This is a genomic window from Parachitinimonas caeni (assembly GCF_030129945.1).
In the GTDB taxonomy this organism is placed as follows: Bacteria; Pseudomonadota; Gammaproteobacteria; order Burkholderiales; family Chitinimonadaceae; genus Parachitinimonas; species Parachitinimonas caeni.
The window spans coordinates 1-228,514 of sequence record NZ_JARRAF010000006.1; the positions used below are offsets into that span (position 1 = coordinate 1).

The 228,514-nt window shown below is 56.2% G+C and carries 209 protein-coding genes and 1 tRNA gene; 97 read left to right on the forward strand and 113 right to left on the reverse strand.

Translation table 11 applies throughout. The features are described from left to right. Positions 1–267 precede the first annotated feature (267 nt). A complete protein-coding gene (locus PZA18_RS06615) occupies positions 268–720 on the forward strand; it encodes a PTS sugar transporter subunit IIA (protein WP_284100026.1) in 453 nt (150 codons plus the stop codon). Positions 721–1,158: 438 nt separating this feature from the next. On the opposite strand, the gene PZA18_RS06620 is transcribed toward PZA18_RS06615, so the two are convergent. Beyond that, entirely contained in the window at positions 1,159–1,935 is a 777-nt protein-coding gene (locus PZA18_RS06620; RefSeq protein WP_284100027.1) for a substrate-binding periplasmic protein, read from the reverse strand. A gap of 192 nt (positions 1,936–2,127) precedes the next feature. Between PZA18_RS06620 and PZA18_RS06625 the strand changes: the two genes are divergently transcribed. Both PZA18_RS06625 and PZA18_RS06630 read left to right on the forward strand, forming a co-directional pair. Further along, a complete protein-coding gene (locus PZA18_RS06625) occupies positions 2,128–2,475 on the forward strand; it encodes a polysaccharide deacetylase family protein (RefSeq protein ID WP_284100028.1) in 348 nt (115 codons plus the stop codon). A 261-nt stretch (positions 2,476–2,736) separates the two neighbouring features. Then, positions 2,737–3,039, forward strand: a complete 303-nt coding sequence (locus PZA18_RS06630; protein ID WP_284100029.1) for a polysaccharide deacetylase family protein — start codon at positions 2,737–2,739, stop codon at positions 3,037–3,039. Positions 3,040–3,121: 82 nt separating this feature from the next. Here the strand turns inward: PZA18_RS06630 and PZA18_RS06635 are convergent, their stop codons facing one another. The 5 genes from PZA18_RS06635 to flgK all read right to left on the reverse strand — a co-directional run bounded on the left by PZA18_RS06635 (position 3,122) and on the right by flgK (position 10,233). Continuing rightward, positions 3,122–3,583, reverse strand: a complete 462-nt coding sequence (locus tag PZA18_RS06635; protein WP_284100030.1) for a thioredoxin family protein — start codon at positions 3,581–3,583, stop codon at positions 3,122–3,124. Positions 3,584–3,638: 55 nt separating this feature from the next. Next, complete coding sequence (locus PZA18_RS06640) at positions 3,639–4,580, reverse strand: class I SAM-dependent methyltransferase (protein ID WP_284100031.1); 942 nt, start codon at positions 4,578–4,580, stop codon at positions 3,639–3,641. 258 nt (positions 4,581–4,838) lie between these two features. Continuing rightward, positions 4,839–5,468, reverse strand: a complete 630-nt coding sequence (locus PZA18_RS06645) for a hypothetical protein (RefSeq protein WP_284100032.1) — start codon at positions 5,466–5,468, stop codon at positions 4,839–4,841. Positions 5,469–5,792: 324 nt separating this feature from the next. Beyond that, the gene (gene flgL, locus PZA18_RS06650; RefSeq protein WP_284100033.1) at positions 5,793–7,460 is read right to left on the reverse strand and encodes a flagellar hook-associated protein FlgL; all 1,668 of its coding nucleotides are present in this window, start codon (positions 7,458–7,460) and stop codon (positions 5,793–5,795) included. An 88-nt stretch (positions 7,461–7,548) separates the two neighbouring features. Next, a complete protein-coding gene (gene flgK / locus PZA18_RS06655) occupies positions 7,549–10,233 on the reverse strand; it encodes a flagellar hook-associated protein FlgK (protein ID WP_284100034.1) in 2,685 nt (894 codons plus the stop codon). Positions 10,234–10,931: 698 nt separating this feature from the next. Between flgK and PZA18_RS06660 the strand changes: the two genes are divergently transcribed. Both PZA18_RS06660 and lanKC read left to right on the forward strand, forming a co-directional pair. Further along, complete coding sequence (locus PZA18_RS06660; RefSeq protein ID WP_284100035.1) at positions 10,932–11,120, forward strand: hypothetical protein; 189 nt, start codon at positions 10,932–10,934, stop codon at positions 11,118–11,120. A gap of 130 nt (positions 11,121–11,250) precedes the next feature. Next, entirely contained in the window at positions 11,251–13,926 is a 2,676-nt protein-coding gene (lanKC, locus tag PZA18_RS06665; RefSeq protein ID WP_284100036.1) for a class III lanthionine synthetase LanKC, read from the forward strand. 19 nt (positions 13,927–13,945) lie between these two features. Here lanKC and flgJ (PZA18_RS06670) read toward each other — a convergent pair whose 3' ends face one another. The 5 genes from flgJ (PZA18_RS06670) to PZA18_RS06690 form a co-directional block, all read right to left on the reverse strand. After that, complete coding sequence (gene flgJ / locus PZA18_RS06670) at positions 13,946–14,872, reverse strand: flagellar assembly peptidoglycan hydrolase FlgJ (RefSeq protein WP_284100037.1); 927 nt, start codon at positions 14,870–14,872, stop codon at positions 13,946–13,948. 242 nt (positions 14,873–15,114) lie between these two features. Next, the gene (locus PZA18_RS06675; RefSeq protein ID WP_284100038.1) at positions 15,115–15,858 is read right to left on the reverse strand and encodes a hypothetical protein; all 744 of its coding nucleotides are present in this window, start codon (positions 15,856–15,858) and stop codon (positions 15,115–15,117) included. A 188-nt stretch (positions 15,859–16,046) separates the two neighbouring features. Then, positions 16,047–17,027 carry a flagellar assembly peptidoglycan hydrolase FlgJ gene (flgJ, locus tag PZA18_RS06680; protein WP_284100039.1) on the reverse strand — a complete coding sequence of 327 codons (981 nt, stop codon included), beginning with the start codon at positions 17,025–17,027 and terminating at the stop codon, positions 16,047–16,049. A gap of 31 nt (positions 17,028–17,058) precedes the next feature. Further along, positions 17,059–17,454: a RidA family protein gene (locus PZA18_RS06685; RefSeq protein WP_284100040.1), complete on the reverse strand. Its 396-nt coding sequence runs from the start codon at positions 17,452–17,454 to the stop codon at positions 17,059–17,061. A gap of 120 nt (positions 17,455–17,574) precedes the next feature. Next, entirely contained in the window at positions 17,575–18,330 is a 756-nt protein-coding gene (locus tag PZA18_RS06690) for a hypothetical protein (protein WP_284100041.1), read from the reverse strand. 431 nt (positions 18,331–18,761) lie between these two features. On the opposite strand from PZA18_RS06690, the gene PZA18_RS06695 reads away from it, so the two are divergent. Continuing rightward, positions 18,762–19,193 carry a hypothetical protein gene (locus PZA18_RS06695; RefSeq protein ID WP_284100042.1) on the forward strand — a complete coding sequence of 144 codons (432 nt, stop codon included), beginning with the start codon at positions 18,762–18,764 and terminating at the stop codon, positions 19,191–19,193. Positions 19,194–19,449: 256 nt separating this feature from the next. Here the strand turns inward: PZA18_RS06695 and PZA18_RS06700 are convergent, their stop codons facing one another. The 12 genes from PZA18_RS06700 to PZA18_RS06755 all read right to left on the reverse strand — a co-directional run bounded on the left by PZA18_RS06700 (position 19,450) and on the right by PZA18_RS06755 (position 34,450). After that, a complete protein-coding gene (locus tag PZA18_RS06700) occupies positions 19,450–20,553 on the reverse strand; it encodes a flagellar basal body P-ring protein FlgI (protein ID WP_308447336.1) in 1,104 nt (367 codons plus the stop codon). A gap of 47 nt (positions 20,554–20,600) precedes the next feature. Further along, positions 20,601–21,296 carry a flagellar basal body L-ring protein FlgH gene (locus PZA18_RS06705; RefSeq protein ID WP_284100043.1) on the reverse strand — a complete coding sequence of 232 codons (696 nt, stop codon included), beginning with the start codon at positions 21,294–21,296 and terminating at the stop codon, positions 20,601–20,603. Positions 21,297–21,360: 64 nt separating this feature from the next. Beyond that, positions 21,361–22,143, reverse strand: coding sequence for a flagellar basal-body rod protein FlgG (flgG, locus tag PZA18_RS06710; protein WP_284100044.1), 783 nt, complete (start codon positions 22,141–22,143; stop codon positions 21,361–21,363). A gap of 118 nt (positions 22,144–22,261) precedes the next feature. Beyond that, positions 22,262–22,996, reverse strand: a complete 735-nt coding sequence (gene flgF / locus PZA18_RS06715; protein WP_284100045.1) for a flagellar basal-body rod protein FlgF — start codon at positions 22,994–22,996, stop codon at positions 22,262–22,264. Positions 22,997–23,091: 95 nt separating this feature from the next. Beyond that, positions 23,092–25,068 carry a flagellar hook protein FlgE gene (locus PZA18_RS06720; protein ID WP_284100046.1) on the reverse strand — a complete coding sequence of 659 codons (1,977 nt, stop codon included), beginning with the start codon at positions 25,066–25,068 and terminating at the stop codon, positions 23,092–23,094. A 25-nt stretch (positions 25,069–25,093) separates the two neighbouring features. After that, positions 25,094–25,771, reverse strand: coding sequence for a flagellar hook assembly protein FlgD (locus PZA18_RS06725; protein ID WP_284100047.1), 678 nt, complete (start codon positions 25,769–25,771; stop codon positions 25,094–25,096). A 16-nt stretch (positions 25,772–25,787) separates the two neighbouring features. Next, the gene (gene flgC / locus PZA18_RS06730) at positions 25,788–26,201 is read right to left on the reverse strand and encodes a flagellar basal body rod protein FlgC (RefSeq protein ID WP_284100048.1); all 414 of its coding nucleotides are present in this window, start codon (positions 26,199–26,201) and stop codon (positions 25,788–25,790) included. A 17-nt stretch (positions 26,202–26,218) separates the two neighbouring features. Continuing rightward, positions 26,219–26,641, reverse strand: coding sequence for a flagellar basal body rod protein FlgB (gene flgB / locus PZA18_RS06735; protein ID WP_308447337.1), 423 nt, complete (start codon positions 26,639–26,641; stop codon positions 26,219–26,221). Positions 26,642–26,884: 243 nt separating this feature from the next. Beyond that, on the reverse strand, positions 26,885–27,448 hold the full coding sequence (locus PZA18_RS06740; protein ID WP_284100049.1) for a phasin family protein: 564 nt from the start codon (positions 27,446–27,448) through the stop codon (positions 26,885–26,887). A gap of 312 nt (positions 27,449–27,760) precedes the next feature. Beyond that, positions 27,761–30,079, reverse strand: coding sequence for an HDOD domain-containing protein (locus PZA18_RS06745; protein WP_284100050.1), 2,319 nt, complete (start codon positions 30,077–30,079; stop codon positions 27,761–27,763). Positions 30,080–30,083: 4 nt separating this feature from the next. Beyond that, positions 30,084–31,793: a putative bifunctional diguanylate cyclase/phosphodiesterase gene (locus PZA18_RS06750; RefSeq protein WP_284100051.1), complete on the reverse strand. Its 1,710-nt coding sequence runs from the start codon at positions 31,791–31,793 to the stop codon at positions 30,084–30,086. Beyond that, entirely contained in the window at positions 31,790–34,450 is a 2,661-nt protein-coding gene (locus PZA18_RS06755; RefSeq protein WP_284100052.1) for a PAS domain-containing sensor histidine kinase, read from the reverse strand. Before PZA18_RS06755 ends, PZA18_RS06750 begins: the two co-directional genes overlap by 4 nt. A 766-nt stretch (positions 34,451–35,216) precedes the next feature. On the opposite strand from PZA18_RS06755, the gene PZA18_RS06760 reads away from it, so the two are divergent. The 4 genes from PZA18_RS06760 (at position 35,217) to folE2 (ending at position 39,444) form a co-directional block, all read left to right on the forward strand. After that, entirely contained in the window at positions 35,217–35,474 is a 258-nt protein-coding gene (locus tag PZA18_RS06760; protein WP_284100053.1) for an exodeoxyribonuclease VII small subunit, read from the forward strand. Between the two features lie 14 nt (positions 35,475–35,488). Then, entirely contained in the window at positions 35,489–36,385 is an 897-nt protein-coding gene (locus PZA18_RS06765) for a polyprenyl synthetase family protein (protein ID WP_308447338.1), read from the forward strand. 52 nt (positions 36,386–36,437) lie between these two features. Next, positions 36,438–38,285 carry a 1-deoxy-D-xylulose-5-phosphate synthase gene (gene dxs, locus PZA18_RS06770; RefSeq protein ID WP_284100054.1) on the forward strand — a complete coding sequence of 616 codons (1,848 nt, stop codon included), beginning with the start codon at positions 36,438–36,440 and terminating at the stop codon, positions 38,283–38,285. 358 nt (positions 38,286–38,643) lie between these two features. After that, positions 38,644–39,444: a GTP cyclohydrolase FolE2 gene (gene folE2 / locus PZA18_RS06775; protein WP_284100055.1), complete on the forward strand. Its 801-nt coding sequence runs from the start codon at positions 38,644–38,646 to the stop codon at positions 39,442–39,444. Between the two features lie 170 nt (positions 39,445–39,614). Here the strand turns inward: folE2 and rfbC are convergent, their stop codons facing one another. Next, a complete protein-coding gene (gene rfbC, locus PZA18_RS06780) occupies positions 39,615–40,160 on the reverse strand; it encodes a dTDP-4-dehydrorhamnose 3,5-epimerase (RefSeq protein WP_284100056.1) in 546 nt (181 codons plus the stop codon). 156 nt (positions 40,161–40,316) lie between these two features. On the opposite strand from rfbC, the gene bioF reads away from it, so the two are divergent. Further along, complete coding sequence (gene bioF, locus PZA18_RS06785; RefSeq protein WP_284100057.1) at positions 40,317–41,489, forward strand: 8-amino-7-oxononanoate synthase; 1,173 nt, start codon at positions 40,317–40,319, stop codon at positions 41,487–41,489. Next, positions 41,486–42,250 carry a pimeloyl-ACP methyl ester esterase BioH gene (gene bioH / locus PZA18_RS06790; RefSeq protein WP_284100058.1) on the forward strand — a complete coding sequence of 255 codons (765 nt, stop codon included), beginning with the start codon at positions 41,486–41,488 and terminating at the stop codon, positions 42,248–42,250. The genes bioF and bioH overlap by 4 nt, the downstream gene beginning before the upstream one ends. 97 nt (positions 42,251–42,347) lie before the next feature. On the opposite strand, the gene PZA18_RS06795 is transcribed toward bioH, so the two are convergent. Continuing rightward, positions 42,348–43,196, reverse strand: coding sequence for a DMT family transporter (locus tag PZA18_RS06795; protein WP_284100059.1), 849 nt, complete (start codon positions 43,194–43,196; stop codon positions 42,348–42,350). A gap of 108 nt (positions 43,197–43,304) precedes the next feature. Further along, positions 43,305–43,613, reverse strand: a complete 309-nt coding sequence (locus PZA18_RS06800; protein WP_284100060.1) for a DUF4286 family protein — start codon at positions 43,611–43,613, stop codon at positions 43,305–43,307. A gap of 153 nt (positions 43,614–43,766) precedes the next feature. Here PZA18_RS06800 and PZA18_RS06805 point away from each other — a divergent pair, with 153 nt between their 5' ends. The 4 genes from PZA18_RS06805 (at position 43,767) to PZA18_RS06820 (ending at position 47,073) form a co-directional block, all read left to right on the forward strand. After that, positions 43,767–44,237 (forward strand): CesT family type III secretion system chaperone, encoded by a 471-nt coding sequence (locus tag PZA18_RS06805; RefSeq protein ID WP_284100061.1) that lies wholly within the window; start codon positions 43,767–43,769, stop codon positions 44,235–44,237. 275 nt (positions 44,238–44,512) lie between these two features. Beyond that, complete coding sequence (locus tag PZA18_RS06810) at positions 44,513–45,262, forward strand: hypothetical protein (RefSeq protein ID WP_284100062.1); 750 nt, start codon at positions 44,513–44,515, stop codon at positions 45,260–45,262. A gap of 364 nt (positions 45,263–45,626) precedes the next feature. After that, the gene (locus PZA18_RS06815) at positions 45,627–46,097 is read left to right on the forward strand and encodes a CesT family type III secretion system chaperone (protein WP_284100063.1); all 471 of its coding nucleotides are present in this window, start codon (positions 45,627–45,629) and stop codon (positions 46,095–46,097) included. A 103-nt stretch (positions 46,098–46,200) separates the two neighbouring features. Next, the gene (locus tag PZA18_RS06820) at positions 46,201–47,073 is read left to right on the forward strand and encodes a hypothetical protein (RefSeq protein WP_284100064.1); all 873 of its coding nucleotides are present in this window, start codon (positions 46,201–46,203) and stop codon (positions 47,071–47,073) included. Positions 47,074–47,145: 72 nt separating this feature from the next. Here PZA18_RS06820 and amaB read toward each other — a convergent pair whose 3' ends face one another. The 3 genes from amaB to PZA18_RS06835 form a co-directional block, all read right to left on the reverse strand. Next, positions 47,146–48,702: an L-piperidine-6-carboxylate dehydrogenase gene (gene amaB / locus PZA18_RS06825; RefSeq protein WP_284100065.1), complete on the reverse strand. Its 1,557-nt coding sequence runs from the start codon at positions 48,700–48,702 to the stop codon at positions 47,146–47,148. Further along, positions 48,699–49,817 (reverse strand): saccharopine dehydrogenase family protein, encoded by a 1,119-nt coding sequence (locus tag PZA18_RS06830; protein WP_284100066.1) that lies wholly within the window; start codon positions 49,815–49,817, stop codon positions 48,699–48,701. The genes amaB and PZA18_RS06830 overlap by 4 nt, the downstream gene beginning before the upstream one ends. Before the next feature lie 107 nt (positions 49,818–49,924). Continuing rightward, positions 49,925–50,743 (reverse strand): DUF1338 domain-containing protein, encoded by an 819-nt coding sequence (locus tag PZA18_RS06835; protein WP_284100067.1) that lies wholly within the window; start codon positions 50,741–50,743, stop codon positions 49,925–49,927. 1,410 nt (positions 50,744–52,153) lie between these two features. On the opposite strand from PZA18_RS06835, the gene PZA18_RS06840 reads away from it, so the two are divergent. Beyond that, entirely contained in the window at positions 52,154–53,002 is an 849-nt protein-coding gene (locus PZA18_RS06840) for a pirin family protein (RefSeq protein ID WP_284100068.1), read from the forward strand. A 117-nt stretch (positions 53,003–53,119) separates the two neighbouring features. Further along, positions 53,120–53,500 (forward strand): YybH family protein, encoded by a 381-nt coding sequence (locus tag PZA18_RS06845; protein WP_284100070.1) that lies wholly within the window; start codon positions 53,120–53,122, stop codon positions 53,498–53,500. 77 nt (positions 53,501–53,577) lie between these two features. Here the strand turns inward: PZA18_RS06845 and PZA18_RS06850 are convergent, their stop codons facing one another. Continuing rightward, positions 53,578–54,117: a hypothetical protein gene (locus PZA18_RS06850; protein WP_284100071.1), complete on the reverse strand. Its 540-nt coding sequence runs from the start codon at positions 54,115–54,117 to the stop codon at positions 53,578–53,580. A 1,105-nt stretch (positions 54,118–55,222) separates the two neighbouring features. Between PZA18_RS06850 and PZA18_RS06855 the strand changes: the two genes are divergently transcribed. The 3 genes from PZA18_RS06855 to PZA18_RS06865 all read left to right on the forward strand — a co-directional run bounded on the left by PZA18_RS06855 (position 55,223) and on the right by PZA18_RS06865 (position 58,424). Beyond that, positions 55,223–55,771: a TRAP transporter small permease subunit gene (locus PZA18_RS06855; RefSeq protein ID WP_284100072.1), complete on the forward strand. Its 549-nt coding sequence runs from the start codon at positions 55,223–55,225 to the stop codon at positions 55,769–55,771. Next, the gene (locus PZA18_RS06860) at positions 55,768–57,228 is read left to right on the forward strand and encodes a TRAP transporter large permease (protein ID WP_284100073.1); all 1,461 of its coding nucleotides are present in this window, start codon (positions 55,768–55,770) and stop codon (positions 57,226–57,228) included. The genes PZA18_RS06855 and PZA18_RS06860 overlap by 4 nt, the downstream gene beginning before the upstream one ends. Before the next feature lie 107 nt (positions 57,229–57,335). Beyond that, positions 57,336–58,424 carry a TRAP transporter substrate-binding protein gene (locus tag PZA18_RS06865; RefSeq protein WP_284100074.1) on the forward strand — a complete coding sequence of 363 codons (1,089 nt, stop codon included), beginning with the start codon at positions 57,336–57,338 and terminating at the stop codon, positions 58,422–58,424. Between the two features lie 67 nt (positions 58,425–58,491). On the opposite strand, the gene PZA18_RS06870 is transcribed toward PZA18_RS06865, so the two are convergent. Both PZA18_RS06870 and PZA18_RS06875 read right to left on the reverse strand, forming a co-directional pair. Then, positions 58,492–59,133: a hypothetical protein gene (locus PZA18_RS06870; RefSeq protein ID WP_284100075.1), complete on the reverse strand. Its 642-nt coding sequence runs from the start codon at positions 59,131–59,133 to the stop codon at positions 58,492–58,494. 261 nt (positions 59,134–59,394) lie between these two features. Further along, positions 59,395–59,470, reverse strand: a tRNA-Asn gene (locus tag PZA18_RS06875). Positions 59,471–59,534: 64 nt separating this feature from the next. Here PZA18_RS06875 and PZA18_RS06880 point away from each other — a divergent pair. Beyond that, complete coding sequence (locus PZA18_RS06880) at positions 59,535–60,794, forward strand: AsmA family protein (protein WP_284100076.1); 1,260 nt, start codon at positions 59,535–59,537, stop codon at positions 60,792–60,794. Between the two features lie 92 nt (positions 60,795–60,886). On the opposite strand, the gene PZA18_RS06885 is transcribed toward PZA18_RS06880, so the two are convergent. Then, positions 60,887–62,185 carry a protein kinase domain-containing protein gene (locus PZA18_RS06885; RefSeq protein ID WP_284100077.1) on the reverse strand — a complete coding sequence of 433 codons (1,299 nt, stop codon included), beginning with the start codon at positions 62,183–62,185 and terminating at the stop codon, positions 60,887–60,889. A gap of 175 nt (positions 62,186–62,360) precedes the next feature. On the opposite strand from PZA18_RS06885, the gene ygfZ reads away from it, so the two are divergent. Together ygfZ and PZA18_RS06895 are read left to right on the forward strand one after the other, a co-directional pair. After that, positions 62,361–63,386: a CAF17-like 4Fe-4S cluster assembly/insertion protein YgfZ gene (gene ygfZ / locus PZA18_RS06890; protein WP_284100078.1), complete on the forward strand. Its 1,026-nt coding sequence runs from the start codon at positions 62,361–62,363 to the stop codon at positions 63,384–63,386. Beyond that, on the forward strand, positions 63,373–63,654 hold the full coding sequence (locus PZA18_RS06895; RefSeq protein WP_284100079.1) for a DUF4936 family protein: 282 nt from the start codon (positions 63,373–63,375) through the stop codon (positions 63,652–63,654). The genes ygfZ and PZA18_RS06895 overlap by 14 nt, the downstream gene beginning before the upstream one ends. A gap of 86 nt (positions 63,655–63,740) precedes the next feature. Here the strand turns inward: PZA18_RS06895 and PZA18_RS06900 are convergent, their stop codons facing one another. Together PZA18_RS06900 and PZA18_RS06905 are read right to left on the reverse strand one after the other, a co-directional pair. Beyond that, on the reverse strand, positions 63,741–64,430 hold the full coding sequence (locus tag PZA18_RS06900; RefSeq protein WP_284100080.1) for a DUF3334 family protein: 690 nt from the start codon (positions 64,428–64,430) through the stop codon (positions 63,741–63,743). Positions 64,431–64,609: 179 nt separating this feature from the next. Next, positions 64,610–67,324, reverse strand: coding sequence for a bifunctional acetate--CoA ligase family protein/GNAT family N-acetyltransferase (locus tag PZA18_RS06905; RefSeq protein ID WP_284100081.1), 2,715 nt, complete (start codon positions 67,322–67,324; stop codon positions 64,610–64,612). A gap of 146 nt (positions 67,325–67,470) precedes the next feature. Between PZA18_RS06905 and PZA18_RS06910 the strand changes: the two genes are divergently transcribed. The 6 genes from PZA18_RS06910 to PZA18_RS06935 all read left to right on the forward strand — a co-directional run bounded on the left by PZA18_RS06910 (position 67,471) and on the right by PZA18_RS06935 (position 72,515). Then, complete coding sequence (locus PZA18_RS06910; protein WP_284100082.1) at positions 67,471–69,867, forward strand: HzsA-related protein; 2,397 nt, start codon at positions 67,471–67,473, stop codon at positions 69,865–69,867. Between the two features lie 226 nt (positions 69,868–70,093). Beyond that, positions 70,094–70,642, forward strand: coding sequence for a septation protein A (locus tag PZA18_RS06915; RefSeq protein WP_284100083.1), 549 nt, complete (start codon positions 70,094–70,096; stop codon positions 70,640–70,642). A gap of 3 nt (positions 70,643–70,645) precedes the next feature. Further along, the gene (locus tag PZA18_RS06920; RefSeq protein ID WP_284100084.1) at positions 70,646–70,948 is read left to right on the forward strand and encodes a YciI family protein; all 303 of its coding nucleotides are present in this window, start codon (positions 70,646–70,648) and stop codon (positions 70,946–70,948) included. After that, positions 70,945–71,208, forward strand: coding sequence for a BolA family protein (locus PZA18_RS06925; protein WP_284100085.1), 264 nt, complete (start codon positions 70,945–70,947; stop codon positions 71,206–71,208). Before PZA18_RS06920 ends, PZA18_RS06925 begins: the two co-directional genes overlap by 4 nt. Positions 71,209–71,302: 94 nt before the next feature. Then, complete coding sequence (locus PZA18_RS06930; protein WP_284100086.1) at positions 71,303–72,103, forward strand: peptidylprolyl isomerase; 801 nt, start codon at positions 71,303–71,305, stop codon at positions 72,101–72,103. Positions 72,104–72,176: 73 nt separating this feature from the next. Further along, positions 72,177–72,515 (forward strand): P-II family nitrogen regulator, encoded by a 339-nt coding sequence (locus tag PZA18_RS06935; RefSeq protein WP_284100087.1) that lies wholly within the window; start codon positions 72,177–72,179, stop codon positions 72,513–72,515. A gap of 76 nt (positions 72,516–72,591) precedes the next feature. Here PZA18_RS06935 and fliR read toward each other — a convergent pair whose 3' ends face one another. The 20 genes from fliR to PZA18_RS07035 all read right to left on the reverse strand — a co-directional run bounded on the left by fliR (position 72,592) and on the right by PZA18_RS07035 (position 90,922). Further along, positions 72,592–73,365 (reverse strand): flagellar biosynthetic protein FliR, encoded by a 774-nt coding sequence (gene fliR / locus PZA18_RS06940; protein ID WP_284100088.1) that lies wholly within the window; start codon positions 73,363–73,365, stop codon positions 72,592–72,594. 48 nt (positions 73,366–73,413) lie between these two features. Beyond that, complete coding sequence (fliQ, locus tag PZA18_RS06945) at positions 73,414–73,683, reverse strand: flagellar biosynthesis protein FliQ (protein ID WP_284100089.1); 270 nt, start codon at positions 73,681–73,683, stop codon at positions 73,414–73,416. A 3-nt stretch (positions 73,684–73,686) separates the two neighbouring features. Further along, positions 73,687–74,385 (reverse strand): flagellar type III secretion system pore protein FliP, encoded by a 699-nt coding sequence (gene fliP / locus PZA18_RS06950; protein ID WP_284100234.1) that lies wholly within the window; start codon positions 74,383–74,385, stop codon positions 73,687–73,689. A 44-nt stretch (positions 74,386–74,429) separates the two neighbouring features. Further along, the gene (gene fliO / locus PZA18_RS06955; protein ID WP_284100090.1) at positions 74,430–74,876 is read right to left on the reverse strand and encodes a flagellar biosynthetic protein FliO; all 447 of its coding nucleotides are present in this window, start codon (positions 74,874–74,876) and stop codon (positions 74,430–74,432) included. After that, complete coding sequence (gene fliN / locus PZA18_RS06960) at positions 74,873–75,319, reverse strand: flagellar motor switch protein FliN (RefSeq protein WP_284100091.1); 447 nt, start codon at positions 75,317–75,319, stop codon at positions 74,873–74,875. The genes fliO and fliN overlap by 4 nt, the downstream gene beginning before the upstream one ends. After that, positions 75,312–76,328 (reverse strand): flagellar motor switch protein FliM, encoded by a 1,017-nt coding sequence (gene fliM / locus PZA18_RS06965; protein ID WP_284100092.1) that lies wholly within the window; start codon positions 76,326–76,328, stop codon positions 75,312–75,314. The genes fliN and fliM overlap by 8 nt, the downstream gene beginning before the upstream one ends. 34 nt (positions 76,329–76,362) lie before the next feature. Beyond that, positions 76,363–76,938, reverse strand: a complete 576-nt coding sequence (locus PZA18_RS06970; protein WP_284100093.1) for a flagellar basal body-associated FliL family protein — start codon at positions 76,936–76,938, stop codon at positions 76,363–76,365. Between the two features lie 276 nt (positions 76,939–77,214). Next, positions 77,215–78,408 carry a flagellar hook-length control protein FliK gene (locus PZA18_RS06975; protein ID WP_284100095.1) on the reverse strand — a complete coding sequence of 398 codons (1,194 nt, stop codon included), beginning with the start codon at positions 78,406–78,408 and terminating at the stop codon, positions 77,215–77,217. A gap of 129 nt (positions 78,409–78,537) precedes the next feature. After that, a complete protein-coding gene (locus PZA18_RS06980; RefSeq protein ID WP_284100096.1) occupies positions 78,538–78,672 on the reverse strand; it encodes a hypothetical protein in 135 nt (44 codons plus the stop codon). A 61-nt stretch (positions 78,673–78,733) separates the two neighbouring features. Next, entirely contained in the window at positions 78,734–79,186 is a 453-nt protein-coding gene (fliJ, locus tag PZA18_RS06985) for a flagellar export protein FliJ (protein WP_284100097.1), read from the reverse strand. Between the two features lie 19 nt (positions 79,187–79,205). Next, entirely contained in the window at positions 79,206–80,603 is a 1,398-nt protein-coding gene (gene fliI, locus PZA18_RS06990) for a flagellar protein export ATPase FliI (protein WP_284100098.1), read from the reverse strand. Then, the gene (locus PZA18_RS06995; protein WP_284100099.1) at positions 80,600–81,418 is read right to left on the reverse strand and encodes a flagellar assembly protein FliH; all 819 of its coding nucleotides are present in this window, start codon (positions 81,416–81,418) and stop codon (positions 80,600–80,602) included. Before PZA18_RS06995 ends, fliI begins: the two co-directional genes overlap by 4 nt. Before the next feature lie 11 nt (positions 81,419–81,429). Beyond that, positions 81,430–82,434, reverse strand: coding sequence for a flagellar motor switch protein FliG (gene fliG / locus PZA18_RS07000; RefSeq protein ID WP_284100100.1), 1,005 nt, complete (start codon positions 82,432–82,434; stop codon positions 81,430–81,432). A gap of 260 nt (positions 82,435–82,694) precedes the next feature. Further along, on the reverse strand, positions 82,695–84,416 hold the full coding sequence (gene fliF / locus PZA18_RS07005; protein ID WP_284100101.1) for a flagellar basal-body MS-ring/collar protein FliF: 1,722 nt from the start codon (positions 84,414–84,416) through the stop codon (positions 82,695–82,697). 14 nt (positions 84,417–84,430) lie between these two features. Further along, a complete protein-coding gene (gene fliE / locus PZA18_RS07010; protein WP_284100102.1) occupies positions 84,431–84,754 on the reverse strand; it encodes a flagellar hook-basal body complex protein FliE in 324 nt (107 codons plus the stop codon). A gap of 146 nt (positions 84,755–84,900) precedes the next feature. Then, entirely contained in the window at positions 84,901–86,256 is a 1,356-nt protein-coding gene (locus PZA18_RS07015) for a sigma-54-dependent transcriptional regulator (RefSeq protein WP_284100103.1), read from the reverse strand. Between the two features lie 236 nt (positions 86,257–86,492). Then, on the reverse strand, positions 86,493–87,257 hold the full coding sequence (locus PZA18_RS07020) for a chemotaxis protein CheB (protein ID WP_308447340.1): 765 nt from the start codon (positions 87,255–87,257) through the stop codon (positions 86,493–86,495). A gap of 311 nt (positions 87,258–87,568) precedes the next feature. Beyond that, a complete protein-coding gene (locus tag PZA18_RS07025; protein ID WP_284100104.1) occupies positions 87,569–89,332 on the reverse strand; it encodes an ATP-binding SpoIIE family protein phosphatase in 1,764 nt (587 codons plus the stop codon). 22 nt (positions 89,333–89,354) lie between these two features. After that, positions 89,355–89,660, reverse strand: coding sequence for an STAS domain-containing protein (locus PZA18_RS07030; RefSeq protein ID WP_284100105.1), 306 nt, complete (start codon positions 89,658–89,660; stop codon positions 89,355–89,357). 65 nt (positions 89,661–89,725) lie between these two features. Then, positions 89,726–90,922: a sensor histidine kinase gene (locus tag PZA18_RS07035; protein ID WP_284100106.1), complete on the reverse strand. Its 1,197-nt coding sequence runs from the start codon at positions 90,920–90,922 to the stop codon at positions 89,726–89,728. A gap of 183 nt (positions 90,923–91,105) precedes the next feature. Here PZA18_RS07035 and PZA18_RS07040 point away from each other — a divergent pair, with 183 nt between their 5' ends. The 6 genes from PZA18_RS07040 to PZA18_RS07065 all read left to right on the forward strand — a co-directional run bounded on the left by PZA18_RS07040 (position 91,106) and on the right by PZA18_RS07065 (position 97,766). Next, entirely contained in the window at positions 91,106–92,059 is a 954-nt protein-coding gene (locus PZA18_RS07040) for a chemotaxis protein (protein WP_284100107.1), read from the forward strand. Positions 92,060–92,101: 42 nt separating this feature from the next. After that, positions 92,102–93,037 (forward strand): chemotaxis protein, encoded by a 936-nt coding sequence (locus tag PZA18_RS07045; RefSeq protein ID WP_284100108.1) that lies wholly within the window; start codon positions 92,102–92,104, stop codon positions 93,035–93,037. Between the two features lie 56 nt (positions 93,038–93,093). After that, positions 93,094–93,483: a chemotaxis response regulator CheY gene (gene cheY, locus PZA18_RS07050; protein WP_284100109.1), complete on the forward strand. Its 390-nt coding sequence runs from the start codon at positions 93,094–93,096 to the stop codon at positions 93,481–93,483. 3 nt (positions 93,484–93,486) lie between these two features. Next, positions 93,487–94,308 carry a protein phosphatase CheZ gene (gene cheZ, locus PZA18_RS07055; protein WP_308447341.1) on the forward strand — a complete coding sequence of 274 codons (822 nt, stop codon included), beginning with the start codon at positions 93,487–93,489 and terminating at the stop codon, positions 94,306–94,308. 43 nt (positions 94,309–94,351) lie between these two features. Beyond that, positions 94,352–96,406: a chemotaxis protein CheA gene (locus PZA18_RS07060; RefSeq protein WP_284100111.1), complete on the forward strand. Its 2,055-nt coding sequence runs from the start codon at positions 94,352–94,354 to the stop codon at positions 96,404–96,406. A 142-nt stretch (positions 96,407–96,548) separates the two neighbouring features. Then, positions 96,549–97,766 (forward strand): EAL and HDOD domain-containing protein, encoded by a 1,218-nt coding sequence (locus PZA18_RS07065; protein ID WP_284100112.1) that lies wholly within the window; start codon positions 96,549–96,551, stop codon positions 97,764–97,766. A 148-nt stretch (positions 97,767–97,914) separates the two neighbouring features. On the opposite strand, the gene dut is transcribed toward PZA18_RS07065, so the two are convergent. Then, positions 97,915–98,364: a dUTP diphosphatase gene (gene dut / locus PZA18_RS07070; RefSeq protein ID WP_284100113.1), complete on the reverse strand. Its 450-nt coding sequence runs from the start codon at positions 98,362–98,364 to the stop codon at positions 97,915–97,917. A gap of 10 nt (positions 98,365–98,374) precedes the next feature. Next, entirely contained in the window at positions 98,375–99,571 is a 1,197-nt protein-coding gene (gene coaBC, locus PZA18_RS07075; RefSeq protein ID WP_284100114.1) for a bifunctional phosphopantothenoylcysteine decarboxylase/phosphopantothenate--cysteine ligase CoaBC, read from the reverse strand. A 175-nt stretch (positions 99,572–99,746) separates the two neighbouring features. On the opposite strand from coaBC, the gene radC reads away from it, so the two are divergent. From radC to PZA18_RS07110, 7 genes are all read left to right on the forward strand, one after another. Further along, positions 99,747–100,424 (forward strand): RadC family protein, encoded by a 678-nt coding sequence (gene radC, locus PZA18_RS07080; RefSeq protein ID WP_284100115.1) that lies wholly within the window; start codon positions 99,747–99,749, stop codon positions 100,422–100,424. Between the two features lie 209 nt (positions 100,425–100,633). Beyond that, entirely contained in the window at positions 100,634–101,644 is a 1,011-nt protein-coding gene (locus PZA18_RS07085) for a hypothetical protein (protein WP_284100116.1), read from the forward strand. A 336-nt stretch (positions 101,645–101,980) separates the two neighbouring features. Next, on the forward strand, positions 101,981–103,261 hold the full coding sequence (locus tag PZA18_RS07090; protein ID WP_284100117.1) for a branched-chain amino acid ABC transporter substrate-binding protein: 1,281 nt from the start codon (positions 101,981–101,983) through the stop codon (positions 103,259–103,261). Positions 103,262–103,410: 149 nt separating this feature from the next. Next, on the forward strand, positions 103,411–104,349 hold the full coding sequence (locus tag PZA18_RS07095; protein WP_284100118.1) for a branched-chain amino acid ABC transporter permease: 939 nt from the start codon (positions 103,411–103,413) through the stop codon (positions 104,347–104,349). 33 nt (positions 104,350–104,382) lie between these two features. Then, positions 104,383–105,564, forward strand: coding sequence for an ABC transporter permease subunit (locus PZA18_RS07100; RefSeq protein WP_284100119.1), 1,182 nt, complete (start codon positions 104,383–104,385; stop codon positions 105,562–105,564). Then, positions 105,557–106,327, forward strand: a complete 771-nt coding sequence (locus tag PZA18_RS07105) for an ABC transporter ATP-binding protein (protein WP_284100120.1) — start codon at positions 105,557–105,559, stop codon at positions 106,325–106,327. The genes PZA18_RS07100 and PZA18_RS07105 overlap by 8 nt, the downstream gene beginning before the upstream one ends. After that, the gene (locus tag PZA18_RS07110) at positions 106,324–107,040 is read left to right on the forward strand and encodes an ABC transporter ATP-binding protein (RefSeq protein WP_284100121.1); all 717 of its coding nucleotides are present in this window, start codon (positions 106,324–106,326) and stop codon (positions 107,038–107,040) included. Before PZA18_RS07105 ends, PZA18_RS07110 begins: the two co-directional genes overlap by 4 nt. Positions 107,041–107,187: 147 nt before the next feature. On the opposite strand, the gene pabC is transcribed toward PZA18_RS07110, so the two are convergent. From pabC to PZA18_RS07160, 10 genes are all read right to left on the reverse strand, one after another. Beyond that, positions 107,188–108,015: an aminodeoxychorismate lyase gene (pabC, locus tag PZA18_RS07115; RefSeq protein ID WP_284100122.1), complete on the reverse strand. Its 828-nt coding sequence runs from the start codon at positions 108,013–108,015 to the stop codon at positions 107,188–107,190. Beyond that, positions 108,015–109,307, reverse strand: coding sequence for an aminodeoxychorismate synthase component I (locus PZA18_RS07120; protein WP_284100123.1), 1,293 nt, complete (start codon positions 109,305–109,307; stop codon positions 108,015–108,017). The genes pabC and PZA18_RS07120 overlap by 1 nt, the downstream gene beginning before the upstream one ends. Before the next feature lie 117 nt (positions 109,308–109,424). Beyond that, positions 109,425–110,663: a beta-ketoacyl-ACP synthase II gene (fabF, locus tag PZA18_RS07125; protein ID WP_284100124.1), complete on the reverse strand. Its 1,239-nt coding sequence runs from the start codon at positions 110,661–110,663 to the stop codon at positions 109,425–109,427. 174 nt (positions 110,664–110,837) lie between these two features. Further along, complete coding sequence (gene acpP / locus PZA18_RS07130) at positions 110,838–111,077, reverse strand: acyl carrier protein (protein ID WP_284100125.1); 240 nt, start codon at positions 111,075–111,077, stop codon at positions 110,838–110,840. Between the two features lie 100 nt (positions 111,078–111,177). Next, complete coding sequence (gene fabG / locus PZA18_RS07135; protein WP_284100126.1) at positions 111,178–111,915, reverse strand: 3-oxoacyl-ACP reductase FabG; 738 nt, start codon at positions 111,913–111,915, stop codon at positions 111,178–111,180. A 74-nt stretch (positions 111,916–111,989) separates the two neighbouring features. Beyond that, positions 111,990–112,922 (reverse strand): ACP S-malonyltransferase, encoded by a 933-nt coding sequence (fabD, locus tag PZA18_RS07140; protein ID WP_284100235.1) that lies wholly within the window; start codon positions 112,920–112,922, stop codon positions 111,990–111,992. Positions 112,923–113,027: 105 nt separating this feature from the next. Next, positions 113,028–113,987, reverse strand: a complete 960-nt coding sequence (locus tag PZA18_RS07145) for a beta-ketoacyl-ACP synthase III (RefSeq protein ID WP_308447342.1) — start codon at positions 113,985–113,987, stop codon at positions 113,028–113,030. A 115-nt stretch (positions 113,988–114,102) separates the two neighbouring features. Continuing rightward, complete coding sequence (plsX, locus tag PZA18_RS07150) at positions 114,103–115,143, reverse strand: phosphate acyltransferase PlsX (RefSeq protein WP_284100127.1); 1,041 nt, start codon at positions 115,141–115,143, stop codon at positions 114,103–114,105. Positions 115,144–115,189: 46 nt separating this feature from the next. Continuing rightward, positions 115,190–115,369 (reverse strand): 50S ribosomal protein L32, encoded by a 180-nt coding sequence (gene rpmF, locus PZA18_RS07155; protein WP_284100128.1) that lies wholly within the window; start codon positions 115,367–115,369, stop codon positions 115,190–115,192. Positions 115,370–115,451: 82 nt separating this feature from the next. Then, positions 115,452–116,033, reverse strand: coding sequence for a YceD family protein (locus PZA18_RS07160; protein ID WP_284100129.1), 582 nt, complete (start codon positions 116,031–116,033; stop codon positions 115,452–115,454). Positions 116,034–116,045: 12 nt separating this feature from the next. Between PZA18_RS07160 and PZA18_RS07165 the strand changes: the two genes are divergently transcribed. From PZA18_RS07165 to PZA18_RS07175, 3 genes are read left to right on the forward strand one after another with little or no spacing between them, the layout of a single operon-like run. Then, a complete protein-coding gene (locus tag PZA18_RS07165) occupies positions 116,046–116,642 on the forward strand; it encodes a Maf family nucleotide pyrophosphatase (RefSeq protein ID WP_284100130.1) in 597 nt (198 codons plus the stop codon). Further along, entirely contained in the window at positions 116,639–117,358 is a 720-nt protein-coding gene (locus tag PZA18_RS07170; RefSeq protein ID WP_284100131.1) for an SAM-dependent methyltransferase, read from the forward strand. The genes PZA18_RS07165 and PZA18_RS07170 overlap by 4 nt, the downstream gene beginning before the upstream one ends. Before the next feature lie 44 nt (positions 117,359–117,402). Beyond that, entirely contained in the window at positions 117,403–119,019 is a 1,617-nt protein-coding gene (locus tag PZA18_RS07175) for an NAD+ synthase (protein ID WP_284100132.1), read from the forward strand. A gap of 116 nt (positions 119,020–119,135) precedes the next feature. On the opposite strand, the gene PZA18_RS07180 is transcribed toward PZA18_RS07175, so the two are convergent. The 3 genes from PZA18_RS07180 to PZA18_RS07190 form a co-directional block, all read right to left on the reverse strand. Beyond that, positions 119,136–121,919: a TonB-dependent receptor gene (locus PZA18_RS07180; RefSeq protein ID WP_284100133.1), complete on the reverse strand. Its 2,784-nt coding sequence runs from the start codon at positions 121,917–121,919 to the stop codon at positions 119,136–119,138. A gap of 375 nt (positions 121,920–122,294) precedes the next feature. Next, positions 122,295–123,416 carry a GGDEF domain-containing response regulator gene (locus PZA18_RS07185; protein ID WP_284100134.1) on the reverse strand — a complete coding sequence of 374 codons (1,122 nt, stop codon included), beginning with the start codon at positions 123,414–123,416 and terminating at the stop codon, positions 122,295–122,297. A gap of 22 nt (positions 123,417–123,438) precedes the next feature. Then, positions 123,439–124,224, reverse strand: coding sequence for an alpha/beta fold hydrolase (locus PZA18_RS07190; RefSeq protein WP_284100135.1), 786 nt, complete (start codon positions 124,222–124,224; stop codon positions 123,439–123,441). A gap of 109 nt (positions 124,225–124,333) precedes the next feature. On the opposite strand from PZA18_RS07190, the gene PZA18_RS07195 reads away from it, so the two are divergent. The 4 genes from PZA18_RS07195 to PZA18_RS07210 all read left to right on the forward strand — a co-directional run bounded on the left by PZA18_RS07195 (position 124,334) and on the right by PZA18_RS07210 (position 128,373). Continuing rightward, positions 124,334–124,669, forward strand: a complete 336-nt coding sequence (locus tag PZA18_RS07195) for a hypothetical protein (protein WP_284100136.1) — start codon at positions 124,334–124,336, stop codon at positions 124,667–124,669. Between the two features lie 841 nt (positions 124,670–125,510). Next, positions 125,511–126,275 carry an enoyl-ACP reductase FabI gene (gene fabI / locus PZA18_RS07200; RefSeq protein WP_284100137.1) on the forward strand — a complete coding sequence of 255 codons (765 nt, stop codon included), beginning with the start codon at positions 125,511–125,513 and terminating at the stop codon, positions 126,273–126,275. Positions 126,276–126,284: 9 nt separating this feature from the next. Beyond that, positions 126,285–127,211, forward strand: a complete 927-nt coding sequence (locus PZA18_RS07205) for a bifunctional enoyl-CoA hydratase/phosphate acetyltransferase (RefSeq protein WP_284100138.1) — start codon at positions 126,285–126,287, stop codon at positions 127,209–127,211. Position 127,212: 1 nt separating this feature from the next. After that, positions 127,213–128,373 carry an acetate/propionate family kinase gene (locus PZA18_RS07210; protein ID WP_284100139.1) on the forward strand — a complete coding sequence of 387 codons (1,161 nt, stop codon included), beginning with the start codon at positions 127,213–127,215 and terminating at the stop codon, positions 128,371–128,373. 125 nt (positions 128,374–128,498) lie between these two features. Here the strand turns inward: PZA18_RS07210 and rpsT are convergent, their stop codons facing one another. After that, entirely contained in the window at positions 128,499–128,762 is a 264-nt protein-coding gene (gene rpsT, locus PZA18_RS07215) for a 30S ribosomal protein S20 (RefSeq protein WP_284100140.1), read from the reverse strand. Positions 128,763–128,877: 115 nt separating this feature from the next. Between rpsT and murJ the strand changes: the two genes are divergently transcribed. The 3 genes from murJ (at position 128,878) to PZA18_RS07230 (ending at position 131,396) form a co-directional block, all read left to right on the forward strand. After that, positions 128,878–130,416: a murein biosynthesis integral membrane protein MurJ gene (gene murJ / locus PZA18_RS07220; RefSeq protein ID WP_308447345.1), complete on the forward strand. Its 1,539-nt coding sequence runs from the start codon at positions 128,878–128,880 to the stop codon at positions 130,414–130,416. A 90-nt stretch (positions 130,417–130,506) separates the two neighbouring features. Next, positions 130,507–130,884, forward strand: a complete 378-nt coding sequence (locus tag PZA18_RS07225) for a lysozyme inhibitor LprI family protein (RefSeq protein WP_284100142.1) — start codon at positions 130,507–130,509, stop codon at positions 130,882–130,884. Positions 130,885–130,892: 8 nt separating this feature from the next. Continuing rightward, positions 130,893–131,396, forward strand: a complete 504-nt coding sequence (locus PZA18_RS07230) for a GNAT family N-acetyltransferase (protein WP_284100143.1) — start codon at positions 130,893–130,895, stop codon at positions 131,394–131,396. Between the two features lie 96 nt (positions 131,397–131,492). Here PZA18_RS07230 and gcvP read toward each other — a convergent pair whose 3' ends face one another. The 4 genes from gcvP to gcvT all read right to left on the reverse strand — a co-directional run bounded on the left by gcvP (position 131,493) and on the right by gcvT (position 137,071). Next, on the reverse strand, positions 131,493–134,366 hold the full coding sequence (gcvP, locus tag PZA18_RS07235) for an aminomethyl-transferring glycine dehydrogenase (RefSeq protein WP_284100144.1): 2,874 nt from the start codon (positions 134,364–134,366) through the stop codon (positions 131,493–131,495). A gap of 121 nt (positions 134,367–134,487) precedes the next feature. Continuing rightward, the gene (gene gcvH, locus PZA18_RS07240; RefSeq protein ID WP_284100145.1) at positions 134,488–134,877 is read right to left on the reverse strand and encodes a glycine cleavage system protein GcvH; all 390 of its coding nucleotides are present in this window, start codon (positions 134,875–134,877) and stop codon (positions 134,488–134,490) included. A gap of 152 nt (positions 134,878–135,029) precedes the next feature. After that, positions 135,030–135,974: a tetratricopeptide repeat protein gene (locus PZA18_RS07245; protein WP_284100147.1), complete on the reverse strand. Its 945-nt coding sequence runs from the start codon at positions 135,972–135,974 to the stop codon at positions 135,030–135,032. Beyond that, positions 135,971–137,071, reverse strand: coding sequence for a glycine cleavage system aminomethyltransferase GcvT (gene gcvT, locus PZA18_RS07250; protein ID WP_284100148.1), 1,101 nt, complete (start codon positions 137,069–137,071; stop codon positions 135,971–135,973). Before gcvT ends, PZA18_RS07245 begins: the two co-directional genes overlap by 4 nt. A 511-nt stretch (positions 137,072–137,582) precedes the next feature. Here gcvT and PZA18_RS07255 point away from each other — a divergent pair. The 3 genes from PZA18_RS07255 to PZA18_RS07265 all read left to right on the forward strand — a co-directional run bounded on the left by PZA18_RS07255 (position 137,583) and on the right by PZA18_RS07265 (position 140,397). Further along, a complete protein-coding gene (locus PZA18_RS07255) occupies positions 137,583–138,953 on the forward strand; it encodes an L-serine ammonia-lyase (RefSeq protein WP_284100149.1) in 1,371 nt (456 codons plus the stop codon). Between the two features lie 84 nt (positions 138,954–139,037). Beyond that, positions 139,038–139,361 carry a nuclear transport factor 2 family protein gene (locus PZA18_RS07260; protein ID WP_284100150.1) on the forward strand — a complete coding sequence of 108 codons (324 nt, stop codon included), beginning with the start codon at positions 139,038–139,040 and terminating at the stop codon, positions 139,359–139,361. Between the two features lie 526 nt (positions 139,362–139,887). Then, positions 139,888–140,397 carry a putative zinc-binding protein gene (locus tag PZA18_RS07265; protein ID WP_308447344.1) on the forward strand — a complete coding sequence of 170 codons (510 nt, stop codon included), beginning with the start codon at positions 139,888–139,890 and terminating at the stop codon, positions 140,395–140,397. On the opposite strand, the gene PZA18_RS07270 is transcribed toward PZA18_RS07265, so the two are convergent. The 4 genes from PZA18_RS07270 to PZA18_RS07285 all read right to left on the reverse strand — a co-directional run bounded on the left by PZA18_RS07270 (position 140,332) and on the right by PZA18_RS07285 (position 144,110). Then, entirely contained in the window at positions 140,332–141,357 is a 1,026-nt protein-coding gene (locus PZA18_RS07270) for a hypothetical protein (protein ID WP_284100151.1), read from the reverse strand. The two genes, PZA18_RS07265 and PZA18_RS07270, sit on opposite strands and share 66 nt — an antisense overlap. Positions 141,358–141,551: 194 nt before the next feature. Next, the gene (locus PZA18_RS07275; RefSeq protein WP_284100152.1) at positions 141,552–142,637 is read right to left on the reverse strand and encodes a DUF3616 domain-containing protein; all 1,086 of its coding nucleotides are present in this window, start codon (positions 142,635–142,637) and stop codon (positions 141,552–141,554) included. Positions 142,638–142,645: 8 nt separating this feature from the next. Continuing rightward, complete coding sequence (locus PZA18_RS07280; protein ID WP_284100153.1) at positions 142,646–143,173, reverse strand: cysteine hydrolase family protein; 528 nt, start codon at positions 143,171–143,173, stop codon at positions 142,646–142,648. Between the two features lie 808 nt (positions 143,174–143,981). Continuing rightward, positions 143,982–144,110, reverse strand: coding sequence for a hypothetical protein (locus tag PZA18_RS07285; RefSeq protein ID WP_284100154.1), 129 nt, complete (start codon positions 144,108–144,110; stop codon positions 143,982–143,984). 81 nt (positions 144,111–144,191) lie between these two features. Here PZA18_RS07285 and PZA18_RS07290 point away from each other — a divergent pair, with 81 nt between their 5' ends. From PZA18_RS07290 to glyA, 3 genes are all read left to right on the forward strand, one after another. Then, the gene (locus PZA18_RS07290) at positions 144,192–146,879 is read left to right on the forward strand and encodes an RCC1 domain-containing protein (protein ID WP_284100155.1); all 2,688 of its coding nucleotides are present in this window, start codon (positions 144,192–144,194) and stop codon (positions 146,877–146,879) included. A 155-nt stretch (positions 146,880–147,034) separates the two neighbouring features. Next, the gene (locus PZA18_RS07295; RefSeq protein WP_284100156.1) at positions 147,035–149,671 is read left to right on the forward strand and encodes an RCC1-like domain-containing protein; all 2,637 of its coding nucleotides are present in this window, start codon (positions 147,035–147,037) and stop codon (positions 149,669–149,671) included. Positions 149,672–149,833: 162 nt separating this feature from the next. Continuing rightward, entirely contained in the window at positions 149,834–151,087 is a 1,254-nt protein-coding gene (gene glyA, locus PZA18_RS07300) for a serine hydroxymethyltransferase (RefSeq protein ID WP_284100157.1), read from the forward strand. Between the two features lie 99 nt (positions 151,088–151,186). On the opposite strand, the gene PZA18_RS07305 is transcribed toward glyA, so the two are convergent. The 5 genes from PZA18_RS07305 to PZA18_RS07325 all read right to left on the reverse strand — a co-directional run bounded on the left by PZA18_RS07305 (position 151,187) and on the right by PZA18_RS07325 (position 154,063). Then, on the reverse strand, positions 151,187–151,429 hold the full coding sequence (locus tag PZA18_RS07305) for a DUF1161 domain-containing protein (RefSeq protein WP_284100158.1): 243 nt from the start codon (positions 151,427–151,429) through the stop codon (positions 151,187–151,189). 145 nt (positions 151,430–151,574) lie between these two features. Further along, a complete protein-coding gene (locus tag PZA18_RS07310; RefSeq protein WP_284100159.1) occupies positions 151,575–151,988 on the reverse strand; it encodes a hypothetical protein in 414 nt (137 codons plus the stop codon). 45 nt (positions 151,989–152,033) lie between these two features. Then, entirely contained in the window at positions 152,034–152,666 is a 633-nt protein-coding gene (locus PZA18_RS07315) for a flavin reductase family protein (RefSeq protein WP_284100160.1), read from the reverse strand. Between the two features lie 182 nt (positions 152,667–152,848). Then, entirely contained in the window at positions 152,849–153,391 is a 543-nt protein-coding gene (locus PZA18_RS07320) for a class I SAM-dependent methyltransferase (protein ID WP_284100161.1), read from the reverse strand. Between the two features lie 228 nt (positions 153,392–153,619). Further along, complete coding sequence (locus tag PZA18_RS07325) at positions 153,620–154,063, reverse strand: SRPBCC family protein (protein WP_284100162.1); 444 nt, start codon at positions 154,061–154,063, stop codon at positions 153,620–153,622. A gap of 269 nt (positions 154,064–154,332) precedes the next feature. Between PZA18_RS07325 and PZA18_RS07330 the strand changes: the two genes are divergently transcribed. Then, positions 154,333–154,788, forward strand: coding sequence for a DUF2269 family protein (locus PZA18_RS07330; RefSeq protein ID WP_284100163.1), 456 nt, complete (start codon positions 154,333–154,335; stop codon positions 154,786–154,788). 7 nt (positions 154,789–154,795) lie between these two features. Here the strand turns inward: PZA18_RS07330 and PZA18_RS07335 are convergent, their stop codons facing one another. The 9 genes from PZA18_RS07335 to PZA18_RS07375 all read right to left on the reverse strand — a co-directional run bounded on the left by PZA18_RS07335 (position 154,796) and on the right by PZA18_RS07375 (position 161,886). Next, the gene (locus tag PZA18_RS07335; protein ID WP_284100164.1) at positions 154,796–155,542 is read right to left on the reverse strand and encodes a hypothetical protein; all 747 of its coding nucleotides are present in this window, start codon (positions 155,540–155,542) and stop codon (positions 154,796–154,798) included. Positions 155,543–155,544: 2 nt separating this feature from the next. Continuing rightward, positions 155,545–156,390, reverse strand: a complete 846-nt coding sequence (locus PZA18_RS07340) for a DsbC family protein (RefSeq protein WP_284100165.1) — start codon at positions 156,388–156,390, stop codon at positions 155,545–155,547. Next, positions 156,387–157,598, reverse strand: coding sequence for a secretion/conjugation apparatus DotM-related subunit (locus PZA18_RS07345; RefSeq protein ID WP_284100166.1), 1,212 nt, complete (start codon positions 157,596–157,598; stop codon positions 156,387–156,389). The genes PZA18_RS07340 and PZA18_RS07345 overlap by 4 nt, the downstream gene beginning before the upstream one ends. A gap of 12 nt (positions 157,599–157,610) precedes the next feature. After that, positions 157,611–157,871, reverse strand: coding sequence for an IcmT/TraK family protein (gene icmT, locus PZA18_RS07350; protein WP_284100167.1), 261 nt, complete (start codon positions 157,869–157,871; stop codon positions 157,611–157,613). A 54-nt stretch (positions 157,872–157,925) separates the two neighbouring features. Continuing rightward, positions 157,926–158,513, reverse strand: coding sequence for a YcbK family protein (locus tag PZA18_RS07355; protein ID WP_284100168.1), 588 nt, complete (start codon positions 158,511–158,513; stop codon positions 157,926–157,928). Then, the gene (locus PZA18_RS07360) at positions 158,510–159,673 is read right to left on the reverse strand and encodes an ATPase, T2SS/T4P/T4SS family (protein WP_284100169.1); all 1,164 of its coding nucleotides are present in this window, start codon (positions 159,671–159,673) and stop codon (positions 158,510–158,512) included. Before PZA18_RS07360 ends, PZA18_RS07355 begins: the two co-directional genes overlap by 4 nt. Positions 159,674–159,677: 4 nt before the next feature. Beyond that, entirely contained in the window at positions 159,678–160,439 is a 762-nt protein-coding gene (locus PZA18_RS07365; protein ID WP_284100170.1) for a type IV secretory system conjugative DNA transfer family protein, read from the reverse strand. A 78-nt stretch (positions 160,440–160,517) separates the two neighbouring features. Further along, positions 160,518–161,045, reverse strand: a complete 528-nt coding sequence (locus tag PZA18_RS07370) for a DotD/TraH family lipoprotein (RefSeq protein ID WP_284100171.1) — start codon at positions 161,043–161,045, stop codon at positions 160,518–160,520. Between the two features lie 307 nt (positions 161,046–161,352). After that, on the reverse strand, positions 161,353–161,886 hold the full coding sequence (locus PZA18_RS07375) for a hypothetical protein (protein ID WP_284100172.1): 534 nt from the start codon (positions 161,884–161,886) through the stop codon (positions 161,353–161,355). A gap of 143 nt (positions 161,887–162,029) precedes the next feature. On the opposite strand from PZA18_RS07375, the gene PZA18_RS07380 reads away from it, so the two are divergent. The 8 genes from PZA18_RS07380 to tmk all read left to right on the forward strand — a co-directional run bounded on the left by PZA18_RS07380 (position 162,030) and on the right by tmk (position 169,731). After that, positions 162,030–162,359 carry a hypothetical protein gene (locus PZA18_RS07380; RefSeq protein WP_284100173.1) on the forward strand — a complete coding sequence of 110 codons (330 nt, stop codon included), beginning with the start codon at positions 162,030–162,032 and terminating at the stop codon, positions 162,357–162,359. A gap of 276 nt (positions 162,360–162,635) precedes the next feature. Continuing rightward, complete coding sequence (locus PZA18_RS07385; RefSeq protein WP_284100174.1) at positions 162,636–162,896, forward strand: hypothetical protein; 261 nt, start codon at positions 162,636–162,638, stop codon at positions 162,894–162,896. Positions 162,897–162,947: 51 nt separating this feature from the next. Then, positions 162,948–164,474: an AMP-binding protein gene (locus PZA18_RS07390; RefSeq protein ID WP_284100175.1), complete on the forward strand. Its 1,527-nt coding sequence runs from the start codon at positions 162,948–162,950 to the stop codon at positions 164,472–164,474. A gap of 67 nt (positions 164,475–164,541) precedes the next feature. Further along, entirely contained in the window at positions 164,542–164,724 is a 183-nt protein-coding gene (locus tag PZA18_RS07395) for a YjfB family protein (RefSeq protein ID WP_284100176.1), read from the forward strand. A 331-nt stretch (positions 164,725–165,055) separates the two neighbouring features. After that, positions 165,056–167,059 (forward strand): ATP-dependent DNA helicase, encoded by a 2,004-nt coding sequence (locus PZA18_RS07400; protein WP_284100177.1) that lies wholly within the window; start codon positions 165,056–165,058, stop codon positions 167,057–167,059. After that, positions 166,980–168,065, forward strand: a complete 1,086-nt coding sequence (gene mltG, locus PZA18_RS07405; protein ID WP_284100178.1) for an endolytic transglycosylase MltG — start codon at positions 166,980–166,982, stop codon at positions 168,063–168,065. Before PZA18_RS07400 ends, mltG begins: the two co-directional genes overlap by 80 nt. A 72-nt stretch (positions 168,066–168,137) precedes the next feature. After that, complete coding sequence (locus tag PZA18_RS07410) at positions 168,138–168,857, forward strand: substrate-binding periplasmic protein (RefSeq protein WP_284100179.1); 720 nt, start codon at positions 168,138–168,140, stop codon at positions 168,855–168,857. Between the two features lie 235 nt (positions 168,858–169,092). Beyond that, complete coding sequence (gene tmk, locus PZA18_RS07415) at positions 169,093–169,731, forward strand: dTMP kinase (RefSeq protein ID WP_284100180.1); 639 nt, start codon at positions 169,093–169,095, stop codon at positions 169,729–169,731. On the opposite strand, the gene PZA18_RS07420 is transcribed toward tmk, so the two are convergent. Beyond that, complete coding sequence (locus tag PZA18_RS07420) at positions 169,721–170,116, reverse strand: SLOG family protein (RefSeq protein WP_284100181.1); 396 nt, start codon at positions 170,114–170,116, stop codon at positions 169,721–169,723. The two genes, tmk and PZA18_RS07420, sit on opposite strands and share 11 nt — an antisense overlap. Before the next feature lie 114 nt (positions 170,117–170,230). Next, positions 170,231–172,795, reverse strand: coding sequence for a response regulator (locus PZA18_RS07425; protein ID WP_284100182.1), 2,565 nt, complete (start codon positions 172,793–172,795; stop codon positions 170,231–170,233). Between PZA18_RS07425 and PZA18_RS07430 the strand changes: the two genes are divergently transcribed. Further along, a complete protein-coding gene (locus tag PZA18_RS07430; RefSeq protein ID WP_284100183.1) occupies positions 172,770–173,156 on the forward strand; it encodes a type 2 periplasmic-binding domain-containing protein in 387 nt (128 codons plus the stop codon). The genes PZA18_RS07425 and PZA18_RS07430 overlap by 26 nt on opposite strands. Before the next feature lie 67 nt (positions 173,157–173,223). Here the strand turns inward: PZA18_RS07430 and PZA18_RS07435 are convergent, their stop codons facing one another. After that, entirely contained in the window at positions 173,224–174,540 is a 1,317-nt protein-coding gene (locus tag PZA18_RS07435) for a tetratricopeptide repeat protein (RefSeq protein ID WP_284100184.1), read from the reverse strand. 30 nt (positions 174,541–174,570) lie between these two features. Continuing rightward, the gene (locus PZA18_RS07440) at positions 174,571–175,614 is read right to left on the reverse strand and encodes an RDD family protein (protein ID WP_284100185.1); all 1,044 of its coding nucleotides are present in this window, start codon (positions 175,612–175,614) and stop codon (positions 174,571–174,573) included. Between the two features lie 294 nt (positions 175,615–175,908). Between PZA18_RS07440 and PZA18_RS07445 the strand changes: the two genes are divergently transcribed. Continuing rightward, positions 175,909–176,802, forward strand: coding sequence for an SPFH domain-containing protein (locus PZA18_RS07445; RefSeq protein ID WP_284100186.1), 894 nt, complete (start codon positions 175,909–175,911; stop codon positions 176,800–176,802). A gap of 4 nt (positions 176,803–176,806) precedes the next feature. Continuing rightward, positions 176,807–177,016 carry a hypothetical protein gene (locus PZA18_RS07450; RefSeq protein ID WP_284100187.1) on the forward strand — a complete coding sequence of 70 codons (210 nt, stop codon included), beginning with the start codon at positions 176,807–176,809 and terminating at the stop codon, positions 177,014–177,016. Positions 177,017–177,079: 63 nt separating this feature from the next. On the opposite strand, the gene PZA18_RS07455 is transcribed toward PZA18_RS07450, so the two are convergent. The 4 genes from PZA18_RS07455 to PZA18_RS07470 form a co-directional block, all read right to left on the reverse strand. Beyond that, complete coding sequence (locus tag PZA18_RS07455) at positions 177,080–179,635, reverse strand: [protein-PII] uridylyltransferase (RefSeq protein ID WP_284100188.1); 2,556 nt, start codon at positions 179,633–179,635, stop codon at positions 177,080–177,082. A gap of 602 nt (positions 179,636–180,237) precedes the next feature. Then, complete coding sequence (locus tag PZA18_RS07460; RefSeq protein ID WP_284100189.1) at positions 180,238–180,699, reverse strand: GNAT family N-acetyltransferase; 462 nt, start codon at positions 180,697–180,699, stop codon at positions 180,238–180,240. Positions 180,700–180,701: 2 nt separating this feature from the next. Then, on the reverse strand, positions 180,702–181,502 hold the full coding sequence (gene map / locus PZA18_RS07465; RefSeq protein ID WP_284100190.1) for a type I methionyl aminopeptidase: 801 nt from the start codon (positions 181,500–181,502) through the stop codon (positions 180,702–180,704). A 184-nt stretch (positions 181,503–181,686) separates the two neighbouring features. Then, complete coding sequence (locus PZA18_RS07470) at positions 181,687–182,586, reverse strand: ATP-grasp domain-containing protein (protein ID WP_284100191.1); 900 nt, start codon at positions 182,584–182,586, stop codon at positions 181,687–181,689. A gap of 596 nt (positions 182,587–183,182) precedes the next feature. Here PZA18_RS07470 and PZA18_RS07475 point away from each other — a divergent pair. Further along, on the forward strand, positions 183,183–183,596 hold the full coding sequence (locus PZA18_RS07475; RefSeq protein WP_284100192.1) for an SRPBCC family protein: 414 nt from the start codon (positions 183,183–183,185) through the stop codon (positions 183,594–183,596). 28 nt (positions 183,597–183,624) lie between these two features. On the opposite strand, the gene PZA18_RS07480 is transcribed toward PZA18_RS07475, so the two are convergent. Beyond that, on the reverse strand, positions 183,625–183,978 hold the full coding sequence (locus PZA18_RS07480; protein ID WP_284100193.1) for a metalloregulator ArsR/SmtB family transcription factor: 354 nt from the start codon (positions 183,976–183,978) through the stop codon (positions 183,625–183,627). Positions 183,979–184,222: 244 nt separating this feature from the next. Here PZA18_RS07480 and PZA18_RS07485 point away from each other — a divergent pair, with 244 nt between their 5' ends. The 9 genes from PZA18_RS07485 (at position 184,223) to PZA18_RS07525 (ending at position 196,046) form a co-directional block, all read left to right on the forward strand. After that, on the forward strand, positions 184,223–184,897 hold the full coding sequence (locus PZA18_RS07485) for an ABC transporter ATP-binding protein (RefSeq protein ID WP_284100194.1): 675 nt from the start codon (positions 184,223–184,225) through the stop codon (positions 184,895–184,897). Continuing rightward, positions 184,894–187,437 (forward strand): ABC transporter permease, encoded by a 2,544-nt coding sequence (locus tag PZA18_RS07490; RefSeq protein ID WP_284100195.1) that lies wholly within the window; start codon positions 184,894–184,896, stop codon positions 187,435–187,437. Before PZA18_RS07485 ends, PZA18_RS07490 begins: the two co-directional genes overlap by 4 nt. Next, positions 187,437–188,516, forward strand: coding sequence for a lipocalin-like domain-containing protein (locus tag PZA18_RS07495; protein ID WP_284100196.1), 1,080 nt, complete (start codon positions 187,437–187,439; stop codon positions 188,514–188,516). The genes PZA18_RS07490 and PZA18_RS07495 overlap by 1 nt, the downstream gene beginning before the upstream one ends. A 77-nt stretch (positions 188,517–188,593) precedes the next feature. Beyond that, positions 188,594–189,061 (forward strand): hypothetical protein, encoded by a 468-nt coding sequence (locus PZA18_RS07500; RefSeq protein ID WP_284100197.1) that lies wholly within the window; start codon positions 188,594–188,596, stop codon positions 189,059–189,061. Between the two features lie 599 nt (positions 189,062–189,660). Beyond that, a complete protein-coding gene (locus PZA18_RS07505) occupies positions 189,661–189,801 on the forward strand; it encodes a hypothetical protein (protein WP_284100198.1) in 141 nt (46 codons plus the stop codon). 171 nt (positions 189,802–189,972) lie between these two features. Beyond that, entirely contained in the window at positions 189,973–191,220 is a 1,248-nt protein-coding gene (locus tag PZA18_RS07510; RefSeq protein ID WP_284100199.1) for an HlyD family efflux transporter periplasmic adaptor subunit, read from the forward strand. Between the two features lie 28 nt (positions 191,221–191,248). After that, on the forward strand, positions 191,249–193,714 hold the full coding sequence (locus tag PZA18_RS07515) for a cysteine peptidase family C39 domain-containing protein (protein ID WP_284100200.1): 2,466 nt from the start codon (positions 191,249–191,251) through the stop codon (positions 193,712–193,714). Continuing rightward, complete coding sequence (locus PZA18_RS07520) at positions 193,711–194,844, forward strand: serine/threonine protein kinase (RefSeq protein ID WP_284100201.1); 1,134 nt, start codon at positions 193,711–193,713, stop codon at positions 194,842–194,844. Before PZA18_RS07515 ends, PZA18_RS07520 begins: the two co-directional genes overlap by 4 nt. Next, a complete protein-coding gene (locus PZA18_RS07525; RefSeq protein WP_284100202.1) occupies positions 194,844–196,046 on the forward strand; it encodes a cupin domain-containing protein in 1,203 nt (400 codons plus the stop codon). Before PZA18_RS07520 ends, PZA18_RS07525 begins: the two co-directional genes overlap by 1 nt. On the opposite strand, the gene PZA18_RS07530 is transcribed toward PZA18_RS07525, so the two are convergent. Together PZA18_RS07530 and PZA18_RS07535 are read right to left on the reverse strand one after the other, a co-directional pair. Continuing rightward, complete coding sequence (locus PZA18_RS07530) at positions 196,019–199,936, reverse strand: PEP/pyruvate-binding domain-containing protein (RefSeq protein ID WP_284100203.1); 3,918 nt, start codon at positions 199,934–199,936, stop codon at positions 196,019–196,021. The two genes, PZA18_RS07525 and PZA18_RS07530, sit on opposite strands and share 28 nt — an antisense overlap. A gap of 373 nt (positions 199,937–200,309) precedes the next feature. Further along, positions 200,310–201,929, reverse strand: coding sequence for a hypothetical protein (locus PZA18_RS07535; RefSeq protein ID WP_284100205.1), 1,620 nt, complete (start codon positions 201,927–201,929; stop codon positions 200,310–200,312). Positions 201,930–202,677: 748 nt separating this feature from the next. Here PZA18_RS07535 and PZA18_RS07540 point away from each other — a divergent pair. The 14 genes from PZA18_RS07540 to hpnE all read left to right on the forward strand — a co-directional run bounded on the left by PZA18_RS07540 (position 202,678) and on the right by hpnE (position 216,108). After that, the gene (locus PZA18_RS07540; protein WP_284100206.1) at positions 202,678–203,607 is read left to right on the forward strand and encodes an HlyD family secretion protein; all 930 of its coding nucleotides are present in this window, start codon (positions 202,678–202,680) and stop codon (positions 203,605–203,607) included. Next, positions 203,604–204,530 (forward strand): ABC transporter ATP-binding protein, encoded by a 927-nt coding sequence (locus tag PZA18_RS07545; RefSeq protein WP_284100207.1) that lies wholly within the window; start codon positions 203,604–203,606, stop codon positions 204,528–204,530. Before PZA18_RS07540 ends, PZA18_RS07545 begins: the two co-directional genes overlap by 4 nt. A gap of 56 nt (positions 204,531–204,586) precedes the next feature. Continuing rightward, a complete protein-coding gene (locus PZA18_RS07550; protein WP_284100208.1) occupies positions 204,587–205,729 on the forward strand; it encodes an ABC transporter permease in 1,143 nt (380 codons plus the stop codon). A 191-nt stretch (positions 205,730–205,920) separates the two neighbouring features. Next, positions 205,921–206,319, forward strand: coding sequence for a class I SAM-dependent methyltransferase (locus PZA18_RS07555; protein WP_284100209.1), 399 nt, complete (start codon positions 205,921–205,923; stop codon positions 206,317–206,319). 15 nt (positions 206,320–206,334) lie between these two features. Then, positions 206,335–206,859: a hypothetical protein gene (locus PZA18_RS07560; RefSeq protein ID WP_284100210.1), complete on the forward strand. Its 525-nt coding sequence runs from the start codon at positions 206,335–206,337 to the stop codon at positions 206,857–206,859. A 164-nt stretch (positions 206,860–207,023) separates the two neighbouring features. Beyond that, the gene (locus tag PZA18_RS07565) at positions 207,024–208,091 is read left to right on the forward strand and encodes a hypothetical protein (RefSeq protein WP_284100211.1); all 1,068 of its coding nucleotides are present in this window, start codon (positions 207,024–207,026) and stop codon (positions 208,089–208,091) included. Between the two features lie 44 nt (positions 208,092–208,135). Then, a complete protein-coding gene (locus PZA18_RS07570) occupies positions 208,136–208,693 on the forward strand; it encodes a hypothetical protein (RefSeq protein WP_284100212.1) in 558 nt (185 codons plus the stop codon). A 412-nt stretch (positions 208,694–209,105) separates the two neighbouring features. After that, positions 209,106–209,726 carry a LysE family translocator gene (locus PZA18_RS07575; RefSeq protein ID WP_284100213.1) on the forward strand — a complete coding sequence of 207 codons (621 nt, stop codon included), beginning with the start codon at positions 209,106–209,108 and terminating at the stop codon, positions 209,724–209,726. A 90-nt stretch (positions 209,727–209,816) separates the two neighbouring features. After that, positions 209,817–210,134: a hypothetical protein gene (locus PZA18_RS07580; RefSeq protein WP_284100214.1), complete on the forward strand. Its 318-nt coding sequence runs from the start codon at positions 209,817–209,819 to the stop codon at positions 210,132–210,134. 303 nt (positions 210,135–210,437) lie between these two features. Beyond that, positions 210,438–212,375, forward strand: a complete 1,938-nt coding sequence (locus PZA18_RS07585; RefSeq protein WP_284100215.1) for a WG repeat-containing protein — start codon at positions 210,438–210,440, stop codon at positions 212,373–212,375. A gap of 81 nt (positions 212,376–212,456) precedes the next feature. After that, positions 212,457–212,966, forward strand: coding sequence for a hypothetical protein (locus tag PZA18_RS07590; protein WP_284100216.1), 510 nt, complete (start codon positions 212,457–212,459; stop codon positions 212,964–212,966). A 407-nt stretch (positions 212,967–213,373) separates the two neighbouring features. Continuing rightward, positions 213,374–214,210 (forward strand): presqualene diphosphate synthase HpnD, encoded by an 837-nt coding sequence (gene hpnD / locus PZA18_RS07595; protein ID WP_284100217.1) that lies wholly within the window; start codon positions 213,374–213,376, stop codon positions 214,208–214,210. Between the two features lie 20 nt (positions 214,211–214,230). Continuing rightward, complete coding sequence (locus PZA18_RS07600) at positions 214,231–214,683, forward strand: hypothetical protein (RefSeq protein WP_284100218.1); 453 nt, start codon at positions 214,231–214,233, stop codon at positions 214,681–214,683. A gap of 120 nt (positions 214,684–214,803) precedes the next feature. Further along, complete coding sequence (gene hpnE / locus PZA18_RS07605; RefSeq protein WP_284100219.1) at positions 214,804–216,108, forward strand: hydroxysqualene dehydroxylase HpnE; 1,305 nt, start codon at positions 214,804–214,806, stop codon at positions 216,106–216,108. A 43-nt stretch (positions 216,109–216,151) separates the two neighbouring features. Here hpnE and PZA18_RS07610 read toward each other — a convergent pair whose 3' ends face one another. Continuing rightward, a complete protein-coding gene (locus PZA18_RS07610; RefSeq protein WP_284100220.1) occupies positions 216,152–216,592 on the reverse strand; it encodes a hypothetical protein in 441 nt (146 codons plus the stop codon). A gap of 188 nt (positions 216,593–216,780) precedes the next feature. On the opposite strand from PZA18_RS07610, the gene PZA18_RS07615 reads away from it, so the two are divergent. Continuing rightward, positions 216,781–216,984, forward strand: a complete 204-nt coding sequence (locus PZA18_RS07615; RefSeq protein WP_284100221.1) for a hypothetical protein — start codon at positions 216,781–216,783, stop codon at positions 216,982–216,984. 233 nt (positions 216,985–217,217) lie between these two features. On the opposite strand, the gene PZA18_RS07620 is transcribed toward PZA18_RS07615, so the two are convergent. The 3 genes from PZA18_RS07620 to PZA18_RS07630 all read right to left on the reverse strand — a co-directional run bounded on the left by PZA18_RS07620 (position 217,218) and on the right by PZA18_RS07630 (position 219,219). Continuing rightward, positions 217,218–218,315 (reverse strand): PLP-dependent cysteine synthase family protein, encoded by a 1,098-nt coding sequence (locus PZA18_RS07620; protein ID WP_284100222.1) that lies wholly within the window; start codon positions 218,313–218,315, stop codon positions 217,218–217,220. Positions 218,316–218,401: 86 nt separating this feature from the next. Further along, positions 218,402–218,782: a VOC family protein gene (locus PZA18_RS07625; protein WP_284100223.1), complete on the reverse strand. Its 381-nt coding sequence runs from the start codon at positions 218,780–218,782 to the stop codon at positions 218,402–218,404. Beyond that, positions 218,779–219,219, reverse strand: a complete 441-nt coding sequence (locus PZA18_RS07630; protein WP_284100224.1) for a GNAT family N-acetyltransferase — start codon at positions 219,217–219,219, stop codon at positions 218,779–218,781. The genes PZA18_RS07625 and PZA18_RS07630 overlap by 4 nt, the downstream gene beginning before the upstream one ends. Positions 219,220–219,414: 195 nt before the next feature. Between PZA18_RS07630 and PZA18_RS07635 the strand changes: the two genes are divergently transcribed. Further along, positions 219,415–220,182, forward strand: coding sequence for a hypothetical protein (locus PZA18_RS07635; protein WP_284100225.1), 768 nt, complete (start codon positions 219,415–219,417; stop codon positions 220,180–220,182). A 69-nt stretch (positions 220,183–220,251) separates the two neighbouring features. On the opposite strand, the gene PZA18_RS07640 is transcribed toward PZA18_RS07635, so the two are convergent. The 5 genes from PZA18_RS07640 to PZA18_RS07660 all read right to left on the reverse strand — a co-directional run. After that, positions 220,252–222,225 carry a cellulase family glycosylhydrolase gene (locus PZA18_RS07640; protein WP_284100226.1) on the reverse strand — a complete coding sequence of 658 codons (1,974 nt, stop codon included), beginning with the start codon at positions 222,223–222,225 and terminating at the stop codon, positions 220,252–220,254. Positions 222,226–222,453: 228 nt separating this feature from the next. Further along, positions 222,454–224,103, reverse strand: coding sequence for a tetratricopeptide repeat protein (locus PZA18_RS07645; RefSeq protein WP_284100227.1), 1,650 nt, complete (start codon positions 224,101–224,103; stop codon positions 222,454–222,456). Between the two features lie 377 nt (positions 224,104–224,480). After that, positions 224,481–225,167 carry a sensor histidine kinase gene (locus PZA18_RS07650; protein WP_284100228.1) on the reverse strand — a complete coding sequence of 229 codons (687 nt, stop codon included), beginning with the start codon at positions 225,165–225,167 and terminating at the stop codon, positions 224,481–224,483. Positions 225,168–225,378: 211 nt separating this feature from the next. Beyond that, positions 225,379–226,173, reverse strand: a complete 795-nt coding sequence (locus PZA18_RS07655) for a hypothetical protein (RefSeq protein ID WP_284100229.1) — start codon at positions 226,171–226,173, stop codon at positions 225,379–225,381. A gap of 17 nt (positions 226,174–226,190) precedes the next feature. Next, positions 226,191–228,514 (reverse strand): hypothetical protein (locus PZA18_RS07660; protein WP_284100230.1); only part of this gene is annotated, 2,324 nt, incomplete at its 5' end.

The window sequence follows — 228,514 nt, forward strand, 5'->3', positions numbered from 1 at the left end:
CGCCGGATTTGGGCCTGCTGCCGCGTTATAAATCGCGTGGCTTATCACTAAGCGGCGCGCTTTTTGCCTTGCATCAGGCCCAAATCCGACGAAACGCGATCCGGAAATAAAATGTCAACAGAGCCTAGCAAAAAAAGAAGCGGCCGAATCACGCCACTTCCAGTATGGCGGGAATCCGAACGGATGAGGACAGTGCCACCCCATCGACCAGAAGGCCGGATTTCCTGCTTGCCCACACCGCCTGGAAGCCGCCTGGAGGATAAAACCATGAACCCACTGGCCCGAATCTGTTCTGTTGACGACATCCTGCTGGATATCAACGCGATAGGACAGCAGCAGCTGTTCGACACCATTGCCCGCCATGTTCACGACAACTATGGCCTTGCCGACCAGCACATTGCACGGCGTCTGGCTGAACGGGAAAAAATGGGGACGACGGCACTAGGTAAAGGGGTTGCCATCCCCCACGCGCGGGTACCCGGTCTGCAGGTAGCCATCGGTCTGATCATCCGCCCCACCCTGCCGCTGCCTTTCGGCGCCGCAGATGGCAAACCGGTCGAGCACTTTCTGACTTTGCTGGTGCCTGAACATGCAACCCAGACACATCTCGATCTGCTGGCTGCCGCTGCGGGTCTGCTCTGGCAAAACGCCTTCCGCGATGCACTGAAACAAGCGCATTCGCCACGCGAAGTACATCGCCTGCTGCTGGGAGTGCATTAGGCTCTGTTGACGTTTTGTTTCCGGTCGCGCCAGGCCGAGTTTTGGGGCAGGGCTAGGCAGGGTGAGCGCGGTTTAGCGAGCTAAATAAGCGATCCCTAACGACACCATGCCCCAAAAATCGACCCGGCCCGGAGGGTTTCGCCGGATTTGGGCCCGCTGCCGCGTTAAAAATCGCTTGCTTAGCCCACTAAGCGGCGCGCTTTTCGCCTTGCATCAGGCCCAAATCCGACGAAACGCGATCCGGAAATAAAATGTCAACAGAGCCTAAGTTCTGTCGGCGTAGTACGGAAGCGGCAAGGCAAGGCAAGGCGACGTCACGACACAACTTTGGAACAGCGTGCGCAGACATTGCGCAGGCCACAGCGGGGCATTCTGTCAGCGGTCCTCGAAAAAAAGCCCAAGTCCACCCAGCGGGCGGAACTTGGGACAGAGGGAGGTTTACTTGAAGTTCTGCATCTGCTTCTTGTACTCAGGCGACTCACGCACACTGGCTACCGCTTCCCAAACCTGCTTGGAAAAGTCGGCATGCTTGGCCACAAAGGGCTTCGATAGCATCAGAAAGTAAGGCTTCTCGACCAGGGGTGGCGAAATTTTCTCAACCTTGCTGGCAAACTCGGGGTTACCCGCCACGCTGACATCACCTTCCTGTGTTTGCAGCGCAACGGCTACCACACGCCCCGCAACCAGCTTCTTCAGATTATCGTCAGCGCCACGAATCGCATCATCAACCTTGACGCCCAAACCTTTGAGTTGATCGACAACCGAGAAACCCGATTGCGCCCCCACCGAACCATCGGCATTCTTGATCGCCTTGCCGTCCCACTCGACTTTGCCACCCTTGAGCCGATACAGGCTGTAGCTGTCGTCCAGCATCCGCTTGCTGGCATCCGGCTTGTCCCCGCTCATCGGATAGTGGCCCATCTCCATCCGGTCGGCCTTGAAGCTGATCTTGAACAAGCCATCCAGATTGCCCTGCTTGACCTCATCCATGCAGCGTTTCCAGGGCAGCTGCTGAATGTCGATCTTGATGCCAAGCTTCTTTTCCACCATCTGCATCATGATGATGTTCAGCCCCGGCCGCCCTTTAAGCAGCCACGGAAAAGACTCTTCGTTCTCGGTACAGATTTTCATCTCGGCGGGCTTGTCTGCCGCCAGAGCCGGCATCAGTACAGTCAGACCCAATAAACCTGTAGCCAATACACGCAGTTTAAACATGATGATCCCCGATCAGCGCTAAACACTCTCGTTATAGCTCTGATTACACACCAGATTCCAACCAGATTTACCCACCCCCAAGCACAGCATGCTCTGGATCACGCACATCTGCCACGCCACAATAGCGCGCATACCACTTTCTGGGTCCGCAACGTGCTAAAAACAAAAACCCTATTATCCTCGCTATTGGGCTTGCTGATTTCTGCAACAACCCTCGCCGCCGATGAAAAATCCATCGCCATTACGATTGACGATCTGCCATTGGATGACAACACCGCCAGCATCGCCGACAAAGAACGATATACCTTGGCGATTTTGGAGAGTTTGAAGCGCCATGGCGTTGTCGCTACGGCTTTTGTCAACGAAGACAAGTTGCTGGTGAAAGGAGAAATCGATCGGCATGTTGCTTTGCTCGAACGCTGGCTGGATGCCGGCATGCAGCTGGGCAATCACAATTTCGGACACTTAGGCTTGTGGCAAACGGCCTTGCCGTCCTATCAGGATGCCGTCGTACGCGGCGATACCATTACCCGCTGGTAGCTGGAAAAACGTGGCGCCAAGCCCGTTTTCTACCGCTACCCGTTCAGCCAGAGCGGGAAGACTGACCAGGAAAAGGACCTGTTTGAGTCATTTCTGGAACAACGTGGTTACCGCATCGCCCCGTTTACCGTCGAACATGACGATTATTATTTTTCGTGCGTCTATGATAGTGCCGTCATCAACGGCAAGCCTGCTGACAAACCTGCAATCATCAACGCCTATCTCACGCACTTTGACGAATCACTGCCTGTCTTCGAAACCATGAGCAATGAGTTGTTCAATCGGCAGATCGCCCAGATCCTGCTCATTCACGCCAACCGCTTGAACGCCGATAGCCTCGATAAAACCCTGAGCCGCCTGCGAGCCAGAGGCAATCGCTTCGTAACACTCGAGCAGGCTCTGCAAGACCCGGCCTATCGCCAGAAAGACAGGGCAAGCCGCCAGTTTGGTCCATCCTGGTTGGCGCGTTGGGCAAGAGTGCAAGGCAAAAAATTGTCGGTTTATGGTCAACCCGACCCTGCCGGCTGGATTGCAGATCAACACCAGCGGTATTGCAAATCTTAGGTTCTGCGGATACCACAGCAAAACGGGCGCCGAAGCGCCCGTTCAATCCACCCATCAATGCTGTGCAAGACTCTGCCGATGCCTACTTGGCCGCCATGGTCTTGAAGAACTCATAGATCTTTTCTTCACCCATGCCACGGGCGTCGGCGAGTTCGCCGGCACGGGTCGCGTAGACAACTTCGTTCTTGTCGCTGACCACCACCACTGATGGAATCCCCTTGCCTATCGGGTCGCCATAGACCTTGGCCAGATCCAGATTCTTGTCGAAACGGCCCACATCAACCTTGACCAGCTTGTATTTCGACTTCACCAGATCAGCGGTGCGGCCAAGGTGCAGTGCCTTGTCCAGTTCACGGCAGTCTTTGCACCAGTTGGCGCCAAACACCAGCAACATCTTCTTGCCGGACTTGGTGGCATCCTGCAGCGCCTGCGCAACCTCGGTCTTGGCGTTGGCAGTCTCGTCGTAAGGCATGGCATCGGCGGCATGGGCCTGCGACAGCAGCGATGCCGCCGCCAGCAAACTGAACAAGGTGGTACGTAGCATGGTTTCTCCTCGAACTTGGTTGTTTGGATACAGCGGGTAATGCAGTCAAGCCGCTTCAGCGCTCAAAGCGGAAACACTGGTGAATCTTGCGATTGCGAAAATCTTCGGGTACCGACTGGGCACTGATGTCACACATGCCGGGCATGGCGGCCAGGCGCGGGTCGAGCTTGAAACTGCGAAGATTGGTCGAAAAATACAGGATGCCGCCCGGCGTCAGCAAATCCAGGCAACGATCAACCAGCCAGTCATGGTCACGCTGTACATCCAGCACGCCGATCATCTTGGCAGAGTTGGAAAAGCTCGGTGGGTCCATCACGATCAGATCGAACTTCTCGCCATCCTGGCAGGCGTTGTCGAGATACTGGAACACATCGGCCCGCTCGCGCTGATGCTGGTTGAGGTCCATCCCATTGAGTTCGAAGTTACGCTTGGCCCAGTCAAGATAGGTATTGGACAAATCCACCGTCACCGAGGCAGGGGCGCCGCCTGCCGCGGCATAGACGCTGAAGCTGCCGGTATACGAAAACAGATTCAGGAAACGCCGCCCGGCCGCTTCGGCCTGCACCCGCTGCCGGGTGTTGCGGTGATCGAGAAACAGGCCGGTATCGAGATACGCGTCCAGATTCACCCAGAATCGGTGGCCGCCCTCTTCGACGATAAAATCCTCGCCTTCAGTGCCGGTCTTTTCATACTGGGCGGTTCCTTTCTGCCGGCGGCGCTGCTTGAAAGCGACCTTATCCGGCGCGACTTCCAGCACTTCGGCCGCGACCGCACTGGCCGCTGCTACCCAGGCGGCATGCTCTTCATCGGTCTGCTGCCAACCGGTATCAAACTCGGCCAGATATGCCCGGTCGGCATAGCGGTCTACCGCCAGCGGGAACTCCGGCTGGTCCCGGTCATACACCCGAAAGCAGCTGATGCCCTGTCGGCGCGCCCATTTACCCCAGTGCCGGGCGTTTTTGGAAAGTCGGTTCTTGAAAGTGGAGAAATCGGACATGCAAAGTTACGGGTAGACATGGAATCGGCTGATTATACGCTGGACCGATGATTTATCTGGAAGATTCTCTGGAAATAAATTGATATACAACTCAATGCAATATTACGTCAAACTTCTTTCCGTGCCGATTTATATCATAGATCTATAAACTCCAAGTCGGCAGGGCATAACAAAATCAATAACCATCCAATCCACCACAAAATCGCTCTTTCCGCACCCTCCTCACGCATCATTGACTACCAAGCGCCATCCTATTTCTTAACCTGGCTCATTCATAATATAGAGTAGATATTTTTTTTGATAAATCGCCTGTCTCAGCTGAACACATAGCGTTCTTAAAAAACACAATAGTGTTTCTACATTATCCCCTTCTCCCATACCACCCAGATCCATACTAATCGAATCATCTTGCGCGGCTTCTGCCACCCTGGAATATTTAAGCTCATATTCAATTTTTCCATCCAGAATTTTGGCCAAGTCAACAGGGCTTACTTTTGCAAATTTGATGATATCTTCCAATTCAGACAAGGACTGCATTTGCTGATCCCGATCCAGAACACACTTCAGGCAATCAATAACAAAATACATCTCATCCACTTCAAATTTTCTTATCTTCTCCAGATTTATACCAGCTAAAAAATCTAATGAAACGTATTTGCGTTCAGCTATTATTTTCTCCATCTGCCAATGAAACCATCCGCTCCTACAGCAGTAGTAAGTGGAAATAGGCACTTCTATTAATTCGCCAGCCTCGCCTGTCGACTCTTGCAACGATCTTTGCGCGTACGCCTGATTTTTAAATTTATACCAAGCTTCTTCGCTCGGCAAAGTCTCTATAAAATCGGGCGTATCCACAAGATATGAGGCATAAGTAAAATCATATGACATTTGGCACCCTCGAAAGTTAACTACAACAAATCCCTACCTAATCAGCATCACCTACTGACAATTTAAATTAAATGACTTGCACTCAAAAAATATTACCAGCCCCTGGCTCACTTTGAGAAAATTAAAACTTAATCACCGATAAGACTTGCACATCAGCATTCCGCTGCTGTCATCGGCAGATTCGTTCATAGCATCTTCCATCTGACCATATTACGTTAAGGTTAGTTACCACCCAAAAAAAGTAAAGTTCACCCCTATCAACCTCGCAAATAAAAAGGGGCTTGCAGCCCCTTTTTATTTCATTTACCGACATTCGGCTGATCTTTATTGCACATACTGGAACAGGGATAAATTCTGCACCTGGGCAAAAGAGCGGCGAGCGGCATCCAGATAGGTCTGGGTCAGCGAGAAGTCGGTAATGGCTTTGGCGTAGTCCAGATCGTTCATGCGGCTGATCGAGTCCTTGTACTGGATATTCAAATCCTGATTAGTGTTGCGTACGGCATCCATTTCTTTCAGCCGTGCGCCGATATTGCTCTGGTTGCCCAGAACCTGCCCCAGGCTGTTGTTGAGGTTGGCAATCACCCCGTTGAGCCGGTTCTGCAGCGTGGCCATGCCATCGTCGGTGCCCTGATAGCTGGTAAGTGCCGTCGAGAATTCGCCGAGGGTCGAGAAGATATCGTGCTCAACGCTGGGGCGAATGGCGAAGCTATCGCCGTCAGCCGGTACGCCACTGACGTCGAACTTGCCGCCGAAATCCCAGTTGGCAACCAGCGGGGTGTTCTCGCCGGGCAGCTGGCGCAGTTCGATATCGCCACCGGGCTTGTACAAGCGCGGGTAGGTGTTCGGATTGCCGGGGGTATCATCGCGTGCGCCGAGCGGGGTGCCGGCGGTGTAGTCGAAGCCATCGATCATCGACTTGTTGAAGTTGGGATTCACGCTGCCATTGGTCAGCACCGGCCGGTTGTCGATGATGTCGTAACGGGTCAGCTTGCGATTGCCGGTCGGGTCGTTCGGATCGTTGACGGAATGAAACTGCACCCGAAACGCCTGCACATTGTTGGGGTCGGCCCACTTGTTCGGGTCGGTGACCACGCCGGTGCTGATGACGCCGGTGCCCACATTTTTGGTGACGGTCGGATTGATGCGACCCGTCGTCAGTGCCTGCGGCTGCGGCCCCACCGCCACAAAACGCACCCCCCAACCAGGCAACACGCCTGCCTGCAGTGCGGCGTGATCCATGGTCACCTGGGCGTTATCAGCAAGGCGGGTGATCGTGTAATTCGTCCCGTCAAAGTCGATCTTGAACTCGGATGCGGTATAGGCGGAGGCCCAGTCACGCGAGGCGACGATTGAGCCGCCCCCTTTGAGGGTGATCGAATTGGGAAGGTCAGGCGTCGCCATGCCGGTGGCGTAGGTACCATTCCCATCCTTGATCTTGAAGAACAGATCCGCCCCCGAATCTGACACCGGAATCTGCCGCCCGGTGGAAATCTGCACGCGACGCTGACCTTCGTCGCCGTTATAGGTCACCGAGCCGAAGTTCAACTCGGTAAATGGCTGGGTCGAACCCTGAAAACCAGAGAACAGATACTGGCCATTGCCATCGGTTGAATTTCCGAGCGCGATCAACTCGGCATAACGTCCGCGCAGCTCCTGGTCGAGCATCTTTTTCTCGGCCAGGGTCAGCGACGGGTTGCCGGCATTGACGGCCAGGGTTTGAACATCCTGTAGCACCCGTATCACCTGCTGCATATTGCCTTCGGCCAGAGACAGCGCACCACGGGCGTAGTCGGTGTTCTCGATGTATTGCTCGTTCAGCTGGGTGGATTGGGTAAGGTCGAGCGTGCGGGCCGCCGATACCGGATCATCCGCAGGAGACAAAATCCGGCGGCCGGTAGAAAGCTGTTGCTGGTGCTTGACCAGCTCGGCCTGACGGTTCTGCAGGGCGGAAACACCCAGATCGTAAATGGTATTGGTACTGACTCGCATGATTGCTGCTCCTGCCTGACCCCCGCCTCTTGCTACCGGGCGCCCTGGCTGATTGGTTCAACGATCCTGGGCATAGGCCCAGCATCGCTTAACGGCCGATATTCAACACTTCCTCAAACGCCTTCTGGGCGATCTGCACGGTACGGCTGGCGGCCAGATAAGCCTGCTGATAGATCAGCAAATTGGCAGCCTCTTCATCGAGGTTCACCCCAGAGACCCCCTGCTGACTGGTTTCCGCCTGCTTGAGCAACTCGGTCTGGGCGCTGTAATTGATATTGACCTCGTTGGCCTTGACGCCGACATCGCTGACCAGCTTGCTGTAAGACCCCTGATAAGTCGTGGTCCCGCCCGCCAGAATATTCTTGGTCTGCAGCTCACCCAGCTTGAGCATATTGCGGTTGTCGGCCACACCGGCGGTGTTGGGGCCGACCGTGAACACATCCCCGGCCCCAGGCTGACCGCTGATCTTGATCGACCAGCCATTGAAGCTGATGTCACTACCCGACACGTAGGGCACGTTGATCGGGTTATTGGTGCCCAACCCCGTCACGTTGAAACTGGTTGGCGGGTTATTGAAGATGATGCTGACCGGTTGCTTCAGATTCTGATTGACGGGGGCGCCGGTCACCGTGCCCGAGGTCACCGACGCATTACCGGTATTGGCGCGTGGGGTAATGCGGAAACGATCGCCAGGATTGGGGCCGCCATCGAGCGTCACCGAGTAGCCATTTACGGTCAGCGTCTGCGGGGCGGTAAACGCGACGTTTGACTGCAAGGTTGCCCCGGTGACCGTGTCTTTGACGTCGAAATGATCAGCCGGATTGGTGAAGATCACCTCAACCGGATTGGCATTGACACCCGTCTTGGCTTCAATCCACTGGGTAATGCCGGTGATCGTGCCGCCCCCGGTGTTGGCAGGATTGGCCGATACCTGGATCGACAGATTCGATGAGTTGGCACGAATCGGCGTTGCTGCCGCCACCAGTGAAGGATCTTTGATCGCGATCGACAGATTCTCGGCAAACTGCTTGGTTGGCTGAATCAGAAAACGGTCGCCCGGCAACAAGGTACCGGCGACCTGCCGGAATTGCAGACCATCCACCGTGACCGGGCCTTTGGCAAAGTCCGAGGCCGAGATATTGAAAATGGTGTTGTCTGACTTGCGAGTCACCCGGTAGTCAGGCCCTTCAAACGAGAACTCATAGTCCGAGGTGGTCAGTGCTCCGACATTGGTGATGGCGACCGCCATATCGGCATTACCACGGTTTTCACGGTTGGCAGCGATTTTTGAAGCGGCAGGCGGAAACGAAATGCGCCGTACATCACCGGCAGTCCAGGTCGTCGCGGCGTCCGGGGTGATACGGATACCGAAAGACGCTGCGCCGGCAGAAAACTGCGTCTGATCGAAGGTGGTAGTGCGGCCGTCGGAAAGCCGGGTCAGCGTGTAATTGGTGCCGTCATACGCCAGCGAAAAGTCGCTATCAATAAACCGGGACTGATCAATGATGTCTGCGGTAAAGCCGACGTAGCTGAGGTTGACGGTATCACCGGCAGTCCAGGTACCGGGGTTGAGCCGAAGGCGGATACCCATGGCAGTGACCCCATCAGTCATCTGCTGCTGGCTGAGCGTCAAGGCCAGGCCATCGGACGTGCGGGTCAGATTGTAGTTGGTCCCATCAAAAGCCAGGGTATATGCACTGTTCACGACGGTATTGTCGGCAATATCTGCCGACACCCTGCCATCTCCCGAGCCAATATGCTGATCCTGCACATCCGCCAGCGGGAACTTGAAGAAATTGGTTCCGCCAATCCCGTTCAGATCCTGGCCTTGCCGGTGCTGATCGTTAAAGGTCTGAGCCAGCGCCAGCGCCACTCGTCCCAGCGAGTTACGCGACAGATCCAGCACCGACTCACGAAACTCCAGAATGCCGCCTAGCGTGCCGCCCGTCAGCATCTTCGAAGAAATCTCGGCAACGATGCCGTACTGCTGGTAAGCCACATCGATGCGCTGTGGATCATCCTTGGCCGGCACCGCCCCCAGCGTGAAAGCCTGATTCCCCACCACCAGATTCTGGCCATTGCCAACGAAGATGTTGTAACTGCCATCCGACTGCTTGACCACGCTGGACTTGATGTATTGATTCAGTTCCTTGACCAGCTGATCACGCTTGTCCAACAGATCATTGGGCGGCTGCCCGCCAGCGGTGCCGGCGGCAATCACGATGTCGTCGTTGAGATCGGCAATCTGGGAAGTAATGGCGTTGATGTTCGAAACCGTCGAGGTGATTTCAAGATTCACATCCGCCACGATCTGGTTCACCCGACCTGAAAGCGTTTGAAAGCGGGCGATCAGCGATTCAGACAGGCCAAGCAAAGACTGGCGAGCCGGCACCGAAGCAGGATTATTGGCAGCGGTCTGCACACCACGGAAAAAATCCTGCAGTGCCGGGGTAAGCCCTGCCGACGGGTCGGCCAGCAGGTTATCGAGATCCTTGATATGGTTCAGATAGCCCTCGAGATAGCTGGCCTGGGCCTGCGCACCTTGCACCTGTCGGGTTGTGAACTCACTGAAGTTGCGCTTGATCGTATCAATCTGAGCACCGCGCCCCACGAAGCCACCGCCCGTTGGCTGAGGAGACGAGGCACTTTGCCGAATCACCTGCCGGCTGTAGCCCGGTGTACTGGCGTTGGCAATATTGTGGCCGGTAACCGTCAGGCCAATCTGCGCGGCACTCAGGCCCGACACCGCAATTCCGTAAATACTGTTGCCCATTTTGCTGCTCCTGCGGCGAACCGCTCAGCGATCTATCAACTGAGCAGCTAACAGCAGGAAGTGTGCCCGCCCCAAATCCTCCCAATAACACCAAGACCGGCAATTTCCGGCCGTATTTCATCTATCCATACCGCCCAGCGCCACCGCCGGCAGAAATTTTTGCCGCCACCGGCAAAACACGACCCATTCAGGACAAATGTCCCGCTCTTTAAAATAAATGTATACAATGTCGCGAAAGCACCATGCCACCAGAAACCCATCGGACATCACCAATCTGCTCATCTCTCGCACATACGAATTAAATTTTCGTTAAATGATCAGCCCAATGTCCCGCCCCAACCGATAAGAATTGGCACAAAATTTCCGCCCCCCCTCTTCTATTCTGCACATTTATCAAAAATCCCCTAGCAGTCGCTATAAATACCCAATCGCCAACTTATCAAATACTTAGTCACTTTATTCAATTCATTTTGGTCTGACAATAAAATCACTCTCAACCTATTGTTGGACAATATCATGATCTATTGATCATTACATAATTAAAAAGCCCGCTCGTACGGATAATATGGCCGAACGGATACCGATGTTAGTCTGTATGACAGATCAACTGTGATTCGATTAAGCGAAAGAATTGCATGATCTGATTACCTGTATCAGGCAATCATCTGTATAAACCTAACTAACCGAGGAAATATAAAATGAACAGCCAAAAGAAAATGCGCGTTCTGGACCTGCAAACTCTGGAAATGGTAGCCGGTGGTAGTGATGAAGCGGCCGATAAATTGATGACACCCAGCACCCGCAGCGTTATTTGCGGTGGTGTAGATACCAATGAGAAAAGCGGCTGGAGCATTGCTTGCCGCCCCAAGAAGGAAATTGAGGTTTAATTCGTATCGCGCGCTGCACTGGAACTGTATTTAGGGCTAAAGCATCCTGCAGATCCAGTTTTGCGCAGTAAAAGCCGGCGCCCTATACGCCGGCTTTTTCTTTGACTGGAAGAAATAAGGACGCTCAGAAATGCAGGAAATAAAAAAAGACAATCCAGATGTATATATTCCATCTTCTTATAAAAAACCTGAAGAGATATATTCCAATCACGTCAAAACACTTTTACCCAAGATGTGGCGGCTCAAACCCGAGCACTTTTGGACCTATGCCATCCCTCCTCAATCAAAGAGAATGGTTCAGGGTTGGAAAATTCATATCTCAGCGATACCTGACAACGCCCTCAAAATTCTTAGCCTGGCCATTCCAGTTATTATTCGTCACAAAACGGACTTCAAATTTGCGAGTGACCCGGCAGTTCTCCATAGCCTGCTTGGCAAGAATTGCGCCCGGCAATCCAGTGGTAAATTCATAACGATTTACCCAGAAAACGAGAATATATTTAAGTCACTCATCGAAGAGTTGTATCAAGCCCTGCATCATGAGGTTGGCCCCTATATTTTGTCCGATCTGCAATATAAAGACTGCAAGGTTTTATTTTATCGCTACGGCGGATTTCACAGCTTTCAGGAGGAGTCTGTGGATGGCGATACCACCCACTGCATTTTGGACCCGAGTTTTCGCTATATAGAAGATGTTCGTGGCGTACAGTTTACCTTGCCGGGTTTTGTCCAAGACCCATTTTCCGGATTAACTGTAGAGAACACCGAACCCGCTGATGAAGAAACAAGCAGCCTTTTTGACGAACTATTCTCCATCAATGCTGCCATCAAGTTCTCGAACGCAGGGGGCGTCTACCTCGGTAAGCACAACGAATCTGACGCAGAAGTCATCATCAAAGAAGCGCGACCCTATATTGGAATAGACAAAAACAACCAGGACGCCATTTCGCGGCTTAAAAAGGAACATCGCTTATTGGAGCGTCTGGCAGATACGGGATTCACACCCAAGCCATATGGGATATTTAGCGAATGGGAACACGTATTTCTGGTGCAGCAGAAGGTAAAAGGCAGAAATCTAAGAAGTTTTGTTACCGCCAATACCCCTATTATCAAACACTACGCTTCAGAAGAAGATGTTCGCAAGTGGGTGGTCACGGCTGCCAATATCTCCAAACAGCTCTTGAGAATGGTTGCCACTTTGCATGATCGGAATATTATTTTTGGCGATCTATCACACAACAATATTATGGTTGATGATGACACTCAAGATCTGCACCTGATTGATTTTGAGTTTTCCGTAGAAACCGGCATCGACCCGCATTTGAATTTCTACACCGCCGGCTTTGCCTCATTAGCGCGCACGGAGCGCGATCAACTGGAGTTCGCTGACGATTATTTTGCTTTGGGTTCTGCCCTATTAGGCTTTTTCTCTGCCAACCTTGTCCTGATTGAAAGAAAACAAAGCTACGCCAAAGAAATATTGCAGGCCATGCAAAGAGATATTGGGTTGCCGCAAACATTCTGCGATTGTGTCATTGAACTGCAAACCAACCCCAAACCCGATCTTGCTGCTCTGATCAGCAAATTGGAGACAATGGACCTATCGAGCATCCATGCCTGGACTGCGCGGGAAATTCATATAGAGGATTTAAAACCCGCCGCAGAAACCATGCTAAGGGACATATTCTCGTATATGCAATCCATGCTCAATTTGCAAAATAGCCCAAGAATTCTACCGCTGAGCAATGATCTGAAATCACCATTTGCGCTCGACCACGGAATTTCCGGCATTTTATATGCGTGGCATATTGCCAATAACCAGATTCCCGATGATCTTCTTTATTTCATCAGGAATAAATTATCTGCCAGTGGCCAATTACCGGGCCTATTGAATGGTGCCTCGGGAATCGCGTGGGTGATGAGCGCGATAGGTGAGCGTGACATTTCAGAAAGAATGCTGCTTTGTGCATCCGAACATCCTTTGCTGTATCAGCGCATGTCGCTTGGATATGGCGCAACCGGATATGGCATGGCCCAGCTGCACCACTGGCATCGCTTTGGCGAGCAAACGAATCTTGACGCCGCGCTGGAAATTGCTGAGATTCTGCTGGAAACCGCAAAGCCACACGAGAATGGCTTGTATTGGGATAAGCAGAATGAGAGAGAAGGTGCAGAAGTTGGCCTGCATCATGGCAGTTCCGGTATCGCGTTATTCCTGCTTTATATGTATTGCGCTTCAGGCAGAAAAGATTTTCTGGAAGCCGGAGAAAAAGCGCTTCAATTTGATTTGAGCTGCGGTAAAGGAACGGATGAGTCTCTCAGCTTCCCACGCTATCAAAATAATCCACACCGGATTGTCTATCCGTATATTTCTTTTGGGTCGGCCGGAATCGCCACCGTCATATTGCGTTATTGGCAAGTAACCGGAAATGACCATTACAAGACTTACCTCGATAGGATAAAAGCAGATGTGTCGAGTAAATACGCCGTCAATTGCGGTTTATTTTTTGGCACTACCGGTTTGGGCAATTATCTGCTGGATGCTTACCAGATACTGGGAGATGCCCGTTACCGCGATCTGGCCTGGCGTTTACTCGATGGCATCCAGCTGCAGGAAATCAAACGCGACAATGGGTCGGTATTCCCCATGCTGCGGGAAAGCCAGGTCACCACGGATTACAGCACCGGCTCCAGCGGTATCGGGCTATTCCTGCATCGGCTGATCCACAACGGGCCGAACTTCAATCTGATGCTGGATGACTTGCTGACCCTGCCCGCCAGGCAGTCACTCTCTGCGGCGGCGTGATAGCTGATGCATCGAGGCGCTATGCCACCCTGTACGCTTGCAGTGCGGGGTGGTTGGCGACTTTGGCGACTTTCTGGGCGTAGGCGGGGTCGGTGGCGTAGCCATTGGCCTTGAGGGCATCGCCAAAGGCTTTGGCATCTGCCCCGGAACGGGTGGCCTCGCTGTAGCGGTTGGTCAATAGCTTGGCGTAGTCGGCAAAGGCATCTTCGTAGCTATCGTAAGCACGGAAGCGCTCGACCCGCTTTTGCGCTACCCCATCGACGTATTCGGTGGTGGTGATATCTGCGGTGCGGCCAGTCCAATCCCGGCCGGCCTTGATACCAAATAGATTATGGGTGTTGTTGCCTTGCGCATCGACAATCGGCTTGCGGCCCCAGCCGCTTTCAAGCGCAGCGTGAGCGATCATCAAGTGCGGGGAGAGATTGAGTGCCTGAGCCGCTGGCAGAGCATGGCGACCGATGGTTTCGACAAAATCAGTCGGTTCAGCTGCTGCGGCACTGGCGGCAGCACTTGCCGCACCGGCCGTTTTTGCCGGCGTTACTGCCGATTTGGCAGCGTTTGTGGCTGGCGCGAAGTCATAGCTCTGGGGGCGTTTGAGGGGCTGGTTGCGTAGGGCCGGATTGGCAATCAACTCGATTTGCCGCTCGATCATGTCTGCCAGCCCAAGACCTTGCCCACGGCTGGTTGAGAAATCCTGCGCCATCTGCTGGTCGAGCATCCCCCGGAACATCTTGCTGCCGTTCGATTCCAGCTCATCAAAATGCGGTGTCGCATCACGCATCGACTTCATCAGCATATTCATGAACAGCGCCTCAAACTGCTTGGCCACGGCCGAAGCAGCCGCTTTGGCATCGCCCTTGGTCAGCGCTTTCAGCTCGCCAATGCTTTGCGAATCAATCGCCAGTCGTTGCGAAGTTAGGACATCAGAGCGGGTCAGGGTGTTCATGCCAGTCACCTGTGCAGACGAGTCGGTATCAGCATGGAGCAGATTACATGCCACATGGAAATTCCCAGCCCGGTGCAATTCTCAGATCTGCGTTGCTTGCCCGTTACCATCTATGCCGTGCCGTGTCGGTATACCCCATCCATCGTCGATTTAGGAATCATCCCTTTGGATCGCGAGCTGATAAGTTATGAAAAAAGGCAGCCAAAGCTGCCTTTTTTCAATCAACTAATCTGTTAAATAGATTAGCAACGGCCACCGCCCGGGATGAGCATCAAGTAGCTGCCGGTTGTCTGCTTGGCGCCAGCCCAGTTACCCGCTTGGCAAGTGCCTTCGAAAACGGTTTCAGTAATGCGCCACTGGTAAAGGTTCGCAGGACCTCTCTCGCACTTGCGCTTTTGGTCAATCACCATGCGTAATGCGTATCCATTGGCAAAGTACGCGCCCTTGAATTCGCAACGATCAGCACAACCGGGCGACTTGCGGTCGATCTGCGATGACACCAGTCCAGCATCGAACGACTGAACATTCAACCATTGTCCACCTTGGCAAAGCGCTTTGATATTGCGCTGTCTGACCTCTTCTTTACAGGAAGGCAAACCGGTAAGAACCGTTACGCGATCTTGCGCAGCCTCATGCCAGCCCGGGCGGAACGATGAGCCGTTGTACACGCAGTTGTCCTGCACCTGGCAGCCTGGGGTAGCGGTATCGTCAGCCGACGATATCACGCGCTCTACCCGGCCCCTGTTCTCGGCTCTGCCATGGGTATTGCAGTACATCACATCGTAAACGCCCACCGTCTCTTTTTTGCACGCAGTGGCGCCCGTGGTTCGTTCTTTTTTTTCCACCAGACTTTCCAGTGTCTGCCTGAAAGTCATCACACGCCCATCCTCGAGATGGCAGTCTTGGAACTGGGGCTCAGCCCAAACAACCGAAGCGGAAAAAAGACCCGCAACCAATAAAACACTACGCAGCACTACATTTTTCATTTTTTTGCCTAAAAGGAGTAAAAAACACCCCAGAATCCTTGGGGGGAGCGGATTCTACAGTAGGACGATCAGTAAATGAAAATAGAAACCGTTCTCAAAACAAATCAGAGCAGATATCCGAGGCTGTGTATGGCGCCCTCATTTGATGAGGGCGCACACCCATGCTTAACAGGTTTCGGCGATCTACCTCAGGCCACCCTATAGGCTTGCAATGCGCGATGGCTGGCAACTTTGGCGACCTTCTGGGCGTAGGCGGGATCGGTAGCATAGCCGTTGGCCTTGAGCGCATCACCGAAGGCTTTGGCATCGGCACCAGAGCGGGTGGCTTCGCTGTAGCGGTTGGTCAATAGCTTGGCGTAGTCGGCAAAGGCATCTTCGTAGCTATCGTAAGCACGGAAGCGCTCGACCCGTTTCTGGGCCACGCCATCAATGTATTCAGTGGTGGTGATATCGGCAGTGCGACCGGTCCAGTCGCGGCTGGCCTTGATGCCGAACAGATTGTGGGTGTTGTTGCCTTGTGCATCGACAATCGGCTTGCGGCCCCAGCCGCTTTCAAGTGCAGCATGGGCAATCATCAAATGCGGCGAAAGGTTGAGTGCCTGAGCAGCTGGCAGGGCATGGCGGCCGATGGTTTCCACAAAGTCAGTCGGCTCGGCCGCTGCAGCGCTGGCGGCAGCAGTTGCCGCGCCGGCTGTTTTTGCCGGTGTCACCGCCGTCTTGGCTGCTGCCGTAGCTTGTGCAAAGTCATAGCTTTGCGGCCGCTTGATAGCTTGGTTGCGTAGCGCCGGGTTGGTGATCAGCTCGATTTGCCGCTCAATCATATCGGCCAGCCCCAAGCCATGACCGTGTCCGGTGGTGAAACTCTGCGCCATCTGCTGGTCGAGCATGCCCCGGAACATCTGGCTGCCGTTCGATTCAAGCTCATCGTAATGCGGTGTGGCATCACGCATCGACTTCATCAGCATATTCATGAACAGCGCCTCGAACTGCTTGGCTACCGTCGACGCCGCTGCCTTGGCATCGCCCTTGGTCAAGGCTTTGAGCTCGCCAATGCTTTGCGAGTCGATAGCCAGCCGTTGTGTAGTCAATACATCGGAGCGAGTCAGGGTGTTCATGCCGGTCACCTGTTCAGACGAGTCGGTATCAGCATAGAGCAGATTGCATGCCATGCCTCGCACTTCGCCGCACAGAGTCACCGACCTACTGGGCCTGGATAGTCACCGCCTGCAGATTCATGGTCATCAGGGCATCGCGTTTGGGCAGATCGGCCACCACAATCACCGTGCGTGCCGGCCGGTGCTCGCCAAATTCTTCGGCATAGGCTCGGTTCATTTCGGCAAAGTCATCCACGTTTTTCAGAAACACCTGAACATGCAGCACGTGTGCAAGGTCGGAATCCGCTGCTGCCAGCATGGTGCGGAAGTTACGGATAATCTGGCGCGCCTGTGAATAGGCATCAGGCCCCGCCATCAAACCAGTCTGGGAATCGACACCCGCCGTGCCAGACACCGTCACGAACTGGCCGGCACGGGCGACATGGCTATAGGGGCCAATGGGCGTCGGTGTGTTTTCCGGGGTAAAGGTTTCGACTTTCATTGCTTGCCTCTCATCGGCTATCGTGGCAGCTCGGGATGCTGTCATAGGCAGCATCCCGGTGCCTGCTATATTCAAGGCCTTTGCTGCCATCAGCACGACAACGAGGCAGGCATTGGCCCCTTAGTTGCAGGAGGACCCAGCACGCGCAAAGACGCGACGGCTTTGATTCCCGGCAACTTCGTCCACCACCAGTTCCAGCGTACCACTGTAAGTGTCAGAGAAGTTGGCAGGACCACCATCGAATGAGTCGGTGATCTTGATTTCTTTGTTTACATATGTTTGACCACTGCCATTGATCAGCATCGTGCCGACGCCCGAATACAGTGTGCACATAGCCATGATTTCAGAGTTGGCGAATTTTGAAGCCGACATCGTGACCGGCATTTTGAAACGTGCCCTTGTTTTTGGCGTCAATTTAAAGAAAACGTCCTGTACCATCTCTTGCATGGAATAGGCTTGAGGAATTTTGAATTGCAGGGACATTCCGCCTAAAAACCCACCTGATGTCAGAGGCTGATTGAAGATCACCGGGCTGCCCGTATACTTGCCTTTGGAAAAAATTGTTTCCACCGCAATTTCAGACTCATGATCTTGAGAGATCACACTATTATTGCCGGTGTCGTAAGAGCCAAACAGAGATGAAACAACAAAGAATGAAAATGCTTTATTTTGCGAACCATTCGCAGACGTGCTCATATAAGTAATAGCCGGAGTGATCCCGTCATTAGGATCAAGATCTTCCAGAACAACCTCTATTTTACTTGCATTTACAGTACCTTCCAGCATCTGTGCATCTGGATCATAATCGGCATATGCAGTAGACAGAGTGGCGGCGAGGGCGGTCATTGCCAGCAGGGTGTAACGTACGGGCTTCATTGGAAAATCCTTTTTGAATCGTTTTTATTCAGGCCGAATCAAGTCAGAATCGACCGGATCGGCTTTCTCTCTCGACAATAACAAACCGGAAAATTGCTTTTCAAGTTGAAATTCAAATCACCGGGTTGGCAATTTATTAATCAATGCAAATCCCAACCGGGCGCAACTATATTCAACCGAACCCCGCATGTATACATCACCAGACCTAGCCCGTGCACAACACGCACATCCCTCCGACAGCCTTTTATATTTGATTAAATACACAAATTTGCAAATTAGAATTAAACTATCGGCCAATTCGGGACATTTGTCCCGATTATTGCAATCTACGTAAATACCTGTTTTGATCACCTTCCCAATCAGACGATGTAACAAAACCTGTTCAGATCGTCGGTGGGATTTTTCAAGTTCTCCTTGCCTCTGGTGTCTATATGCTGCTCCGTCTCTCCCTGGCACTGTTGTGCTCAATGCCGATGCTTTCTTATGCCTGCTCCTGCGCAGACCGGCCCGCCGATCTTGTCGCTGCCGTACAGGAAGGCATCGTCGCCTCGTCTGCTGTGGTCGAGGCCGAAGTCATCGCCCTGAAAACCGAGAAGAACTGGCAGAAGATCACTTGGAAGGTCTCCCGCAACTGGAAAGGCCCGCATGCTGCCAATAGCTATATCGAAACACGCACCCAGATTGGCTGCTGCGCCTGCGGCAAGACGGTTGAGCAGGTGCCGCGCTACCTGTTGTATCTTCACGGCGGTCAGCCTTATTTCATTACCACCTGTTCAATGAGTGCCTCCTTTCCCACCGCCGCAGTGCAGGTGCGAGTACTGGAGGATTTGTACAAGCCAGAGTTTGCCAAGCCCGATAAATAGGCTCTGCTGACATTTTATTTCCGGATCGCGTTTCGTCGGATTTGGGCCTGGTGTAAGGCGAAAAGCGCGCCGCTTAGTGGGCTAAGCAAGCGATTTTTAACGCAGCAGCGGGCCCAAATCCGGCGAAACCCTCCGGGCCGGAAACAAAACGTCAACAGAGCCAAGGATTGCGACAACGCCGACGCATCAAAGACAAAGCCCCTGCATCATCATGCAGGGGCTTTGTCAGGGCGAAACGCTGATGGCTGAATGAAGTTCAGATGATTTCCAGCTCGGCCTTCAGTGCGCCAGCTGCTTTCATGGCCTGCAGGATCGCCAGCAGATCCTGTGGCGTAGCGCCGATCTGATTCAGGGCACGAACCACCTCATTGAGCGAGGTGCTGCGTGGCAATACCGTCACGCCACCTTTTTCAGCTTTCACCGACACCTCGGCATTCTGTACCGGCGCCGTGCTCCCTCCCGAAGCAGGTGCTGGCTGGCTGACTTGATTGGTCGCCGCGATGGTGACAGTCAGGTTGCCATGCGAGATGGCACAAGGTTCAAGGGTGACCGCCTGGTTCATCACTACCGAGCCTGTACGGGCGTTGACAATGATCTTGGGCAGACTCGGCTCAGGGGTAACAGTCAGGTTTTCCAGACGGGCCAGAAAGGCCACTCGGGCATCGGAATCTTGCGGAGCCTTGACTTGAATGGTGCGTGAATCAAGGGCACGGGCCAGTCCTCCACCCAACGCAGCATTGATGATCTGAGTGATGCGAGCCGCCGTCGAGAAATCTGCCTGATTGAGCGCCAGCTGAATGTACTCGCCCTGGCCAATCCCCCCCGGCACTTCTCGCTCGACCGTTGCGCCGTTCGGAATCCGGCCTACCGACAGCTGGTTTACCTGAGTGCTCGACCCACCAGCCGCTGCGCCTGCGCCAGCCACAATGACATTGCCCTGAGCGATAGCGTAGATCTGACCATCAGCCCCTTTGAGCGGGCTCATCAGCAGCGTGCCGCCGCGCAGACTCTTGGCATTGCCGATTGAAGAAACGGTGATATCAATGGCCTGACCGGGCCGGGAGAAAGGAGGCAAAGTGGCGGTGAGGGTAACGGCGGCCACGTTTTTCAATTGCAGATTGGTCGAAGGGGGCAATTGCACCCCCAGCTGGTTCAGCATCGAGATGACACTCTGCACGGTAAACGGGGTTTGCGTGGTCTGATCACCGCTGCCATCCAGGCCCACCACCAAACCATATCCGACCAGCTGGTTGGGTCGAACTCCGCCCACACTGACCAGCTCTTTCAGTTTTTGCGCTGCCGACGCCGAGCACGTCAGCGTCAACAGCAACCATCCCAGCAGATACCAGCGTCTAGCCACACCAACCTCATCAATCGACCTGGGCGCTCCGACGCGAACAACGGCAATCAGAACGGCATCAGGCTCAGGAAGAACTTTTGCAGCCAGCCGGCCCGGCTGGCGTCTGCGACAGCACCAACGCCCACTTGCTCGATTCGGGCTTCGGCAATCTTGGTTGACGATACCACATTGCCTGCCTTGACGTCGGCGGGGTTGACCACGCCGGAAACGCGCAGATGATTGACCTCGCCGTTGATATTGATCTGCTTCTCACCTGCCAGCACCAGATTGCCATTGGCAAGAATTTCAACCACCGAGGCAGTGATGGTGCCGGAGAAACTGTTGCTGGAGGTGGTCTCACCCTTGCCATCGAAGTTATTGCTCGACTTCAGGCCGATGTCGGTTCCGCCCAGTGCCTTTGTAAAGGTAGAGGACGAGGCGCTGGCAGACAAGGCGCTGCTGACGCTGCCGGTGCGCTCGCCTTTGTTGCCAGACTTGCTGGTGGCGGAAATCTGCTCTTCGATCTGAATGGTAATGCTGTCCCCCACCGCCCGGGCCAGCCGGTCTTCAAACAGCAGGCGGGCGCTATTGGCCTGAAAGATCGAGCCATTGGCGTAGTTGGCCTGCGCGGCCGGGGCTGGGCGCACCGAGGTCGGCTGGTTGATGATGGTCTTGGGTATATCGGCACAGGCCACCAGCAACAGGCTGGCGCCCGCAGTCAGCAGCAGGCGAAGTGAGCAAGGCAGGGTGCAATGAATGGTCATGGCAATACTCCCGGCAAGATTTGCCGCCCGTGTGCGGCAATCAGCGCAATGGGTTCAGCAAGGATCAGATCTGGGTCAGGCGTTGCAGCATCTGATCAGAGGTCTGAATGGAGCGGGAATTGATCTCGTAAGCCCGCTGCGCCTGAATCATGCTGATCAGTTCTTCGGTGATATTGACGTTGGAGGTCTCGACATAACTCTGGTTGAGCACGCCAAGGCCGTTCGACCCCGGCGCGCCCGTAATCGGCGCACCTGATGCCGCCGTTTCGAGATACAGATTCTCACCAATGCTTTGCAGCCCACCGTTGTTGATGAAGGTGGCCAGCTGCAGATTACCCAGCTGGGTCGGTTGCGCCTGCCCTTGCGTCGTCACCGACACGACACCATCACGGCTGACCGAAAAGCGGGTGGCCCCTTGTGGCACCGTGATACCCGGCAATACTGGATAGCCGCTGGAGGTCACGAGCTGGCCGGTCGAGTTGACGTGAAAAGCCCCATCACGCGTGTAGCCGGTGCTGCCATCGGGCATTTGAATCTGGAAGAAGCCTTCGCCGCTGACAGCAAGGTCGAAGGGGTTATCGGTCAGCTGAAGGTTGCCCTGGCCGTGGATGCGCTCGGTGGCAACCGGCTTCACACCGGTACCCAGCTGTAAGCCGGTTGGCAGCTGGGTTTGTTGGCTGGAGGCAGCGCCGGGCTGACGCATGGTCTGATACAGCAGGTCTTCGAATACCGGCCGTGCGCGCTTGAAACCGTTGGTGTTGACGTTGGCCAGGTTATTCGAAATGACGTCGATGTTCATCTGCATCGCGTCCATCCCGGTCTTGGCAATCCACATCGAGCGAATCATGGGTATCTCTCCTGAGCGCTATGGGCGAAGCATCTGGCCATTCAGAGACCAGAGCCTGGGCACGGTGCGGGTGGCTGGCCAGGTGAAACAGTCAGCAGCGATGTCGGATGCGGCAGGCTCAGCTCAGCGTCAGAATCTGTGCCGATCGGCTGGCGTTCTGCTCAGCCGTCTGTAGCAGCTTGAGTTGCATCTCATAGTGCCGCTGGTAGCCGATCATATCGACCAGCGACTCAACCACATTGACATTGCTACGCTCCAGCGAGCCATTTGATACCTTCACCGAGGCATCGGCCTGCGCCGTGCTGCCATCACGGGGGCGAAACAGTCCGTCACTGCCCCGTTCGAGCGTGCGCTCATCCGGGTTGACCAGCTTGATCCGACCCACATCATTGGTTTGTGATGGGTTACTGGCCAGTGATGCAGAAACCGTGCCATCTCTTGCAATCGAAATACGGCTGCCTGGCGGCAAGGTGATCGGGCCGGCATCACCGATTACTGGCAGGCCAGACCGGGTGCGCAGCAGGCCATTGGCGTCGATCTCGAAGCTGCCGTCGCGGGTATAGGCTTCACCCCCATTCGCCTGCACGGCAATCCAGCCCGCCCCTTCTACCGCCACATCCAGGTCACGATTGGTCTGCTGGAGCACGCCGGGGCTGAAGTCGGAACCGACGGTTTGCTGAGCGACATAGGCACGCGTTGCCGCCCCCTCCCCCACCACCGGCAAAGCGCGGAAGGCGGCCAGTTCGGCACGGAAGCCCGGTGTCGCGGCATTGGCCAGATTGTTCGAGACGGTGGCCTGCCGGTTCATGGCCTGGCTGGCACCTGTCATCGCGATGTAGATCATCCTGTCCATGGCCACTCTCCCTTGCTAACGGCTTAGGTTCTGTTGACGTAAGGTTTACGTCAACAGAACCTAACCTATCCCGGTCAACTCAACGCCTTCAACGCTTATCGCAGGTTCACCAAGGTCTGCAGGATCTGGTCCTGCGTCTTGATGGTCTGGGCATTGGCCTGATAGCTGCGCTGCGCGGTGATCATGTTCACCAGCTCGGCCGTCAGGTCGATATTGGCATCCTCAACCGCGCCAGACTGCAAAGCGCCGAAGTCGCTGGTTCCCGGTGCGCCGGAGCGGCCATCGCCCGAGGCAAAGCTGGATGCCCAGCGGTTATCACCCAGCGGTTGCAGGCCCTGCGGATTGGCAAAGTTGTACAACACCACCTGACCGATGATCCGGTTCTGACCATTGGAGTAGCGGCCTTGAATCACCCCATCCTTGCCGATGGTCAGGCCGGTGATGCTGCCATCGGCATAGCCGTCCTGGGTCAGCTCATTTACACCGAACGGGCTGCCGAACTGGGTAGTGCCCGTGAAGTAGCTGGTAAACGCCAGCGGCGTGGTTGCGCCAGACGGCGCATTGATCGGTGCGGTGTAGGCCAGGCTGCTGCCACCGGTCAGCTTGCCGGTACCATCAAACGTCACGAAGCCGGGTTGCACCACAGGAGCCGCGCCATCGAAGCTGGTCTGGACTTCCCAGGTATTGAGCGCGATTTTCGAGAAGTAGTACGTCAGCGTATGGCCAACCCCCTGGTCGTCATACACCGTGGCAGAGGTCGAACTGGTGTAGGTCGAAGGATCGGTCGGAATCACCGGTGGCGCGGCCCGGGCAGTGACCGAGCCCCCGGCAAATGCCTGGGCCTTCTGGGTCATGCCGCCAAAATCAACGGTGTAGGTCATATCCCCCGGCCCATAGTTCTGCGTGAGCTTGATCGGCGAACCGCTGATCAGCTGGCCTTTATCATTGAACACCAGCGGCGCTGCGGCAGTGGTAGCAGCCCCGCCATCCCAGGCCGTGTCAATCTGCCAGGTGTTGGTTGCCGTTTTCGTCAGCGTGACATCCACCTTGTGGCTGGTGCCATCGGGTGCCAATACATTGGTGGTGAAGGTACGTGCCGTGCTGTTGGGGTTACTGGCATCCAGATTGGCGTTGGCAATCTGCACGGTGGTGTATTGGGCTGCCTTGTCATTGGTCGTTGCCGTACCGGCAACGCTGCCGGTGGAATTGCCGGTCAGACCGGCAAAATTGACCTGGAACTGCAGGGGTGTCTGGGCACCGGAAGGTGCTGTGATCTTGGTACTGACAGTTGCCGGGTTACCGGTGACCAGCTGGCCATTGGTATTGAAGACCAGCGGTGCCGAAGCGGCCAGAAATGGCCCGCCATCAATACTGGTATCCACCGCCCAGGTATTGGGTGTGGAGGTCTTGGTCACCCGCACATCCACCTTGTGGAAGGCACCCATCGTATCTGCAATCCGGGTGGTGACCGTATAAGCCGTGCCTTCACCGTCGTTGTTATCGAGGTTCATGCCATTGACCGAAACCGTCGAGGTTCCCCGGTTGACGATCGCGGCCCGGGCGTCCAGGTTCATCCCCAAAGTCAGGCCAGCATTGGCTTGCGAAGAGCCACCTGTGGCCCTGGCACCAATATTGGCGGTCTGAATCTTGATTTCGGTTGGTGTATTGCCCGTGATCAGCTGCCCGTCTGAATTCGCCGAATATCCGGTCAGCTTGAGGCCGTTATTGACGATGTAGCCAAACCGATCGAGCTGGAACTGGCCATTGCGGGTATAGCTGACCGAACCGGCCGCATCTTTCAGCTGATAGAAGCCATTGCCGGTGATGGCCAGATCCAGCGGGTTATTGGTGGTGGTGATATTGCCCTGCGAAAACTGCTGGGCCACGTTGGTCGCCCGGCCACCAATCCCGGTCTGCACCGAGGTGCTGGCCAGAGTGTTGGCGTAAATGTCGGCGAACTCGGCCCGCGACCCTTTGAAGCCTACGGTATTGGCATTGGCAACGTTATTGCCCACCACATCGAGGAATTTGGTAGCGGAATTAAGTCCGCTCAAGCCTTGCTGGAAACCCATGGCCGTCTCCCGGTCGTCACTGTACTTAATTGAGCTGAACGATACTGTTCAAGCTGACTTCACTGCCGTTGGCCAGATGCAGCCTTGAGCCCTCGGGCGTTACGCTGATGCTGGTGACCTTGCTGTAGTTGAGGCTTTTCAATGCAATCTCTGTGCCATCATCGGTAATGCCGACCGCCTCAATACGATAATTGCCGGCGGCCGCCGTGCTGCCATCCGGCAGCTTGCCATCCCAGTCAATCGACAGACGCCCCGCCTTGGCGGCGCCCAGTGGTTCCTGGTCCACCAGACGCCCCCCCGCATCAAACACCTTGACCTTGACGTTGGCCATCGGCTTATCCAGCAGTACAGCCGCACTGCCATGACCCTCGGCAAATGCCATCATCCCGCCTTCTGCCAACACCCCATGCCCGATCATCGACGCCGCCTGGAAGGTCTGGTTGGCCGAATAGCTGCCCAGCAGATCGTTCATCGACTTGTTGAGCTTTTCGATCCCGGTCACGGTATTGATCTGTGCCATCTGGCTGGTGGTCTGGGCGTTGTCCATCGGATTCATCGGGTCCTGGCTTTGCAGCTGCTTGACCAGCAATTTCAGAAAGCGATCCTGGCTGGACTCGGCCTTGTCAGTCTGGCGGCTGCCGATCTTTTCGTAGAGCCCATCACTGCTGCGAGTAATGGTGGAGGCTTGAGTGGCGGTGGTCATGGTGGTTCTTTCCTGATCAAGACTGGCCCAGGGCCAGGGTACGCAGCAGCAAGGTTTTTGCCGTGTTCATCATCTCGGCGTTGGTCTGATACGAACGCGAGGCAGAAATCATATTGGTCATCTCTTCGACCACATTGACATTGGGCATGGTCACAAAGCCATTGGCATCCGCCAACGGGTGGCGCGGGTTATGCACCATGCGGGGCGGCGACGGATCTTCCGTCACGGCCGACACTTCGACCCCTTGCGCATGCTGGGCATTCGTCGCCATCGGCATGGCACGGAAGACCACTTGCTTGGCACGGTAAGGCTGGCCAGACGAGCTGGTTGCGCTTTCGGCGTTGGCCAGATTGCTGGCAACAGCATTCAGGCGGATGGTCTGGGCTGTCATCGCCGACCCGGCAATATCAAACAGGCGAAACATCGACATGGCGTGGCTCCCTGGGCTTATTGCGATTGCAAGGCCAGCTTCAGACCTTCGATGCGACGTTGCATGAAGGTCAGCGAGGCTTGATAGCGAACGGCGTTGTCACTGAACTGCGCCATCTCGGTATCCACCTCTACCGTGTTGCCATCAATGCTCGGCTGGTGCGGATTGCGATAGAGCAGCTCGGGCTGAGGTGGCTGCACCGGAGGGATGGAAAGGTGACGGCCATCAGTGCGGCTGAGGCCCGGTGGCGTAATGGCGGGCTGCTGCTTCTGACGCGAAGCATCGAGTGCTTTGGCGAAGTCGAAATCACGGGCTTTGAAGTTGGGGGTATCGGCATTGGCAATATTGCTTGCCAGCACTTCCTGCCGCTTTGTCCGTAGCTTCAGCGCGTTTTCCTGAAACGACAGATATTGGTCGATCTTGCCTATCATCGCTGCCATCCTCCGCAAACCCAGCCACCGTGGGCACGGTCGATTTCAAGCAGGATGCATGCCACCAGAAGAATGCTTACAGGAAAGCCTTTGCGGCGTGCCATTCACAGGTCTTGGCAGCCATGACGGCAAGAATTGCCGGCAATAAAAAACCCGCGCAAGAAGCGCGGGTTTTTCAGTCGCCAATCCGGCGAATCCATCTGCGTGATGGCCGGTTGGCTGGCATGGCATCTTTGCGATGCCACCTTAAATTTAGGCAGTCGCTGCCTTCTTGACAGCAGGTGCGCGTACAGCACTGGCAGCCTTGGCCGAAGTTTCGGCTGCAGCAACGCTGGCTTCGGCGATGTCGGTGCCAACTTTCTTGGCCGTCTTCATAACGGTGTCGTAAGCCGATGCAGCGGCTGCAACAGCAGTTTTGAGGGTAGCCACAGCAGCCTCGGAACCCACTGGTGCAGACTTCACTGCGCGATCCAGTGTGGAAACCATGTTCTTGTTGAACTCCAGAACTTGTTCTTCGATCAGCTGGCTCAGCTCAGCCTGAGTCGCCTGGGCGGACTCATATACGCTGCGAGCCACACCAATGGCCTTATCGACAGCAGGCTGCGACAGCTGCTGTTGCAGGCTGATCAGGCCCTGCACGTCGCGCACTTCCGATAGCTGCTTAACGGCCAGCGCGTTTTCTTCCAGAACCTTGCGGGTCAGCTCGACCTGCAGGTTGAACAGGCGCTCCATACCGCTGATGGCGATATTGGAAATGCGCAGTGATTTTTCGAAATTGGCTTGGCCAACCGAAGCAAATTCTGTTGCGTTGAACATGATTGAAAATCTCCTGACGTTAACCTGTATGAAACTTGGCGATTAATTGTTGTGCCGGCTCAATGCTTCAAGCCAGACCGGCGAGATTCCACATCCGCCCCTTCAGAACCCGTACCCGGCTATACGCACTGGGATGGCAGCTACCTCGACGGATTCTCAGGCAGACACTGATATAGGCCAGCTGTCGGCGTCGCACAATATTGCACCGCAGCATGAAAAGATTATGAAGGGAGCTTCAGATAGCGTCAACACGTTTTTTGTGCGACGCACAAGATGAAATTATTACAAATAGATCAATAGCTTACAAAACACTTACTGACTAGAAGTCGGCTGTTTTTGCCGTATTGCAAGAAGCGCTTGATTGCGCAGTGTTTTGGCTAAGGAAAGTTCTTTTTGACCAACTTTCATCTGTCCGGCATGCCGCATGCCGCCGTAGAACAAACCGGCAATTTTTTTATCAACGACAACCGGTAACAACAGGAAGGTTTCACCCGCTCCGCACTCGCGGAACCAAGGGGGAATCCGATCACGGATGCTGGCAGCGTTGATATCATCAATCAACATATCGGCATTTTTCGACAATGCCACTCGAAACACATCGGCTGACTCGGTCAGCGGCAGCACAAAACGCGGCAGGATGCGCTCGACGCCTTCGCCAAACCCAAGCCGCCCGACCAAAGCATTGCGGCGGATGTCACGCGCCGCCAGCAGAACATGGTCAAACCCCAATCCCCGATACATGGTTTCCAGAATCATCCGCAGCAGATCGTTCAGATTGAAATCGCCGACCAGCGTATCGGTGATGTCTTGCACGCCGGTCGCCAGAATTTCGATCGGTTCGGGTGGTGGGCCTTCCTCCGCCTCGTCATCCATAGAAGTGGCGGGCTTGGCCGCCTCTACAGGCTTGAGCGACTGAGCCACGGCTTTGGCCTGACTTGATGCCTGCGCAAGCTTGGCCGCCAGCGACGACGGGGGCTCCGCAGGCGTTGGCGCACGCACCCCGCCCGTGGGTGAAACCGGCATGCCAAACAAGGCCCGGATACGGGCCAAAACTTCGCCCTGACTGGCGTCCAGACCAAAGATCTGGGCATCACGCAGGCAGTCCTGCGCGGCATCACGCACCACGGCTCGCAAATCCCGCTCCGACAGCCCCATTACGTCAGCGTAACGAACCCGGGTTTCCTGAAACAAGCGCTGCCGAGCTGGCTCATCCGACAACATCGCGGTCATCAGATCAGCGCCGGCATTGGCAAACAGACGTAGCCAGTCTGAGTCGGAAGCGGGTTTGCGCGGCTTGGGGTCGAGAGCCGGCATCGACGCTATCAGCTTGTCGGGCAGATGCCAGTCTTTGGCCACCCGCACGCCAAACTCTTCGAAGCTGGCCCCCAGAATCGAACGAGCAACCTCATTTTCGTCTTCGTGGGTTTCCTGGCATCGGTTGACGATGCGCATGCTTTCATCGTGAAAGTAGAAGCAGGACAACAATTTGCCGAGCAAGTGCATCATTCCGGAGATCCGGGCCTCTTCCATATCGCGGTAGCTGCATTTCTCTGCCAGTCGTCTGGCCAGCACGCTAGTAAAGAACGCCCTGGCCACCATGTCGCGCAGCTCGACGGCATGGGCGCGATTACTCAGCTGTTCAAACAGCACCAGCGTCAGTGCCAGGCTCTTGATGGTGTTGAAGCCCAGAATAATAACGGCGCGCGAAATCGTGCTGATTTCACCGCCAAAGTGGCCGAAGCTGGCTGAGTTGGCCAGCCGTAGCACCTTATTCGTCAATGAAAAATCGCGCAGGATGATGGCGGAGAGCGTCTGCAGCCTTTCCGAATCGGCATCGGTGATGCGGCCAATGGCATTGATGGCACGCGACAGGGCGGGAAAGTCATTGCTTTTGCGCACCCGACGCATCAGGGCACGCAAGCTGGCCGGATCGTCTTCACTCTCGCCGTCTTCGGGAATACCGGACAAGTATTCCTCAAGTGCCTGATGCAGCGCCTCAATGTCATCAATCTTGCTGTCGTGCAGCTCGCCAATGGCAGTGAGGATCAGCTTTTCCAGCTCGGGGTCGAGTTCGGGAAGATGCGAGGATGGCAGCTCAATTTCGCCGCGCTCGTTGCGTATCGGATGCTTGCCGGTCACCAGCAGATACAGCAGCTCGCCCACGGCCAGCACATCATCTTCAAAATGCACCGGTGGCACCAAACCAATGCCGATCAGGCGGGCTGCGCCATTGCTATCAATGCCGATGCGCTCGGGGCGCACACCAGCATGACGGATATCCTGCCGCCCGATATAGACCAGCCCTTCCACCAGCCGTTGTGACAACAAGACAGCCGCATTCGGCTCAAACAAATAGCCTTTGGCCAATCGGGTCGAGAGGAGCTCTCCCCCTTCCCACTGATACACCAACCAGTGATGACCATCGGCTTCATAGGTGCCTTGCAGACAAGCTATTGCCGGATGAGTGGCTTCCAGATACTCCGTCCAGTCAGCATCCAGCGCCAAGGCCGTGACATCGGCAGGCAACAGCATCAGCGACTCGCCCAGCGGTCCGGTCCCTGACCACATGCTATCGCCGTGCTCGACCACGGCATCAAGCGACTGGATGGTTATGATGAAGTTTTCGGCCATGTCATCACACCAGAATGCGGCCCGAGACCAGCAGGGCAATGAAGTCGTTAAAGGGCAGCGGCTTGCTGAAGTAGTAGCCCTGCATTTCATGGCAGCCAGCCGCCCGCACCAGATTCAGCTCTTCAATCGCTTCCACCCCCTCCGCAATCAGCTGCAGCCCCAGTTGCCGGCCCATTTGCGAAATGGCCTCGACAATGGCCGCATTGTGCGGATGAACATGGCTATTGCGAACGAAGCTCTGATCAATTTTGAGGGTATGAAACGGCAAACGTTTCAGATATGTCAGCGACGAATAACCGGTGCCAAAGTCATCAAGCGAGGTGGTCAGCCCCAGTTCGCGCAGTTCCCGCAGCATGGCGGCGCAGGTGTCGATGTCCTGCATGGTCACGCTTTCGGTGACTTCCAGATCGAGTTGCGACGGGGGTAGGCCGGAAGCACTGAGGACGGAGCGGATCATCGGTACAAAGCTCTCAGGCTTGAACTGACGACCCGAAATATTGACCCCAACCCGAACATGGGCGAAACCTAGCCTTGCCCACTCACGCGCCGCATCACAGGCTGCCTCGAGCACCCAGCGCCCCATCGGCACAATCGCCCCCGATTCTTCGGCCAGAGGCAGGAACAGCGCTGGAGAAACCAGACCCCGCTCAGGATGGCGCCAGCGCACCAGTGCTTCGGCGCCGACCACTTTACCCGTGGTCAGGGACACCTGAGGTTGGTAATGCAGCTCGAACTCTTGTCGTTCCAGCGCGCGCAATAAGTCCGACTCCAACATCAGCCGCTCGTGCAGACCCTGTTCGCGAATACGCGAAATTGCCCGCTCGGTATTGCCACCGTCCTGGCTGGCTACCGAAAGCGCGCGCTGCGCCAACGGTGCCAGTTCGTCAATGTCAGAGCCATCGGACGGCCAGCAGGCAATGCCAATGCTGGCTGTCGGCAGCACGGTCACCCCACTCAGCGTCAGGCTGACTGCCATCTTGTCGCGCAATTCACGCGCCATCTCGATCAGCGTCTGTTCATCGCCGGTACCAGGGCTGAGCAGCACAAACTGGTCATCCAGCACATGCACCGGCACCACGCCGGGCATGGTCGATGCCAGTCGGCTGGCGATCGCCCGCAACAGCTCATCGTGAAACTCGCCGCCTCGCCCGGCAACCAGTTGGGCAAACCGATCGACACCAAAGGCCAGCACCCCGACTTTGCCTGACGCCTTCGCCTGCTCGAACAGCTCACGCAGCATCAAGCGGTTGGGCAAGCCGGTTACGGCATCGTGGTGCATGTAGTAGCTGAGTTCTTCCCGGGTCCGTGTCAGTTCGGCTTCGTACTTGGCGGCAACCTGATCAGCCTTCTTGAGACGGGCTTCAATGGCTTCGAGGATCTCGGCACGGGTAAATGGCTTGGTGACATAGTCGTCAGCCCCCAGCCGCATTCCTTCCCGAAAATCACTCCGGTCAGCACGGGCAGTCAGAAAAATAAAGGGAATCGAGGCCATTTCCGGGTCGGCACGCAGGGCGGTGATCAGGCCAGCACCGTCCAGCTCGGGCATCATCATGTCTGAGACGATCAGATCAGGCTTGAACTCAGCGACTTTCGCCAACGCCACCTTGCCATTTTCGGCCGCCACAACATCATATTTCTCGATGCGCAGCAGGCGTGCCAGGTTATTGCGGATCGGGTCTTCATCCTCGACCACCAGGATCTTGCGCATGCTCATGACGCCTCCTTCTCTACCGCCGCTTCCTGCGGCAGCGTCACGATAAAGCGGGTGCCCGCCCCCACCGTGCTTTGGACATCCAGTACCCCACCCATTGCTTCGACGGCTTTTTTGACGATGGACAGGCCCAGCCCGGTGCCCGATATATTGCCGACGTTGGATGCCCGGAAAAAGCTGGAGAAGAGCTTGGGCAGGTCGCTCTCTGGTATGCCGATCCCCTGATCAGCCACCTCAAACCGAATCTCACGTTCCTTTCGCTCAACGGCAAATGTCACCGTCCCACCTTTTGGGGAATACTTGACCGCGTTCGATAACAGATTCGAGAAGATATGCCGGGCCAGCTTGTCGTCGATCTGGCCAGTTGCCGGCCCTTGAAAGCGATAGTCGAGAGGTCGGGATGGATCATTCATCAGCTGCATCTCTTCCACCAACTTATTGCAAAACACCTGCCAGCTGCCCGGTTTCAGTGAGGGCTTGAGCATGCCGGCTTCTGCACGGTTGACGGTCAGCACGTCATCAAGCATGCGGGTCATGTGCCTGACCGCGCCGTATACGCTGCTGAAGATCTCCTTCTGCTCCTCCTCGGGCAACTCATCCCGATAATGCTCGATCAACTCGATGGATGACTGGATGGTCGCCAGCGGCGTTCGAAACTCGTGCGAAGCCATACTGACGAAACGCGACTTCAGCTCGGACAACTCACGCTCACGCTGCAAGGCTTTCTGCATTTCTTCCTCTGCCCGCTTGCGATGGGAAATATCCACAATCGCCCAGATTGCACCGCGTCCCGGCTGATTACGGTCGAGCAGCGAGCCAGACTGCTGAACCCAGAAAATCGTGCCGTCCTTGCGCAGCAAACGCCGCTCGAAAACCACCGACTCGCCCGACAGCAGACGCGGGTAGGCCCAGCGGCCCCAGTATTCGTAGTCCTCGTAATTGACGAAGTGGAAATCCGAGGCTCGACCCGCCACCTCTTCATTGCGCCAGCCCACCATCTCCTCGAAGATCTTGTTACTCCAGACCTGATTCCGGTCTACCGTCAGCACCAGCCCCACCATCGCCGCCTGCAGGATCGCCTCACGCTCCATCAGGCTGCTGTTGAGCTTGGACTCCAGTTGCTTGCGCTCGGTAATATCGCGGATGAACGAGATCAACAACCGTGCCTCACCCACCTGGATCGGCCAGGAATTGACCTCGACCGAAAACACATGCCCATCGCGACGCAGGGCCAGGGATTCGTGACCACGATCCCGACGCAGACGCGGACTCGACTCATTGAAATACTGCGCCAGCTCGGCGCGATACGCCTCCTGCACACCGGGTGGCACGATCAGCGTCGCAGCCTCCTTGAAGAAAGCTTCTTCGTGCGTCCAGCCGAACAAGTTTTCGGCCTCGCGATTCCAGTCAACGATTTGCCCTTGCTGGTTGACGCTGATCACCGCATCACTGGCGGTATCAATAATCCGGCGCGTGCGCTCGAAGCTCTCCCACAACGCACTTTCCATGCGTTCAAGCTCGTCGATCTTCGACTTGAGCTGGATATTGGCCAGCGACAACTCACGAGTACGGTCAACGATGCGTGATTCCAGCTCGGCATTCAGCCGTCGCAACTCACGCTCCTGTACCTTGCGCTCGCTGACATCTCGCCCCACCACCACCCGCCAGATACTGCCATCCGGATTGCGCACCACATTGGCCGATGACTCGATAAACCGCACATCCCCATTTGGCAACACATAGCGATACTCGACTTTGTTGCCACTGCCGGTCCGTATCGTGTCGGCAAATTGCTGTTCGATCCGTTGCCGGTCTTCCGGGTGGATGGTGTCAAATGAAACCTGTCCGGCCGCCACGCTCTCATCACCGAGCACGCGGCGATAAGACGGGCTGTTATAGATACGACGCCCCTGGGTATCGAGCACTGCGATCAGATCATCAACGTTTTCCGAGATCAGGCGGAACAGCAACTCGCGTTCACGAATTTCCGTCTCAACCATCACCCGCTCACTGATATCCACGCCCTCAGCCAGCAACAAGGACATGCCCTCAGCTTCCACCTTGGTGATACGCAGCTCGATGACCCGTCCAGTCATCGGATCGTGCAGATCCCGACGCACCACCGTGCCCAGTGCGGCCATCGCCACCGATTCGCGCAGCACCTCGCCAATCGCGTGGCCACGGTGCCAATGCGCCAGCTCCCAGAATTTGCGCCCGACCGCAGTCTGGTCGAGCCCAAGTACATTCAGGTGAGTGGCATTGACGGCCAGAACCTGACCCTCTTCGTCGAGCACGGCAAACAGAAAGCCGGTTTGATCGAAGGCCGCAGACACCATGTCGTCGCCTGCTGCCGATAACTCGAACTGCAACAGCACGCCACCTTCAGGCACATGGCGGATCAGACAGTCGAAAGCCGAACCCAGGCGCAGATGATCGAATTTCAGTGGAATCCGCTGCTCACCCGGCCCCGCCAGCAACCGGTCAAGGCAAGATTGCCAGACCTCCTGATAACCCTGATTCAGCTGGTCACCCACCACCATACCCAAGCCAAGCAGACTCAAACCCGCCTTGTTTCCCGCGCGCACACAGCCCTGACCATCCAGCAACACGGAGGGCGCGCCGGTTAGGTCTATCAGCGGATGGGAGGTCGGCTCTGGCATTCGGTATTTGCTTGAATCTTTTCATTCCCCACGACTTTCACCTTAGCAGAAGAAAATCATGATGGTTCTTGCAAGCACCGCAGAAAGCTGCTTTCAGCACCATAGACCGCCCCCTCTAACCGGGAAAAAAGCGCCGCCTTTTCAAGCAAATTGACAATCAGCCTTCATCCCGACTGCTGTTCGTGTCGTACCGTTACCACAGATCCCTACGGCGAAAGAAGGATAGAGGCGGTGCCAGCCCTGCACAGCTGCGTGGCAATTGACCGGCTATTGGCGAGTACGTTATGTTCCCGCGGTTTTACCCTTCGGAAAATATGGGTCCTATCCCGTACTTCCGCCGCCCGTTCCGTAACGGCCAGGTCGCCCGGCGTGTCGATCTGCACGGCTGTTTGCGGCCACAGGCCCGTCTCACCAGGCCGGCACGGCCCGCTCTGGTTTTGCGACTGTGGTAACGCCGACACGCTCTCTGGCCGATCCAGGTTCTGTTGACGTCAGGTTTACAGATCGCGTTTCGCCGGAAAATGGCCTGGAACAAGGCGCAGAACGCGCCACATAGTCGTTCTATGCAAGCGTTCTGCAACACGGGGACTTGGCCATTTCCGGCGAAACTCTCCGGGCCGGGTCGATTTTTGGGGCGGAACGTCGTTAGGGTTCGCTTATTTAGCTCGCTAAACCGCGCTTACCCTGCCTAGCCTCGCCCCAAAACTCGGCCCGGCGCGACGACAAACCTTACGTCAACAGAACCTAGCAGGGATAAACCTAGATAATGAATACAAGGTCAAAAGCTGCCAAAGCGGCCGATCCTGCCGATTTTGAAACGGCGCTTGCCGAACTGGAAACACTGGTCGCCAGCATGGAGCGTGGCGACCTGCCGCTCGAAGCCGCTTTGACAGCCTATCGCCGAGGCGCAGAATTGCTGAAGTTCTGCCAAGCCCGGCTGGCTGATACCGAACAGCAGGTACGCATTCTTGATGCCGAACTGCTCAAACCTTTCGAGTCCACGCCGCCCGAATCGGCTGTCTGACCCCCGGAGTATCCATGAGCGCATCCGACTTCCAAGCCTGGTCTTACGCCGTCCAGCAACAGATGGAACTGGTACTGGGCAGCGTACTGCCCCAACCCACCCACGCCCCGCAACGCCTGCACGAAGCCATGCGTTATGCCGTACTGGGCGGCGGCAAACGGGTCAGGCCCTTGCTGGTATTTGCTGCCGGTGAAATCGTCGATGCCCCTGCCGAACGGCTGCAATACGCAGCTGCTGCGGTGGAGCTGATCCACGCCTATTCGCTGGTACACGACGACATGCCCTGCATGGACGACGATGCCTTGCGTCGCGGCAAACCTACCGTGCATGTGCAGTACGATGACGCCACAGCACTGCTGGTCGGCGATGCCCTGCAAACTCTGGCTTTCGACGTGCTGGCCAGCCACACCCTTGCCGACGAAACCCGCGACCAGCTGCATATGCTGAAAACCTTGGCCCGTGCCAGTGGCTCACACGGAATGGCTGGCGGTCAGGCCATCGACCTGGCCGCCGTCGGCAAGCAGCTGACGCTGCCAGAGCTCGAAATGATGCACATCCTGAAAACTGGCGCCTTGATCCGTGCCTCGGTAGAACTGGGTTCGTACTGTGGCATGCCAATGGAAGCACCCGCCAGGGAAAAGCTCGACCGCTTCGCCAAGTGCATCGGTCTGGCCTTTCAGGTTGTGGATGACATTCTCGACGTCGAAGCCGACTCGGCCACGCTTGGCAAGACGGCCGGCAAGGATGCTGCTGCCGACAAACCGACCTATGTTGCCCTGCTTGGCCTGAAAGAAGCCAAGCTGCATGCCGCAGAGCTTCGCCAGGAAGCCCTGAGCTGCCTTGCCGAGTTTGGCGAACGTGGTCGGCGCCTGCAGGAACTCGCAGACTTCATCGTCAAGCGTACTTTCTGACGCCAGCGCCACCCGCAACAAACCAGATTAACCAGACCTTCGAGCCGACAGCATGCCCTACCCCCTTCTGGAGACCATCCAAAGCCCCGCCGACGTCAAACGCCTGGAGCGCGACCAGCTTTTGCAGCTGGTCGTCGAATTACGCGAATTCCTGCTTGATTCGGTGAGCCGTACCGGCGGCCATTTCGCCTCCAACCTGGGAACCATTGAGCTGACCGTTGCCTTGCACCATGTCTACGACACCCCACACGACCGTATCGTCTGGGACGTCGGCCATCAGACCTACCCGCACAAGATCCTTACCGGACGACGAGACCAGATGCACACCATGCGCAAACAGCATGGGTTGGCAGGCTTTCCCAAACGCGATGAAAGCCCTTACGACACCTTCGGCGTCGGCCACTCGTCCACCTCGATCTCTGCGGCACAGGGCATGGCCGAAGGCAGCCGGCTGCAAGGGGATAAGCGGCATGTTGTTGCCGTAATCGGCGATGGTGCGATGACGGCAGGCCTGGCATTCGAGGCCCTCAACAACGCGGGTGACCGCGACACCAACCTGCTGGTGATCCTCAACGACAACGAGATGTCGATCTCGCCGAACGTTGGCGCATTCAGCTCGTATCTGGCCCGCCTGCTGTCCGGCAAGTTCTATAACAGCTTCCGCTCAACCGGCAGCAAAGTGCTGGAGAACCTGCCCCCCATCCACGAGCTGGTGCGTCGCTCAGAAGAGCACTTCAAAGGATTATTCACTCCCTCGACGTTGTTCGAAGAATTCGGCTTCAACTACATCGGCCCGGTTGATGGCCACGATCTCGATGCCTTGATTCCAACCCTGCAAAACATCCGCAGCCTATCCGGCCCGCAGTTTCTACACATCGTCACCAAGAAGGGCGCGGGCTACAAGCTGGCCGAATCCGACCCCGTCAAGTACCACGCCGTCACCCCGTTTACGCCGGATGATGGCATGGCTTCCAAGGCTGGGGCCAAGCTGACCTACACCCAGGTATTCGGCGACTGGCTGTGCGATATGGCCAAGATCGAGCCCAAACTGGTCGGCATCACCCCGGCAATGCGCGAAGGCTCGGGCCTGGTGCGTTTTGCCCGTGAGTTTCCTGACCGTTACTACGATGTCGGGATCGCCGAGCAGCATGCCGTCACCTTCGCCGCCGGCCTGGCTTGTGAAGGGCTGAAACCGGTTGTCGCCATTTATTCGACCTTCCTGCAGCGCGCCTACGATCAGCTGATTCATGACGTCGCCCTGCAAAACCTGCCTGTGGTGTTTGCCATCGACCGCGCGGGCCTGGTGGGCGCGGATGGCCCGACCCATGCCGGCAGCTTTGACCTGAGCTTCATGCGCTGCATCCCGAATATGGCGATTCTGGCCCCGGCCGATGAAAACGAATGCCGGCAGATGCTCTATACCGCGACATTGCTGGATGGTCCATCTGCCGTGCGTTATCCACGCGGTAGTGGCACAGGGGTAACGCCGGTAGCTGAATTTACAGCACTGCCTGTTGGTAAAGGAGAGATCCGCCGCCAGGGCAAGCGAGTTGCCATCCTCGCCTTCGGCTCGATGGTCAGCCCAAGCCTTAAAGCCGGGGAGGCGCTAGACGGCACAGTCGCGAATATGCGCTGGATCAAACCTCTTGATACGGCACTGGTCCGTGAGTTGGCAGAGAACCACGACTATCTGGTCACTGTTGAGGAAAATGCCATCATGGGCGGCGCCGGTTCTGCCGTCGCCGAAGCGCTGTCCGCCATGGGGTTGTGTAAACCCATCCTGCACCTCGGTTTGCCGGATAGTTATGTTGAACACGGCGAACCTTCTCAGCTGCTGCACGAATGTGGTCTTGATGCGGCCGGAATCGAAGCGTCCATCCGCCGCCGCTTCGAACGCTAAGCCCGCCGACCATCGCCACCAGCCCAGCATCCCCTGGCTGGTGGTGCAACCGCAGCACCATTGCGGGCCTCCGCGCTCGCCTGCTCGAAACCAGGCAAATCCGCCATCACCCGCCCAGACTTCGTGCCTCACGCTGCCTCCAACTCATTCCAGATCCACGCCGAGCTTGCAAGACACCGCAATTCATCCTGCAACATTGAATTTGAATCGGCAGCAGAACCTAAGCTGAGGCTATCGCTCTCATCAAAATTATCAATCACTTCAGCAACGGGCCTCGGGTAGACTGCCTGCAATTCCCGATTAGTTTACTCGGGTATTTGCGGCGGCTATAATCGTCGCCAGAGTTCCAGGAGGAAGAATGAACGCTCCCATAGCCCCCATTGCAGACGTACAAAGCTCGCTAGATACCCGCAACATTGCCATCAACAAGGTGGGCATCAAGTCGATGCGGCATCCGATCAAGGTGGCCGATCGCGCCGATGGCAGCCAGTTCACGGTTGCAACCTTCGATATGTACGTGTTTCTGCCCCAGCACTTCAAGGGCACCCATATGTCGCGCTTTGTCGAGATTCTCAACAGCCACGACAAGGCAATTTCGGTTGACTCCTTTGAGACCATCGTCCGCGAAATGACCCATAAGCTCGAAGCCGAAGCTGGCTATATCGAGATGCGCTTTCCGTACTTCGTCAACAAGACAGCTCCGGTCTCCGGCGTGAAAAGCCTGCTTGATTACGATGTATCGTTGATTGGCGAAATCAAGAATGGCCAGTTCTACCAGACACTGAAAGTACTGGTACCGGTTACCAGCCTGTGTCCCTGCTCGAAAAAGATTTCAGAGCGCGGGGCACATAATCAGCGCTCGCACGTCACGATCACCGCCACCATCAACAACCATGTCTGGATCGAAGACCTGATCCGCGTCGTCGAAGATGAAGCCTCGTGTGAGCTGTATGGGTTACTGAAGCGGCCAGATGAAAAGTACGTGACCGAACGCGCTTACGATAATCCCAAGTTCGTTGAGGACATGGTGCGCGACGTCGCCGCCCGCCTGAATGCGGATGACCGGATTGATGCGTATGTGGTCGAATCGGAAAACTTCGAGTCGATTCACAATCACTCTGCGTATGCGCTGATCGAACGCGACAAACGCCAGGGCTGATAGCGTCACGATAGCCACAAAAAAATAGCCGACGTTTCGATACGTCGGCTATTTTCATTTGCAGCCCCTTGGCACTGCTCGCCAAACAATTGATCTGAGGGGGAATCCCGACACTTCAATGTCGAATCGCCCCTTCGCAATCAATAATTGAACAGAGCCGTCGATAGCGCTTAGTCGTAGACTTCCGCATCCGCCAGCAGCTTGGCTTCCTTATCCTTGGCCGACAACAGCGGCTCCCCTTCGAATTCCCAGTTGATCCCAAGTGCAGGATCATTCCAGGCAATCGAGCGCTCGAAGGCGGGCGCCCAGTAATCCGTCGTCTTGTAGAGAAACTCTGCATAGTCTGACAGCACCACAAAACCGTGAGCAAACCCTGCGGGTACCCACAGCTGGCGCTTGTTTTCTGCCGAGAGTCTGACACCCACCCACTTGCCGAAATTCGGCGACGACTTGCGAATATCCACAGCCACGTCCAAAACCTCGCCCGACACCACACGCACCAGCTTGCCCTGTGCTTGCTGGATCTGATAGTGCAAACCGCGTAGCACGTTTCTGGCAGAGCGCGAGTGATTATCCTGCACGAAGTCCACTTGGCAGCCTGTCAGCTCGGCAAACCTGCCGGCATTGAAACTCTCAAAGAAAAATCCACGGTCGTCGCCAAACACCTTTGGCTCGATGATCATGACTTCCGGCAAGGCGGTTGGAATGGCCTGCATACGATATCCCCCTGGGTAAAAAATGCGAGGCGGCAACGATAGCAGATTCGTTCCTGGCTGCCACGAACCACGGCCGCATTGGGGCTTCATTTCTGCTTGCATCGGGGCCAAGACTGCGTCTGTTAAACTGCCGGCTTTGCCCGATCAGCCAATGCCATGCCGTTTCACAGCCTAGCGCAAGAACTTCAGCATCTGGATGACGCCCACCTGCGCCGACAGCGGCGGATTGTAGACTCCGCACAAGGTGCCAAGGTCATCGTCAATGGCCAGACCCTGCTTAATTTCTGCTCGAATGACTATCTTGGACTGGCCGCCGATGGCGACCTCGCCTCCCATCTGGCAGATGCCACACACAAGTGGGGGGTAGGCAGCGGAGCCTCCCATCTGGTGTGTGGCCATCAAGCCCCGCACGAGGCATTGGAGCGCGCTTTGGCTGCATTCATCGGCACTGAAGCGGCGCTTGGCTTTGGTACCGGCTATCTGGCTAATCTCGGTGTTCTGACAGCTCTGGCCGGGCGTGAAGATGCCATTTTTGCCGACAAGCTGAATCACGCCTCGCTCAACGAGGGCGCCCTGCTATCGCGTGCTGACTTCAAGCGTTTTCCGCATAACGATTTGGCAACACTGGAACGGCAGCTGGCCAGCAGCATGGCTCGCCGCAAGCTGATTGCGGTAGACGGTGTGTTCAGCATGGATGGCGATCTGGCACCGCTACCCGACTTACTGGCTTTGGCAGCACGCTACGACGCCTGGTTGTATGTGGATGACGCGCATGGCTTTGGCGTGCTCGGCGAATCCGGGCAGGGTAGCCTGCAACATTGGGGGCTGATGCAGCATCCGGAACGAGAACGTTTGATTTACATGGCAACACTGGGCAAAGCTGCGGGCACCGCTGGCGCTTTCGTCGCTGGCCCACAGGTGTTGGTGGATTACCTGCTCAACCGTGCCCGCAGTTATATCTACACCACGGCAGCACCTGCGGCGCTAGCCGCAGCCAGCCAGCTGGCGCTGCGCAAACTCGAAGAAGAGCACTGGCGCCGGCAAAGACTGCAGGCGCACATTGCCGCCTTGCGCCATGGCCTCGCCACCACACGCTACCGGCTGGCCAATTCAACCACGGCCATCCAGCCGATCGAAGTCGCCAGCGCCGCTGCAGCATTGGCGCTTTCTGCCGCCCTGCAACAGCACGGGCTGTGGGTAGCTGCAATACGCCCACCCACCGTGCCAACGCCACGTCTGCGGATCACCTTGTCGGCGGCACACACGGCGGACGACGTGGCTTACCTCATCGCAACTCTCAAGCAACTGGAAGGGATGCTCGATTCATGAGCCTGTATATCGAAACCATTGGCCGTGGCGACGACGTCGTACTGATCCACGGTTGGGGCATCAATGGCGCCGTCTGGAATCGTGTCGCCGAAGCGCTGGCACACAATCATTGTGTTCATATTGTGGATTTGCCCGGCCATGGTCTATCTGCCCCGGTCGAACCCTATAGCCTGCCCCAGATGGCGGCCGCATTCGATGAAGCCTTTCCACTCCCGGTGCATGTAGTCGGCTGGTCGTTGGGCGGCGCCGTCGCCGTCGAGTGGGCCCTGGCCCAGCCCGACAAAATACGTTCGCTGACCCTTACCGCCTCCAGCCCCTGCTTCATGCAACGCGAAGACTGGCCGGAAGGCACACCCGCCGATGTACTCGACAAGTTTGCGAATGGTCTGGCGGACAATTTTCAGATGACGATCAAGATGTTTCTAGGCTTGCAAGTGCTGGGTAGCGCCCATGCACGGCCCGTATTGCGGGAACTGGAAAAGCGGGTGTTCAGCCGGGGCGAACCCCAGCGCGAAGCACTGATGGCTGGCCTGGAAGTGATTCGCGACACAGATCTGCGTCCGCATGCCGCCAAGCTTGAATGCCCACTGCTGCTGCAGTATGGCGAGCGCGATGGCATGACGTCGCTCAGCGCCGGCCATTGGTATGCCCATCATGCAGGCGGACGACTGGTGGTTCATCTGGGAGGTGGCCACGCCCCGTTTATCTCGCACGAAGCTGATTTTGTAGCCGAGCTGAAAGCCTTTCTGGCTGACAACTGAACCCCGGCGCCGGAGGCACCGAATCATGGCAGCGGATGCCAGAGGCGCCGTCATGCCGACTTCATCAACCTGGCCTCATCCGGGGCCAGGAAAGACTTCAACGCGGATCCCCTCGCCTGGACGAATTCCCTAGCCAGGCGCCCCCCAGAATCAACCCCATCGCTACTGCAGCCCGCCAGCCAAAGCTGCCACCACCAAACAAGGCCAGCAGAGCGGTTGAAAGCAGTGGCGTCAGATACGCCAAGGTGCCGATTGCCCGGGCATCCCCCCGCTTGAGTGCGGCATCCCATAGAAAAAATGCAGCCCCCATGGGGCCGACACCCAGCCACAGCAACCATCCCCACTCCGCAGGGAGTGGCCAATAAGCCGGTTCGAACAAGCAATGCGCCAGCAAGGCCAGCACACCCGATGCCGCGCAGAAGCCACCGATGGCACCTGTCGGAAAAGCCCGCACCCGCTTGGTCAGCAGGGAGTAAGTGGACCACATCACCGCTGCCATCAACGCCAGCCCATAACCCAGTAGATGGCGGCTTTCAGGCAGCGCCAGCCCTTGTCCCGCCACAATCAGCCCGCAACCGGCAAAACCCAGCAAGCCCCCCGCGATATGCCGTGGCGTCAGACTGACGCCAGGCAGAATCAGCGGAGATAACAGAACGATTAGTAAGGGCCACAGGTAGTTGATGAGGTTGGCCTCAAGCGCTGGTGCAAAACGAAAGGCCATGAACAGGCAGAAGTGATAACCAAACAGGCCATAGCAACCGAGCAGGAGCGTAGTTGGCGGGACTTTCCACTCCCGCCAACGCGGCAAGCCGCAGGCCGCCCCAACCAGCAGGGCAATCGCCACCAGCAGGAAGGGCGGCACGGCACGGAGTTGTACGGAGAGCAAGGCCAGAGAAGCCCAAAGCACGATGGCGGCAAGCGCCAGAAGCGTGGCAGAACGCGACATGGATTCACTAAAAATGAAGGTCAGCCAGCCAATCTACCCAGCCCCCCGCCTCCAAACAAGTCACGGATATCACGCATAGCCACTACCCACCCCCTCCAGCGCCAATAATCAGCGGCCCCCTGCCCGCCATTGGCCCAGCTCCTCCCACACGGCCCGGCTCACCGTCACGCCCTGCGGAAAATGCTCGATGAAATCGGCACGCATCGCTGCAGTATGAACCGCCAGATAATGGTCGAGCGCTGCCCGGTCTGCTGCCCGATAGCAGGTACGTAATCGCCCCTCATCACATCGCTCGAAAGTGATATCGACGAAGCACCCCGTTTCGAAAATCTGCGGGATGTGCCTATCCAGCATATAACGCGTAATCGCTTCAAACAGTTGGGGCTCGGGCTGCAGATTCACCTCATAAATCACCATGTCTTTACTCCCGTCTAACGCGTTTGCCCGAGGCAGACAAAGCATCGCCTCGACAAACATATGGAACAATTTTCTTGATAAAGTTACGTAGCCTTATATCAGGCCCAAGCACCATAAACCAAACATCACGCCATTTAACAGGAGTAAATTCTCATGCAAGCATTTGATCATCTGAACAACCTGGTTGCCGAACTGGGGAGGCGTAACAACATTGCCGATACGCAGCTCGCCGCTGACGGCTCGTTTGGTCTGAAGCTTGCCGACGGTACCGAAGTAAGCTTCGAGCTGATTGATGATGTTTTGTATCTATATGGCATTATTTGCCCACTTCCCCCACAACCAGAGCAACGACGCAGGGTTTATGAAGTCTTGCTCGAATCCAATTGCCTGGGGGCTGGAACCTCCGGGGGCGTATTGTCATTGCATGGACAGCTGGAGTCCTTCGTCTATCACCTTGCCCTCGCACCCGAAGCACTGGATCTTGACGCACTCGAAACAGCGCTCGCTTCGGTCGGCCAACATTGTGCGTTTTACCTTGGAATCATTAACCGGCTACTGTCGCAAGCCGAGGCAACGCCGGTCGAAACTACATTCGGAACGCCTACCATGCTGATGTCCGCCTGATTCCGAGCTACCTGCAGGCATTGCACCCAGGGTCTGAACGCACACAAATAAATTGGGGAAAGTGTATGTCATTTGGTATTCAATCCAGCACCAGTATTCACTCGATCAACCAGATATCCTCACCCGACAGCAGCAAAGTCGAGTCCGGCAACCCCACCTTGCAAGGCGCTACGACTCAGCCTTCCAAAAGTCTAATCAGTACACTCTTTAGCGGACCCAGCTCGTGGGTACAAGCGGCCTTGCAGCAGCACGCCGATCAGTACACCGATCAGCATGTGATTGAGCCGCTCAAACAGCACGTCATCCAGTCCCCGATAACCGATGGCGCGACAAGCGCTTTCACCGATCGGAGTGAAGTCCTGAACAAGGCCATGTCAGGTCAATTTCCCGATATGAGTCATGTCATGACCGGCCTGAAAACGGGCATGGATCTAGCCGAATTCCGCATGCATGGCGGTCAGCAGAAAATCATTAGTGGTGAATTGCCGACCAAGCAGCAGGCGTTTGAGATGGCCAAGGCAGAGTTGAATAGCCATACATCAGATACCTCGTGGACCAACACGATCACGCACCCTATCTCGACCGCCCAAAAGCTGCTGGAAGGCGCAAAAGCCGGCAATGCGGTACTCAATACCAGCACAGAAAAGCGGGCGGAGATATCCCAGACGCTACATGCTTATGAGGAAAGCCAGCTCACCAAGATTGGCTCAGGTCTTGTTACCAGTTTCGCCACGGGTCAACTGCTGAAGACCGGCGGACAGGCGCTATTTGCGCTGCCGCATCCCGCAGCCAAGCTAGTGGGTGGAGGGTTGATAGCAAGCGGTCATATGATGACGGTGAGCGGCTTGGCCAATGCCACCTACAAGCTGGATTCATTTGGTCAGCAGGTAAGCAGCCTTGAACAGCAGCATGGCGGAATCAAGCAGGCTCATGCCATGGTTAGCGATTTCAACCAGCAGCAGTCCGCCCCTCTTGAAAAAGACAAGATGTTCGAGCACATGACCCAATTTGGCAATTTTGCATAATGTTTATTCCTTCAAGACAACCAAGCATAAAACATTCAAAGCGGGGCTCGTTCCCGCTTTTTTATTACTACCAACCTCTCCGGAAGTGCTCATCTCATACTGACTCGTAAAAGCCATTCAATATCAAGTCAAAAAGCGCGTCAAATCACGTCTATCATCCGCACCAAACTGCCTCCACCCCGCGAATCCTCTCGGAAATTACTGGCGACAGCATTCACCACCTTAATTAAATATTAATTTACAAACAAAAAGTTCCAAGGGATTTCCCTAGCACAGCAGCATGAACAATCCACGCTCCACGGTTACTTAACTTTTAGAAAGCACCATATTAATTAAACCCGAATAAGCAAAACAGGAAACAGCCATGCAGGCATTTGACCATTTGAATTCTGTCATCCAACAACTTGGGCAGCGTAATCAAATTGCCAATATCACACTGGCAGCAGATGGATCTTTTGGATTGCAGCTGGTGAGCGGCACTGAAGTAAGCGGTGAACTGCAGGATGATGTTTTGTATTTATACGGGATTGTCGCACCACTCCCACTGCAATCCGCACAAAGGCAGAAGATTTTTGAAATCCTGCTCGAAGCTAATTGCCTGGGTATTGGCACGGCCGGGGGAGTGCTATCGATCCACCAGGGCAACCAGTCGATTATCTATCACTTGGCACTCATACCTGAGTCCCTTGATGTCAGCACGCTTGAGCTCGCACTCCACTCGGTTGCAGAGCACTGCGAAAGCTACTTGGCGGTCATCAACCAACGGCTATCCCAAGCACCATCCCCGGCCTCTGATATCCGCTTCGTGCCACCCGCCATGCTGATCCCGGTGTGAACAGACACGGCCAATTTTTCTGGCGATGACCCGTCATCGTTCAGGTAACCCGATACAGCGGGCTACACAAAGAATTTTTTATTAGCTTCAAGGAGCATGCACCATGACGACCAGCGTCCATTCCAGTACCCAGGTCAGTTCACTCAGTCAAACCACCCCAAGCGTTCCCGTAAAGGTTGAATCTGGTCCATCATCACTGCAAAGCGCCAGCAGCCAGCCATCCAAAGGCTTGTTCAGCGGCTTGAGCAGTATGTTCAGCAGCTTTACCTCATATCCCAGCAAGCAGGCCGACGCTTACCTTGATGAGCACATGATTACCCCTCTGAAAAAGCACGTCCCCGAAGCACCCATCAAGGAAGGCATTCAAGACGCCTTCAGCTCGCGGGGCGAGTCGATGGGCCGCCTGATGTCGGGCGAGTTGCCAGGATTCAGTGGTGTACGCAAAACCGTGTCGGATATGCACGAGCTGTATACCTTTTCACATAATGGAGGAACGGAAGATGTACTTTCTGGCAACTTTCCTTCGTTTGGCCAGACGACGGACATCGTCAAGGCTGAGCTGTCGCAGATGGACCCGATAAAGGCAATCAAGCATTCCGTTGAGGGGGCAAAGGTTGTCGGCGCGGTATCACTCGCTTCAGGCGAAATGCGGGCAAAAGTCATCCAGACAACAGAAGATGCCTACAGCGGCCAGATGAAAAAGATTGGCGCCAGTGTTGGCACATCGATTGTCGTAGGAAAAGGGATGAAGCAAGCCGGCTCGATGGCGATGCGCTTACCGCACCCGGCCGCCAAGCTTGTCGGTGGCGCCTTGTACGGAGGTGGGGTCTTCATGCAGGCTTCGGGCCTGGTAAAGGGTGCCTATGATGTCAGTGACGTGAGTGAAAAAATCTCGGACATTCACAGCAAGAAGGGGGGCGCCCACGAGCTGATGTCGCAGATCAAGGACTACAACCAGAAGAAGCAATCGGAATAACCCGAATTGATCGTCTCAAAAAAAGCGGGGAGTCACCTCCCCGCTTTTCATTTCAACCCATCAGCTAGCCGATCAGACATCAAACTTGATGCCCTGTGCCAGCGGCAATGCATTGCCATAGTTGATGGTATTGGTGGTGCGGCGCATATACGCTTTCCACGAATCGGAACCCGATTCACGGCCGCCACCGGTGTCTTTTTCACCACCGAATGCACCGCCGATTTCCGCACCGCTAGTGCCGATATTGACGTTGGCGATGCCACAATCCGAACCGGCTGCCGAAACGAACAGTTCGGCTTCCTTCATGCTCTCGGTAAAGATGGCTGACGACAGACCCTGCGGTACACCGTTTTGCAGTTCCACCGCATCCTGGAACTCGCTATACGGCATCACATACAGAATCGGTGCGAAAGTCTCGTGGCATACCGCTGGCAGGTTGCCAGGCACGCTGACGATGGCAGGGCGGACATAGTAGCCGCCAGCCGGTACGCCTTCCGTCACACGCTCGCCACCGCAAACGATCTTGCCGCCTTGCGCGACAACGGCCTGTAGCGAGGCTTGCATCTGCTCAAACGAATGGCTGTCGATCAACGGGCCAATCAATACGCCATCCTTGCGGGGATCACCAATCGGCAGGGTCTGGTAAGCCTTCTGCACGCGAGAGACCACCGTATCGAGCACGCTTTCATGCACGATCAGGCGGCGCAGCGTGGTGCAACGCTGACCAGCCGTACCGGCCGCCGCAAACACGATGGCACGCACCGCGAGTTCGAGATCAGCCGACGGCGCAACGATCATGGCGTTGTTGCCACCGAGTTCCAGCAAACTGCGACCCAGACGGGCGGCCACGGTTTGGGCCACGGCGCGACCCATGCGAGTGGAACCGGTCGCCGATACCAGCGGGACCAGCGGACTGGCTGCAATGGCTTCGCCGACATCTGCCAAACCATTGACCAGCTGACACAGGTGAGCCGGAATGGCATCGCCCATTTCTGCGGTCACTTCGTCGATCAGGCGTTGTACAGCCAAGGCGCAGAGCGGAGTCTTCTCGGAAGGCTTCCAGACCACCGAGTCACCGCAGACCAGCGCCAGCATGGCGTTCCAGGCCCAGACTGCCATCGGGAAGTTGAAGGCCGAAATGACACCAATGGTGCCGATCGGGTGCCACTGTTCCATCATGCGATGGTCTTGGCGCTCACTGGCAATGGTCAGGCCATGCAACTGGCGCGACAGACCCACGGCAAATTCACAGATATCAATCCATTCCTGGACTTCACCTTCGGCTTCCGCACGGATCTTGCCGGCTTCCAGAGTAATAACCTGGGCCAGCTCACTCTTGCGCTCACGTACTTTCTCGCCAATACGGCGAACGAACTCACCACGCTTGGGAGCAGGAACAGTACGCCACTTGAGATAAGCACCGTGAGCGGCTTCCAGCGCCATTTTCACCATGCCTGCCGGGGCCGGGGCAAACGAACCAATCACGCTGCCATCAATCGGCGAGCGGAATTGCACCGGGTTGGTATCAGCATAGTGGGCCTCACCCGCCACCACGGCCGAAGGCCAGTGGGGTTGGGCTGCCAGCTCTGCCAATCCCAGTGTTTTCAGGGTATTGGGGGTGAGACTCATGCAGGGATCTCCTCAGCACTACGTTCAACTGCGTAGTACTGACCAAAACGGTTGGCGATGAAGTCGTTGAAGTCGATGTCTTCCTGGCGCACAAAGCCCTGGTTCGGCAGTTTGCCGGCCACGTGCAGGTCAATGGCGGCACAGGCGCCAGCTGCTGTGGTCAGCTGAATGGAAGACCAGTGCTCATCAAACAGCTTCTGGTGGTAAACCTTGCGCGCATCGGTAACCTGAACGTACTGACCATCTTTCCAGCCCGAAGCCGAAACGAAAACCAGAACAACGTCTTGCCAAGTGATTGGCAGGGCGTTTTCCATGATTTCTTTCAGCTGCTTACGGCGCTCCAGGGTTGAGCCCATCTTCAGACCATTGATGATGAAGTCCATCAGATACTGGTGACCGCTGTAACGTACGGTCTTGTAGTTCAGTTCATTCACTCGACCGGCCAGGGTCTCGCACAGCGTGCCCAAACCACCCGAGGTGTTGAACGCTTCATACTCTACGCCGTCCAGCGAGAAGTGCTCCAGACCTTCCAGCGGCAGTACGTCGATCTTTTCGCCACGGTATACCGCTTCGCAAGGGTTGCAGTATTCATTGATCAGACCATCGGTAGACCAGGTGAGGTTGTACTTGAGATGGTTGGTCGGGAACTGGGGCAAGGCGCCAACGCGCATCTTGATTTCGTCGATCTTGTCGAAACCCTTCGACAGATGATGACCCAATACACCAATGAAGCCAGGAGCCAGGCCGCACTGCGGCATGAAGATCTGGCCGGGCTTAGCGGTTTCAGCCAGTGCGCGCACGGCACGGGTGGTGGCGACATCTTCGGTCAGATCAAAGTAGCTGGCGCCTGCCTTGAGCGCGGCTTCAGCAATCTTGGGGTTGATGTCGAAGGAAGTTGCCGACAGCACGGCCTTCTTGCCATCCAGAACCCCTGCCAGCTGCGCGGTATCGGTCATGTTGACCACGGCAGTCTTGACCGGCACACGCTCGGTCAGGCGGCTGAGGGCAGCCTGGTCGCGGTCTGCAACAGTGATGTCGTAGTTGCCGCTGTGGTAGAGCAGTTTTGCAATGGATGCGCCGATTTTGCCAGCGCCAACGATCAGGATCGGGAACATGGACGATTTCTCCTAGTAGAAACAGGTGGTATCAGACAATTGCCAACGGCTTGGTTTTGCAGCCTGCTGCACCGCCTCGGGCAGCGAAGCAGGCAATGGCCCTTCTTTTAAGCGGCCTTGAGGCTCTTCTTGACGTCAGTTGACTCAAAAATCTTGTCAGCACTGGACGGGATGAAGCCTTGGTACAACTCGCCCTTCGCATCGGGATAGCGACGGGCAAACTCGTAATAACAAGTGGGAATGGCGTGAGTGCTGCCATCAGCGAATACCATCGGCATCCGGTCAGCCAGCGTCGAAGCCTGCTCCAGCAGCTGCTCCGGCGTGCCCTTGAGCTTGCCGCCAGCACCGTTGATGGCAAACCCGGCTTGTTCGACACGCTCCACTACACCTTGCAAGGTGGTCGGTGTAGTCAGGTGATTGATGCTGACCGTGAAGTGATTGACGCGCATACCGATGGCCGCCATCCAGCCGGCGTACTCACTCTCTTCGAGTAGGCGCAGATAATCCGCATGACTGGGCATCTTCCAGAGCGGACCAGCCCAAAACACACTGGGGTCATCAACGCGAGCCGGGTCGATCTGCGCGACCAGGCCAGAGATGTACTCCTGAGCGGCGGCAGACAGTTCATTGACGCACAGCTCCGATAGAAAGATGCGAGGCTGGGTCGGATCTTCGTGCAGATAGCTCCAAGCATCGAGCTTCTTGTCGTCAAACCGGTAGGGCTCGTGCCGACGATAACCCATGGCAAAGAAATGCTTCTCCAGCCGCTCGATATTGATCGGCGCCAGATTGAAAGTACGGAATGCAACGTGGTCGTTAACAACAGTGCCGTTATCAGCGGCAAACAACTTGTAGATCTGGTCAGCTTGGGGGGCCATGGCAACATAGTCTTGCCATAGTTGGCTGAAAAACTCATTCGGGGACATGCTTGGCTACTCTGAAACAAGGAAAAGGCGCGCATAGAATACAACTTGTATAGACATATTCCAACCGCCTTAGATGTCGCAATGCAACATCCCCACAAACGCAGGACAACCCGTAGGACAAGCTGTGAATAATCCACCTAAGCCAATGTAATAATTACAAAATTCTAAACAGCCTGTTTTTTAGGCAGGCCAGGCACGAAATCCCCAGCCACACTGGGCAAGCCTGTTCAGTACCTGTGGAAAACTTCACTAACCTACTGTTAACAATATAAAAAGTTACATAGATTAAAAATTAGGCAATGCGGCAGCGCAAAATTGCGATGGCTCGCGCCGTGTGTTGTGTTCTGCGCCATTAAGGTCAGAAATCCCAACTCACCCACAGCCCTACGGGACAAGGCTGTGCAAGGGCTGTGGACAATCAGACCAAGCCTCTGAGGCAGAACGGTAATTTTTACATGCCTAAAATTTAGGCAATCTCACATACAGGCATGCCTTTTGCATGCATTGTGCCGCGATAGCCCTTATTCCCAAGCAGTCCAGCGAGTTCTTGCGTCAGCGTTCATAGCACAACGCCTCCGGATTCGATCAACGGGCACATTAAGCCACCCAAACCTAGGCTCTGAGCCAGTCATCCCCAAATCCACAGTAAACCCCGCACAAGTCTGTGGATAAACATGGGAAAGGCCAGACAAGTTGCTGTGTTGATTAGGAAAAGCCAATCTGCTTAAATTTTAATCAATCACCTGAACTGGCCTGTTTTTTGCTGTCTATGCCTGCTGTGGATCAATACTTGTGGGTATCTTGTTTGAGTCCCGTCCACAAGCCTTGGCCACAAACTGTACAACTATCCTCAAATCCACAGTTATTACGGCACAACCCTGTGGACAAGACGGGGATAGACAAGCCAAGTATCTGTTGCAGCAGACATTTTTCAGATAGCTTATTTTTTAATCAGATTGGCCATGACTTACAGAAATATCCCCATTCGCACGGGGAAACCCAGTATTGACACCATATTTCCGACAAACGGTGGGTTCAATTTGTACAAGTACTCACAGATCCACAGTATTCAAGGTAGAAGTCTGTGGACAAGCCGGGGAGAATTCATCTAAACCATTGAGCAAGCGGTAAAATTTCAAATTGCCTAAAAAATAATCACGATTCCCCGTAGTCGGCGTGCCCACCTCACTCATTGCATGAGGTGGCTTCCGTCATCATCTTTCGGCCGGCCCAAAGACATATCGCTCTTCAATAGCACTCACGGCATACCACCATCAAATAATTAATCAATTTTTAAGAACAATACTTTCTGATTGTTCCGTTATCTTCAGCTGCCATATTCAGCAAGAATACCCGTCACATCTCGGTCTATCCCGAGCAAACCAATTGAATTTTTTGAAGGAGAAGCTCATGGCATTCAGCCGCGAACTCGAACGGATTGTGCATGGCGTTCCCACGTCGGATGGCGCTGGAGTCAAGCTGCTAAGGGTACTGACGCAAGACTTGCAGCGGAGGCTTGATCCCTTCCTGATGCTTGACTATTTCCACAGCGACAACCCGGATGATTATCTGGCCGGTTTTCCGGACCACCCGCATCGGGGATTTGAAACGGTGACCTATATGCTGGCTGGCCGTATGCGTCACCGCGACAATGCCGGGCACGAAGGCTTGCTCGGGCCGGGTGGCGTGCAGTGGATGACAGCGGGTCGCGGCATTGTTCACAGCGAGTTGCCCGAGCAGGAAAATGGGTTGATGCAGGGATTTCAGCTGTGGGTAAACCTGCCAGGCAAGAACAAACTCGCGGCCCCCTGGTATCGCGATATTCCATCTGACGAAATCCCCGTACTGACACGCGCCGAGGGCGTAACAATCAAGCTGATTGCCGGTCGCCTGGATGAGCAGGCAGGGGCCATTGAGCGCCCGGATACCGAACCGCTGTATCTTGATGTCTCGCTGCCGGCCGGCAGCACGTTCGCACACGCTCTGCCGGCACATTTCAATGCTTTCATCTATGTTTATGCGGGTGAAGTCCAGATTGGTGAGCTGGCGCGACAAGTCTCGGCTACACAGATGGGAATACTGACCACATCACCGCAGGCCAACCAGATCAGCCTGCGGGCCGGGGATCGGCCTGCGCGGCTATTGCTGATAGCGGGCCAACCGTTGCGCGAACCGATTGTTCAGTGGGGGCCTTTTGTAATGAACACGCAAGAGGAAGTCATGCAAGCCGTGGCAGATTTTCGCGGTGGTAAATTCTAGCCAGGCTCTGTTGACGTCAGGTTTGCATCAAAGTGGCGGGGATTTGCTATATCAAAGGGCCGGCCAGAGTCTTCTGGCCGCGCCGGCTTTTTTGATAAACGTATGCGGGAGTTCACTATGCCAGCGAATAGCCCAGCCGATGTGCATCGGCTGTTCAGTGAGTACTTTTCGAGCGGTAATCTGGATGGACTGGTATCGCTATACGAGCCAGACGCCGTTCTCTTGCCCCAGCCCGGCCTGCGGGTCACCGGGCAAGCCGGCATTCGTGAAGCGCTGGCCGGTTTTATGGGCATGAATGGGCGCTTTGTGATGGCGGCGCCCAAAATCATTGAAGCCAATGGCGTCGCACTGCTGTATGCCGACTGGACTTTCGATGCCACCGGGCCGGATGGCACACCGCTGCAAATGGCGGGACAAACCTCAGATGTCGCCAGACGCCAGGCAGACGGTAGTTGGCTTCTGGCGATTGACAGTCCATTTGGATCGCACGGACTCTAAGGGCGTTGTCACAAGATGCGGGCCCAGCCGGGCTCGATGGCAGAAAATTGGTTGGCGCCACCGCCAAGAGTGGGGCGTCACCCCCCCCATAGTGATTGCTTATCGTAGGCTTCCCGCTCTAGCGGTGACCGTTCATATCCCACCATCTCCATTTCGATCAGATATCGTCGCAGGAAGCCTGCGCGCCCCAAGCGATCATGCTGAGAGATGTGTACCAGCTCATGCGCAATGACCGTACGGCTCAGCGAATAGTGGGGTTTGAGCATGATGACGTAACCAATCAGGCGACCGCACTCGGCCCGACTCCCCAGTCCAAAGCGCTCCGCCTCCTGGCGCAGAAAGGGATCTTCCGGCATTGGAAATCGCCCCAGCACGGCAATCCGTACCTGCTCGGGGTTCTGCACGCCAAACATGCGGGCCTTCAGCAGTTCCATCTCGGTGAGCGGGCGCCCCAGTGGCAACAAACTCGCCTCGACGTGGTTGTACCACTCCAGTGCCAAGGGCATCAGCCGGTCGATTTTCTCGGTGATTTGCAGCGGCGGCAGATCAAGCGCCGATAACTCTTCCGGGCTCAAAGCCCCCCTCAAGACGCCGCCACCAGTAGGAGTTCGTGCCATACGGGAAGTCACTGGAATAAGGAGCTTCTATAAGGTTCTGCCAGTGTTTCAGCTTCGGCCACGCCGGTTGGGATTTTGAGCAGGTGGAGGCGGCATGGGTAGAGTTCGACTGGCCCAGCCGAATAAGCGCCAACCGCATTGAGCGCCAAGAAATCGGTCAGATCTTGCCGAGCGATTGCCATAGAGTGGCTCACCACCATGACATTCTCCTTTCGGGACGAAAGGTGTTGCCGGATTGGAACCGCAACGATGTCAGAAAGACCTTGCCCAACATCCAGCCCAATTTGCCGCCACACGATCCGAAATAAAGCATCCACTGAACCTCAGCAGGTGGTCTTTCAGCATACGACACAATCTGTATAACAACGAGTTCGATTCTCTGGTCAGCAACAGCCATTCCTGATGACAAATCCTATCTGTTTGAATCACTTGCACGGGTTTTCTAACGCCAGCAGGCCCCTGCGCCGTGATCAACAAGAGAGCCGCCCTCTTTTTCAACAGGCGGTTCCGTAATAACGTTATGACCGACACCCCCTGCGACCGCTTGCCACACCCGGCACAAACGGACAACCTATGGGAGTTTTACCCTGTCAACCATGCCAGCCATTTTTAGATCCCTCACAGGGATTCAGCAGCAGGAATGGCATGTTTCCGCGAAGAGGTGCCGTTGCATGGCCACCTCCCGCACTGACCGGGCAAAGTATCCGTTGGGCCTGGCGCCATTGGCATAACGCTGCAAAATGCCCAACAACGCCAGTCGGAATTGTTTGCAAGCGGTTCAGGATCCGGCCCGATTGACGATTGATTTCCGCTTCGGAAACAAAACGTCAACCGCGCCAAATTCCTGCAACCCAATCAGAAGAGGAGCATGCCCACGTCTGCTCAAGACCTATTGCGTGACCACGGTCGGCATGTCCGCCAGCAATGACGGGCATCGAAGCCATCAAGCCTCCCTCACCCTCTGGTTTACAGCCGGACATCCGGTTGTCAATCCGCAGAGAGGTTCTTGAATCACAGCACAGGCCAGATCGAAACCCGCTTGCCAGCGCCATTGACAAGAGCGCGAGCCCACCCAACCACCCAGAGAGATAGGATCAAACGAAAAATGCACGCCTTGCTTCGACTGTCGAAGCTGATTGATGCCACCAACGAGTACATCGGCCGCTTTGCACGCTGGCTGGTACTGGTCATGACATTGATCTGCGCCGGCAATGCCCTCTTCCGCTACACCTTCAACAACAGCTCGAATGGATTTCTCGAAATACAGTGGTACCTGTTCTCAGCGGTCTTCCTGCTGGGCGGGGGGTACACCCTGCGCCACAACGAGCATATTCGCATCGACATCCTGACCGGGCGCCTTTCCAGGAAAGGCCAGGCCTGGATCGACATTGCAGGAGGACTGTTGTTCCTGATGCCAATGGCCATCTTGATGGTCTACTTCGGCTGGCCGATTTTTCTGGATGCCTTCGTCAAAAACGAAATGTCGTCTGATGCGGGAGGGCTGATACGTTGGCCGGTACTGCTGCTGATTCCGGTGGGCTTCAGCCTGCTGACCCTGCAGGCGATCTCGGAAATCATCAAACGCATCGCGTTTATCAATGATCTGATCCCCGACCCTTCGGAAAAACCTAACAAAGCGGAGGAGCCGGTATGAGTCTGGAGTTAATGGCGCCGATCATGTTCGGCTCGCTGATCTTGTTCTTGCTGATGGGTTATCCGGTGGCATTTGCCCTGTCAGCTGTTGGTTTGATGTTCAGCCTGATCGGTATCCAGCTTGGTTTGCTCAAGCCTGAGCTACTGCAAGCCCTGCCCCGCCAGGTATTCGACATCATGAAGAACGACACGCTGCTGGCGATTCCGTTCTTCACCTTCATGGGGTTGATTCTGGAAAGAAGTGGCATGGCCGAAGACATGCTGGACACGATCGGCCAACTATTTGGCCGCTTGCGTGGCGGTCTTGCATTTGCAGTGATCTTCGTCGGGGCGCTGCTGGCCGCAACCACAGGCGTGGTCGCCGCTTCAGTCATCTCGATGGGTCTGATCTCACTGCCCGTCATGCTGCGCTATGGCTACGATAAACGACTGGCTACGGGTGTAATCGCCGCTTCCGGCACGCTCGCCCAGATCATTCCGCCATCGCTGGTGCTAATCGTCCTGTCCGACCAATTGGGTACCTCGGTCGGTGATATGTATGCAGGCGCGATGGGGCCGGGCTTACTGCTGACAGCGTTTTACGTGGTCTACGTACTTGGCGTGACCATTTTCAAACCCAGCGCAGCACCCGCCCTCCCCCCTGAAGCCCGCACGCTGCAAGGCACCCAATTGGCCATGCGGGTCGTTACCGCGCTGGTCCCTCCTCTGGTTCTGATCTTTCTGGTTCTGGGCACCATCTTTCTTGGCATTGCCACACCGACCGAAGGCGGTGCCATGGGAGCCGTTGGCGCCCTGATCCTGGCCATCATCAATCGCCGGCTGAATCTGTCCTTACTGAAACAGGCGCTTGATTCGACGCTAAAATTATCCACCTTCGTCATCTTCATCCTGATCGGCGCCCGGGTATTCCGCATCGCCTTTCTTGGGGTAGATGGCGACAAATGGGTCGAGCACTTGCTGACAGCTCTGCCAGGCGGCGTCATTGGCTTCCTGATCTTCGTCAACCTGCTGGTGTTCTTTCTGGCGTTTTTCCTCGACTTTTTCGAGATTGCCTTCATCCTGGTACCACTGCTGGCGCCAGTGGCGCAGAAGTTAGGCATCGACCTGATCTGGTTTGGCGTGCTGCTTGGCGTGAACATGCAGACCTCCTTCATGCACCCCCCATTTGGCTTTGCCTTGTTCTACCTGCGCAGTGTGGCGCCAAAGGAAATCAAGACCACCGATATCTATTGGGGCGCCATACCGTTTGTCATCATCCAGATCATCATGGTGGGCTTGATCATTGCCTTCCCTGGTCTGGTCGGTCATAAAACGGTGCATGAAGACACTGCAGCGCCGGTCAACGACATCCTGTTTCAGGGCCAACCCACTAAGGAAGTCGCCCCGGCCAACAAACCTGCTGACAGCAATCAGGGCGCTGATGATGCTGCCAAGGCATTTGAGGAACTGGCCAAATAGATGGTGACACCGTGGAATCCGCCCGAGCGCACGGGCGGTTTCCCGCGCATAGTTTTGCCTACCCCTTGCCGCACTAGTCGGCATTTATCAAGAAGAAGGAGCAGAGAGTGGAAAGACGTTCATTTTTGAAGCAAGCCGGTCTTGCTGGCGCCGTTGCCGCCAGTGCTGCCGCCCCTGCCATCGCAGCTGACGGTCCCGCCATTCGCTGGCGGCTGGCGTCCAGCTTCCCCAAGAGCCTGGACACCATCTATGGTGCTGCAGAAACCTTGTCCGCACGCGTCAAGCAGCTGACAAACGGCAAATTCGATATTCGGGTCTTCGCCGGCGGCGAAATTGTTCCCGGCTTACAGGTACTTGATGCCGTTCAGAACGGCACCGTCGAGTGTGGACACTCCGCCAGCTATTACTACGTCGGCAAGAACAAGGCCTTCGCCTTCGATACGGCCATCCCTTTTGGCTTGACCGCCCGCCAGCAAAATGCCTGGATGTATTTTGGCGATGGCTTGAAGTTGGTCCGCGAGCTATTCCGTGAATACAACGTCATCAACTTCCCCGGTGGCAACACCGGCACCCAGATGGGCGGCTGGTTCCGTAACGAGATCAAGTCTTTGCCCGACCTCAAGGGCGTGAAGATGCGGATTCCCGGCATCGGCGGCGAAATCATGTCGCGCCTGGGCGCCGTGCCGCAAACCATCCCAGGTGGAGACATCTACCCCGCTCTGGAAAAAGGCACCATCGACGCAACAGAATGGGTTGGCCCATACGATGACGAAAAGCTTGGCTTCTATAAAGTCGTAAAGAATTACTACTACCCAGGCTGGTGGGAGCCAGGTCCAATGCTGTCGTTCTACGTCAATATCAAGGAGTGGGAAAAGCTGCCCGCCGACTACAAAGCTGCCTTTGAAGTCGCCTGTGCCGAGGCCAATGTGGTCATGCTGGCAGAATACGACGCCAAGAACCCTCAGGCCCTGGTCCGTCTGATCAAACAAGGCGTCAAACTGCACAAATACCCAACAGATCTGCTGCAAGCCGCCCAAAAGGCTGCATTTGAACTTTACGAGGAAGAAGCAGGCAAAAACGCTATCTTCAAGAAGATCTACACCGACTTTAAAGCCTTCCGCAGCCTGCAGCACGGCTGGTTCAACCTGGCCGAAGCGGCGATGGAAGATTTCATGTACGCCAACCGCATCAAGTAAATCGTCGCATCACAAAACAAAGCCCTGCAAAACTACGTTTTGCAGGGCTTTTTATATAGCCGATACGTCAATGCGACTTATGTGCTGGCGCAGCTGGCGAGGGAGTAGCTGCCGGAGCCGGCGCAGGGACCGCCGCCGGCTTACCCGACTGGACGCCATTCATGGCATCAATCACTTCCTTAAGATGCAAGCAGTCAATATCCGATTTGGTCTGCACCCTACCAGATCCCACGACGCAGTTCGGCTTGTTATCCGGCTTGGCATCCCCTTTGCCACCCGCCTTGCCGGATTTTTCATCGCCTTTGGTCAAGGCCAGTATCTCTGCCTTGATCTTCTCCAGCGCATTCTTTTCCATCTTGAACTGGTCCAGCTCGCTTTTCATCAAAGCCATATCGCGAGACTGTGCCTCGTAATGGGAAAGCGCCTCATCCTTGGCCTTATCTGACGCCAGCTTTTCTTCAGACAACTTCAGCAACTGCGCACGTAAGGCTTTGGTCTGCTGCACATAGCTTTGCTCCACCTTGCGGTGACGTAGGGTGCCCATGGACACCCCTCCCATAAAGGCCATTACCCCCACCACCAACACAACGCCAAGGGCAATCAGCCAGAAAACCAAGCCGGGACCGCCTCGCGCCATAGCCAGGACTCGCTTGAGCAAAGGAATTTTGGGAGGCGTTTCAGCAGCGGCAGCAGCAGGAGTATCCGACATGAGGTCGAACCTTTTGGCTTAGGGATAGGCTAGTTTTAGCAAAGCGCAGCGCATGACGCCAATGACCACGCGCCTGAGAGAGACCTGTCCAAACGGTACTGGGCAGTTATCAGGAATGATGGCATGATAACGGAATATTTTTTCCGCATTTGAAGCAAACGATGAACATTGTCACCCCACACTGGCCGGAACACGCCGCTCACCGCGCAAATGAAAAAACCGCACTCAAGCGTGAACTTAAGTGCGGCTTTCTGAAACTTTTGGCTCCCCGACCTGGACTCGAACCAGGGACCTGCGGATTAACAGTCCGTCGCTCTACCGACTGAGCTATCAGGGAACCGAAGAAGCCGCTATAATAGACTCAACTATTTACCTTGTCAACACCGTAAAAGAAATTTCTTATGTCCTCTCTCAAAAAAATGCTGGTGGTCCTGGTGATCGTGGTGGTGTTGCTAGGCTTGGCGCCACTGGTCTTTCCTTACAACCGCTATATTGCTGGCCTGGAAAAGACAGCCAGTGAACGCCTTGGCTCGCCCGTCAAGATTTCTTCGATCGACTTCACCTACTCCCCTCGCCCGGCATTACTGATTGAAGGCATCACGATTGGCAAGGTTGGCGAAGCATCGATTAACAAAATCGAGATTCCGATCAATGGCCGCAATATTCTGCGCATTCGCAACCATATCGCGGATATGACGCTCGATGGCGGCCAATTTGACAAGCCCTTCTTGATTGCCTTGCCTGCCAAACTCAAGCCCAGCCAAGAAGGCGACATTCGTTTGGACACCATCGGATTACGCAATTGCAGCGTCAAGCTCGGCCCATCCACCACTGTAGGCCCACTGCAGGGCAAGCTGAAGCTGGCAGAGGATGGCATGTTCAAGGAAGTCACGGTCAGCGATGAAAAAGAACGCGCCAATCTGACCATCAAACCTCTGAATGACAAGTTCTCTCTAGAATTTCATGCCAAGACCTGGACCACGCCAGGCAGATTCCAGGTTTATTTCGATCAGCTGCTGGTCAAGGGCATTGCCGATCAGACGGGTGTCACGATTGATGACATCAATGGCATGTTATTCAACGCTGTGGTTCTGGGCTCGGGTCGCCTGGATTGGAGCACGGAAAACTGGAACCTTTCCGGTTCATTGACTGGCAAGGGAATAGCAGTAGAGCCATTCTCGATGATGTTCAGCCCAATCACCCATGCCAAGGGCCGGATGGAGGGCACCGCGCAGTTCTTGTATGAAGGCACCAGCTTTGAAGACCTGCTCAACACGCCTCAGATTGATATGAAGTTCACAGTCACGGACGGAATATTGCATAACCTGGACCTGATCACGCCGCTGAAGTCGCAGTCGCCAACCACGCTGGCTCGCGGAGGACAGACGCGCTTTGACAGCTTATCGGGTGACATCAAGGTACGAGGACAGGAGGTCGCCATGTCGGGGCTTGCCTTGAATTCAGGCAAGTTCACCGCCAATGGCACCTTTAACGTCAGTGCAGACAAGAAACTAAGCGGCCGAATTGGCGCACGCCTGCGTAGCGGCCCGATCAGCGTCGATGCGAGCTTGGGTGTATCAGGCAAGCTGGATGCACCTGAACTCAATTCTGGTGGCGCAAGTCGTCCCGGTGCCAATGCAGCCACTTCGCTGGTTTATTGATCGCACCACCCCAGAAAAAAGCCCACTTCTCCATGAAGTGGGCTTTTTCATGACCTCCTACGGATAAGCAGGGGTACACCTCCTGCGTAGGTTCAGATTCTGCCAATATCAATCGCCGCCAATTGGCGATTGGCCTGAGTCAGTCGCTCAACCAGCAAGCGGATAAACACTTTATCAAACCGCATCTGCAACTCGGGAGGGGCTTGATGCAGGGAGTCGCCGCGAATTTTCAGCACCGATATATCGGTATCCGCGGTAATCGTGGCAGAGCGTACTCGGCTGGCCGGATTCAGGTAGGCCATTTCTCCCAGGCTTTCCCCGGCATCCAGGGTATCCAGCTCCCAGCCCTTGCGCGTGACGCTGACACGCCCTTCCACCAGAATGTAGAACGAATTCCCCGGCATTCCTTCACGTATCAGCTGGGTTCCTCTTGGCAACCAGTGCCATGTGCCAAGGCGTAAAACCGACCAAAGTTCCACATCGCTGAATTCGGAGAAAAAACTCAGCGGCTTGAGCAGGTTGAACTTCTCGCTATCCGCCACATCATCGCCCCGCCTTGGCAACTCGCGGAACAAGCTTGCCAGCGCTTCCGCAAAAGCAACCCAGGTCGGGTAACGCCGGGCAGGATCTCTGGCCAACGTATGATCAATAATGGCCTGCAAGCCATCTGGCAGTTCGGGCCGCAAGACTTTCAAGGGTTGCGGGGTCTCATTGCAGATCTTGTAGATAGTGGTGTAGTCAGAATCAGCCTCAAATGGCAGCCGGCCAGTCAGTAGCTGGTACATCACCACACCGAGCGAGTAAATATCGGACTGATGGGTTAGCGGCTTTTCCATCACCTGTTCGGGTGACATAAACGCTGGCGAACCAATAAAACCGGTGATCTGTGTTTTTTCCGATTTCAACGCCAGTGCCGCACCAAAGTCGGTCAACTTCACTTCCCGCTCACGGGTTAGCAGAATATTGGCAGGCTTGATATCGCGATGAATCAATCCCAGACGCTGTGCGTAATCAAGCGCATTGCAGCATTTGAAGATCACTTCGACGACATCCCGGACAGGTAGCAACTCGTCTACCGAGCAATGCACCTCCAGTGTGCTGCCTTCTACATATTCAACGACAACATAGGCTTCGTGCTCTTCGATTTCAGCATCCAGCAACGCGGCAATATGCGGATGCTTGAGCTTGCCAACCAGGCTGGCCTCGTTTTGCAATAGCCGCAGAAAACGGCCACCTTGCGAACGATCCTCCAGCAACTCCGGATGAGCACGCTTGATGGCGACTTGCGTCCCAAGAAACGGGTCTACCGCCAAATAAACGACCCCTGTCGTTCCTCGACCCAGCTCACGCACGATCCGATATTTGCCAATTTTCTCCGGCATCTCACCCATTGCGATCTCCTTTGCGCCGAGTATGGCCCAGTTAGCGTCCAATTTGTATGCCCGCTATGGATGACTGGCAGCAACATTCATTCCCACCATCGCTGGTGCGCGCAGACAGCTTACGTTGTCATCGCCTGCGCATCTTATAATTGGCCCCATCCCAATACTGCCCAAGGAGATACCCATGCAAGCCGATTGGCAACAATTTCTGCAAACGCAAGGGGCCACATTGGCCGAGGATCGCGTTCTGCACTTTGGCGACGCGCACGCCGAACTGACCGCTGCCACCGAACAATGCGTGCTGGTCGATTTATCGCATTTTGGCTTGATCCGCTTTTCAGGCGAGGAAACCCAGGCATTCCTCAATGGCCAGTTGTCGAGCGACGTCCGCAAGCTGGAAACCCATCTTAGCCAGTACAGCAGCTACTCCACCCCGAAAGGCCGCATGCTGGCGAGCTTCCTGCTGTTCCGAGAGGGAAACGATTACATGGTGCAGCTAGCAGCCGAGTTGCTACCCGCCATGATCAAACGGCTGTCGATGTACATCATGCGCACCAAGACCAAGGCCAGCGATGCCAGCACAGAGCGCGTGCGCATGGGGCTGGCTGGCCCCGGCGCTGCAGCGGTGATCAGGCAAGTATTCGACTGTGAACTGGCCAGCCCGCATTCGGTCGCTCAGTCTGGGCACGCCACTATCCTGCACCTACCCGGCCAACGCTACGAAGTCGTGGTAGCCAGCGAACACGCGGTCGCCACCTGGCAAGCGCTGGCAGCCCATGCCAAGCCCGCCGGCGGCACTGTCTGGACCTGGACGGATATTTGCGCGGGTATCCCGTGGATCGGCGCGGCCACGCAAGAAGAGTTTGTGGCACAAATGGCCAATATGGAATTGATTGGCGCTGTCAGCTTCAACAAGGGGTGCTACCCAGGGCAGGAGATCGTCGCCCGCACCCAGTATCTCGGCAAGCTCAAACGCCGTATGTATCGGGCCCACATCGCCGCCGAGTCGGTTGCAGCGGGTCAGGATGTGTTCAGCCCCGAAATGCAAGGCCAAGCCTCCGGCAAGATCATGCTGGCAGCTCCCTCACCCAAGGGCGGATACGAGGTATTGGTCGTGGCGCAAATTGCCAGTCTGGAGCACGGCTTGCATCTTGGCAGTCTGGAAGGCCCGCTTCTGACCGTGGGGGAGCTTCCGTATGCTGTCCACTGAACACTGGTTTATCTATTACAAATTGCCTACCGGCACGTACATTGCACAAGTGCAGCAAGCTGCCCAAGCCATGCTGGTGGCACTGGGGCCGTATTGCCGGCAGTGCCGGCGGATGACCAAGCTTGGAACGCCAGAACAGGCAACGTATATGGAAGTCTACGAATTCATTTCTGCAGAATTCGCCCAAGCCTACCAGACAGCGCTGGCAGCGCACTGGACCGGCGCACTCGCGTCGATTCCCCGTCACGCCGAGCGCTTTTCTGAGTAAGCCCCCCACCGACACTTGCCGGCAATGCCGGCAAGTCTCCATCCCGCCAATCAGCCGAACCCTTGCCAGGCTCTTACCTACGCGGTTTACATCCCTAGCGATTTCAGAAAGTCGTTGTGATCGTCATCTGGTGGGGTTGATGAGGCAGATGCAGCACCCGCGTTTTGCTGGCTTTCCGCCATGACGGTATCAGGGTCTGAAGCCGCTTCGGGCACAAAATCGTGCAGTTTGATGAACTCGGTCCGGTCGATCGCCAGTTCGAGGTAGAAGATATTGTTGCTTTCCGAATAAAAGGTCACCCGGCGGATTTCAGGGCGATCAAGCGGCGTGTCAACACTCAGCATGACTTGCTTGTTGAGAACCAGCATCTTGGGCTGATTCTGGGTGATATTGGTCTGCAATTCACGCCTCACCTTGCTGGTGAAGTCGCCAACAATCTGGTTCATCAACTCCCCCATGATATTGCCGACTTCGTCCGAGGTATGCGAAATCGCCAGCTCACTTTTGGGCATGCCCATGGTCAGCATGTATTTTTCGTAGATTTCCATAGCCGTGGCCGCCGAGAAGTTGAGTACCACCAAGCCTGAAAACCCACCATCGAACAACACAAAGCAACCGATATCCGGCTTGAGGCCGATCTTGGTGATCCGCTGCACCATGCCGGAGTAATGAAACTTGCTCTGCGTCGCGATACTGAAGACCCGAACTACCGAATTACAGAGGCTGACCAGCACCTCTTCGGTACCAAAAATGAGATCGCTGTCTTTGATTGCCACGATAAGTCCTTATCCAAGGTAGGCCACAACTAGGCTCGGCGAGCACACCTGCCCAAACCGCGCATCACGTAATCCCAATATAGCCTGCGTTTGGCCAATGCACCGTTTATGCACCATCTGGAACCACGCAGACCCGATGCCTTGCGCGCAAAGGCCCCCTGCCTGCCGACAAGCGGGCATCACGGCACAGGGTTCAGTGACTTGACCACCCACTTCAGCGCCGGATCATCGGGATGGGGGTGTATCGCGAACCCGAGCTTGCGCATCAACGCCAGCATGCTGGTATTGCTGCCTAATACCTCGCCTTCCAGCGTATCGAGGTGGGCATCGCGGGCAGCAGCAAACAGCGCATTCATCAACAGGCTGCCCAGGCCTTGGCCCTGCGACCGATCACCGACGGCAATCGCGAATTCGGCGCTTTGCCAATCGGGATTGAGCGTGTATCGCGCCACACCAAGTATCGACTCGCGATCCTCTTCCATCGCCGTGGCTACCAGCGCCATTTCGCGCGAGTAATCCAGCTGGGTGAAGCGCACCAGCATGGGCTTGGGCAACTGCCGCAAAGAGGCCAGAAAGCGGTTGAAGCGGCTCTCCATCGACATTTCCTCTCGCACAAAGCGCTGTTCTTCGTCAGCGTCTTCCGGGCGGATCGGACGCAGCACCACCGGCGTGCCATCGCGCAGTTGACCCGCTCCGACCAGGTGGGAGGGATAGGGGTAGATCGCCATGTGGTCGTACCGCCGAAAACCCGGCGGTGTTGGCTCGACGAGGATGCTGGCATCAACGGCAATCGCGCCATTTTCATCGGCGACCAGCGGATTGAGATCCACTTCCACGACTTCCGGAAGCTCACACACCAACTCGGAAAGGCGCAGCAATACAAATTCCACGGCAGCCATGTCGATGGCGGGTACGTTGCGGAATGCCCCCAGCGCACGTTTGACGCGGGTGCGCCGGATCAGGTTATTGGCCAGCAGGGCATTCAACGGCGGCAGCGCAACAGCCACATCACCAAACACCTCCACCGAAACCCCGCCAGATCCGAAGGTAACCAGCGGGCCAAAGATTGAATCTCTGATCGCGCCAGCCATCAGCTCACGACCGTGGGATTTGTCGTGCATGCGCTGCACCGTCACACCGCGCACGCTGACGGGAGCGACTCGCAAACGCGCCGCCGCCATGATGCGATTCGCCGCAGAGGCAACGCTGGTTGCATCCGCCAGATTCAGCGCCACGCCGTCCAGATCAGTTTTGTGCAGCACGCCATCGGCATCGAGCTTTACAGCAACCGGGTAACCCAGCCTTTCTGCAGCCGCCACAGCCGCTTCGGCGCTGGCAGCCTGTATGGATGGTAGAAACGGTATGCGAAACACTTTAAGCAAAGCCTCGGTTTCGACCGGATCAAGCATGCTGCGCCCTTGCGCCAGAGCCCTGGACACAATCGCATGCGCCTGATCCAGATCGGGCAGCTGGGTATCCGCCAGAGGTCCGGGTGTCTGCAGCGACAGCATCTGGTTGAACTGGAATGCCGACAGACTGGCAAATGCTTCAACGGCTTGTTCCGGCGTAATGAAGTACGCCAGCTTGGCCCGCTCGAACAGCTTGCGGGATAGAGAAATCCGCTTTTCGCCGAGCCAGCACACCATCAGCAGCTTCTCGCTCTGCGCCCGCAGGGCGATCATCTTTTCAGCAGTCAGCAGATGATCGGTGCCCGCTTGGGGGGTAAAAATCACCATCACCCCGTCGATATTCGGATCATTCAGGCATAGCCGTACAGCCGCCTCAAACCGCTCCGGCGGAGCATCTCCGAGGATGTCCACGGGGTTATTGTGGGTGCCGATTCGCGGCAAGACCTGATCCAGCGCCGCAACGGTGGTCGGGTCCAGCGACGGCAGCTGCACGCGCAGATCAAGCGCCCGATCAACCGCCATACGCCCAGCACCAAATCCATTGCTGACAATCGCCAATCGGCGCCCTTTCACCCGATACCCGGTTGCCAGCATGCGCGCAGCAGTAGCCATCTGGATCATGGTCTGCACCCGCAGCACCCCGGCACGCCGCATTGCGGCGTCAAAGGCATCATCCCGCCCAACCAGTCGCTCGCTATGAGTGCGCGCCAGCTTTTCTTCACGCTGATGCCGGCCCACTTTCAGCACCACCACGGGCTTGCTGCGTGAAGCCGCCCGCAAGGCACTCATGAAGGGCCGGGCAGCCCCCACATCCTCGATGTAGAGCAGAATGCCGCTGGTTTCCCGATCCTCCACCAGAAAATCCAGCACTTCCGCAAAATTGACATCTGCCGCAGCCCCCAGCGACACCACGGTAGAAAAACCAACCTCATGGCCATCGGCCCAATCCAGCATGGCACTGGCAACCGAACTCGACTGCACGACCAAGGCCAACGCCCCCGGCCGGACATGCCCGTGGTAGTTAGCAGCCACCAGGCCAATGCCAGGACGCATCAGACCCAGCAGGTTGGGCCCCAATACCCGGACCCCGGCTTTACCTGCCATCTGCAGCGCCTCATCAAGCAATTTTCGATTGTGCTCATCGGCGGCGACGAAATCCCGCGACAGCACCAGCACCGATTTCACGCCACAGGCAATGCAATCCCGCATCAATGCCGGCAGGGTGCGCGCAGGCGTGGCGATAATGGCCAGATCCGGCTCTCGCTCCGGCAACACCGCCAGGCTTGGCCAGACGGCCCGTCCGAACACCGTAGGATGCCGCAAGTTCACGCCGAATAACTTGCCCTGATAACCGTGGTCGAGCAGGTTTCTGAAAACACGTGCGCCCACCGAATCCGGCGTTTCCGAAGCGCCGACCACGACCACGCTACGCGGTGTGAACAGCATCGACAGATAGTGCGATTTCATTTCGGCGGGCGTGTTCATCTCTATTCCCAGTCTGTTGTGGAAAACTACCAAAGACATATGTCCTGCTTCGCAACCTATATTTAAAAATGCAGGTACTTTGTCCGTATAAACCGCTGCGTCAACGTGCTAGTGTCATATTCACATCTGCGCTGAAGGAAATTGCCATGACACGCCTCAACCGACTGGCAGCTCTGGTCGCCCTGACTTGGGCACCGCTCTCTCAAGCTGCCGTAACAACCCCTCACCCTATTGTTTTTGTCACCCAAGTGCCCGTGATTGCCGACTTCACGACCATCGGCTCGACCTTTGGCAACCACCAGGCCAGCATGGACTCCGCAGCACGCGGTGGCGATCTGTGGATACGCTATCAGGACGGCACACTGAAAAACCTGACCGAAGCTGCCGGAGTCAGCTCCAGCGGCCTGCTTGGCACCACTGCAATCGCCGTTCGTGATCCCTCCCCGCACTGGGATGGCAAAAAAATCCTCTTCAGCGCCGTCATCGGCGGACCATCCAAACAATACGAATATAAGACTTATTACTGGCAGCTGTATGAGATGACGGGTCTGGGCAAGGATGAAACCCCGGTTATTACCAAAGTTGCCAAGCAGCCCGAGGATTTCAACAACATCCAGCCCATCTATGGCACTGATGACCGGATCATTTTCACCACAGATCGCCCGCGTTCCGGCGAAAGGCATCTTTATCCGCAGCTGGATGAATACGAGGAAGCACCGACGGTGACAGGACTGTGGAGCCTCAATCCCGCAACCGGTGATTTATTCATGCTGAACCATGCCCCTTCGGGTGCATTCACCCCACAAATCGACAGCTTCGGGCGCGTCATCTTCAGCCGTTGGGATCATCTGCAACGAGACCAGCAAGCCGATGCTGATCGGGAAGGCTCCGACTATGGCACTTTCAACTACGCCAGCGAAGCAGCCGATGCGGCCAAACTGAACGACCGTACCGAGATGTTTCCAGAACCCCGCCAGGAAAGCAGCTCAGCGCTCTACGGCAAGGTCAATGCCCATACCTTCAATCAATTCTTTCCCTGGCAAATCAACCAGGATGGCACTGGCGAGGAAACGCTGAATCACGTAGGAAGACACGATCTGGGCAACTACGGCAACCAGAGTTTCGAAGATGACAAGAACCTAACTTACTGCTGCTATGAGGGTCGGGGTAACCGGTTGCGGTTGCTCAACGACATCATGCTGCAGATCAAGGAAGACCCTAGCCGACCCGGCGTTTTCCTCGGTGCAAGCATGCCCGAGTTCGGAACCCACGCGGCAGGCCAGATTGTCAGCCTGAATGGTGCTCCCAGCGACAACCCCGACAACATGACCGCCACTTATCTGACCCATCCGGACACCGCAGGATTTACCGATGAAGGAAAGACACCCAGTGCCAATCACAGCGGCTTGTATCGCGACCCGCTTCCGCTATCGGATGGCCAGCTAGTCGCGGCGCATACCACAGAGACCCGAACCGACAAGAACGAAGGCACCAGTACCGCGCCCAAGTCACGCTACGACTTCCGACTGAAACTTCTGACCAAAGATGCCTCGGGCTACTACAAAGCCACGGAGGCTCTCACAGCAGGTATCACCAAGTCGCTGAGCTGGTGGAGTCCTGATGTGAAAGTTAGCTACAACGGCCCGCTGTGGGAACTCAACCCGGTGGAGTTGAAAGTGCGGCAACGCCCTCAAGCCAGCACTCAGCCCCTCCCAGACCCTGAAATGCAGGTTTTTACCGAAGAAGGCGTTGATATCAATGCCTTCAAAGACTTCCTCAAGCAGAATGATCTGGCCTTAATGGTGAGCCGGGACGTCACCCTTCGCGACCACAGCGACCGGCAACAGCCCTATAACCTGCGGGTACCAGGTGGCGCCTCCAGCGTACCCAAGACTGGCCGCGTCTACGACGTCAGCCACCTGCAGTTCGTTCAGGCCGACCAACTGCGAGGCATTGGTGGTACCACCAATCCCCGAGCCGGCCGACGCGTGATTGCCCAACCCATGCACGATGACAAGGGGAAAAACCGCTTCACCGGGGTCAAGAACGCTGCGGCAGTCGCTCCAGATGGCTCGGTAGCCGCCTTCGTCCCCGCTCGCCGTGCCATGAGCTGGCAGCTCACCAATCAGAATGATCCCGTCGTGCGCGAACGCTATTGGCTCACCTTCCAGCCCGGGGAAGTCAGAGTGTGCGCATCTTGCCACGGCATCAATAAAACGGCGCACGCAGGTCAATCCGAGCCACAAAACAAACCGGAAAGCCTGAGGCAACTGCTGAAAATCTGGAAAAACGCTATGACCGTCAGCAATGATGACCGGCTGTTTGACTGGGCAGAACGCACCTTTGCCGGCAATTTCCTTCCGAAATCTGCCACCACGCAAACGGCTCTCGGCTACACCTTCCGCCAATACTCTGCAACCGGTGAGTATCTTGGAACCAAGGACGGCAAGGTCTACTACTACAAGCCAGCGCCCGGTGCCAACATCATTGATGTAGGTACCTTGCAGCAATACATGGGCGAAGTGAGCAAGGGTGGATACTGAAGCACGCAGTGAGATAACTTGATACGCGTCAAATCCCGACCCGCTCGCTGGTATCACAATGCCAAGCAGGAAGTGAAAGCTTCCAGTTTGTGTATCTCCAGTGGTTTTATCGCGTCACCAGCCAAGCTGCTGGTGACGCATCTTTTATTGTCAGATCTTTCCGCCCAGCACTGCCACGCGTAACGGGTTGTGCGCACACCAAATTCAGCGGCATAATCCCTGCCCTATGAAATTGCTGTTCGATCTCTTCCCGGTCTTGCTGTTCTTTCTTGCCTATAAACTCACAGGCGAGGAAATCTACGTCGCAACGGCCGTTGCCATCGGCGCCACCTTTGCTCAGGTGGCATATTGCTTTTTACGTAAAAAGCCCATCAGCCCTACACTGTGGTTAAGTTTCGGTATCGTTACCATTTTCGGTGGCGCCACACTGATCCTGCACAACAAGACCTTCATCCTGTGGAAACCCACCGTCCTGTACTGGACCCTGGCGACAGCCTTGCTCATAGCCAGATACGGCTTCCGCAAGAATGGCTTGAAATCCCTACTGGGCAGCCAGCTGAATCTGCCAGCCAAGATCTGGGACAGGCTCAATATCGCTTGGGCGAGTTTTTTCACCACCGTTGGTGGCATCAACCTGTTTGTGGCCTTCAACTTCTCAGAGCATGTCTGGGTGAATTTCAAAACATTCGGGCTCATTGGCCTTGTCTTTGTTTTCTCGATTGCACAAGCACTGGCCATCTCCAAATACATTGAGCCAGACACACCAAAGGAGTAACCCGTGTTCTACGCAATCGTCGCCACAGACTACCCTGACACCCTTGATAAACGCTTGGCGGCTCGCCCCCAGCATCTGGCACGACTCGTCGCCTTGCAAGATCAAGGTCGCTTGCTGCTGGCAGGCCCCTGTCCTGCCATTGACAGCCCAGACCCAGGCCCTGCCGGCTTCTCTGGCAGCTTGATTGTTGCTGAGTTTGACAGTCTGACCGCCGCTCAACAGTGGGCCGACCAAGACCCCTATCTTTCTGCAGGGGTATATCAAACCGTTGTCGTCAAACCTTTTAAAAAAGTCTTTCCCGCATGACTCAAATCGAACTCATCCGTGAGAGACTTGCCGTTTTGTCGCCGCAGACTCTTGAGATCCGCGATGACAGCGCCCAACACGCCGGGCACGCAGGTGCTGCAGGAGGTGGCGGGCACTATTGGCTCACTATCGTGTCAGAGCAATTTGCCGGCAAACCAGCAATCGCTCGGCACCGCATGATCTACTCAGCATTGGGTGAACTCATGCGAGGGCCAATACACGCTCTAAGCATCCAGGCGTTTACCCCGGAAGAGCTGTGAGCAACAACTGCCTTACTCGTATTCCGGTAATACCTGGTAGCAGCTAAACACCTATCTGAAATCAACTTGGCATAGTCCACAAGGAAGCATAAAGATGCGCAACACCACTCGCTTTGCCCTGTCCCTGATTGCCGGCTCTCTGGCTCTCTCGGCTCAGGCTGCAGAAACCAAGCCCGTAGCCGTTGTGAACGGCGTAGCCATTCCGCAAAACCGCTTGGAATTCATCGTCAAGCAGATTTCCGAAGGCGGCGCTAAAGACAGCCCGGAGATCCGTGGCAAGATTCGCGAGCAGATGATTGTTGAAGAGTTGGCCGCACAAGAAGCCGTCAAGCAAGGTCTGGACAAAGCACCGGACATGCAAGTCGAAATGGAAATCTACAAACAGAAAGCACTGGCCCGTGCCTTCATCATGCAGTATCGCAAGACACATCCCATCAGCGATGCTGACCTGAAAAAAGAGTACGACAAGATGAAAGAGCAGATGAAACAAGCTCAGGGCGACAAGGAGTATCACTCCCGCCACATCCTGGTGGACAAGGAAGAAGAAGCCAAAGAAATCCTGGCTCAGCTGAAAAAGGGCAAGAAGTTTGATGACCTGGCCAAGGAAAAATCCAAGGATCCGGGCAGCAAAACCAACGGTGGTGATCTGGGCTGGGCCGCACCCGGCAACTTCGTCAAGGAGTTCAGCGATGTGATGGTCAAGCTCGCCAAGGGCCAGATCAACCCAGCACCGGTAAAGAGCCAGTTCGGTTACCACATCATCAAGCTGGAAGATGTTCGTGAAGTACAAGGCCCTTCTTTCGAGGAAGTGAAGCCTAACCTGCAGCAAAAGCTGCAAGGCGAACAGATCGGCAAGCTGATTGACGATCTGAAAGCCAAGGCAAAGGTAGAGTAATACCCATATAAAGAAATGGCCGAGAATTTCCGGCCATTTCTTTTTCCGGTCACCGCCTAGGGAGGATTCGCGCATGAAGAAAATCGAAGCCATCATCAAGCCGTTCAAGCTCGACGAGGTACGTGAAGCGCTATCGGAGATCGGAATTACAGGTTTGACGGTTACAGAAGTAAAAGGCTTTGGCCGCCAGAAAGGTCATACCGAACTGTATCGCGGGGCTGAGTACGTCGTTGATTTCCTGCCGAAGGTCAAAATCGAAGTCGTGCTGACCGAAGACAAGATCGAACCGGCAATTGATGCCATCATCAAAGCGGCCCGAACTGGCAAAATCGGTGACGGCAAGATCTTCGTCACCGCTGTCGAGCAGGTTGTGCGTATCCGCACCGGTGAAATCAATGAAGCGGCGATTTAGACGCTGAACGCTGAATCCACAAACGCCCACGCAATCGTGGGCGTTTCGTTTTGTGTTACCGCTTTTCGTCGTCCAGCTACGAAAACAGCCGTAAGGCCATCTTGTTTGCGCTGTCTATCAAATGCTGAATATGCGGCACAAAACCAGGAAAGACAAAATACATGGCAGCCCCACCGATCGTCAGTGTCAGCGGAAAGCCTACCGCGAAAATATTCAGCTGAGGCGCTGCCTTTGCCATGACACCAATCGACAGATTGGTAATCAATAAAGCAGCCACTACCGGCAACGATAACAACACGCCATATCGAAATATTTCGCCCCCCCACATCACTACTGCCTTAAAGCCTGCGGCGGCCAGAGGTTTGGCCTGTATGGGCAGGCTCACGAATGACTTGGCGATGGTTTCAATCATGATCAAATGGCCGTTCAGCGCCAAAAACAGCAACAAGGTCAACAAGCTGGCGACCTGAGCGACCACAGCAACATTACTGGCATGCTGGGGATCGTAGAAGCTGGCAAAACCCAAACCCATTTGCAGGCCAGCGATATGGCCGGCCATTTCCACAGCCGTGAAAACGATCCGCATGGTGAAACCGATCGCAACGCCAATGATGATCTGCTGCAGGCCAATCAAGATCCCCATTGGCGACACCGGCGCCACAGCAGGCATGGTAGGCAGGGAGGGGATCAGCAGTAAGGTCAGCATGAAGGCCAGGGCGACCCTCACACGAATAGGGATGCTTCGGCTGGAGTAAAAAGGATCGGTCGAAAGAATGGCGAGAATGCGAAAGAATGGCCACAGCAATAACGCCAGCCAGGCATCAATCTGTGCAGAAGTGAGTGTAATCACCTCAGGGCCTCCAAATTCAGCCAGGTATCCATCATCCAGCCTCTGCCATCATCCGATCATGGTCGGAATGCTCTGAAAAAGTCGAGTGGTGTAGTCAATGATGATGCTTAGCATCCAGGGCCCAGCCAGCACCATTACGAGAAATGTCACCAGCAGCTTGGGAATGAAGGAAAGAGTGGCTTCGTTGATCTGGGTGGCGGCCTGAAAGACACTGATGATCAGACCCGTGCCCAACGCTGCAAGCAGCAAAGGCCCACCCAATAGCAACATGACTTCGAACGCCCGCTGAATAATGCCGATGACCGCTTCGGGTGACATGTGCTACCCCCCCTGAAAACTTTGTACCAGCGACGCGATCAGCAAAGTCCAGCCATCAACGAGAACAAACAGCATTAGCTTGAAAGGCAGGGAAATGATCACCGGTGACACCATCATCATCCCCATCGCCATCAGTACACTGGCAACCACCATATCGATGATCAGGAAGGGAATGAATACCAGAAAGCCGATCTGAAACGCAGTCTTCAGCTCACTGGTCACAAAGGCCGGAACGAGTGCCTTCATGCTGACATCTTCAGGCCCTTTAGGTGCAGGACTATTGGAGAGTTCGATAAACAGCGCCAGATCTTTTTGCCGGGTCTGCCGCATCATGAATTGTTTGAGTGGCACGCTGCCCCGTTCCAATGCCTGATTAAAGGAAATTTTGTCTTCAGAAAGTGGCTGGTAGGCCTCTGTCCAGATCCGATCCAGTACGGGCGACATCACGAATACCGTCAGGAACAACGATAAGCCCACAATGACCTGGTTGGGCGGAGCCTGGATGGTACCCAATGCCTGTCGCAGCAGGGACAGTACGATGACGATGCGGGTAAACGCCGTCATCATCAACAGAACCGCCGGCAGGAAAGTCAGGCTTGTGAGAAACAACAAGGTTTGCAGGGACAGGCTATAAGACTGCCCGGCCCCGGCGGGGGTGCTGGTCATCAATGGCAAGCTAGGGTCTGCGGCATAAGCCTGCATGAGCAGAAACGGTAAGCAAATCAGACTCTTTCTTGCCCAAGCCGTCATTTTGGCTCCTCGTTCTTTTCCGGTGATCGCCCCTTCAAGGCGGCAAGAAATTTTTCTGCAAACGGTGCCAGAGCCGGGTTTGCAGCCGTAATGGCCGCATCAGCGGGCCTGGGCAGACTTTGCAACATGCTGACCTCCGCAGCGGTAACCCCCAGCACCAGCCAGTTTTCACCCACTTCAACAATCACGACACGCTCTTTCGGACCAACCATAACGCCCCCCACCACGCGCAGAGTAGGGTTGCCAGATAATCCCCCTTGAGCAAACCGCTTAAGCGCCCAAGCCGTCACCAGAATGGCACCCAGCACGAACACCAGTGCGCCAAACACTTGAAGAATACCCAGAGAGGGAGTCAGAGGCTCGGCGGCTGGAGGTGTATTGGCCGCAAATGCCAAAGAGGAAAACAGGAAGAAAACCGTTAAGCAGATTCGGGAAAACGTCATTTATGGAGTCGGCGGATACGTTCCGCAGGGGTAATGATATCCGTCAGGCGGATACCGAATTTGTCATTGACCACCACCACTTCGCCTTGGGCAATCAGGCAGCCGTTTACCAGTACATCCATCGGCTCGCCAGCAAGGCCGTCCAGTTCAACGACTGAACCCTGTGCCAGTTGCAACAGGCTGCGGATGGCAATTTTGGTGCGTCCCAGCTCAACCGTCAGGGTGACTGGGATGTCCATGATCATATCGATATTATTCGGCACTGTCGGCTGCGATGGTGTCGCATCGAAGCGCTCGAAAATATCAGCTGGGGACACATTCGACTGCGAACCCATCATGGAGGGTGCAGGAGACGATGTCGTAGCGGCTGCAGCCTCATCCGCAGCCTGTTGCTCTGCCAGAGCCGCAGCCCAGTCGTCCAGCGCCTGTTCATTTTCATTCATTGCGCGACTCCTCCAGCTGTTCGTCCTGGAACATCAGGTGCTCAGGCGAGGTAAGAATCTTGTCTACCCGCAGCGCATATTGGCTGCGCAGCACCCCATATTTGCACTCAAGCACTGGTACGCCATCAACCTCTGCAACGATCAGCTCGGGAATATCAATCGGGATAATGTCGCCAGCCTTTAAGTCCAGAATCTCTCCCAGCGCCAGCTGCGCAGTTCCCAACGAGGCGACCAGATCGACCTCTGCGGTCTGAACCTCACGCGACAGCAGTTTCAACCAGCGGTTATCCGCTTCCATCCGGTCCGCTTGCATCGAACTGTACAAGAGATCGCGCAATGGCTCGATCATTGAATATGGGAAGCAGACATGGAAGTCTCCGCCTCCTGCGCCCAGCTCGATCTTGAAGGTGAAAGCCACCACTACCTCAGTCGGTGTGGCGATGTTGGCAAATTGTGTATTCATTTCCGAGCGTACATACGAAAACTCGGTTTTGAATACTGGCTCCCATGCCTTGCGGTATTCCTCGAATACGACTTCCAGCAGCCGCTGGATGATCCGCTGTTCGGTCGGGGTGAAGTCCCGGCCTTCAACCCGCACATGGTAACGGCCATCCGATCCGAACATATTGTCCACCACCAGAAAGACCAGATCCGGATCGAAAATGAACAGGCCGGTACCCCGCAGAGGCTTCATATGAATCAGATTCAGGTTGGTGGGAACAACCAGATTCCGGATGAACTCGCTGTACTTCTGTACTCTGACCGCCCCCACCGATATTTCGGCAGAACGGCGCATGAAGTTGAACAGGCCAATTCGCAGATTGCGGGCAAAACGCTCGTTAATAATTTCAAGCGTCGGCATCCGGCCGCGAACGATCCGCTCCTGCCGGCCAATGTCATAAAGGCGGACCGCCGTTGCATCGCCGCCCTCATCCGACTCTTCCTCTTCTCCGGTCACCCCTCGCAGAAGGGCGTCTACCTCCTCCTGCGAGAGAATATCGTCGGCCATGGCTTACTCGCTTTCATCATTCGAACCGGGCCCGCTACTGCACGATAAACGAATTGAACTGCACTGACTTCACACCGTCATCGTCTTCGCCAGCACCCAGTACCTTGTTGATCTTCTCTTTCAGCTCCGCCTGGAGCTTGACCTTACCCTCAGTAGTCGAAACATCTTCCGGCTTCTTCGACGACATCAGCAGGATGATTTCACTTCGTAACTTAGGCGTGTAGCCTTTGATCGTTTCCTTCATCTTTTCGTCATCCAGCTCGACATGAATCTCTGTCTGCAGCACTGTCGAACCGCCTGAGAGGTTGACGGTAAACGTATCTAGCTTTTCGAAAATCGGGGCATGATCGCCCCCCTTCTTCTTGCTCTTCTTTTCCTTCTTGTGCTCTTTGCCACCGCTTTCTTCATCATGTGCAGCGGCTGGGTCTTCTGCAGCAGTATTCGTGCCCATCGTCAGAAACAATACGGCACCTACGCCGCCGCCCACCAGAATCACCAAGGTCAACAGGGCAATGACAATATACAAGACAAGGTTTTTCTTGCTTTTGCCTGCCGGTGCAGCCTCTGCCGCTGCTGCCGGTGCCGGTGCTGCCTTCTTAGCTTCTGCCATAGGGGATGTTCCTTTTGTTGAACCGATTGACGATCAGTTTTCCATGCAGCCCGCCGCGCCACGCCAGACAAGTCTTTGTACAGAAAGAAAACTTGGCGTCAGCACGGCAACTTTTGCTTTCAAACCGGGCAAAATTGCCGGCCGTAAACACGTCTGATTGCAAGCAAACCCGCATGCATACAGGGAATGCGTGATTTTAATTGGTTTATAAAGCACGCCAGTTCTACAAACAAGCGCCGCCACCTGTACTCATGCCGATAATCGGTTCAACAGAGCCTATACAAACAAATTCACCCCGCCTGGTACGGAAGCCCCTAGCGCCACGCGCTCCCACCCCGGAGGACTGATGCTTGGCGGCGCCTCACCAAAGACTTGGCGACGTCCGGAATGGGCCTGCTGCTGAAACTGTTCTGCAGCCTGCTGTTGCTGGGATGCGTTGTCTGATCCAACCTGAACATTGACCAAGGCAATACCACTTTCGGACAACATCTCCTGCAACTTGGGCAGGGCCGACTGCAGCGCCTCACGCACCGGAGCATGCGCGGACAGGAAAGTCACCGTGGCATCCCCCTGATTCAGACTGAGCTTTACCTCCAGCGGCCCGAGGTTAGGCGGATTCAGCTGCATCTCAACATCCTGCTGCCCTTGCCCCACCATCATCACCACTTTCTGGCCAACCGACTCACCCCACCCAGGCGCCCCAACCGGCTCGCTTACCGGAATGACGACTTTAGTATGCCCGGCCGCATCAGCGTTATGGATACGGATGGGTTCGGTATTCATCTGCGGGGTAGCGACCCGTGCTTTGGCCATTTCCAGCTCAAATGCACTAGCACCTTGATGGCTGCCTTCCCCTCTTTGAGCGCCAACACCATCAGCTGCCTTATTTGCCGCCTCCGCCGTCAGTAACGGCAGGGTTTGCCGCTCGCTGCTCGGCTCGCCCCCCCCATCAACCGGCAGCTTCAAGCTGCGCTTCGAGGCTTGATCCGCATCGACCACCAGTTCAACACCTGCCTTGTCCTGACCGCCAAGATCACCATTAAGCGTTACAGACTTGTCTGCCGACTGGGCCAGCAGCTGCTGGATTAGCGCAGCCAGCGCTGGATTGACGGCTGCCTGATTCGCGTCAACCGCCGTCGTCTGCGTCGCAGCATCTTTGGCCGCATCCCCACGGTCTGCATCGGGTTTGGCACTGGCTTGGTCGGGCGGCGCAGAGGTGGCTGATGCCTCCTCCATCTGTGGTTTGGCGTCGGGGGGCGCCGGTATAGGGGTCTTGCTCTCCGGTGCACGCTCTGCCGGTTTAGCAGCGGGTTTCTCGGGCTGGGTCTGTCTTGTCAAAATCTGGCTGAAACTCTGGCCATTCGCATCTGCCACCTTACTGGCGTTACGGCCATTGGCGACATTCGAACTGGCGAGCGCATTGATCAGAAGCGACGTAGCGGCTGGCATGGCGGCATCCTGTCTGGACATGGTTACAGGAACCCCAGCTCCAAGAGGCTGCCTAGCTTTCAACTGGCGGGGAGCTGGAAAATTGGAAGGCGCTGTCTTGCGGCTTTTTTAGGCATTGATTCACCGTGCCCATTAAAAACAGCCAAAAGACTAAGCCCCCAACGTTCCGGCAATTTCCCCGACAGAAAGACAGGCGCCTTGCGCTGCCAGCACGACGCAGCAGACGGCCAGGCAATCGACGGCGATCTGCTGCACACCCAGAGCAGCTTGGAGCGGAGTGGTCATACCCTCCAAAGCAAGGTGGATGCCAGCCGCCTCTGACCCTATCAGCCCATGCTCCCTTTGGTCAGCGATCTTGTGTCTGCACCTGCCGATACATCTTGCCTGCCGACTCGTCCGACTGCTTTTGTTCGCGCTTGTTTTCCAGCGCCAGTAGTCGTTGATCGTGGCGCATCTCCAGTGTTTCAAAGGCTTTGACCTGCTTCTGCTGTTCCAGCCAGGCCAGGCGTGCCTGTTCGAACCCTTCGGCACATCGTTGCACCTCACCTGCCTGCGCCTCGACTGCGGCATCAAGCCGAGCAAGAAACAACTGAAAATCCCGCCACTGCACCACGCTGATGCCAAGCTGGGAGCTGGCAGCGAAGCGATTACGGTATTCATCCCGATACGCTTGAACCTGCGCCAGCTTCTGCTGCGAAAGATCCCAGCGCGCTTTGGCAGCCCGCATCACATCGGCAGCATCGTCACTGCGGTCCTGTGCCAGTTGCAGCAGAAAGGCGTACTGAAATTTGCGTGCCATGGCGGATTAATTCACCGATTTATCCGAGAAACAGGTTTGCCAAGCCCGAGCGGGCACCTGCATACGATTCCCGCTCCGTGATGCCCTGCTGCAGATAGGCCTCCATCCGGGGCAGGCGTGCAATGGCTTCATCCAGCACCGGATCGGCACCACGCACGTAGGCACCGACATTCAGCAGATCTTTGCTGCGCTGATAACGTGAATACAGATTCTTGAAGCGGCGGATCTGATCCAGCTCGTGCAGGGGCACGATATCTGTCATCACCCGACTGATCGACTGTTCAATATCAATCGCCGGATAGTGGCCCGCATCCGCCAGGCTGCGATTGAGCACGATATGGCCATCCAGAATCGCCCGTGCATTGTCAGCAATCGGATCCTGCTGGTCATCCCCCTCCGACAGTACGGTATAAAACGCCGTTATCGAGCCGCCGCCTTCATGGGCATTGCCGGCACGTTCCACCAGTTGGGGTAATTTGGCAAAAACACTGGGCGGATAGCCCTTGGTGGCTGGTGGCTCGCCTATGGCCAGGGCAATTTCGCGTTGCGCCATCGCATAGCGTGTCAGCGAGTCCATGATCAACAAGACGTTCGCGCCCTCCGACCGGAAATACTCGGCAATTGCTGCCGCATAGGCGGCACCATGTAGCCGCAACAGCGGTGGGGTATCGGCAGGTGCGGCTACCACTACTGCACGTTTACGACCTTCCTCGCCGAGGATATTGTCGATGAACTCCTTCACCTCCCGACCGCGCTCACCGATCAGGCCGACCACCACCACATCGGCCGTCGTATAACGGGCCATCATGCCCAGCAAGACACTTTTGCCCACGCCTGAGCCTGCAAACAGTCCAAGTCGTTGGCCGCGACCAACTGTCAGCAAACCATTGATCGCCCGCACGCCAACATCCAGCGCATCGCGCACGGGCGCGCGATCCAGCGGGTTGAAAGGCCGCGAAAACAGTGGAACATGACCTTCTGTCTGCAAGGCCCCCTGCTTGTCGAGTGGACGCCCGACCCCGTCCAGCACCCGTCCCAGCAGCCCTGGCCCAACGGCAACCTGTCGGCCATGATCTTCAATGCGTCGCTGCGGTGGCCGGGGAATCCCAAACTGTGGAACCTGTGCGGCGATATCCTCAAACGGTACAACCCAGGCACCAGGCTCCAGGCCATACACCTCGGAAATCGGCATCAGAAACAGGCGATCACCATTGAAGCCGACCACTTCCGCCTCAACCGAGAGGCCGCTTGGTAGTACCACCATACAGGCGCTGCCGACTGGAAGCTTGATCCCCACCGCCTCCAGCACCAGTCCGGCCACACGAGTTAAACGACCACGCGGCGTCCAGGCAGCAGACTCTCCAACCACGGCACCGCAGTCCTGCAGATAGCGTTTCCAGTTATCAATCGCGCTCATTGCTCTGCCATCGCCAAAGCTGGCGACCAGTCGTCGGACCGCCCCAGCGACTCGACCACTCGCCGCCAGCGCGCTTCAACACTCAAATCCACTTCGCCCGTGCTGGATTCAATACGGGCCCCGCCTGGCTCCAGCGAAGAATCCGGCACAATGCGCCATTGATCGACGGCCAACTCAGCTCCCAGCAGCGTTTCCACCAGCGCCAGATCATCGGGGTTGACCAACAATTTCGGCTGCCCTGCCAATTGCGGCAGTTCCGTCAACGCTTCCCGGATCACCATGATCAAGGTATCTCGCCGCAAGGTCAGCTCACGGCGCAACACCTGCCGGGCGACCGCCAAAGCAACATCCAGCAAAGGGCTCGCCAATTCCGATTCGGCCTGCGTGATCGACGTCGCCAGCGAGGCGAGCAGCGTCTGCATTCTCGCCAACTCACTTTCTGCCTGCACTCTGCCTTCTCGTATGCCTTGCTCACGGCCGGCGGCTAGTCCTTCTTCGTGCCCCGCCGCCCAGCCGCTGGCACGTCCTTCCGCCATACCCTGCTCGCGGGCTGCAGACAGCACTGCTTCGATTTCTTCTGGCGACGGCCCTTGCGGTACCGGGTCCGCCTCAACCTCGGGTTCCGGCTCAGCCGCTTGCATTGCCGGCTCTTCCGGCTCTACGACTTCGGGTTCCGGCGGTTTCAAGTTACGTGGATCGAGTCGCTTGACGCGACTGGTACTCACCACATCGCCGAATATGCCCTCTGGTTTCCACTTTTCGTAAGGAACGGCGGCGTCGCCAGGGATGACACTTTTACTGGACCAGGCTTTCATCTCGGCAAACCTTATTCAACAAAGCCTTCCTCACCCTTCTTGGCAATCACCAGCTGGCCTTCATCAGCCAGTCGTCGCACGATCTTGAGAATTTCGCGCTGCTCCGCCTCCACTTCAGATAGCTTGACCGCCCCTTTGGCCTCGAAGTCGTCGCGCAGCATTTCCGCTGCCCGCGCCGACATATTGCGAAAGACCTTATTACGCAGCTCTTCACTGGTACCTTTGAGCGCAATGATGAGTGACTCGGACTGCACTTCGCGCAGCAGCAGCTGAATCCCGCGATCGTCCACATCCACAAGGTTCTCGAACACGAACATCTTGTCCTGGATACGTTGCGCCAGCTCCGGGTCGTACTCGCGAATGGAATTGAGGGCCGATGTCTCGACCACGCCCCCCATGAAGTTGAGAATTTCGGCGGTCATCTTCTCGCCACCCATGACCGACTTCTTGATCCGGTCAGATCCGGACAGCAATTGGGTCAGCACGTCATTCAATTCGCGCAGAGCGGCAGGTTGCACGCCTTCGAGGGTAGCGATCCGCAGCAGGGCGTCATTGCGTAGTCGCTCGGTGAACTGGGCAAGGATTTCAGAGCACTGATCAGGTTCCAGATGCACCAGAATGGTCGCGATAATCTGCGGATGCTCGTTTTTGATCAGTTCGGCCGCTGCGGCAGAATCCATCCACTTCAGCGCCTCGATACCGGTGTTGTCGCCTCCCTGCAGAATGCGATCCAGCAGGTTGGCTGCTTTGTCTGAACCGAGGGCCTTGGTCAGCACAGAGCGGATGTATTCGTCTGCCGCGCCAAAATTGGCACGGTTCTGGGTTGAGGCGATGAAGTCGCCAATGACCTCTTCAACCTGCTCCCGCGTCACGTTGTCCATATTGGCCATGGCGGAGCCGATTTTCTGTACCTCTTTCGGGCCAAGGTACTTAAACACCTCGACCGCCGCATCTTCTCCCAAGCTCATCAGGAGGATTGCGCAACGGCGGACGGCCTCGTCGTTGTTGGCACTCATGGCCCATCTCCCTCTTGGTGAATTTTGTCAGGTTCTATTGGCTGCTATTCCGAAATACGCATCGCGTTCAACCGGCGCAAGCAAGCCGACACCCGATAATCGGTGCCAGATTCATCATAGTTCATTTCACAAAATTCGCCGGAAAGGCAATCTGGATAAGGCTTACAGGGGTTAGGTTCTGTTGACGTAAGGTTTGCAGATCGCGTTTCGCCAGCAATCAGGACACACTACCGGCAAACCGCGAGGGTTCGAAGTAGCGGTCAGGAGGAGGTTTTCTTGTCGGGGTCGTCGTTCAGCCACTCGCGCACGATCGTGGCCACCATTCTTGGATCTTCCTTGGCCATTTCCTTGGCACGCTGAATCAGCTCGCTAAATGCGGCCAGGTGGGCCGAAGCCTCCGCTTCGGCGACCGCTTCGGCCTCGACCTCAGACTGGGCCAGCTCTTCGGCGGTCAGGGCTACGCTGCCTTCCTCACCCGCAGCCGCAGCCCGCTGTTCCTGTTTGGGCCGAATCACGTCGCGAAGGATAGGCCGAACCACGCCGAACATCAGGTAGGCCAGCACCAGCCCAATCAACGCAACCTTGATGATGTCGGTTGTATGGGCAATCAGGTATTCGGTGAGCTTCTCGATGAAGGACTTGCCTTCGACTTCCAGCACGCGATCCGCAAAGGCAGCGTTGACTACATTGAGGGAGTCCCCGCGATCCTTATTAAACCCCATTGCCTCGCGGACCAGATTGGTGATCTGGTTGAGCTCCGGTGTCGTCAGCGGTACAGACTTGATACCGCCATCCTTCTGGCTCACCCGCTTGTAATTGACCACCACGGCAACGGAAACCCGCTTGAGTGTTCCCACCGGCTGCTTGATGTGCTGAATGGTTTTATCAACTTCGTAATTCTTGGTCTGATCTTTTTGAGAAGTAGACGAACCCGTTCCCGTGCCATTGGCACCCGGTGGATTGGGCAAGGTCAATGGTGCGCTGGCCGTACCCGGTGGCTGGTTCGACAAGGCTCCGGGAACACCTGCCGGCGGAACCGGTGTATTCCCGCTCGCTTCGGCGGAGTGCTCGCTACGAATGGCCGCTGCATTCGGTGAGGAGTTGGGCTTGAACGACTCGGAACTTTGTTCGACTTCGGCAAAGTCCACAGCAGCAGTGACTTCCGCCTTGACGTTATCAACACCGACGATGGGCTCCAGAATCGACTGAATCCGCTTGGACAACCCCATCTCGATTTCCTGCACATAACGCAGCTGACGCTGGTTAAGCACACTATTGCCAGTCAGCTCAGGAATAGCCGACAGCAAATTACCGTCCTGATCGACCACCGTGACATTCTTTACGGGTAGATCGGGCACGCTACTGGACACCAGATGTACCACGCCAGCAACCTGAGACCCATCCAGCAATCGACCAGGATGCAGGGTCAGTACGATTGAGGCGGTTGGCTTTTGTTGATCGCGCAAAAATACCGTCTGTTTGGGAATGGCCAGATGCACGCGCGCCATCTTGACGGCGGACAGAGACTCTATCGACCGAGCCAACTCACCTTCGACAGCACGCTGATAATTGATTTGCTCGTTGAACTGACTGACACCGAATTTCTGGTTATCCAGCAGCTCGAAGCCGGCATTACCACCTTTGGGCAGACCTTGTGATGCCAGCCGCAGACGCGCATCGTAAACACGATCAGCCGGCACACTAACGACCCCCCCAGCATCCAGCTTGTAAGGGATATTCATCTGCTGCAAAGACTGAATGACGGAACCGCCATCTTTATCAGACAGATTGGAATAAAGAATTTTGTAACCGGGATCCCGCGACCAAAGAAAAATCGCCGCAGCCACTGCAACGACAGCCGCTGCGATGATGATCGCGATTATTTTGCGGGTATTACTGAGTTGATTGAAACGCTGGACGAGACTGGGCGAACCGGTAGGCGCACCCGACTTGTCATCAACCGAGACAACAGCCTCATCCATAGATCACACAGGTATCACACCTGCATGTTCATAACTTCCTGGTAGGCCGACACCAGCTTGTTACGAACCTGCACCATTGTTTGGAAAGACAGGCTCGCCTTCTGCAAGGACACCATGACATCCTGCAGATTGGCATCGGGCGCCCCCGCCTCAAAAGCCTGCTGCTTGACCTGTGAATCCTGCTGCATCTGATTCACCTGGTCCAGCGACGCTTTGAGCACGGAAGCGAAATCCGGCGATTCGGGTTGTCCGTCCACCGCCGGCGCCGACTGGCCTGCCGCCCGGGCCGACATCGCCCGCAGCTCGCCCAGCAACTGATCTACGCCTTGCACGCTCATGCTACTAACCTCGTTTTTGCTGCATTTTGGTTCGACTGCCAATCAATACGACAGAATCAAACCAGGTGGAATGGACACCTGTTTGAAAGCAAACATCAGGCCATTTCTGCGCCAGTACCACTCCAACCGTTTATCCATGTGAAGAGTCAGGACTCTTCCCAACCTTCTTCGCGATATTGCTGAAGCTTGTAGCGCAAGGTTCTTTCGCTCATGCCAAGCTTCTGGGCTGCCAGCTTGCGCACCCCACCCACTGATGCAAGGGTATCAAGAATATGACGCCGCCTCACTGTTTCCATATCGGTCACGGGCGCTTCCGTTGCGGGCTCAGCGGCAACCATTGCCGCACTTGCCGGTATAGGCGGCAAATTTTGCCGGCGCAAGCTTGTTGGCAAGAATAAATGCATAGGCTCGATCTCGTCACCTGGAGCCAGAATCAAAGCACGTTGCATAACGTTCTCCAGCTCGCGGATATTGCCTTCCCAAGTATAGCCAACCAACTGGGCCGCAGCCGCCTCGGAAATCGCCGGAATGCGTCTGCCGGACGTGGCGGCATGGCGGGCAACAATCGCCTTGGCCAGAGGCACAATGTCATCGGGTCGCTCCCGCAAGGCGGGCAGTGCCAAGGGAAAGACATTTAATCGGTAAAACAGGTCTTCACGAAACCGGCCGTGCTCGACCTCATCCGGCATATCACGATTGGAAGTCGCCAACACCCGGATATCAAGCGGGATAGCCTTGCGCCCCCCAACCCTTTCCACTTCCCGTTCCTGCAGTACCCGCAATAGTTTGGCTTGTAGCTCCAAAGACATTTCGGAGATTTCATCGAGTAGCAGTGTGCCACCCTGCGCTTGCTCGAACTTGCCGATATAGGAAGCCCCGGCGCCTGTAAAAGCGCCTTTTTCATGACCAAACAACGTGGACTCCAGCAACTCTTTGGGGATAGCGGCACAGTTGATGGCGACAAACGGGCCGGATGTGCGATTCGAATGACGGTGAATAAAACGTGCGAGAACTTCCTTGCCGGTCCCGCTCTCACCGGTGATCAGTACTGTGGCATCGGAAGCTGCTACACGTTTGGCAATATCCAGCAATTTGCACATCGCCGGGTCTTCGGCGATCACCGCATCGTCATCGACGGCCGGCAGCATATAGCGCGCAACCTCGCGCAGGAGGGAATCTGGATCGAAGGGTTTGGGAAGGTAGTGGCTCGCCCCTGCGTGCATGGCAGCCACGGCTTTATCAACCACAGCGTACGCTGTCATCAGGATAACGGGCAGATAGGGATACCGCAGTTTGACTTCCCTGAGTAGCGTCTCGCCATTCATAGGGCTCATCTGCACATCGCTCAGCACCAACCCCACTTGAGATTGGGCCAATACTTCCAAGCCATGCTGGCCATCCTCCGCTGCCAATACCTGATAACCAGCCAGTTGCAAGGTATCGGTCAGGGCCTCGCGCAGGTCGTTGTCATCTTCGACGATCAATATCGGCAGTAGCGCCATCCGCGTTATGTCTCCATGTTCAAGCTATGTTGGCGTTTGATCTGGTTGCATGGCTGTCGCTGCGTCGCAAGCGGGTCGCCATAGCCCCTTGTGCGGGAATCTGCCGGGCCGAGCGGAACACGACCCAAACATGGCGCAGGCCATTTTTTGGCAAAGCTTGATCTGTAAACCAAACCTCAGCAGAACCAGGCCATTTTCTGGTGAAACTCGATCTGCAAACCTCATGTCAACAGAGCCTAGCCACCCGACGTGCCCCGTACTGTAGCCCAATAAGTAAGGATACGCCCCGCGATCTGGCTGATCCCGACAATCTCGTTGACAGCCCCAACGGCCACGGCCTCTTTGGGCATGCCGTAGACCACGCAGCTTTTTTCATCCTGTGCCAGGTTATAAGCCCCTGCCTGCCGCATTTCCAGCATGCCTTGCGCGCCATCTTTGCCCATGCCGGTGAGGATCACGCCGATTGCATTCTTGCCCGCCAGGTTCGCGACAGACCGAAATAGAACATCGACGGAAGGACGATGACGATTGACGGGCGGCGCCTGCGATAACTCACAATGGTAGCGATCGCCATCCCTCCCCAACAGCAAGTGAGAGTGCCCAGGTGCTAAATAGGCATGGCCAGTCTGCAGGCGCATGCCTGCCTCGGCCTCGTGCACCTCTAACGCGCATAGGGTATTCAGCCGGCTGGCAAAGGCCTTGGTGAAGGCCTCGGGCATATGCTGGGTAATAAGAATGGGGGGCAGATCAACCGGCAAAGCCTGTAGCACCGTTTTCAACGCTTCGGTTCCTCCGGTGGAGGCCCCCATCACGATTACCCACCCTGCTCTGGAGTCGTACCGGCGCTCACAGGGCAGCACGGCATCGGCCGACAGCTGCGGACTGGTAGCGTGGTTTCCCACGGCAGACCGGATGCGCGTACGAATTTCCTGGGCGCGCAAGTCCTCTCTCGATGGAGATTGCTCTGCCGATGGGTCTGGGGGTGAATCGGGCTGATTCATGATTGCTCCAGGCCACAAGGTAAATGCAATACCAAAAAGCCTAGGCTCTGTTGACGTTTCATGTGGGATCGCGTTCTAGCGGACTCAGGTCAATCCAACCTCTCGGACTGTGCCTGACCGTACCTCAAAAAACACGGCCTGGTGCGACCAGAAATGAAACCTCGACAGAGCCTAGTCTACCGGTGCTGGCAGATGCACTTGGGCACAAGGCGCCAAGGGGTAGATCCAGGCCAGTTTCACCGCCAAGCCTGCGAAAAAGTGCTCTCGCGGCAGGACCGGCTTAGCCGGCGTGTCCTCAACAACACCTGTCGTTACTTCGAGCCGCCAGCTGCTGCCTGATCAACCAGCAAATGCGTTTTGGGCACGTAATACGCGATCACCTCGTTGCCCAGTCCTGAATATTCAACAATCGGGCACAAAGCCCTTACCAGCAGAATGCCCCGTCCATGAGCTGGCCGTGCGATTTCGACATTACGTGGCGGGGAATAGCGGATCCAGTCGAAGCCTTCGCCGCTATCGCGCACCCGCAGGCGGAACACGTCTTTTTCCTGTACGCGCAACCCCATCAATTCAATGTCGATCCGGCCCTCTTGCAGATTGGCGAGCCGCTGCTCACGTTCCTGCAGGTAGCTCTCCATTCCCTCTGCATCGTGTTTGAGTGTGGAAGACAGCTTGAGCAGACCGTGATCCACCGCATTCACGAACAGCTCTGTCAGTATAAGAAATATATCGGATTGAACCTCGGGCACGGTGCAGATCTGATCCACCAGACCCATGATGTAAGGCACGGAATTGACGCGGCGCAGTTCTTCCGCGCCCAGCGAAAGCTGCTGCCGCCAGATAAAGCTGTGCTCAGCCAACAAGGCATCAGCCAGCTCCAGATCACTATCCCCGGCATAAACCGACTCGCAGTCGAGCGACAGGCTACGTGACTGGCCAGCCGCCAGGCTGACCATGACTACTGACACATCATCGTGATGCGACAAACCATCCAGAAAACGACCCAATGCATCGACCAGCCCCTGCATACGACCAGTAGGCGGGGATGACTCAACCGAAGCCAGTACACGTTGGGAACCAAATTGCTCGCCATCCACACGCCGGGCTTCAATCAAGCCATCCGAACACACCATCAACGTCTCATCACCTTCAAAGAAATGGTGCTCGGTAACCATTTCCAGATCGCGCGTCGGCAAAATACCCAGCGGCAGATTGCGAGACCGCCAGGATTTGATCAGATGCCCCTCTTTGCCCAGCAGAAACACATCAGGAATCCCACCGTTCCAGACCTCGATCTGCCGATTGATGTTGTCAATAGCCAGCAAGGCCGTGGCTACAAACCGGCCACGCGGCAAGACCTGGCGGATCTTGTCGTTCATTTCCGCCAGAATATCTTTCAGGGTAAACCCCTTCTCGGTCATCGTGTAGAAAGGTTGGGTCAAGGGCAGCACGTTCAGGGCTGCCGTCAGCCCGTGTCCGATTCCATCGGCCAGCAACAGATGCAACACCTGACCCGGGGTTCGAGCAGCGGCGATAAGGTCGCCAGACAGGCTTTCTGCTGGTGAAATCCAGTATTCGATCTGTGGATCGGACAAGCGCTCTGCATTCACCAATTGATCCATCAGATGCCGCGCGACCCGCTTCTCTTCTTCGGCGTGGTCGTAATATTCCGCCAGCTTGACTGACTGCTCACGCACCTTGCGGTTAAGCAGCACTGTGCGCTCAATCGCCTTGATCTTTGCTTCGAGAATGCGCAGGTTGATGGGCTTGATGATGTAATCATCCGCCCCTTGCTCAATCGCATCGGCCAGCCGGTTCTCTTCACCAATTGCAGTGACAAATATGATCGGAATCCAGCGCTCGCCGGCCTGACGCTTGATCAGGCGCGCAGCCTGTGGCCCATCCATCACCGGCATCAGCATGTCGAGCAACACCACGTCAGGCATATCCTTGCGGAATGCCTCGACCGCCTCGGCACCATTGTTGGCCGTCACCGGAATGTGGCCCATGGCCTCGACAAACCGGCTCACCAGCAGGCGAATCACCTCGGTGTCGTCGACGATCAGGATCTTCATGAGGGGCGGATCATGCGTGCCGTCAGCGGATCGTGAAGATTTTGCCGAAGCAGGCGATTTCGAGGACTTGCCGAACGGAATCGCGACAGTTGACCAAGGCCAGCGTCTTGCTCGCCGCCGCGACCTTTTCCTTCAGCAGCAGCAACATGCCAAGCGCCGAGCTATCGAGATAACTGACATTCTGAAAGTCGACGTGGACTTCGCGCACGGCCTCAGCCGCCAGAACCTCCTCGCAAGCCTGCCGGAAGTCACGATGGGCATTGAAGTCGAACTGACCATTCAATACCAGACGACCGATGGTGCCGTCGATTTCAACGGTTGGATGCATTCAAAAAACCTTTCCAATTCTTAACTGGCGGTGCGCTGTGCAACCTGCCATTCCAACATAGGTGCCTAGGTAGCAAGTGGCAACTTCACCATCATCTTTGTGCCTTCGCCAAGGACTGACTCGACCTCTATCGTCCCGCCATAGGCCGTAACGAGATTGGCCACAATGGCGAGCCCCAAACCGGTACCTTCCTTACGCGTCGTGAAAAACGGCTCAAATAAACGCTCTTTGACCTGTTGGTCCATGCCGCAACCATTGTCGGCAATCGACACCCTGGCCGACTCGTCTTCATCAAGACGTACCCGGATGCAGCCATTAGCCTTTGTTGCCTGGACTGCATTTTCAAGCAAATTGATGAAAGCGCCCGTCAATTCCTTGCGATTAGCCTCAACCCAGATCGGTGCATCTGGAATATCCACCAGCCATTGGCGCTGCATGGCATCCGCCTGGGGCTGGACACTCTGCAAGGCGTCATCAAGGCAATCAGCTAGTGCAACCTTCTCGCACAGGGCTTGATGGCCACGCACAAACTGCAGCATGTTCTGGATCAGCGATTCGAGGTGGCGCATGCGCGACACGGCCTTGTCGCCGAACTTCTGTCTATCTTCGTCGCTCAAGCCCGGCCGGGACAGATTGGCCGTGTACAACAAGGCAGCACTCAATGGTGTGCGCAGCTGATGGGCCAATCCGGCCGACATTTCGCCCATCGCAGCCAGACGCTTGTGTTGCTCCAGTTGCAAACGCAAACGCCAGGCCTCGCTGACATCGTGAATCAGCAGAATGCGCCCGCCTACCGCTGGGGCGCTATTCGATATGACACTCAGACGCCGCAATTCACCGCCCGGAGGCTGGTACTCCCACTCATTGCAGACATTGGTCGGTACCAGCCGCGAGCCCATGACGGCATCCCAGTCGCAGTCCATCAGATCCAGACCAAAGATCTGGCGAGTAGCCGGATTGGTGGCAATCACCACACCTTCATGACTGAGTTCGACGACCCCACCAGGCAGGGCATCCAGCAAAGCGGACAAGCGTGATGACAGCGCGGCTTTTTCTTCAAACTGCTGGCGCAAAGCGCCGTTGGCTGTCGCCAGCTCGGCAGTGAGGGAGGTGACTTTTTGTTCAAGTTCCTGATACGACTCGACCAGCTGGCGTGAGGCCTCGGTAAACAGCGAAAAGGCTTGTTCCAGCTCTCTTTTATCAAGACCGGAAGTCGCCAGGCCGGCCGCAGCCGCTTCCTTGTTGGATTCAGGGTTATGCATTATAACGAGGCTTGAAGCCGCTCCAGTCTTGGGTTTGCGGGCACAACCCACACTCGCCGCTGATTGAAGTTGCGGCACTTGAATACTCTCGCGAAGCTGCTTATACAACAGGCATAAAGTTCGGGGATTATCCTCGAAAACGGGCCGTGTGCAACGATTGTCACCTATAGCGGAGCAGTTGCCGTGTCAGATCTTCTCAAGAACATTGATGCACGCACGAAACTCGCCGGAACCAACAAGTTGGAGATCCTGCTCTTCACTTTGGGGCTGGATCAACGGTCTGGTCGAAGGGAAAACTTCGGTATCAACGTGTTCAAAGTCCGCGAAGTCATGCGCACGCCCGAGATCACGCAGGCACCCGAGATGCCTGACTCGGTTGAAGGCATGGTCAGTTTGCGCGGCTCTTTGGTCCCGGTCATCGACTTGGCCCGCTATGCCGGAATTCATACCGACTCCAAACCCGAGATCATGATCGTCTCGGAATACAACGGCCACACCCAGGGCTTTCTGGTTGAAGCCGTCGATACCATCCTGCGCCTGGACTGGTCATCGATGCGCGTCCCGCCCGAAATTCTCAGCAACAACATGCGCGGCCTGGTCACCGCCGTCACCGAGCTCGACAACGGCAAGCTGGTCATGATGCTGGATGTCGAGAAAGTACTGGCTGAAACCAACCAGTACGACGACTCGCATGAATTCAAAACCATCACGGTCGCAGCGGATCTGACTGGCAAAACCGTATTTTTCGCCGATGATTCAGTCGTGGCACGCAAGCAGATCACCAAGACGCTCGACACCATGGGCATTCACCATATTCATGCCATCAATGGCAAGAAAGCCTGGGAAGAGCTGCAAAAAGTGGCGCTGCAGGCCGATGCCATGGGCAAGCGGGTGAAAGATATGGTGCATCTGATTCTGACTGACGTGGAAATGCCGGAAATGGACGGCTATATGCTGACCAAGCAGATCAAGAGTGATCCTCGGTTTGCCGGTATTCCGGTACTGATGCACTCCTCGTTGTCGGGCATGTCGAACCAGAAGCTGGGACAGTCGGTAGGCGTCGATGCCTATGTGGCGAAATTCGAGCCGCAGCGGTTATCAGAAACCATTTCATCAATGTTGCGCCAGTACAGCTGAGGCCGTTGATTTCAGCCTGTTATTTTGGTGAGGACCACGTGTATGGCGACCGGGAAAGAAACACTACTCGATAATGTTGATGCTCGAACCAAGCTGGCCGGTTCGAACAAAATGGAGATACTGCTGTTTTCATTAGGGTCGCGCGAAACATTCGGAATCAACGTCTTCAAGGTGCGCGAGGTGTCGCAAACACCGCGCATCACCAAAACACCCAACATGCCAAACGGTGTGGAAGGGGTGATTTCTCTTCGCGGCAACATCATCCCGGTCATTTCCCTGGCGAAATTCGTGCATCCGAGCGAGTACAACCCTCAGTCGGAAAGCACCATGATTGTCACCGAGTTCAGCAAACATACGCAGGCGTTTCTGGTGCATGAGGTGGATCGCATCATCCGTGTTGACTGGAACAAGGTGCGTGCGCCCGAAACCATGCTGGCAGGACATCAAGCCATGATCACCGCACTGACCGAGCTTGATGACGGCAAGCTGGTGTCGATTCTGGATGTGGAGCAGATCCTGTCGAGCGTCATCGGCGAGCGGGTGGTCCCCGAGATTCCCAAGGCTCAGCTTGATCAGGACCGCTTCATGTTCTTTGTCGATGACTCAGTAGTGGCCCGCAAAGAGATCGTCTCGGTCCTCGACAAGATTGGTGCCAAATACCATCAGGCCACCAATGGCAGCGAGGCCTGGGACAAGCTTCAGAATATTGCCAACCGTTATCAGCACGATGGTCAGAAACTGCATGACCATCTGAAGCTGATACTGGTCGATGCGGAAATGCCCGAAATGGATGGATATGTGCTGACCAAGCACATCAAATCCGACTCCCGATTCCAGGGCATTCCGGTCGTGATGCATTCATCGTTGTCGTCAAATGCCAACCGGGCAATGGGTAGTAGTGTTGGCGTCGATGCTTATGTCGCAAAGTTCGATCCGATAATCCTGGCCGAAACGGTAACACCCTTTTTGCAAAGTTAGCCCAGCCCCACTGACAGCCGCAGTCGCGCAGGTGCGGCGCCAACACGGAGTACAACATGTCTGACAAGAATATGCGCTTCCTGGTGGTTGATGACTTTTCAACCATGCGGCGAATTGTGCGCAATCTGCTGAAGGAACTCGGTTTCTCGAATGTTGAAGAAGCTGAGGATGGCCAGGTTGCGCTACACAAACTCAAATCTTCGCAATTTGACTTTGTGGTTTCCGACTGGAACATGCCGAATATGACCGGCATTGAACTGCTCAAGGCAGTTCGAGCCGACCCTACCCTGAAGCACATGCCTTTCTTGATGATCACGGCGGAGGCGAAGAAAGAGAACATCATCGAAGCAGCAACGCACGGCGCAAGCGGCTATATCGTCAAGCCATTTACCGCAGCGACGCTTGACGAAAAACTTGGAAAAATTTTCCAAAACATGAATAAGTAGGAGATGACCGTGAGCGACAACACGATGAATAGTGGTGACTCGGACGAACTCCAAGATTTATTCGACAGCATCGTTCGCGCCAACGCAGGAACGCCCTCTGCACCGCCGCCTCCCGCACCGGCCGCTCCGCCCCCCGCAGCAGAGCCGGTTGCAGCCGCTCCGGCCATGCAAACCAGCGTGACCTCCAGCCCCGTACCCGGCGGCAGCATGGATGAACCCGCACGCTCGATGTTCGAAAGCATCGGCCAGATGACCCGCAAGATCCACGATGCCCTGCGCGAGCTTGGCTACGACAAATCGCTGGAACAGGCCGCCGCCGCCATCCCGGATGCCAGAGACCGTCTGGCCTATATTGCCACCCTGACCGAGCAAGCCGCAGAGAAGACGCTAAACGCCGTTGATGCCGCCAAACCGATGCAGGACAAGATCGAGGCGGAGGCGGAGGAACTCATCAAGGAGTGGGACAAGCTCTTTGCCAAGCAAATGGATATCGAGCAGTTCAAGGCCTTGGTCAGCCGTACTCGCGAGCACCTGAAGGCCAGCTCCAGCTACGCCAAGACCACCAACGACTATTTGCTCGAAATCATGATGGCGCAGGATTTTCAGGATCTGACGGGCCAGGTGATCAAGAAAATCGTCGATATGGCCAAGCAGATGGAGACACATCTGCTCGCCTTCCTGCTCGAATTCTCACCCAATGCGCCCAAACCCGCTGAAAACACCAGCAGTCTGGTCAATGGGCCGGTGTACAACGCGGAAGGTCGCACCGACGTGGTAACCAACCAGGAGCAGGTTGACGATCTGTTGGCCAGCTTGGGATTCTGATTCGTATCAGGCCGTTCGCCCAGTCGACGGAGAGGGACAAGAGATGAGTGATTTTGCCGGGATGGACGACCTGCTGCAGGACTTTCTCACCGAGTCGTCAGAGTTGCTGTCAGATGTCGATAACAAGCTGGTCGAGCTGGAGAAACGCCCATCCGACAAGCATCTGCTTAACGACATTTTCCGGGGCTTTCACACCATCAAAGGTGGCGCTGGCTTTCTCAACGTCGATCCTCTCGTCAATCTGTGCCACCGCACGGAAAACCTGTTCGATAAGCTGCGTAACGACGAACTGACACTGACGCCCGAGATCATGGACGTGATCTTGTCAGCAACGGGCGTGGTGAGGGATATGTTTGGCTATCTGGGCCAAGCCCGTCAGCCAGCCCCGGCCGAGCCGGAGCTGCTCGCCTCTCTGGATGCCATGCTGGAGGGCAAGGCGCCGACTGCAGTAGCCCACCATCCGCCGCCAGCAGCACCTGTTGCTGCAGCCCCAGTCGCCGCAGCTCCAGCCCCGATGCCCGTTGCAGCCCCGGCCATGCCGACGGCTACTCATAACGCTGCTAACGAGATGGACTGGCCAGCTTTGTACCAGGCATTAACAGGTATCAGCACCCAATCTGCCGCCCCAAGCGCCCCACAGCCAGCACCAGTCCCGGTTGCGGCACCCGTACCAGCGGCCAGACCCGCGACACCCGCACCCGTTGCGATCGAACACACGCCGCCACCTGCGCCGGCAGCAGCCCCGCTTCCTGCTGCGCCCTTGCCTGCTGCGCCGCTACCGACAGCAGCGCCAGCCCCAGGTACTGCAGAGCCTGCTGCGCTGGGTTTGAAACCCGCCGCGTCGAAGCCTGCCGTTTCCAGCCAGCAGCTGGCTACGCAGGAAACAACCATCCGTATCGACACCGTGCGGCTGGATCAGGTACTGAACCTTTCCGGTGAAATCGGCCTGACCAAAAACCGCCTGACCACTCTGCGTTCCGACATTCTTGCCGGCAAAACCGACGTCAACACCCTCAAGGCGCTTGACGAGGCAATTGGTCAGCTCGATTTACTGGTCAGTGACTTGCAAAACGCAGTCATGAAAACCCGGATGCAGCCAATCGGGCGGCTGTTTCAGAAATATCCTCGCCTGGCGCGCGATTTGGCCCGGCAGCTAGGCAAGGATGTCGAGCTGGTCATTACCGGAGAAGAAACCGAACTCGACAAAACCATGCTGGAGGACTTGAACGATCCGCTTGTCCACTTGGTTCGCAACGCCGTCGATCACGGTATCGAAACCATTGCCGAGCGCACGGCTGCCGGCAAGCCAACCAAGAGTATCGTGACGCTTTCGGCCACACAGGTCGGTGACCATATCCTGATCGAAATCTCCGATGACGGCCGTGGCATGCGTTCAGACGTGCTGCGCCGCAAGGCCGTCGAAAAGGGGCTGATAGACATCGAAACGGCCAATAGCCTCGACGACAAGCAGAGCCTGCAGCTGGTATTCATGCCGGGCTTTTCTACCAAGGATCAGATCTCCAGTATCTCTGGCCGAGGCGTGGGCATGGATGTGGTCAAAACCAACATCCAGAAACTGAACGGCCGGATTGACATTCAGTCGGTGGTGGGCGAAGGCTCCCGTTTCACGATTTCACTACCTCTCACCCTGGCAATCCTGCCGGTGCTGGTGGTCAAGGTATGCAATCAGCCCTTTGCCGTGCCGCTGGCGATGGTGCGCGAAATCATCCCGATCCGCAGCGAGCAGATTCAGGAAGTATCCGGCCGTGCCACCATCGTGGTGCGCGACGAGATCCTTTCCGTAAGATCCCTGGCGGGTTTGATTGGCTGGGAAGAGACCCAAGTCCCGCAATTTGGCGTACTGATGCAATCTGCGGAACATTCTTTCATCCTGGCTATCGATACCTTCATCGGCCGCGACGATGTGGTCATCAAGCCGCTGCAGAATATCCGACCACGCGGCATTGCCGGTGCAACGCTGTCCGGCGATGGTTCAGTCGTTCTGGTACTCGATATGGAAGATTTACTCGGCTCTACGCAAGCGGAAGGATCTGCAATCAAAACCTCCAAATTCCTTGAGAATATGGCAAGATCATAGTAACCGTTCGCTCAAGGAAGGCGGCGGTCAATCAAAACTGGCCGCCGCTTTTTGTTTCGGTTTTATAGACAGATACTTGTGGTAGTTGACCTTAAACATAAAGCCACTCTATATATTAAAAGTGGTAACAGAGTGAGGGCCTATGCTTAATAATGCATTTATCGGACGCCAGCCGATTCTGAATCGTCAGCAACAGATCATTGGCTACGAATTGCTATTTCGACTCGACGAGCAGGCATTGACCGCCGAATTTTCGAGCGATATGCAAGCGGGCACCAATATTCTGGTGAATACGCTTTCCAATATGGGGACCGATTGGCTGGTTGGTAGCAAGCTGGCGTTTATCAACGTTGCCTCTTCGATGCTGGAAAGCAATTTTCTGGAATTGCTGCATCCTCAACGTGTTGTGCTGGAGATCGTCGAGTCGGTCAACGCTACGCCAGAGTTGCTTGCCCGCACCCGTGAACTAAGGGCACAGGGTTTCGGCATTGCTCTGGATGATTTTGCCTACACGCCACAAACTGCCCCATTTCTGGAGTTCGCCAACTACGTCAAACTCGATATCCAGCAACTAGGGCTTGATAATATCAAGAGCCTATCCAAGGAATTACGTAAATTCCCCATTTTGCAGGTGGCAGAAAAAGTCGAAACCAAGCCCGAATTCAAGCATTGTCTCGAAGCGGGGCTTGATTGCTTTCAGGGCTATTATTTTGCCCACCCCGAAACACTTTCTGCCAAAGTAATCAACCCGGCTTATGCAAATATTCTCAGCCTGCTTAACATGCTGAGGAATAACGCAGAAATTGCTGACATCGAAAATTCGCTCAAGCGCGATGTTGCGCTCTCATTCAAACTACTGCGCTATATCAATTCGGCCGGCTTTGGCTTGTCGTGTGAAATCCATTCATTCCGCCATGCCGTAACAATTCTGGGTTATCAGAAGCTTTATCGTTGGTTGACATTGCTGCTGGTGACGGCCAGTTCAGACTCCGGCACGCCTCCGGCACTGATGAAAACAGCCGTCACACGCGGCCGCCTGGTCGAATTGCTGGGCCAGCATTTTCTGGAAGGCCACGACCGCGACAACCTGTTTATCGTCGGCGTATTCTCGTTGCTGGATGTGATGCTCGACATGCCAATGGATAAGATTCTGGAAACCTTGCTGTTGCCTGATTCAGTCAGTGAAGCCCTGATGCATCGTGTCGGCATCTACGGCCCCTTCCTGGAGCTGGCCGAAGCCTGCGAAGACCCAGCCATGGCAGAAGTCCCGAGCCTTTGCGAGCAATTGCAGATTTCGCCGGACATGCTCAACCGCGCCCACGTATCGGCCTTGGCCTGGGTAGAAGAGCTAGGCGTATAGCGCTTTGGGCTCCGCGGGTGTTTTCCACTCGTCGCACTACACCCGGTATTCAACCGGGCGTAGCTGAAGATGAATACCATGAAGCTCAACATGCAAACGCCCCGGTCAACGGGGCGTTTTTATTTGACGCAAGGATTGCAGCCCGCCCTCAGTGCTTGCCTGTGCTACCAAAGCCCCCTTCTCCGCGCTCGCTGGCTGCGAACTCATCGACAATGTTGAAGCCTACCTGCAGCACGGGCACCACAACCAGCTGGGCAATCCGCTCCAGTGGGTTGATAACGAACGCTTCATTCCCCCGATTCCACACCGAGACGAAAATCTGGCCTTGATAATCTGAATCAATCAACCCAACCAGATTACCCAGCACAATGCCATGCTTATGACCGAGCCCGGAGCGCGGCAGAATCATTGCCGCCATGCCGGGATCCGCCAGATGAATCGCCAAACCCGTTGGCACCAGAGCCGTTTTTCCTGGAACCAGCGTCATCGGCGCTTCCAGGCAGGCCCGCAGATCCAACCCGGCGGCGCCAGGCGTGGCGTAGGTGGGTGGGTGCTCACGCAGACGGCCATCCAGAATTCGTACGTCGATTGTTGCCATGAAGGAATCCTTAATTCTCGGGGTGATAACGGTTGTACAGGCGAGCCATGTGTTTGACGATGGAACGAGCAAGGTCTGACTTGTTGGCGCGTGGCAACCGGTGCTGACCATCATCGTCCAGCAAGATAACCTCGTTGTCATCCGCACCGATTGCTGTCTGCACCAGATTTGCCACTAACAGCGGCAGCTTTTTCCGGCGGCGCTTTGCTTCGGCAAACTCCAGCAGATTTTCGCTCTCGGCCGCAAATCCAACACAGAAAGGTGGGTTCGCCACGCTGGCCACGTTTGCCAGGATATCCGGATTGGGTGCCAGCTCCAGTGTCAGGATGTGCGCATCCTTTTTGATTTTTTGCTCGGATGGGTTGAGTACATAGTAGTCAGCCACAGCTGCAACGCTGACAAAAATGTCCTGATGGGTAATCTCGCCATTCACGGCAGCCAGCATATCCTGGGCGCTTACCGTATCGATCCGGCGCACACCTGTTGGCGTTGGCAACATGGTCGGTCCGCTGATCAACGTCACTTCCGCTCCCGCCTCGAAGGCCGCACGGGCAATCGCATAGCCCATCTTGCCTGAACTGGAGTTGGTGATCCCGCGCACGGCATCAATACGTTCAAAAGTTGGGCCTGCCGTTACCAGAAGTTTGAGTCCAGCCAGAAATTTTGGCTGGAACAAAGCCTGAATATGATCGAACAGAACTTTTGGCTCCAGCATGCGGCCAAGCCCAGTCTCGCCACAGGCCTGGTCCCCCGCATCCGGCCCCAGAATGGTAATACCGTCTTCGCGCAACTGCGCCACATTGCGCAGATTGGGCGGGTTTTCCCACATCTGGCGGTTCATGGCCGGCGCTACCAGCAAAGGGCAATCCCTGGCCGAGCACAGTGTTGACAACAGATCGTCCGCTACCCCATGGGCCAGCTTAAACATGATGTCGGCCGTCGCCGGCGCGATCAGAATGGCATCGGCACCACGAGGCAAATCAATATGGGCCATGTGGTTATCAATGCGGTTATCCCACAAATCCGTAAATACTGGCCGCCCAGACAGGGCTTGAAAGGTTGCTGGTGTTACGAATCGCGTAGCCGATTCACTCATTACCACCTGCACATCAACACCGGCTTTCACCAGTAAACGGGTCAACTCGGCGGATTTGTAAGCTGCCACCCCCCCCGTCACCCCTAACAATAATCGTCGCGGACGGCTCATCGAATTTCCTCGCGCATTTTCATCCCCTATAAATCGATTGCACTCGGCGCAACCAGAACCACTTTGCAGCCCGACCGCCGATTGCCGGCTCGACTGACATTTTACTTTCTCAATCGAAAGTACACGGTCTGCGGAGCCCACTCTCTGCCCGCATTCTAATGGAGGGGAGGTACCCATGCCCATTTCAGACTGGCCAAGCGAAGATCGGCCCCGAGAAAAACTGCTTAGCCGAGGCGCAGATGCCCTGACCGACGCCGAGCTACTGGCCATATTCCTGCGTACCGGGACGCGTGGCAAAAGCGCTGTAGATCTCGCACGGGATTTGCTTCACCGCTATGGCAGTCTTACCCGTTTATCCCAAGCCAGCCTGGAAGACTTCAGCCAAACCGCTGGCCTGGGCAGCGCAAAGTATGCGCAGCTTAAAGCCGTGATCGAAATGGCCAGACGAGCCTTGGCAGAGGAGATGCGGACGATTCGTGTTGCGTTCAACTCACCCGCCGCAGTGCGCGAGTACCTGCGCCTGTGGTTGGGCGCAGAGCAAAGGGAAGTGTTTGTTGGGCTTTTTCTGGACAGCCAGCATCGCTTGCTGGTGAGTGAAGAACTGGCTGCCGGTAGCATTCGTGAGGCAAGGATTTATCCACGGGAAGTCGCTAAACGTTGCTTGCAGCACAATGCGGCAGGACTGATCGTCGCCCATAACCACCCTTCAGGACTCGCAGAACCCAGTGAAGCTGACGTCAGTCTCACCCGGCACCTCAAGTCTGCGCTGGCCCTACTCGACATCGACCTGCTCGACCATTTCATCGTCACGGGTAGTGAAGCCGTCTCACTGGCTGAACAAGGCCGCATTTAGGCGCCGTTGACATGTTGATCACGCCTTGTCGTTGCAAGGCCTCGCCGGGCCAACTATGCATATAGACATCCCTGAGTTGTAGATAGCCAACCGACCAACGGCATCAAGGGTTCGCCACAGCTGCCGATATAGGATCAAAGCCCACCGACGCTCCTCACCACTCCGAGCCACGTCATCCTGTCACCCAACCACCTCATGGGAGGTGTTACATGATCATCGACCAATCAAAGCTGGCCTTATCCAGCCAGCACTCGGCACACCAGGCGGAATTTCAACGTGCCATTGCCATGCCACGCCCGACCCCGGTTCTGCCCGCCCCCTCCTTTGAGGACCGAGTGACCCTGAGTGGCCGACGGCCGCCAGAGGTCAGCGATACCAGAAAGACTGAAGCGATCGACAGCGACGATCTGATGGACTCCGATCCACGCTCCATGCTGATCAAGACACTGATTGAGTCGCTGACCGGTGAGAAAATCAGCATTGCCAAAATCGACCTCACCACCGAAACCAACTACGAACGCGAAACCGTCATGGCCGAAGCCATGAGCAGCCAGTCGCCCCAGTCGCTGACCTATATGCGCCATTACGAGGAAAGCGAGTCGTTGAGCTTTGCAGCCCAAGGCAAGGTCGTCACAACAGACGGTCGCGAGATCGAGTTCAAAGCAGCCTTGCAAATGCAACGCGTCTATCGGGAAGACACCTTGGTCACCGTGGGCCCTCAGCCAACCCCCACCCGTAAAGATCCTCTGGTTGTAAACCTTGACGGTAAAGGCGTTGGACTCAGCGGCAAAGTCTTCCACTTTGATCTGGATGCAGACGGCAGCACCGAAGCTCTGCCTACGCTGCTGCGCGGTAGCGGCTTCCTGGCGCTTGACCTTGATAAGAATGGAAAAATCGACAATGGCCAGGAATTATTCGGCGCAAAAAGTGGGAATGGATTTCAGGATCTTGCCCAATACGACGACGATAAGAATGGCTGGATTGACGAACAAGATTCAATTTGGGGCCGTTTAAGGATTTGGATAAAACATCCAGATGAAGACAAGTTATTGAGTTTAAAGGAAGCAAATATCGGCGCACTCAATCTTGCAAACAGTGAAGGCAACTATTCATTACGCGATGATAAAAATAAGGAAAATGGAATGTTGCGGCGCAACGGAATTTATCTTAGCGAGGACGGAAAAGCCGGATTCTTACAGCAAGTTGACCTGAATGTATGAACGCAAAATGACAATAGAATTTATTTGATTTTAGTCGGGTGTCTGCGCCTGTAAAAAACCGCGAAATCTGCAGGCGCAACCAGCCTTCGGACACTAATATCCGAATCTCCCCCAAACCCGCGTCAAGCTGGGTTATCCCCAATTTTTGGCAACGTTGACAAGGCTAATATGGCGGGGCAATATTCTGCCGGGGTTTGAAATTGACCGCCCTTAATGCACTACCGCTAGGCGCAGGCTCGTTTCAGCATTCGGCTACATTAGCTAAATAAGATAGAAACGGCATGCGCCTCTTTAAGCTCATCTGAAGCTAAGCCTTTCTACGAAGGGGAAACATCCATGACTTTGGCACGTTATAGCCTTATTGCATCTGCTGTTTTAGCTCTGGCTGCATGCGGACAACAACAAAATACCGAGCAACCAAAACAAGACCCAAATGCAGCAAAACCAGCTGCTGATGCAAAACCTGCCGACGCCGGCGGTGAAGCAGTTGTAAAAATCGGCCACGCAGCACCGCTGACTGGCAATATCGCCCACTTGGGCAAGGACAATGAAAACGGCGCACGCCTGGCCATCGACGAATTGAACGCCAAGGGCGTTGAAATCGGCGGCAAGAAGGTCAAGTTCGAGCTGCTGTCGGAAGATGACCAAGGCGATCCGAAGACTGCTACCACCGTAGCCCAGCGTTTCGTTGATGCCAAGGTTGCTGGCGTTGTCGGTCACTTGAACTCCGGCACAACCATCCCCGCCGCCAAGATCTACTCTGACGCCGGCATTCCTCAGATTTCCCCTTCCGCGACTAACCCTGACTACACCAAGCAGGGCTTCAAGACCGCCTTCCGTGTTATCGCCAACGACATTGCTCAGGGCAAGGCTCTGGGTGACTTCGCAGTAGATAATCTGAAGGCCAAGAAGATTGCGATCATCGACGACCGCACCGCTTACGGCCAAGGTCTGGCAGACGAATTTGAAAAGGCCGCCAAGGGCAAGGGCGCAGAAATCGTCAAGCGCGAGTTCACCAACAATCAGGCTACCGACTTCATGGCCATCCTGACCTCGATCAAGGGTGCCAAGCCTGATGTCGTGTTCTACGGTGGTATGGATGCTCAGGCAGGGCCAATGGCCAAGCAGATGAAGAAGCTGGGCATTGCAGCCAAGCTGCTCGGCGGTGACGGCTTCCAGTCCGGCGAATTCATCAAGCTGGCAGGTGACGCAGCAGAAGGTCAGTTTGCATCCCAGCCTGGCCTCGCCAAGGACAAGATGCCTGGCTACGCCGACTTCAACACCAAATACAAGGCCAAGTTCAACACCGACATCCAGATCTACGCACCGTACACCTACGATGCAACGATGCTGATGGTCGAAGCTATGAAGAAGGCCAACTCGACCGACTCCAAGGTTTACCTGCCAGAACTCGCCAAGATCGAGTACAGCGGCGTAACCGGCCCGGTCAAGTTTGACGAGAAGGGCGACGTGGTTGGCGGTACCGTAACCGTCTATCAGGTTAAGGGTGGCAAGTGGGAAGTCATGGCATCGGTAGGCGGCGCAGCTGCCCCGGCAGCCGCAGCACCTGCTGAAGCCAAGCCAGCAGAAGCCAAGAAGGAAGAAAAGAAGCAATAAGCTTCTTGTCGTAGTACCTACTAAGGCGGCATCGGCCGATGCCGCCTTTTCCAGACCTCAATGCAGTGATACCCACAACTAAAATCGGCGAAACGAGCCGAGGGGTTTGGCTACCATAAAGAATCACTTCCACCCAGGGGATACCAATCGTGGAAACTTTTATTCAACAGATAGTAAACGGCCTTGTCATGGGCAGCATGTATGCCCTGATCGCACTCGGCTACACCATGGTCTACGGCATTCTGAGCCTGATCAACTTCGCGCATGGCGAGGTCGTCATGATCGGCGCCATGGTGACTATTACCTGTATCAATCTCGTTTCCAGCATTGCCCCGGGTCTACCCGGCTCGCTGGTCTTCACTGCTGGCCTGCTGATGGCCATACCGATCACCATGGTGCTCGGTTTCAGTATCGAACGCATCGCCTACCGCCCTTTGCGCAAGGCGCCACGACTTACCCCCCTTATTACTGCGATTGGTGTTTCGATCACCTTGCAGCAGGTCGCAATGCTGATCTGGGGCCGCTCACCACGCTCCTTCCCCGCCATCTTCGGCGAGGACGCTCCCCACAAACTCTTTAATCTGGATGTCAGCATCACCAACATCCAGATCACCATCATCGTTCTAGCGATTCTGCTGATGGCTGGCTTGCTGATCATGGTTGAAAAAACCAAGCTTGGCCGGGCCATGCGAGCCACCTCGCAAAATCCGGAAGTCGCCGGCCTGATGGGGGTCAACATCAATACCATCATCTCGATGACTTTCGTCCTGGGCTCGGCACTCGGTGCAGTAGCGGGTGCACTCTATGCTGCCAACTACTCCCGAGCAGATGCCTATATCGGCTTCATGATCGGCCTGAAGGCGTTTACCGCAGCGGTATTGGGTGGCATTGGCAACCTGGCAGGCGCGGTATTGGGCGGCATCGCCCTGGGCCTGATCGAGAGCGTTGGCGCAGGTTATATCGGACCGCTGACCAATGGCTTCCTGGGTAGTCACTATCAAGACATCTTCGCGTTTGCCGTCTTGATTCTTGTACTGGTGTTCCGTCCGTCCGGCCTGCTTGGCGAGCGGGTTGCGGAACGCGCCTGATCAATCCTTCGTCTCTTACTTACGGATACCATCATGAGTTCATTCGACTCGATGAAACAGTCCAGAACCGGGGCGCTGGTTGGCTTCGCTCTGATGGCGGTAGCGCTGGTTCTACTGCCAGTCCTTTTCGGCAAGGGCCTGGGCAATACCTGGGTTCGCAACCTCGACTTCGCCATGCTCTATATCATGCTGGCGCTCGGTCTGAATATTGTTGTGGGCTATGCCGGCCTGCTTGATCTGGGATACATCGCCTTCTATGCCGTCGGGGCCTACTTGTATGCCTTGCTCAATTCGCCGCATCTGGTCCCCTTGTTACAAGGCACCGGTCTGGAGTGGATACTTGGACCCTCCATCTGGATCGTCATCCCGCTGGCAGCATTGGTAGCCGGCAGCTTTGGGGTGATGCTCGGCTCCCCAACGCTCAAGTTACGTGGCGATTATCTGGCCATCGTTACCCTGGGCTTTGGTGAGATCATCCGGATCTTCATGAACAACCTGAACCATCCGGTCAACCTGACCAATGGTCCGCGCGGTATCACGCTGATTGAACCCATTACCCTGTTTGGTCATTCACTCGGAAAGCCTCTGCACCTGTTCGGGCTGGAGATCCCCCCCCTCTATCAGTACTACTATCTGTTCCTGGCTTTAACCATGTTCATTGTCTTTGTGTCGATCCGTCTGCAGGATTCGCGCATTGGCCGGGCCTGGGTGGCTATCCGCGAGGACGAAATTGCTGCCAATGCCATGGGTATCAATACCCGCAACGTCAAATTGCTGGCGTTTGCGATGGGCGCCTCTTTCGGAGGCGTTGCAGGTTGCTTGTTCTCCAGCCTGCAAGGGTTCATCTCGCCCGAAAGCTTCGGCTTGATGGAGTCAATCATCGTACTCAGCATGGTTGTATTGGGTGGCATGGGCCACATCCCGGGTGTCATTCTCGGCGCGGTCATCCTGGTCTTTGTGCCAGAAGCGCTGCGCGATGTGATCAACCCGCTGCAAAATGCTCTGATTGATCGCAAAATCATCTCCGGCAAGATTATCGATCCGGAAGTCGTGCGTATGCTGATGTTCGGTCTGGCCCTGATTTTCGTCATGTTGCTGCGACCAGAAGGCTTATGGCCATCCAAACGCCGCCGCGCCGAACTACACCCCAAAACCGACGATATCGCCCGACAGGAAAAAGATTCCGTAGCCGATGCGGAGCGCAACCATGACTGAACCATTGCTTGAAATTCAGGGTATACACAAGCGCTTTGGTGGCTTGCACGCCCTTAACGATGTCTCGCTGTCGATCAAACGCGGTGAAATCTACGGCCTGATCGGCCCTAACGGCGCCGGCAAGACTACCTTGTTCAACGTTCTGACCGGTCTGTACCAGCCCGATGAAGGCAAGTTCACCTTCAATGGCAAAGACTTGTTCCGCCAGAAACCTCACGTGGTGGTCGGCTCGGGGATTGCGCGGACATTCCAGAATATCCGCCTGTTTGCCAACATGACCGCCAAAGAGAACGTCATGGTGGGTCGCCACGTGCGGTCTGGCGCCGGGGTATTCGGCGCCGTGTTCCGCCCCCCGGCAGCCAAGCGTGAAGAAGCCGCGATCCACGCTCGGGCACAGGAACTGCTGGATTATGTCGGTATTGCCGCCCGTCACAACGAGCTGGCACGCAACCTTTCCTACGGCGATCAACGCCGCCTGGAAATCGCCCGGGCACTGGCAACCGATCCCACGCTGCTGGCGCTGGACGAACCTGCCGCAGGGATGAACCCCAAAGAAACCGACGACCTGAAGAAGTTGATGGAAAAGATCCGCAAAGACGGCGTCACCATTTTGTTGATTGAGCACGACGTCAAACTGATGATGGGTCTCTGTGACAGGATTGCCGTGCTGGACTACGGCAAGAAGATTGCTGAGGGTGTACCCGAAGTAGTCAAGAATGACCCTCGTGTGATCGAGGCCTACTTGGGAGTCGCGCCGGAATGAGTACCAATCTGCTTGAAGTCAAACAGCTGAAAGTGGCATATGGTGGCATTCATGCTGTCAAAGGCATTGATATGCACATCAAGCAAGGGGAGCTGGTTGCCCTGATCGGCGCCAATGGCGCTGGTAAAACCACGACCCTGAAGACACTGGCCGGCATGATCAAGCCAACCGAGGGCTCGATTGTCTACGATGGCGCCAATATGGCTCAGATCCCGGTCTACAACTATGTAGAGCGCGGGTTGGCACTGGTGCCGGAAGGTCGAGGTATTTTCAGCCGGCTCACGGTTGAAGAGAACCTGCTGATGGGGGGCTATCGCAGCAACGACAAGGTCCAGATCATGGCCGACATCGAACGGGTTTATGGTTTATTCCCCCGTTTGAAAGAACGCCACAAGCAGCTCGCCGGCACCCTGTCTGGCGGAGAACAGCAGATGGTGGCGATTGGTCGGGCTATGGTCAGCCGTCCCAAACTGCTGCTGCTGGACGAACCCTCGATGGGCCTGGCACCGATCATTGTGCAGAAGATTTTTGAAATCATTCGCATGATTGCGTCGGAAGGTGTGACGATGCTGCTGGTGGAACAAAACGCCAAGCTGGCATTGCAAACCTGCCAACGCGGATATGTGATGGAAAGTGGAAAAATCACCGTGGCAGATAGCGCTGAAGCCCTGCTTAGCAATGAGCGGGTTCAGCAGGCGTATCTGGGAGAGTAGTTACCGGTCCGTGGCTGGAATACCGGGTGGCACAAGTTAGGGAATACCGAACAGAACTATTTGCAGGCAATCTGTTCGAACCAACTGTTAGTACAGCAAGGCAGCGAATGCGCCGATCAGGAAACTGGTCGGCGCTTTTTTTGCCTCTCATCGACAGCTGATGCGATGCCCCTGCAGTGGGCCAGTCCGTTGCCACTGCGCCTGCAGTGCCTGTGCCGTCGCGAAATCATTCCAGCGATATGGGCCACAAACAGCAATTGGCCGGATGCCGACTACGCTATTGCAGAGCATCAGCTCATCCGCCTGCGGCAAGTCTTCGAGATCAATTGATCGAATTTTCGGCACCAGACCTACGCTGTCAGCGTGCTCCAGCACGAAGTCTCTGGTCAGACCTGCAACGCCACACAGGCTCAAATCGGGAGTCCGAAGCTCGTTGCCAAAGCGCGCAAATAAATTGCTAGCCACACCCTCTACCACCTCCTGTTTTCCCGCCAGCATCAAGCCATCTTCGATCGCCACATCATCCCATTCGCGACGCGCCATTACGCTATCCAGTCGATTGAGGTGCTTTACACCCGCCAACAAGGGTTGCAGCGACAAACGCCAGTCACAAATCCGAACAACCGCCGGCTGCTCTCTTAAAGGAGGCAAGGGGTTGATTGTGACAATGCGGGTGCAAGCCTGATCAGGCGAACTGGCATAGCCACGAGCTCCGACACCACGCGTCAGCATCAGCTTGACCACTGCATGACTAATCTCGAATTGCTGCAAGTCATTCAGCCAACACGCTGCGGGTGGACAGATTAAGCCCAAGCGAGTGGCATCGTGCTGCAACTTGGCGAATTGGCGCTCCCAGAACCACAGAGTGCCCTCTGTACAGCGAAGCGTTCTGAATACGCCATCCCCATAAGCAAGACCACGATCACCAGGGAACACTGCCCCACCTGGCACGCCATCTACCGCCCAGCTCGGCATCAAGCCTGTACTCCCAAGGCACGTAGCAGGCCCCTGGCCTTAGCACGGGTTTCATTCAACTCCCGCTCGGGATCAGAGTCGGCGACGATACCCGCCCCTGCACGAAAATACAGCTGTTGCCCACTTTGCATGAAGGTACGAATCAGAATATTCAGATCCATACTGCCATCGTGATTGATGTACCCCAGACTGCCGGTATAAGCATGCCGCGGCCTGTCCTCCAACTCCCGAATGATCTGCATGGTACGCACCTTGGGACAACCCGTTATGGTGCCACCCGGGAAAAGGGCTCGGATCACCTCCGCCATATTGGTGCCAGGTCGCACCTGGCAGCTGACCGTAGACTCGATATGGTGGACGAACGCATAGGTCGTGACATCCATCAAAGCATCCACTTTGACCGTGCCAGGCGTCGCCAACCGGCCCAGATCGTTGCGCTCCAGATCAATCAACATGATGTGCTCGGCTCGCTCTTTACTGGAAGCCAGCAAGCGCTGTTTCTGCCGCTCATCCTCCAAAGGGTCGGCATGCCGTGGGTGTGTTCCTGCAATGGGACGCGTCTCCGCCAGCCCGTTGGTATCGATTCTTACAAGACGCTCAGGTGAAGAGCTGACAATCTGCTGTCCACCTAGGTCAACATAAGCGGAAAAAGGCGCCGGATTGGCCTGACGCAAACGTCCGTAAAGGTCGAAGGCACTAATCTCGCTACCGAGCGTGGCATCCCAACCGCGCGATAGGTTCACCTGAAACACATCGCCTTCACGGATGTACTGCTTGCATCGCGACACGCCGGTCAGAAAACGCTCAGGGGTGTCTTCAGATAATGCCTGCAAGGTAATCGGCTGCGGCTGAAAGGGTTGGTGATTCAGCTTGGTCTTGAGTAGCGCAAGTAGCTCGGGGGTTTCGGCGATCAAGTGGGCCGTACAATCCGCTCGGTTAACCAAGATAGCCGCTGGAATCCTCGCCAACAAAGCCAGTGGAAAGTCTGCTTCAGAACGGGCAACCACCGAGGGCTCCAGCTGCTCCAGCCACTCATACCCCAAGTACACAAACCAACCGCCACGAAACGGCAAGGTTTGTTGCTTGCAGTCTGGTTGAACGCGGATATTTTCCAAAGTCTGCGTCAACCGAGACGCAGATTGCCGGTCAAAGATCTCCATAGACGCGGGCAAGGCAAACAGAATGTCCCACCCCGTTTCCCCTGAAGACTGTAAAAGATAGGGAAAATTGGCGGGAGAGCCTGCCGCCAAAGACAGCAAGTCAGGAACAAAAGTAAGAGATTCGGTATGCATATGTGAATTGTAACGCGAGCCACTGCAAAGTTTGGCGTTTGCATGGCAGGTCGCTCTCGACCCGCAGGACGAAAAAAAACCGCCACACCCGTGGCGGTTTGTTCTATTCGGATAAGGTCAAATACGCCGGAACACCAAAGTACCGTTGGTGCCACCAAAACCAAAAGAATTTGAAATCGCTACATCAATCTTCATGCTGCGCGCCTCATTGGCGACGTAATCCAGGTCACAGGTTGGGTCTGGTTCGTGCAGATTGATCGTTGGTGGCGACACTTGATGGTGTATAGCCAACGCGGAATACACCGCCTCCACCCCCCCAGCGCCGCCCAGCAAATGCCCCACCATAGATTTGGTGGAGTTCACCGCCAACCGCTTGGCGTGGTCACCAAAACAACGCTTGATGGCAATTGTCTCAGCCGTATCCCCTAGCGGTGTGGAGGTGCCGTGGGCATTTACATAATCGATCTGATCTGGGTTCAACCTGGCATCGCGTAGAGCATTTTCCATGCCACGCGCCGCACCCTCTCCATCTTCACAAGGCGCAGTCATGTGATGCGCATCCGAACTCATGCCGAAGCCCACGAGTTCCGCATAAATGGTGGCGCCACGCCGCTTAGCCTGCTCGTACTCCTCAAGAACCAGCACACCTGCCCCCTCTCCCATGACGAAACCGTCGCGGCCAGCATCCCAAGGGCGCGAAGCGGTCGCCGGATCATCATTACGGGTGGAGAGCGCACGAGCTGCGGCAAAACCAGCTATCCCCAATCGGGTAATTGCCGACTCCGCTCCACCCGCCACCATCACATCGGCATCGCCATAGGCGATGATACGTGCCGCATCGCCTATGCAATGTGCGCCGGTCGTACATGCTGACACGATACCGTAGCTCGGGCCTTTGAAACCCTTCATGATCGAAAGGTGGCCAGCGACCATGTTGATGATCGAACCAGGAATGAAAAACGGGGTTACCTTGCGAGGTCCCTGATCACGCAGCACGCCATCGGTATCCTCAATCAGACCGAGGCCACCGATGCCCGACCCAATATTCACCCCGATGCGGGTCGGGTCGTAGCCTGCGGCATCCAGTCCCGCATCCGCTACCGCCTGCAGGCCCGCAGCAATGCCGTAATGCATAAAGAGATCCATGCGGCGAGCATCTTTCGCCGTCATGTATTGTGATACATCAAAGCCCTTGACCTCGGCCGCCACCTGGCAGGCAAGATCACTGGCATCGAAACGGGTAATTCTGGTTACGCCAGATTGGCCAGCAAGAAGATTCTTCCAGCCGGTGGCGACATCGTTGCCAATTGGGGAAATCAAGCCCAGGCCGGTAACGACGACTCTGCGTTTGGACACAATGGTCTCCATAGCAATTGATAGGCCACATGCGGTGTAATTCGCCACATACAGCGGGTGCAAATGTAACAAGACCTCTGAAACACATGCCGGAGAAACCAGCACGGTGCGTCAGAGGTCTCGCGGCAAACCGGTAAGTAAACCTGCTGCCACCAAAGTGGCAAGCATTCAAACTTACTTGTTGACGTGAGCAGTCACGTAGTCAATTGCCTGCTGAACAGTCGTGATCTTCTCTGCTTCTTCGTCAGGAATCTCGCACTCGAACTCTTCCTCCAGTGCCATTACGAGCTCAACGGTGTCAAGCGAATCAGCACCCAAGTCTTCAACAAAAGAAGACTCGTTCTTGATGTCTGCTTCGTTTACGCCCAGTTGCTCAGCAACGATCTTCTTAACGCGCTGTTCGATGTTTTCCATTCTGACCCAAACCTTTCGTTATGGATTGCCAAAAACCGACGGCATTCTAACAAAAATAAGCTGCGGCGCGAACCGCAACCACAAAAACTTAAATAACAAATTAATTCATGTACATACCGCCATTTACATGCAAAGTCGTGCCTGTAATATACGCAGCACGTTTACTTGCAAGAAAAGCGACAGCATCGGCAATCTCCTGTGGAGAGCCCAATCTTTCCAAAGCAATCTGCCCAATTAATTTGGCGCGATATTCCTCCGGTAGATTACGCGTCATATCTGTATCGATAAAACCGGGCGCAACACAATTGACCGTAATTCCTCTGCTGCCAACTTCCCGCGCCAAAGAGCGCGTAAACCCCATAATACCGGCCTTTGCCGCAGCATAATTCGTCTGCCCTGCAGAACCTGCACTACCGACTACCGATGCAACACTAATTATCCGGCCTTGCCTTGCCTTCATCATTCCACGCAAAACCGCTTTTGATAAACGGTAAACGGAACGCAAATTTGTGTCCATTACCGCATCCCAATCTTCCTCTTTCATGCGCATCAGTAATTGATCACGAGCAATCCCGGCATTGTTGACCAAAATACCGATATCACCATGCTTAGTGGTAATCGTATTCAAAGCACTTTCGATTTCTTCAGGCTTGTTTACATCAAGCGCCATACCCACACCACCGAACTCGGCCAAGTAAGTCGAAATCGCATCCGCGCCAGCTGAAGATGTCGCCGTCCCAACGACAATAGCTCCTTGCCTGGCCAGCTCTTTAGCCACCGCTTCACCAATACCGCGTGAGGCGCCGGTCACCAGCGCTACCATTCCTTGCAAATCCATGCAGACTCCTTTATTGAGTACCATCCATGACCCACACACCGAGGCGGCCACAGCATTGCGGATGTCTCAGCATCTCATGCCGAAATTTTCTGTCCAAACACCTCAAAACTTCCGAGCTCCGTCAAAGCCGACCCAGCAAGCGCGGGGTCAATTCGCTTGGCTAGCGACGCCAGCACTTTGCCGGGGCCGCACTCCGCCATCTGTGTAATCCCCATTGCAGCAACCGCTTGCATCGTCTCGACCCAACGAACAGGGGAATACAGCTGGCGAACCAAGGCATCTTTGATCGCTTCAGGATCGGTCACGCTGATCACATCTGCATTGTGCAGAACTGGTATGACAGGACTCAATACAGTCACGTTGGCTAATTTCTCGGCAAGTCGCGCCGCAGCAGGGCGCATCAACTCGCAGTGCGATGGCACGGAAACAGGTAGGAGAATGGCTCGTTTAGCCCCGCGTTCTTTACAAAGCTCAATACCGCGCTCCACTGCGGCTTTGTCACCTGCAATAACAACCTGACCAGGGGAATTGAAATTCACAGCCTGCAACACTTCACCCTTGGCAGCGTCCCGGCAGGTTTCGATCAGCAGCGCATCATCCATCCCAAGCACGGCAGCCATGGCACCCAGCCCCTCCGGTACAGCTTCCTGCATTGCCACGGCACGCAAACGGACTAGCTCGACAGCGTCCGTAAATGTAATGGCTCCCGCAGCAACCAAAGCAGAATACTCTCCCAGACTATGTCCTGCCATGACCGTTGGCTTGGCTCCCCCAGCTTCCAGCCAGGCCCGGTAAACTGCCACACCAGCGGTCAACATGATGGGCTGAGTGTTAACCGTTGCCCCCAATGCGGCATCTGGACCTTCTTCCGTCATCTTCCACAGATCAATGTTCAGGACATCTGAAGCTTCAGTAAAGGTCTGACGGACAATAGTGCTTTGCTCAAAGCCCTTCATCATGCCAATCGACTGAGACCCCTGACCAGGAAATACAAAAGCAAATTTCATTACATCTCCATTTTCACGAGCGATCATAGAAATCAGCTCACACTGCATGATAAAAACAGGCAGTTCTGCTGATTATTCTCGCCAGGAACTTGAACGCGCCTTTAATTACCACCGAAGCAATACAGCACCCCAGGTGAACCCGCCACCAATTCCTTCCAGCAAGATGAGATCACCGGAGGAAAACTTTCCTTGTTCGGCAGCGCTATCAAGGGCCAACGGAATGGAAGCAGCCGATGTATTGCCATGCTTGTCTACTGTGACAACCACGCGTTCCATATCCAGCCCGAGGTGCTTTGCGGTAGATTCGATAATACGGATATTGGCTTGATGTGGAACCAGCCACTGCAAATGACTTTGAGTCAAACCAGCAAGCTCCAGTGTCTCGGTCGCGAGATCGGCAAGTGCTTTGACCGCAAATTTGAATACTGCGGAGCCTTCCATCTTTAAAAACGGATGCCCGACAATTTGGCCATTCGAGATATAGCCGGGTGTAGTAAGAATATTTCGGTAGCGACCGTCCGCCTTTAACCGAGTCTGGATGATTCCTGGCTCAGGTGAACGCTTCAATATTACAGCGCCAGCGCCATCCCCAAACAGGACGCAGGTACTTCGATCCTGCCAGTCAAGAATTCTGGAAAACACCTCCGCACCGATTACCAGTGCACACTTCGCTCCTCCGGCCCGCAAAAATTGATCTGCGGTTGCCAAGGCATATACAAATCCAGCACAAACCGCTTGCAAATCAAACGCCGGAAAACCGTGCAAACCAAGCTTGTCCTGCACAATACAAGCTGTAGAGGGAAAAATGACGTCGGGGGTACTTGTCGCAACGATCAGCAGGTCAATCTCTTCCGGCGCGATCCCCGACTTGGCAATGGCAGCCTTGGCAGCCGCTACAGCTAAGTCGCTGGTTGTCTCATGATCACCAGCAATCCTTCGCTCGCGAATACCGGTCCTCGCAACAATCCATTGATCGTTGGTTCGGACTTTGCTCTCAAGTTCGGCATTGGTTACCACTCTTGCGGGCAAATAACTACCAGTGCCGATGATGCGCGAATACATCACGGCATTGCTCCTTGGGTTGGGTGGATGGTGCATTGCACCTTATATATCGGGCGCCCTCATCTAGCGGGGCGCCTCGTTGCCTTTACAGTCTAAAGCTGATTGGGCAAATTCACGACTACTGTGGTTCTACTGATTTTTCCTGCGGTGTAGGTACAACCGCATTAGCCATCATGTCACTGATTTTATGCAACACGCCGGACTTCGCCTCTTCAGCGGCCTGCTCAAGCGCATAATAAAACGCCAGTTCATCCGCACCGCCGTGGCTCTTTACTACAATTCCCCTCAAGCCTAACAAGCTCGCCCCGTTATATCGCCTAGGATCCACCCGGTGCTTGAGGCTGGATAACACTGGGTAAGCAACTAATGCCAAGAGCTTACGCCACCAGCTCTTCGTAAATTCTTCTTTCAGGAACTGTCCCAGCATCTTTGCAATACCTTCAGATGCCTTCAGTGCAATGTTGCCCATGAATCCATCGCAAACAACGACATCTACAACACCACGATAGATATCGTTACCCTCGACATTACCGTGGAAATTAAGCTGGCTATTTCGAAGCAGGTCTGCCGTTTGCTTTACAACATCATTGCCCTTGATCTCTTCGGATCCAATATTCAGCAAACCAACACTTGGATTGGGCTGATGATTCAAAGCTGATACCAGCGTCGCCCCCATAATGCCGAACTGGAGAAGCTGCTGAGGAGTGCAATCAACATTCGCCCCCAAATCCAATACACAGGTACTACCACGCATTGATGGTAGAAGTTTGGCAATAGCAGGACGCTCAATGCCAGGAAGCGTTTTAAGCACAAAACGCGCAGTGGCCATCAATGCACCCGTGTTGCCAGCTGATACGCAGGCGTGCGCTTCCCCGGTTTTCACCAAATTAATGGCAACCCGCATAGAAGAATCTTTTTTGTTCTTTAGCGCAGACTGGGGGGATTCATCCATCATCACAACTTCTGTTGCATGATGAATTCTTAGGCGAGGACCAGTTACGGCATGTCGTGCACGCAACTCGGCTTCAAGGGCATCTTTCAAACCAACTAGAACTACATTGGCCTCTGGATGAGCTTTGAGAAACTTCAAGACTGCGGGGACGGTGACATGAGTACCATGATCACCGCCCATCGCATCTACTGCTACTGTGATATCCACGGCAGACACACCTGCAAAAGATGCCGACTGCCGTGACAGGCGAACATTACTCGCCCTTCGCCTTAATCACACGACGGCCACGATAAAAGCCATTCGGGCTGATGTGGTGACGCAGGTGGGCCTCACCAGTAACTGGCTCAACAGCCAGGGCGGGAGCGGTCAAAAAGTCATGCGCACGGTGCATGCCACGCTTGGAAGGGGACTTCTTATTCTGTTGAACAGCCATGTTTATTACTCCTGCAAGTCTATTAAATACATCGAATTCAAAACCAGCATGCCTGAAATGCCAAGCATTTCAGGCATCAACCTTATTCACCGGAAGATTTTAGCTTGAGCTGTGCTAACACGGCGAATGGATTCGGCTTGTCGGCCTTCAACTTGACATCCGCATCAGACCGACAGGCAGCATGACTTGGCGAATAGGGAAGAGATAACAGTATTTCATCCTCAATCAACGCCAAAACCGTGAACTCGCGGTCAAACAGCAATCCATCAAGCTCTTCATCTTCCTGTTCCGCTTCGTCGAGCTTCGACTCGTCAGAAAACAGAGTGAAGCGCGTCTCAACCTTGATTGGCCAATCTACCGGCTCCAGACAACGCTGACACTGGAGCCAAACTTTCCCAGAGAGCGACAGATCCAGAACAGGTCGCTGTAAACGATCCATCGCGCCAGACAAGGAAAATTCGAAAGGCTCTACCTTCTCAACACTATCAGCAACCCGAGGCATATCTACCACGGAAAGCTTGCCGGTAATCTTGCGACCTTGCCGGGCAAATTCCCCGTTGTCGAAGACGGTTTCGAAGCCGAAACTCGATTTTTGACTTGAGGACATAGCAATAAGGAAGACGGTAAACGGTGGATGATATAATTGAAGCCTTTTCCGTGTCAAAGACTTATCCCCATGGTAACCAGCACATCCTCATTGCCGCTCATTTTAGGCTCTACCTCGCCGTTTCGCCGCGAACTGCTGTCCCGGTTACAGATTCCATTTGAGGTATCGGCACCGAACTGCGACGAAACGCCACTAGCGGAAGAATCTGCAGCAGAAACCGCTTCGCGTCTTGCTGAGGTGAAGGCTCGCTCGGTTGCAAAACACTATCCTCGAGCGCTCATCATTGGGTCGGATCAGGTAGCGTTACTAGACGGCATCCAGCTCGGCAAGCCCGGTAATCACGTCAATGCGGTCAAGCAGCTGCAGGCCATGCGCGGACGCACCTTGGTTTTTCACACAGCCCTCTGCTTATATAACAGCGCTCGCGATACCATTCAGCGTGCCGAGGTGCCCTATCTCGTGAACATGCGAGATTACAGCGACGCTCAAATCGAAGCGTATTTGCAGAAGGAGCAGCCATATCAATGTGCCGGTAGTGCAAAGACCGAGGGGCTGGGCGTAGCACTGATCGCACGTATGGAAGGTGAAGATCCAACGGCTCTGATTGGTTTACCACTCATCACACTCGTCACCATGCTGCAAAACGAAGGCTTTCCGATTTTATGACCACACTTGGCACTCTCTATCTGGTACCCGCCCCATTGGGAGATTGCGCGTTACCATCCATGTTGCCGGAAGACGTGCGCTTGATTGCCAATCGCTTGAATCACTGGGTCGTCGAGAACGCAAAAACTGCACGGCGAATCCTCAAAGCCTATGACCCTGACCGCGTCATCGCAGAGATCGAGATGGCGACACTTAACGAACATACTCAAGAAGCAGAATTGCGCCCTCTGCTAGCCCCGCTTCTCGCAGGGAAGGATGTCGGCTTGATCTCTGAGGCTGGATGCCCTGGTGTCGCAGACCCCGGTGCCCAGTTAGTGCGACTCGCGCATGAACAGAATATCCGCGTCATTCCACTCGTTGGCCCGTCATCTATTCTGCTGGCGCTCATGGCATCTGGCGCATCAGGCCAGCGTTTTCGCTTTCACGGTTATTTACCTACCGATGCCCAAACGCGTAGCAGTCGTCTGAAAGAACTGGAAGGCGACTCCCGACGTCATCAGGAAACTCAACTGTTCATTGAAACCCCTTATCGCAACATGGCCCTGCTGGATGCGCTGCTGAACACTTGCCGACCCGACACACTGCTCGCCGTAGCCTGCGATTTGACCACACCAACCGAGCAGATCATTTCCAGAACCATTGCCAGCTGGAAAAAGCAGGAAAAGCCTGAACTCGGAAAAAGGCCAGCTTTATTTCTGATCTATGCCGGGCACTAGCCCAGCTCGTTTCCAAGCCCCCCACCTCCAGACTATAAGAAGCCATGAAAATCGCCATAGCCCAATTCAATTCGATTGTCGGTGACCTTCAAGGCAATACCGATAAAGTTATCGCCCTGGCAACCGAAGCAACCCAAGCAGGGGCGGATATATTACTGACACCTGAGCTGGCAATTTGCGGCTATCCCCCAGAAGATTTGTTACTTCGCCCAAGTTTTTATCAAGGCGTCAAAGAACAAATCGGGCGGCTGATAGACACCGTAGACGGAATAACCTTGATTGTCGGCCATCCTGAATGGAGTGGAGAGGAACGATACAATGCCGCTACCGTAATTCGGGACGGGCGCGTTCTGGCTCGCTATCAAAAGATGGTATTACCCAATAACGAGGTATTCGACGAATGTCGTTATTTTTCCCCCGGTATTAGCCCCTGTGTATTTGAACACAAGAATCGAGATGGTTCGACCACTCAAATTGGGTTGCTGATTTGTGAAGACATCTGGTGGGTAGATCCCGCCAGTGAAGCTGCAGAGATGGGTGCAGAATTAATACTCGTGCCAAATGCTTCACCCTTTCACATGAATAAGCAGGGTGTACGCCAAAACATCATCCAGCAGCGAATTGAAGAAACTGGCTTACCCATTATCTACTGCAATATGGTCGGCGGGCAGGATGAATTGGTCTTTGATGGCGCTTCATTTGCCATGAATAAACAGGGTAAGGCCGTTGCACAATTACCGGCTTTCCGCGAAGAATTAGCCTTTATTGAATACAGCAACAACGATCTGGTTCCCTCCATCCATCAATGCGAGCCGTTATCCGAGGTCGCAAGTGTATACGAGGCATTGGTGCTTGGCGTAAAAGACTATATTGGAAAGAATCGTTTTCCTGGCGCAATTATCGGCCTTTCAGGGGGAATAGATTCAGCATTGACACTTGCGATAGCCGTTGATGCACTGGGTGCAGACAAAGTCCGTGCTGTCATGATGCCCTCCCAATATACGGCAGACATTAGCTTGGCGGATTCACGCGATATGGTTGGCCGCCTTGGTGTTCAGTACGATGAAATTGCCATCAAACCGATATTTGATGAATTTCTCTCTGCATTGGCCCCCCAATTTGTTGGCTTATCGCCCGATACGACGGAAGAAAATCTGCAGGCCCGCATCCGAGGCACCTTACTCATGGCGCTTTCCAACAAAACAGGACGATTGGTTTTAACAACCGGCAACAAGTCGGAAATGACCACGGGCTACGCTACTTTATATGGTGATATGGCAGGTGGATTTGCCGTATTGAAGGATGTAGCGAAAACGTTGGTATATAAACTATCCAATTATCGCAACACCATTTCCAACATCATTCCAGAACGGATAATCATTCGACCACCCACTGCTGAATTACGCCCGGATCAGCTAGATCAGGATTCTCTGCCCCCATACGACATCCTCGATGCCATTATGGAACGTTACGTGGAATTAAATCAGTCACAGCAAGAAATCATTGCGGCCGGATTTAATACCGCTGATGTATTACGGGTAACGCGCTTATTAAAAATCAATGAATATAAGCGCAGACAAGCAGCTATTGGCGTGCGCATTACACCGAGAGGCTTTGGAAAAGATTGGCGCTACCCGATTACTAATCGATATGATGGTTGAACTCTGGCTCGGCAATGGACGATGTAATAACCAAATCATCATCGTTCGTTAATCCATAAAGAAAAAAGCCACACCCTTTGGGATGTGGCTTTTAACATTCTGGTCAGTACACCGACTTACCAGAACTTATACTTCACAGACAAGGCATAGCGACGACCGCGTGGATCGTGCACATCCTTCACCCAACCTGGTGACCAGATTTCCGAGTTATTGGAAGACGGTGGATCTACGTCAAACAGATTCTTGATACCGAAAGAAATTTCGGTGTTCTTGAACCCTTTGTACTCGCCCGACAAATCGACAGTGGTCATAGATCCTACGTTACGAACGATGGTGCTCTTCGGATCTTTCGGGTTGGTCAGGATTTCATTACCTTCCTTGTCCAACTCGTTGTTCTGATCACGGAAACCACCAGTGTACTGAACGCCAACCGTACCAGACCAAGGACCATTTTCAAGATTCATGGACAGGTAGTGCTTCCAGCGAATAACCGTTCCGCCATTGGTTTCGTATTTGCCCAGTTTGTTCTCTGTAGTCTGACCTTGCAGTGTCTGATCGTACTTGTCAGTCAGCGTGCTGGACAGGCGCGTTGTAAAGCGACCCAACGGTGTACGAGGCATGCGGTATTGCAAGTCAAAGTCCCAACCAGCCGTCGCGGTTTCAGCCAAGTTCTGATACTTCTGGTTGATGTACTTAATCTTGCCTGGCAAGCCAGCAGCCTTGTCTGCAGCGGTCTGCTCATTCCGGACGATATAGCTGCAATACCCCTTCTTGCAACCATCGATCAGATCTGCAGCGATATCAGCATCGGACAAGATGTCGATCTGGTTTTCCATGCGGATGTTCCAGTACGAAATTTCGGCCGAGAATGCGCTGTTTGGCTCCCATACAATACCGGCAGTCCACTGCTTGGACTTCTCAGGTTGCAGGTTGCGGTTACCGCCATTCAGAGTATTGAACTGCAGGTTCAGATCTTCACCGCAATCATAATCTGGATCAGAGCCGGCTTTGCCGCAGCGCAGAGGATCGTTGAATGCAGTCCCTGCATTACTCAACGAGTCAGGATTCAGGAGCTCCGGCAATGAAGGCGCGCGGAAACCCTTACCCCAGGATCCACGGAACAACAGTTCCTTTGTGGGGTTCCAGCGAACCGATACTTTAGGACTGGTTGCATTGCCGAAGTCACTGTAGTGGTCATGACGCACGGCAAGCTGGGCTTCCAGATCCTTCAGGATAGGTACATTCGCCTCAAGGAAGAAGGCACGAACATCGCGGTCACCCACAATCGGCTTTTGTTCACCCGCACCACCAAATACATCACCAGAGTTCAGAATCGCCAAAGGCTTATCGTTCAGCTCTTCTTTGCGCAAATCAATGCCGGAGGCCAAGCCCAGCGGACCTGCGGGTAGATCCATCAATTCTGCAGACACTTTGAAATCGAACGATGATGTCTTGGCATCAGAAATCCGCACATCTTCGAGGATCTGAGCTTTTGCCAGTTCAGCCATGTCCGCAGCATCTGTGGGGCCGAAGGGGTTCCAATAACCCTTCGCCAACGCATCCAGAACTTTCAGGCGGTTCATATAACCACCCGCATAGGTATCTACCGACTTGCTCTTGGAGTAAACATAAGCGGCATCGTAATCAACCTTCCCGAATGACCCCTTCGCACCAATCATGAAGCGGTTGTTATCAGTCTTGATCTCTTCCTTACGACCACCCAGTGCCTGTAAACGGCCAGATACAGCGATGCTCTCACCCGGCTTGAGCAGACCCTTGTCAACCAAAGGTTTCAGATACTTGCCATTCACCACCACGAGCGGACCAGGTGCGCCACCTGCGCCAGAGAATGCATCGACGATCGGAGTAGGTGTAATGGTGTAGGTAAATTCGTTGGAAGACGCTACCAGCTCGGCATAAGCTTGGTGATTTTCGGTGAACTGATACGCACCACGTAAAACGCCGTTGATCTTCTTGGACTCCGGAACATATTCAACGGAGCGTTGAACATCCTGATAACAGTTGGTATCAGTACCGAAAGCATCTGGGTATTTGGTACCAGGGAAGGTGCCAGGATTGACATTACAGTCTATGCCTTTAGAGCTATAAGACCCGTTCCTGGTAACGCTACCATCCGCATTCTTGGTAACTGGTGCCCAACGCGCCGGGAAGGTACGACCGGAAACGCTATAAACACCGAGTTCCGGGTGGATACCTGTCATGTAGTCACGTTGATCTGCCGCCAAACGCTTCTGATTCGAGAAATCCAAAGTACCGAAAACATTAAAGCGCTGAGTCGCCAAATCGCCAAAGCCTAGCAGTACGTTACCGCGGGCCTTGTCTGCCCCACCATGCTGCGTTTGCTCGGCAGAGCCGTAAACTTCGCCGCCTGCATAATCTCTGCGGGTAATGAAGTTGATAACGCCGGCCACGGCATCCGCTCCGTAGATGGCAGAAGCGCCATCGCGCAACACATCAATCCGATCAATGGCCGAAAGAGGAATGGAGTTCAAGTCAGCTGAATCGCCACCAAATGCATGATTAGCAATACGACGGCCGTTCAGTAGAACCAGTGTGGCCTTACGACCAAGGCCGCGTAAAGAAGCGGCGGACAGACCAGGGCTGGCAGCATCACCCACACCATTTGCCTCGGTGTAACCACCACCGTTGTTGGCAGCAAGCAGTCCAACCAGCTCAGCAGCGGTTGTTGCTCCGGTGCGTGCAATGTCTTCACGTTTGATTGTGGTTACAGGTAGTGCCGATTCTTTGGCGATGCGCTTGAACGCGGTACCGGTAACTTCAATCTTTTCTACTTTCTCTCCCTCGGCGTGCGCGACCGACATCATTGCACCGGCTGCGCCGATAGATGCGATGGCAAACGCTAATTGCTTCATCCTCATCAAGGAATCTCCCCAAACATGGTTAGTCTTGCTAAAGACCGTTCCCTAGCACGCCCAACTTCCTAGGGAAAACGGCAATCAACTTCATCCCAGGTCAGCAATTAAAATTAACGCTGTCTTGTCACCTTCCCCGTCGCCTTCCCTGTGACGGTTCTGCGAATCAACGACTCTCATTAGCATTTATCGTGCCAGATAAATGTGTCATTTCAACAGTCGTGGAATAGCCAGATCATATTGCAATCTTTGTTGTTCAATCAATTGCTCATACAAGTTCATTTAGCCTTGATATAGCAAGTTGTGGGGCGAATGAGACATGGTGCAGTGCACCGTAACCGGGCGAATTTTGTTTATCCCCCGGATACGGCAATTGAATTATCAAGGACGAGGTAATTTGCTTAGATTCCAGCCAAGATCCAATTCTTTATTGGCATATTCAAGTAAGGGTCTGATTTCAGACAACAGTGTAGCTAAATGGGGTTTCACTTTATGAGCCCCGCCAGAGCGTAATTGCTCAATTGCTGCAGCCAACGGCAAAGGGGGCAAGCTTACGGCAGGCACTTCCGGCGCACTGACGAGATTCCCCCCCGCCTCTACAGACTTGGACAGTCTGGCCATCGAAGCATCAAACAGTCCAACAATGTCTTTCACCCCATCGATGACGGAATTTGCAACGCCGACACTGGCGGTTACCTTCAGTTGCTGGCCTTTGTAGTTGATCCGAGCGGCAGCGATGGTCTGCTTCAGGCGATCAGCCAGCACCAGGCTATCCTGTACGCGCGCCCCAGGCAAAACCAAACCAAAACGAGCCTCTTCGAGGTGCGCCAGGGTCTCTTCCTTTCGCAGTTTGGATGCCATCAGTTTGGACAGCAATTGCAACATCTGCTGACTCACCGCGTCTCCAATCTGCTTGGCAACCTCAGCAAAAGCATCAATCTCAATCAGCAGTAACGTGACCTCACTATGATGACGGTGTGCAAACGCGAGAGCTTTGCCGCCTTCCAACTCCAGCAAATGCTGAGTTCCCAGTCCGGTAACGGCATCTGTCGTAGCGGTCTTGGTCTGCACTTCCTGTGTGGCATGCAGCTCCCGCGCCGTTTTGGATAGCTGGGCAGCCGCCGAAACCCGGGCAATCATCTCAGCCCTGTCGGTTGACTTGGTAATGAAGTCGTTAGCACCGCGATCTACTGCCAGCTGTTTGGCTTCGCCCTCCTCTTCACCTGAAATGATGATGACAGGTAGATTCTTGATCCGATGATCAGAAGAATTGCGTACGCGCGCCAATAATCCGTAGCCATCCAGCCGTGGCATGGACAGATCGCTGATCAAGACCTGGACCGTGGTATCGGCGAGCAGGCGCTCCCACGCTGCTTCTCCATCAGCCTCCTCGATAATGTCAAAACTTGTAGACAGGTGTTTTTTAACCGTTGCCCGAACAATGCGGGAATCGTCGGTCACCAAAATGCGCGGCAAAGTGCCGGAAATATCTGGAGGAGTCATTGCTACGCTCGGCTCGATCAAATTAACGGAGGAAAGTTAGCACAATCTGGTTGAAAGCCTTTGGATTCTCCAGTGGCGAGGCATGGCCGCAATCAGGAATCACTTCCAGTCGCGCCCCTGGGATCAAACTCGACAACAACTGGGCGTGATGGTAAGGCGTGAAACGATCTTCTGCACCCACGGCAATCAAAGTCGGACAGGCAAGACTCGCTAATTGCTGCCGGAGATCATGATCCAGCACGCCTAGAGTGAGTCGGCGCACGGGCTCCCAGTCTGCCATTGCCGCCTGCTCACGCAGTAGTTGAATCACAGCAGGATTAGCCGCGAGATAGCGGTGGCCAAATACCAAAGGCAGGCTCAGTTCGAATTGCAGTCGGCGCCCTCCCGCCTCGATAGCCAGTTGCCAGCTATCGGCAATCTGACGGTTCACACTATCCGACCACGCCAGCGTATCAGCCAGAACCAGTCGCCTAACCCGTGCGGGGTGCCTTACAGCCAGATGCTGCGCCACCATTCCACCATAGGATAGGCCAATGACGTCAGCACTTTCGATTTGCAGCGCATCCAGCAATCCCGCGCAATCATCGGCCTGGCGCGAAAGTGCGTACTGGCTTGCCTCTGGCCTGGCTGATTTGCCCTGACCACGAAAGTCCATACAGAGCGTGCGAAAGTGCTCGGAAAATACGGGCGTCTGCAAGCCCCAAGCAGCAGTTGTCATGGTCAGGCCATTCAGCAGCAATAAAGCAGGCTTTCCGGGCGGACCGGCCTCGTAATACAACTCCACGCCATCAATGGTACAAATCGGCATTTGTCGCCCCTCTCAGATCGACCTACAGAGCCAATTGTCGCCAAGCAACTTGCCGGTCTGACAATATCTTGTTAATAATCAAACTAATCCTCCTGCCAGGGAGCCGGCCATGTCGCGCGCCTACCACGTACATCTCTCCATCTACCCACTCGGCACAGCGGAAGTCCCTAAAGCGCTTGCAGCAATACGTACCGCCTGGATTGCGCCAGCCTGGGTACGTCAGCGCGAAATTGCTGGTGCCCATTTTCTTGAAGCCATGGCCGAAGCACCATTCCGTGCCGGTGAAACCGAAACGCTGTTTGTTGAACGCCTGTCTATTGCAATCTGGAAGCGACTAGGGCGTTACGTCAAGGTCGTTGTTGAAGCAGGCCATGAGAATACGCCGGAATTCCGACATCTGGAGCTTGAAGAACCTGACTACCTCAAATTAATGCGCCTGCACTAACCCCACTTAGCAGGCCGATTCGACCTTGATTTTCGGCGCCTCAAGCAATGACATTATCATTATAAGGCATCAACCGTCGCCGTCTGCTTGAGACAAGTCAGTAATTGCCACCAACCATGCAGCCAAGCACTGGTACGCACCCTGAAGTGCCACAAATTGTTTGAATTAAGCCAAAAGCACTACACTCACAAACCCCTCCCTTCAACATCTGCTTATTTGACTGACAATTCCTCAGTACTCATTTAGGCCAAAATATCTTTTATATTGAATCAGACCGTCATTGTGACTCCAGAATCCTGGGCCTTTGATAAATGCTAGCAGAGCAAGTCATCTCAAAAGCGCCAGCAAGGCTTCAAGTGCCATGCGCAGCCCTAGCCATCACTCCCGCAGTACCATAAAAAGAAAAGCCGCCCATGCCGGGCGGCCCAAAACTGCCGAATTTGGTTTCGTTAGCGATTAACTACAGGACTCTGAGGGCCCATGACACCTTGTAAAATAAAACCAGGTCTGGCAAAACGGCAAAATCAAACCCGCTTGATACAAATCAACCGGCCGTTTTGCTGCTTTGCAATAATCTTGGGGTCAACACGAATATCCGAATTAAATTGACCCATACCAAATAAAATATCAGCAACACTTCAATCAAGCGCGATCATTTTAGTTTCTATTATTTTAATTCGTCAAGATATCCGTCAATTCATCAAATATCAGAACAAACTAATACAGATTTCAGAAATTTCAGGCAGGAATTTCATCAATTTCACTTAACGTTGATTTAATCAATTCAAGCCTACACTGATCCATTCCCCCAGATGGGACAAACCTCTTTGGAGTCAAAGTCGTGACAGATTTAGCAGGAAAGAAAGGGCTGGTCGTCGGCATTGCCAACGATATGAGTATTGCCTGGGGTTGCGCCCAGAATTTTCGCAAAGCCGGGGCCGAGTTGGCGGTCACGTATCTCAACGAGAAAGCGGAGGCATTTGTTCGACCACTGGCCGATGCACTGGATTCTCAGCTGGTCATGCCATGCAATGTCGAACATCCAGGCGAGTTGGAGGCCGTATTTGCCGCCATTACGCAACACTGGGGCAAGCTGGACTTTGTGTTGCACTCCATCGCCTACGCCCCGATGGACGATTTGCGCGGCAGGGTGATCGACTGCTCCGAGCAAGGGTTCCTACGTGCGATGTCCGTATCCTGCCATTCATTCATCCGCATGGCGAAGCTTGCCGAACCACTGATGCAACATGGCGGAACCCTGCTCACCATGAGTTACTACGGCGCAGAAAAAGTTGTCGACCACTATGGCTTGATGGGGCCTGTGAAAGCTGCGCTGGAAAGCACCGCCCGCTACCTTGCGCATGAGCTGGGGCCCAAGCAGATTCGGGTACACGCTTTGTCGCCCGGCCCCCTGCTCACCCGTGCAGCGTCCGGCATTGCCCACTTCGATGACCTGCTGTCACAAGCGGTCGAGCGGGCACCACAACATCAGTTGGTTGATATTGATGACATCGGTGCAGTAGCAGCGTTTCTGGTGTCCGACGCAGCCCACGCCCTGACCGGTAGCCGGCTTTATGTCGATGCGGGCTATCACATTGTTGGATAAGGAATAATCATGAACACCCAACTTCACCCAGCCTGGTACAACCAATTGCTTACCCATGCCAGCAAGATCCCGGCGATTCCGATGGCGGTTGTTCATCCCTGCGAACGCCAGGCATTGCGGGGCGCCATTGACGCGGCTGCAGCCGGTTTGATCGAACCCCTGCTGATTGCCCCGCTCGCCAAACTGCGCGCCATCGCCGACGATGAAGACATTGATCTGGACGCCTATCGCGTCATTGATGTGCCGCATAGTCACGCCGCAGCCGCCCAGGCAGTCGAACTGGCGCGAAGTGGCCAGGTGAAAGCATTGATGAAAGGTAGCCTGCACACCGACGAGCTGATGGCGGCAGTGCTTAACAGCCAGACAGGCTTGCGTACCGAACGGCGCATCAGTCACGTCTTCGCCATGGATGTTCCCGCCTACCCACGCCCGCTTTTCATCACCGATGCCGCTATCAACATTGAGCCAACACTGGATGAGAAACGCGACATCGTACAGAACGCCATTGATCTGGCGAAAACCTTGGGGATCGTTCAACCCAAAGTTGCAATCCTGGCAGCCGTGGAAACAGTGAACTCGAAAATGCAATCGACACTGGATGCCGCAGCCCTCTGCAAAATGGCTGATCGCGGCCAGATTTGCGGCGGTACGCTGGATGGCCCTCTGGCCTTCGACAATGCCATCTCGCCAGAAGCCGCCGCCAGCAAGGGCATTCACTCCGCCGTTGCCGGCCTTGCCGACATTCTGGTAGTGCCCAATCTGGAGGCTGGCAATATGCTGGCCAAACAGCTGCAGTACCTCGCGGGTGCCCAGGCAGCAGGCATTGTCCTTGGCGCGAAAGTGCCAATCGTCCTGACCAGCCGCGCCGACTCAGCCTCTGCCAGACAGGCATCCTGCGCGATCGCCGCGCTGATCCTGCATGCCAAGGTTAATTGATATGGGCAGCATACTGACGCTGAACGCCGGCTCCTCCAGTATCAAGTTCGGCCTCTATGATCCGGATGGCCCAAACCGGCATTTTTCTGGGCAAATTGCGGGTATTGGGGGGCCTCAAGCCGAGTTCAAGGTAAGGGGATCACAAATACCGGCTCCGGCATCTTTCCGGGCAAACGACCACAATGAAGCCCTGGCTGGTCTACTGACCTGGCTCAGCCACTATCTGGGGAAAGCACCTGCCGTGGTCAGCCATCGGATTGTGCATGGTGGCGAACGCTACGCCAGCGCAGTTGAACTCACCGAGCCGACAATCGCCTATCTGGAGAGTCTGACCCCATTGGCGCCACTGCATCAGCCACATGGACTGGCCGCCATTCATGCTGTGACCAGATTGCTCCCCACTACGCCGCAGATTGCCTGCTTCGACACCGCGTTTCACCAGACTCAAGCGTCGCTGCAACAACGCTTTGCTCTACCCCGCTCATGGCATGATCGCGGTGTCAGGCGCTATGGCTTTCATGGTCTGTCCTATGAATACATCGCCGACCAGCTCCCGACTGTGCTGGATACCCATCCCGGCCGGGTTGTCGTGGCGCACCTTGGCAACGGCGCCAGCGCCTGCGCCATACAGAATGGCCGAAGCGTTGCCTCGACGATGGGACTCACCGCTCTGGATGGCTTGATGATGGGCAGCCGGTGCGGCCGGCTGGATCCTGGCGTAGTGCTCTATCTGCAACAGACGGGGGGCTTGAGCCTGGATGACACGGCTGACTTGCTATACAAGCAGTCTGGTTTGTTGGGGGTGTCGGGAATCAGCAGTGATATGCGGCAGTTGCTTGGCGAGGAATCGCCACAAGCACAAGAGGCTATCGAGCTGTTTTGTCTCAGCGCTGCCCGCGAGATTGCTAGTCTGCTGGTACCACTAGGTGGCCTGGATGCATTGATCTTTACCGCCGGAATCGGGGAGAACGCCCCGGAAATACGTGCCCGGATTGTGGACCACCTCGCTTGGCTGAATATCGAACTGGACCCGCAGAAAAATGCCGCGAACGCGCAACATATCGCCACAGTACGGTCAGGTGTGGCTGTGTGCGTGATTGCAACGGATGAAGAGATAATGCTGGCACGGCATGCCGCCAATTGGCTGCAGCGCTTGTGTTGATCGAACGTAGTCGCAGAGCAAGGCCACCGATACACAGCATAAAAATATCGCGTTGACCAAAAACAAAAGCCCAGTCAGATGACTGGGCTTTTTCTCACGATGCTGGCCAGCAAATCGGGAGAGTATCAGGCCATAGCCTTGATAGCGTCCGACAGACGGCTCTTATGGCGGGCAGCTTTGTTCTTATGGAAGATGCCTTTGTCAGCGATACGATCGATGATGCTCACCGAAGTTTTATAAACAGCCTGGGCGGCAGTCTTGTCGCCGGCTTCGATCGCCTTCAATACCTTTTTGATAGCCGTACGGAAAGCGGAACGCTGCGCCATGTTACGAGCACGGGCGGCAACGGCCTGACGGGCACGCTTCTTGGCTTGTGCAGTGTTTGCCATTGTTCGAGAACTCCTAATTAAGAGACTTTTCTAGAAAACAGAAGATCATACGCTGCCTCCCGCATGCTGGCAAGTTGGCTTACACTAGCCGCCCCGCAATTGCTCAATGAAAACAATGAATCTGCTTCGCATGCTGGCCCGTGTCAGCAGTATGACCATGCTGTCACGCATTCTCGGGTTCGTGCGTGACGCCATCATCGCACGCTATTTTGGCGCCGGCCTGGCTACAGATTGCTTCAATGTTGCCTTCCGTTTACCCAATCTGTTACGCAGGATTTTTGCTGAAGGCGCATTTTCTCAAGCTTTCGTCCCGGTACTGGCCGAATACAAAAATCAGCGTGGCGAAACTGCAACACGCATATTGGTTGCAGATGTTGCAGGGGTGCTGAGTGCCATCCTGGCGCTGGTCAGCATACTTGGCGTGGTGGCAGCCCCGTGGGTGATTTATCTGACAGCTCATGGCCTGACCGAAAAACCAGGCGGCTTCGAATTGGCCACCAGCTTGCTGCGAATCACTTTCCCTTACATCTTTCTGATTTCGCTGGCTTCGCTGGTTGGGAGTGTGCTCAACACCTACAACCGCTTCACTGTCCCGGCGGTTACGCCGACGCTGTTCAACGTCGCCTCTATTCTCTGTGCCCTGTTTCTGGCACCGCATCTTGATATACCGATTCATGCACTGGCATGGGGCACGTTACTGGGTGGAGTCATGCAGCTTGGCTTTCAGCTGCCTTTTTTACACAAGGTCGGCATGCTGGTCTGGCCACGTCTGGCATGGAAAGACCCCGCGGTCTGGCGCATCATCAAGCAAATGGCACCACTGATGTTTTCGGTATCGGTGGCACAGATCAGCCTGGTCATCAATACCCAGTTTGCCAGTGCCTTGCGGGAAGGAAGCGTGTCATGGATGTACTACGCAGACCGTCTGATGGAACTGCCCAGTGGGGTACTGGGTGCCGCACTGGGCACGATCTTGCTGCCATCCTTGGCCAAGCTGCACGCCAAGGACGACAGCAGCGAATATTCAGCCATGCTGGACTGGGGCCTGCGCCTGTGCCTGCTGCTGTCGCTCCCTGCGGCGGTCGCACTGGCCGTGCTGGCCTACCCGCTGATTGGCAGCCTGTTCCAGTACGGCAAGTTCGGGGATTTTGATGCCAGCATGACTGCACAGGCCCTGATTGCCTACAGCATCGGCCTGCTGGGACTAATCGCCGTCAAGATCCTCGCGCCGGGTTTTTATGCGCGGCAGGATACGCGTACGCCCGTCAAGATCGCCGTCATCACCCTGATTTGTACACAGCTGATGAACCTGCTGTTTTACAAGCCGCTTGCCCATGCTGGCTTGTCGCTGTCTATCGGGCTCGCCGCCACCCTCAACGCCTATCTGCTGCTGCGGGCATTACGCAAGCAGAACATCTACCAGCCATCAGCCGGCTGGTTCGGCTTTCTGGCAAAACTTTTGTTTGCGGTGGTAGTCATGGCCATTGTCCTCTGGTTTGGGGCGCACTGGCTCGGCAGCTGGCAAACCGGTGCAATGTGGTTACGTTGCAGCAAGCTACTAGGGCTATGTGCCGCCGGTGCCGGCATCTACTTTGCATGCCTTGGCCTGTGCGGATTCCGGCCAAGAGACTTCTCGCGGCGGGCGACGAGCTGACGCTTGCCCTGTGCCGGATATTGCCGCCCACGGCCAGCACCGTTACTGTTAGGTTCTGTTGATTTTCCCCCTTCACTTGCAGGAGCCCTGATGAAATCTGCGTTGATTGCCACTTTATTGGCACTGGCTAGCGGCACTACCTTTGCAGCGGCTGGCTGCGATAACCCGAAGAATGACTTTGACGATCTGTACTGTCTGAACAAGGTATACCTGCAAGCCGATAAGGAACTGAATGAGAACTACGGCAAGCTGGTCAAGCAGCTTGATGACGAGGGCAAGAAGCTGTTGAAGAAAGGCCAGCTGGAGTGGATTGCCAACCGCAATCGGGACTGCAGCTACAAAGACGCCAAAGGCTTTTACGTCAACCTCGACTGTGCAGCAACCACGACTATCAGTCGCGCCCAGTTTCTGCAGGATCGGGTGCGCGAATGCTCCAGTGCCGGTTGCATGAACAGCAAGCTGAAGTGAGCCACACGATGTCCGACATTGCTATTCGTCCTGCCACAGCGGCAGATATTCCTGTGATTTCCGAACTGGCTGGCGTCATCTGGCGTGCACACTACCCAGGCCTGATCACGCATGAGCAGATCGACTACATGCTGGCGCAGCGCTACAACCCCATTGCGCTGGCAGAAGAAATCGAGACCGTCGGCCATCGGCTGGACGCCTTGTGGATGGACGGCGTGATCGTGGGTTATGCCAACTATTTCCGCTACAGCCCTACCGAGATGAAGCTCGACAAGCTATACCTGCATCCCGATCTGCACGGCCAAGGTCATGGCAGCCGGCTGCTGGAGCACGTCTTTGATGAATCGCGCAAGGCGGGCTGCAGCGCACTGATCCTGTGCGTGAACAAGGGTAATGAGAAGGCAATGAAGTCCTACTTGCGCAACGGCTTTAGCGTGCGTGAATCAATCTGTGTCGATATCGGCGGTGGCTTTGTCATGGATGACTTTGTGCTGGAAAAGTCTTTAGCCTGACACCGCACCACACAGACTTGCCCCACCAACAACAACGCCACCTCTACAGGTGGCGTTGTTGTTTCAGGCTGCTGGCCTTGCTGACGGATGGTTATTTTACTGATAGCTATCCGTACTTGGGCAGCTGCAAACCAGGTTGCGGTCGCCATAGACATCGTCAATACGGCCAACGGTTGGCCAGAACTTGTTCTGACGTACCCACGCCAGCGGGAAGGCTGCCTGCTCGCGGCTATATGGTCGGTTCCACTCGCCGAGCACCACACCCTGCGTATGCGGGGCATGCCGCAAGGGGCTGTTGTCAGCAGGCCAGACACCCTGCTCTACCTGACGGATTTCCTCGCGAATAGACACCATGGCCGCCACAAAGCGATCCAGCTCTTCCTGCGACTCGCTCTCGGTCGGCTCGATCATGAAGGTACCAGGAACCGGGAAGCTCATGGTCGGCGCATGGAAACCGTAGTCCATCAGCCGCTTGGCGATGTCCACCTCGGTAATGCCGGTCGCCGCCTTGAGCGGACGCAGGTCAATGATGCACTCGTGCGCTACGCGGCCGTTTGCGCCGGTGTACAGCACCGGGTAGTGATCTTTCAATTTGCTGGCCAGATAGTTGGCGTTCAGCAGCGCCATTTCCGTGGCACGCTTGAGGCCGCTTCCGCCCATCATCGTGATGTACATCCACGAAATCGGCAAAATTGACGCCGAGCCATAAGGCGCGGCCGAAACAGCGCTCTGGCCTTCATGCGGGCCAGGAATGGCCGAAACAGCGTGGTTGGCCATGAACGGTGCCAGATGGGCCTTGAGGCCAATCGGCCCCATGCCGGGTCCGCCGCCGCCATGCGGGATGCAGAAGGTCTTGTGCAGATTCATATGGCTGACATCCGCGCCGATTTCGGCCGGTTTGACCAGACCAACCAAGGCATTCAGGTTGGCACCATCCATATAAACCTGGCCGCCATTGGCATGGATAACATCACAAATCTCGCGAATCGCCGCCTCAAACACACCGTGCGTAGAGGGATAGGTGATCATCAGACAGGACAGGCGATCACGATACTGCTCGGCCTTGGCCTTAAGATCCGCGACATCGACGTTACCTGCGTCGTCACAGGCCACCACCACCACTTCCATGCTCATCATTTGCGCGGTTGCGGGATTGGTTCCGTGGGCCGAACGTGGAATCAGGCAGACATTCCGATGGGTATCGCCACGAGACTCGTGGTAGCGACGAATCGCCAACAGGCCGGCGTATTCGCCTTGTGCCCCGGAGTTTGGCTGCATGCAGATGGCGTCAAAACCGGTAATGGCTTTGAGTTGATCGGCCAAGCCCTCAATCATGCGCAGATAGCCCTCGGTTTGATCTGCCGGGGCAAACGGATGAATCTCACCAAATTCGGGCCAGGTCACCGGAATCATCTCTGCCGTGGCGTTCAGCTTCATCGTGCAGCTGCCCAGAGAAATCATCGAGGTATTCAGGGCCAGATCTTTGTTTTCAAGGCGCTTGAGGTAGCGCAGCATCTCGGTTTCAGTGTGATGGCTATTGAAAACCGGATGGCTGAGGATGGCGTCGCTACGCAGCATCGTGGCCGACAAGGCATTGGCAGCATCGGCATCCAGCCCGCTCACCGATAGATCCGCCGCCTTCTGGCCCAGCAACGCCTGCCACAATTCGGCCACATCAATGCGGTTGCTACGCTCGTGAAAGCTCGCCCCCAACCGACCCTGGCCGACTTTGCGCAGGTTGAAGCCCGCCTTGCGGGCCGCAGCATAGGCCGCCTCGGCGCCATCACCCAGTTCGAAAGTCACTGTATCGAACAAATGCCGGTTAAGAACCTTGACGCCCGCCTTATTCAGGCCCATCGCAAAGATGCTGGCCAGGCGATTGACGCGGCGAGCGATACGACGCAGCCCATCCGGCCCGTGATAAACCGCATACAGGCCGGCCATATTGGCCAGCAGCACCTGTGCGGTACAGATATTGGAGTTCGCCTTCTCACGGCGGATGTGCTGTTCGCGGGTCTGCAGGGCCATCCGCAGGGCCGGCTTGCCATTGCTGTCGATCGACACGCCGATAATGCGGCCGGGGACGGCGCGCTTGTAATCGTCACGGGTCGCAAAGAAAGCGGCGTGAGGGCCACCAAAGCCCATCGGCACGCCAAAGCGCTGGGTCAGACCCACCGCAATATCTGCTCCCAGCTCGCCAGGTGACTTCAGCAGCACCAACGCCAGCAGATCACAGGCCATGGCCACGGCGCCGCCCTTGGCTTTAACTGCCGCAATCAAGGGGGCGAAATCGAGAATGTCGCCATCAACGTTCGGATACTGGAACAAGGCACCAAAGACATCGTGTTGGCCCGCCGTTGCCGCATCAGCCACGATCAGCTCGAAGCCAAAGGCCGCCGCCCGGGTACGCAGTACATCCAGCGTCTGTGGCAGCACTCCGGCATCGACGAAAAAGGCATTCGATTGACTCTTGGCGATGCGTTTGGCCATCGCCATGGCTTCGGCAGCGGCAGTCGCTTCATCCAGCAAGGAGGCATTCGCCAGTTCCAGCCCGGTCAGGTCAATGATCATCTGCTGATAATTAAGCAGCGATTCGAGCCGGCCTTGCGATACTTCAGCTTGATAGGGCGTGTAGGCGGTATACCAGCCGGGGTTTTCCATCACATTGCGCAGAATCACCTTCGGCACGATGGTTTCGTGATACCCCATGCCGATATACGAGCGGGCAATCACATTGCGGCTGGCGAGGCTGCGCAGTTCGGCCAGCGATTCTTCTTCGGTGCGCGGTGCGGGCAGGGCCATTGGCTTGGCGCTGCGGATATTCGCCGGCACGGTCTGGGCAACCAGTTCGTCGAGCGAGGCCGCGCCCACTGCCGCGAGCATGGCGGTGGTTTCGGCGGCATCGGGGCCGATATGGCGGCCAACGAATTCATCGTGCTGTTCAAGCGAACTCAGGGATTCGAAAGTCATTGAGGAGTCCTTCATGGTGTAACCCTTCCCGGCCAGCTCTGATCGAGGGGGTGGGTTACCGGATTGCCAGAATGCAAAAACCGGCCGTTTTGAGGGGCCGGTTTTGGGGTATTACGTGGGCTCAGGCGCCGATTTCCGCTGCATAACCCGCAGCGTCGAGGCACTTGGCCAGATCGCCCGGATTGGCAGGCTGGATGCGGAAGAACCACGCTTCGCCGTAGGGATCGGTATTCGCCAGCTCGGGCGCGCCTTCCAGCGCTTCGTTGATGGCGACAACTTCGCCGGCAATGGGGCAGTAAACATCCGATGCGGCCTTGACCGACTCGACAACCCCGGCCTGTGCTTCTTCGGCCAGCTTGGCGCCGACCTTTGGCAGCTCGATGAACACCACGTCGCCCAGCAAGGATTGGGCGTGGTCAGTAATGCCAACGGTCACGGTGCCATCGGCTTCCAGGCGTAGCCACTCGTGGCTGGCCACATACTTGAGATCGCTAGGGATATTGGTGCTCATGTCATCCTCAGGTTGGGTGTTCGGTACCAATCAAGGTGCCGAGTTTGGTTTTGGCATCCCGCCGACGACAACCAGGTATCGTTCAGCCCCGTCGGCCGGATAGATAAAGTTGCAGGACTCGTGACGCGTGAATTTTAACACGCCACTGCCGTTCAGCTGCCTTCGCTCAATTGCTTGATGCGCGCCAGCCGGGTCGCCTCGTCGCGGACCAGAAAGGCGTCTTTGGACAACTCGGCATAGGCCAGACCGAAATAGCGCCGGGCCTGGGCTTTGTCGCCTTTGGCCAGATAGAGCTCGGCCAGCTCCTCGTACACGTAGCCATCGACGTCTTTGGCTGCCGTCATCTCGTCTTCAAGCGCCTTCTGTGTTGCCAGGGCCGGATCAAGCTTGCCGGTCAGCCGCTGCACATGCGCAATCATCCACTTGGCAATACGGATAGCGCCCGGCTTGGCCTGCTTCTGTCGTTCGGCCAGGGCTTTCTGGTAGAGCTCCAGCGCCTTGTCGTACTGCTTGCGACTTTCAAAGGCATAGCCCTGATTGTTGTAGAGCGAGGCCAGCCAGCGTTTGGCAGCGGGGTCCGGGCTGGCTTCGGCATACGCAATCGCCATGCTGTTCCACTCCACGGCAGCGTCCCCTTGCGCCGCGATCCCGGCCATATGCGCAGAATCAACCGCCAGATAAGGCAGCTTGCTGGCGACCGCCAGTTCCCAGGCCTGAACAAACAGAGGCAGCGCCTTATCGGCAGCTTTGTTTGAATTAAACAGCCGGCCGCGTTCGAGCAGATAGCGCACCTTGACCACCGGCGGCAGGCCAGCGAGCCGGGGCTCGATCTTGTCGAGCAGGGCATGGCCTTCGTCAAAGCGCATCTGCAAGCCCAAAGACCGAGCGAGCTGGGTGTTGATCTGTGCCGCTTCAGCGCTGGGGTCGGCATGCGCCTTCAAGGCCTCGCGAAAGCGCTGCTCGGCCGGTTTGGGCTCGTCGATGTTCCAGATCAGAAACTCAGCCAGCTCCCCGGCAGACATGGGCGCCGCCAGCGCCCCTGCACTGCCCAGGGATGCCGCCAGAAGCAGCGCCAACAGCTGTCCGGTGCGCTTCATTCAAAGACCTTCTTGCCGTTGCGCACGAAAGGCATCTTGACGACACGGGCCGGTTGCAGGGTGCCACGCACATCAACCTGCACGCTGTCGCCCACTTTCACGGCCAGCGGCACCCGCGCCATGGCAATCGACACTTGCAGGCTCGGGGAGAAAGTACCGGAGGTGATTTCGCCATCGCCGGTTTCGGTCACGACTTTCATATGGCTGCGCAGCACGCCCTTGCCTTCGAATACCAGGCCAACCTGCTTGAGTAGACCCGCCTTGCCGGCGCTACGCTCGGCCTTTTCGGCTTCGATCACCTGGCGGCCCACGAAGTCACGGCCTGCAGGCTCCCAGGACACGGTCCAGCCCATGCCGGCCGCCAGCGGGGAAATACTGTCGTCCATTTCGTTGCCGTACAGGTTCATGCCGGCTTCGAGCCGCAGCGTGTCGCGGGCGCCCAGACCGGCCGGTGCCACGCCTGCTGCAGTCAGGGCTTGCCAGAATGCGGGGGCTTCAGCAGCAGGCATCGACACTTCCAGCCCGTCCTCACCGGTGTAACCCGTGCGCGCCACAAACCAGTCGCCATGCGGCAGGCCGACAAACACGGCAAGGCTATCAATCAGCGCGGCAATTTCGGGTTTGGCTGCCTTGGTCTTGGCCAGGGCATTCGGGCCTTGCACGGCAATCATGGCCAGATCGCGCCGAGGGGTGAGGGTGACCCCGAAGCGCGCCGCAATCGGACCCATCCATTCCAGATCTTTGGCAGTGGTGCCAGCGTTGATCACTACCCGATATCCCCAACGGGTGCGATAGACGATCAGGTCATCCACCACGCCACCAGCCTCGTTCAGCATGCCCGAGTAGAGTGCTTTGCCTTCAAAACCAAGCTTGGCCACGTCGTTGGCGATCAGCTTTTGCAGAAATTCCGTGGCGCGCTCACCGGTTACATCGACTGCGGTCATATGCGAGACGTCGAACATGCCGGCATCGGTGCGAACCGCCTCGTGCTCCTTGATCTGGGAACCGTAGTGGATGGGCATTTCCCAACCGGCAAACTCGACAATCTTGCCGCCAGCAGCGGTGTGGACTTCGTAAAGCGGTGTACGACTGGTCATGCGGACTCCTTGGGCGAGAGAACGGATTGGCGCAGCAGGCGCTGTTGACGTGTCGTTTCGGGTCAAGCTCCAAACCCAATGCACGGCTCGGGTACGGACGACCGCCCCCGCAACCGCAAACAAAACGTCAACAACGCCCGGAGCGCATCTGGGAAGCCGGCATTATAACCGCCTGCTCAAGGCCCGTAGCGGCCATTACACGACGACGGACGCCGGGCGGACAGGGGGTATGTGGCGGCCGGAATTGTCCGCACCCTTGGGGAGCGGGTCTAGGATGATTCCCCCGTATTTTCGATCAAATCCGGCAAATTCCATCTGACGCAAAACCTCGCCAGAACAGGCTTTGGGCTTTTCTTGCACGACCCGGCCATTGCCTGCCGACATGCACTACACTTGCGCCACCCAAGCCCCGCGATCGAATCGGGGTACATAAGCGAACCTCTCCCCTGGCAGACAATCTGCCTGCCCCTCCGGCGGCAGAGGTTCCTACAACCAGATGGAGACTTTACCCATGGCTATCAGCGTATTCGACCTGTTCAAAATCGGCATCGGCCCCTCCAGCTCACACACCGTCGGCCCCATGCGGGCAGCCAAGCGCTTTGTGGAAGGCATTGCCAACAAAGGTGCGCTGGCAGCTGTCCGTAGCGTCAAAGCCGAACTGTTTGGTTCGCTCGGCCAGACCGGCAAAGGTCACGGCAGCCCCAAGGCCGTGATGCTGGGGCTGTTAGGAGACGAACCAGACACCGTCGAGACCGACCACGTACCCGCCACCATTGCACGGATTGAGCAAGAGCAGCGCATCAACCTGCTAGGTCAGCACGTCATCGCATTCAACCCGGCCGAAGATATTGTGCTGCACCGGCGCAAGACCCTGCCTGCCCACCCCAACGGCATGCGCTTTGTCGCCCTGGATGCAGATGGCAGCGAGCTGCATGTACGTACGTATTACTCGGTCGGTGGCGGCTTTGTCGTCAGTGGCGATGCCGATGCCGAAACCCCTTTCATGGAAGACCAGACCCAGGTTGCCCACCCTTTTCGCAGCGCTGCTGAGCTGATCACGCTGACCGACGCCACCGGCCTGTCGATTTCGCGTCTGATGCTCGAAAACGAAGCCGCCTGGCGCCCGGAAGCGGAAACCCGTGCCGGTTTGTTGAAGATCTGGGAAGTCATGCAGTCCTGCGTCAAGCGAGGCTGCGAGCGCGAGGGTGTACTCCCCGGCGGCCTCAAGGTCACCCGTCGTGCCCCGGCGGTTTTCCGCAAGCTGTCCACCCAATCTGCCGCCGACCCTTTGATGGTGATGGACTGGATCAACCTGTACGCCCTGGCCGTCAACGAAGAGAACGCCGCAGGCGGCCGCGTCGTCACCGCGCCGACCAATGGGGCCGCCGGCATCGTGCCTGCAGTATTGCATTACTACGCCCGCCACACCCCTAACCCGACCGAAGAAGGCGTGGTACGTTTTCTGCTGACTGCCGCCGCCATCGGCATTCTTTATAAGGAAAACGCCTCTATCTCGGGCGCTGAAGTCGGTTGCCAGGGCGAAGTCGGCGTCGCCTGCTCCATGGCGGCCGGCGCGCTGGCAGAGGTCATGGGGGGCACACCACGTCAGGCAGAGAACGCTGCTGAAATCGCCATGGAGCACCATCTGGGTCTGACCTGCGACCCGATTGGCGGGCTGGTACAGGTGCCGTGCATCGAGCGCAACGCGATTGGCGCAGTCAAGGCAATCAATTCGGCGCGCATGGCGCTATTGGGAGATGGCACACACAAGGTATCGCTCGACAAGGTCATCAAGACCATGCGCGAAACTGGTGCCGACATGAAAAGCAAATACAAGGAAACCGCCCGTGGCGGCCTGGCGGTCAACATCATTGAGTGCTGACCCGCCACTTCAATACACCTGGCAGCCTGCCAGGCACTGACCAACCCGGCCATTGCCCCAACAACATTCACAGGATTTCGAGAGATGACCGACCCCGCACAAGCTCAACTGGACGCCTACAATGCCCGCGACATCGACGCCTTTATGGCGTGCTACACCCCGGATGTCCGGATTGAAGATGGTGAAGGTACCCTGATCGCCGATGGCGCAGCCGCCGTACGTGAGCGTTACATGACGATTTTTACTGATTACCCGCAACTGCATTGCCAGCTACGCAGCCGGATTCGCGTTGGTAACTATGTGCTGGATGAAGAACATATCACCGGCCGGGGAGATCAGCCGCTGCATGTGGTAGCGATCTACCATATCCACGATGGGCTGATTAACCATGTGCGCCTTGTCCGCTAGGCTCTGTTGACACGCGCCCACCAGCCCCCATTCGTATGAGCAAATACAAGGGCTTGATTGGAGATTTAGATTCTGTTGTCGTAAGGTTTACAGACCATCACCATCAAGCCCTTATTGCGAAGCCTCAGCAGAGCCTGTTGCAATGCCCTCCGCGAAGACACATCAACCCGGCTTGTTAGGCTCTGTTGACGTTTTGTTTTCGGTCGCGCCGGGCCAAGTTTTGGGGCAGGGCGAGGCAGGGTGAGAGTAGTTTAGCGAGCTAAATAAGCGAACCCTAACGACGCCATGCCCCAAAAATCGACCCGGCCCGGAGGGTTCCGTCGGATTTGGGCCTGCTGCCGCGTTGACTGCCAGGCTGTTGGCTTGCGATGCAAGCCTTACAGCCTGTGCGCCCAGACGGGAAATCGCGTGGCTTATCACTAAGCGGCGCGCTTTTTGCCTTGTATCAGGCCCAAATCCGACGAAACGCGATCCGGAAATAAAACGTCAACAGAGCCTAGGGTTGATAATTCGTTCGAGATAAACCATGACGCAGCGAAGCACCCAGCAAACATTGCCCCTTGTTTATGCCTGCTCCGGATGTTCGAGCGTGGCGCAGCTTGCCAATGATTGTGCCGTTCAGCTCGACCGGCAGGGCAGGGCGCAGATGTCGTGCATCAGCGGGGTGGGCGGTGGAGTGGTGCCTCTGGTCAGACTCGCTCAATCGGGAAGGCCGATTCTGGCGCTTGATGGTTGCGCGCTGGCTTGCGTGTCGGCCTGCCTCGATAAGGTCGGGGTGGTGCCGGATCGACATCTGATCCTGAATCAGCACGGAGCGAAAAAGCGCCTGCACGCGGATGCGGGTGAAGAAGAGTCGCAGCGTGCCTGGCAGGTTGTCGAGGCTGCACTGGAAGAGTTGGGCGCAGTTGACGATTTGCTTCCGGATCACGTTTCGTCGGATTTAGGCCCACTGCACGAGCAGTCACAACATTTATTGCCACGCCCAGTAGGTGGAGAGCGCGGGGTTGAAGCGGTCCGGGCTACCGAACTGGAGTAACAGCTGCAGCCTGGTGGCCTGGCGGTCAATGGCCAACTTGCCTTGCGCTTGGGCTTGCTGGCTGAGCTTCTGCACGCCCCGATCAAATATCTGGCGACGCAGCGCTTCTGAAAAGGTCATGCACTGCTTGCCATTCAACTGAAGATCTGGCGCATCCAGTGCGTTCTGATCTACCCAATACATCGCGGCCGTTGCAAAACAGCCTCGCCCTGAAGCCGGCAGATAGGCAAGCCCGGCCAGGTCGGGGCCAACTGTGCGGAACAGCAATGTCGCACGTTTGTAGAGTTCCCCGAGCCGGCGATCCAGCAAGTCCATGGCGGGCGGGTCTGGTTGCTGTTGCAGCAGGCTGCCGATGGTGCCCAATTGCTTGGGTGGCACCACCCAGGCGTCTGCAAGCCGTATGGCTTCATAGCTGGAAATCAATTCCTGGTAGTCGGCGGGCAGATCGTAGCCAAGGCGTCTTTCCGCCTCGTCGATGGCAGGGCGGGCATCCTGTCGCCGGGGTTGCAGGAACAGGCTTGGGCCTTCGTCCAGCGGGCGCAGCAGCGCTTGCTCAGCCTGTGCGTAATTGGCCAGCTGCTGTGCCAGCGGTGCTTTGCTGCGCACCAAGGCATCAATGAGTGGGGAAAAGTCGATCAGCGGCCATTTCTGGCTGGAAGGTGGTTTGCGGTTCAAGCCGACTTTGGTCTCAATCTCGCCGTGCCAGCCGACGATGCTGAGGGACTTGGTGTTGATGGGTAACTCGAACTGGCATTGCACCGGTGCGGGGGAGGCGGTGCGGCTGACGTGCTTGAGCTGACACAACAGACGCTCATCTGCCTTGAGCCGGATATCGAACTGTTCGCCGCTTTGTACAAAGGCCGTCAATGAAACGGGCATGGTTTGTGTCGTGGCAGACCATGCGTTCGTTGCGGCGGACAGGCTGCAGGCAACCAGTAACGACATGACGAGTCTGGGCATGGCGAGCCTCCTGATAGCGGTGAGGATGCTCTGTCATTGTAGGCGCTGTTGACGTCCTGTTTCAGGATCGCGTTTCGTCGGGCCTGGGCCTGGCGCAACCGCAAACAAGACGTCAACAGCGCTTAGGTACGGGCGATGAGATGGGATGGCAGGCCACTGATGACAGATCGTGTGGCCTGCAGGCAACAAGGCAATCAGGACTCGCTGACGATATCGCCGAAAACGGTCAACGGGCCTTCGAGCCGGTCGGCGTCAGGGGCGTCATAGAGGGCCAGCCACTGTCTGGTCGGGGAGAGTTCTGCCGGCAAAGCGCAAAACGCTTCGGCTCGATTGCGGCCGGGGCTATGTGGCAAAGCGCACAGCAAGCTTGGCTTAGGCCAGAATACGATGTTCTCGGTGTTTTCCAGAAGCTGGGGCTTGGCATCCTGCCAACCAAATACACGCACATCCCCATCCAGCACCATGGTTGGGCCTGCAAGAATCTGCAGCATATCGCCCTCGAAATGCAGGTCGCGGATGCCCAGACCGTCCAGTGGCAGAAAATGCTTCCGCAGCTTGCAGCCCGAGTCATCCAATGCAGCCAGACGTAGTTCGTCTTCCTTCTCGGTGATGGCAATTTCCAGCAGACAGGCCCAACCGCGCAGTACCGGGCCGCGCAGGCCAAGCATAAGGCGGTTGCCAAGCAAGGCTAGCCCTTCAATGTCAAAGCCGTTGTCCTTGCCGGGAATCTTCAGGAAAGGGGCGAAATGCGGATCGTCGGCGAGCAGGCGGGTCAGCTCATTGTCTTCAGCGTCCCCACGCAGGCGTGATGCCTTGCGGCCATCAGGCGTACTGCGCATGACCTCCGGCTGCCCATCTACCCCTTCTTGCAAGGGCAGACGCGCCAGTAGCCGCCGGTTGGTATCCAAAGCGAGCTTGGTCAGCCGTTTGGCGTTGTCGGCATGGCTGCGATCAGGCTTGGCATTCTTACGCTTCAGCCCGTGTGAGCCTACTACCCATAACCAGCCATCTTCAATCGCCATACCCTCCAGATCTGCTTCATCTTCCGGATTGCCGGGCAGATCCAGCAAGTTGGTCAACGGAAAGTGAACGGCTTGACCAAACCTGAGTTGCTCACTGCCGCTGCTGGGCAGATGCTGTAATCGATCCACTCCACAGGCCTCATCACCGGCTACCCACAACCATTTGCCACTGAATGCGGCGCCGGAGAGATTGGCGTGGATCAGATTGCTCTCGGTGAATTCGAGACGTGCAGCTTTATATTGAATGGAATAAGTCATGTCCTTACCTATGCGAATACTTGTTCAACAGCCTGTACTTGAATTCTGCGGCCTTGCGGGACGGCCATATGCGTCCAGACCCAGTTATGGTGGGCGATGATCTGCTCGGCTGTCAGATGTGGCCGGTCACCCGTTGTGTGTGCATCAGCCAGTGCGATCACGTCAAAACCATGCGACAGCGCGGCGCGTAAAGTGGTATCGACACAGAATTCGGTTGCCAGCCCACAAATATATAAGTTGCGAGTGCCTTGCTGAGTCAGGACGGGCTTGAGCAAGGTGTCAGCAAACGAATCGCAGGCGGTTTTTTCAATGAAGGTATCGCCTTCCGCGACGACCAGATCGGCATCTATCTGCCAACCTTCGCTACCAGGGACAGCCTCTGCGTCGCAGTGGCGAACAAAAACAACCTTCCCACCCTTCTGGCGAATCTGGTTAGCCGCGAAATTGATTCGGGCGATGATGCCGGCCTTGTCATGGCGACGAGTATCCCCATTGAGCCAGACATTCTGCATGTCGATAACGAGTAAGGTATCCATGATTTGAATAGCAGATAAATAGAGGTGAATTAAAAAGCACGCCGCAAAGCGACTCTCCTTTTTCAGGAAGGGGTAATCAAGGCTGACGAGCTGCCAGCAGTATATGGCAATCCGGCATTTATCCGGCTTTTCAAACCAGGCTGAATTGAGATGCTTGGGGTATGTTTGGCTGCCGGGTTACATTCAAATGCGTCAAGAAAATGGCGCACGGGGTGCGCCACATTTTATTGTCAGGAATAGCAGAATGGTTTAATCCCGATCTGCGGGCTGCCATTGGCATAACCACAAAAGACCGGGGCCACATAATATGACCACCAGATGAACCTTCCAGGAAATATCGGTAAGACCTGTGGCTGGCGCCAGAATGGCCAGCCAGATAAATGCCCAGATCAGAGCGCATAAAAGGAACAGCAGATACAGGCAGCTATGGGCGCTAATAGTGTGGCGGGATGAATCGTGTGATTGGTACATGATCAGGTACCTCATTCAGACGGCCATTCAGAATCAGCCTTGCATTTCATAACTTCGCGGAGTGTGCTCCTCCTACAAGAATAGGGCAAAAGACCTAATTTTGCTGTCGAATCCAGCTCGGGTGGCTGGCGGCAGTCTGGTAAATACGCCACAGTTTTTTTGGCAATTTTCCGCATTTTGGCCGGATTTTTGGCAAAAACGATACACGGCGCATAAGGGGTGGCCAGATCGTTCTATGCTAAGTCCTGCGCCCTTGCGCCGGGTGATCTGCGATCAGCCCGATTTTGATGGTGGGTTTGATGCAATTAAGTTGCTGCAATGTGCTTGAACAGCTTCGTCAATCGATAGAGGGGCCCAGCGTGCCGTGCTGGACCTGATTCATCACTTCCGGCAAATCCAAATAATCGAGCCCTTGCAAGGGCAGTGCCGCTAAGCGGGTAGTGTATTCATGCAGGAACATCAACAAGATCAACAATTCAATCGATCAAACAACAAACAACAATCGGGTTCGGTAGAGATCGGGCCATTGCAATGCAAGGCGAGGAATATGCATAAAGCGATAACCCTTGGAGTCGGTCTGTTTCTTGGCTTGGCCAGTGCGATAACAGATGCGGCCACCTCTCGACCACAAGCCATCGGCGGATTCTTTCATTCCATGGCCATCCGCTCGGATGGCACGCTGCTGGCATGGGGTAGTGATGAAAAAGGCCAGCTAGGACAGGGGCGGGTGACCTATCTGCAAACCCCTGCGGAAATAGGCAAATTCAACATCGGACGAACGGTAGCCGTACCCGGTACCCTGGTTAGTGGTGACTATCACAATATGGTTGTCAAGGCGGATGGCACGCTCTGGGGCTGGGGGCGTAACAGTTCGGGTCAGGTGGGGGATGGCTCGATAGTCAATCGGCTGCGTTCCATTCAGATCAAGGGCTTGCCGTCGATCAAGGCAGCCGCAGCAGGGGCCTCGCATACGCTGGTGGTATCGCCGGATGGCTATGTCGGTGCCTGGGGGAGTAATCAATCGGGGCAGATTGGCGATGGCACGACCGAACCCCGACGACGCCCGGTGCTGGTCAGTAGTCTGACGAGCGTATCAATGGTAGCTGCGGGCGCAGATTTTTCACTGGCGCTGAAAACGGATGGAACCGTCTGGGCTTGGGGCAGCAGTAGCAGTGGCCAGCTGGGATTGGGGTCGCTGAATGGTGTCGCCACGCCGACGCAGGTGCCAGGTTTGCCCAGGATCACGCAGATCGAGGGCGGCTGGCAGCACACGCTGGCGCTGGATGCCGATGGCAACGTCTGGGCCTGGGGCCTGGGCAAGCCAGGGCAGCTGGGAACCGGCGTCAGCGAGAACAGCAGTACTCCGCTGAAGCTGACCACGCTCAGCAAGGTTACCGCTATCTCTGCCGGTGAAAACCATAGCCTGGCCGTGACGAGCGATGGGTCGGTGTGGTCTTGGGGTTATAACGGCCATGGCCAGTTGGGGGATGGCACCAAGGATTCCCGCCTGCGTCCTGCCAAGGTGCAGGGTATCAGCGGGGCGATTGCGGTGGTGGCTGGCCGCAATCAGAGTTATGCGCTGACGCGGGACGGCAAGGTCTATGGCTGGGGCCGTAATGATACCGGGCAGCTTGGTGACGGCACGCTGATCCAGCGCCTGACGCCTGTCGTGGCGCTCAATATCGCCAAGGCCGTAGCGATTTCGGGGGGGCGTGATCATCTTATCGTCCAGCTCAACGACGGTACCTTGATGGGATGGGGTGGCAACGATTTCGGTCAGCTGGCTGATGGCGGCGCGCCGCAACGCTCTAGCGTGGTGAAGGTGCAGGGCATCAACAATGTCGGGGCGGTTGATTGCGGGCAGGCGTTCGTGGTGGCCTTGCGCAACGATGGTTCGGTGGCGACCTGGGGTGATAATGAATATGGCCAGCTGGGCGTTGAGGGTTTGGCTAGCAGTGGTTTGCCGGTAAATGTTGTCGCGCTCAGCAATATCAAGGCGGTTGCGGCAGGCTGGAGTCATGCGCTGGCGGTACGGACGGATGGAACGGTCTGGAGCTGGGGGCAAAATTATGTAGGTCAGCTTGGCGAGACGGCCTCCTGGTTTCGTACATCGCCGGAAATCGTGGCCGGTCTGGAGGGGGCCAAGGCCGTTGCAGCAGGGAGTGCGCACAGTTATGCCTTGAAAGAGGATGGCACTGTCTGGGCTTGGGGGGGCGGGGCGTCCGGACAGCTTGGTATTCCCGCAACCAGTAGCAGCGTCACCCCGGCAAAAGTCCCTTTGCTTAGCGAGATTCGTGCGATTGCTTCCGGGGCAGCGCATGGCATTGCGCTGAAGGTCGATGGCACGGTGTTTACCTGGGGTGAAAATGGTAGTGGTCAGTTGGGGGATGGAAATAAATCCAACCGCTTCATCCCGGCCCGCGTCAGCGGCCTGGAGGATGTGATTGCTGTGTCGGCCGGTGAGCGCCATAGCATCGTTCTGAAAGGCGATGGCACGGTCTGGGCCTGGGGTAACAACACTTTCGGTCAGCTGGGGCAAGGGACCCGGATAGACAGCAAGGTCCCGGTAAAAGTGGTGGGCCTGGAAAATGTGGTCAGTATTTCGGCTGGAGCCCGACACAATATTGCTGTCAAGCGGGACGGTACGGTCTGGTCATGGGGTAATAACCTGGGTGGGCAGCTGGGCACCGGCGCACTGGCTGATCAGCCGTTTTATCACGCCGTGCTCAATGAGAAGATCAGCGGCATCCTTGATCTGGACCCGACGATCCCGAACCTGACCACCCCTACGGGCAAGCGGCCCCCGGTGTTCATGCGGGCAGCCAAAGAGGGTGACGACAACAACATCAGCCTGACGGTGGAATTGCAGCTGGCACCGGAAATGGCAGGCAATCGCTTTGCCGCAGGCTACAACGTATATGTGGGAGGGTTGGTTCCGCCGGGCAATCCGCCATTGCGGAGCATCCGCCTGCCGCGCTCGTTTGCGGCAGACCCTACTTGGTATTTGAAGGATAAGATCTCGGGCTGGAATCCCTATCTGGGTGGCCCGATGCCCCAGTATCTGTCGGGTGTGACGGTTGGTAGTCAGGATGAATTGATCACGATTGAAATTCTGAGTGATACCGACTTGTCCAATCAGCTCGGAACCCAGTTCTACGTCGGCTACGGTCTCGACGAGAACGAAATGTTGGCGGCGCAGCGCTACCGCGTAGTGTACGAGGTACAAAGCCCTTGATGACCTGATCCGGCCTTTTGCCCCCTCCGGCAGTGTGGTGAGGGGCCAGGCATCTGCCGCATGGTCATGAGGCGTTGTTGATGGTTTTGCAGCTTGAAGCAGGTCAACAATGCCTACGCAGTAGCAGGTACGCCTCCTTTGCGGAGGTCTATCAAATGCGGAACAGACTCTGTGCAGCGCTGCTGGCTTTGGCTGGCTGGTCGGCTGGAATGGGGCAGGCGGTAGAGCCTGCCTTGATAGGTGGCTTTTTCCACGGTGCGGCGTTGTCGAGCGAAGGCCAGGTTTACACCTGGGGGAGCGACGTCAGCGGGCAGTTGGGGCAGGGGCGCAAGCTATTTATCCCGCAGGCGAGCAAGGTCCAGTTTCCGGGTCTGCCCAATGCCCGCGTCAAGGCCATGACCGCTGGCGACGCCCATTCGGCGGCGATTCTCGAAGATGGTTCTATCTGGACCTGGGGCGATAACTTCTACGGCCAACTCGGCAATGGCACCCGTGCAGGTTATTCGGTGCCGGTCAAAATCCCGGGCTCTTCCGGTTTGGTGGCGGTGTCGGCAGGGCTTGCCCATACCCTGGCGCTGACCAGTGATGGCCGGGTGTTTGCCTGGGGCTTCAACGATAACGGCGAGCTGGGTGATGGCAAAACCGATATGAGCCTGAGCCCGGTTCTGACGCTGAACCTCCCGCCTATTACGGTCATCAAGGCCGGTCCTACTCACAATATCGCATTAGCCAAAGATGGCTCGGTCTGGACTTGGGGGGATAACAGCTCCGGTCAGCTGGGCGATCTGTTTGGCCTGCCGCGTAGTACGCCCGGCCAGGTTTTCCTGTTTGCGCCCGTTGGAACGGTGTCGGCGGGTGGCAAGCACTCCATGGCGCTCGATATCTATGGGCGCGTCTGGGCCTGGGGCAATAATGAATATGGCCAGCTCGGGAATGGCACCACTGAGTCACTGGCGGTACCGGGCTTGGTGCCGGGACTCGATCAGGTGATTGCCATCAGCGCAGGTACCCTCGGCAGCCTCGCAGTGCGGGCCGATGGTAGTGTCTGGATCTGGGGCTATGGTCTTTATGGCTTCGCCACCCAAAGTGGCGAGGCGGGATCGGCCGTTGATGTTGAAGCCAGCGTGATTCATGCGCTGTTTTTGCGGCCAGATGGCAAAGTGGCTGCAGGTGGGGCCAATGAAGCGGGCCAGCTTGGCGATGGCACCACCGAGGCTGCCGATCTGACCATGGTGAAAGGCATCAGCGGCGCGGCCAAAGCGATTGCAGCGGGATCGCTGCACTCGATGGCGTTGGGAAGTGATGGCACGCTCTGGGCTTGGGGTTCGAATGCCAAGGGGCAGTTGGGCGAAGGCGCCGAGAGCGAGCGCAATGTGCCCTCTCTTGTAACCAATCTCAATGGCGTGACAGCGCTGGCGGCTGGAGATCGGCACATGCTAGCGCTGAAGAGTGATGGGTCGGTCTGGGGGTGGGGGGGTAATTTCACCGGGTCGGTTGGTGATGGTAGCCAAATTGATCGATCGTCTCCGGTCAAACTGTCGGGGCTTAGTAATATCCGCAAGATTGGCGCGGGAGGGGTCAATAGTGCGGCGGTGGCGGCCGATGGCAGTGTCTGGACCTGGGGGGCAAACGGTGATGGCGAGCTGGGTATTGGCGATCTGACCGTGCGCTATGTGCTGCGGCCGGTCAAAGTGCCCAATTTCTCCGGAGCGGTGGATGTCAGTCTGGGTGCCCAGTTCGTCACCGTGCTGCGCGGCGATGGCACCGTCTGGGCCTGGGGCAATAACTACTATGGCCAGCTTGGTCCGGTTGATGGTACTCGCGACAGCCCGATTCAGATCAGCGGCCTCACCAACATCAAGGCGCTATCGAATGGCGCCCACCATGCGCTGGCCTTGCAGGCGGATGGGACGGTCTGGAGTTGGGGGGCGAACTACTGGGGGCAGCTTGGCGACGGTGGTGATACACCCAGCGCTGTTCCTCGGCCGGTGCCCGGCCTGCCACGTATCAAGGCGATTTCTGCCGGGTTTGGTTACAGCCTCGCGCTGGACTTCAACGGCATCATCTGGGGTTGGGGCAGTAACTTTGAAGGCGAGCTGGGTCTTGGTGATGAAGGCCCAGGCTCAACCCCGATCCCGATGGCAGCGATCGGCGAGCAATTTGCAGCGATTGCGGCGGGCTCTTTCCACTCCATGGCGATGAAGAGCGATGGTACGGTCTGGAGCTTCGGCTGGAACATGAATGGTCAGCAAGGCGATGGCACCTTTGCCGATCGGCGCAGTTATGGCGGTGTCGTCAATGCCAAGGCAACAGGTTATCTGGATCTGTTGGCCAACGTAGCCAATCTGCCGCTACCTTCGGATAAAGAGGTGCCATTTTTCGTCGAGACCGAAAAAATCGGCGGGGACAAGGACCTATCCCTGGCGGTGGAGATCAAGCTGTCCCGAACCTTGGCGCAACAGTTTTCTGCCAGCAATTACAACGTCTATGTCGGGGCGCTGGTGCCACAGGGAAATCCGCCGTTACAGGGTAATGCCTTCTCGGCTTCATCCTGGTTCATCAAAGACAAGCTGGCTGGCTGGGGGGCGTATCTGGGTGGTCCGATTCCCGAGTTTCTGTCGGGTGTTGCGGCCCTCAGTGCCGATGAGTTGGTGAAGATTCAGTTACTGAGCGATACCGATCTTTCCAACCAGATCGGCACCCAGTTTTATGTTGGTTATGGGCTGGATCAGAACGAAATGCTGGCAAGTCGGCGCTATCGGGTTGTCTACGAGGTGCAGAAACCACGCTGAGGGCTGGATGCCCGGTTCTGGCAGGGGTGCAGTGACTTGTATTGGCAAATAAATACGAGATGATGAATTTTCGGCGAATTTATATGAATCGGATTGGAGGCAGGGACGGCCATGAAAGTGGTAAAATTGCCCACCTCCCTCCACTCATTCGCGGAAGTCTCCATGTACTCGCCCGATACCACCATTGCAGCTTACGACCCAGAACTCGCCGCTCACATCCAGGCAGAATGCCGTCGCCAGGAAGAGCATATCGAGCTGATCGCTTCTGAAAACTTCACCAGCCCTGCCGTCATGGAGGCGCAGGGCTCGCAACTGACCAATAAATACGCCGAAGGCTACCCCGGCAAGCGTTTCTATGGCGGATGTGAGTTCGTCGATAAGGTTGAGCAGCTGGCTATTGATCGCATCAAGCAGCTGTTTGGCGCGGAGTATGCCAACGTACAACCGCACTCCGGCTCGCAGGCCAATCAGGCCGTCTATTTCTCGGTGCTCAAGCCTGGCGACACGGTCATGGGCATGAATCTCGCGCACGGTGGCCACCTCACCCACGGCTCGCCCGCCAATATCTCGGGCAAGATGTACAACATCGTTCCTTACGGCCTGAACGACAAGGAAGAGATCGACTACGACGAGATGGAGCGCATCGCCATCGAGACCAAGCCCAAGCTGATTATCGGCGGCGCTTCGGCCTACGCTTTGCGTTTTGATTTTGAACGTATGGGACAGATTGCCAGGAAGGTCGGTGCCTACTTCATGGTGGACATGGCGCACTACGCCGGTCTGATTGCCGCTGGCGTGTATCCCAACCCGGTGCCGCATGCTGATTTCGTTACCTCGACAACCCACAAGACCTTGCGTGGCCCGCGTGGTGGCTTGGTACTGGCCAAGGCCGAACACGAGAAGATGATCAACTCGTCTGTCTTCCCGACGCTGCAAGGCGGTCCGCTGGAGCATGTGATTGCCGCCAAGGCGGTTGCCTTCAAAGAGGCGCTGCAGCCCGAGTTCAAGGTCTATCAGCAACAGGTGTTGAAGAACGCTGACGTGATGGCACGCACCCTGATCGAGCGTGGGCTGCGTATTGTGTCGGGCCGTACCGAGTCGCATCTCTTTCTGGTGGATTTGCGCCCGAAGAGCCTGACCGGGAAAGCTGCCGATGCGGCTTTGGGTCTGGCGCACATTACCGTCAACAAGAATTCGATCCCGAATGATCCGGAAAGCCCGTTTGTGACTTCCGGCATCCGTATCGGTTCGCCGGCCATTACCACCCGTGGTTTCAAGGAGGAAGAAGCCCGCATGGTTGCCAATCTGGTGGCTGATGTGCTCGACAATCCGGCTGACGAAGCCAATCTGACGACCGTGCGCGAGAAGGTATTGGCGTTGACTTCCCGCTTCCCGGTCTACGGCAAAAAGGCGTAAGTCGCCGGGGCGGATTCGCCATCAATCAGCAAACAACAAGGAGGGCTTGCCCTCTTTGTTGTTTGCTGTGCGAGCCGCAGCCAGCTGTCGCTGGATGGCTTATTCCTTGGCAGGCGCCGCGCCGCGCTTGTAAACCACCTTCTTGGTACCACCCTCGCAACTGCCAACTACTTTGGCATCGCCTTCCTGTCCCGTATCGACGACGTTCAGCTCGTAATGTTTGACCCCTTTGCCCTGCATCTTGGTTTCGACTGCGGCTTTCAGCTCATCACAATTCTTTTTGGCGGCGAGTGCCGGACTGCAAACGGCGACTGCCAGTAAAGCCCATGCCACGGTTTTCATTGAAGCGCCTCCTGGTTGTTTGAACAGAGAGCGGCCAGATTCCCTCGCCGCTCGCTTTACCATAGCTGACGCTCAAGGTGCATGAAGGGGATTTTGAGTGCGCGGCCATCCCTTCCTGTCGTGAAGCACTGTATCGGTATTGCGATTACTCAGCGACCCAGCCTGCCGGGGCGGGCGTGCCGGGGTTGATGGCAGGCGAGAACTGCACTTTGTCTTCGCGGCTGATGTCCTTGCCATTCTGTTTGAAGCTGTAGGCCACCAGGCACTGCACGCGTGGTTTGTCTCCGACTTTGCTGGACTGGCAATCGCCAAGTTTGGTCACCATCAGGCTGTGGGCGCTTGCCCACTGCATCCGGGCGACGGCTTGCAGCACTTCACGCTGGCCAGGGTCCGCGTCATGGGCGAATTTGCCCGACTTTTCGGCAAGGCTCAGCATGCGCTGCCTCATTGCCACTTGGGCGTCTGCCAAAGACGGAGTGACCATAGAGGCGTCTGATTCCGCAAGGGTGTATCCGGCCGCAAGCAGTGGTAGCAAGGGGGCAAACAAACGTCTGATCATGGTTCGCTTCCTGAATTCGAGTTGAAGGGTCGTGGCTCACGCCCGCTAGGTGGGCGGCAAAGGCGTGGCAGGGGCTTGGGGCCTGGTCATCTGAAAGCGCTCGCGGATCAGGCTGTAATCGTCACCCCCCAGCTTGCCGATGGCGTCAAGTCTGTCGGGGAGAATGCGGCCTTGTTCCAGCACGGTGTCGTCAATGTGAAGGTGTACGACGTCCAGCAATACCAGCTGCCCGGCTTGCGGGCCTTCCCCGATGGCGATGATGTCACGCAAGCGGCATTCAAATCGAACAGGGGATAAGGCGACGCCCGGCGTCGGTACTTGCTGACTGGCAATCGGCTCGATACCCACCGCAGAAAATTCGCTGACATTGGCTGGGTAGTCTGCACAGCTGGCATTCATTTGCGCCGCCAGCTGCTGGTTGACGATATTCACCACACAGTTTCCCGTTTCGCGCAGGTTGCGCACCGTATCCTTCTCGGCACGGTCCCGTGGGTTGACCTGTGTAACACTCAAAACCGGGGGCGCGACACTGGCGACACTGAAAAACGAGAAAGGCGCCAGATTGCTGAGCCCTGCGGCAGACTGGGTGCTGATCCAGGCAATAGGCCGGGGCAATATGGCAGAAACCAGATATTGGTAGCACTGCTGGGGGCTCAGTTGGTGGATGTCGATATTCATATGGCTGAGGATGATGGTGTGAGGCTTCGCTTAAAAGCAATTCGAGTTCACATCGACATCCGGCACGTCGGCAGGTGTTTTCATCGTGCCGGACAGGTGGCTTTGGTTGCATGGCTATCCGGCTGCAAGGCTTGCACCGTGTCGTGCATCGACGAAACACGATCCGGAAATATCAACAGAACCTAATTGAAGACCTTTTCCCGGCGAGCGCTCAGACAATGAAACTTGCCTTGCTTGGGGTCGTGAAACGACTCGATCTTGATGGTCTTGAAGCCATGTTTTTCCAGCAGCAAGCCAATTTCTACCTTGTCGTAAAGCTGAAATCCGAAGCGGTGACCGGGCCATTTTGCAAGTTCTGTTTTGTCGTTGAAGCACAAAACCAGAATGCCATTCTTGCGAAGGGTGCGATGGCATTCGGCCAGTGCTTTGGCCGGGTCCGACCAGAAATAGAGGGTGTTGACGGTGCAGATCTTGTCGAAATTGGCGTTGCGGTAAGGGAGCTGCTCGATACAGCCCTGCTTCAAATGCAGGCTGCCATTAATCAAATAAGGCCGCAGACGCTTGCTGGCCAGCTCGACCATGTCTGCCGAGACATCCAGCCCGCTGACCAGGGAATGGGGATGGGACTGCAATAACTGGCGCAATAAATAGCCACCACCAAAACCAATTTCCAGAATATTTTCACCGGGTTGTGGCGATAGCTGCTGCAAAGTGGCGTGATTCATCAGCCGGTTTCCCTGGTCCAGCCAGGGGGCGATAAATAAACGGCCAATCAAGCCAGTAGGGCGGGCTAATTGCCGCGCAATAAATTTCTGTAACACATTCTGCCCTTTTTTGTTTTAGCTATTTACCCGGAACCTGGTGTGCAGGTAAAACAAATAAACACCAAGACTCTGCACCAAGCGTGCCGCATCAGGACTTCCAATCTAATTGATGTAACTAAATGATGGCAATTAATGCGATTCACAATAACGTTTCAGACCATCCAGTCGTGCCCGGACCGCTCGGGTGAAATACCAGACCGCCAGGTGCTCGATTAACAATGCTCTAGCCCACGGCTTGGCTTGAAGGTTATAACGAAAACGCGCCAGCGTTTGACCGTTGCTTTCGGAAAAGATCCAGCTTCCTGCAAATTTATCGAGAAAAAATGGTCCTTTCACCATGGCTACTGCGGCAGTTTTGGGTGGGGCGATCTGTATGAATTCGACAATCATTTTCAGGCCATTTCTGGCAACAACTTTAACCTGAACGCCCACTGCAATATCGCGTGCATTGTGCAGCAATTCGATTTGTTCGGGGAATGGGTCCCAATCATAACGGCAGGCGTAATCCTGAGAGATGCGATACACCTTGTCGGGCAAGGCTTGAATCATGACTTGATATTCAATAGTGGCCATTTTTTTGGAGGGGGAATGCCCGTTGGCTTCACTGCCCAACGGAGATGAGGGTTGATAGGTGTCTGAATTTAAATGGATTCATGGCGAATTCGAGATAAAGAAAGTGATACGGGTTTTATCTGGGATTGCGTTGTGGAATCAAGATCCTTAGGCTTTTGCGTGGCATTTCGGGTTGAAAGTTTTGTTGGATCAGAGCATGTCTTTGCATAAAAACCAAAGTTTTTCGCGGGGGCTTGCTGTTTCGCAATTCACTGAATGGAAACCAAATCATGTATGAAATCAGTAAATCGCTGCACATTCTGGGTGCCTGCCTGTTTATCGGCAATATCATTGTCAGTGCCTTCTGGAAGGTGATGGCAGATCGCACCGGGGATTACGCGATTATCCGCTTTGCCACACGGCTGGTGAACCTGACGGATGGTGTGTTTACCGGCTTGGGTGTGGCCTTGCTGTTGGGGAGTGGGCATTTCATGGCGACAGCGTTGCCCGGGGGGATCAATCAGCCTTGGATAATCTGGAGCTATGTGGTTTTCGGTATTTCCGGTGGCTTATGGCTTTTGGTGCTGGTGCCGGTGCAGATCAAACAAAGCCGACTGCTGGCTGCCAGCAACGGCCGGATTCCGGCCGAATACTCGCGGCTGGCCCGTATCTGGTCGGTTGTGGGGACGCTGGCGACGCTGATCCCGCTGCCCGCAATCTTCTGGATGGTCGCCAAGGCGGTGTAGACGGCAATTACTTCACCAGACAGGCATTATCCGCACTTTGTCCTGGGTCCAGCCCTAGTGCCTTCAAGGTCTGCAAGGTGGTATTTGCCTGTTCGGCGGCGGCACTCGAAGCATTGGCACTGGGGATGCCGGTACCTTGCATGATTTGCTGCCGGATCGATTCTTCGAGCGATGCCATCTCGCCAGGGGCGGTGGGGCGCTTCTGCTGCAAGGTCCAACCCAGCCACATGCCACAGGCAATGACAATGGCAGACACCAGCCACCAGCTGGCGCGATTGCTGGCAGCACGTTGGGTCGGCACGCTGCGGCGCCAAGCGCCGACGTGTGTCGGCAAGGTGCCGACCTCGGCAGGGGAGGGAGAGACCGCCGGTGGGCTTTCCTGCCATTGCCGCCAAGCCAGCTGGTAACTCTCGTTCAGGCGGAATCTCAGGCAATGCTGCACGGTCTCGGCTTGCTGTAACGGCTTTCCTTTGCGATCGAGTGGCAAGGGGAGGCGAAGGCTTGCCAAGAGGCGCTGCTCGGTTTGACTGCCTCGTCGGTCGATGTGCAGGGTCAGTGCCAGTGCAACCGTATTGGCTTCTGCGTCAACGGGGTCGATACGCAGCCCGATGGCCTGAATATTCGCCAGGTCATCAATGGCGACGGCTTGTGTTTCGACGATGCCATCGAGCAAGTCGAGCGAGAGTGCGGCCCAGAGCCGGTCGCCGCGTTGATTCAGGCTGAAGTGGGGCTGGGTCTCATATTTGAGTCGCATGGTCAACTCCCGAATATTTCCTGCAAGGATGCTGGGTCACTGGCACCCGGCATCATCCGGGGACGACCGGTTTTCCGGTCAAGATAGAAGGCAGTGGGCACCCCAGGATTGCCGACACCGCGAAATGCCGAGAAGAAGAAGTCCCGATTGGCGGCCAGGGCATTGCTGGTGCTGGGGCTTGGCGTCATGGTGGGTCGGCTGGCGCCCGTCATCACTGCGTCGAGTATCTGGCGCGGGGCCTGGCCTTGCAGGATGGCGGCCGCCAGCGGCTCGCCACCATCCCCCAGAACCGTGGCCGGCAGCCACTTGATGGAGTGGCCAGCCGCAACATAGCTGCGGGTGTTGCGGTACAGCGTGTGGCAGTGCGGACAACGTGGATCGAATACGATGTAGACGGTTCGAGCGGGGTCAGCCACACCTTCCTGCACGCCACTGAGCTTGGCGAGCTCGCGCATCTGTGGCGGTATGGCGGTGCTGGCATTGGCGTTGTTTGACTCATTGGGTCTGGCTGGTTTGGGGGCGAAGCGGTCGGAGAGGTTTTCGCCTGTTTCGGCATTCCAGATGACGCCGGAAATCAAGACTTTGCGATCTGCTGTGCCATAGAGCACGACTTCTTTTCCCTCTTTTTCCACGCGATAGGCAATCAGGCCACCCAGCCCCACCGGTTTTTGTTCGAGGATGTGCTGTTTGGCCAGCATGGGCGGCGGATCGGCCGCCTGGCTGGCACTCGACTGGGCTAGCAACGTGAGCCCCAGCGCACCGAGAATCAACCCGCCAGACAGCCGCAGCAAATATTGCTGACGGATGCGTGAAGCTTGGCGAACCGCAATGGATGATGGGCGTGTCATGGGTGCTCCCTTTTGCGGGCCTTGGCCGCATGGGCTTCGCGGTCTTCGGCATTGAAGTCAAAGCGTTCGGTAGCGCTTTTGAGCGCCGCCAGCGCGTTGTCGAGTCGTGGCGAGGCAGATGGGCCGGTCATACGCTCATGCAGGAAATGTGACATCGGACCGGCAGCCTCCGGGAAGGTGACGGTACGGCCAACGTTGTTGACCAGATACCACAGAGGCCGATCGCAAAAGCGCAGCCAGCGGAATTCACAGGCGGGCAGTATGCCGACCCGCCGGGCTTCGAGCAGCATGGCCCACAGGATGCTGCGATTGAATGCATGCTGGTCGATCACCGCCTGAACTTTGCTATGGGCGCCGTATTGCTCGATGGCCTGCTGCGCGGCTTCCAGATCGAATTCCGGCTCACGCACATCGCAATCGGCTGCCGAGACGGGCCCCCAATAGCTTTTGAGCAGGCGGTCGCTGAGCGCCAGTGCCGCTTTGAACGCCGAGTCATCCAGTCGGGAGTCGGTGGCGGCAACGCGGGGGGCCAGCGCGGCAAACACCAGTAATTCGGTATCCGTCAGCCCCTTGGTGCCACGCCATAGACCGCCAAGCTGCCTGGCAAACACGGCGCGTGCGGCCGTCTCATCAAGCAGGGGGCGGCCTTCGCCGCTCCAGGCGCTGACCAGTCCGTGCCGCAGCAGGAAGCCTTTCAGGTTCAACGCCATGCCATACACCGGATGATCAAGCGGCTGTTCGATCAGGCGCAGGCGGCGGAATAAGGGGAGATGCGCAAAATGCTGAGACCATAGCCGCGCATAACTATCGAGCGTGTGGCGGCGGGCAAAGCGCATTTTGGGGTGATGCGCGAGGTGTTGCATGGCCCAGCGCCAGCACAGGCCGCAGAGCACTGCCAGCCAGAAGATATTGAAGAAAAGGCTGCTGCGGGCGATGTCGGCCCAGGGGTAGCTCGCGTAGTCAGCCTGACTCGCACGATCTATCCAGCTGCCTATCCAGCTGAAAGGGGCGATATCAACAAAGCGGCTGAGCAGGAATACCGGCAGGAATACGGTGGCCAGTTCCAGCAGGCGCAGCCACAGATAGCTGCGTGCCAGCGGGCCATGCAGGGTGACCCAGGCCAGCCAGCAGGCACCATACAGGGTGGCAGCCGCCAGAACCAGGATGGCTGGGCCGGACAGGGTGGGGGCGGAATCCTGCTTGGCCATTGTCGGGACGACCTAGCGGAACAGCTCGTCGAGCAAGCGGTTGACGGCTTTGCGCCGACCGGTGATCAGCAGGTTGGCATAGCGAAAGCAGGCCGCCAGGGTGACGCCGGAACGTTCCAGCGCAAACAGGCCCAGATTGAGCCCTACGCCCAGCCAGAACAGCCACCAGGACTTGTACAGCAGCAGGACAAAGAAGGGCAGCACACCTACCGCGTGGACGCCGAAGAAGCGTGGCGAGAGTGCTGTATTCGACCAATGGTAGCGACCTTGCATGATGTCCCTCCTTGTCGATGCCTGACTCGATGCCTGAACGGCAACATCTGGCGCTTATTTGGCCTTGGCAGTCTGCACCACCCGTGCATCCTTGATGCCGCCGACCTTGGCCGACCAGTAACGCTTGCGACCGGTATCGACATGAACGAACGTCGGGTAAAGCCCGACGCCACCCATGCCGAAATAAGCCGCCATATTGAACAGCATTTGTGGCTCGACACCCGGCACGGCAATGTCGGCAGCCTTGCCATACATATGCATGCTGTTGCGGGCGGCGCCTTCCACATTGGCGTTGTGCTGAGGCGTACGCAGGCCGCTATGCACAACCAGTGGCTGGCGAATGCCGGCGTTGTGCAACCATTGCTGCAGGCCATAGAGCAAATTCAGCAGGTTTACATCCATGGCGGCCATGGTCTTGTCGTGACTGTCGCGCAGCATGTAACAAAGCCAGCTGTAGGCATCCCCATCAATGGCATTGCCGGTCCAGAACCGATAATTGCCGTTCTCGCGGCTATCTTTGCGGTATAGCCATAGTTGACGAGGTTGGCTCCAGAAATTCGGGTTGTTGGCCCAAACCGGCCTGGGCAGGCCAATCAGGCTGGCGCCGGCGGCCAGCAGAAAATCACGTCGATGCAACTTCATACGGGCACCAGATACCCGAGTTCCCGCGCTGTCGCGGCCGAAATCTGGCCTGTTTCAAACAGGCGCTTGCCTTCTTTCACAAATGACCAGCCGCGCTCGTCAACCATGTCGCGGACCCTTGCTGTTACCCTTGCCATATCATCCAACCGTAGTAATTCATCACGCACATCATCATCAAATTCGAGAGTTTCGCGCGCTGCGGTCAGTCGTCCAGCCAGGGTAGGGACTAGGCGCTGGGCGACGATATAGCGCGCGGTCTCGACTACATCAAACATTGCGGTATGTTGCAACTCCCTTGGGTAGCGACTCACCAATCGGCGTACCACTGCCGCCACATTGATTGCGTGAACAGTCGTGTAAACCGTATGCCCGGTGAGGGATGCTTCGACGGCTGCCGAGATCGTCTCTTCATCGCGGGCTTCGCCAATCAAGATCAAGGCTGGTTTGCGCCGCATTGCTTCGCGGATGCCATCAGCAAAGCTCACGACATGCGTCGGCACCTCGCTCTGTACGATGACCGAATGGCGGGAGGACACCATTTCGTAAACAAACTCGATCGGTTCTTCATAGGTCACCAGATTGCCTTTGACCGGGGTGTCGCCTTCGAGCACTTCGCGCACGATGGCTGAAAAAGTGGTCGATTTGCCCGAGCCCGTGGCCCCGCAGACGTAGACAATGCCGTTCTTGGGGGTCGCAGCCCGCACCAGTTCCGGCGGCAGATTGAGTTTGGCGGCCGTCGGGGGTTCGTAGGGAATCGCCCGCATGACCACTTGCGCCGCAACCGCCCCGCCGGCCAGGACGGGAGTGGCATTGACCCGGAAGCGATGCCGCAAACGCTCGCCGCGATGGTCGCGTTCGGTCAGATCGAACAGCTCGTAAGCGGCATTGATTGGCTGCGCGCCCTGGATCTTGGCGAAGGCGTTGTCCTTGCCAGTGACCCAACGCAAGATGGTGGCAATTTCGTTGGTGTCGAATTTTTTGTTGCTAAGGGCCTTGAGCTGACCATTGATTGATGCGAGCGCCGGGCGATCGGCCTGCAGATAGAGATCAGACCCATCGTGCGCCATCATTTCGCGCACCAGCGATTGAAAGTCGGCCTCGTGGCTGAAGCGGGGTGGATCTTTGTAGTCGGTCTTGCGCTCGGCCAGTGGCACACTCATGGTGCTACTCCGCTTGGGTCTGCGCAGGCGCGGTTGGGCTGGGCAGAGCTTTCCAGCTGGTCTGGTCGGTGTTGAAGGCGGGTAGGGTAACGATGCGCAGCAGGGTTTCATCTACCGCCAGCGCATCGCCCGAGAGGTTGAGCGGCATATTCTGCTGCGCCATCACTGGCATGGTGATCAGGTTTTTCTTCACGTAAATGTGGTAGCGGACCATGCCGATGAAGTCGCGGTTCAGTCGATCCAGCTGACTGGCAAGAATCAGATTGGCCTGTTCGATGCCGATGCGCCAGCCTTCAGCCACCGCCCGCTTCCAGGCTTCGCGCTCCTCGCCGTCGCGCGGCAGAAACAGGTCGTTTGGCACCACGCCTTCGGTTGATGGCAAGGCCAGATATTGCCGCCAGTGCGGCGGGCGTGACGAAAAGCGGGCCTGAGCCTCCACTTTGAACAAATTGCCGGCCAGCCGCAGCGTATCGCCCCCTTCCTGCGTGTAGATGTCTCGTGCCTCGCTCAGCACCGGCGGGATGATGCGGCCATGCACCAGCAGGCCGCTGAAGTCGTAAATCCTGTCCAGATCGCGGGCGCGATCAGCCAGTACCTGGTCAATCACCTTGCTGCGATGGGCCATGCCACCACGCATGCCTACGCCGAGTGCAACGTCACGTACCGCCTGCAGGCGCATGCCACCGTTACGCATCGGTGCTGGCGCTACCAGCGCCGAGCCGGATGAGAGATTCTGTAATTGCTCCAGCGAAGGAAGTGCGTCCATGCCAGTTCCCCGTTACTCCTGCAGGCGTGGCCAATATCTGTTTGCGATACGTAACCAGAAACATCCACGGCGCCGATGTCAGCGGCGGGCAATAATTTCTTTGTAGATCAATTCAATACGGCGTGCGGAACGATCCAGTCTTACATCGGCCATGGCATCCACCTGCAATCCGACGTTTTTCAGAATGTCGATGACGCTACGATCCTTGACGTACACATTCACCAACACCTGCTGGGGGGGGCGTTTGCCCAGCACAACCAGTTCATAGCTGTACTTGTTGGCTAGCGATGTCAGCATGGTTTCCAGCTCACCAACAAAGTCGAGTGAAATCCGATCGGTTGATAAACGCTCGGCGGCCTTGGCATCCTGCTCCAGTCGGGCGTAAGCGGCAGCGGTCAGTTCGCGCTGCGCATCAACGGCCAGCTGGGCCTTGTCGTTGATAAGGCGGGTGACATCCAGATCGGGTGGCGGTTTGCTGACGACCGGCTCGTGGGCGCAGGCAGTCAGCAGAGCGGTGACCAGCATCAAGGCCAAGCGACGACTAGGCAAAGCGGGAAGGTTCATGTCTGACATCACCTGCGTGGCAGATTCGGGAAACCAGCTCATGGGCGGCCACTTTGCATTGCCATGTCTAGAAAGAGTGTGGAGGGCGCAAGTCAGTCATCAGCAAACGCCAACCATCCAGACAGGGCAAAAATGATTCGAAGTGCCTCCTGATCCCTTGATAATGGCCGCACCGGCAAATATCCAGCAGATTGCCAATCAGAATGAGGCTGCCTTAGACGGGAGTTGGACGAAACAAACGGCAATTACTCAATAAAACCAGTGAGGGTAATTGGATGTGCCGGAAAATTCGCCATGCCGGGAATGACTTTGAGTGCCAGTAAACGATCTGCTCAAACAGCGGATTTATTTAAGTCGGCGTTAAAGACAAATAAAGATATTTATCGCCATGAATTTGGCGCAGTGCCTGCATCGGGCAGTTTGGTGAATTCCGCCAGCAAATAGCGGAAAGATCAATCCGGCCTAGTAATAGTTGCTCACGCAAAGCCCGATGGGCCTTGCAGATGTGAGTACGTTGATCGTCCCGATCCAGATAAATTTCGTGGTTGATCAACGTGTCATAAAACGGCCTGGATGGTAAGAATAATTCCTCATTGGAGCCCCGAGGACGGGTATAGACGCGGATTGCTTCCTGCTGGCGCAGAGTGTCGTTGATATTGCTGGCCCAACGCAATATCGGGTCTGGGGATTCCAGCTCGAGAAACGCTCCGATTTCTGCCTGGCATTCCACCCCCAAACTCGCCCACCAAGTTTGCAATGCCTGATGCTGAGAGGGCGGGCAATTTTTGAGATAGAAGTCCGGAATTTGCATGGTTATTTTGCCGGCGTAAATCGGCGCATCGGGTTGGCTGGTGCGGCGGGGTTTTTGAAAAATCTCCAGCATTATCAGATTGTTCTGAAAAGTTAGCCAGGAGCGCCGTCCAGGATAGCCGGGACGTGGGGCCGTTTGTCGGATGAGACTCTGGCGGTGCGGGGGCTTGTCTATGCTCAGCTCAGGGTGGCGCGATAGCGCCTTGGGAGCTAGCAATGGCCTTGTATCGCTTGCGTTTTTTCTTTGACGCTGGTTCTGGCATCTGCCTGTGGTCGGGCAATGCCGAGGCGCATCGCGAATATGGGTATCCGATTGATGTGGATCTTCTGCCACTGTCCGCCACCTTGCGTCGCCGGGCGCGTGAGCTGATAGCCTGGTATGACAGCTGCTATGACTGGGCCAGTCTGGCCGGCGTGGTCGCCTGGGATGGTGCCGAGACTCGCCGCTTTGGGGTCTATGCCCAGGTGGTGCTGGGTGAATTGCGGCGGGAGTTGGGTTCCGTCTACGAATTGGTAGACGAGTCGGGCACTGCGGCGCTGGTCTGAAAGCGATGCTTTGCGTTGCCAGTGGGTGATCGAGTGCCTTGCTGCGGGGATTGGTGAAGAGCCGCGCCAATGCTGGGTTTCAGCCGCTTTCCGGTCTACACTGATAACGGGCTTGATCGTTCAGCCGAAGCGGGTCACCCCTGGGTTCTGTTGGCATTAAGTTTGCAGATCGCATTTCGCCGGAAAACGGCCTGGAACAAGGCGCAGGGCGCGACAGCAAACCTGACGTCAACAGAATCTAGATAATCCCAAAACTCAAGTAGACCGATTTCAACCATGACGTTCAAATTTGCACCTTTATTGTTAGTGCTGGCCTTGGGCTTGTCCCTGCCGGATGTGGCCCTGGCCAAGAAACATCACCGTGGCAAACCGGGCCATTCTGCGGTGAGTAAAAAGTCCCATCGTGCAGATGGCCATCGCAAGGCTAAACGTGCGAAATCCGCCAAACCTTCCAGGCAGGTGGCCAGCAAGCCTGCCAAGCCAGTCGTGGTGCCCAGTGGGCCGGGCAGTAAACCCAAGAACCTGGGCGGCGCCTGATAGAGGGGTGGGGGTCACGCAAAGACGTGATACCACCGAATTTCTGACCGAATGAGCCTGCCAGAACTCCGCTTATTTGAAAGCCTGCAATTTCGATGCCGCGTCAGCCCGCACGCCATTGCGTTGGTAGATGGTGATGATGGCAGACAGCTGAGCTATGCCGAGCTGCTGGAGTTTTCCGGCCGGGTATCGGCAGGACTCGCGGCCTCGGGTATCCGGGCCGGGGATCGCGTCGCCTTGCTCGCCGGCAACCAGCTCGAAACCTTTGTTCTGCTATATGCCTGCGCACGGCTGGATGCGATGCTGGCCCCCCTCAACTGGCGGCTGACCGAGGCTGAGCTGCAGCCGCTGATGGGTAACTGTGAGCCCGGCCTGCTGCTATTCGACCCGCAGTTTGCCGATCTGGCCGTGCGCCTGGCGACGCACCAAGGCGCCCCCTGCCGTCCGTATGCCGCCGCAATGGCGGAATGGCGGCAGACACCGTCCCACTGGCCACCATCCGGTACTGCCGGCAGTGAGGTGCCGGTGTTGATCCTCTATACCTCCGGTACGACGGGTTTGCCAAAAGGCGTGTTGCTGTCGCAAGCCATGTTGGGCTGGAATGCGCTGAATACCTGCCGTTCGTGGGATATTGGGGCAAACGACGTCGGGTTGGTTCACACGCCCTTATTTCACACCGGAGGCTTGAATGTCAGCGCTACGCCGCTGCTGGCATGCGGCGGGCGCGTTGTTGTGGTCCGACAGTTCGAGCCGTCAGCCATCTTGCGATGTGTGGCAGCACAAGGCGTAACGGTGCTGTTTGCGGTCCCTCAGATGTTCAAGTCTTTGCTCGAACATCCGGACTTTGCGTTGGCGGATCTGCACTCACTACGGTTTTGCATCTCGGGTGGTGCGCCTTGCCCGGTCAGCCTGATCCGGGCCTATCAGCAGCGCGGTCTGGTGTTCAAACAGGGCTTTGGCATGACTGAGGTCGGACCAAATTGCCTGACCCTGCACGAGCACGATTCAGAAATGAAAGCAGGCTGGATCGGCTACCCGAATAGCTTCACACAGGCCAGGGTGGTAGACAGGCAAGGGCAGACTGTGCCGGCAGGCAGGGTCGGTGAGTTGCATCTGGCGGGGCCGATGGTCTGCAGCGGCTACTGGCGCAATCCGCTTGCGACGGCGGAGTTGTTTGATGGCAAATGGCTGAAGACCGGTGATCTGGTGCTGAGTGATGCCGAGGGCTGCCTCAAAGTGGTGGATCGCAAGAAAGATATGTTCATCAGCGGCGGCGAGAATGTCTATCCTGCAGAAATCGAGGCCGTGCTGCTTGAATCGCCTCTCGTCAGCGCTGCCGCGGTCATTGGCGTGCCGGATGAGCGATGGGGTGAGGTTGGCTGCGCCTGCGTTGTGGTCAGGCCGGGTTATAGCGAAACCGCACTACGCAGTTTCGTGTCAGAACGACTGGCCCGATACAAGCAACCATGCCACTACCGGGAGCTGGAGTCCTTGCCTCTGACGCCGACGGGAAAAGTCAAAAAATCCCTTTTGCGCGAATTGCTTAGCGATGCCAAATTTGTGGATAAATTCAGTTGACAAAGTGCTGGCATTTATCGGCATAAGCTGATATGTTGAAGCTGTTCACTCGCTTAGGAGCGACCCGATGGACATCACCGCACTCTCTAATGCAGCCAGTAATGCTCAGGCACAACAAAGCGCCTCGGTTTTCGCCTTGAAAAAGGCGCTGGATCTGCAGAAGGAACAGACCGCCACACTGTTGCAGTCGGTGACCCAGGGTGCCAGCAATCCCCCCAATCTTGGCAATAGCATAGACGTACGCGCTTGAACCATGGGTAGATTACTGAGGTAGTTCTTCAGCATTGTGTTACCACGTTTATTTGTTCCCCAAGCAGCGATCTCGCCGCCCCTTTCTCCGGGCGGCTTTCTTTTTGTGGCGCCAGATTGTCACATCCGTGCGCCCAAGCGCTGTTGACAGCGCTATTCCCGATTTTGAAATTTGAGTGTCACCACAGCCTGGGAAGAGTTGCCCAAAGCGTTTGACCTACGCGGTTTCAGACAGGTACAGCGCCAAGCGGAGCGCTTTCTTGCTCGAATTTGGTTGGTAACCGGGCTAGAATTCGCTCTCCCCGACCTAGTGTTTCCAGAATTCATCCCCCATGACTTTAGACGAAGCGTTCGCCGCAGAGGGCGCGCTGGCCTCGGCCATTGCCGGATTCCGACCGAGAGCCCAGCAGCTTGAGATGGCTCAGACCGTGATGGCGGCCATCGAAGGCAATCGCGTACTGATTGCAGAGGCCGGCACCGGCACGGGCAAGACTTTCGCCTATCTGGTGCCGGCTTTGCTGGCTGGGGGCAAGGTTATTGTTTCGACGGGCACCAAGACGTTGCAGGACCAGCTCTTCAGCCGCGATCTGCCACGCGTGCGCGATGCCTTGAAAGTACCGGTCACTGTTGCCTTGCTCAAAGGCCGGTCGAATTACGTCTGCCACTATCATTTGGAGCGTTCGGTGCAGGATGGCCGGTTCGCCCGCAAGGAAGACGCAGCGCAGCTGCAACAGATAGTCAGCTTTGCGCGGGTCAGCCATACCGGTGACAAGGCTGAATTAGCCAAGGTGCCCGAGAACTCGCCGGTATGGGCGCACGCCACCTCGACCCGCGATAATTGTCTGGGCAGTGATTGCCCCTCACACAAGGAGTGTTTTGTCCTCAAAGCCCGGCGCGAGGCGCTGGAGGCGGATGTGGTGGTGGTCAACCATCACCTGTTTTTTGCCGACGTGTGGCTGCGGGATGAGGGAGCCGGCGAGCTGCTGCCTCGTTGCAATACGGTGATCTTTGATGAGGCACACCAGCTGCCGGAAGTCGCAAGCGTGTTCTTTGGTGAGAATGTCGGCAGTGGCCAGTTGATCGAATTGGCGCGGGATGCGCGGGCTGAAGCGCTGATCGGGGCCAAGGACTATGTCCATCTGCCGCAGGCAGGGGCCGCGCTCGATAAGGCGACGCGTGATCTGCGGCTGGTATTCGGCAATGAGCCGGTACGCCTGCCGCAGCATGCCTTGACGGATAACCAGCCCTTCCATGAAGCGCTGGCTGTGCTGGCCGAAGCCCTGACCACCCTGACCGATCTGCTGGGTAAGCAGGCTGAACGTTCGGAAGGGTTGGAGAACTGTCACAAACGTGCGCAGGAACTGTCCGAGCTGCTGGTGCGCTGGCGCAATACTGAATCAGAAGACAGCGTGCACTGGTTTGAAACCAGCAGCATGGGTTTCCAGTTTCATAGTACGCCGCTGGATATCGCCCGACTGATCCAGCGCCAACTGGCCGCTGCCCCTCGCGCCTGGGTGTTTACCTCGGCAACCTTGGCCGTCAATGGCAACTTCAACCACTACGCAGCCGAAATGGGTTTGTGGGAAGCCGATCGGGCCAACTGGGAATCTCCGTTTGCCTACAAGCAACAGGCGGTGCTGTATGTACCCAAAGATTTACCGGAGCCGAACTCTGCTGGCTATACCCGGGCCGTCGTTGAGGCGACTTTACCCTTGCTGAAACTGTCGGAAGGCCATGCCTTCTTGTTGTTTACCAGCTTGCGGGCCATGCGGGAGGCCCACGACCTGCTCAAGGCCCGCATGCCGACACTGGGGCTGGATTATCCCTTGCTGCTGCAGGGGGATGGCTCCCGTAGCGAACTGCTGGATCGCTTTCGTCGTTCGCCCAATGCCATCCTGGTGGCAAGCCAGACCTTCTGGGAGGGGATTGATGTCAAAGGGGAACAGTTGCGGTTGGTGGTGATCGACAAATTGCCGTTTGCCCCGCCGGATGACCCGGTGCTGGCTGCCCGGGTCGATAAAATCAACAAGTCAGGCCGTAATGCCTTTATCGATTACCAGCTGCCACGAGCAGTCATTACCTTGAAGCAGGGGGCTGGCCGCTTGATTCGTGACGAGCATGATCGGGGCGTGTTGATGATTGCTGATCCGCGTCTGGTTGAAAAACAATATGGAAAGCGCATTTGGCAGAGTCTGCCCCCGATGCGACGAACTCGTGAACTTGCTGTTGTAGAACGCTTCTTTGCTGGACCGCTTGATGTCGAAAATACGGAAACGCCCGCGCAAAACCTCTCCGAAGAACCCGCCACAATCCCCGGCGACGGCGACCACCACTAGCTGGCTGGCCAATTTGCTGGGTGGCTTGATCCTGATTGTCTTCCTGATAGCCGTGATTGCAGGTGGCTGGTTCTGGCGCTATGCCCATGCCCCCTTGGCGATTGAACGCTATCCGCAGGAATTCACCCTCGAACACGGAACCAGCATGAAGGCGGCGGCCAGACAACTGGCGGAGGCAGGCATCGTCGATGACCCGCAGCTACTGAGCTGGCTGGCGCGCTTCACCGGCCAGGCCGCCAGGCTGAAGGCCGGTAGCTATGAACTGACTGGCCCGACTTCGCCCTTGCAGCTACTCGACAAGTTGACTGAGGGGGATGTGACGCTCGGCACGCTGACGCTCATCGAAGGCTGGAATCTGCGGCAACTCCGGGCGGCACTGGCGCGAAACCCCGATCTGCGCCACGACAGTGCCTCGCTGAGCGATGCCGAGCTGCTGCAGGCTGTGGGCGATCAATCGGGCCGGCAATTGGCGGAAGGGATGTTTTTCCCCGACACCTATCACTTCGCCAAGGGGAGTTCGGAACTCGCAGTTCTCAAACGCGCGTATAAGTCCTTGCAACAAAATCTCGCCCATGCGTGGGAGGCTCGCTCGGCCAATCTGCCCCTGAGTACCCCCTACGAGGCTTTGATAATGGCTTCGCTGGTGGAAAAGGAAACAGGCCGGCCGTCTGATCGAAGCCTGATCGCAGCGGTTTTCGTCAATCGGCTGCGCATTGGTATGCGCTTGCAGACCGACCCGGCCGTGATCTACGGCATGGGCGAGCAGTTTGATGGCAATCTGCGCAAGGCCGATCTGCTGGCCGATGGGCCGTATAACACCTACACCCGCGCCGGTTTGCCGCCCAGCCCGATTGCCATGCCTGGGATGGCGGCCCTGCATGCGGCGGTTAATCCGGCACCGTCCAAAGCGTTGTATTTTGTCGCCATGGGCGATGGCCGGTCTTATTTCTCCGAGACGCTGGTCGAGCACAATCAGGCGGTTAGGCGGTATCAGCTCGGTAAGTAGGCTTGCCTGCTGCCTGTCATGGGCTACCCTGTGAGTAGATGCCAATCGGGCACCAATCCAGGAGATATCGCTATGACCAAAGTGCTGTTGTCACTTGCCCTGACCAGCCTGGCGCTGGGGGCGCAGGCAGACGGGCTCAACCTGAACACGGAAGACTACCCACCTTTCAACATGACAGATGGCGGCAAGGTTGGTGGCTTGTCTACCGAGGTGGTGCAGGAAATGGCCAAGCGGGCGGGTGTCAAGGTGAGTGTCGAGCTGCTGCCGTGGGCGCGTGCGCTCGATAACGCCACCAAGAACAAGGATCATTGCGTGTACTCGGCGATTCGTAGTGCGCAGCGTGAAAAGCTGTTCAAGTGGATTGGCCCGCTTGCCGTCGATCAGCCCGCCCTGATCGCCAAGGTAGATAGCAAGATCACCCTCAAGTCGATTGATGATGCCAAGCCCTACAAGATTGGGGGCTATCAGGGGGATGCGGTTACGCAGTCGGTTGTTGATCGCAAACTGAATGTCGAAGTCGTGCCGGCCAACAAACTGAATATTCCCAAGCTCGAAGCCGGCCGGATTGATTTCTGGGTGGGAACCGAAATCAGCGGTCTCTATCTTGCCAAGCGCGAAGGCGCTGCCGGTAAGTTCAAGGTGGCCGTGAAGTTTGGTGAGTTGCGCGATGCCCAGCTATGGCTGGCCTGCAACCCCGGCGTGGCGGACGATATGGTTGCCAAGCTCGACAAGGCGCTCAAAGACATGGAGAGCGATGGCACCGCCGAGAAAATTCGCAAGAAATATATGTAAGCCCAGGCGCTGTTGATGTTTTGAAATGGCTGTTTGATTTTTAAAGAGAATTTAGAGGTCCTGGTTTAAGTTCGACATTTAAAATCAATCGCCTGCATGAAGGCTTCAACAGAGCCCGGCACAACCAGCTGCGCCCGACGGGGCTTGGTTTTCGTGCCGGCAGGGACTCAGCCGAGATCCCCCTCTGGGATTTCGGCTGGTCGGCAGTCCGGTCTGAACTGGTAAAATGTCGGCCATGAAACCTCCATTATTCCTCTCGCTGGAAGGCCTTGATGGCGCCGGCAAAAGCACCCATCTGGCCTGGCTGACGCAATGGCTCGACAGCCACCAGATCAATCCCCTTATTACCCGTGAACCGGGCGGCACCCCGTTGGGGGAACGGCTGCGCGAAATCCTGCTGCATGAGCCCATGCACGCCGATACCGAGGCATTGCTGATGTTTGCCGCGCGGCGCGAGCACCTCGCAGCGGTGATTGAACCCGCGCTGGCGGCCGGTCGCTGGGTGGTGTCTGACCGTTTTACCGATGCAAGCTACGCTTATCAGTGCGGCGGGCGCGGCCTGTCGTTCGAGCGCCTGCAGCAACTGGAGAACTGGGTACAAGGTCGCGCAGATGGCTTGTTGCAGCCGCATCTCACGTTGCTGTTTGATGTCACGCCCGAGGTGAGCCAGGCACGGTTGGCCGGTGCGCGTGAGCCAGATCGCTTTGAACGGGAACGTGCTGACTTTTTCGTCAAAGTCCGTGCTGCCTATCATGCCCGCGCCAAGGCCGACCCGGAACGGATCAAGATCATCGACTCGACCCGCAGTTTCGAGGCAATCCAGCAGGAGCTGGAGAGGGTCATGCAGGATGCTTTGCGCCGGTTCAGCTGGTAAATATCTGCACTTCCACCTTGGCTGCTCTGGCGATTTCCACCATATGGCGGGTGCCCCGGCTGGCTTCGATATTCGGATGAAATGCCAACACCAGCTGGACGCCGCGTGCCAGCATGCGCTCGTTGAGCCCCTTCCAGGCAGAGCGGCCAAATTTGGCGTAATCCTGCTTGTTTTTTGACATGGCTACCGAGCGTAGCCCCAGCTGGCGGGCGATCTGCCCGGCCAGCGCATCGGCGCCCGAGCAATCTCCATGTACGACGGTGCTGCCGGGAGGCAGCTTTGCCAGTTCCCGGCGAATGGCGGCCTGATTCGACCAGGTCATGGCCCCGGTGACGATGACGCGAAACGCCGCTGTGACGGCTGCTGGTGTGGATTCTTCTTGCATAGTTAAACTGCCTTGCCGGCGGGGGGTATGTCGATAAGGCCGGCGATGATAGCGGATATGGGCTGGCGCTCACCATCGCTCGGCGATTCTGTTGTGGCGATGTGTCAACAGAACCTAGTCCCGGGGCAGGTTTTCGAGTACGCGGGCCAATTCACTCAGCCGCTTTTCCAGATCGCGCAGTAAATTCCGGGCATGGCCAATGTCGCCACGTTTGCCGGCCGCTTCCATTTCAAGCGCGACTTCCCGTAGCGGGTTGGCCGACAGATTGCCGGCAACCCCCTTGATATTGTGAGCGGCCCGACTCAGTTGCACGCCATCTTCGACCGATATGGCAGCGCGAACTTCTTCAAGGCGCTTGGGGTAGTCATCCAGAAAGATATTGGCAATCTCACGCAATAAGCCGCGATCGCCGCCCAGGCGTGCCAGCGCTTCCTTCATGTCGATGGCGTCGAAATTGATGACCTCGGTCACGGTCAGTGCAACGGCAGCTGCAGCAGCCGCCGGAGCGTCGGGATTGCCGAGGCGATCCAGTACCCGGTCGATTTCTTCGATCAGAATCTGTGGATTGATGGGCTTGCTGACGTAGCCATCCATGCCAGCCTGCAGGCAGATTTCACGATCACCCTGCATGGCATTGGCCGTCATGGCGACGATGGGTAGATGTTGGCTGCTGCCCGCTTCGCGTTCGCGGATCAGGCGGGTGGCCTCAAGCCCACCCATGACCGGCATCTGCACGTCCATCAGGACGAGATCGAATTGACCATCGGCACTGAAGTCGAGTGCCTCCTGGCCGTTTTCGGCCACCACAATGCGGTGCCCGAGCTTTTCCAGCAAACGCACGGCCAGCTTCTGGTTTACCGGGTTGTCTTCTACCAGCAGGATATGCAGCCGATACCGCTGCTCGGCCACCACATGGCGGGTTACCAGAGGAGGCTTGCTGATTTCCTGCGCCTGGTGGGCTTGATGCTGCCCCAACGCGATCAGAATGGCGTCGAGCAACTCGGTCTGGCTGATGGGCTTGACCAGATAACCATCGATGCCCAGCTCACCACAGCGAGTGGCATCGCCCCGCTCGCCGCTGGAGGTCAGCATCATGATGGTGGTGGCGTTGATGTCATGACGGCGCGACAGTGACTCCGCAACGTCAAAGCCAGACATTTCCGGCATGCTGCCATCGAGCAGGATCAGCGAGAAAGGCTCGCTGATGCGATTGACGATATCGAGCGCTTCGGCACCGCTGGCGGCGATGGTTGGGCGCATGCCCCAGCCGGAAAGCAGCTGGGTCAGCCAGCGGCGGTTGGTGGCATTGTCATCGACCATCAACACCCGCATACCTTGTACTTGCGCCAGGCGCGGGGTGGAGGGGGTTTGAATCGGCGTGCCGATGATTTCGACTTCGATGGTGAAATGAAAGGTGCTGCCGACACCGAGTTCACTTTCGACCCACAGCTTGCCCCCCATCAGTTCCACCAGTCGTGACGAGATCGCCAGCCCCAAGCCGGTGCCGCCATAGCGGCGGGTGGTCGAGGTATCTGCCTGCGAAAAAGCTTCGAAGATCAGGCCGAGTTTTTCCTGTGGGATGCCAATGCCGGTATCGCGGATCGACACGTGCAGCTTGCGGTGCAGGCTGTCGCTGCGCATCGAGTCGGGCGCCATGCCGATACGCATTTCAATTTCGCCGGCCTCGGTGAACTTGATGGCATTGCCCATCAGATTGATGATGAGCTGACGCAGGCGGCCGGGATCGGCCCTTAGCTGGTCTGGTACGGCGGTGTCGATGATGGATACCAGTTCCAGCCCCTTCTCGTGGGCGCGCAGGGCCAGCGATTTGAGCGTGTCGGCCAGTGTGTTGCGCAAGGAGAAGGGGATGGCGTCGATATGCAGCTTGCCAGCCTCGATTTTCGAAAAATCGAGAATGTCGTTGATGATCACCAGCAGCGAGTTGGCCGATGAGCGTACCAGCTGCAGATATTCTTCCTGCTCGGCGTCGAGCTGGGTGTCAAGTGCCAGCTCGGTCATGCCGATAATGCCGTTCATCGGGGTCCGGATCTCATGGCTCATATTGGCCAGAAACTGGCTCTTGGCCAGACTGGCTGCCTCGGCGGCTTCCTTGGCATGCATGAGTTCCAGCATCAGTTGCTTGAGCGGGGTGATATCGGTGCGCAACGAGACGTGCAGGCCGTCCTCTGTGCGTGAGTCTTCACGCCGTATCCAGCGATCACCAACCTGTATTTCGCGCACGCCTTCGCCAGTACGCTGCTGCTCAAGCTTTTGCTGCAGCCAGGTTTCTTCATCCATGCCGTTCGCGTCCGGTGCTCCAGCCTGATAGTGGGCACGGGCAATGAACTCATAAGGCATACCCGGCGAGAGCCAGCCGGCAATGGCGGGATGCATTTCGCGGAAAGTCTGGTTGCAGATCAGCAGTCGCTCGTCCTGGTCATACATGACAAAGCCGACATCGAGTGACTCGATGGCCGAGACCAGCTGGCCTCGGGTGCGGGAGATTTCTTCCTGAGCGGCCTTGATGGCAGTGTTGTCCAGAACCACACCATCGACGTACAGCAGATTTCCTTCCTCATCAAACACCCCACGGCCGCGCTCCACGACCCACTTTACGCTGCCGTTGCGATGGCGTCTGGCCAGTGCGCCATCGTTGGCCAGGCTGGAGGATGCCCGCAATGCCCGTATCGGTAGCTACCATGCCAATGCGGGCACCAAGATGCTGCAGCAGAAGGGCTATCAAGTTGTTGTGTCGGTCAACCATGAAGCATCGCTGCGCAATCTGATGGCTGGACGGCTCGATTACTGGTTGGCAGGCCGCTATACGGCGTTGGCGCTGATTGCCAACGCCAATGCCCTCGACAAAGTGGTACCTGCTCTGGTTGTCGATCAATTTCCCATGTATCTGGCGTGCAACCCACAGACCAACGAGCTCACCCTGAAAAAGCTGGAAGCGGCGTTTCAGCAACTGAGCCAGGATGGCACCTTCGTCGCCATCGACAAGCACTACGATAACTGGCTGCCTTCCCGTGGCCGTTAAGGAGTCGGGATAACCCGGCTGTGATGGGGAAGGCGCTGACGAGGCCGGCTTGCCATCCGGCTCGTTTTTATCTGAGCAGGGCGGCTACATCGTCTTTACATCGATAGGGCAGATCGGCGTTGGCAAAATCCGGACTGCCGCATTCCCAGTGTTTAATCGACTTCTCGCCCTGGCGGTCTTTAAAGACCGGATACAGCACGATGCGCTTGCCCGCAATGGCGGGATCGGTAGCCAGAATGGCAATCGCCCCGTTTTGTGGGTTGAATGACAGCTGGCCGACGCCATTGACGGCAGTCGGCAGGCCCAGGTCTTCCGCGCTGCTGGCAAACTGGCCGGTGCGGGCGTAATGGTTCTCGGCGAGGTGGGTGACCGGTTCCGCAGCCTGCTGCACGGCTTTGATTGCATCGCGGCGTGGGTTGGGGGTGGAAGGGGAAAGTACGAGGATGGACAGCAGCAGGGCTAACCCGCCCCCTAATCCGCCAATCAGCCAACCCAGCCAGTTTCGCCGGGGGCGGGCGGGGGATTCGGTGCTTTCATCCCCTGTAGCTGCCTCTTCTTCAGCATGGATTTCAGCCAGCCGCTTGCGATCAGCTTCCGCCTCGGCTAAACGCCCTAATCGTTCCAGTGCACGGGCGCGACCGCTGAGTACCCAGTCCCAGTCTGGACAGCGCTTGAGCACACTGGTCCATTCCTCGACCGCTTCCAGGTCTCGACCGAGCGCTACCAGGCATAACGCGCGATTGTGCTGGATGGCGTTGGCTTCTCCTATCAACCTGCGACCGCGATCCAGACATTCGATCGCCTCATCGTATCGGCCCAGTTCATACAGGGCGGTGCCAACGTTGTACTGCAGCTGGCCGTCTTCCTTGCTTTGGCGGGCGCTCGCCATCAGCTGCGGTGCGGCTTCGTCGGCCCGGCCCAGTTCCAGCAGCTTCCAGCCTAACCGGGCTTTGGCGGTGGCTCGATCCGGCCGAGACCGGATCGCCGCCTGCCAGTCTGCAATGGCCTGATCCTCTGCGCCTTCCTCCTCGGCAATCCAGGCCCGCGCCATCAGGGCGCCATAGTGTCCGGGATGGCGTTGCAGCACAGCATCCAGCAGGGCCTTGGCTTCGCTTGCCTGACCTTGCTCGTATTGGATCTGCGCCAGGGTGCGCAGCGCATCCGGCTCGTCCGGGTCGATGGCGTGCGCCCGTTCGATATCCGCTTTCGCGGCGGTGTAGTGGTCGAGCTGGTAATGCAAACGGGCGCGGGCCGCGTAGGCGGCAGCCAGCTCCGGTTGTTCGGCAACCGTCTTTTCCGCCAGTGCAAAAGCTTCATCCAGGCAGTTTTGATCTTCCAGCCGGTAGATCTGCTCAACGGCATAGGGGTGGGTGGTCTGGGGCATATCGGGCAATCTCGGTCAGGTCAAAGGGGCCTAGGGAAGGAAGGCGGTCACGCTTTCACGGCAGCTGGTGGGGCGATCGGCCTCGACCTGGTCCGGGCTGCCGCAGTGCCATTTTGGCGCGGTGGGTGTCTTGCTGCGCTTGATCTCGGGGTAAAACACCAGGCGCTTGCCCATGATTTCGGGTGGGCTGGCATAGACGATGATCGAACCGTTTCTGGCATTGAAGCGCACCTTGGCAATCCCTTCAGGCAGCTGCGATAGTCCCAGCTCTGTGGCCGATGTGGCGAACTGGCCAGTCTGGGCGAAGTGGTTGCCGGAAAGCCGGGTCAGGCTTTCCCCCGCGATGACAACCTGACGTGCCGCATCGCGTCGTGGGTTGGGCGGCTCCAATGCCCGTTCGATTATGAGGTAGCCGATACCGGCAAGCAGCGTGCCAAACAGACCAGCCAGCACAATCGCCAGTATCTTGCCGGTGGTGTGGGCCTTGGTATCGGCATCAATCGCGGCCTGGATGGCGACAGGCGAGGCCCGGCGTGACACAGCCCAGGTTTGCGAGACCAGATTGTGCAGGGAGTGACCGGGGAAGATCAGTCCCTCAAAGAAGCGGAAAATCAAGGGCAGCAGGCTATGTGCGGTGTACTTCACGACATGGCGCAGCAAGGAGCGCAATAGCCCCGGCGCTTGCCCATGGCGGTTGACAATGCGGATGCCCGCGAGCCGATTGCCGATGGAGCCGCCGGCCAGACTATCCAGCACGGCCGGCAGCAGCAAAGCAAAGCCCGCTGCGACAACCACGATCAGTATGCCGGCGGTACTGCCCGCGAAGTCGGCGGGGGCCTGCCGGTAACAGGCATACACCAGAATCACCAGTATGACGGCACCTACGATCATCAAGACCAGATCAATCAGGCTGGCGGCGATGAAGGCACCCCAGCCAGGGTAGACCGGTGCGTCAGCAGACGGATCAGGGGTATCTGGGGCTGGGGTGCCCGCGCTGGCTGATAGCGGGGTGTGGCAGCTGAAACAGTGGGTGTAACTGGCGGGATTGTTCCAGCCACATTGCGGACAGAGCATGCAGACCTCGCAGGTAGGCCCGGCTGGGCGCGGAGTGATGATCCTGGCATTTTATGCGCAATGACCATGCCAGGACGCTGCGAAAAATTACCATGCGACTCCGGCGCCGTTGCCGTGTTGTTTTCAACCGGAAGCCAAACGTCCATCGCGCATGGCACATCCGCCTTGGCAGCGCGGCACGGCATGCTACTTTCCCCCTTGTAATGGAATGGGTCCAATGTTAATTTGATGTCTAAGTGATATCACTTTGATTGCAAACCCCCATGAGTGCATGGGCAACTGGTGGAGATCGACATGAAAGTCCGCAGCAAAGAAAGCGTGCGTCATAGCGTCAATGGCTATGTGATGGTGCTGGTGGGCCTGGGTATGCTGATTGGCGGCATTGCGCTGCAGGTCTGGATGGCAGCCCGAGGGTCGGCCACGGTTTTCAGTGTGCTGAGTTTGCTGCTGCTGATGGTGCTGGGCGTACTCACCCTCGCTGGTCTGTATAGCCTGCAGCCGAATCAGGCGGCAGCGCTGCAACTGTTCGGATCGTATTGCGGTACAGATCGTCATGCAGGCTTGCGTTGGGCCAACCCGTTTTTCACCAAGCGCAAGATCTCGCTGAGAGCGCGCAATCTTGCGCTGGATGTCATCAAGGTGAACGACAAGCGAGGCAATCCGGTTGAAATAGGCGCTGCCATTGTCTGGCGGGTCAGCGATACCGCACAGGCCCTGTTTGATATCGACGACTACGAACGCTATGTCCATACGCAGAGTGAAACGGTACTGCGGCATCTTGCCAGTCTGTATGGCTACGATGATGCTGACGACACCCATCTGGATGAGCCGACTTTGCGAGGGGGCGGGGCGGTGATTGCCGGTGTTCTGCGCAAAGAACTTGCAGCAGGGCTGGCTGAGGCTGGCCTGGTGGTGGACGATGCCAAGTTGACCCATCTGGCCTATGCCACGGAAATTGCAGGAGCCATGCTGCGGCGCCAGCAGGCCGAAGCTGTGCTGGCGGCCCGGCGCAAGATTGTTGCAGGAGCGGTGAGCATGGTCGAAATGGCACTGCACAGCTTGTCGGAGAAGCAGCTGGTCGAGCTGGATGACGAGCGCAAGGCTGCCATGGTGTCAAATCTGCTGGTGGTGCTCTGCGCCGAGAAAGATGTGACGCCGGTCGTCAACAGCGGCACGCTATACGGTTAAGGCGATGGCGAGCCCAGGAAAAAAATCGTTTGCGCTGCGTATTGACCCCGCCGTCTGGGAGGCGATTGAGAACCTTGCAGCCGCTGAGCTGCGTAGTGTGAACGGCCAGATTGAATTCTTGCTGAGAGAAGCGCTGGCGCGCCGGGGAATTTCTGTCTCGGCGGCCAGCCAGCGTCAGCGCCCGTCAGAACCCGCCGAAGACGCCAACACCTGAGAGGCGGGTTGGCGCTGGGTGATCGGCTATTGCTGATGGGTCAACAGAGCCTGGTCAGAATGCTTACAGCCCCAGGTTCTGCATCAGGTCGGCTTCCAGTTTGACCATGGACTTGGGATCGGTCAGCACGGCGCCGGAAATCTGGAAGGTGTCTTCCGCGCGTTCGCCCAAGGTCATGATCTTGGCAGAGTGGATAGCCACCTGATGCTCGGACAATACCCTGGCAATGCGCGACAGCAGGCCGGGCCGGTCACCAGCGACAATCGACAGGATGTGGTACTTCTGCTTGTCGTCCTGACGGATCAGCACCTGCGGGGAAAGCGGGAAGTGCTTGAGATGGCGGCTGATCCGGCCGCTGACAGGCGGGCTGAGCGGTCCGGCTTCGGTGATCAGGCGGCCCAGCTCGTATTCCACAAAGCCGATCAGATCACGGTAGTGCTCATCGTGCTGATCGGGAATGTAAACGTAGAAACTGTCGAGCGCGTAGCCGTGACGTGTCGTGTAGACCTTGGCATCGAGAATGCTGTAGTGCGCCCGCTCGAAAAAGCTGCAGATGCGGGCAAACAGCTCGGCCTGATCGCGGCTGTATACCATGACCTGCAAGCCTTCGCCCCCTTCAGACAAGCGTGCCCGCACGATGGGGGTCGGACTTTTGAAACGGCCATAGAGCAGCCGGGCATGCCAGGCAATTTCTCTGGCTTCGTGCCGCAGAAAATACACGGTATCAAGCTCTTGCCAGAACGGTAGATGGGCATCGTCGCGCATGCCATACAGGCGCATCAGTCGGGTGCTCTCTTGCTGCCGGTCTTCCAGCGCTGAATTGAGGCTGATCACCCCTTCGCCCAGTGCCCGGCTGGTGGCGTGAAACAGGTCTTCCAGCAGTTTCGACTTCCAGGCATTCCACACTTTGGGGCTGGTCCCCCGGATATCGGCGACTGTCAGCAGATACAGGCCGGTCAGTCGTCGCTGATTACCGACGAGCCGGGCGAAGTGCTCGATGGTGGCCGGGTCGTAGACGTCCTGCTTCTGTGCGACGGTGGACATGGTCAGATGATGCTCGACCAGCCAGGCAACCAGCTCGCCATCCTCGATGGGCATGCCGTGTTCGCGGCAGAAGTCCAAGGCATCCACCCGCCCCAGTTTCGAGTGATCGCCGCCGCGTCCTTTGGCAATGTCGTGAAACAGACCAGCCAGGAACAACACTTCCGGCCGCTCGAAGTCTTCGATCAGGCGCGAACAGAACGGATATTCATGGTTGAAGGCAGGGGTGGCAAAACGGCGCAGATTACGCACCACCATGAGGATGTGCTCGTCCACGGTATAAACATGGAACAGGTCATGCTGCATCTGCCCCACAATCTTGCCAAAAGCCGGGATATAGCGTCCCAGCACGCCAAGTTGGTTCATGCGGCGCAGCACGCGGGTTGTGCCGGAAGGCTGGCGCATGATGGTGAGGAACAGCTCGCGATTGCGTGGGTCGCGCCGGAAGTTGGCATCAATCTGCGGCCGGGCATGCCAGAGTGCCCGCAGGGTGTCCGCGCTGATGCCGGTGAGCTCGGGGTGTTGCTGCAGCATCAAGAAGGTTTCAAGAATCGCTGAAGGCTCATGTTTGTAAAGATGCGGATCGCTGATTTCCAGCGCGCCGCCCCGCGCCTGAAAGCGCTCATTCAGTGGCTGTGCCGGCAGTGGCAGTTGGCCGCCCAGCCGGCGTTTCAGCTGGCTGAGCAGGATCGGCTGCAGTTGCATCACGATACGGGCGCAACGGTAATACACACTCATCAGCTGCTCGCTGGCGCGGGTGGCTTCAGTGTTGCGATAGCCAAAGCGCAATGCCAGGGAGTTCTGGTAATCGAACAGGATGCGGTCTTCGCGCCGGCCGGCTGTCAGATGCAGCGCGATGCGAAACGACCAGAGTAGTCGCTCGGCACGTTTGATTTTGCGTACTTCATGCGGGGTCAGGAGTTGGGCGCGCTCCAGCGAGTACCAGCTATGGCCGATGCCCATGGCTCGCGCCAGCCAGATTAGAAGATGCAGATCGCGCAGGCTGCCGGGGGCTTCCTTGACATTGGGTTCGAGCTTGTAGGCGCCCTGATGCCGCTCATGCCGTTGTTGCTGCTCCAGCAGCTTGGCCTCAAAAAACGCCACCGGATCGAGCGCATGCTGGATGGCTCGTTCGAAGTCGCGGTAAATGAGGCTGTCCCCACTGACCAGGCGGGTTTCCAGCATGGCGGTCTGCACGGTGATGTCCCGCTCGGCTTCGTGCAGGCAATCGGCCAGGGTGCGCACGCTATGGCCAATTTCAAGCCCCAGATCCCACATCATGCCAACAAACTGTTCAACCTTATGCAGCGTGGCGTCTGTGGCGTTGTCAGGCAGCAGAATCAACAGATCGACATCGGAGCACGGAAACAACTGGCCCCGTCCGTAGCCACCCACGGCAATCAGGCAAACGGCCGGCGAGAGATTCAGTGCCTGCCAGCGTTCGGCGAGAAAGTCATCGACATAGCTGGCCCATTCGACCAGCAGATGCCCGGCCTGTTGTGGATCGTTGTAGTCAGCAAAGATGGCGGTGCGGGCGTTCAGCAGCCGTTGTTTCAGAATGGGAAGGGATTCGGGCATGGTGGTGTGAGGTAGCCAGGTTTTGTTGACGCCAGATCTGCAGTCGCGTTTCGCCGGAGCGCAGCCTGGATCAAGGCGCAGAGCCAGACCATTTTCCGGCGAAACCCTTCGGGTTGGACCGAGCTTTGGGGCAGTGCGTCGTTAGGGTTCGCAGATTGAGCTCGCTAAGCGGCGCGCTTTTCGCCCTGCATCAAGCCCAATCCGACGAAACGCGATCCGGAAACAGAGCGTCAACCGGGCCTAGGCTCCAGTCGCCGCACCCAAACGGGGCCGGAGCAGGGCTGCTGGTGCAAGGGAAGCCCCATGATGGTGCCCTGGTCGTAGTGGAACGGGCGATCTGGTGACTGAAATAGCAATGTAGAGCAAGCAGCATGCCATTGCCGGATCGTTTACCCGGCAATGGCCCGGCGTGACCGGGAGCCAGACTTCAACAGACCCTAGCAGCCTGTCGGACTTTCGATGCGCGGGCGGAACTCACGGGTTGAACAGCCCATTTTTGCTGGTTTTTTCGTTGCATAGGCTCACTATGCGCCTCAAAAACCAGCAAAACGGGTCTCGTTCTCCCGCGTTTCCGCCTCCGCGCCCGAAAGTCCGACAGGCTGCTAGTCCGACGAAGGGCCGGCAGGGCGGCGTTGCAGCTCGATCAGCTGCAAGCCGTCGGGCAGGGTGTGAAGGCTGGCATCGCGAAAGCCCAGGCGGCGATAGAGTTGCAGGGCGGGGAGATTGGCCAGTGCGGTTCCCACCGTCAACAGATTGTCACCTGCATGGTCAATAGCAGCGTTGACCAGCGTCTGGCCGATGCCGCGTCTTTGAAAGGCAGGAGAGACCACCAGCCTGGCAATCAACCAACCTTGATCAACCGCCTCCATGCCGAGCAGGCCGGCCAGTTGCGCCCCTTCAAACCAGCCGAACCAGACCTCGCGACAGGTGGCGAGATCTGCCTGGGTCTCGGCCAAAGGAGGCAGGGCAGGGTAGTTGATCAGCTCGGCTTCCTGCCGGTAAGCCGCCAACTGCACGGGCAAGGCAGCGGCTGCGTAGTCAGCGGGCGCAATCTGTCTGAGCACGTTCAGGCGACCAGTGCCGGTATGGCGGGCGATCCGGCCGAAACGGTCAGGACTTCATAGCCGGTTTCGGTCACCAGAACCGTGTGTTCCCATTGCGCCGACAGGCTGCGGTCTTTGGTGGTGACCGTCCAGCCATCCGGCATGTAGCGGATTTCCTTCTTGCCGGCATTGATCATCGGCTCGACAGTAAAAATCATGCCCGCACGCAACTCCACCCCGGTGCCGGGTTCGCCGTAGTGAAGGACCTGCGGATCTTCATGGAAGTTGCGACCAATGCCATGGCCGCAAAATTCGCGCACTACCGAGTAACCGGCATTTTCGGCATGGCGCTGAATTACGGCGCCGATGTCACCCAGCCGTACACCGGGTTTGATCTTGGCAATGCCCAGCCACATGCATTCATAAGTAATCGATGCCAGACGCTTGGCCATGATCGAGGTTTCGCCGACATGGAACATCCGGCTGGTGTCGCCGTGATAACCATCCTTGATCACCGTGACGTCGATGTTCACGACATCACCATTCTTCAAGGCCTTGCCGTCAGGGATGCCGTGGCAGATGACGTGGTTGACCGAGGTACATACCGATTTGGGGAAAGGGCGATAGCCTGGCGGTGCATAGTTGAGCGGTGCCGGAATGGTGCCCTGAACATTGACCATATAGTCATGGCACAGGCGATCCAGCTCTTCGGTGGTGACGCCGGGTTTTACATAAGGGGTAATGAAGTCGAGAACTTCCGACGCGAGCCGACCAGCAACGCGCATCTTTTCGATGTCGTCTGCAGATTTGATAACGATAGACATGGCAAAAAAACCGGGTAAAACAACAGGATAAGAGATTGGCTGCCGGGCCGGCAATCAAGAAATCGATAAGTATTTGATAAAAAACAATGTTCTGTTGTGGCTTTTTCAGAGGGGACAACCAATGCGGCGGCATGGTTGTCCTTGCCTGTATCCCGGCAGGTTCGATGCGTTGGCAGAGGTGGGATCAGACCGCGCCAAGCTGGCGGGCGATGGCGGCTGCCAGAGCCCCTGTTCCATCCGGATGGAAGCGGAAGAACAGCTCGGGCTCGATCATTTCCAGTTCCATGATCAGCGGGCCGTCGGTGCCATTGATCATGTCCACGCGGGCGTAGGCCGGCAAGCTGGGGCAGGCGGCGGTGGCGGCTTCGGCAAAAGTGATTTCGGCGGCCGTCGGGGTGTATTCATGGACGGTACCACCGTGGTCATCCTGAACCCGGAAGTCGCCTGCTTTCGGCGTCTTGCGAATGGCGTGGCTGTAGCGGCCATCCAGCACAATCAACGACAGCTCGCCGGCTGCCAGCACAGCGGGCTGAAAGGGCTGCACCAGCATCGCTTCGTTGGCGACGCATTCATTGAAGATGCGCTGGTGTTCGGCTACGTTCTGCAGATTGACCCGGTAGGTGAGGCGAGCCGCGCCAGAGACGGCAGGCTTGAAGACGATTTCGCTCCAGTTCTTCTGCTGCATCAAACTGACCAGATCGAGCGACTCGCCCGCTTCGCAGACCTCGGTCGGCACCACGCCAACCCCCTTCGCTGCCAGGTCGAGCAGGTAATGTTTATCGACATTCCAGCGCAGTAGCGGCAGATTGTTGATCAGCTGGGTCTGGGCGCCTGCGCGGTCAAGCCAGGCAGAAAACTCGGCGTAGCGGTGAAAGTAGTCCCAGGTGGTGCGCAGCACGGCTGCACGGAACTGTGACCAGTCGATGCTCGGATCTGCCCAGTCGTACCGTGCGGCAGACAGACCATGTGCGGCCAGCGCGTCGATGACCAGCGCCTCTTCTTTGACAATATTGGCGTGGTACCAGTCGCCTTCGGCAACCGGGTCAAGGTAGGGGGAGCAGCTGAGAATGGCGATGTCAGGCATTGAAAATCTCTTGGTTTGTTTAGGTTCTGTTGACGTAAGGTTTGCAGATCGCGTTTCGCCGGAAAATGGCCTGGAGCAAGGCGCAGAGCGCACCGCATAGTCATTCTATGCAAGCGTTCTGCAACACAGGACCGGGCCATTTTCCGGCAAAACCCTGCGGGCCGGGTCGATTTTTGGGGCATGGCGTCGTCAGGGTTCGCTTATTTAGCTTGCTAAACCGCGCTTACCCTGCCGTGCGTGGTGGTTGGGGCTTTAGCCCCTTACCATCCACGGCCTACCCCTTGCGGGTATAGCCTCGCCCCAAAACTCGGCCCGGCGCGACGGTAAACCTTACGTCAACAGAACCTAAAGCACGCCGCCATTATGCGGCCAAAGGGCCGCCGGGTTGAGTACGGCCACGCATTCTTCGGGAGCCAAACCCTGCAGTGGTTTCACGCGGTTGCCGGCACAAATCCGACAAAACGCGATCCGGAAATTAAAATGTCAACTGAACCTGGCCAGCAATTGCTGGGAATGGCTCGTTATGGTCGGGTGAATGTTGTTGAAATGCGGTTCTTATTGCTTGTCTCGATTACTTGATGGATGGAGGATTCACCGTGCAAATCACCGTAGAAACACTGGTTGCCGCGCCGCTGTCGCAGGTGTGGCGGGCGTATACCAGCCCGGAGGACATCCTGCAGTGGAATGCTGCCTCGGATGACTGGCACACGACGAAAGCGCATGTTGATTTGCGCGTCGGTGGGACGTTTTCGTCGCATATGGCCGCCAAGGATGGCAGCATGGGCTTCGACTTTGCCGGCACCTATACCCAGATCGTCGAGCATGCCTTGATCGAGTACACGTTTGGCGGCCGTATGGCAAAGGTGGTGTTTGCCCAGACGGCGGAGGGCGTGCGGGTAACCGTGACTTTCGACGGCGAGCTCACGCACTCACCCGAGCAGCAACAACAGGGTTGGCAGGCCATCCTTGATCGATTTGCCCGTCATGTTGCATCGTCACTAAAAGCTTGAGTTTCAGGCGCCCGCTGTGCTGGCGGGCTCAGGCGCCAGGGTCGTCGGCTGCCGGGTTGGTTGAGCGCTGATCCTGCTGCTCGCGGCCCTCACGCTTGAGGGGGGCTGCAACCGGGCAGATACTGCTGGCGAAGCCATGCAAGGTGTTGACGAGGTTATTGGGCACCAGCCTGTACCAGACATACTGGCCGCGCTTGCTGCTTTCAATCAAACCGGCGGTTTCAAGAATCCGCAGATGCTTGGAAAGTGCCGGCTTCGACATTTCAAAGCGCGAGGCGATTTCGCCAGCGGTAAGTTCGGCTTCCGAAAGGTAAGCCAGAATCTTGCGGCGCGGTGTGGAGGCAAGGGCTTCGAAGACCCGATCTACAGAGACATTGAGCATTTAACGGCGTGACGATGGATGTTGCGGGTCAGGCACTGTGGCGCTGTGCTACCGATTGGAAATTTCTGGCCGGAAACTGCGGGCCGGGATTTCTGGCCGGACAGTGGGGCCAACAAAGCCTGAAGGAATCTGCCCAATGCTCTCACCGTGATCGACGATAGGCAACCGGAACCTGACGGCCGCCAATGCCCGGAATATCAAACACCAGGGCGCCAACCTCACTGACAGGAATCACCCCGACACCATGTCCCAACAGCCCGTCTTGCAGATGCAGCAGGTTATCAAGAGCTATCACGGAGCGCGCTCGCAACAGGTTTTACGCGGTCTGGACCTGGCCGTGGCGCCAGGCGAGTACGTTGCCGTGATCGGTGAATCCGGCGTCGGCAAGTCTACGCTGCTGAATCTGCTGGCCGGGCTGGACCAGCCCGATAGCGGCGAGGTGAGGGTGAAAGGCCAGCTGCTGTCGGCACTGAATGACAACGAGGCCACCTTATTGCGGCGCCGGCATATCGGCTTTGTGTTTCAGGCATTTCATGTGCTGCCCCAGCTGTCGGTCTGGCAGAACGTGCGCCTGCCGCTGGCGCTCAATGGCCTGCCGGATGACGGCATCGACGCGATGCTGGTGGCAGTCGGCCTGGCAGAGAAAGCACAGCGCAAGCCGCGTGAGCTGTCGGGTGGCGAAATGCAACGGGTGTCGATCGCCCGTGCGCTCATCCATCAGCCCGACCTGCTGTTGGCGGACGAGCCGACGGGCAATCTCGACCCGGAAACGGCCAGGACCATTCTTGATCTGTTGAAGTCCCGCCTGCGGGCGACCGGTGCAGCGGGCATTCTGGTGACCCACTCGATGCTGGCGGCGGCAACGGCCGACCGGGTATTGAAGCTCACACCCGATGGCCTGATTGCGGTGGCGCCATGAGTGTTCCCCCTCTGAGCCGGGGGCTGCTGCCACAGCTGGCATGGGCAGCACTGCGGGCACAACCCGGCCGCAGCTTGTCCTGCCTGCTGGCGATTCTGATCGGCGTAGCGCTCGGCTACGCCATTCATCTCATCAACCATTCGGCAGTCAGTGAGTTCAGTCGCGCCACCAGCGCCATCAGCGGCGCGGCAGATCTCAGCTTGCGTGGCAAATTGCCTGACGCCCTGTATGCCGGGCTGGCGCGCGATCCGGCGGTGGCAGTGGCCAGCCCGATGCTGGAAGTCATGGCCAGCCTGCCTGGGCAGCGCCAACCTTTGCATCTGCTGGGGGTGGATGCGCTGAAAGCCGGCCAGGTGTCGCCACGCCTGATCGGGCAGCCCGAGGCCGTTGTCGAGACGGGTACGCAACCTTCCGGACTGGCTTTGCTTGAGCAGGACGCGATTTTTCTGTCTCCCGCAGCCCGCCAATGGCTGGGTGTGAAGGTGGGGGACTTCATGACTGTGCAGATCGGCCTGCAGGATGTGCGCTGGCGGGTTGCGGGGCATCTGCCAGCGGCTGGTGCTGGCCAGCGCCTGGGCGTCATCGACATCGCGGCGGCACAATGGCGGCTGCATCGGCCTGGGGAGCTCAGTCGCATCGACATCAAGCTGAAAGCGGGGGCGGAGGCGCGGGCGCTGCAGCAACGCTGGCAGGCCAGAATACCGGCAGGCGCACGCTTTGAAACTCCCGAGCTGGCCGAGCAACGTAGCGCCGATATGTCGCGGGCCTATCGTGTGAATTTGACGGTGCTGGGCCTTGTGGCCTTGTTTACTGGCAGTTTTCTGGTGTTCTCGACCCAGATCCTCAGTCTGCTGCGCCGGCGTAGCCAGCTGGCCTTGTTGCGCGTGCTGGGATTACGCCGCGACGAGCTGGTCAGGCTGGTGCTGCTTGAAGCTATCCTGCTTGGTGGTCTGGGCTCGGCGCTGGGGATTGCGGCGGGGCTGGGGCTGGCCAGTGTCGCATTGCAGCTCATGGGCGGGGATCTTGGCGGGGGCTTCTTCAACGGTGTCAGCCCCAGCTTGCAGGTCGAGCCCGTTGCCATGCTGGGGTTTTTTGGATTGGGATTGCTGGCCACGCTGGCGGGGAGTCTGTTTCCGACTCTGGAAGCTGCCAAAGCAAGACCTGCCCGTGCGCTCAAGGCGGGCGATGAAGAAAGTGTGCTCGAAAAGGCCCGCAGATTCTGGCCAGGGGTAATCCTGTTCGGATTGGCGGCCCTGCTGTTGCAATGCGGCCCGATCGGCGAATTGCCCATTCCCGGTTACGCCGCCATTGCCTGCGTGCTGGTAGGCGCCCTGTGGCTGATGCCCTGGCTGGCCGGGCAGCTGCTGGGGCTGATTCCCCAAAGCTGGCGCCAAAGCCCGATTGCCGGCCTTGCTTTGACCCAGCTGAAGGAAGCACCCGGTTACGCGGGCGTCGGGCTGGCCGGGATACTCAGCAGCTTCAGCCTGATGGTGGCGATGGCGATCATGGTGGCGAGTTTTCGCGTATCGGTTATCGACTGGCTCGACCATCTTCTGCCGGCTGATTTGTATCTACGTACCGCCAGCAATGGCGAGACGGCTTTCCTGTCGGCGGCTGATCAAGCACTGATCCGTGCGACACCGGGGCTGACGCGCGTCGAGTTCTCGCGTTTGCAGTGGATCAGCCTGGATGCGCAACGCCCTGCCGTGGCGCTGGTTGCCCGTTCCTTCGACGTTACAGCGGCAGACAGGCATCTGCCACTGGTTGATGCCATTACGCCCCTGTCATCCGGGGCAACACCGGTCTGGGTCAGTGAGGCGATTGTCGATCTTTACGGCATCCGCCCTGGCCAGACCCTGGCATTGCCGCTGGCAGGACGCCAGGTGCCAGTCACCGTTGCAGGGGTCTGGCGCGACTATGTGCGGCAGCAAGGGTCGGTGGTACTGACCCTCAAGGATTACCAACGGCTGACCGGTGATCTGAATGCCAACGATGCGGCTTTGTGGCCAGCGCCAAGCGTGAGCGCGACGATGCTGGAAGCCGCTTTGCGGCGGCAGCTGCCACGGGGTGATCGCCTGGAATTTGCCGAGCGCGGCACCATCCGCCAGATCAGCCTGACAATATTCGACCGCAGCTTCGCCGTGACCTATCTGCTTGAAGCGGTGGCGGTGCTGGTGGGCTTGCTGGGAATCGGCGTCAGTTTTGGCGGGCAGGCGCTGGCGCGGCTGCGCGAATTCGGCATGCTGCGACATATTGGCTATCGGCAGCGCGACATCGACCAGCTGCTGGCATTAGAAGGCGCCTTGCTGGCGAGCCTGGGGGTTGTTGCGGGTTTGGTGTTGGGATGGTTGATCAGCCAGATTCTGATCCGGGTTATCAATCCGCAGTCATTCCACTGGAGCATGCAGACCAGCATTCCGTGGACCATGCTGCTGACCATTTCGGCAGTGCTGGTGGGCCTGTCGGCGCTGACTGCCGTGTGGGCAGGCCGGCGGGCGCTTGCCGTCGGTGCGATCCGCGCCGTAAAGGAGGACTGGTAATGCGAGTGTGGCTAGGGTTGATCGTGCTGGGAGTCTTCGGGTTGACCAAGGCTGTCGCCGCAGAGTTTGCGCCCGTGGTGCCGGGGGTGGCTTTGCAGTTTCCGCGTGACTTTGGCGCGCACCCGGCTTTCAAAACCGAATGGTGGTATCTGACCGGCTGGCTCAAACTGCCAGACGGCAAGCCGGCCGGTTTTCAAGTGACTTTCTTTCGCTCGGCGACCGGTCTGGCCGGCGACAACCCCAGTGCCTTTGCGCCACGCCAGCTGATATTCGGCCACGCGGCCTTGAGCGATGGCCGAAGTGGCCGGTTTCTACACGAGCAGAAAATAGCCCGTGCCGGCCTTGGGCTGGCCGAGGCGGCAGAGGGAAATACCCAGGTCAGCATCGACGACTGGCAGCTGTTTCGCCAACCGGATGGCCGTTACCAGACGCGCATCGTTAGCCCTTCATTTGAATACCAGTTCACCTTGGCGCCCAGCCAGCCCCTTTTGCTGCAAGGCGAAGCGGGTTTCAGCCGCAAGGGGCGTGCCCCAGGGCAGGCCAGCTATTACTACAGCGAACCCCATCTCAAACTCAGTGGCCAGTTGCGTTATCAGGGCAAGACCGAAACCGTCACCGGGGAAGCCTGGCTTGACCATGAATGGTCGAGCGAAGTGCTGGCCGGCGGCACGGTCGGCTGGGACTGGGCAGGCATCAATCTTGACGATGGCGGCGCCTTGACGCTTTTCCGACTGCGGGATGCTGCCGGCGCCACACGCTGGGCCGGTGGAAGCCGGCGCTGGCCGGATGGGCGTAGCGTGGCGCTGGCGCCCGAGGCCATCCGCCTGACCCCCCAGCAAAGCTGGACCTCCTCTCGCACCGGAACGCCCTATCCGGTATCGATGGCGCTGGAAGTCAGCAGCCCCAGCCCGGAACGCTGGCTATTGCAACCCTTGCTGCAGGATCAGGAATTCGACGCCCGCCCCACAACCGGCGCCCTCTACTGGGAAGGCGCCGTGCGCGCCATACAGCAGGGCAAAGAAGTAGGGCGCGGTTATCTGGAGCTGACCGGCTATGGTAAGCAGGCGTTGAAAATGTGATTACGAATGTCGAGGCCGGCAAGCGACAGCCTGAACGACAAATCCATAGCCCCTAGCCCACAACCCGAGCCAACACCATGTTTTTCCATGAATCAGTGCCAAGTAAGGTGGAGCGTTACCTGGCAGCGCATGCTTATGCTGAACCGCTGATCACAGAACACGGCGAGCGCTACGCGCGGTGGCTTGATCTACAAGCCGACGCGGTACTGTACCTGCTTGCCAAAGAAAGCTTTGCTCATGGCATTGCCTTCTACGAACTGTTGCTGTGTGTCGGGTCATACCGACTGCATTGCCATACCAGCGGCCACGCGGGGCCGGGGGCCTCGGCTTGGCAATTGCATCGCGTCATCACTACCGAGCCGGTGCCTGATCAGGAAAAAGATAGGCTGACCAAGCTGCTTCAGAACGCCGCCCGTGCCTACATGACCTGGTATGACGAGCAGTTCTGGGGCTGTAAGGGTTGGGACAGTCAGCTGATCGTGAACAGCCAACACGCCATCTGGACGTTTGAAGCCTGCCAGGGTCAAGCCAAAGGTCTTCCTTGACCATCCAGCACCGACCTCTCCAACAAGCCATACCCGCTGCAATCTGATGCGAAGCGGAGAGAACGGGTGCGGGTGACTTTACACCACACACTGCAGGCGAGAGTCTGATACCACCCTTTCACGTAAGGGCTTGGTGCCCTGAGTCCAGCGAACTGTCTTCACTCACCTTGGTCGCCTGCAAGGGTCACCGAATAGTGGGTTTCTGCGTGATGCACTTGCATAACGATCAATCAACCTCTCGCAAGTCCTTCACCTTCCGTCTTCTGCCTGCCAGAACTTCAATCAAATCTGCCGTCAAGAGGCTTTGGGTGTGACCGAAACGAGGTGGATTGATGGGCAATCTGCCTGTTTGGTCATGAGTGATCTAATCCGTATGGGTGACTTTTTGTTGCGAGATAGAAAACTCAAATGACATTTTCCTTTTAGATTCGCCTAAATTCAAGTGAAGGGAAAATAAATATAATGATCATTATAAAAATAAATATTGCCCGTTTGTATCGGTTAATTAAAAATTGATTGCGATTGTGTGACAGTGCTTGTTAATATTTACATGCCAGCTCAGTTTGGCTGGAAATAAACCACTTTATTTGGAGACTAAAATGCAAAAAGTTGAAAACAAAGAGCTGGATCTGCGCAACCTGGAAATCGTTACTGAAGTAACTGAAAAAGCTGCCGGTAATGACACAGAAGAAAGCTTCGAGATCTGGACAATTACTGCTGGATCAAGCATCCACAACTAAGTGAGCTTTCTGTCCAGTTGGTTTGATTAATTGGATGGATAAGAGTTCCCGGTCAATTTCTTGGATTGACCGGGAGCTGACTTCTATGAAGTGTTTGCATGCTTTATTTTAATAAATAATCCTATGTTTTATAGATTAAGAACTCTCTGTGTCTGTATGGAATAAAGTGTCATGTCCCGCTTGGCTAATCGATTGTTCAAAGCGCTATCTGAAGTGCAAAGTATTGAGAAATTCATCCTGCTGAGTGCTACGGTATTCCTGGTATTTTTATTTCTTTTATTAAAAGCCATTCCGGTTGTGGATTATATGGATAACGTAAAAGGCAAGATATCCTCCTCCACGCCGCCGCTACGTATTCTCTCGAATGGCCAGTATCACATCAAGAAAGTCCATGTCGCCGCAGATCAATATGTACGAAAAGGTGATCTGCTGGTGGATTTTGATAATACCCAGATTCTCTCCGAATTCTCGCAAGTCAACACAGAGATGGCACGCCTGCAGCGTGATCTGCAGTTTTCGCGTGATCAGTCTTTGCTCATGACGGAAAAAATTGTCCTCAACGAAAAGGTTATCGCCGAGAAGGAAAGGCTACGAGTAATTGGCCAAAAGAAGAACGCGCTAACCATGCAGTTCGATGCTGAAAAAAAGCTTTCAACCGAACAGATAAAAAGCCTTTCCAACAAATTGCTAACCCAGCTTATTCCCAGGCTGGAAGACACAGATTTTTCAACGATGGAAAAGCTGAGAATTCTGTCAAATGCCCATGCCAACTTGCGCCAGATTAACGATCTGTCTGCGCAGATTCAAAATAACAGCTATCTACCTGAGGAAACGGACAGAAAAGCAGCCATTGAGGTTGCTAATTTACGCAAAGAGAATGTAGATCTGAAGCTTTCGATGCGTAATGGCGAACGCCAGCTGCAGCAGGTGGAATCTGAATTGCTGAAGCTGAAGATTCGTCGGGAAACGCTGCAAATGGATCTGGAGAAAATGTCGATACGATCTCCTGCAAGCGGCTATATCGTCAATCTCTCACCGAATATGCGCCATTCCAATCTGGTGAAATCCGGCGAAGAGATACTGGCAATACATGACGAAGGAGCGCCACTTGAAGCTGAAGTTGTCTTGACTGATGAGCAATATAAAGAGACGCACCTTGGCCAGAAAGTCAACATAGAATTATTTGCCTGGAATCACTATCGACACGGTATTGTGCCTGGAGAAATAACCTTCATCAGTCGCGACAAAATTATCCCTAATACCGTTGAAGCCAAAATCCCGGTGTTTACTGCCAGGGTTAAAATCAGTCGCTCACCGGGGCTGGATATAAAAATGGGCTATGACTTCAGAGCCAAAATTATCCTGGGTGAAATCACCTTGCTTGATTACATGCTGAAGAAACTTAATTTCATGAATTAACTGCTGTCGGCAATCGCCTGGAATCAAAATGAAAAGAATAGTTAATTTATTCCGTGCCGGATCGGAAGGGTTGAATGTTTATGCTGAACGTCAGCTTGGAAGAAATGATTGTGGTATTGCAGTTATCAAGACCATTTTTAACCTGACAGGCAATAATACACCAAAGCATGAAATCAAAGATTCGATTGCATTGGACGAAGAAGGGAGCTCTTTAGAGGATATCAAGCGATATCTGGAAAAAAGCGGTTTGGAGTGCGCTTATCGTGTTATGGAATTGACAGAAATCAGCGCAGATAAACTGGAATCATTGCTGCCATGTATCGCAATCATAGAAAAAAGCCGTTATAACCACTATGTCCTGCTGCACAGCGTACGCAGCGGAGAAGTACTGGTTATGGACCCTGAAAAAGGGTGTTTTGAATACCAGCCCCTGGATTATCTGCAAAAAAATTTACTGCGCCTTGCATCAAACGCCAACCCGGACATTTCATATGCCTATATGGAATCTCATTTGAAACGGGTGTGCGAAGAGTACCGGGTCGAGCTATCCGAGGAAATGGTCAGGGATGAGATTGTCTCGCAATATAACAAGATTCGATATTTTGAATGGTTGCAGACGCAGGTTAAATTTACAGAAAAAGAAGAGGCGCGCAAGTTCATTCATGAGTTGTTTGAATGCCCGGATGACTCGATTATCCCTTCCCGCTTCAAAACCTTTCGCTTGAGTGGTGATCAGCTGAAGGTGAAAAGCCCGGTGGTATTAAAATATACTCCTGGCAGCACCTTTACTGCCAAAGTTGATACGCTCTCCGTCGATCCAGTCAAACGGTTATTGAGCGAAATATTTCGACAGTCGGATTTGCGCAAGCAAACACTGCAATTATTAGTGGTCGGGGTCTTATCATCATTGGTTGGCATGCTGGCAATCTATGCAAATCAGATCTTGATTGATGAAGTGATTCCAACGCGCGAAATGGCCAGCCTATACGCTTTTGTTGCCGCGTTGCTGCTGTTTCGGGTATTTGAGCTGGTTCAAACCGTATTGCGTAGTTTGATTGAAATACGCCTGACGCGGTCGCTTGATCATTGGCTCAGCAGTAGCTTCAATCGTGCGATTATGCAGACTTCCACGGAATCTTTGTCCTCGTATACGCGTGGAGAGTTAACCCAACGTGTTAATGACATTCTGCGTATAAAAGGAGTGGTCACTAATTATATCAATGACTACATATTCAACCTTGTCCTGTTGTCGTTCAGCTTTCTAATGGCCTCTTATCTTGATTTTAGAGTGGCCGCTATTATCATGCTGGTATCCGTATTTTATTATTTTCTACTTAAAAAGTCGGTAGCTATTATCAAAGCGCTCGAAAGCAGAAAATTTTCCCAAAAAGGGATTCTCGTCAACTCGCTGATTCAATTGATTGAGGGTCATAATGTCATTACCAAGAATCGCTCCGAAGCACGATTCCTGGAAGATCAGCAAGGCAAGCTGAATGCTTTTCTGAATACACAGCAACAGAGTATGCTGGCATCGCATCTGCTTTCATATATTCCAAGATTTATCGCTATCCTGGGTGGTTTGTCGGTGATCTTTGTCACGACCAAATCGCATATTGTATCGGGTGACATCTCAATTGGTCAGATATTTTCTTTGGTGTCGCTGGGTGAACTATCATTTCAATGCTTGCGTACGATTTTAAAAACGCAACTGAACCAGCAAGAGCAGGGCGTGGTAATTGATCGATTTTTTGATATTGCAGAATTGGATCGACGGGTTGCTGCGGAATATGAGGTGCCTGCTGTACACAGAGTGGTTCTGGATGGAATTTCCTATACCTATCCCGGGCGGAACTTTGGCTTGAATATTCCGCAGCTGGAATTGCGGGCAGGTGACCGCATTTTGATCAATGGAGCAAATGGTTCGGGTAAATCCACACTGTTGAAACTACTCGCGGGTTTGTTACGTAAGGGAGTTGTTGGCAAGGTGATGTTCTATACGGATGACGGATTGCCTATGTCTTTGGAGGATGGATATTCGAAAGTCAATTTGATTCGTGCGGAAGACAAGATTTTCAATGATACTATTCAATTCAATATAACCTTTAACAAGGCCCGTGGCGGAAAGAATATATATAAATACGCCAGACTAGTAGGGGCGGATGATTTTATTTCGCCGGCACAGAATAATGTTGATTCGGTCATTCATGATCAAGGCAGTAACCTTTCAACCGGGCAGAAGCGAAAGCTACTAATACTGCGCGCATTGGTCAGTGATGCCGATATTATTATTTTCGATGAAATATTCCGGGGTATTGATGCGGCATCAAAGGCGAGAATTGTTGCGACGCTGAATGATATAGCACCGGAGAAAATAATTATTTACACCACCCATGAAGCACTGGATGCATTGTATATAAACAGGGTATTCGAAGTGGAAAATGGTCGGATCGTTCGGGAGGCCTGTCCTCAAAACCCGGTATTGGAGGTGGCATGATGCAGGTTTCTGATGGTGGGATATTTAATCTACCGCTGAGATTGTCCGGATCGGTTGTAATTGATGGGGATGATAAGCAGCGGATTGTAGCATCGGTAACACGAGGGAAGGCGACGAGTCGCTATATTATTGATTCGCAGATTCACTATTTTCTTCAACAATTCGCTCTGCCTCGTAGTTTGAGTGAGGTCGCTGATCAATTGGCTGACGAGGGGTATTCTCGCGACAACGTGCTGCAGTTTGGAAAGAATCTTGTTAAAACTCCCCTGCTGGAATTTTGTGCGGAGGAATCGCAAATTCCGGAAATAGAGCTGATTTGCCAGTATTGGGGATGGCAATGGATGGCGTCATTCAAACACCGGAAATTCGATGGCGTGTATCAGGTAGTGGATTCTTCAGGTTGTGATCGGGTGATAAAAGCTATCCGCTCTCCGCAGTCTTATTCTGAAACCATGCGGATTTCAAAGCAGCTTGAAAATGAGCGGGCGGTGATGCTGCGGCTTCAGGGTATTCCTGAGGTAGTGCGGGTAATCGATTGGCAGGTGTCGCCATTTATGACGCTGAGCATGGAGTATATCCATGGTCGTAATCTCACGGAATGTGTATTGGCGGACGCATCAATTCAAGATCGTCTGAATTGGTGCAGACAGATTAGCCGCATTGTGAGGGATATTCATTCTGCGGGTGTGGTGCATGGTGATTTGCACACTTCTAACTTCATGTGTGAGCAGACTGGGCTTATTCGGGCAATCGATTTTGACAGTTCATTTGTTGCGGGTAGCCCGTATATTCCGCGTATTGGGGGGGCTGCGCATTTCATGCCACCCGAGCGGTGTACCGATCACTGGCATGAATCATCTGAAGCGACGCCTGACTTTGCTTCGGATATCTATCAATTAGGCGTCATTCTGTATTTTGTGTTGACGGGAAAACCTCCATTCCGAGGGGAGACTTATTCGGAATTGATGAAAATGGTCAAGGCAGGCCATTTCAGAAAACTGGAGAGTATCGTCGGCGAGAATGTCCCCATGCCGATTACCCAGTCAATACATGACTGCCTGGCTATTCACCCTGCGTTACGTCCTGCGTCACTGGATAATCTGGTTGGTTTATTCGAGGAGTTCAAATAATGGAAAACCTGCTGCAGATATTACATGCTGAAGATTCGGATCGCTTTGTATTCGAGGGATTCGAGAGTTTGATTGCGCCGATAGACAGTGAAACTTTCTTCAAGGATTACTGGGAGAAGCGGGCATTTTTTATCAAGCGTGCTAAAACGGGATATTTTGATTCGTTATTGTCTCTGGCAGATATTGACCAGTTTATTGGTACTCGTCTTTTCCGCAAGGCGGACATTCGGATTGCCAAACAGGGGAAGATTCGTGACTTCGAGGATTTCTCCAAAGATGGTGCTGCAGATCGGGGGATATTGCTGAATGAGTTTGCCAATGGTTCGACTTTGGTCTTTGAGCATTTGAATCGTCACCATGCACCGTTGGCGCATGCGATTTATCAGTGCGAGGCTGATCTACACGTGCCATTTCGATCAAATATCTATCTGACGCCGGCTCAGTCTCAAGGCTTTGCACAGCATTGGGATACGCACGATGTCCTGATTTTGCAGGTACATGGCAAGAAAACCTGGCAGGTTTTCGATAGTCCAATGGCGCTACCGCATGAGGCGCACAAATTTGATTCGTCGTGGACAGGCAAGGCGAATTTGCTGGCAGAAATCACGCTGGAACCGGGGGATGTCTTGTTCCTGCCGCGTGGATTTGTTCATTCAGCTTCGACCAGTGACGGGACTTCCTTGCATATTACGATTGGCATGCGCAGCCTGACGCTGGGAGATGTCGCCACCAGGGCCTTCGAGAAGGCGGTCAAGGCGAATGTGGCGATGCGCAAGGTGGCGTTGTTCCGTGAGTATCAGGACGAGCAGCGAATCGAGGATGCCAGGGCCTTGCTGCACGACATCGTGGAGGGGATGGATATTCGGGCGGCGCTGGATGAGGTGTATTGCTCCTTTATCCGCAGCCGTTTCCCGCCGCTTGATGGACGCTTGCTTGCCTTGACGGAGGCCGAGCCGATTACTCATACGTCCGCGCTCAAGATAAGGGCGGGCAGTCTGTATCAAACCTTTCTGAAAGATGAAACGTTGCGTCTGGCTGTGGATGGCAAGGTCGTCGTCCTGCCCCGTGGGGTTGAGGAGGCTATCGGTTACATGCAGAACCAGCCGAGTTTTACCCCGGCTGATTTGCCCGGCCTGGAGCAGGAAAGCAAGTTGATCTTGTCCAGGCGCTTGGTTCAGGAAGGCTTGCTGGAGCCGGCTTGATCGGGGTGTGCGTCTGCCAGCGTTTCTATCCGCCCATCCTCGTGTAGCACGACGGTTTGTCCAGTGCGTAATTGCTGGCGTGCGCCGTGTGCCGAGAAGATGGCGGGCAGGCCGAATTCGCGCGCCATGATGGCGGCGTGGCATAGCCTGCCGCCGGTTTCGCAGATGACGCCGGCCACCTGTGGGAACAGGGGAATCCATGCCGGGTCGGCGCTGGCAAGCACCAGTATGTCGCTGGCCTGCAGCGGCGGTACGGCCAGTGGGTCATCGAGCTGACGTACCTGGCCGCAGGCGGCACCCTTGCCGGCAACGCGGATGCCGACAAGCGTACTTCGTGCTTTATCCGGTGTGGTGCTTGGTCGCGCATCCAGATCAAGCGTTTCTAGTGCCGCAATGCTGAGGCTGGCAGGCAGGTGGACCGTCGCATAGGCTGCCCGCTCGGCCTGCCGGCGCGCAAGGAGCGTCTTGACGGGGGGATCGATCTGGGCTGGAAGGGCGATGATTTCTTCGAGCGGTAGCAGGAAGAGGTTTCCGCCTAGCTGCGAGCGGTTGTCGATTGTCAGCAGCAGCCGGCGCAGATTGGCCAGTGCCCGGCAGGTTTCGTGTTTGGCCTCTTCTTTTAACGCCAGAAAGCGTTGCGCCCGCGCCGTTGCGGCGGCGAGCAGGCGGCCGGGTGGCAAGGGTGGCAGCGGCGAGGCCGGGCGTTGTGGGGTCTGGGCCAATTGGCCTGCATATTCGGCCCAGCGCGTGGCTTGTTCTTGGTAACGGGGTTCGGCCAACTCGAAATCGTGGCCGGCGCGGTGACCGAATTCGGTCAGATACTCTTCGAGTGTCGCTTCTCCACGGCCCACTGCCCGCAGAAGATCTGCGGCGCGCACGTCGGGTGTCGGGCAGGCGCTTCGCAACCAGTTGGATGGGTCTAACCCCGCTTTTTCCAGCAGCAGGCTGGCGGTCTGGCTGGAGAGGCCGGCGGCAAGGTTGATGACTTCTGCTTCCACATAGATCACTTCTACAAATTCGCGGCACCAGCGCTCAAGGCATTGCAGTAGTTGAGCATGGTCGAGCCGTTGCAGATCAAGAATGGCGTATAGCTGCTGGTTATCGCGGAATGCGGGCAGAAAGTCCTGCTCAAAGCGTTGCGCCAGTCGTTCTGCCTTGAAGGCAAAGTTCAGCTGCGCCAGCCAGCTGGCGCGCAGACTCAGGGCTTCGGCAACCGGCCGGTTCTGCCGGGTCTGGCCGAATGCGGTCAGCCAGGCGGGCGGATCATCGGGCAGGGCCGGGTAATCAAATCCAAGGCGGCTCCAGGCGCGGTCTGTTGCGCCATTGGCTGCGCGTAGTCGCTGCAGCAGGGACAGACTGCATGGGCTGGCCTGTGGTAGCTCGGCGGCCAGGTCATCCAGCTTGAGCCAAGGCTGATCGACGGACGCATCGGCGCCGATCTGCAATAGCCGCGAGCGTTCTGCCTCCCGCAGATTGACGGGTGATCCACCGTCTGCGACCCGCCGGCTGATGGGCCTGGCCTGCAGCAAATAGAACTGGCCTGCACGATAAGCCCACTCGATGTCCTGCGGCCCTCCGAGAATCTGTTCGACTTGCCGGGCGAGCTGCAACAGCGGTCGCAAGGGTATGGGCGGGGTTTGGGTGTGCTGGGGCTGCAGGCTGTTGCGCCCGAATTGAAATGCCAGTGGCCGTTCGGCGCCGCTGACCACCGACCCCGCGCCAGGGGCCATTTCGATCAGCAGGCTGCCGCTGTGGTCAGGATGTTCGCTGAACAATACGCCGGCCCATTCGGCGTCGATCATTGCCTGCACCAGAATGTAGGAGGGCTCGTCCTCACGGTATTGGGCGGCGCAGACGGCTTCCAATGCCTCATGCAGTGCTGCCGGGGCAACGTGCAGCCGGCTCAGGAAGCGGCCGGCCTGCGCGCTGGATTGCTGGTCTTCACTCCCTGCGGCACTGCGCACCGCCAACGACTGCAAGTGCTGCCGTCGGCAGGTAGTCTGCAGGGCATCCAGCAAGTGGGATTGTCTGGCGGGTTGGCGCCAGTCCTGGCAAGCGATGACCCAGCCTTTGGGTACGGGCAGGCCGGCCTGCATCAGGCGTGATAGCTGGGCGGCTTTGGGGCTGATATCGGCCAGCTGGCCCGCTTCACGAAGTCGGGTCAGTCCGCTGGAACCCTCTGGCCGCCGCTGTCGCAACAGGCTTGGCCAGTGGGCCGGCCCCCAGCGCCAGTGGGCCAGATGCTGCTGGATGATCATGAACAGAATCGAGGCCAGCAGGTAAAGATGGATGGCAGCCGACAGGGATCGACTGCTCCAGCCCAGCAAAGCGGCCAGCCCTACCAGCACTGGCCAGCGCCAACGACCAGGGAAGGTGATGAACTCTGGCAGATAGGCGAGTAAGGCCAAGGTTAGTGCCAACGGCAGCAGATGATAGGGGTCGGGCGCATTCCAGGCTGTGAGCCAGCCCGCTGCACTCCCCCATTCTTCAGCCAGATCGGTGACTGCGGCGAGGCAGCTGGCAAGTAGAAGCAGTTGCATTAGGCCCAGCAGCAGGTTGCGCCAGGGTTTGATCTGCGAGCGCTGCAGCAGGCGTTTTCTCAGGCGCGCGTGTTGTTCCGGGCTGCAACCCTGCGCCCGCCAGTGTTCAAGACGGGCAGCGAGTGCGCGACTGCGCCAGCGATCACGTTCGGCGATCAGGCTGGCAGGAATCAGCAGCAGCCTTAATAGCACTGCCAGCAGAATGACGGCGAAGGCCAGACTCCCGCTACGTTGGCTGATGCCTTGCAGAAAGCCATGGGCTGGCGTCCCGAGAATCGAGATGGTTTGATCCCAAATCCGGTCGAAGTGGGCATAGACCAGCGAACCGCGCAGGCGGCTGGGGGTCGGGTATTCCTGTGGCACGGTGTAGCGGCCGCGAAAATCGGCCCCAGCCCGGCGCAGCTTGAGTCCGATCAACTTGCTGTAAAAGCAGCTGCGGCTGTCGTAGCACACGGCAATCAACGGCTGTTTGGGCAGGGCAGCCAGTGCATTGGCCAGCTCGCGGCTGGGCTGTTCACGCACGGGCAGGTTGATGGCGCCGGCGAGGTGGAACCGGGCAAATTCGGCGGGTGCGCGGACGTCGAGTAGCAGTGCCTCCTGCTGCTGTACCATGGCTTCGACCTCTGGAGTATCAAGCAGCTGATTATCACCTTGATAGCGAGGCAAACCGAGGCGGGGAGCGGCGCCTCTGGCGCCCCCTTGCATCGGCCGGCTTTCCGCCAACCATCGCCCATAACCGCCCTGCACATAGCGACACGGTAGGCCCCGCGCCGCCAGTTCGGTGCAGATTTCGCCGCTACGTAACCCGGAGTCGCAGATCAGGATGTTCGGCATGTCTTTGCGTAACCAGCTGCGATGACTGCCAAACAGATCGGCATAGCGACTGTGCCGGCTACCTGCCAGCCGGCCCAATTCGACCTCTTCGGTTTCGCGGACGTCAATCAGATTGAGCGGTTTGCCCTGTTGTTGCCAGGCATGCAGTTCGGAAGGGGTAAGCGCCAGTCGCTTCTGAATAGGGTGGTTGCCATTGGCGGGTGGGCGCAGCAGATTGGTTTGCAGTCGCCGCGCCTGCGCATCGGCGTGTTGCCAATATTGATAGAGGTTGGCGCCGAGCGATGACAGTAGCAGAGTCAGCAAGATCGCCATCATCAGCTGCCAGCGGCTGCTGTGCGCCACGCTGGGTTTACGCCAGCCCCACCAGGCGGCACCCAGGCTGGCTGTGAGCATGCCCACCAGCTGCGCGACACTGCCAAACAGGTTGATGACCAGATCTGGCGTCGGAAAAGCATGCGCAGCCGGACTGACCAAGGCGGTCAGCATGATCAGGAAAAGGGCGGGGATGGGGCGCATTGGCTCGGTGGCTGGGTAGAAAGGGCTGCCAGTATGCCGTAGGAATACCTCTTGGCGCAGGCATAGCTTGATTGTAGATGCCCGCGTGGTGATCAGCTTTGCCCAGCCGAACAGGACTGGATTGGCGGCGAGGAAGGACGATGTGTACCGCCAGGCACCGCATTCACGGGCCTGCGTAGGTGTATATCAGATAGGTATATATAGATTAGTGGCGGAGAAAAGTCGGCGCTCTGGCCATTGGTGAGTAGAGGCGTTGCGACGAAAAAAGGCCGTGCAGAAGCACGGCCTTTTCTTTACTACGACTAACCCTGTTTGAACTGCCCGGTTGGGGCGGGCAGTGGGTGGGTGTCTGAATCGTCAGGGATATTGACGATTACAGTGCACGCCATGCGCCACCGGCGCTAGGTGTCTCACCCTTGGTGCCACGGGTTGCAGCGTACAGGGCGCCGTTGAACTTCACGCGGGCACCAGTCTTGTAAGTGGTGGCGGTGTTCCAGTCGTCAGCAGCGGACAGATTGAACAGGCGCTCAACCACAGCAGACATTGGCTGGTTGTAACGTGAAGAGTAAGCGGCGTAGTTGGTCCAGTCAGCAGGCATCGGGCTGGTCAGCACATTCCAAGGTGTACCTGGGTTGTAGTACGACTGAGCACGTGTCGTCGGTGCAGGTGTCCACAGGAAGTCAGGGTGACGGTTGGTGTACCACTCGCCGCCGATGATGTTGCCGTTGGCGTCCAGTTCCAGATCGTACATGTACGAAACGTTGGTGATGGCGTCGCGTGACGGGCTGTCAACAGAAGCCTGGCTTGGCTCGGTTTCTACGATGTAGCTCAGGGTCATGCGTACACCGACCACGTTCACGCCATTGGCGCTGCGATACTTGGCGAACTTGTCGTTGGTGTAGTTGGCACGAGCAATCATCGCTTCTTTGGCGGTGGTGAATGCCTTGCCAGTCTGCGGGTTGAAGTAGGTGTAGCTGTAACCCAATACTGGCTGGTTCCATACTTCGTAGTCGTAAGTGGCATCCAGAACGAAGCTGCGCTTGGAAACACCGATCTGGTTGACAACAGCCTGGTGCCAGGTGCCTGGGTTGTTATCAAAGCAGTTCTGATCCTGAATGCGGCCGTTGGTGTCCTTGGCAGGATCCTTGGCGTTACAGCGACCACCGATGAAACGGCTGGAAGGCGAAGAGTTGGCCCACAGCATGGTGCCCATTGCCTTGATGTCGGACGGGAACAGCTTGACCTTGGTGCCGTTGGCGCTGGTTACCGTGATGGTGTTCTTGGGGCGTGGCAGCATGTAAGCGGCAGGGGCCCAGCCATGGCACAGACCCATCCAGCCTTCTACCTTGCCGTTACGGTCGTAGTAACCCTTACCGGAGTTCCAGCCTGCTGCGGTCAGACCAAAGCTGGTGTCGCCTACCAGCAAGTCATACTTTTCTGCCGGGGACAGGAAGTCGGTCTTGCCGCCGCTGATGTAGCCAGCAACAGGCGATGTCTGGTTGTGGGCAGTCCACAGGGCTTTCCAGTCGCTGCTGTTGTTGACGCTGGAATCAGCGTAACGGTTGGAAACCGAACCGTTGTACAGCGGCCAGTAGGTGTCGGACCAAGGCTGCTCTTCCAGGCGTGCGCTCTTCAGGTTCTGGGTGTCCATGTCGAACACGTTGCGAACCATTGCAGAACCGTTGTCTACCAGGCGGGCGGCATCGTCGTTACCGGCGATGGCTGCGGATGCGGCGAACACTTCCACACCACCGGCCATGCGGCGCTTGCCGTTGATCAGCTGGTTACGTACTTCGTCCTTGGTGGCGATGTAGGCGCCAGACTGGATGGCTTGTGGCGAGAACTTGTTGGCAGTCTTGGCGGCGAAGGGTGCAGCTGCCTTCTTCTGTGGCAGCTCGTCCATGGTGCGCTTGGTGTCAGCGTTCAGGCGCTGCAGGTATTCGCTGATGGCTTGCTGGTCGGCAGTCGAAGCGACTCCGGCGAAAGCAGGCATTGCAAAAGAAACGGAAAGGGCCAAAAGGCTAAGTCTGAGTTTATTGCCGGTCATGACGTCTATTTTTCTGAACTAAGTTAGTTGGGTATGGGTTCATTCACATTCGTTCAATGACGATGTGTTTTCACTGCATGCAGGCTGGAAGGCTGGACAGACACTCTTTGCTTAAGGTCATCCTAAAAACCCTCCTGTTTTTTAAGATGATTATTGTCAGACAAGCCAGCAAGCAGGTTGTCGCGGAACTATTCGTTCGGAGAAGAGTCGTCCGCCGACAACGCTGCGCATTGTATCAGCGGCTCTGAAACATTTAAAAAAACTGTTCGACTGTATATGCAGAATTGTTGCGTCATCTGACCGAAAAAGATCTAACGTCTGGCACTTTTCACACTCTGCAGAGCCTTGTACTGCAAGGTTTTGTAACACTTGTTAACAAATATTTAATTGTGCCTACAAGGTTGTAAAAAATTGTTGCGAAAACACCAAAACACTACTGGCTGAATGGTCTAATCTCTTCGGGGTTATGGCTTGTGTGAGCACCTTGGGCAAAACCTCTTGGCGGCAAGAAGGCGCGTTGCCACCCGCTTGGTCGGAGAGGGGGGCCGGCGAGCGGTGGGCTATGGTGTAAATGGAAAGCGTGCCCGGTTTGTTCTGGCGCAAGGTGCTGCATAGTGGATTGGGAGATCTTTGATCAGTGAAATCAATTAGGTGCGCAATGAGATACGCGGGCTTTGGAGGGGTGTGGGGACTTATGCTGGGACTGGCAGGCTGCAACGATTCGCCGCCCGCAGCATGGTCTGGTTATGTCGAGATCGACCCGGTTCGGGTGGCGGCGCCGGCTGCCGGGCGGCTGATGCAGCTATCGGTGGAGAAGGGGGCTGAAGTCAAGCTAGGGCAATTACTATTTGTACTGGATCGTGAAGCAGAGCAGGCCGTGCTTGACGAGGCAGGGGCCCGCTTGCGTCGGGGCGAGGCTCAGGCGGCCAATCTGGAGAGCGGTCGGCGCTCGGAAGAACTGGCGGTGATCACCGCCCAGCAAAAGCAGGCGGAGGCGGCATTGCTGGCTTCCGAGTCTGCTCTGCGCCGTCAGCGTAAGCTGGCCGAACAAGGCTTTGTGAGTGCAGGAACGCTTGAGGGCCTGCTGGCGCAACGTGATCGTGATGCAGCGAAAGTCAACGAGCTTGCGCAGCAGCTGAAGGTGGCGCAGCTCGCCGCGCGCGAGGCAGAGCGGCAGGCGGCTCGTGCCGATACCGATGCCGGGCGGGCGGCGCTTGCACAGGCTAAATGGCGACTGGATCAGCGCTCGGTGTTGGCACCGCTGGCGGCCAGAGTCGAGCAGAGTTACTTCAAGCCAGGCGAGTGGGTGCCAGCCGGCGTGCCCGTTTTGTCTTTGCAGGCTCCCGCAGCAATCAAGGCCCGGTTTTATCTGCCCGAGGCTGAACGGCCAACGCTCAAACTGGGCGACAAGGTACAGCTGGGCTGCGATAGCTGCGGGGCCCCCATTACCGCGACCGTCAGCTATCTGGCCAATCAGGCCGAGTTCACGCCACCAGTCATCTACAACAAGGACAACCGGACGCGGCTGGTGTATCTGGTCGAAGCACAGCCGGCGCCTGCTGATGCGGCGCGGTTGCGTCCCGGTCTGCCGCTGGATGTACGTCGCGCCGGGGCGATGCCATGACTGCGGCGCCGGTGATCGACGTGGAAGCGCTGACCAAGCGCTTTGGTAGCAAGGTGGTTGTTGATCAGCTGTCGATCAAGGTGGCAAAAGGTGAGATCTACGGCTTTCTTGGCCCGAACGGCAGCGGCAAGACCACGTCGATCCGCATGATGTGCGGCTTGCTGACGCCGGATGGTGGGCGAGGGCACACGCTAGGGCTGGATATTGTCAAGCAGGCGGCTGCCATCAAGCGCGAAGTCGGCTATATGACGCAGCGCTTCGGCTTGTATGAGGATCTGAGTATCCGCGAAAACCTGGATTTTGTCGCCCGCATCTATGGGATGGATCGACGTACGCAACGGGTTGATGCGGCGTTGGAACGACTGGGCCTGGTAGAGCGGCAGAAGCAGTTGGCGGGCAGTTTGTCTGGCGGCTGGAAGCAAAGGCTGGCGTTGGCTGCCTGCATGCTGCACGAGCCGCGACTGCTGTTGCTCGACGAACCGACTGCCGGAGTGGACCCGAAAGCGCGACGGGATTTCTGGGATGAGATACACAAGCTGGCGGCAGAAGGGATCACGGTATTGGTATCTACCCACTACATGGACGAGGCCGAGCGCTGCCATCGGCTGGGCTATATTGCCTATGGCCGATTATTGGCGAACGGGACACCGGCTGAACTGGTTGCCCGTTCGGGCTTGCACACCTGGACGATAGAGGGCGCGAAGGCTGGCGAGCTGGCTGCCGAGCTGGAGCAGCACCCGGCCGTTGAGCTGGTGACGCGTTTTGGAAATTCGCTGCATGTCAGCGGTCGCGATGCCCCGGCGCTGCAGGGAGCGCTGGCGCCACATCAACAATGCCCCGACCTTCGCTTCAGTAACGGTTTGCCGGCGCTGGAAGATGTCTTCATCCACCTGATGCGCCAGAGCGCCGACAATTTTCGTTAGAGCCTCGTTGGACTCCGCGTCAACCCATTCTTTTCTGGATCAGGTCAGATTTGCCCATGTTCAACGCCCTATTCGATGTACGCCGCCTCTGGGCAGTGATGTTGAAAGAGTTCATCCAGCTGCGCCGCGATCGACTGACCTTCGCCATGATGATCGGTCTGCCGGTGATCCAGCTCACCTTGTTCGGCTTCGCCATCAATGGTGATCCCAAGCACCTGCCAACCGTGGTGGTGGCGCATGACGCCGGTACGTTCAGCCGCAGTCTGGTCCGTGCGATGGAGAATTCCGGCTACTTTCACATTCTGCGTAGCGATGCCTCCGATCGAGAGGCTAACCGGATGCTGGAGCGTGGCGAGGCCCAGTTTGCGCTGACGATTCCTCCAGATTTCTCAAGAGCCCTGATTCGCGGCGATCGGCCGGTTTTGTTGCTGGAGGCCGACGCGACCGACCCGTCGGCCACCGGCAATGCCTTGGGGGCGTTGGCCGAGCTGGGCAATACAGCCTTGCGGCACGATCTGGTCGGCCCGCTGGCCTATCTGGCCCCTGGCAGCGGCCCACCGTTCGAGCTGCGTACCCATCGCCGCTACAACCCGGATGGCCTGACCCAATACAACATCGTGCCCGGACTGCTTGGGGTGATTCTGACCATGACCATGATCATGATGACGGCACTGGGTATTACCCGCGAAGTCGAGCGCGGGACGATGGAGAACCTGCTGGCAACGCCAATCCGGCCGCTGGAAGTGATGATTGGCAAGATATCGCCGTACGTCATCATCGGTTATGTGCAGGTAGCGGTGGTGCTGGTGCTGGCGCGCTTTATCTTCGGAGTGCCCTTCATTGGCAGCATGGCGCTGCTGATGCTGTGCATTTTGGCGTTCATTGCCGCCAATCTGACTGTTGGCATCACCATTTCGAGCGTGGCCCGCAACCAGACCCAGGCCATGCAGATGACCTTTTTCTTCTTTCTGCCATCAATGCTGCTGTCGGGATTCATGTTCCCGTTTCGGGGGATGCCGGGCTGGGCTCAGACGATTGGGGAGGTGCTGCCGCTAACGCACTTCCTGCGGCTGATACGCGGCATCATGCTCAAAGGCAATGGCCTGACTGAAGCGTGGTCCAATCTGTGGCCTTTGCTGCTGTTTTGCACCATCGTCATGGTGATTGGGGTGTCGCGTTACCGTAAAACCCTCGACTAGCGAATCGGGATGCTGCTAGGCTCTGTTGACCTGTGCAACGCTCAGGTACTGCTTTATTCCCCTTGATTGGAGTGTTTCCGGTGTAACCCCTTGTTTTAGCTGCTTTGAATGCTTCATTGATTGCGAACGGCCTGCTACAGGCGACGTTCGGCAATTGCGTATTGCTGCGCTTTACCAAGGAAACACCTGACATGACGACTTCTACTTTGCCTCAAGGCGAGCTGCCTGCTCGCGCCCACTCTGAACAATATTTCGGCGACTACCGCGACTACTGGTGGAATGCCGACTTTCTCGAACTCATGGCTCGCCGTTGGGGATTGAGCCGGTATCGCACCCTGCTGGATGTCGGGTGTGGGCGCTGCCACTGGAGCCTTCTGCTGACACCATTTCTGGCCCCTCATGCCGAGGTGACCGCGCTGGATCGCGATCCGAAATGGGCGATGGGTGACGCAGCCATCCATCAGCGCTTCGAGGCGCTTGGCGCCAGCGTCCGGTTCGAAGCGGGAGATGCCGCCCATTTACCTTATCCCGATGCCAGCTTTGAGGTCGTGACCTGCCAGACGGTGCTGATCCATGTGGCAGACCCGTAGGCGGTCCTGCAGGAAATGCGCAGGGTGCTCAAGCCGGGTGGCATGCTGATCTGTGCGGAACCCAATAACCTGGCGGGCACCTTGGTGCAAAGCTCGCTAACCGACACCCAGTCACTAGCACAGCGCGTCGATGACTTTCGCTGGGAGCTGGGTTTTCAGCTTGGCAAGATTGCTGCGGGTCGCGGAGATATATCGCTTGGCGATAAGTTGGCCTGGCTATTTCAGCAGGTGGGCTTTGTGGAGGTGCGTTGCTATCTATCCGACAAGGCCAGTCCGCTAATTCCACCCTACGCTGGCGCAGAGCAAACGGCCAATCTGGCGCTGTTGCAACAAATGTTGAGCGATGCCGAGCAACCTTATATCGAACAGGAAGCCGAAGAATATCTGCACGCGCTAGCTTGCCCGGAACAGGCACGATTTACCGCTGAATACCTGGCACAACGTGAGGCGCAACGTCAGATGATTTTGCAGCAGCTGGCTGAAAAGCGCTTCTGGACGGGCGGCGCTAGCGTCACCTATCTGGTTTCAGCGCAACGCTAAGAGGCAGGAAGCGCAAGCTGGCAATAATTACGCGGCGAGTCCAAGCCAGGAACTCGGCACGGGTGGGTCGGTCGCATCCTTTTCTTCACTGATCAGTTGGCTTGTTATGGCAGATGTGCTTTACGCGCACCTTCCCGGCCATCTACCCCAAGGATGCTATCCCTATGTCGTTGATTTCCCGTCTGCTGCCGCTTGGCTTGCTGGCGCTGCCCCCTGTTTCCCAAGCTTATAACGTGATCCAGACGGTATACCCGGCCATCAGTGCCGGGTTTTACCAGCCCGTCGCCAAGGATGGTGACATCCTGTATTCCACCTGGGTCAATCCGCGCTCAGGCTCCAATCATAAACCGCTGGGCTGGGAGGTATTGGCACCCGGAACAGGCCTGCGCCAAGCTGCCTTGGTGCCGCCTGGCGTCAGTATTCTGGTATCGAGTGCCAACTCCTACTTTTTTGGTGAGCAGTGGTGGGGGGCAACCGACAAGAACATCCCGTTCTGCTCAAACCCCGTACGGCGCCCAGTTGGCACGCCATATTGCACCGATTATGGTATCGAACGCAGCGCCGATTACGTCTACTCGAATGATCTGAAGATTTTCAGAGCGCTTAATCACTTCATTTATCCGAGCGATGGAGCAACACCCAAAGCGAACGACAAGGCGCGCTACACCTATCTGCATCTATACAACGCGCCCGATCAAGCGCAAACATTTGGTCTGGGGCAGTATGAAATGCAGATGGTGGTTGCGGACGCCAAGGCCTATAACGCCTGGCTTGCCAAGCGTCCGTGGTCAGGCAGCTATGACGGTACACCCGGCCAAACCATTGATGGCGTCGAGCTGGATCAGACCGTCAGTGCCGAGTGGATGCCAGAGATCAAGGCGCTTGACCTGCCCAAGCTGGAAACGGCGGTGATCAAGGCTTTCCGGCTGCCCGTAGCACCCGTTCATGCCAATACCGCAACCACGTTGTATGTCGCGGCCAAAGTCGATGGCGTGTACTTTTATCTGACCCCGACGGGTTGGCGCGACAGCAACAGCATGCGCGAGGTCGAGTTTGCCCATCGCACCGAGACCACCGCCAGCTATCAGCTGGACATCCTTCCCGATCCGACGAATCTTGCCGCCATGAAAGGTCTGGAGTTGTATATCGGCTATGGGGTGAACAATGCGCCGGGTGGACCGCTGGCCGATCTGGTCAAGCATCAGCGCTATGTGCAACTACTGGGAATGTAAGTTTGTCGTGCGTGCGCAATGACGGGTAATGAGATTTGTTTTGGGTGGTTTTTGTCAAGTTGTTGATTCTATTTGTTAAATGGAAAAACTCAAAACCACACGAAACAATAAAACATCACAAAGATGGGGTTGTCGCTGGTATTGTTGATGACCCCATTTTCAATACACAGACATTCATCATGCGGGCAAACAATCCTGTCGTTTCGTCCCCTATACGCAACGGCTTTTTATTGGCGGGTGCCTACAATATCCTGGGTGTTTTAACCTTTTCCCTGGTATTTACCAATAGCCATCTCAGCGCGCAAAGCCCGGCGATTTTTTCTACTTTCGGGCTCATTTGCATCTTGTTGTGGGGAGCGGCCTATCTGTCGGTATCTCGTTGTTATCAGATGGTACCGGCGCTGCTTGGTGTGTTTGTCATTGAAAAACTGCTCTACTTCCTGAGCTGGATTGTCTGGCTGAAAGACCATGCCGCAGACCTGCCCAGGCTCTATTCCGAATCGGTTTTAACCGGCATGTTTTATACGGTATATGGCGCAGGGGATTTACTGTTCGGCCTGTTCTTTGGTTGGGTCGCCTGGCAGTCATTCCGACGGGGTTGATGTCACGATACGGGTTATTCAGCCCGACTGGGAATATTCCCGGTCGGGCGCGAGATTGTCTATCGGACTGGATTTTTTAGATTATTTTTCCCAATACTGAAATCAGTAAGCCACTCAAATAAGCACAAATCGCGAATTTATCCCGCCGGGCATTTCTTTCGTCTTGCGTTTCCTCCCGATAGGTGTTCAGTGCCGCAGTGTGGGTCGGTTGTTTGATCAGAAATTGCTAATTTGGATGGGAATTGGCTGACAATACTCACGCTGAAGATCGACAATTGAGTGCTTGATATTGCATTGCAAGGACGTGATAGCCGTCCTGAAGATTTCAGCCGACTTGTCAAGCTACCCAAAACAGGTTCATATTCCTGTTACAAGCGATGTAACAATCAAATAAAAAAGGAAGTTTACGACCATGTTTGATATCCAGAACTACGCCAGCTTTGTGGCGGCGATCGTCATTTTCCAGTTGATTCCAGGTCCGGGTACTTTGGCTATTTTGAATGCAACCGCCCGTAATGGTGTCGGAGCTGGCATGGGGGCAGTCATTGGCACCCTGATTGGCGATTTCGTATACATGATTGCAGCTATTTTAGGACTGGCTGCTGTCATGAAAATGTACCCGATTCTGTTTCAGGGCTTGCAATGGTTTGGTGCGGCGTATTTGTGCTGGATGGGTATTCAGTTACTGCGCACCCCGATTGATGCATCGTCTCAAAATAGCAAACCTAGGCAGAGTGCCTGGGTTTTCTTTCGGCAGGCTTTTGCCGTGAGTCTGACCAATCCCAAAGTGGTACTGTTCTTTGTCGCATTCTTTCCATTATTTCTGCGCCCTGATGCCTCTTCGACCACGCTGGCCGCGATGATTGCCCATGTTACGCTGATCAGCTTAGTCTATCAGGCTGGACTGGTATTGATCGGGAATCTCGTCGCCCGCCAATTGGCGGCTTGGCCTTTTGCCCGCAAATTGGCAACTCGCCTGGCCGGCATTGCGCTGGTTGGATTTGGCGTAAAACTGGCGCTGAATAATCGCTGATATCGGATACCGCAACGGATTGCTTTCGAGGTCAGCCAGATTCTTTATCTTTGTCTGGCTGGTTTGTTTAATGAATCGGAGAAAAATAATATGCCCGGAAGAACGCAGCTCACCTATTCTTCGGCCGATTGCCCTTTGGATCGGCAATCCGTAGAAGAATATCTTGACCACGAAGATCGTCATAATCACCACGACACACTGCATTTCATTTGCCGGGCAGATTGCGAAGATCGCCAATACTGGATCTGGTGTTATCACGCTTCTCTGGGCGTGCCTTCCTATCTGGTGATCAGTAAAAAGCCCGATACCAATCAGATTGCGGATATCTATTTGAATTGCAATAAAGTGTCACCACCCGGTGCGCCGCTGGAAGAGTTGGTGGAAGAATTGCTGTCGCAAGAGGCATAAGTCGCTGCTTTAACACTGACTCGCTGCAGATTTACCGGCCTTGTTCTGCATAATCAGAGTGCTTTCGGGCGGGCGGTTTGGCTGATGCCATCCTTTATGGATTACGCCGCTGCCTTGTGTTGGCGGCATCACCATAATGTCTCATCCTCGCTTGTCGGATATATCTGATTCCTTTCTGCTTTTCGTTTCCTTTTTACGACGGTTATTGTTTCGGATGACGGTTTTGAATGCAATCTCCCCGGAGATATTGTGTAATACCTTTGCCTGAAGAAAATAATTTTCCGTTGTAGATAAGGAATCAGTTTGAAAGCTTTTCTGTCAACCTCCGCTTTAAAATCCTCCATTACGCTGGGCGTCATGGTGATTGCATCCACCCTATCTGGTATTGCTTCTGCAGCCGAAGCCGCTAAAGAGTCGAAACTGGAATTTCCTTTGAGTTTGCGATTGCCCATTCTGGGGCAATTTGGCCAGCGTTATGTATTGCTTGATCGGCAAGGGCATTTATTGCATGAGCCGGATGTTTCGAATATCAGCAATTTCAGACCGCTTGGCGAAAAAGTGATGCCGGTTCCGGCGAAATCTGTAAAAGAATTATGGGGTTATATGGATTTGCAAGGTAAATGGGTGATTGAACCCCAATACCTTGAGGCCCGTTCGTTTTCCGAAGATGGCATGGCCAGAGTAAAAACCAAAACCGGCTGGGGCTTTCTGGGGGCTGATCTGAAGCTGGTGATTCCGGCCAAATTTGAAGAGGTGCAAGGCATGCGCGCCGGCCGTGCTGCCTTCAAGAAGGGGGGTAAATGGGGGTTTCTGGATACCCAGGGCCAGGTCGTCATTCCCCCTCGCTTTACTGAGGTTTCGTACTTTGATGATGGCGGGCTTGCTGCCGTGTCGGTCGGGGAGAAGCACGGCTTTATCGACAAACAAGGTAAAGAGGTGGTGGCCATACGGTTTGACCGGGCCGGGCCGTTTGGTGCCAATGGCTTAGCCAGGGTGGCGCTGAAAGAGAAGTGGGGCTATGTCAACCGGCAAGGGGCGCTGGCGGTCCCGATCCGGTATGACCTGGCGCTGGATTTCGAGTCGAATGAGGTAGCGCCAGTCGAAGAAAAAGATAAATGGGGCTTGCTCAATAGCAAGGGCGAATGGGTGCTAAAACCCACCTACTCCCATATCGACGAAGTTCAGGCTGGTGGGCTGGCTGCGGTGCGGGATAGCTCTTTCAATACCGGTTTTATCGACATGCGAGGCAAGCTGGTGGTGCCAATTCAGCGCGGAATTGGCAGGCATGTGTCTGGCGGCTTGATCCGGCAGGGTGGGGAAGGTGACTCCTCTGTCAGTTACCTCGATCTGAACGGCAAACTGGCAATTAAGGGCCCGTTTGACTGGGGTAGCCACTTCAATAGCCAAGGTTTTGCTGTGGCACGACAGAAGGGAAAGTGGGGAATTCTGTCGCGGCAAGGAGGCTTCACGCCCATGCCGCGACATATCGAACCCTATTCCAATGGCGGGGATGGCTACGTCGGCTTCGACGAAGAGGGTTATTCCCCGTGGATTACGACGGATCGGGCGATTGAATGGCTTGATGGCAGTGGCAAGACCCGATTCCGGCTGGAACAGGGGCCAGGTAGCAAGCCCAAGTTGAATAGTCTGCGTCTTTCCAATGACAAAGGTGTGGTGCTGTGGGAAAACAAAGCCGTGGATGGCCAACTGGCTAGCCACCCTTACTTTGATCCCAGCCCTCTGGATCTGCTGTCAGACCCAGCCGATATGACCCAGATTGTTGCCAAGGCTCAGGCTCTATTGAAGGCTGCGCCGCGTCCGTTTGTGGCGCTGCAAGGATGGGACCGCGATCGCGATCCTTATGAGATGCCGGAAGACTCGGATGAGATTGAGGATAACCTTCGCCATGGTGCGATCAGTAATCTGGTGATCGATTACGTATCGGAAGAGTCCTGGGGTGGCTACTACTTTCTCGACGAGCAGCGTAGCGGCCAGGTCAAGACTCTTTACAAAAGCCTGAAAGCTCAGCTCGACAAGGCTTTTGGCCCTGCGGTGGCTAAACCGGAAGCGGAGGACAGTCTGGCCAATGGTGACGGCGGTATGCTGGATGTCTGGCGGATTGGTAATCAGAAGCTGGTGCTGCAATCGACTTATGCCTATGGCGATGGGGATATTACCCATCATCTGGTATTGGCGACCGTGTCGCCAAAGCCCCCTGAGAAGGCCAGGAAGAAGCGCTGAGGGGCCTTGCTGGACTGACGTATTCGTTCACGATTTCTGTAGTCAGATCATGAAAGTTCAACGCTGAAAAGGAGTCAATCCATGAATGCAGCTTCCTTCAAACGTCGGGCCGGTGGGCTTATCGTGGCGGGTTTGGCGCTGGTGGCGGCCTTGCCGGCGCAGGCCGAAATCGCGCCGGGAAGGCTGCAAGCCTGCCCCCTGTCGCCCGCAGAAATCAAGGCGGCGCTAGGCCTGGAAGTCCGTGCTGGTACGCCGACTGATATTACCGTGGGGGCGGGCAATAAGCTCCTTGGTTGCGACTACGTGGCGGTAAACGGTAACCAGCACGTTAATCTCGGGCAGTTCTGGGCACAGGCCAAGGATGTGCCAATGGCGGCTGCTTCGATGGGGCGGCAAGGGGTCGGCATGAGTGTCGAGCATCTGCGTGGCGACCCGGATCATGCCATCGTGTCGATGCGGGCCGAGCAGGATGGCTATATCAAGCTCGAATATATGCGGGAAAATGTGCTGACGACGATTTCAGTTGTCGGTAGTGTTAAAACTGATGAAATCAAACCGCGTTTACTTAAATTAAAACGTATTCCCGAATAAGGCAGCCTGGCGTTTTTGTGCCGGCGAATAGGTGATTGCGGCGCTTTGCGGATGCTTTTCAAGCTTTTGAAATAGCAGCTATTTATCCCAAGCGACTGGAAGTGCAATGTCAGCAGCGATGGGTATTCCTATGCGCAATGCTGCGGATGGGTAGGCATGGCGGCCTCTGTAAAGAGAGGCCGTTTTTATTTGGGGTTTGGTATTTCGATCGGCCAGAATATATGGCAAAGGCGATGGATCAGGCATCAATGCCAAGATGGGCGCTGGCTGAATAAACTATTTATTTAACAATTACTTAAGTGCTCTATATCCGGCATTCACCTCTGGCGAGGGTTAGCCCGGTGGCCGGTTTCAACGTACAATTGCAAGGTTAATTATCAACTGCGCTTAGCGCTTCAGGGCCCGCCGTGACACCGGACCAGTATTGTGAAGATAAAGCCGCAAAAAGCGGTTCGAGTTTTTATTACAGCTTTCGTTTTTTGCCATACGATGCCCGGCTGGCAATTACCGCACTTTATGCGTACTGCCGCGAGGTGGATGACGTCGTCGATGAGTGCCATGACGCGGATGTCGCACTGGCCAAACTCGTTTGGTGGCGGCAGGAAATCAGCCGCCTCTATGAAGGCAAACCCGAGCACCCGGTGACTCAGGCACTGCAACCGCATGTAAAGCGGCTGGATCTGCCACAGGAGCAAATGATCGAGATCATCGACGGCATGCAGATGGATCTGGAACAGGCACGCTATGCCAGCTTCAAGGATCTGAACCTGTATTGCTATCGTGTGGCGGGAGTGGTTGGCCAGTTGTCAGCCCAGATTTTTGGTTTTAGTGACCGCCAAACCCTCAAATATGCCCACGATCTTGGCATCGCTTTTCAGCTGACCAACATCATCCGCGATGTGGGGGAGGATGCGCGCCGTGGCCGCATCTACCTGCCGGTGGATGAGTTGCAGCGCTTCAATGTGCCTGCCGCCGATATCCTTGCCTATAAGGAAACCCCGGAATTTGGCGAGCTGATGAAATATCAGATCGACCGGGCGGAAAAGTACTACCAACTGGCGTTGGCGCAGCTGCCGAAGATCGACCGCAAGCGTCAGCGCTGTGGTTTGGTGATGGCGGCTATTTACCGCACCACACTTGAAGAGATCAAGCACGATGGCGTGACTCATGTCCTGAACCAACGCTTGTCGCTGACGCCGATCCGCAAACTGTGGCTGGCCTGGAAGACGTGGTGGTTCGCCTGATCAGAACCTAGAGTCCAGCCATGCCATCCCTGTCGTTCAGCCCAGCAGCGTTAGCCGTCGGCGTGGTCGTATTGCTGGCGATACTGGTGCATGGCTGGCTGGAAATGCGGCGAACCGATCAGATCATCCGGCGTCGCCGCCAGTTGCGGGCGGCACTGGAGAGCTTTGAAGTCGAACGGAATGTCATCAACGAAAACGGCGAAAAAGTCGGCTTTGTCTACGCCTACCATAATTCCCGCAAGCTGATCGAACTTGAAAACTCGATAACCGACTATGGCTCTGGTACCGCCAAGTGGTTGTTTTACCTGCCAGAACGCAAGATTTTCTTTATTCTCGAATTCATGACCATTGAGCCGCCCGGCCCGACATTGCAGTTTCTGACGACCATTCACCCCATCAAGCCCGATCGTGCCCGCCAGCTGCTGTCGAAGTTTCCTGAAATCTACAAGCGCCTGTTCCGCGAAGAGATCTGACCATGCTGTTACGAATGTCAGAGGGTACTTTTGGCCGGGCCAGCCCGGAAGCCTCGTCAGCCGGTTGAAAAAGGGCGAGCACATCCACCTCCAGCAACGGACCTTTACCCTGAATTCCCTATGAAGCCCACACAGACCTCCCGTGTAGCGATTATTGGTGGCGGCTATGCCGGCATGGCAGCAGCGGTTGAGCTGGCGGCGGCTGGCCGGCAGGTGGCCGTATTCGAAGCTGGCAAGGTACTCGGAGGCCGCGCTCGGCGGCTCGATGTCGATGGATTGGTGCTCGACAATGGCCAGCATCTGGTAGTGGGGGCCTACCGTGAGCTGCTACGGTTGATGACCCAGGTTGGGATTGATGAAGCCAGCGCCTTCCTGCGCCAACCACTGGACTTGTCACTGCATGGTCAGTTCAGCCTGCGTTGCCCACGCCTGCCTGCCCCGCTGCATGTCGCTGCGGCGCTGTTGTTTGCCAGAGGACTCAGCCTGAGTGAGCGCTGGCAGATTGTCCGGGCGATGGAGGCGGCCAAGCGCAGCGGCTACCGACTGCAACAGGACTGCAGCGTGGCGCAATGGGTTACCGATACGGGACAAAGCCCACAGGTTCTGCAGCGGATGTGGGAGCCATTGACGCTGGCAGCGCTGAATACCCCGGTCAACGTCGCTTCGGCGCAGGTTTTGCTGAACGTGCTGCGCGACAGCCTGGGTGCCAGCCGCGCGGCCTCCGATTTCCTGCTGCCCCGGCTTGATCTTTCCACGACTTTTCCAGATGCGGCTGCGCGCTATATCGAACAGCGGGGCGGGCAAGTCCGGCTGGGCGTCATGGCTCGTCATCTGCAGCGGTTGGATGATGGTTGGCAGTTTGAGGGGAGCGATGGTCAAACTTTCGATACCCTGATCTGTGCCTTGCCGCCGCATCGGGCCAGCATGCTGCTGGGCGCTTTGCCCCCGCTTTCTGGCTTGTGTGCGCAACTGGATAACTGGCATTACCAGCCCATTTATACCGTCTACCTGCGCTATCCACCGCAATGCCGGCTACCCAAGCCGATACAGGGCATGTTGGGGGGGTATGTGCAGTGGCTGTTCGATCGCAGCGATACGCATGGCCAACCCGGCGTTCTGGCTGCTGTTATCAGCGCCGATGGGCCGCATGCCCAGCTTGGCAGGGATGCGCTGGCCAAGGCTGTAGCGGCCGAGATCCGTGCGGCGTTTCCTGGCTTTGCCGCGCCCCTGTGGCATCAGGTCATTGCCGAGAAACGCGCCACCTTCGCCTGTACGCCCGGCCTGCAACGCCCGGCCAATGCAACGGGCTTGCCTGGCTTGTGGTTGGCGGGCGACTACACGGCAGGGGATTACCCGGCAACGCTGGAAGGCGCAGTAAGGAGCGGGGTGCAGGCGGCAGGACTCATTCTGCAGTCACTGCAATAGATTGGAGCGGAATACGGCATGCGGGCGTTGAGCGCTGAATAAGCTATTCAGTCTCCCAAACCTCCGCTGCCTCGCCAAATTCCAGTTCCAGCGCAATTCTGACCAGCGCGGGATAGGCAAACCAATATTGGCGGCGCAGCGCATCGCGTACCCATTCGCGGCCATACATTTCAGAATAATGGTCGATTTCCCAGGCTGGCAGTTTCTGCCTGTCCAGCCTTCGTAATTGGCGACGATGGCGCTTCATCATCTTGCTGAATTGGCCTGCGGTATGGATCTCCCAACTCATCAATTCCGGTACCAATTCATCAAAACAATCTTCCGCATAATCGTTCCGTTTCGGAAAAAAGCTGGAAAGGATTTTGTGGATTAAATGGCCGGTTAATGGCTGATTTGCCAACCGCTGGCGGGCCGAATGGTTACGGGCTGCCGCTGGGTTCAGCGATCGAATCTCGATGTTGGCAAAGCGGACAACAGAATTCATGGTCGTATCAACCTCACAACAGAGCCGGCGGTGCTGGGTATCCCCAGTGGGCCGGGTTTAGAGACCGGCCATTTGGCGGTAGATGCAATCCCCAAAACACCAGGCCACAGCATCTGGCAAAAATAGTGCCTAACGGATTTATTTATAGCAGTTGATTTGCAGATCGTTGGCCAATTCAAATAGGCCATATGACAGAGATCGATGCGGGTAATTTTTCGTCAGGCGCGGTAGTAAATGAACGCTTCGGTCAGATCAGTCTGGCGGTATTTTGTGATTTTCAAATGGCCATACGGCAGGTGGTCGCCAACCGCTATCCGCTATTTAGGCGGGTATTTTGTGGCAAGGGAAATCACAGAATTAGCGCCAATCAAATCGTAATCAATGCTGAGTAAAGTTCTGATAAATCAGATGTATACGAAACTTTACGGCAGGGGTGTAATTGCTCGGTTGGTACGTGGCCGGGAGAAGCTTCTCCCTCCCGGCTGCCGGGTTTTACCGGAAGGCGGCCTGGCGCTGCGCTGCAGAGCGCTTGCATGGAATGACTACGCGGCGCGCGACGCCTTGCTCCAGGCCGTCTTCCGACGAAGCCGGCAAAACGCGGCTGCCAACCTCACGTCAACAGAACTTAGAGTTGACCTGCGATGGTCAAAACATCCGGCAGGGGATTGCCTCGCTCGGCACAGTCGGCAATGGCCGCCTGCATCGGTGCGATGTCGATGCCGCGTTCGGCCAGCCAGGCATCGTTGTAATAGCTATGGCAATAACGCTCGCCGCTATCACAAAGAATGGTAACGATGGAGCCTTGTTCGCCCCGTGCCGCCATGGCGTGGGCTAGCAGCAAGACGCCGACGAAGTTGGTACCCGTCGAGCCGCCAACCTTGCGACCGAGTTTGGCTGCGAGGTAGCGCATGGCGGCAAAAGACAAGGCATCCGGGATCTTGACCATGGCGTCGATGATGTCCGGCATGAACGAGGCTTCGTACTTCGGCCGGCCAATGCCTTCAACGCGTGAACCGCAAGGTAACGTTTGCAGCGGGTCGCGGTTACGGAAGTAGTCGAAGAACACCGAGTGCTCCGGGTCGCAGCACAATACTTGCGTGGCGAGTTGCCGATAGCGGATGTAGCGGCCCAGCGTGGCAGTGGTGCCGCCGGTGCCGGCGCTGGCGACAATCCAGGCCGGTACCGGCTGTGGTTCCAGCCGCATCTGGCTGAAAGTGGCCTCTGCGATATTGTTGTTGGAACGCCAGTCGGTGGCCCGCTCGGCGTAGGTGAACTGGTCCATGAAATGTCCACCGGTTTCGCCGGCAATCCTCGCCGACTCGGCGGAAATCTGACCAGGATCGTCCACCAGATGGCAACGGCCGCCATAAAACTCGATGGCGGCGATTTTGTCGGGGGAGGTCGAACGTGGCATCACCGCGACGAAAGGCAATCCAAGCAGCCTGGCAAAGTAGGCTTCAGACACAGCGGTCGAACCACTGGAGGCTTCGACCACCGTGCTTTTCTCATGCAGCCAGCCATTGCACAGGGCGTACAGGAAGAGGGACCGGGCGAGCCGATGCTTGAGACTGCCGGTGGGGTGGCTGGATTCGTCCTTCAGATAAATGTCGATTCCTGGATAGGCTGGTAGCTTGAGCGGGATCAGATGGGTATCGGCGGATCGGTTGAAGTCTGCCTCGATCTTGCGGATGGCTTCACATACCCATTGCTGGCGCTGCGACATACTGTGCTCCTGTCTTGAATTTTTCTGGAAGGTAACCCGCCAAGCTTAACCGGCTGAGCTGCGGCTGACGATGGTGTCGATCCCTATCAGCCTGCAGTGGTGGCGGGTTGGTTTAGCCCCAGCAAATTGCCGAAGGGGTCGCACAGCAGGCACACCTGTTCGCCCAGATCGGTGGTGCCGGGGCCGCGCAACAGGACGGCGCCTGTGGCTTCCAGATGGGCGAGGGCGGCATCCAGCCTTTCGACCTGCCAGTAGACGGCCGCGCCACCCGTACTACTGGCATTTTTGGCGTCGGCGGGATGAAAGCCAAGCGTTACCTCTGGCAGGCGGATAAAGGCGTAGCGGGGGTTCTCGTATTCGACGGCAGCCCCAAACAGCGTGCCATACCACTGCGCCGCCGCATCAATGTCCGCGACAAAATAAACCACTTCCCGAATATGGGGTTTCAAACCGAACGATGTATTCATGATGCCTCTCCTGTTGGGGTCGGGTCATACAGATGTTCGGGTTGATGCAGCGCCATGATGTCGCCACATGGCATAAACCCTGCCCGACCATAGAAAGCCTGCACGTCTTCATCGGCGCGCAGCATGATGCGCCAGACCGGCAGAGCCGCCAGCAAGCGTTGCAGCATCTGCTGGCCCACCCCCTGTTTCTGATAATCCGGGTGAACGGCCACATCGTAGATGAAAGCATGGTATTCGCCATCGCTGATGGCTCGGCTGGCGCCAATCAGCCGGTCGCCATCGTAAGCGAGGGATACCTGCTGGCTGTTCAGGAAGGCACGGCGAATCTTGTCGCCCACTCGGCCACCGAGATCGGCGGCGCGGAACAGGTCTTCCAGTTCCTTGGCCGAAACGTTGAGACTGGTGTTGCGGTAGTGAATGTTGCTACGAGTCGGCATGGGTGTCGTGTTGGTTGTTTTGAAAAGAACGCGGCCAGGATGTTCAGACAAATGATGGCTTCGGGCAAGCATCAGGCAGGCCGCGATACGGGTTGACCTCCTGTCGCCTGCCGCCGTCTGCCCGCTGGCGCGTGCTAGAACAATAAGAACAGCATGAGAAGGCTGCTTGGCGTCTTGTCGGAAAAAGGGGGGATCATGAGAAAGTGGATATTGACGCTGGTGGCCCTCACGTCGGCAATGCTGCAAAGCGTGGCGGCGGAGACGGTCCGGCTATGTTACGACGAAGAGGAGGTCTATCCCTGGCGGATGACAGGCAAGGTCGGACTGGATTTCGTACAACTCAAGCAGCTGGAGCGGCTGACGGCTGTCCGCCTCGAACTGGAACCCTTGCCCTGGAAGCGCTGCCAGCATGAATTGAAGGAAAACCGCTGGGATGGCGCAGTCGCCGCCAGCTTCCGACCAGAACGCCTGGAAATGGGCGTGTACCCGATGAAAGACGGCAAGCCGGATAACAATCTGCGGATGCGGACCGAGAGCTACAGCCTGTTTCGGCTGGTGGGCACCACCCCATCGTGGGATGGCAAGGAATTCAGTGGCATCAGTGGGCCGATCGGTGCTCAGCTCGGATACTCGGTGGTGGAGATGCTGACATCCGCCAAGCTGCAGGTGGATTCCGGCACACGCAGCGCTGACGACAATCTGCGCAAACTGCTGGCCAAGCGGGTAGTGGCCGTGGCGTTGACCACGCAGGAGGGCGAGCAGTCGATTGAGGCAAGAAACGAATTTCGTGGCCGTATTGAGCGGGTAAACCCACCGTTGACGGAAAAAGCCTACTTCCTGATTTTCTCCAAGGACTTCTATGCCCGGAATGAGACCCTGGCCAAGCAGCTATGGAACCAGCTGCCTGCTGCCAGAGAGTCGGAAGATTACAAACGTGCGTTTGCGATGTTCCGTCAGAACTGAACGCCGGCCAGCCCGAGTTGCCGGCCGGCGTGCATGGCAGAGCCTTCGCCGGTGCTGTACGGCGAATGTTTAGCGTGGTGGTTTGTCCGCCACGTAGCCGCCATTGGTCATATCACCCGTCAGGTAGACCGGGCTTTGCTGGCGACGGAAGGTTTCGTTCAGCTCACTCTGCAAGCGGCTGAGCACGGTGGTGTCCATGACCTCGCCGCCTTCCTTTTTGACCACCAGCACGTAGTGCCAGCTGTCAGCGGTTTCGTCGCTGTCGGCATCGTCCCAGACCAGCAGGCGGCTGCCGCCGCTGTTGTCGTTGGTCAGCATCACTTCATTGCGCAGGTTTGAAGGTTGATTACTGGTGGTGAGGTTTTCCACTACCCATTTTTCGGTGATGGCTGCCGCCGCACCGCTACCGAATTCGGTGGGCAGGAACAGCTCAGTCGGGGCTTCGCTCTTGCGACCACGCCACACCAGCAAACCCCAGCGTTGATTGCGGAAGTACTCGCGCCCACCGATTGCCGGCCGCAGGGCCAGCCAGTTCAAGGGCTCATTCCAGGCGCTACGGGCGATGGCGTTGTAATGAAAGGCCATGATGCTGCCCTGTGCCTTGCGCGGGTAGACACGCTCGATATTGCGGCCGTCAATGTTGTACATGACATACCCGACGAAGGTGAGGATGGCCGAGAAATCCTCGTTATTCCAGCCGTCGGTTTTCTGCTGGATCTTGGATGGGTTGTCATTCTGGGCTTCATTATGCTGGTTGTAATACCAGTCCCAGTGCCATTGAGTGCCCGAGAGCGGCGGTGAATAGGCGTCGGCCATGCGATCCTTGGTAGAGCGGAACGCATCGCTGGTTTCCAGACCCTGATACATGGCCGCAATCGTGCGGTTGGTATCCTTGGGGCCCGTCCCCCGGTTGAACATGCCGAATTCCGAAACAAATGCCGGCATGCCCATCCAGCGCGCCTCATCGCGGATCTGGTGCATATGGGTGAGATAGCTGCCGTTGTTGACGGGACGAACGTCCACCCCTTGCCGGCCGGCATCGTAGAAATGCGAATTGAACACAAAACCGCTGGCAGGTTTATCCGTCAAATGGTGGCCGCCCGTTGCCGGTGCCACGATACCGGCATTGGTATTCCAGAACACCAGTGGCTCGGCGTAGACCGGCTTGCTCTGCCAGCCGATGTCATTCATTCTCGCCCGCACCTTGCGGTAGAACGGCCACAGCTTTTCGTTATCCCAGCGCGCGGGTGTCAGCCCTTCCATGCCGCCGTCAATCGGCTCGTTGAGCGGATCAACACCCAGAATGTAGCCAAACTCTGCGTCTGTAAGCTTGCTACGAATGTGCTTGAGTGCCTCGCCCATCTGCCATAGATAGGCTTCCTGTGTGGGAATGAAGCCAATTGGGTTCTGGCTGAGGATTAACGCGTTGTTCCAGAAATTGCGGGCGGCGCGGCGTACCGCTTCGTCGGTCAGATTGTGCTGGCCCCAATGGGCGCAAACGATACCGCAGTATTCCGCTGGATACCCGCCACCCTTGATCACCCAGGCCGGCGCACCATTGCCGGTATGCCAGGAGTTGGCGTTGAACAGGTGGCGCGATTGCAAGTCTTGATGCCAATCCAGCAACACATACATCTTCTGGTCAATGGCGGCGCGGATCTGCTCGGTGACATCATTCAGATACGTGGTGTCGGTCTTGAGGAATGTGGGGTTTACTCCCTCCCAGCTCATCAGAAAGCGGATCACATTCGAGCCGCTGCGCAAGCGCATGGCGGCAAGCGACGCCTTGGCATCGTTGACATGACGAAACGGCTTGAAGCCGGACTCCTTCAACTTGGCTGAGCCCGAAATGTTCCAGCCACGCAATACCGTTTCGCGACCCAGGCCATCCTGCAGCACTTTGTCGGTGACATTGATGCCGCCGTTGTTGTAGGCCTTGTCTACAACCGTTAAAGGAATCGCGCGCGGGTCGCGGTCGAAATCAAGGGTGTGGTTGACCTGTGGTGCCAAGGCCAGGGCGATGCTGATTGCGGCAATACTCATGTCTCATCGGTCCTCGTGGTTATTATGCTTTGAAAGCTTACTGTCAGCTTTCGGCGCCAGTGTGCCAGCATCAGAGAAGCGAGAGGATTGCCCATACGGATAGGTTGGGCCAGAAAACGTGAAATTCTGGAAGATAAATAAAATCAGAAGCTTACTTTGGATAAATCGTCTGACAATATGGGTGATGAATAAGTTGGTTTCGTCTTGTTTTGGACTATTGCCAGACAATTAGCCGGGAGGGGCTTTGACTCGGCTGGCTTCCAATAGGTGGGCCATACGGGTGCTTAGCTTGAGCAAGCGCTCATCCTTGGGCCGGATACGCGACGCATCCTGCAGCACGCTACGTGCCTCGGTAACCAGATCCGCCTGATAACCGTTCTTCTCCAGATGCTCCAGCATGACATGCGCCGTATTCAGCAATACGCGCAGATTAGTGGGCATGGCGGTTTTGGCATTGCGTAGCCACTCCACCGCCTCATCCAGCTTGCCTTCGCGTGCCAGCATCACGCCTTTGGCCATCATGTCGCTGGCTTCCTTGCGTGTCGATTCGACCAGCGCATTGCCCGCTTCTTCCATGCCAGCGCCCGTAAAGACCGACTGAACTTTCTCCAGCAGTTTCTGATCGTCATGATTGTTTTTAACCAGACCCTGCAACAGCGCCTGCGCCTGCTCACGCTGCTCCTGCGTGCCTTCGGCAAACAACAGGGTGGCCAGCTCCAGCGAGGTGTTCTCATCCAGCGGTGAGAAGTGTGTATTCAGCATATGACCAAGCGCTACGGCGACGGCTTTGGCTTGCACTGGTTGTTGATTGCGCTGATAAACCTGCCCCTCGACGATTTTGGCCTGAATCTGCACGGTTGGCCCGGTAAACGTCTTTTGCAGCGTGGTCAGCACCTGTAGCGCCTCTTCGGGTGAGCCCTTGGCGCTACAGGTCTTGGCCAGACCAATAAACGAATCGGGAGACTTGAATACCGAGAATTCGCCAATTGCCACGCTTTTCCGAAAGGCTTTTTCTGCCGATTCCAGATCGCCGGATTCCAAGGCTAATTCCCCCAACAAGCGCTGGCGCGCAGTGGAATTCGGAGATAACTGAATAGCGCGGTCCAGCAATAATTTGGCTTCGGCTGCCATGCCTTGCAACTGCAAAACCCTGGCCTGTAAATCGTATGCTTCGAGATAGGCGGGGTGGTCAATCAATACCGAATGCAATAACTGCTCCGCCTCGGCCAGATTACCTTTTTCCATCAGAATCCGCGCCAATCCAGCCTTGGCCCAGGGGAAGTCACGCCGGTTCAAAATCAGCTGATATAACTCTGCGGCCTGATCCATTTCACCGAGATTAATCAGAATGCCGATTTTCAGCCGCATTAATTCGACGGCATTGACTTTATCGACGGCAATTCGCTCACTGCAAAGGCGCAATGCCTTGCTGAAATTGCGCGCGCGCAAAGCGTAATCAATTTCCTGAAACGCGCTTTTCTTGGCCCAGATTTTTTCCAGGCGGGCAAAAATCAAGGCCGCCGTAACGGGTTTGATCAAATAAGCATCGGGTTGATATTCCACCGCACCAAACACCGCATCGTTGGTTTTCTCGCCGGTAATCATGATCCAGGCACAGGCCGGGCCGATCAGCCCCCGTACCTTGGCTTCTTCCAGCACCTGCTGGCCATTGCGGCCAGGGCCCAGGTTGTAATCACATAACACAACGTCGTAATGATGTTTGGACAGGCGGGAAATGGCTTCGCCGCCATTCACACACAAATCAATGGTCCCGGCATTTTTCTGGTGCAGGATATCGCGCAACATACTGCGCATGCCCTGAAAATCATCCACCACCAGAAAGCTCAGACCTGAGTAATCATCCCCGGATGCCCACATGGCTGCCTCATCCTGCTGACTTCGCCCGATTATCGTGTCTCGGCCATTCGGTGCAGGCCAAGCTTATTTGATTATTGGCGCTGGTGGCCCGATCGCAAGCGACTTGGCAGTTTGTCCGGAAGTTTGACGGCCCCGGCAACATGCCAAGGCGCCAGAATGCTGGAGTGGCGGACGAGGTAATCAGGGAAAGCCGCAGGGTAAAACCTGCACCAGAACCCAGGTTCGGTTGAGGTGTGATTTCCGGATCGCGGGCCGGGTCGATTTTGGGGCGTGGCGCTGTAGGGCTCGTTCATTTCGCTCACCAAACCGCACCCACCCGGTCTGGCCCTGCCCCAAAACCTGGTTCGGCACGACCGGAAACAAAACGTCAACAGAGCCTAAGGCAAAACCAGAATGAATACGCCGCCACCCAAGCTACCACCATTTTCCAGCGCAACCCGCCCGGATTCCGCGCCGTGGCGATGCAAACCCGCCACCACAGAAGCGAAATACAAGCCCAGACCCGTACCGCTATTGTGCTGGCTATTCAGGCTCAGGCTGCCAGGGGGTGTTTCGAGCATGCTGGCCGGGTAACCGGCGCCATCGTCCTCAATCCGCAACTCCAGCCGCCGCGCATGTTCGCGTACCAGTAAGCGGATCTTGCTGCGGGTGTACTTGCTGGCATTATTGAGCGCATGCGCCACCACGCTCGAAATCAGATACTCATCGAAAGTCCAGACAAGATCGTCATCCACCTCCACCTCAATGGCGACAGCCGCAGACCGGAGTACCGCATCCTGATGCGCCAGCACTTCGTCGATGAAGTCAGTTAGCAGGTGATCCTGCGGATCGAACGGATAAGACGACATGCCAAGCTTATAGAGCGTGAGCAAATGCGTGAGGTTGCCATTCATGCGCTTGACCTCATAAAACATCTGCCCGACGTCCCGATAAGCCTCCCCACCCGGCACCCCCGGCGGCGGCAACAACTGCTCCATCGCAGCCGCCAGCACCGTGATCGAGTTCTTCATGTCATGCACCGCCGAAAACAGAAAGGTTTCGAGGTTGGGATCGACGGCTTTCACATCTCGACTCCTAGCTGAGGAATTGTTCGGGGGATGAATTCATGCCTGAATCATAGTTCGAAAATATGAAGTAAGCTGGAGCACGGAAAATGCGGCTAAACGGTAGATTTGGGTGAAAACAGAAATGATTGGTACCTAAGTTCAACTCATGGCTTTTTTAATGCATGAGGTTTTTGGCTTGAGATACCAATCTTCCAGGAGCTAATGATATTTACGTTGATTTACTGGAAAGGAATTTTTGCAGCAGCATGAAATCAACAGAATGTGTCCCTTCGGCAATATAGCGGGTGACTAGTTGATCATAGAGTTTCAAGGGCTGTTTGACCTGGTGGGTAGACTCAATGCCATTCCCCGTTCCAAGCCAAATTGAGCGGTCACTTTGCGCTGAGTCCAGGAAGAATAGGCACCACGATTTTGCATGGTCATGGGCAATTACCACCAGCTCATCCAGTGATTGCATAGATGGGAATAGTTTTTTCAGGCTGGATTTTGATTTCTTTGAAACAAATCCCTCTATGGTGGTTAAAAAATAAGGATCAAATGCACTTGCATAAACATCGGCCAGGGTCAAATTTGCAAAATCTTGCGAGTAATTGATTTTGAAACTGGATGTCAGGTCTGCCAAGCCTTGTAATTCCGACGGGAAGTTCTGGATTCGCTGAGGGTAACTACCCAGACGACTAGCTGTATCGTGCATACAAAAGCTACAAAAACCGCTAGGTGTTTCCAGTATGAGATATAGCTTCCCTGCAGATTCGGGGCTGCTGGGGAAGCGCATATCAACAAAATACGCCGTGTCGGAATACCGTTCCAGTAGGTTGAAAGTGTTGGGAGCAATGGGTTTGAGTGGTGCAAGTCCTGCCACAACGCTTTCGGACAGGCGCGCAAGCGTTTCTGCTGCGACATCGCTGGTAGCGCTGTATAGCGCTACCAGCTCTGGTGTCAGGGCAGGAAACTTTTGCCATAGTGACCACGCATCATTGGTCAGATCAGGTTCCAGTTTCAAGATTTCTCCCATTCGAATCAGGCTTTACCAAGCCCGAGTTTGCTATTGATCAAATCCTGCAGTTGTCGCTGCATATCCATTTGTTGCCTCAGTAAGTCCCTTTGATAAGCAGGATTGATTTGCATGCGAGTTGGGCTTCCCTTGGTTTCCGGGAAGCTGCTCCATGCGTTGCCCAGCAAGTCACCTTTTGATGAGTTGATCCATTTGGGCAGCACTTGCAAGTTTGGCCCGTGGCTGAGGACTTCTTCCAGCTGATTGGGGGTAAGTTTATTCACATTATCCAGACTCAAGATTTTGCTGACCGGGAAGATGTGATCGACGCTCACTGCATCGCGACCAATATACTCAAGTTTGTTTGTTGCGGGGTTGATGTATTTGAACATGCCGCTTGCTTTGTCATAAGCGTTAGCAAACATCTCCTTGGTGGGCCCAGGCAATGAAATTTTGATTGCCCAATCAAGCTCCAGATCTAGCTTCTTCAGATGGGTTTTGCTCAGAATACGCCAAGCTTGTTGTCCCGGCTTTAACTGGAAGGCAACTTCCATCGCACGAGCCCCATCTCCCTCCCCCGAGTACATAGTGGGTTGAGCACTTGCTGATGAGAACATCGAGGCCAGGTCGTTGATGGTAGCCAATCCTTGCAAAGCATTGATTACCTTGCCTACCTTGCTGCCCATCGCAACGATGCTTGCCGCACGTTCGCCAGCGCCTAGTTCCCGCAAGAAGCCAACGGCGGCTTCCGCACCTTGTGCTTCAGCACTGGCTCCAGCAGTCATGAGCATCAGGCCAATCTGGGCAGCCCCCCCTGCACCCCACGCACCCAGCTCAGCCTTGGGGCGCGTGGCCAAGTAGCTCTCGCCAAGGTTGTATACCACCTTTCTAAAGTCAGCATCGGTCCGTAGCTGTTCGACCAGCGGCGCAACGGTCTGATACATCCCCACCAGTTTGCCGGGTAAACCTTCCAGCTTTTCAGGGTGAGTGACGAGATCCCATACCGACTTGCTGGTATCAACGATGGTGTTGTACAGGCCGTTCATTGCACCGCCAACACCAACCCTGGCTTTGTCTATGAGTGACAAAGAGTCGTAGATGGCATCTTCTCGCAGCTTGGTGTCCAGCCATTCATGGGTTTGCGCACTGAGTGCTTTACGCGCCTCTAAAAGCATCGACAAGCGGGCGCGCTCCATCTGCTTTGGACTTACCCCGCCAATCCCAGTAGGCAAGCCATCGTCGTCGGTCAGAACCAGCAATCCGTTCTTGCCGATTGGGCGGTTTTCGGAAGAACCACCCATAGCCATCATGCTGAATTCGGGTTGACCAAATTGGGCAACCTTTCGTCCCCCTTCCAGGTTGGGGCGCATTTGCAGTAAAGACTCCATCCAGCGTTGCTGTTCGGCATTCAGCGCGACACTGGCGGCCTGTTGCGGCAGGGCGCCTGCGCGTCTTGCCTGGCCGTAAACGTCGGCATACTGATCTGCAACCGTCGAGAGCTCGGCCCGCAACACCAACTCATTGGCAATGGCATCACCAAATGCATTGGTTGCGATCTGGGCCATGTCCAGCTTGCCCTTGCCGTTAACGGCAATCTGCGCTACCTGGTTGACTACACCACTTGCCAATCCATTGATGACCCTGGCGGCGAGGGGTGAGCTGGAAGCCAGATCTGATACACCCGAGACACCATTGGCGCCGACGGTGCCGAATATTCCTTCACTGATGCTTTGAGTAACCGGTGCCGCAATCGCCGCAGCAGCCACATTGCGCCAGCTGAAGCTGCCAAGACCGGCGGCAGACAGGATGCCCTGGCTGATGGTGGAGCTGGCGGCGGCGGTGAGCATGGTGGTGGCGGTTTTGCCATAGCCCAAGCCCTTGATGGCATCGCCAAGACCACTGGCGCCAATACCGGCGGTGACACCAGCACTGAGTGAAGCGGTGGCGACACCCTTCCAATTAATGCTGTCTTGTACGCCCATGGCGACGCCGACGGCCTGGCTGGCTACGTTGCCAACGGCGGCTGCGCCCATGGCAATGCCAATATTGCTGGTCATGGCAGCCGCTCCGGCCTGCATCACACTACCGAAGGTGGCGTTCGCCGCAGACAAGGCGCCACTGGCTGCCCCGGCCGTATACACCGTCACCACGACGGCGACGACGATCATGACGATCTGGGCGATACCGCCGCAGCCGCCGCGACCCGGTTGGGGGGGGGGAGGCGGTGGTGGCAGTTCGGGCGTGGTTTCGCCGATGAGCTTCTGCGCGTTATACGGCTTGAAGGTGTCCGAGCGGTTGGCAGCGGTGACGGTGGACGGGATCTTCAGCGTCTGGCCCGGCGTCAGGGCAT

What these genes read in the sequence shown, in the direction of transcription:
- PZA18_RS06615 (WP_284100026.1), top strand. Translation starts at nt 268, where the DNA reads ATGAACCCACTGGCCCGAATCTGTTCTGTTGACGACATCCTGCTGGAT.
- PZA18_RS06620 (WP_284100027.1), bottom strand. Translation starts at nt 1,935, where the DNA reads ATGTTTAAACTGCGTGTATTGGCTACAGGTTTATTGGGTCTGACTGTA.
- PZA18_RS06630 (WP_284100029.1), top strand. Translation starts at nt 2,737, where the DNA reads ATGAGCAATGAGTTGTTCAATCGGCAGATCGCCCAGATCCTGCTCATT.
- PZA18_RS06635 (WP_284100030.1), bottom strand. Translation starts at nt 3,583, where the DNA reads ATGCTACGTACCACCTTGTTCAGTTTGCTGGCGGCGGCATCGCTGCTG.
- PZA18_RS06640 (WP_284100031.1), bottom strand. Translation starts at nt 4,580, where the DNA reads ATGTCCGATTTCTCCACTTTCAAGAACCGACTTTCCAAAAACGCCCGG.
- PZA18_RS06645 (WP_284100032.1), bottom strand. Translation starts at nt 5,468, where the DNA reads ATGTCATATGATTTTACTTATGCCTCATATCTTGTGGATACGCCCGAT.
- flgL (WP_284100033.1), bottom strand. Translation starts at nt 7,460, where the DNA reads ATGCGAGTCAGTACCAATACCATTTACGATCTGGGTGTTTCCGCCCTG.
- flgK (WP_284100034.1), bottom strand. Translation starts at nt 10,233, where the DNA reads ATGGGCAACAGTATTTACGGAATTGCGGTGTCGGGCCTGAGTGCCGCG.
- PZA18_RS06660 (WP_284100035.1), top strand. Translation starts at nt 10,932, where the DNA reads ATGAACAGCCAAAAGAAAATGCGCGTTCTGGACCTGCAAACTCTGGAA.
- lanKC (WP_284100036.1), top strand. Translation starts at nt 11,251, where the DNA reads ATGCAGGAAATAAAAAAAGACAATCCAGATGTATATATTCCATCTTCT.
- flgJ (WP_284100037.1), bottom strand. Translation starts at nt 14,872, where the DNA reads ATGAACACCCTGACCCGCTCTGATGTCCTAACTTCGCAACGACTGGCG.
- PZA18_RS06675 (WP_284100038.1), bottom strand. Translation starts at nt 15,858, where the DNA reads ATGAAAAATGTAGTGCTGCGTAGTGTTTTATTGGTTGCGGGTCTTTTT.
- flgJ (WP_284100039.1), bottom strand. Translation starts at nt 17,027, where the DNA reads ATGGCATGCAATCTGCTCTATGCTGATACCGACTCGTCTGAACAGGTG.
- PZA18_RS06685 (WP_284100040.1), bottom strand. Translation starts at nt 17,454, where the DNA reads ATGAAAGTCGAAACCTTTACCCCGGAAAACACACCGACGCCCATTGGC.
- PZA18_RS06690 (WP_284100041.1), bottom strand. Translation starts at nt 18,330, where the DNA reads ATGAAGCCCGTACGTTACACCCTGCTGGCAATGACCGCCCTCGCCGCC.
- PZA18_RS06695 (WP_284100042.1), top strand. Translation starts at nt 18,762, where the DNA reads ATGCTGCTCCGTCTCTCCCTGGCACTGTTGTGCTCAATGCCGATGCTT.
- PZA18_RS06705 (WP_284100043.1), bottom strand. Translation starts at nt 21,296, where the DNA reads ATGACCATTCATTGCACCCTGCCTTGCTCACTTCGCCTGCTGCTGACT.
- flgG (WP_284100044.1), bottom strand. Translation starts at nt 22,143, where the DNA reads ATGATTCGCTCGATGTGGATTGCCAAGACCGGGATGGACGCGATGCAG.
- flgF (WP_284100045.1), bottom strand. Translation starts at nt 22,996, where the DNA reads ATGGACAGGATGATCTACATCGCGATGACAGGTGCCAGCCAGGCCATG.
- PZA18_RS06720 (WP_284100046.1), bottom strand. Translation starts at nt 25,068, where the DNA reads ATGGGTTTCCAGCAAGGCTTGAGCGGACTTAATTCCGCTACCAAATTC.
- PZA18_RS06725 (WP_284100047.1), bottom strand. Translation starts at nt 25,771, where the DNA reads ATGACCACCGCCACTCAAGCCTCCACCATTACTCGCAGCAGTGATGGG.
- flgC (WP_284100048.1), bottom strand. Translation starts at nt 26,201, where the DNA reads ATGTCGATGTTTCGCCTGTTTGATATTGCCGGGTCGGCGATGACAGCC.
- flgB (WP_308447337.1), bottom strand. Translation starts at nt 26,641, where the DNA reads ATGGCAGCGATGATAGGCAAGATCGACCAATATCTGTCGTTTCAGGAA.
- PZA18_RS06740 (WP_284100049.1), bottom strand. Translation starts at nt 27,448, where the DNA reads ATGTTCAACGCAACAGAATTTGCTTCGGTTGGCCAAGCCAATTTCGAA.
- PZA18_RS06745 (WP_284100050.1), bottom strand. Translation starts at nt 30,079, where the DNA reads ATGGCCGAAAACTTCATCATAACCATCCAGTCGCTTGATGCCGTGGTC.
- PZA18_RS06750 (WP_284100051.1), bottom strand. Translation starts at nt 31,793, where the DNA reads ATGAGCATGCGCAAGATCCTGGTGGTCGAGGATGAAGACCCGATCCGC.
- PZA18_RS06755 (WP_284100052.1), bottom strand. Translation starts at nt 34,450, where the DNA reads ATGCCAGAGCCGACCTCCCATCCGCTGATAGACCTAACCGGCGCGCCC.
- PZA18_RS06760 (WP_284100053.1), top strand. Translation starts at nt 35,217, where the DNA reads ATGAATACAAGGTCAAAAGCTGCCAAAGCGGCCGATCCTGCCGATTTT.
- PZA18_RS06765 (WP_308447338.1), top strand. Translation starts at nt 35,489, where the DNA reads ATGAGCGCATCCGACTTCCAAGCCTGGTCTTACGCCGTCCAGCAACAG.
- dxs (WP_284100054.1), top strand. Translation starts at nt 36,438, where the DNA reads ATGCCCTACCCCCTTCTGGAGACCATCCAAAGCCCCGCCGACGTCAAA.
- folE2 (WP_284100055.1), top strand. Translation starts at nt 38,644, where the DNA reads ATGAACGCTCCCATAGCCCCCATTGCAGACGTACAAAGCTCGCTAGAT.
- rfbC (WP_284100056.1), bottom strand. Translation starts at nt 40,160, where the DNA reads ATGCAGGCCATTCCAACCGCCTTGCCGGAAGTCATGATCATCGAGCCA.
- bioF (WP_284100057.1), top strand. Translation starts at nt 40,317, where the DNA reads ATGCCGTTTCACAGCCTAGCGCAAGAACTTCAGCATCTGGATGACGCC.
- bioH (WP_284100058.1), top strand. Translation starts at nt 41,486, where the DNA reads ATGAGCCTGTATATCGAAACCATTGGCCGTGGCGACGACGTCGTACTG.
- PZA18_RS06795 (WP_284100059.1), bottom strand. Translation starts at nt 43,196, where the DNA reads ATGTCGCGTTCTGCCACGCTTCTGGCGCTTGCCGCCATCGTGCTTTGG.
- PZA18_RS06800 (WP_284100060.1), bottom strand. Translation starts at nt 43,613, where the DNA reads ATGGTGATTTATGAGGTGAATCTGCAGCCCGAGCCCCAACTGTTTGAA.
- PZA18_RS06805 (WP_284100061.1), top strand. Translation starts at nt 43,767, where the DNA reads ATGCAAGCATTTGATCATCTGAACAACCTGGTTGCCGAACTGGGGAGG.
- PZA18_RS06815 (WP_284100063.1), top strand. Translation starts at nt 45,627, where the DNA reads ATGCAGGCATTTGACCATTTGAATTCTGTCATCCAACAACTTGGGCAG.
- PZA18_RS06820 (WP_284100064.1), top strand. Translation starts at nt 46,201, where the DNA reads ATGACGACCAGCGTCCATTCCAGTACCCAGGTCAGTTCACTCAGTCAA.
- amaB (WP_284100065.1), bottom strand. Translation starts at nt 48,702, where the DNA reads ATGAGTCTCACCCCCAATACCCTGAAAACACTGGGATTGGCAGAGCTG.
- PZA18_RS06830 (WP_284100066.1), bottom strand. Translation starts at nt 49,817, where the DNA reads ATGTTCCCGATCCTGATCGTTGGCGCTGGCAAAATCGGCGCATCCATT.
- PZA18_RS06835 (WP_284100067.1), bottom strand. Translation starts at nt 50,743, where the DNA reads ATGTCCCCGAATGAGTTTTTCAGCCAACTATGGCAAGACTATGTTGCC.
- PZA18_RS06840 (WP_284100068.1), top strand. Translation starts at nt 52,154, where the DNA reads ATGGCATTCAGCCGCGAACTCGAACGGATTGTGCATGGCGTTCCCACG.
- PZA18_RS06845 (WP_284100070.1), top strand. Translation starts at nt 53,120, where the DNA reads ATGCCAGCGAATAGCCCAGCCGATGTGCATCGGCTGTTCAGTGAGTAC.
- PZA18_RS06850 (WP_284100071.1), bottom strand. Translation starts at nt 54,117, where the DNA reads ATGGCACGAACTCCTACTGGTGGCGGCGTCTTGAGGGGGGCTTTGAGC.
- PZA18_RS06855 (WP_284100072.1), top strand. Translation starts at nt 55,223, where the DNA reads ATGCACGCCTTGCTTCGACTGTCGAAGCTGATTGATGCCACCAACGAG.
- PZA18_RS06860 (WP_284100073.1), top strand. Translation starts at nt 55,768, where the DNA reads ATGAGTCTGGAGTTAATGGCGCCGATCATGTTCGGCTCGCTGATCTTG.
- PZA18_RS06870 (WP_284100075.1), bottom strand. Translation starts at nt 59,133, where the DNA reads ATGTCGGATACTCCTGCTGCTGCCGCTGCTGAAACGCCTCCCAAAATT.
- PZA18_RS06880 (WP_284100076.1), top strand. Translation starts at nt 59,535, where the DNA reads ATGTCCTCTCTCAAAAAAATGCTGGTGGTCCTGGTGATCGTGGTGGTG.
- PZA18_RS06885 (WP_284100077.1), bottom strand. Translation starts at nt 62,185, where the DNA reads ATGGGTGAGATGCCGGAGAAAATTGGCAAATATCGGATCGTGCGTGAG.
- ygfZ (WP_284100078.1), top strand. Translation starts at nt 62,361, where the DNA reads ATGCAAGCCGATTGGCAACAATTTCTGCAAACGCAAGGGGCCACATTG.
- PZA18_RS06895 (WP_284100079.1), top strand. Translation starts at nt 63,373, where the DNA reads ATGCTGTCCACTGAACACTGGTTTATCTATTACAAATTGCCTACCGGC.
- PZA18_RS06905 (WP_284100081.1), bottom strand. Translation starts at nt 67,324, where the DNA reads ATGAACACGCCCGCCGAAATGAAATCGCACTATCTGTCGATGCTGTTC.
- PZA18_RS06910 (WP_284100082.1), top strand. Translation starts at nt 67,471, where the DNA reads ATGACACGCCTCAACCGACTGGCAGCTCTGGTCGCCCTGACTTGGGCA.
- PZA18_RS06915 (WP_284100083.1), top strand. Translation starts at nt 70,094, where the DNA reads ATGAAATTGCTGTTCGATCTCTTCCCGGTCTTGCTGTTCTTTCTTGCC.
- PZA18_RS06925 (WP_284100085.1), top strand. Translation starts at nt 70,945, where the DNA reads ATGACTCAAATCGAACTCATCCGTGAGAGACTTGCCGTTTTGTCGCCG.
- PZA18_RS06930 (WP_284100086.1), top strand. Translation starts at nt 71,303, where the DNA reads ATGCGCAACACCACTCGCTTTGCCCTGTCCCTGATTGCCGGCTCTCTG.
- PZA18_RS06935 (WP_284100087.1), top strand. Translation starts at nt 72,177, where the DNA reads ATGAAGAAAATCGAAGCCATCATCAAGCCGTTCAAGCTCGACGAGGTA.
- fliQ (WP_284100089.1), bottom strand. Translation starts at nt 73,683, where the DNA reads ATGTCACCCGAAGCGGTCATCGGCATTATTCAGCGGGCGTTCGAAGTC.
- fliP (WP_284100234.1), bottom strand. Translation starts at nt 74,385, where the DNA reads ATGCAGGCTTATGCCGCAGACCCTAGCTTGCCATTGATGACCAGCACC.
- fliO (WP_284100090.1), bottom strand. Translation starts at nt 74,876, where the DNA reads ATGACGTTTTCCCGAATCTGCTTAACGGTTTTCTTCCTGTTTTCCTCT.
- fliN (WP_284100091.1), bottom strand. Translation starts at nt 75,319, where the DNA reads ATGAATGAAAATGAACAGGCGCTGGACGACTGGGCTGCGGCTCTGGCA.
- fliM (WP_284100092.1), bottom strand. Translation starts at nt 76,328, where the DNA reads ATGGCCGACGATATTCTCTCGCAGGAGGAGGTAGACGCCCTTCTGCGA.
- PZA18_RS06970 (WP_284100093.1), bottom strand. Translation starts at nt 76,938, where the DNA reads ATGGCAGAAGCTAAGAAGGCAGCACCGGCACCGGCAGCAGCGGCAGAG.
- PZA18_RS06975 (WP_284100095.1), bottom strand. Translation starts at nt 78,408, where the DNA reads ATGTCCAGACAGGATGCCGCCATGCCAGCCGCTACGTCGCTTCTGATC.
- PZA18_RS06980 (WP_284100096.1), bottom strand. Translation starts at nt 78,672, where the DNA reads ATGACCACTCCGCTCCAAGCTGCTCTGGGTGTGCAGCAGATCGCCGTC.
- fliJ (WP_284100097.1), bottom strand. Translation starts at nt 79,186, where the DNA reads ATGGCACGCAAATTTCAGTACGCCTTTCTGCTGCAACTGGCACAGGAC.
- fliI (WP_284100098.1), bottom strand. Translation starts at nt 80,603, where the DNA reads ATGAGCGCGATTGATAACTGGAAACGCTATCTGCAGGACTGCGGTGCC.
- PZA18_RS06995 (WP_284100099.1), bottom strand. Translation starts at nt 81,418, where the DNA reads ATGAAAGCCTGGTCCAGTAAAAGTGTCATCCCTGGCGACGCCGCCGTT.
- fliG (WP_284100100.1), bottom strand. Translation starts at nt 82,434, where the DNA reads ATGAGTGCCAACAACGACGAGGCCGTCCGCCGTTGCGCAATCCTCCTG.
- fliF (WP_284100101.1), bottom strand. Translation starts at nt 84,416, where the DNA reads ATGGATGAGGCTGTTGTCTCGGTTGATGACAAGTCGGGTGCGCCTACC.
- fliE (WP_284100102.1), bottom strand. Translation starts at nt 84,754, where the DNA reads ATGAGCGTGCAAGGCGTAGATCAGTTGCTGGGCGAGCTGCGGGCGATG.
- PZA18_RS07015 (WP_284100103.1), bottom strand. Translation starts at nt 86,256, where the DNA reads ATGGCGCTACTGCCGATATTGATCGTCGAAGATGACAACGACCTGCGC.
- PZA18_RS07020 (WP_308447340.1), bottom strand. Translation starts at nt 87,257, where the DNA reads ATGAATCAGCCCGATTCACCCCCAGACCCATCGGCAGAGCAATCTCCA.
- PZA18_RS07025 (WP_284100104.1), bottom strand. Translation starts at nt 89,332, where the DNA reads ATGAAGATCCTGATCGTCGACGACACCGAGGTGATTCGCCTGCTGGTG.
- PZA18_RS07030 (WP_284100105.1), bottom strand. Translation starts at nt 89,660, where the DNA reads ATGCATCCAACCGTTGAAATCGACGGCACCATCGGTCGTCTGGTATTG.
- PZA18_RS07035 (WP_284100106.1), bottom strand. Translation starts at nt 90,922, where the DNA reads ATGCATAACCCTGAATCCAACAAGGAAGCGGCTGCGGCCGGCCTGGCG.
- PZA18_RS07045 (WP_284100108.1), top strand. Translation starts at nt 92,102, where the DNA reads ATGGCGACCGGGAAAGAAACACTACTCGATAATGTTGATGCTCGAACC.
- cheY (WP_284100109.1), top strand. Translation starts at nt 93,094, where the DNA reads ATGTCTGACAAGAATATGCGCTTCCTGGTGGTTGATGACTTTTCAACC.
- cheZ (WP_308447341.1), top strand. Translation starts at nt 93,487, where the DNA reads ATGACCGTGAGCGACAACACGATGAATAGTGGTGACTCGGACGAACTC.
- PZA18_RS07060 (WP_284100111.1), top strand. Translation starts at nt 94,352, where the DNA reads ATGAGTGATTTTGCCGGGATGGACGACCTGCTGCAGGACTTTCTCACC.
- PZA18_RS07065 (WP_284100112.1), top strand. Translation starts at nt 96,549, where the DNA reads ATGCTTAATAATGCATTTATCGGACGCCAGCCGATTCTGAATCGTCAG.
- dut (WP_284100113.1), bottom strand. Translation starts at nt 98,364, where the DNA reads ATGGCAACAATCGACGTACGAATTCTGGATGGCCGTCTGCGTGAGCAC.
- coaBC (WP_284100114.1), bottom strand. Translation starts at nt 99,571, where the DNA reads ATGAGCCGTCCGCGACGATTATTGTTAGGGGTGACGGGGGGGGTGGCA.
- radC (WP_284100115.1), top strand. Translation starts at nt 99,747, where the DNA reads ATGCCCATTTCAGACTGGCCAAGCGAAGATCGGCCCCGAGAAAAACTG.
- PZA18_RS07085 (WP_284100116.1), top strand. Translation starts at nt 100,634, where the DNA reads ATGATCATCGACCAATCAAAGCTGGCCTTATCCAGCCAGCACTCGGCA.
- PZA18_RS07090 (WP_284100117.1), top strand. Translation starts at nt 101,981, where the DNA reads ATGACTTTGGCACGTTATAGCCTTATTGCATCTGCTGTTTTAGCTCTG.
- PZA18_RS07100 (WP_284100119.1), top strand. Translation starts at nt 104,383, where the DNA reads ATGAGTTCATTCGACTCGATGAAACAGTCCAGAACCGGGGCGCTGGTT.
- PZA18_RS07105 (WP_284100120.1), top strand. Translation starts at nt 105,557, where the DNA reads ATGACTGAACCATTGCTTGAAATTCAGGGTATACACAAGCGCTTTGGT.
- PZA18_RS07110 (WP_284100121.1), top strand. Translation starts at nt 106,324, where the DNA reads ATGAGTACCAATCTGCTTGAAGTCAAACAGCTGAAAGTGGCATATGGT.
- pabC (WP_284100122.1), bottom strand. Translation starts at nt 108,015, where the DNA reads ATGCCGAGCTGGGCGGTAGATGGCGTGCCAGGTGGGGCAGTGTTCCCT.
- PZA18_RS07120 (WP_284100123.1), bottom strand. Translation starts at nt 109,307, where the DNA reads ATGCATACCGAATCTCTTACTTTTGTTCCTGACTTGCTGTCTTTGGCG.
- acpP (WP_284100125.1), bottom strand. Translation starts at nt 111,077, where the DNA reads ATGGAAAACATCGAACAGCGCGTTAAGAAGATCGTTGCTGAGCAACTG.
- fabG (WP_284100126.1), bottom strand. Translation starts at nt 111,915, where the DNA reads ATGGATTTGCAAGGAATGGTAGCGCTGGTGACCGGCGCCTCACGCGGT.
- fabD (WP_284100235.1), bottom strand. Translation starts at nt 112,922, where the DNA reads ATGAAATTTGCTTTTGTATTTCCTGGTCAGGGGTCTCAGTCGATTGGC.
- rpmF (WP_284100128.1), bottom strand. Translation starts at nt 115,369, where the DNA reads ATGGCTGTTCAACAGAATAAGAAGTCCCCTTCCAAGCGTGGCATGCAC.
- PZA18_RS07165 (WP_284100130.1), top strand. Translation starts at nt 116,046, where the DNA reads ATGGTAACCAGCACATCCTCATTGCCGCTCATTTTAGGCTCTACCTCG.
- PZA18_RS07170 (WP_284100131.1), top strand. Translation starts at nt 116,639, where the DNA reads ATGACCACACTTGGCACTCTCTATCTGGTACCCGCCCCATTGGGAGAT.
- PZA18_RS07175 (WP_284100132.1), top strand. Translation starts at nt 117,403, where the DNA reads ATGAAAATCGCCATAGCCCAATTCAATTCGATTGTCGGTGACCTTCAA.
- PZA18_RS07180 (WP_284100133.1), bottom strand. Translation starts at nt 121,919, where the DNA reads ATGAGGATGAAGCAATTAGCGTTTGCCATCGCATCTATCGGCGCAGCC.
- PZA18_RS07185 (WP_284100134.1), bottom strand. Translation starts at nt 123,416, where the DNA reads ATGACTCCTCCAGATATTTCCGGCACTTTGCCGCGCATTTTGGTGACC.
- PZA18_RS07190 (WP_284100135.1), bottom strand. Translation starts at nt 124,224, where the DNA reads ATGCCGATTTGTACCATTGATGGCGTGGAGTTGTATTACGAGGCCGGT.
- PZA18_RS07195 (WP_284100136.1), top strand. Translation starts at nt 124,334, where the DNA reads ATGTCGCGCGCCTACCACGTACATCTCTCCATCTACCCACTCGGCACA.
- PZA18_RS07205 (WP_284100138.1), top strand. Translation starts at nt 126,285, where the DNA reads ATGAACACCCAACTTCACCCAGCCTGGTACAACCAATTGCTTACCCAT.
- PZA18_RS07210 (WP_284100139.1), top strand. Translation starts at nt 127,213, where the DNA reads ATGGGCAGCATACTGACGCTGAACGCCGGCTCCTCCAGTATCAAGTTC.
- rpsT (WP_284100140.1), bottom strand. Translation starts at nt 128,762, where the DNA reads ATGGCAAACACTGCACAAGCCAAGAAGCGTGCCCGTCAGGCCGTTGCC.
- murJ (WP_308447345.1), top strand. Translation starts at nt 128,878, where the DNA reads ATGAATCTGCTTCGCATGCTGGCCCGTGTCAGCAGTATGACCATGCTG.
- PZA18_RS07225 (WP_284100142.1), top strand. Translation starts at nt 130,507, where the DNA reads ATGAAATCTGCGTTGATTGCCACTTTATTGGCACTGGCTAGCGGCACT.
- PZA18_RS07230 (WP_284100143.1), top strand. Translation starts at nt 130,893, where the DNA reads ATGTCCGACATTGCTATTCGTCCTGCCACAGCGGCAGATATTCCTGTG.
- gcvP (WP_284100144.1), bottom strand. Translation starts at nt 134,366, where the DNA reads ATGACTTTCGAATCCCTGAGTTCGCTTGAACAGCACGATGAATTCGTT.
- gcvH (WP_284100145.1), bottom strand. Translation starts at nt 134,877, where the DNA reads ATGAGCACCAATATCCCTAGCGATCTCAAGTATGTGGCCAGCCACGAG.
- PZA18_RS07245 (WP_284100147.1), bottom strand. Translation starts at nt 135,974, where the DNA reads ATGAAGCGCACCGGACAGCTGTTGGCGCTGCTTCTGGCGGCATCCCTG.
- gcvT (WP_284100148.1), bottom strand. Translation starts at nt 137,071, where the DNA reads ATGACCAGTCGTACACCGCTTTACGAAGTCCACACCGCTGCTGGCGGC.
- PZA18_RS07255 (WP_284100149.1), top strand. Translation starts at nt 137,583, where the DNA reads ATGGCTATCAGCGTATTCGACCTGTTCAAAATCGGCATCGGCCCCTCC.
- PZA18_RS07260 (WP_284100150.1), top strand. Translation starts at nt 139,038, where the DNA reads ATGACCGACCCCGCACAAGCTCAACTGGACGCCTACAATGCCCGCGAC.
- PZA18_RS07265 (WP_308447344.1), top strand. Translation starts at nt 139,888, where the DNA reads ATGACGCAGCGAAGCACCCAGCAAACATTGCCCCTTGTTTATGCCTGC.
- PZA18_RS07270 (WP_284100151.1), bottom strand. Translation starts at nt 141,357, where the DNA reads ATGCCCAGACTCGTCATGTCGTTACTGGTTGCCTGCAGCCTGTCCGCC.
- PZA18_RS07275 (WP_284100152.1), bottom strand. Translation starts at nt 142,637, where the DNA reads ATGACTTATTCCATTCAATATAAAGCTGCACGTCTCGAATTCACCGAG.
- PZA18_RS07280 (WP_284100153.1), bottom strand. Translation starts at nt 143,173, where the DNA reads ATGGATACCTTACTCGTTATCGACATGCAGAATGTCTGGCTCAATGGG.
- PZA18_RS07290 (WP_284100155.1), top strand. Translation starts at nt 144,192, where the DNA reads ATGCATAAAGCGATAACCCTTGGAGTCGGTCTGTTTCTTGGCTTGGCC.
- PZA18_RS07295 (WP_284100156.1), top strand. Translation starts at nt 147,035, where the DNA reads ATGCGGAACAGACTCTGTGCAGCGCTGCTGGCTTTGGCTGGCTGGTCG.
- glyA (WP_284100157.1), top strand. Translation starts at nt 149,834, where the DNA reads ATGTACTCGCCCGATACCACCATTGCAGCTTACGACCCAGAACTCGCC.
- PZA18_RS07305 (WP_284100158.1), bottom strand. Translation starts at nt 151,429, where the DNA reads ATGAAAACCGTGGCATGGGCTTTACTGGCAGTCGCCGTTTGCAGTCCG.
- PZA18_RS07310 (WP_284100159.1), bottom strand. Translation starts at nt 151,988, where the DNA reads ATGATCAGACGTTTGTTTGCCCCCTTGCTACCACTGCTTGCGGCCGGA.
- PZA18_RS07315 (WP_284100160.1), bottom strand. Translation starts at nt 152,666, where the DNA reads ATGAATATCGACATCCACCAACTGAGCCCCCAGCAGTGCTACCAATAT.
- PZA18_RS07320 (WP_284100161.1), bottom strand. Translation starts at nt 153,391, where the DNA reads ATGAATCACGCCACTTTGCAGCAGCTATCGCCACAACCCGGTGAAAAT.
- PZA18_RS07325 (WP_284100162.1), bottom strand. Translation starts at nt 154,063, where the DNA reads ATGGCCACTATTGAATATCAAGTCATGATTCAAGCCTTGCCCGACAAG.
- PZA18_RS07330 (WP_284100163.1), top strand. Translation starts at nt 154,333, where the DNA reads ATGTATGAAATCAGTAAATCGCTGCACATTCTGGGTGCCTGCCTGTTT.
- PZA18_RS07335 (WP_284100164.1), bottom strand. Translation starts at nt 155,542, where the DNA reads ATGCGACTCAAATATGAGACCCAGCCCCACTTCAGCCTGAATCAACGC.
- PZA18_RS07340 (WP_284100165.1), bottom strand. Translation starts at nt 156,390, where the DNA reads ATGACACGCCCATCATCCATTGCGGTTCGCCAAGCTTCACGCATCCGT.
- PZA18_RS07345 (WP_284100166.1), bottom strand. Translation starts at nt 157,598, where the DNA reads ATGGCCAAGCAGGATTCCGCCCCCACCCTGTCCGGCCCAGCCATCCTG.
- icmT (WP_284100167.1), bottom strand. Translation starts at nt 157,871, where the DNA reads ATGCAAGGTCGCTACCATTGGTCGAATACAGCACTCTCGCCACGCTTC.
- PZA18_RS07355 (WP_284100168.1), bottom strand. Translation starts at nt 158,513, where the DNA reads ATGAAGTTGCATCGACGTGATTTTCTGCTGGCCGCCGGCGCCAGCCTG.
- PZA18_RS07360 (WP_284100169.1), bottom strand. Translation starts at nt 159,673, where the DNA reads ATGAGTGTGCCACTGGCCGAGCGCAAGACCGACTACAAAGATCCACCC.
- PZA18_RS07365 (WP_284100170.1), bottom strand. Translation starts at nt 160,439, where the DNA reads ATGGACGCACTTCCTTCGCTGGAGCAATTACAGAATCTCTCATCCGGC.
- PZA18_RS07370 (WP_284100171.1), bottom strand. Translation starts at nt 161,045, where the DNA reads ATGAGCTGGTTTCCCGAATCTGCCACGCAGGTGATGTCAGACATGAAC.
- PZA18_RS07375 (WP_284100172.1), bottom strand. Translation starts at nt 161,886, where the DNA reads ATGCTGGAGATTTTTCAAAAACCCCGCCGCACCAGCCAACCCGATGCG.
- PZA18_RS07380 (WP_284100173.1), top strand. Translation starts at nt 162,030, where the DNA reads ATGGCCTTGTATCGCTTGCGTTTTTTCTTTGACGCTGGTTCTGGCATC.
- PZA18_RS07385 (WP_284100174.1), top strand. Translation starts at nt 162,636, where the DNA reads ATGACGTTCAAATTTGCACCTTTATTGTTAGTGCTGGCCTTGGGCTTG.
- PZA18_RS07390 (WP_284100175.1), top strand. Translation starts at nt 162,948, where the DNA reads ATGAGCCTGCCAGAACTCCGCTTATTTGAAAGCCTGCAATTTCGATGC.
- PZA18_RS07395 (WP_284100176.1), top strand. Translation starts at nt 164,542, where the DNA reads ATGGACATCACCGCACTCTCTAATGCAGCCAGTAATGCTCAGGCACAA.
- PZA18_RS07400 (WP_284100177.1), top strand. Translation starts at nt 165,056, where the DNA reads ATGACTTTAGACGAAGCGTTCGCCGCAGAGGGCGCGCTGGCCTCGGCC.
- mltG (WP_284100178.1), top strand. Translation starts at nt 166,980, where the DNA reads ATGTCGAAAATACGGAAACGCCCGCGCAAAACCTCTCCGAAGAACCCG.
- PZA18_RS07410 (WP_284100179.1), top strand. Translation starts at nt 168,138, where the DNA reads ATGACCAAAGTGCTGTTGTCACTTGCCCTGACCAGCCTGGCGCTGGGG.
- tmk (WP_284100180.1), top strand. Translation starts at nt 169,093, where the DNA reads ATGAAACCTCCATTATTCCTCTCGCTGGAAGGCCTTGATGGCGCCGGC.
- PZA18_RS07420 (WP_284100181.1), bottom strand. Translation starts at nt 170,116, where the DNA reads ATGCAAGAAGAATCCACACCAGCAGCCGTCACAGCGGCGTTTCGCGTC.
- PZA18_RS07435 (WP_284100184.1), bottom strand. Translation starts at nt 174,540, where the DNA reads ATGCCCCAGACCACCCACCCCTATGCCGTTGAGCAGATCTACCGGCTG.
- PZA18_RS07440 (WP_284100185.1), bottom strand. Translation starts at nt 175,614, where the DNA reads ATGCTCTGTCCGCAATGTGGCTGGAACAATCCCGCCAGTTACACCCAC.
- PZA18_RS07445 (WP_284100186.1), top strand. Translation starts at nt 175,909, where the DNA reads ATGAAAGTCCGCAGCAAAGAAAGCGTGCGTCATAGCGTCAATGGCTAT.
- PZA18_RS07450 (WP_284100187.1), top strand. Translation starts at nt 176,807, where the DNA reads ATGGCGAGCCCAGGAAAAAAATCGTTTGCGCTGCGTATTGACCCCGCC.
- PZA18_RS07455 (WP_284100188.1), bottom strand. Translation starts at nt 179,635, where the DNA reads ATGCCCGAATCCCTTCCCATTCTGAAACAACGGCTGCTGAACGCCCGC.
- map (WP_284100190.1), bottom strand. Translation starts at nt 181,502, where the DNA reads ATGTCTATCGTTATCAAATCTGCAGACGACATCGAAAAGATGCGCGTT.
- PZA18_RS07470 (WP_284100191.1), bottom strand. Translation starts at nt 182,586, where the DNA reads ATGCCTGACATCGCCATTCTCAGCTGCTCCCCCTACCTTGACCCGGTT.
- PZA18_RS07480 (WP_284100193.1), bottom strand. Translation starts at nt 183,978, where the DNA reads ATGCTCAATGTCTCTGTAGATCGGGTCTTCGAAGCCCTTGCCTCCACA.
- PZA18_RS07485 (WP_284100194.1), top strand. Translation starts at nt 184,223, where the DNA reads ATGTCCCAACAGCCCGTCTTGCAGATGCAGCAGGTTATCAAGAGCTAT.
- PZA18_RS07490 (WP_284100195.1), top strand. Translation starts at nt 184,894, where the DNA reads ATGAGTGTTCCCCCTCTGAGCCGGGGGCTGCTGCCACAGCTGGCATGG.
- PZA18_RS07495 (WP_284100196.1), top strand. Translation starts at nt 187,437, where the DNA reads ATGCGAGTGTGGCTAGGGTTGATCGTGCTGGGAGTCTTCGGGTTGACC.
- PZA18_RS07500 (WP_284100197.1), top strand. Translation starts at nt 188,594, where the DNA reads ATGTTTTTCCATGAATCAGTGCCAAGTAAGGTGGAGCGTTACCTGGCA.
- PZA18_RS07505 (WP_284100198.1), top strand. Translation starts at nt 189,661, where the DNA reads ATGCAAAAAGTTGAAAACAAAGAGCTGGATCTGCGCAACCTGGAAATC.
- PZA18_RS07510 (WP_284100199.1), top strand. Translation starts at nt 189,973, where the DNA reads ATGTCCCGCTTGGCTAATCGATTGTTCAAAGCGCTATCTGAAGTGCAA.
- PZA18_RS07515 (WP_284100200.1), top strand. Translation starts at nt 191,249, where the DNA reads ATGAAAAGAATAGTTAATTTATTCCGTGCCGGATCGGAAGGGTTGAAT.
- PZA18_RS07520 (WP_284100201.1), top strand. Translation starts at nt 193,711, where the DNA reads ATGATGCAGGTTTCTGATGGTGGGATATTTAATCTACCGCTGAGATTG.
- PZA18_RS07525 (WP_284100202.1), top strand. Translation starts at nt 194,844, where the DNA reads ATGGAAAACCTGCTGCAGATATTACATGCTGAAGATTCGGATCGCTTT.
- PZA18_RS07530 (WP_284100203.1), bottom strand. Translation starts at nt 199,936, where the DNA reads ATGCGCCCCATCCCCGCCCTTTTCCTGATCATGCTGACCGCCTTGGTC.
- PZA18_RS07535 (WP_284100205.1), bottom strand. Translation starts at nt 201,929, where the DNA reads ATGCCTGCTTTCGCCGGAGTCGCTTCGACTGCCGACCAGCAAGCCATC.
- PZA18_RS07540 (WP_284100206.1), top strand. Translation starts at nt 202,678, where the DNA reads ATGCTGGGACTGGCAGGCTGCAACGATTCGCCGCCCGCAGCATGGTCT.
- PZA18_RS07545 (WP_284100207.1), top strand. Translation starts at nt 203,604, where the DNA reads ATGACTGCGGCGCCGGTGATCGACGTGGAAGCGCTGACCAAGCGCTTT.
- PZA18_RS07550 (WP_284100208.1), top strand. Translation starts at nt 204,587, where the DNA reads ATGTTCAACGCCCTATTCGATGTACGCCGCCTCTGGGCAGTGATGTTG.
- PZA18_RS07555 (WP_284100209.1), top strand. Translation starts at nt 205,921, where the DNA reads ATGACGACTTCTACTTTGCCTCAAGGCGAGCTGCCTGCTCGCGCCCAC.
- PZA18_RS07560 (WP_284100210.1), top strand. Translation starts at nt 206,335, where the DNA reads ATGCGCAGGGTGCTCAAGCCGGGTGGCATGCTGATCTGTGCGGAACCC.
- PZA18_RS07565 (WP_284100211.1), top strand. Translation starts at nt 207,024, where the DNA reads ATGTCGTTGATTTCCCGTCTGCTGCCGCTTGGCTTGCTGGCGCTGCCC.
- PZA18_RS07575 (WP_284100213.1), top strand. Translation starts at nt 209,106, where the DNA reads ATGTTTGATATCCAGAACTACGCCAGCTTTGTGGCGGCGATCGTCATT.
- PZA18_RS07580 (WP_284100214.1), top strand. Translation starts at nt 209,817, where the DNA reads ATGCCCGGAAGAACGCAGCTCACCTATTCTTCGGCCGATTGCCCTTTG.
- PZA18_RS07590 (WP_284100216.1), top strand. Translation starts at nt 212,457, where the DNA reads ATGAATGCAGCTTCCTTCAAACGTCGGGCCGGTGGGCTTATCGTGGCG.
- PZA18_RS07600 (WP_284100218.1), top strand. Translation starts at nt 214,231, where the DNA reads ATGCCATCCCTGTCGTTCAGCCCAGCAGCGTTAGCCGTCGGCGTGGTC.
- hpnE (WP_284100219.1), top strand. Translation starts at nt 214,804, where the DNA reads ATGAAGCCCACACAGACCTCCCGTGTAGCGATTATTGGTGGCGGCTAT.
- PZA18_RS07610 (WP_284100220.1), bottom strand. Translation starts at nt 216,592, where the DNA reads ATGAATTCTGTTGTCCGCTTTGCCAACATCGAGATTCGATCGCTGAAC.
- PZA18_RS07615 (WP_284100221.1), top strand. Translation starts at nt 216,781, where the DNA reads ATGACAGAGATCGATGCGGGTAATTTTTCGTCAGGCGCGGTAGTAAAT.
- PZA18_RS07620 (WP_284100222.1), bottom strand. Translation starts at nt 218,315, where the DNA reads ATGTCGCAGCGCCAGCAATGGGTATGTGAAGCCATCCGCAAGATCGAG.
- PZA18_RS07625 (WP_284100223.1), bottom strand. Translation starts at nt 218,782, where the DNA reads ATGAATACATCGTTCGGTTTGAAACCCCATATTCGGGAAGTGGTTTAT.
- PZA18_RS07630 (WP_284100224.1), bottom strand. Translation starts at nt 219,219, where the DNA reads ATGCCGACTCGTAGCAACATTCACTACCGCAACACCAGTCTCAACGTT.
- PZA18_RS07635 (WP_284100225.1), top strand. Translation starts at nt 219,415, where the DNA reads ATGAGAAAGTGGATATTGACGCTGGTGGCCCTCACGTCGGCAATGCTG.
- PZA18_RS07640 (WP_284100226.1), bottom strand. Translation starts at nt 222,225, where the DNA reads ATGAGTATTGCCGCAATCAGCATCGCCCTGGCCTTGGCACCACAGGTC.
- PZA18_RS07645 (WP_284100227.1), bottom strand. Translation starts at nt 224,103, where the DNA reads ATGTGGGCATCCGGGGATGATTACTCAGGTCTGAGCTTTCTGGTGGTG.